The organism is Microbacterium sp. SCPM-O-B-15248 (M128) (genome assembly GCF_058214835.1).
The window spans coordinates 1-211182 of record NZ_JBYQLI010000007.1; the positions used below are offsets into that span (position 1 = coordinate 1).

Below are 211182 nucleotides of genomic sequence, written 5' to 3' on the forward strand. Positions count from 1 at the left end.
GACGAAAATTGACTCCTCACGCGAACCAGGGGTCGCGCGCAACCCGTCGCCGCGCGACGGCACCGCGGGATAGCCTCGGCGCATGCCCAGCTGGCCCGAACATGTCTTCTGGTGGCACGTGTACCCGCTCGGGTTCGTCGGCGCCCCGATCCGCGACGGCGTCGACCCGGATGCCGCGCCCACGCACCGCCTCGATCGCCTCGAGCCGTGGCTCGACCACGTCATCGAGCTGGGCCTGAACGGTCTCCTCCTGGGGCCGGTCTTCGCGTCCGAGACCCACGGGTACGACACCGTCGACCATTTCCGCATCGACCCGCGGCTCGGCGACGACGCCGACATCGACCGGTTGCTGCACGCGGCGCGGGAGCGCGGCATCCGCGTGCTCTTCGACGGGGTGTTCAACCACGTCGGCCGGGGCCACCCCGCGTTCCGCGCGCTGCGCGACGGCGGCGACGACGCGGACCTCTTCCGCGGTCGCTGGGTCGACGGCCGCTTCGAGCCCGACGTGTTCGAGGGGCACGGCGCGCTCGTCGCGCTCGACCACTCCTCCGACGCGACCGTCGACCTCGTCGTCGACGTCATGTGCCACTGGCTCGATCGCGGGATCGACGGCTGGAGACTGGATGCCGCCTACGCGGTGCCGCCGGAGTTCTGGGCGCGCGTGCTCCGGCGCGTGCGCGAGCGGTTCCCCGAGGCGTGGTTCGTCGGCGAGGTCATCCACGGCGACGGGCCGGCGATCGTCGACGCCTCCACGATGGATGCGCTCACGCAGTACGAGCTCTGGCAGGGGATCTGGCACGGCATCGCCGACGGCAATTTCTTCGAGCTGAGCCACGCGATCGAGCGGCACGACGAGCTGCTCGCGACGTTCGTGCCGCAGACCTTCGTCGGCAATCACGACGTCACGCGCATCGCCTCGGCGGTCGGCCCCGAGCTCGTCCCGCACGCCCTCGCCGTGCTGTTCACCGTCGCCGGCACCCCCTCGGTGTACGCCGGCGACGAGTTCGGCTGGACCGCGGTGAAAGAGGAGCGCGAGGGCGGCGACGACGCGGTGCGGCCGGAGTTCCCCCCGACCCCGGGCGAGGTCGCGCACGTCGACGACCGTATCCTCGACGCGCATCGCGCGCTCATCGCTCTGCGCCGGCGGCATCCGTGGCTCTGGCGCGCCCGCACCGACGTCGTCGAGGTGACCAACACGACGCTCGTGCTGCGCACCGCGGTCGATGACGACGCGATCGTCGTGGCCCTGAGCCTCGACGACGCGCCCGTCACGCTCCCCGCCGCCGACGCGGCCTCGGTCGTCACCGGCGACGGCGCGCTGCACGACGGCCGCGTCACCCTCCCGCCGCGCGGCTGGGCGGTCCTCGACGGCTGACCGCACCGCGCGCCGTCCCACCTGTGTGTCGCCGCGTTGCGGATTTTCGCGCCGGACCGGCCAACGAGAGTTACCGTCGAGGTATGACTTCCCTCCCGCAGGAGCGATCCGAGAGCACCCCCGCGATCGGCACGTCCGTGTCCGCCGACGACTTCAAGCGCGCGTTCCGCGGTCACCCCGGGGGGATCGCGGTCATCACCGCCTACGGCGAGCACGGCCCCGTGGCCCTGACCGCGTCCTCGGTCTCGTCGGTCTCGGCCGACCCGCCGCTGCTGATCTTCTCGGTGTCGAGCCTGTCGTCGGCGACCCCGACGATCGTGTCCGCGTCCACGATCGTGGTCCACCTGCTCGACGCCGAAGACATCGGCCTCGCCCGCGCCGGCGCCACGAGCGGCCTCGACCGTTTCGCCGACACCACGACGTGGACGCGCCTCTCGACCGGGGAGCCGGTCTATCACGGGGTCCGCGCGTGGCTGCGATGCGCCGTCGTCAGCCGGATGGATGCCGGCGGCTCGACCGTCATCGCCGCTCAGGCCCTGCAGGTCAACGTCGAGCGCGACCTCGAGCCCGGTGAGCCCGGCGCCGCGCTGGTGTACCACAACCGCACCTGGCACCGCCTCGGCGAGCACTCCCGCCTGGACTGAGTCCGGCCCCTGGCCGCCAGATCACGCGATCTGAACGAGACCACGCGAACCACCGCGCCATAGGGCGTGCGTTCGACCACATCACGTGAGCTGGCGCACCCCGGTCAGTGCGCGGTGTCCGCCTTCCCACGCGCGAAGACGCGACGGATGCCGGTGATCACGGCGATGATGATCAGGCCGAGGATCAGCCCGAACACCGCAGAGATCGCGGAGTCCACGATCCACACGACGACCGGCCCGGCCGCCTCGATCGCGTGCTCGACGACGTGGAGAAGGTCGTACGGCCCGGACCAGAGCGTCTCGGCGAGGTTCTGCACCACGAGGTGCCCGCCGACCCAGAGCATCGCGACGGTGCCGATGACGCTGATGACCCGGAACACGGCGGGCATGGATGCCACGACCCGCACGCCGAAGCGCCGCACCCCGCGCGACGGGCTCTTCATCAGCCGCAGACCGACGTCGTCGATCTTCACCAGGAGCGCGACGGCACCGTAGACGACGATCGTCATCGCCAAGCCGATCACGAGGAGCGCACCGAGCGTCATCCAGATACCGAAACCCGGGTCGAGGCTCGACAGCGCGATGAGCATGATCTCGGTGCTGAGAATGAGGTCCGTCCGCACGGCGCCGAGCACGAGCTTGCGCTCGTCGCGCGGACCGTCGTCCTCTTCGCCGTGATGCACGCCGAACCACTCGAGCACCTTCTCGGCACCCTCGAAGCACAGGAATCCGCCACCGATGATGAGGAGGAACGGCAGCACCCACGGCGCGAACGCCGTCAGCAGCAGCGCGATCGGGATGATGATGACGTACTTGTTGATGATGCTGCCGAGCGCGATCTTCCAGACCACCGGCAGTTCGCGCGCCGGAGTGATCCCCTGGACGTACTGGGGCGTCACCGCGGCGTCGTCGATCACGACACCCGCGGTCTTCGCGCTCGCCTTGAGGGCGGCGCTCAGAATGTCATCGACGACGGCGAGCAGACCGACCGACATGCGTGCTCCTCTGGATGGGTAAGCAGAACGCCATCTTCACACACCCGCACGACGCGACCGGGACTCGGGACTATCGCCGCCCCGGCGCGGGGCAGCAGAATCGGGCCATGGAGCGAATTCTCACCGCCGAGACGATCATCACCATGGATCCCGCACAGCCCCGGGCCTCGGCCATCGCGATTCGCGACGACCGCATCGTGGCGGTGGGGTCGCTCGACGACTGCCGTGCGGCGCTCCCGGGGGCCACCGTCGAGGACACCGGAGCCGCGTGTCTTCTGCCCGGGTTCATCGACTCGCACTCGCATCCGGTCCTCAGCGGCATGGCGACGATGTACCCGGCGTATTGGATCGCCCCGTGGTTCGCGCCGACCTGGGACGACGTGGTCGAGGTCTTCCGGAAGGCGATCGCCGAGACGGAGCCCGGGTCGCCCCTGTCGTTCTTCGGCTTCGACGGTCTGCTGCAGCAGCACGAAGAACCCACCGCCGCGGTGCTCGACGAGATCTTCGGCGACCGCCTCGTGCTCGTCTTCGGCAACTCCGGCCACACCTCGTACGTGACCACGGCGGTGATCCGCGCGCTCGGCTGGGTGGACGCTCCCCCGGCCGACCCGGTGGGCGGATTCTTCGGTCGCACGCCCGACGGCGCCCTCGACGGCCGCGCCACCGAGGTGCCCGCTGCCATGGCCCTCGCCGCTCCCGTCCTGAGCGCCATCGCCGCGAGCGCCACGCCGCTGCAGGGCGCCGTCGAGTACTACATGCTCATGGCGAGCGCGGGGATCACCTCGACGTCGGAGCTCACCTACAAGACGCCCCTTAAGGGCGCGTATGAGACGCTCGCGACCCTGCCGAGCGCCCCCTTGCGCATCACGCTGTACCACATGTCCACCGAGGCCGACTGCGGCGAACCCTTCGTCTCGGACGTCCCGGCCACGATGCTGCACAAGCAGGGCATCAAGCTCTGGGCCGACGGATCGCCGTGGGTCGGGAACGTCGCGATGTCGGAGCCGTACCTCGACACCGCCGCGACGCGGGCCGCCGGCATCCCGGCCGGGGTCACCGGCGAGAAGCCGATGAACTACTCCCGCTCCCAGCTCGACGCGCTCCTCGACGCGCACGCGTCGGAGGGGTGGCAGATGGCGTTCCATGTCAACGGCGACATCGGTCTGGACATCGTCCTGGACGCCTTCAGCCGGGCACTCGATAAGCACAGCCTCACCGGGACCGACCACCGGTGGCGCGTCGAGCACATCGGCGGCGCGCGCCACGACCAGTTCCGCCGCATGGCGGATCTCGGCGTCGTCCCCTCGATGGGACCGTTCCAGTTCTGCTACTGGGGCGATCTGCTGGACGGCCAGATGTTCGAGTCCGCGATCGGCGCCGAATGGCAGCGCTTCCGCGACGCGTTCGACGCCGGGCTGAAGCCGTCGTTCCACAACGACGGCAGCGTCAGCCCGCCCACACCGCTGCTGAACATCCAGACCGCGGTGACACGGCGGACCTCTAGCGGCACCGTGCGCGGGGAGGCGCAGGCGACGACCCTCGACGAGGCGATCGCCGCGCAGACGATCAACGGCGCCTACGCCCTCGGGACCGACTCGGACGTGGGGTCGCTGGTTCCGGGCAAGCTCGCCGACCTCGTCGCGCTCGACGCCGACCCCGCCGCCGTCGATCCGGCCCGCATCGGCGCGATCGGCATCCGGGGAACGTGGCTGGGAGGCGAGCGCATCGACCTCGACGCGTTCGCGACCGCGTCTCGTCAAGTGGATGCCGCGGGCTTCGCCGCCCTGCGGATGCTCGGCGTTCCCGCCTGCTGCCACCACCGGTCAGCCGACGTGTCCTGACTGGCTTCACCCGCCCCGCGCGCCCCGGACGAAGCGGACGCGCGGGGGGATCCTGGGGGGATGCCCGGGCTCGTCCTGCTCCTCGCCTTCGTCGTCATCACCACCTTCGCCGTCAGCGGCACGAGCAAACTGCTCGACCGTGACTCGGCCCCCGCGACGCTCCGCGCCCTGCGCATCGAGCACCTGCCGGCGCGTGCCACGGTCGTCGCGGTCGCGGCGACCGAGGTCCTCACGGCGGTCGGGTTGCTCCTGGGCACCGGACCCGTCGCCGCCGCCGCGGCCGTCGCCGCGCTGGCGCTCTCGCTCGTCTTCCTCGCCGTGGGGCTTCGAGCGCAAGCGCGGCACTCGACCGACGAGTGCGGGTGCTTCGGGCGCGTGGCATCCACCCGGGTCGGACCGTGGATGACCGCGCGGAACACAGCGCTCGTCATCGTGAGCGCGATCGTCGCGGTCGGAGCTTTCACGATGCCCGCCGCTTGGCCCGTCGCCGCGCAGGCGGCCGCGCAGCCGGTCGCGAGCGCGGCGCTCGCCGTGGCCGCTCTCGCACTCGCGGTGATCGGGGCGTCTCTGCGCCCCGCGGGACGGCGCTCGGCTGCGGTCGACGCCGTGCCCGACGCCGCCCTGATCACTCCGGACGGTGGCGTCGTCGTGCCCCGGCAGCGCGCCTTGCGGGGGCGCGCGCAGTTGCTGTTGTTCGTCCGCCGGGGGTGCAGCTCGTGCGAGAACCTCATCGACCGGATGACGTGGGACCGCGACCTACTCGAGACGCTCGTGGACGTGCGGCTGATCGTGCCGGTCGGCGACGGTTCGGCACTCGACGACGCCGACGGACTCCACGTCGACCCGTCCGGGGAGTTCGCCGTCGCCCTCGGCATCCCGGGCAATCGACCGGCGGGGGTGCTGCTGACCACCGCGGGGGATCTCCTGCTCCCGATCGCCGTGGGCGGAGAGGAGACGGCGTCCCTCGTCGACACCGTGCTCGCGGCCGCCGCCGACGCGCGACCCACCGAGGGGACCTCGACGAGCTGAGCACACCGCGCGTGCGCGCCTCGACAATCGTCCCTGTCGCCTCTCCACCGACCTGGCTAGGGTGAAACTCGTCGGGCTCCGGGAGGAAAGAGGCATCCATGTCGTTCATCACTCGAGGCTTCTCGGGTCGCCGCGCCGAGCGCGATCCGCGCCTCCCTCCCGGACAGACCCTCGTCGGAGACTGGCCGATGCTCTCGGCCGGTCCGACGCCTGAGATCGAGGCCGACGCCTGGGAGTTCGTCGTCCGCACCGAGAACGGCGACCACCGGTGGAACACGGCGCAGTTGCAGGCTCTCGGCATGGAGGACATCACCGTCGACATCCACTGCGTCACGCACTGGACCAAGCTCGACATGCCGTGGCGCGGGGTGTCGCTCGACCGCATCTTCGACGAGGTCGAGACCGCGCACGACTTCGTCATGGCGCACTCGTACGGTGGCTACACCACGAACGTCCCGCTGGAAGACCTGCTCGACGGCAAGAGCTGGATCGCGTTCGAGGCCGACGGCGAGCCGCTCACCCCCGAGCACGGCGGTCCCGCGCGCCTGCTCGTCCCGCACTTGTACTTCTGGAAGAGCGCCAAGTGGGTGCGGGGCCTCGTGACCATGCCCGACGACGATCCCGGCTTCTGGGAGCAGAACGGCTACCACCTGCACGGCGACCCGTGGCAGGAGGAACGGTACTGGTGACGCGCCGCCCGACCGCCTGGCACACCGCGACGGTCGCCGACGTGCGCCCCGAGACGCCGACCGCGCGCCGCATCGAGCTCGACATCCCGACGTGGCCGGGCAACGACGCCGGAGCACACCTCGACCTGCGCCTGACCGCGCCCGACGGCTACCAGGCCTCGCGGTCGTACTCGATCGCCTCGGCGGGCGAGGGCACGCGCGTCACGCTCGCCGTGGACGAGGTGCCCGAGGGCGAAGTATCGCCCTTCCTCGTGCACGACCTGCGGTCCGGCGACGAGATCGAGGTGCACGGCCCCCTCGGGGCGTTCTTCGTCTGGACACCGACACCCGACCCCCGCCCGGTACAGCTGATCGCCGGCGGCTCGGGCGTCGTGCCCCTGTTCGCGATGGCGCAGGCGCACGCCGACAGCGGCGACGCGAGCGAATTCCGGCTGTTGTATTCGGTGCGCACGCCGCAGGACGTGTTCTTCGCCGACGAGCTCGCCGCCCTCGCGGCATCCGGAACCCTCCGGTACGACCCCGTCTACACCCGCACCGCTCCTCCGGGGGCAACGGTGCCACCGGGGCGCCTCACCGCGGATCGCCTCCGCGACGCGGTCGTCGGGGCCGAACGCGCGCCCCGCGTGTACGTGTGCGGTCCGACCCCGTTCGTCGAGGCCGTCTCGCGCTGGCTCCTGGATGCCGGGCACCGCCCCGGCGACATCCGCACCGAGCGATTCGGAGGCTCGTGATGGACGTTCTCGACGGCAACGCGCTCGCCGGCCGCCTGGCCGACCTGCTCGGGTGGGATGCCACCGACTCCCTCGTCCGCTGTCGGGCCTGCGGGTCGCTGGGCGCCGTCGCCGCGACCGCCGTCTACGCCACCGCGATGGGCCTGGTCGCCCGCTGTCGCGCGTGCGACGCCGTGCTGCTCACCCTGGTCGACGCCGCGGATGGGCGCTCGTGGGTCGGGATGCCGGGAATCAGCGCCCTCGAGGTGCGGCGGGCGTAGCGTCACCGTCCGTACACCGAACCGGACAGCAGGCATGGTGCTCCGTCCGGCCGCGCCGTCGTCAGCCGCCGAACGCGAAGACCGGCGCCCCGCGCACGCTCGACGGAACCGCCGCGACCCGGCCCGCGAGCGGCTCCGCCCCCGCGGCGATCCCCTGACGCGAGGTCGTGACGTACAGGACCGGGTCATCGCCCCCACCGAACGCGCACGACGTCGGGTTCGTCACCGGGAGCGGCAGCACCTGGTCGAGTCGCCCCTCGGGGTCGTAGCGGTGCACGGCACCGCCGCCCCACATGGCCACCCACAGGCCGCCCTCCTCGTCGAGGGCCATGCCGTCGGGAGACCCCGGAGCGTCGTCCTCCATCCGCACGAACACCCGCGAGGCGCCGAACGTGCCGCGATCGAGGTCGTAGTCGTAGGCCCGGATCTCGCGCGAGAGCGTGTCGGCGTGGAGCGCCGTGGTCCCGGCATCCGTCCACACCAGTCCGTTCGGGATTGACACCCCCTCGAGGACGACGTGGACGCTCAGGTCGGGGTCGAGGCGGTAGAGCCGACCGCCGCCCGGACGCATGTCGTAGGCCATCGAGCCGCAGAAAAAGCGCCCTGCGGCGTCGCACGCGCCCTCGTTCATGCGCACCCCGGGGTCGTCGAACACCGGGATCCGCTGGACGACGGCGAGGTCGTCGTCGAGCAGCGCGAAACCGCGCTCCACCGCAGCGACGAACCCGCCGCCCCGACGACGCCGGATCACGCTCAGCACGTCCGCGACGTGCGTGCGATCGACGGATGCCACCTCTTCGGCGACCGTGATGAGGTCACCGGCGAGCATGTCGACGTGGCGCAGCGTGCCCGTCGTGGCATCCCAGAAGGCGCCCTCGCCGTGGTCGACCGCGGGATCACCGATCCAGCGGACCTCAACCGGACGTGTCAGGTCAGAGCCACCCACCGTCGACCACCCACTTCTGCGCCGTGCACATCGCCGAATCGTCGGCGGCCAGCCACAGCACCATGCGTGCCACGTCGGCCGGGTACACCTTGTCCTCCAGGCTCTGGCTGCGCCGGATGTGCTCCTCCGCCTCGGGAGTCACCCAGTCCCGCACCTGCCGCGACGTCATGACCCAGCCCGGGATGACGCAGTTCACGCGGATGCGATCCGGGCCGAGCTCGCGAGCGAGCGTACGCGTGAGTCCCTCGATGCCGGCTTTGGCCGTGATGTAGCCGACCAGGTCTTGCAGATCGATGTGCGCGCTGATCGACCCCATGTTGATGATCGAGCCGCCGCCCGCCGCCCGCATCAGCGGGGCGACGGCCCGCGCGGCGAAGAAGTGGTGCCGGAGGTTCACCGCCTGCCGGTCGTCCCAGTACGCCGCGTCGAGCTCGTCGATCGTGTGCCGCAGGTCGTGCGCGGCGTTGTTGACGAGGATCTGCACGGGACCCAGTTCGGCGGCGAACCGCGCGATCGCGTCCTCCAGCGCGGGGATGTCGCGCACGTCGCACTGGAGGAATCGGGCGGCCTCGCCGAGCTCGGCGGCGAGCGCCTCCGCCGCGGGAACGTCGATGTCGACGAACCCGACACGGGCGCCCTGCGCGACGAGCTGGCGAACGATCTCCTCGCCGAGACCGGTCGCGCCGCCACTCACGACGGCGACACGTCCCGCCAGGCTCGGGTAGCTCGCGTACGTCATGCCGGAACACCGCCCGGCAGGATCACCGCGCGCCCGACCGCACCCGCAGCGAGCGCGGCGAACGCCTCGTTCACCCCGTCGAGCGGGTAGCGGGTGCCGATGAGCTCGTCGAGGGGAAGGAGCCCCGCACGGTACAGCTCGAAGATCGCGGGGAGATCCAGCGCCGGAACCGAGGAGCCGTACAGCGACCCGACGATCTTCTTCTGCCGCTGCACCAGCTCGTTGATCGGCACGTCGAACGTCTGCCCGACGGCGCCGAGCCCGACCGCGACCGCGGTGCCGAGCGGCCGGAGCATCCGCACCGCGGTGGTGAGGGTCTGCGGGCGGCCGACGGCCTCGATGGCCCACGCCACCCCGCCGGGCGCGATCGCGAGCACGTCATCGACCGGGTCGCCCTCCCCCGCGAGCACGGTGTGCGTCGCCCCGAGACGGCGGGCGAGCTCGAGCTTGTCCGCGTCGACGTCGACGGCGATGAGGGGGTAGGCGCCGGAGAGCTTCGCGCCCATGATGGCCGCGAGCCCCACACCGCCCGCCCCGATCACGACGACCGGGTCGCCCAGGCACCGCCCGATGACGTTGCGTGCGACCCCGACACCGGTGATCACGGCGCACCCCGCGATCGCGGCGATCTCGGCCGGGATGTCGTCGGGCACGGGCACGACGCTGCGCTCGTGGACGACGACCCGCTCGGCGAAGCTCGACGCCCCGAGCAGGTGGTGCACGGGCCCGTCGGTGTCGCTCATGCGCGTGGTGCCGTCGAGCAGGCCACCGGATTGGGCCTGGACCGCACCCATCTCGCACATGATGGGGGCGCCGACCATGCACTGGCGGCACCGCCCGCAGTTGGGCCGCCACAGCAGGGCCACCCGGTCACCGACGCGGATCGCGCCGCTCGTGCGCTCGCCGACCGCCCGCACGCGGCCGGCGCCCTCGTGCCCCGGCACGACGGGGAGCGGGCAGCGCAGCTCTCCCCGGAGGTAGTGGAGGTCGGAGTGGCAGACGCCCGCCGCCTCGATCTCGACGAGGATCTCCTCCGGACCGGGGTCGGCGAGTTCGATCTGCTCGATCCGCGGGGGTTCGCCGGGCTCTCGCAGCACGGCGGCGTGGATCAGGGACGACATCGGGGCTCCTTCATGGTCAGTGGGACTCGCGCATCACGGCCGGCCCGGTCGCCCCGACGAGGAAGTCGAGGTCGGCGCCGGTGTCGGCCTGCTGGACGTGGTCGACGTAGAGCTGCTCCCAGCCACGCCGGGGCGCGGCGTACGCCGCGGTCGCCGATGACGCCGGCTCGCGGGTGCGCAACTCCTCGTCGGAGACCAGCATCCGCAGGCTCCGGCCCGCCACGTCGAGTTCGATCAGGTCACCGGCGCGCACGAGGGCGAGGGGGCCGCCGGCGGCGGCTTCGGGGGCCACGTGCAGCACGACGGTGCCGTACGCGGTGCCGCTCATGCGGCCGTCGCAGATGCGGACCATGTCGCGCACCCCGCGCTCGAGGAGCTTCCGCGGAAGGGGCATGTTCGCCACCTCGGGCATCCCGGGGTATCCCCGTGGCCCGCACCCGCGCAGCACGAGCACGGAGTCCTCGTCGACGACGAGGTCGGGGTCGTCGATGCGGGCCCGCATGTCCTCGACGGAGTCGAACACGACGGCCGGCCCGCGATGCTTCAGCAGCGCCGGAGTGGCCGCGGCGGGCTTGATGATCGCTCCCGACGGCGCGAGGTTTCCGCGCAGCACCACGATTCCGGCATCCGGCAGCAGCGGTTCCTCCGCCGTGCGGATCACGGTGCGGTCCCAGACCTCGTGCGCGTCGAGCTCGTCGACGAGCGGACGACCGGCGACGGTGATCGCCGTGGGATCGAGGCGGTCGCGCACCTCCCGGAGGACCGCGAGGTAGCCGCCGGCGCGGAAGAGGTCTTCCATGAGGTAGGCGCCCGCGGGCTGGAGGTTCACCAGCAGCGGTACGCCCTCGCCGATCGCGTCGAAGTCGTCGAGCGTGAGGTCGACGCCCACGCGACCGGCGATCGCGAGCAGGTGCACGACGGCGTTGGTCGATCCACCGATCGCGGCGAGCGCGACGATCGCGTTGTGGAACGACGCCTTCGTCATGACATCCGCGGGGGTCAGGCCCTCGCGCGCGAGCTCGACGATGCGGCGGCCGGTCGCGTGCGAGTACTCCAGCAGGCGGCTGTCGGGGGCCGGGATGCCGGCGATCCCGGGCAGCGTCATGCCCAGGGCCTCGGCCATGAACGCCATCGTCGAGGCGGTGCCCATCGTGTTGCAGTGCCCGCGGCTGCGGATCATCGACGACTCCGTCGAGCGGAAGACGTCGCTCGCGAGACCTCCCGCGCGCACCTCTTCGCTGAGCTTCCACACGTCGGTTCCGCACCCGAGGGGCTTTCCGTGGAACGTGCCGTTGAGCATCGGCCCGCCGGGCACGACGATGGCCGGGATGCCGACGGACGCGGCGGCCATGAGCAGGGCGGGGATGGTCTTGTCGCACCCGCCGAGCAGCACCACGGCATCCACCGGGTTCGCGCGGAGGAGTTCTTCCGCCGCCATCGCGGCCATGTTGCGCCACAGCATCGCGGTGGTGCGGACGGTCGTCTCGCCGATCGAGACCATCGGCAGGTTGTAGGGGATGCCGCCGGCCTCGTACACACCGTTCTTGACGCTCTGCGCGACCTCGTCGAGGTGCGCATTGCACGGCGTGAGCTCCGACGCGGTGTTGGCGATCGCGATGTTCGGACGCCCGTCGAAGGCGTGATCCGGCACCCCGCGGCGCATCCACGCGCGGTGGAGGTAGGCGTTGCGGTCGTCGCCGCCGTAGAACTCGGCGCTGCGCCTGCCGCCCTCGGGTGCGTGGTCGGTCATGGGGTGGTTCCTCTGTTCGGGGACGGCAGCACGAGCTCGCCGTCGCGACGGTGCGGGATGCCCGCCAAAGCCTCGTCGCGCAGATCGGCGGGGAGAGTCTCGGACGGCGCCTGCTGGTAGGCGACGGGGCGCAGGAACCGACGGATCGAGGTGGCTCCCACCGAGGTGGACGTGTTCGTCGTCGCCGGCCAGGGACCCCCGTGGTGCTGACTCCAGGTGACGGCGACGCCCGTGGGCCAGCCGTCGAAGACGACGCGACCCACGCGCTCTTCCAGGGCCGCGACGACCGCATCGATCGCCTCGCCCGGCTGCGCGTGGAGCGTGCCCGTGAGCGACCCACCCACGAGGGCGAGAGCCGCGACGACCTCGGCGATCTCGTCGTACTCCACGAGCACCGTGACGGGGCCGAAGCACTCCTCCAGGAGCGCGTCGGAGCGCTCCACGAACGTGGCGACGTCGGTCGCGACGATCACCGCGTGCACGGGCCCGGACGCCCCGGAGGTCTCGCCCGCGACGACGCGCGCCGCTCCCTCCTCACGCAGACGATCCACACCGGGCGCGAACGCCGCCGCGATGCGATCGGTGAGCAGGGTGAACTCGGGGCGCTCCGCGACGCGCGCGCGCAGGCGCGGGTCGTCCGCGACCCCGCGGGGTACGATCACCAGTCCCGGCTTCGTGCAGAACTGTCCCCCGCCGAGGGTGAAGGACGCGACGAGCCCGTCGATGATCGCGTCGCCACGAGCCGCGACGGCGCCGGGGGTGACGACGACCGGGTTCGTGCTCCCGAGCTCGCCGAAGAACGGGATCGGGTCGGAGCGCCGGGCGATCTCGTCCATCAACCCCTGTGCCCCCGCGAGCGACCCGGTGAAGGCCGCGGCCCGGACGACCGGTGCCCGCACGAGATCCAGGCCCGCCTGGCGACCCTCGACGAGACCGAAAGCTCCCGCCGGCGCACCGGCCGCGGCGAGCGCGTCGGTCACGATCCGCGCGGTCGCCCGCGACAGCTCCGGGTGGCCGGAGTGCCCCTTCACCACGACGGGGCATCCCGCCGCGAGGGCCGCGGCGGTGTCGCCGCCGGCGACCGAGAACGCGAACGGGAAGTTCGACGCCGAGAAGACGGCGACCGTCCCGAGCGGCCTCAAGAAGCGGCGCAACTCCGGACGCGGCGGAACCGCGGCGGGGTCGGCGGCGTCGACGATCGCCTCGAGGTACGAACCCTCCTCGAGCACACCGGCGAACAGGCGCAGCTGCCCGGTGGTGCGGGCCACCTCGCCGCGCAGGCGCTCAGCGCCCAGGTGCGTCTCGCGGTCGGCGATCTCGACGAGCGCGTCCGCATCGGCATCCAGAGCCCCCGCGATGGCGCGCAGCCACCCGGCCCGGACCTCGCGGCTCGCGGCGCGGACGGCCGGGGCCGCGCCGGCGGCGAGGGCGACGACGTCGCTCACCCCGCCGCCGACGCCTGTTTCTGCTGCCTCACCGGGCATCGGGGTCCACCACGATCTCGATCGGCGTGGAGTCCGACACCTCGACGACAGCGGATGCCGCGCCGCTGTCGACGCGGTACCGGCCCGCGAACCCGTCGACGGCGACGATCCCGTCGGCGTCGGCGGTGAGGTCGGTCGACCCCATCCACCACTCGCCGCGGATGAGCGCGTGCAGCGCGTCGTAGGCCGGCTTGCGGCTGCCGTCGGCGCGGAGGATTCCGGCGGGAGCGCCGAGCCAGGAACCGTGGTCGGTGATGCCCCAATAGGTGAGCGACTCGACCGCCGGGTTCGCGAGGACCGTGCGGTAGTGGCGCACGATCTCGTCGGCCTGCCGCGCCTCCCCCTCGGGGGTGCTCGGCCACTCGTCGACGATGTAGTCGTTGAGGTCGACGATCTCGGGAGGCATGATGTCCCCCGAGAGCAGCGTGGTCTCGGTCATCTGCAGCGGCAGCCCGAACGCGGCGAAGCGCTCCAGGATCTGCGCGATCTGCTCCTCGCCGCGGAACCCCTGATGCATGTGGGTCTGCACCCCGAGCGCATCGATCTGGATGCCGGCATCCAGGCAGTCCGCGATGAGGCGCTCGTAGTCCGCCGACAGGTCGAAGTCGTTGAGCACGAGGCGGGCGTCGGGGTTCGCCTCGCGGGCGGACTCGAACGCGAGCTTCACCATCTCGACGCGCCCCTTGGACTGTGCCAAGCGCGTGACGGCGTTCTCTTCGGCGGTGAACACCGGGAGGATCACCGCTTCGTTGATGGCATCCCACAGGTCGATCACCCCGGCGAAGTTCGCCACGGTCGTGCGGACGCGGTCGCGTAGGACGTCCTCGACCTCGGTGTCGCTCAGGTCGAGCAGCCACGACGGCGTGAGCGTGTGCCAGACGAGGGGGTGGCCCTTGATCTGGACGTCGCGCGCGGCGAACCACTCGGCGGTGCGCTTCAGGCGGACCTCGTCGGTCTGCCCCCGCTGGGGCTCGTACCCGCGCCAGTAGAAGGGCAGGGTGACCGCGTTGAAGAGATCGAGGTAGTCGGCGGCCAGGCGTTCGGGGTCCGGCGAGAGCGCTCCCCCGAAGTGCTCGAGTTCGCGCGCACCCTCGAGATCGGGCGCGCCTCCGATCCACTCGAGGAAGTCGAAACCGATGTTGCCGAACCCGAAGGCGTGCGCGGTCTGCTCGACCCGCGCCCGGGCGCCCGCAAGGGGACGCCCGGACGGGTCGACGAGACGCACGCGTCCACCGACGCGGCGCTGCGAGAGATCAGGCATCGGGCGTGGACTCCCCGCGCGCGCCCGGGTACCAGTCGGGAATCGTGTTCTCGGTCACCGCGATGAAGACGTCGTCGGGCCGCACATCCTCCGCCTCCAAGCGGCGCGCGACAGCGCGGAACGCCCGAGCCTTGGTCTCGTCGTCGTACATGCTGACCATGAGGATGCGAACGTAGAGGACGTCCCGACGCTCGCCGCCGAGGTAGTGGGGGTCGGCGATGATGTGATCCGCGGGCAGCGGGTGGATCACCTGGAAACGGTCCTCGATGTCCATGCCCAGGCCTTCGGCGAGACCCTGGTGCACGGCCTCGGCATACGCCAGGCGCGTGGCGACGGGGACGGTCTCGGAAACTTCGATCGTGATGAGGGGCATCAGGCCCACACCTCCTTGGTGACGCGCACGTCGGCGCGGTTACGAGCGGACTCTTCGATGGCGAGCCCGAGCAGATGGTCCTGGCAGGCGTCCGCCAGGGAGTAGGGGCCCTCGGCTTCGCCGCGCGCCCAGCGCCCGGTGAGCTCGAGGAACGACGCGACCGCGATGTCGTCCTCCGACAGGCGCGTGCCGACCCAGGGGTTCCGGTAGACGATGCGCCCCTCGAACGCGGCCGAGACGACCTCGTTGCCCTCGAGGTTCATGTCGACCCCGGTGCGGCGGTACGTGATGGGCGAGGTCAGCACGCCCTCGCTCGACAGACGGGTGACGGAGTCGTCGACGATCTCGCCGAGCGATCCGCGGACCACGAGGCGCCGGGCCAGCAGCGGATTCCACCACTGGTTGTCGACGAAGTCGTACAGCCCCATCCGGCCGTCGCCGAAGTCGATCGTGCCGATCGTCGTCGTGCGCGGCTGCGGCTGCGGGTTCTCGACCCAGCCGTCGAACGTGAGGGGGTCGGCCAGCGGGGCCGTGAACGTGCGCGCCGAGACGACGGCATCCTCCATGCCCGCACCGAGGTAGGCGCGCATGATCGACGTCGCGTGGTACAGGTGCGTCGAGGCGACCTCGACCGCGGTCGGCTGGCCGATGGCGCCCGACCGCACGACCTCGAGCCGCGCCGCGTGACCCGGCATGAGCATGTACTGCTCGGCGACCTGCACTCGACCGGAGGCACCGACCGCCGCCCACAGCTCGCGCAGCCCGTCCGCCGTCGGAGCCGGCGGGGTCTCGGCCAGGACCTTGGCGCCGCGCTCGACGAGCTCGGTCACGACACCGGGCATCGACGGCCACGAGACGGAGGCGATCACGAAGTCCGGCTCGAGCGCGAGGATCTCGTCGATCGTGCGGACGACGGGGATCCCCCACCGCTGAGCCATGCGCTCGGCGGCCTCATCGCTGCGGGCCAGGACGCCGACGGCCTCCAGGCGCTCGGGAGAGGTGGCGGCCATGCGGATGTGGAAATCGGACCGCCAGCCGGTGCCGATGACGGCAAATTTCAGGGGAGTGCTCAAAAGAAGTCCTTCTTCTTGGGGGATGAACGAGAGAACGAAATGGGAACGGGGGAAGGGTCAGACCTGGCTCATGCCGCCGTCGACGACGAGGTCGACACCGGCCACGAAGCTCGATTCGGCGCTGGCGAGGAACGCCACGGCCGCGGCGACCTCGTCCGGACGCCCGATCCGCCGGAGCGGCACCATCTCGGCCACCGCGGCCGCCACGGCCTCGGAGCCTCCGGTGAACTGATCGAAGCCCGCGGTCGCGGTCGGCCCGGGGCTCACCGAGTTGGCCCGGATGCCGCGCTCCCCCAGCTCCGCCGTCAGCGTGCGGGCGAGCGAACGGACCGCCGCCTTGGTCGCGTTGTAGACGGCGTGGCCGGGACCGCCGTTGGTGCCCGCGATCGAGGACACCAGCACGATGCGCGCGTGGTCGTTCAGCAGGGGCGAGAACCGCTGGGCCGTGAAGAACGTCCCTCGGAAGTTGAGGTCGCTGACGTGGTCGAAAGTCGTGGCATCCGTCTCGGCGATCGGGGTCGACGCGACGTCGCGCCCGGCGTTGGCGACCAGGACGTCGACGCCGCCGCTGCGCTCCCGCGCCGCCGCCGCGAGCTCGTCGAGGCCGTCGAGGCTGCTGGCGTCGGCCTGCAGCACCCGGACACGGTCTCCCCACGCCTCGCGCGCCTCGGCGATGCGCGCCGGGGTGAGCCCGGTCGTGAGGACGTCGGCCCCCTCGGCCACGAAGCGTTCGACGATGGCGCGACCGATCCCGGACGTCCCGGCCGTGACCACGGCGAACTGCCCCGCGAGCAGCCCGCGCGTCACTTGAGCGCTCCCGCCGCGAGGCCACGCTCGAAGGAGCGCTGGAGGAGCAGGTAGGCCGCGATCACCGGCACGGCCGTGATGACCGCCGCCGCCAGGACGCCCGTCTGGTCGTTGGTGTACTGGCTCATGAAGAAGGTCGGAAGCAACGTCACCACCTGCTTGTTCGGGTCGTTCAGCATCAGCAGGGGCAGCAGGTACGCGTTCCAGCTGTTGATGAGTGTCAGCACGACGATGGCGCCGGCGATCGGGCGGGTGAGGGGGAGAACGATGTGCCAGAACACCCGCACGATGTTCGCGCCGTCGATGCGGCCCGCCTCCATCAGCTCGGTCGGGATGCCATTGAAGAAGCTGCGCGCGAGGAGCACCGTGAAGGGCACCTGCAGGGCCGCGAGCGGCAGGATCACGGCGATGAGCTCGTTGTACATGTCGAACTTTGATGCGGTGACGAACAGCGGCGTCAGAAGGACCGCCTCGGGCATCGTCAGCGCGACGAGAAGGAGCCAGAACCAGATCTCCTTGCCGGCGATCCGCAGCTTCGCGAAGCCGAACGCGGCGAGCATCGTGCACACGTAGACGAGAACGATCGTCGAGGCGGCGATGATGATGCTGTTCAGGAAGTAGACGTGGACGATGCCGGTGGCGAAGACCTTGGCGTAGTTGCCGAAGCCCTGGCCGGCGAGCGACCCCTGCACCATCGCGATGAGCGGGAACAGATACGGCAGCACGATCAGTGTCGCGAGGAGCTGCAGGCCCCAGCGCGAGGATCGGGAGCGGATGTCGAACATGGATCAGGCTCCTTCGGACTGTCGGTTGATCCGGTTCATCAGCAGACCGCCGCCGACCGCCAGCACGAGCAGGGCGATCGAGATCGCCGCGGCGTAACCGAAGTGCTTCTCCTGGACCATGGTCTGGAAGATGTAGGTGCCGAGGAACTCCGTGGCGTGGTTGGGCCCGGCCTTGGTCACCAGGTACGGCACGTCGAACGTCTTCAGCGCGCCGATCACGCCGAGCACGGCGAGGGCGACGGCGGTGCCGCGGCACATCGGCCAGACGATCGACCAGAGCGTGCGGATGTTGCCGGCCCCGTCGACCCGCGCGGCCTCGAGGATCTCGGGCTCGATCTGGCTCATCGCGGCATAGAAGAGGATGAAGGTCAGACCCGTCCACTGCCAGATCGTGACGAGCATGACGACCGCCATCGCGGTGACGTTGCCGGCCAGCCAGGGCTGGGTGAGCGAGCCGAGGCCGATCGCCGAGAGGATGCCGTTGAACGACCCGTTCGCGTCGAAGATCAGGCGGAAGACGGGGGCCATCGTCGCCGGGGCGAGGACGGTGGGGACGAAGATGATGACTTTGTAGACGGGCGCCAGGTGGATGCGCGAGTGCATGATCGCCGCGAACACGAAGCCGATCAGGGTCTGCGCGGTGAAGGTCACGACGAAGAAGATCGCGGTGTGCCAGATGGCCTGCCAGAAGACCTCGTCGCCGAACATGGCGACGTAGTTGTCGGCTCCGACCGACTCCGACGGGCTCAGAATGAAGCCGTTCCAGTCGAGCGTGGAGACGTATCCGGTGTAGCCGATCGAGAAGTAGATCATCCCGACGACCAGGGCGAGAGCCGGGAGGATCCAGGGAAGACCGCCGGGGTAGGGGGACTTCCGCCCGCTGCGCGGGCCGCGTCTCGCGTCGCGTCGCGACCGACCCGCGGTGACGAGGGTTTCTGTGAGGGTGCTCATGTGCTCTTCCTTGAGTCGGGCAGGGGTCCCCTCCGTGGGCGGGAGACGTCCCGCCCACGGAGGGGTGGCAGCACTGGTTACTTCTGCGAGTCCACGACGGACTGCAGGCCGGCCAGTGCGGCGTCGATGGCGACGTCACCCGTGGCGACGCCGATGAGAGCGTCCCGGAAGGCGCTGTTCAAGTCGGCCGAGACCGTGGCGAACCGCGGCTGCGACGACGAGGCCGCGACGTCGGTGTACTTCTGGAGCGCCTCGAGCTGGACCGCGGGGGTGACCAGGTCGATCTGGTCCCACTGGGGCTGGATGCCGAGCAGCGACGGGATGTCGTTGAGCGTGTTGGCGACCGTCTGCTGACCGGCTTCGGTCGTGGTCAGCCACGTGACGAAGGTCTTGGCCGCGGCCTGCTGGTCGGACTGGGCGCTGATGGCGAGACCGTAGTCGGCGTCACCGAACATGTTGCCGGTGTTGCCGGTGCCGGCCACGTCGGGGAACTGGATCGGGATCATCGTGAAGGGTTCGGGGTTGGACACGCCCGCGGCCTCCATCGCGCCGATCATCGTGTCGCGCACGGTGTACTGCGTGTACCAGGTGCCCATCATGACCATCGCGTACTGGCCCGACATGAAGGCGTTGCTGGCGTCAGGGTACTGCTGGAGCCCGACGGCGCCTTCCTGCATGATCCCGTCGTCGAAGAGCGACTTCCAGATCTCCATGCCCTCGGTGAACGCCGGGTCGGTGTAGGACCGCTGGCCGAGCGAGGCCTCGATGTACGCACCGGGCTCGACGTTCTCCATGATCGCCTCGAAGGTGTCCATGTCGAACGCCCACTGTCCCGCGCCCTGGACGAAGCAGCCCTGGCCCGCGGCCTGGAACGTCGCGCAGACCTTCTTCCACTCGTCCAGCGTCGTCGGGGGCGTCAGCCCCTGAGCGTCGAACATGTCCTTGTTGATCCAGATGCTGCCCGAGTACACCGAACCCGCCGAGAGCCCGACGACCTTGTCGTCGACCACGAGTCCCTCGACTCCGGATGCCGACAGCTTCTCGCGCCAATCCGCGCCGAGCGACTCCTCGACCACGGGACCGAGGTCGATCGCACCGGCCTGGAAGGTCTCGACGCCGCCGTTGGCCGAACCGGGAGCGACGTTGAAGATGTCAGGGCCGTCCGCCGAGGTGATGGCGGGTCCCATGACCGAGTCGTAGTTGTCGATCGGCTTCGAGACGAACTCGACCTTGATGTCGGGGTACTCCTCGTTGAACGCCGCGATCAGCTGATCGGCCACGGGCTTGTCCGGCGTCCACCCCCACCACACCAGATCTCCCTCGGTCGCCGAACCCGAGTCGCTCCCGCCGCCCGAACCGCCGCCCGAACAGGCGACGAGCGACAGCAGGGCGATTCCTGCGACAGCCGTCGCGCCGACACGGCGCCACGGGGATGTCTTCTTTGACATGGACTTCTCTCCTCTTGTGCTGCAGGGCAGGTGCACCAGCGATCGTCGCGTGGTGCACGTTTTGCATCGCAAGTTTTACCGACGCTGGAAGCAACTTGTTGCACAACTTGCGTGATGGTTATAGTAGATCCATTGCCGCATCGCGGTCAAGAGCCCCGGGGGGCCTCGGATGGGAAGAGGGACCACATGTCGCAGCGCACCGCCACGTTGGCGGAGATCGCCCATGTCGCCGGGGTCTCGGTGCCGACCGTCTCGCGCGTCCTCAACGGGCGCCCGGGCATCTCCGCCCCCAAGCGCGAAGAGATCGAGAAGCTGCTCGAGGAGCGCGGTTACGAACGACGCAAAGCCCGTCGCGAAACTTCTCTGCTCGATTTCGTGATCGTGAGCCTCGAGACGCAGTGGGCCACCGAGCTCTTGCGCGGGGCGCAGGCCGAGGCGGCCCGCGCGGGGGCCGATCTCGTCGTCACCGCCACCGACGGCTCACCGGCCGGCTCCCCCGAGTGGCTGCAGCGCGTCGCCGGACGCGGCACCGACGGGATCGTCATCGTCGTCACCGAGATCGACCCGGTCGGGCGCGACGAGCTCGCCCGGCTGAACGTGCCCGTCGTGCTGGTCGACCCCGTGGGCACCGACACCGAGTCGTTCGTCACGGTGTCTGCCGCCGACTGGTCCGGGGCACGGGATGCCACCGACCACTTGCTCGATCTCGGACACACGCGCATCGGGTTCGTGACCGGTCCCCTGAACCTCGAGTGTCATCAGGACCGGCTCGATGGCTACATGTCGGCGCTCGGACGCCGGGGCATCGTCCCCGATCCGTCACTGGTGCGCATCGGTGACTCGCTCACCTCGGGCGGCATCCGGTTCGGTGGGGAACTGCTCGACGCCCCCGACCGTCCGACCGCGATCATCAGCGGCTCCGACGAGCAGGCCTACGGCATCTACCTGGCCGCGCGCGAGCGAGGTCTGAGCGTGCCCGAGGATCTCTCCGTCGTCGGCTTCGACGACGTCGACCTGTGCCGCTGGGTCAACCCGCAGCTCACCACCGTCCATCAGCCACTCGCCGGCATGGCATCCGAAGCCGCGCGCCTGGCCCTGGCCATGTCGCGCGGCGAGACGATCGCCAACCGCCGTGTGCAGCTCTCGGCCGAGCTCGTCGTGCGGGAGTCGACGGCGCCGCCGCGGGCGGTGTAGCACCGGATGCCTCACGGACGTCACCCTCACGCCTCGCGCAGCCTCCGCGCCCACGCGCCCCGGCTGGCTTTCCCCGCGTCGTTGCGCAGAGGTTCCCGAACGACGTGGATCCGCACCGGCCGGTGGGCCGGGTCGAACTCCTCCTCCGCCCAGCGGTCCAGCTCTTCCGCGTCCACCGAGGACTCAGCGACGTCGACGACCGCGGCGACGAGCTCGCCTCCTCGCCCGTCGGGAAGCCCGAACGCGAGAGCGCTGCGGACGGACGGGTGGCTCTCGAGGACCGCCTCCACCTTGGCGGGAGGAATGCGCACTCCCCCGCACACGATGACGTCGTCGACCCTGTCCCGCAGGAAGAGCCTGCCGTCGGCATCGAGTGTGCCCAGGTCGCGCAGGGTGTCCCAGCCCTCGGCGTCTCGGCGACTCGGGGCGTTCAGGTAGCGGTACGCGGGGTCGGCGCCGCGCCGCATCCACACTTCGCCGACCTCGCCCACAACGGCGCGAGTCCCGTCCACGCGCCGGATCTGCACCTCGGTCCCGCCGATCGGCCTGCCGACGCTGCCGGGGTGGCGCAGCCATTCCTCGCCGCCGATCATCGTCAGGCCGTTGGACTCGCTGCCGGCATACACCTCGATGACCCGCTGCGGACCGAGCCATTCGAGGAACCGGGTCTTGAGCACCACGGGGCACGGCGCGCCCATGTGGACGATGGTCTCGAGGCTCGAGACGTCCGCGGTGGCGTGGGCGGGCTCCCGCAGCAGCCGGTGCATCATCGTGGGCACCAGCAGCGCCCACGTCACACCGTGACGCGCGACGGCCTCGAGCCAGGCGCGCTCCTCGAAACGGGGCAGCACGATGAGGCGGTGCCCGGTCATGAGGCCCCGCATCGCGTAGGTGAAGACCGCGGAATGCCACAGCGGCCCCGACACCAGCTGCACCGCCTCACGCGGGAGGAAATCGGCCACCGGGCGGGTCGGATCGAAGAGCGCGGGTCCGGCGGCCAGCACGATCTTGGGCTCGCCCGTGCTTCCCGACGACGGCACGGCCTTCCAGTGCGCAGCCCACACGTCTTCCGTCGGCGGCACCGGCGCCCCCACCCAGGCGGCGGCGACCCGGGCCGACGGCACCGTCGAGACCGAGGCGTCGACCGCACCGTCACCGACGAACGCCGTCGGCCCGGCGGCACGCACGAGCGCAGCGCGCTCTTCGTCCGACCGGTGCGGCGCGATCGGCAACGGGGTGGCGCCCGCCCGCCAGACGGCGACGGCCGCAACGACGAACGAGCGGTCGTTCGGGAGCGAGATCGCCACGAGGTCATCGCGACCCACCCCACTCGCGCGCAGCGTCGCCGACAGACGACTCGCCGCCGCATCCAGCGCCGCGGCCGTCACCTCCCCGTCGGCGTCGACGAGCAGGACGCGCGAGGGATCGTCGGCCGCCGCGTCAGCGAAGATCCGCGAGATCGATCGGCGCACCGCCATCACCCCCGTTTCGCAGGACGGCACCGTAGAAACGCTCGTGGCGCTCCGCCGCGGCATCCCACGAATACGAGCGCGCCAGCGCGACGCCGGCCTCCGCCGGGACGTGATCGCCCTCCAGCGCCGCCGACAACTCCGCGGCGATCGGGTCGGTTCCGTCGGCGAATCGGACGGCGTCGCGGAAGACCTCGCGCAGCACCGGAAGGTCGCGCGCCACGACCGGGGTCCCCGCGGCGAGCGCCTCCATCGCGGCGAGCCCGAACCCCTCCTTGGTCGAGACGAACGCCATCACCCCGGCGGCGGCGACCAGCGGCGGCACCTCCTCGTGCGCGAGGGCGCCGAGCACGACGGGACGGATGCCGAGTTCCTCGGCGCGGTCATCGAACCGCGCGCGGTAGTCCCGGTAGTCGAACAGCGTCTCGCCCCCGCAGAAGACGAGTGACGTATCCGGATGCCGGTCCCGCACCCGTGCGAAGGCTTCGAGCAGGTCGATGCTCCCCTTCCGCGGTTCGATGCCGCCCACGGCCAGCACGTAGCGACCGAGCCGCTCGCGCCACCGGTCGCGGAGCGCCGCTGCGCCGGGCGACGCGGCGGCCGCGAAGCGGGTGGCATCCACGCCGTTCGAGATGACGGTGACGCCGAGTCCGTACTTCTCGCGTACCTCGGCGGCGACGGCTCGCGACACGCAGATGCGGGCGATCGGCTCGACGACGGCGCGCTCGTGGCACTCGATCAGCCGCGGCGTCTCGAAGGCGTCGAGATGGTGGATGGTGCGGATGGCGGGACCCACGGCGTTGGCGGAGATGCAGTCCTGGGCGTGCACGACGGCGCCGGCCGGTGCCGCGAACTCCGCGCGCATCGTGACGATCGAACGCTCGATCCGGTCGCCCACGCTCTCGTCGTCTCGCGGCGCGAAGGGCACGACCCGGACGCGCACGGCGGGGTCGACGGGGCGGAAGAACGCCTGGTCGCCGCCGCGACCGAGCGTCCAGACGGTGACGTCATGACCGCGGCGGGCGAGCGCTTCGGCGAGCGAGAGCGTGTGCACGACGCCGCCGCGCGGCTTCGTCGAGTAGGTGATCAGCTCGATGCGCACGCTCAGCTCCCGCGGTAGGCCGAGGGCCGTCGTTGGCTCAGGTGGTTCAGCGATCGCCGGGCACGCGCGACGTCGGCCGAGACGTCGGCCGTCGCGACGGCCAGCCCACCCTTGGCCCAGGTCTTCGCGATGATCTCGCCGGCGGGATCGACGACCTTCGCCTGACCGAGGAAGCGCAGGCCGCCGAGCACGCCCGTCTGGTTCGCCGACACGACGAAGACCTGGTTCTCGGCCGCCCGCGCGCAGTCGTAGAGGTCGAACAGGTGCGCCTGCCGGTCGTTGCGCATGCGATCGGAGCGGTCGGTCACGCTCGCGGGCCACGCATTGAGGCACGCGAGGATGTCGGCGCCGTCCAGCGCGAGCGACCGTGCACTCTCGGGGAACGTCTTGTCGAAGTCGATGAGCATGCCGACGCGTCCCTTGGGGGTGTCGAACGCCGCGAACCCGTCGCCCGCCCGATAGGCCTCGGACTCGCCGAGCGGGAGGTGCACCTTGCGATGCGTGCCGAGCACCTCGCCGCCGCTCACGCACACGGCGGTGTTGTACCGGTGCTCACCGGCATCGTCGCGCGCACGCTCGGCGATACCGAAGCAGACGACCATGTCACCCGCGGCATCCGCGATCGTCTGCACCTCCGGCCCCTCGAGGTCGATGGCCGGCGGGATGCCGTCGGCACTGTCGGCCGGGTGGTGCAGGTCGAGGAGATACCCGCCGATCGTGGCGTCGGGCAGGACGAGCAGTTCGACACCCGCCGCGCGGGCGTGTTCGAGGATGCCGGGGAGCTTGACGAGGGTGCGGCCCACGTCGCGACCGAAGTGCGCCGCGACCGCACCCATCGTCAGGCTGGACATGCCGTCCAGCGTAGGCCGGTCACCCCGCCAACCGAGCGAGCGACTGCTCGCCGACGTGGGCGGCGACCGTGGCGGCGACGTGCTCCGCGTCGTCGGCCACGGCGAGGAATCGCCCCGAGCCCCACGTGTGCATCCACGGCAGTCCGATGAACGCGAAGCCGGGCTCGGTCGTCGTCCCGCGCACGTGCGCGGGGTGTCCCTCGACGTCGAAGACGTCGACCCCGACCCACGACCAGTCGGCGCGGAAGCCGATGGCCCACACGATGGTCCGGATGTCGTCGAACGCCACGGCATCCTCGCCCCCCGCCGGAAGCCACACGGGCCGGTATCTCTCCTCGACGGGTGCGTCGATCCCTTCCCTCGCGATGTACGCGTCGATGTCGTTCTTGATCGATTCGGCGACCGAGTCGGCGTGGTCGAGATCGGCGGCGAGGTTGTCACCGAAACGGATGCCGTCGCCATCGGCCCCGAGCGCACGCCCGTGCAGCCGCATGCCCGCCGCCGCGAACGCGCGCAGGTCGATGTCGCGACCCCCGTCGCGGCCCGTGACGTAGTGGTTGGTCGATTCGCGCTTGGCCAGACCCACCGTGCTGACGGGCACGTCGTAGACGCCCATGTCGGCCAGCCACGTCATGCAGTCCCGGCCCCGGTAGAACCGCGCCACGCGCGGCGCTCGACCCACCGCCAGATGCACGTCGCGGCCCTCGAGGTGCAGGTCCTCCGCGATCTGGGTGCCCGACTGACCGGTGCCGACCACGAGCACGGGGCCCGGGGGCAGCGCCGCGGCGTTCCGGTACTCGTGCGAGTGCACCTGGTGCACGTGCGCGGGGATGGCCTCCGCCCAAGCCGGCACCACGGGGTCGTGGTAGCCGCCGACCGCCGCGACGACGGTGGTCGCGGTGAGGACGCCGCGGGAGGTCTCCACCGTGAAGCGCCCCGAGGCCTCCCGTCGCACCGCGGTGACCGCGACCCCCTCGGCCACGGGCGCGTCGAACGAGTCGGCGAAGCGCCGCACCCAGGCGTAGACCTCGTCGCGCTTCATGAAGCCGTCGGGTTCGTCCCCGTCGTACGGGAAGCCCGGCAGCGTGCAGTGCCAATTGGGCGTCACCAGGGTGAAGTTGTCCCACCGGCCGTCGCGCCACTCGTGCGCGACGGTGTCCCGCTCGATCACGACGTGCCGGATGCCGCGCTCGACGAGGTGTTTGCTGACCGAGAGGCCGGCCTGGCCGCCGCCGACGATGACGGTGTCGAAGGAATCCCCCGGGCTCAGGGTGACGGGGATCACGAGGCCGCCCCCGAACTCGCCAGCGGCGGCTCCATCCGCAGCACCAGCACCGCCCCGTCGCCCCGGTTCTTCGCCGCCTCGGTGATCGCCGCCTCCTCGGCCATCGCCGACGTGCACGCGAACCCGTAGCGGGCACGCACGCGCTCGCTCGCCTCGCCCAGCGCCCTGGTCGTGCGAGCGAGGAAGTCGTCGACGGCGTAGGTCTCCCCGACGGCGAGGTGGTCGTGCATGACCAGGCTCGGAGAGTAGTGGTCGGTCTCCGACCCGTCGGGCCAGCGCACCGCGAAACGCATCTCAGGCATCGACGAGCACCCCCCGAGCGGTGACGAGATCGGGCGCGTACGCGTCGGGCCGGCGGTCGCGCAGGTGGAACATTCCGCCGCGCATCGCCTGGAACGTCCCCGCGATGTCGATCTCCGCCACGGCGAGGCCCGCCTCGAGCAGCGTCGTTGCGAGCACGTTGCCGCCGGGGTCGACGACCTTGGCGTTCGCGACGTAGCGGAGCGAACCGAAGGTCCCGGCCTGGTTCGACGCGATCCAGAACACCTGGTTGTCGAGGGCCCGTGACATGTCGAAGAGGTTGTGCCGGTACGTCCAGCGATCCTCCTGGAGGTTCTCGGCGGTCGCGGTGCGCGCCGCCGGCCACGCCGAGATGCTCACGATGATCTCGGCCCCGTCCAGCGCCAGGGAGCGCGCCGCCTCCGGGAACGCCTTGTCGTAGCAGATCTGCAGCCCCACGCGCCCGATGGGGGTATCGAAGGCGGCGTAGTGGTCGCCCGCTGAGTACGACATATTCTCGCCGAGCGGCTGGTGCACCTTGCGGTACGACCCGTAGATCGTCGAGCCGTCGAGGCAGGCAGCGGCGTTGTACCGCGTCTCGCCGTCGTCGTCGAGCTCGCAGAATCCGACGACGACGATCATGTCGCCCGCGATCCCCTGCACGCGCCGGAGCTCCGGTCCGTCCAGGCGGATCGCGGGTGGGAGGGAGCGGCTCGTGGTCTTCACGGTGTCGCCGTGGTTGCCGAGCGACGAGAGGTACCCGCCGATCGCCGCCTCGGGGAGGGCGAGCAGCTGCACCCCGGCGTCGCGCGCCTGCGCGACGAGATCGGCGATGAGCGCATAGTTCTGATCGAGATCGCGTGTGAAATTCGCCGCAACGGCGGCAACGGTGACCGGCATGGCGGGCCTCACAGGTTGTAGGTCGAGTTGATGATCGCGCCCTTCCGCGCGTAATGGATGAGGGCGTCCTGCACGTCCAGCGGGTGGCACGGGATGACGCCCTCGATGAGGTCCTCTTCGCGCAGTCCGTGCAGGGCCATGCCGAAGCGGCAGGCGAAGACCGTGCCGCCCTCCTTGATGAACGTCTCGATCGAGCCGTTCATGTTCAGCTCGCCCGGGAAGCCTGAGTCGCCCGTCGTCGGGAACCCGCGCGTGGCCATCGCGGCGAGGGTGCCCGGGCCGTAGAAGTAGATCGCGGACTCGAAGCCCTTGCGCAGCGCGCGCGTGGCCTGCAGAACGGCGACGAAGCTCACCGACGACTCGTGCGGGATGCCGTGCACCAGCGTGAAGTACGCCTCTCCGTTCTCCGCCTGGTAGTCGGGGAACACCTTGGTGGAGCCGTACAGGTTGCTGCCCTTGGGGAGCGAGGGGTGCGGGATCTCGTTCAGCGACTTCTCGATGTTCGCGGCGATCTCGTCGTCGAAGTGTGCGGTGCTCATGGTGTTCTCCTGTCGTTTCGGTGGTTCGGGGTGGTGCCGGAACGGCGGTGGGACGCCCCGGGGTGCGGGCGCTCCGTGGTCAGGCGCGAGCGCCTGAGATCGTGGCGGCGGTGGGCCCGAGCCCGGTCGCCGTAGAGCCGACGGCGTCGGTCTCGACCCCGTCGGGCCAGCGCAGGCGGACGCCTGCCCTGCTGTCGAGCCGACCGATCGCGGCCGTGTGAGCCGGGCCGGCGTGCATGCGGCTCCGGCCGGGCGCGTCGGCGGTCAGCATCCCGAATCCGGGGAAGCACGTCAGCCAGTCGCCCATCGCCGCGCCGTCGGGCACGGGGATGCCGGCGACGTCGATCGTCGCCCCGACACCGGAGGCCTCGGCGAGCATCGCCGCCGTGCCCACGATGCCGGCCATGCTCACGTCCTTCGCCGCTTCGGGACGTGCGTCGTGCACCGAACGGGCCATCGCGCGCAGCTCCGTCCCGGCGCTGGTGGAGGTCGAATCCCACTGGCGGCCCTCGAACCCGCGGCGCCAACGACCGCGGAGATCGGCGGTCAGGGAGAGCTCGTGACCGGGGCGGCCGCCCCCGCCGGGGACGGGATGCGCGGTCCGTCCCAGCGCGGTCACGGTCAGGGCCGGCGCGGCCGAACCCATCTGCGTGTGACCGCCGAGGACGGGCACGTCCCATGCGATCGCCGCGCTGCGGAGTCCGTTCAGCACGCGCCGCGCGAACGAGGCGGTGGGAGCGGCGACGGCGTTGAGCAGACCCGAAGGCAGGGCTCCCATCGCGGTGAGGTCGTTGACGTTGACCAGCACGCCGCACCACCCCGCCCACTCGGGGTCGCGCATGAGCAGGGCGGGCAGGATCGCGTCGCACGCGGCGATGACCTCCGTGCCGGGCACCGGGGCGCCGTCGTCGCCGATGAAGCCGGCGCCGCCGAGCGCTGACGGACCGTCAGCGGCGAACATGCCGATGGTGTCGCCGAGCGGGGTCTTCGTCGCGGCGACGAGGGCGGCGATCCGGTCGATGGGCCACCGCATCCGCGCGTGGTCCACCCCGGCGACGATCTGCGTCCCCCACTCGATCCAGCCCAGCCGGCGGAAGAGGTCGACGTTCGCGCGCTGCACGGTCGCCTCGAATCGCAAGACCCCGATGGCCAGGGCTGTCGCGCACGCCTCGCGCACGAGAGCGGGGCCGATCCCGCCGGCGCGACGCGCGCCGCGCGCGACGGCCAGGCGGCTGCCGGTCCACCAACCGATGTCGCGCCCGGCGACGGCGGGAGAGAGGCGCACCCCGCCGAGCACCGTGCCGTCGGATCCGACCGCGACGAGCACGATCGTCCGGCTGTCGTCGTCGACGGCGTCGCGATCGTCTCCGCGGAACAGCTCCTGCTCGTCGACGAAGACGTCACGGCGGATGCGGCGGTAGGCGGCGGCCTGCGCGGCGTCCGCCCGCACGATCGACCACGTCGTGGGCACCGCGGTGCGTGTGCCGCTGAGCACTGTGACGTCGAGCATCTCAGGCTCCCGCGGTCTTCAGCACGCCGCAGGCACCGCACGCGGCGCACCCGGCTTTCTGATCCTCGCCGCGCATCCCGGCGGCGGTGAGGAGCTCGGCCACCCGCGTGGTCACGTCGTGCAGCACGCGCCGATCCGGCGCGGGGACCTTGTCGACGTCGGTGGCGAGCGTGCCCTTGAGCGGGCGGAACGGAACCACGAACGGGTAGACGCCCATCTCGATCAGCTCGCGCGCCCCGGCGACGAGTTCGTCGGGGTCCTCACCCATCCCGACCAGCAGGTAGGTCGAGACCTGGTTGTACCCGAACACGCGCACGGCCTCACGCCAGGCTGCGCGGTACTCGTCCATCGACACGGTCGATTTGCCCGGCATCCAGCGGCGCCGCACCTCGTCATCCATCGATTCGACATGGATGCCGATCGAGCGGGCACCCGCGTCGTACAGGTCAGTGATCGCCCGTAGGTCGGACGGCGGCTCGCACTGCACCTGGATCTCCAGCTCGGGAACGACGGCCTTGACCGCCGCGACGCAGCGCGCGAGGTGCTTGGCCCCACGGTCCCAGCCGTTCGAGGTGCCGGTGGTCATCACCATCTGGCGCACGCCGTCCAAGCGCACCGCGGCTTCGGCGACCTCGGCGAGCATCGCCGGCGTCTTCACCGCGATGGTCGCGCCGGATTCGAGCGAGGACTGGATCGCGCAGAACCGGCACCGCTCGCTCTCGTCGTAGCGAACGCAGGTCTGAACGACGGTCGTGGCCAGGATGTCCCGGCCGTGCAGCTTGGCGATCTTCTCGTAGGCGGTGCCGTCGGCGGTCTCGAGGTCGTAGAACTTCGGCCTCCGCACCGGCTGGACGTCGAGGCCCAGGTCGGCGCCGCCGAGGGTCAACCGCCCGGAGCGGATGACGTACGGGCTGTCCGGGTTCAGGGGAATGGCGGCGCCCTCCCCACCGATGACGAAATGTCCGTCGTCGCTCGGGCCGGCGCCGCCGGTGCGACGAACCGGGGCGTCGCTGCGGACACCGAGCAGGGCGATGTTCACGCGGGTGGATACCGTGTCAGCGGGGCTCATGCCCTCAGTATCGAGAGCAGCCCGTTTCGGGTTGGTTCCGACCGGATGTCAATCAGTTTTCCGGGCGAGAAGATCATGTTTCGCGCCCGGCGAGAAGAATACGCAAGGACGTTTGAGTACGCTCGTACTAACAAGACGAACGGAATGGGTGAGGAGGGGGCATGATTCTGGCCGCGATCGTGGTGTGCGAGATCGCATTCTGGGTGGCGATTCTCGCGGGGCTCGCGTCACGGTACCTCCTGCACCGCCCTCGCCTCGGCGCAGCGCTCCTCGTTCTCGCCCCCGTGATCGATGTCGTCCTTCTTGCACTGGTCGCCGTCGACCTGCTCGGTGGCGGGACAGCGTCCTGGCAGCACGGCCTGGCCGCGATCTATATCGGCGTCTCCGTCGCGTACGGCAAGCGAATGGTCGCGTGGGCTGACGCGCGCTTCCAGCCCTGCTTTGCCGGTGGCCCCGCACCGGAGCGTCTCGCCGGGGCTCGCTACACCGTCAAGTGTTGGCGGGACGTGCTACTCACCGGTCTCGCGGTCGTCATCGCCGCGGCGATCCTCGGAGCGATCATCCTCGTCGTGAACGCCCCCGAGCGCACCGCGGCACTCTCGGGGTACTTCGGCATACTCGGGATCATCTTCGCCATCGATCTCGTCTGGGCGCTCAGCTACACCGTCTGGCCCCGGAGACCCACCGGCGTGGCACAGAGAGCCCCGTCCGCCTAATCCATGCCGCGGAGAATCGATGCAGAGGCACGTACCGCCGAGATCGCGGCGGCGGCTCTGCGCGTCCTCGGACGCGATGGACTCACCGGCTTGTCGGTGCGTGGCGTGGCAGCCGAGGCGGGCATCGCAGCCGCTTCGCTGCGGAGAGCATTTCCTTCCCAGCACGCCCTTCGGGAGTACAGCCTTGAACTCATCGAAGAACGAGCGACGAGCAGGATCACTTCGCTCGACCTCACCGGTCGCGCGCTGGCGGATGCGCTGCTCGCGCAGCTGCTTCCCCTGGACGATGAGCGCCGCTCGGAGCTGATCGCGCAAGTGCAACTCGGCGTGCTCTCCCTCAGCGATGGCAGTCTTCGCCCGGCCGCCGTCAGACTCAACGCAGCGGTAAGCAGAGCGTGTCGAATCGCGATCGAGATCCTTGCGGCAGTCGGCGAACTCGACGCCGGGCGCGACCCTGAATACGAGGCGCAGAGGTTGCGAGCGTTACTCGACGGAATCGCCATGCAGGGCCTGTGGAGCGGAGATCCGCACGGATCGGGTCAGATGCTCACGACACTCGCGCGCCACCTCGACGAACTCGCTTCCTCCGAATCCTGACACGCGCCCTGGACTCACGTCAGCTGCCCGTCAACCCGTGTCGTCGAGCGCGCGATCCACAAAAAAATCCCCCGATTTACCGGGGGATTCTTGGCGGAGACGGAGGGATTTGAACCCTCGGTCCCCTTACGGGGACTCCACCTTAGCAGGGTGGTGCACTAGGCCTGACTATGCGACGTCTCCAGGTGATCGACGCCGGAGCGCGAGCACACCGGTCCATAGTAACCGCTCGGGGCGTGGCATCCGAATCCGGGATCGGGATGCCACGCCCCGCGCGTCAGCGGACGTTTCCGTTCGAGCAGGTCGCCTGTGCGGCGGTCTGACCGGCGATCTCGGACGGGAGCGTGATCGCGCTCGACGAGGGCTCCGGGGTCGGCGCTGCACTCTCGGTGGGGGCCGGCGTCTCGGGCGCGGTGGGAGCGGGCGTCGCGTTCTCGTCGACGACGACGCCGTCGCCACCGCTGAGGTCGCCCGACAGCTGGATCGGCTGGTTCGCGGCGAGCGCCGACCACAGGGCGTCGGCCGCCTCTCGATCGGGGACGACGCGGTTCGGGTCGGACGGGTCGGTGTACGTGGGGTACTGCACGAACACGATCTCGTTGAACGGTACGTCCTTGACGGCCATCGCGATCTGCACGAGCGTCAGGGGGTTCGTGAGCGACGTCGACGGGTCGACGTTGCGCAGGGCGGTCGAGGCGAGCTTGTACAGCGTCGCCGGGTTCGACAGCACCTCTTCGCTCTTGAGCTTCGTGGCCAGGCGCGACATGTACTGCTGCTGGTTCGAGATGCGCCCGAGGTCGCCGCCGTCGCCGACACCGTGCCGGGTGCGGAGGAACTGGAGCGCGTCCAGACCCTTGATGGTGCGCATGCCGGCGGGCCAGTCGATGCCGGTGTAGGAGTCCTTGATGCCGTTGGCGATGCAGACGTCGACGCCACCGATGGCATCCGTGATGTTGATGACACCGCCGAAGCTGACCTTCGCGGCGAAGGGGATCTCCTGGCCGCTGAGCTCGGAGACCGTCTCGACCACGCACGACAGTCCGCCGTACATGAACGCGCTGTTGATCTGCTGCTTCGACATCGCCGAGGTCTCGTTGCCGTTCGCGTCGGTGCACGACGGGATCGGGACCATCAGGTCGCGCGGGAACGAGACCACCGTGACCCGACGGGGCGCGTCGGAGATGTGGACGAGCATGTTGACGTCGTTGAGGTTGCCCTCGGCGTCGGGTCCGCTGCAGCGGTCGCCGAAGTACTGCGCGAAGTCGGGCTCGCACTCGTCGGTGCCGACCATGAGCAGATTCACACCGCCCTTGAGCTCGCCGAGGTCCGGCGGAACGGCCGGCTGGTTCTTCAGCTCGACGGCGTCGGCGGTGAAGCTCGACGACAGGTCGTACACGGCGTACGCGGTCACGGCAGCACCGGACACCAGCAGCACGGCCACGGCGACGGCGAGTCCGCGGAACAGCTGGCCCAGCGGTCCGACCGATCGCAGGCGTCCGTGACGCGCGACGGTCCTGCGGCCGCGCGGGGTCGTGGTCTTGCTCACTCGGGTCCTTTCGGGAGGACGGATGCCACCGGTGGCCCGTCACGACCGCGACGAAGCGCAGGTCGGAGACAGTTTAGGGAGCACCTCCTGGGAAGTGCGTGAGGAGGAGCGGGTCGTGTTGCCGACACCGGCCGAGCCGGGCGACCGCGTCGGGCCGGCTCGCCCGTCCCTCACGCCGAGACGTGCGCCGGCGTCGCGTCGGAGGAATCGGTGGCCCGGGATCGCCGGTACCCCCACACGACCAGGCCCGCAGCGACGAAGGCCAAGACGAGGCCACCGGTCGTGGTCGCCGCTTCGAACTGGGCGTCCTGCGCGGGCGTCCAGCCGCCGGCCGTGACACTCCCGGTGAACATGACGGCCAGGACGGTGCCGGTGACGGCGACACCGACGCCGGTCGCGACCTCGGTGGCGGTGTCCACGAGGGCGGCGCCGATGGTGGTGCGATTGCTCGGCATCCCCTTCATGACGTTGGTCCCGGCGACGACGCCGTTCAGACGGATGCCGAACGCCACGAGGACGAGCGCCGCCGCGACCCACGGGTACCCCCCGCGCCCGAAAGCGGCGAAGATCCCCAAGCCGACCACGACCGCTCCCGCACTGAGCCAGGCGACGCGATCGAGACCGAGCCGGCGGACGAGGGGCCCGACGAACAGCCCGCCCGCGAGAAGGACGACCACCTGCGGGAGCATCCCGATCGCCGCCCAGAACGGCGACCACCCCCAGTCGGACTGCAGCTGCAGGGTGACCGAGAAACCGAGACCGGCGGTCGCGAGACCGGTGGCGGCCTTGTAGAGGAGCCCGCTGGACACGAGCGGCACCGTCACGAGACGCAGATCGAGAACCGGGTGAGCGACCCTGCGGGCACGCAGCACGAAGAGCACGACCGCACAGACCGCCACCGCGAGGAGCACCCACGGCAGCGGCGCACCGACGCCGTCCTGGAGGAACATCGTCGGCGCGGCGAGCAGCAGGACCACCGCGACGGTCCCGGTCAGGGCGCCGGCGACATCGAGCGGGGCCCGGTGGAGGTCGGCGGGATCGTCGGCGGGGATACCGACGCGGATGCCGATTCCCGCCAGGAGTGCGATCGGGACGTTGACGAGAAGGAGCACCTGCCAGGGAGCCCACGACAGCACGAGACCGCCCACGGCCGGCCCGATAGCCAGTCCGACCAGACCGACGGTGGAGATGAGGGTCGTGGCGCGTACGCGCGCGTCGTCGGATCGGAACAGCCGGAAGGCGAGAGCGAGGGATCCGGGCGTGGTCATCGCGGCGGCGACACCCATCACCGCCCGCACCACGATCAGCTCTTCGGCCGTGGTCACGAAAGCCGTGGCCAGACTGGCGAGCCCGAGCAGCACGAGCCCGATGAGCATGACGCGGCGCCGCCCCGCTCGATCGGCGAGCGCACCGAAGAACAGCATGAGCCCGCCGAACACGACGGCGTAGGCGCCCGTGACCCACTGCAATCCGGTCGTGGAGGCGTGCAGTTCCCGGCCGATGGTGGGGAGCGCGACGTTCAGGATCGAATTGTCGAGCATCTCGAACAGGAACACCGTCGAGAGCCCCGCCAGCGCCACCCCGGCGGGGCGGAGCGACTCCCGCTCGCCAGCGGGCGGGTGAGTCGAAGATCCGGATGCTGCAACGGACGAGTGAGCCATGACACGTCTCCTTGGTGGCGTCGGTAAATGCGTTGCATTCCCTTTTCGAGCCACAGGAATCGGGCCTTGCGGCCGACCCGAGGTGCTCTCGCCGCCAGGGCGTGTGCTGGAATCTCACGGAGGATTCTTCGAGCGTGCGCGGAATTTGTCAAGCGACGGCGCCGGCCAGGGACAGCGCACTCCGGCGTTCGCGTTCCGTTCGACCGGCCGGAACGACGAAAGCGGACCCCGGCGGGATCCGCTTTCGTCGTGGCGGAGGGTGTGGGATTCGAACCCACGGGACATTTCTGCCCACTGGTTTTCAAGACCAGGTCCATCGGCCGCTCGGACAACCCTCCCGATCTCCCGAGTCTACCGAGGCTCGCTGCGCTGCGAACGCCCACGTCCGGGTCGACAGCCCACGATACGGCCGCCCGGAACGCAGGCGCTCGACCCGAGCATCGGCGCTCGACCCGCAATGCTGACGCCCGGCATCCGGGGCCGCACGCCGCCGGGCGGGGCGAGCGTCGTTCACGGGCCTGTGGGCGACCTGTCACCTCGCGACGTTACGATCTGCCCGTGATCTGGAAGACGGCGCCCGAGACGCGGGCGGACCGGCGGGCGAGGGGGCGCGCGGCGAGTGCCGGTCGACGCGACCCCGGATTGACCTCGAAACAGCCGTTCGCGCGTCATGCCGCCGCAGAGACCGCGGTGCAGAAGTGGCGACGTCAGGCCTCCGTCGTCGCGGCGATCGTCGGTGGCCCCCTTTCCGTCGTGGTCGTCGCCCTGGCGGTCACCGCCGGCGCGTTCGCGTGGCAGGCGATCCAGGTGCGCGACGACCTCGAAGGGGCACTGGATCAGGCGAAGGTGCTCGTCCGCGCCGCAGCCGGCGGCGACGTCGACGGGATCCAACGATCGGGTGCGGACATCGTCGCCCGGGCGCAGCGGGCGCACGACACCGTGCAGAACCCGCTGTGGGATCTCGCAGCGCAGATCCCGGCGGCACGGACGAACGTGCTGGCCGTGCGCACCGTCACCGACATCGCCCACACGATCACTTCGCAGTCTCTCCCGCCGATGATGACGATGATGTCCGCGTCGAGCGGTGACACCGGCGGCGGCAGTGGGATCAACCTTCGGCCGTTCCTGCACGCCGGCGCGGTCATCCCCACCGTGCTGGCCTCGTTCGACGAGGCCTCGCGCATCGCGACGAACATGGACCGGACGGGTGTCCTGCCGCAGATCTCGGCGCCCGTCGATCAGCTGGTGGGTCTGATGCAGCAGGCGACCCCCGTCCTCACGACGGTCGAGGCGCACCTCCCCGAACTGCTCCGTGCCGCGGGCGCCGAGCGTCCGATGCTCTACCAGGTGATGATCCAGACGCCCGCCGAGATCCGGGCCACCGGTGGCGGCGTCGCGCAGTGGCTGGTGCTGAGGGTCGACGACGGCAATGTCGACATGCTCAGCCTCGATACCGGCACCGACCTCATGTACGTCGACCTGCCGTCGCGGGGCTTCGACACGGTGAACGGCTCACTCATCCGGCTGCCCGCCGAGACGCGCAAGCTCTACCCGCCGGAGTTGACGAACTGGTCGTCGAACTTCACCATGACGCCGGACTTCCCGACCGCGGTCGAGCTGTTCCAAGCCACACGCACGTGGACGGACAAGCCGAAATTCGACGGCGCGTTCTCGATCGACCCGATCGTCCTGGCCCACCTCCTCGAGGCGACCGGCCCGATCACGCTCGCCTCGGGCGAGACCGTCGACGCCCAGAACGCCGGAGCCAAGCTCATGAGCGAGCCGTACGAGCGATACGGCATCGACAACGCGGCCATGGACCGCTACTTCAGCGAGATCAGCGCGGCGATGTTCTCGAAACTGACCGGCCGCCAGTGGGACATCGCAACGATGTGGGGGCAGATCGTGCGCAGCGCCGAGGAGGGGCGCATCTACGCGTGGTTCGACGACCCCGGCCTCGAGGCCCTGGCCCACCAGTACGGCCTCGACGGCACCCTGCCGGAGGACAACGTCGACGCCACGCAGCTCGGCATCTACTTCAACGACTACTCGATCGGCAAGCTCCAGTTCCACCTCACCTACTCGCAGCACGCGACGTGCAACGCGGATGACCGGACGATCACCGTCTCGATGGACCTGCACAGCAGCATCACGGATGCCATCACGAGCGGATACACCCTGGGTCTGCGCAACATCGAACGCGGGATCGACCTGCGGACGATGATGCTCGACGTGCTGTTCTTCGCCCCGCCGGGTGGGCGGATCCTGTCCACCGATCCCGACGAGGGCGACCGGTGGGACTCGACGTTCCACGACCGCTCCGGGTCCGACCACTCGAGCCCCGCCGTGAGCCGGACGCTGCTCCTTCCGGAGGGCCAGACGCGCACCGTGTCGTACACCGTGAAACTGCCCGACGGAGAACTCGGCCCGCTGGAGCTGCGTCACACCCCCGGCGCGAACGACACCGCCGTCACGATCGACGCGAACTGCGCCCCGCTCTTCCGGAGCCCCGAGGGGTCGGACAACATCCTGTTGTCCAAGATCGGCTGATCGGGCCCCGACGGCGTTTCCCGTTCACGCAACCGGCCACCCATGCGGACGCCCGACGGCTAGCGTCGGAGGATGACGGCGAACGGCGGGGCACTGGCATCCTTCTTCTTCCGGCTCGGAAAGAAGGTGTGGGTACGCGCCGCGCTGTTCACTCTCATCGGCATCGCGGTCGCCCTGATCGCCGGGTTCCTCGGCCCCTTCCTCCCGTTCGACGTCACGATCGACCTCGGCCAGAACGCCGTCGGCTCTCTGCTGCAGATCATCGCCACGGCCATGCTCACCGTCAGCACCTTCTCGGTGACGGCGATGGTCACGGCGTTCTCGGCGGCGACGACGACGGCCACGCCGCGATCCACTCCCCTGCTCATCGCCGACACGACGTCGCAGAACGCGGTGTCGACGTTCATCGGAGCGTTCACCTACTCGCTCGTGGGCATCGTCGCCCTCTCCACCCCGTACTACACGGAGCAGGGGCGGACGATCCTGTTCGTCGGCACGCTCGTGGTGATCGGCATCGTCGTGTTCACGCTGCTGCGGTGGATCTCGCACCTGTCCACATTCGGGCGCATGGCGGACGTCATCGACCGCGTCGAGAAAGCGGCGACCGCCGCACTCGAGATGCACGCCTCGTCGCCCACTCTCGGCGCCCGGGCGCTGACGACCGTGCCCGGGGGAACCCGAACCGTGCACACCGACCAGGTCGGCTACGTGACTCACGTCGACGTCCGCGCACTCCACCGGCTCGCCGAGGACCACGACGTCCGCATCTACGTCGACGCGACGCCCGGCCGGATCGCGGACGCGCGCACCCCGCTCGTCCGCGTCGCCGGGGCGGTCGACGACGACCTCGTGAAGGCGGTGCGCCGCGCCTTCCGCATCGAGAATCACCGCACCTTCGAGCAGGACCCGCGCTTCGGCGTGATCGCGCTCACCGAGATCGGCAGCCGCGCCCTGTCCCCCGCGACGAACGACCCCGGCACCGCCATCGAGGTGATCGCGGCGCTGCAACGCGTACTGACCCGGGCGATCACGATCGAGCCCGACCATGAGGTGACGTACGCGCGCGTCTTCCTGAAGCCCGCCGAACTGCGCGACCTCGTCGCCGATGCGTTCCGCCCGCTCGCCCGCGACGGCGCGCCCCACATCGAGGTGCAGGTGCGCCTGCAGAAGTGCCTCGCCTCGCTCGCGGCATCCGCTCCCCGACACGCGGAGGTCTTCCGGGATGCCGCCCGCGCGGCGTTCGAGCGCAGTCGACGCGATCTCGACTGCAACGACGTCCGTCTGCTGCGCACGTCGATGCGCGAGGCGTGGAACGAGGTCGGCTAGAGCCCGCGCAGCACCGCGGCCACGCCGCCCTCGCCGACCGAGAGACCGACCTCGCCGGCGGCTTCGTGCACCTCGGGCGGCCCCTGCTGCATCGCGATCGCGCGGCCGCCGTGCGAGACGGCCCACTGCATCATCTCGATGTCGTTGCGGCCGTCGCCCATCACGAGCACGTGATCGGGCGGGATGCCGAGCCACTCCCGCACGAGCTCGAGGGCGGTGGACTTGTTCACGCCCTGGGGTGCGATGTCGAGCCACGCCGTCCAGCCGATCGCGTACGACACCTGGCTGAGCCCGATGCGCTCGACCAGCTGGAGGAAGTCCATGTCGGTCTTCTCGGGCGCGACGACCACCACGCGGCAGACGGGCTGGTGCGACAGCTCCTCGAAGGCCACCTGGTTGGCGCCCTGCAGGTTCCAGTCGTCGAGGTAGTCGGTGAAGTTGCGCTGTCCGTCGGGCAGCTCGACGAGGAAGTGCGCGTCCCCGAGGTGCTCGCCCAGCAGCGTCAGCACATCGGTCGGGTCGAACGTCTCGACGTGCGCACGCTCGTACTCGCTGGCATCCGCATCGCCCACCCGGCGCATCACGATCGCGCCGTTCGAGCACACCGCGTACTCGGGATGGATGCCGAGGCGCTCCATGACCGGGAACGTGCTGTCCCAGCTGCGACCGGTGGCCAGCATGACCTCGTGGCCGGCGTCCTGCGCGTGACGCACGGCATCCACGATCCCGGGGCTCAGCGACTCGTCCTCGAGGAGGACGGTGCCGTCGATGTCGAGGGCGATGAGCATGCGTCCCACGGGCGCGGTCCGGGCGATGTCGTCGACGACCTCTGCCGCCTCGACCTGCGGCGACGTCTCGACGTCTCCGATGCGGGGCAGGGCGGCCTCGTCGGTCACGCGATCGGCTCCATGACCTCGAGTCCACCCAGGTAGGGACGGAGCACCTCGGGCACCGTCACCGACCCGTCGGCGCGCTGGTGGGTCTCGAGGAGCGCGACGATCCACCGGGTGGTGGCGAGCGTGCCGTTGAGGGTCGCGACCGGCTGCGTCTTGCCGCCGTCGGCAGGACGGAACCGGGTGTCCAGGCGGCGCGCCTGATAGGTGGTGCAGTTCGACGTGCTCGTGAGCTCGCGGTACGCGTCCTGCGTGGGCACCCACGCCTCGATGTCGAACTTGCGCGCGGCGCTGGAACCGAGGTCGCCGGCGGCGACGTCGATCACGCGGTACGCGAGCCCGAGGTCCTGCAGCATGCCCTCCTGCATCGCGACGAGACGGTCGTGCTCGGCTTCGGCATCCGCGGGGTCGGTGTAGACGAACATCTCGAGCTTGTTGAACTGGTGCACACGGATGATGCCGCGGGTGTCCTTGCCGTACGAGCCGGCTTCGCTGCGGTAGCACGTGGACCACCCGGCGTACCGCTTGGCACCGCGCTCGAGGTCGAGGATCTCGTCCATGTGGTAGCCGGCGAGGGGCACTTCGCTCGTCCCGACGAGGTAGAGGTCTTCCTTGGGCAGGTGGTAGACCTCGTCGGCGTGCTGACCGAGGAACCCGGTGCCGCGCATGACCTCGGGGCGCACGAGCGTCGGCGGGATCATCGGGGTGAACCCGGCCTGCAGCGCCCGGTCGAGCGCCAGGGTCATGAGGGCGAGCTCGAGCCGCGCGCCGATGCCCGTGAGGAAGTAGAACCGGCTGCCCGACACCTTCGTGCCGCGCTCCATGTCGATGGCGCCGAGCTTCTCGCCGATCGCGAGGTGGTCGAGCGGCTCGAAGTCGAACGTCGGCACGTCGCCGTGCGTGCGGAGGGTGACGAAGTCCGCCTCGCCGCCGGCGGGGACGCCCTCGAGGACGATGTTCTCGATCTTCGACAGCGCCAGATCGGCGGCCTCTTCCGCGGCGGTCACGGCGTGCTGCGCGGCCTTGACCTTCTCGCTGAGCTCCTTCGCCTCGGCCACGAGTGCGGGCTTGTCATCCTTCGGGGCCTGCGCGACCTTCTTGCCGTGCGCGTTCTGCGCGGCCCGGAGCTCTTCGAACGTCGTGATCGCGGCGCGGCGATCACGATCGGCGGCGATCGCGGCGTCGACGGAGTCGGGCGACTCCCCGCGCGCGATCTGGGAGCGCTTCACCAGTTCGGGATCTTCACGCAGCAGAGTCAGGTCGATCACGCGTCCATCCTACGGTCGCCGCCTCGGGTGATTCCGCGCCTCATGAGCCGGAAGCGGTGGGATCGAGGGCCTGCGTCACGGTCAGCACATCGGCGAACTGCGCCTCGATCTCGGCGCGCCGCGCGACGGCCGCGGCATCCGCGGCTTCGACGGCCACGGCGCGGGCTTCCAGGTCGGCATGACGCTTATCCAGATCCGCCAACCGAGCGGCGAGCACCTCCGACCACGTGCCGCTGTACGCCGAGCCGTCCGAATTGGACCATTCCACCCGAAAGCGCCCGCGTTCGACGGGGTCCATGGCGTTATACCGATCGGCGTCGCCCTGGTAACTCTGCCGGTTCAGCTCGTACGTCTGCCGGTCGTTCTCGAGAAGGGCGTGTGCGTTCGCGGCATCCGTCGTCGTGCGCGTGAGTTCGTCGACAGCGCCCTCGTAGTCGGCGATCAGCTGCTGGACCTGCGCCGTGACGCGATGCTGGACCTCGACGAGCGCGGCGCGGTCGGTGAAATACCGGGCGTACACCTCTTCGAGCTCGGGGGCGAAGCCGCCGTCCGGCCGCACCTGGGAGCCGAGGTACGCGAACAGCTCGGTATCTCGAAGCTCCTCGTGATCACCGACGGACCAGTCGATCTGCTGACGGACGGGGTCATCGGATGCGACCCGTTCGATGGCCTCGTGCAAAAGGTCCCGGACGCGCCACACCTCCCCCCTGCCGAGCCGGACGAACGCTGCGTGCAGAAGCTCGTGCGCGAGCGTCGTCACCGCGGCATCCGCCACCCGAGCGTCGGTCGGCACGAAGACGAAGATCCCCTTCGGCGTGAAACAGCCGTCGATCACGTGGTCCGCCACGGAGTCCGCTCCCCCGCAGGCGTCGCTCAGATCGTCGCCATGGGCCTCGCGCGCGCCCACTTCGGTCAGCAGCGCACGTCCGCCCTCGGAGAGGAACGCCCGATCGGCCACCGTGGAGATGTCGGCGGGCAGGGTCTTCGGTCCGGTCCACGCCGCGACCTGATCGACGACGACCCGGTCCGCCCCGGTGCCCACCACGACCCCGGCGATCAGGAGGAGCACCGCCCCGCCGACCGCCGTCACGGTCCACCATCGACGGCGCCGCCGGGCTCGCGCGAGAGCCGCGAACGGCCCGTCGTCGACCGGCCGCACCGGCCGCCGCGGCGGCTGTTCGAACAACGTCACGCGCGGAGAGTAGACCCGCCGGAAGAACACCCGAGGGCGGCATCCTGAACACTCCCCGTCCGGCGCATCCCGCAGCCCGCGGGTCAACCCCCGTCCGCGCGGACGGGCCTCGTCGGCGCCGGTCCTATGGTGGATGCCATGGCCGCCCCCGAAGAACCGCGCGACGACGCGGACGCCCCCGAGAACGACGAAACCGTCTCCCCCGAGGCCGAGAAGGACCGGGCGGCCTCGGAGGGCTCGCACGAGGACTTCCACGACGCCAGCCTCAAGGAGGACGACGAGGATGACACCGTCGCCGCCGACAACGACCCCAAGAGCGCGGCCGATCCCGACGACGTCATCCATCAGCCCGGCGACGTCGAGCCCGACACCTCCGACGGGGAAGAGGGAGAGGCCCGGCGTGTCTCGCCCGACGGCGACGACGCCCCCATGGACGCCGAGCCGACATCGAAGAAGCGCGCCGCGCTGGTCTACAACCCTACCAAGGTCGACCCCGAGGTGCTGCGTCCCCGCGTGAGCGAACTCGCCGCCGCCGCGGGGTGGGCGGAACCGCTCTTCTACGAGACCACTGTCGACGACCTCGGTGACGATGCCACCCGTGCCGCCCTCGAAGAAGAGGTGGATGCCGTGCTCGTCGCCGGCGGCGACGGCACCGTCCGGGCGGTCGCCGAGGCCCTCACCTCGACCGGCATCCCTCTCACGATCGTGCCGAGCGGCACCGGCAATCTGCTCGCCCGTAACCTCAACCTTCCGCTCGACGACGCCGACACGATGATCCGCGCGACCTTCGACGGCAAGGTGCACGCCACCGACACCGGCATCGCCCGCATCCGCCGCGCCGACGGCACCGTCGAGGAGCACGGGTTCGTCGTGATGGCCGGAATGGGACTGGATGCCGCGATGATCCAGAACACCCGCCCCGAGCTGAAGAAGTCGGTGGGCTGGGTGGCGTACGTCGACGGTGCGGCGCGTTCGCTCGTCAACGCCAAGCCCTTCCGCGTCATGTACCAGCTCGACGGTCACCGCCTGCACTCCGCGAAGGTGCAGAGCGTGCTGTTCGCGAACTGCGGCGCGCTTCCCGGCGGCGTGGCCTTGATCCCCGAGGCATCCATCGCCGACGGCCTGCTCGACGTCGCCGTCATCCAGCCCACCGGGCCGCTCGGCTGGATCGGCGTGTGGCGCAAGATCTGGTGGGACAACTCGGTGCTGCGCCGTTTCCGCGCCGGCCGCCGTGTGCTCGAGCGCCGCCGCGACTCGTCGGTGCGCTACTTGCGCGGGAGCGGCATCGAGCTGGCCACCGCCCCCGCGCAGCCGATCGAGCTGGACGGCGACGAGTTCGGTGAGGCGACCCGCATCTACACGCGCATCGTCGAGGGCGGCCTCGCCGTGGTCCTCCCCACCGGCCACGACACGTCGAAGCTGTAGGGGTCGCGGGAGGCGTCCAGATCACGTGATCTGGACGAGACCACGCCTCGTGGCGCGCCGTATCGCGCGCCTTCGGCCAGATCACGTGATCTGGCGACATGCCGGAACGGCGCCGCGGCGTGTCAAGCCCGGCGAGGCCGAAACCCGGCCGGATAGCGTCGGAGGATGGCTTCTCCGTCTCTCGTGTGGTTCCGTGACGACCTGCGGCTGACCGATCATCCGGCGTTGCGCGCGGCGATCGACCGGGGGGAACCGGTCATCGGTCTCTACGTCCTCGACGAGGAGTCGACGGGCGTACGGCCCCTCGGCGGGGCCGCGCGGTGGTGGCTGCACCACTCACTGGCATCCCTCGCCGAACGCCTCGGCGAGCGCGGCTCCGTGCTGGCCCTGCGGCGCGGACGCGCGGCGGAGGTCCTCCCCGCACTGGTCGAGGAGACCGGGGCGGGGGCGGTGTTCTGGAACCGCCGCTACGGCGGCGCCGAGCGCGACATCGATGCCGGGATCAAGGAGAAGCTGCGCGGCGACGGGGTGACGGTCGCGTCGTTCGCCGCGAACCTGCTGTTCGAGCCGTGGACCGTGCGGACCGGCGCCGGGACGCCCTACGGCGTGTACACGCCCTACCGTCGCGCGGTCGAGAAGATGCCCGCGCCGCGCGCGCCGCTCCCCGAGGCCCGCGCGATCCCGGGGGCGTCCTCGCCGCCGGAGTCCGAGGACCTCGGCACCTGGGGTCTCCTCCCGACGAAGCCCGACTGGGCCGGCGGCCTGCGCGAGACGTGGGAGCCCGGCGAGCCGGCCGCGAAGGCGCGGCTGCGCGAGTTCCTCGACGACGACCTCGGCGACTACGCGTTCTCACGCGACGCTTTCGCGGGCGGCGCGACCTCGAACCTGTCCCCGCGGCTGCGCTGGGGCGAGATCAGCCCGTACCAGATCTGGCACGACACGATCGAGCACCGTGGGTCGGGGAAGCACGCCGAGTCGGCGACCGGTTTCCTCTCCGAGGTCATCTGGCGCGAGTTCGCCTGGCACGTGCTGTTCCACTCCCCCGATCTGGCGACCAAGAACTGGCGCGAACAGTACGATGCCTTCCCCTGGCCGCGTCTGAACCGCGCGCACCTGGAGACATGGCAGCGCGGCGAGACGGGGATCGCCGTCGTGGATGCCGGGATGAAGCAGCTCTGGCACACCGGGGTCATGCACAACCGCGTGCGCATGGTCACGGCATCCTTCCTCACCAAGAACCTGCTCATCGACTGGCGCCACGGCGAGGAGTGGTTCTGGGACTGCCTGGTCGACGCGGATGCCGCGAGCAATCCGTTCAACTGGCAGTGGGTCGCGGGATCCGGGGCGGACGCCGCCCCCTATTTCCGCGTGTTCAATCCCGACACCCAGCGCGAGAAGTTCGATCCGCACGACGAGTACATCCGACGGTGGGCGCCGGAGCACCTCGACGGCGGAGCGCCCGAGCCGATGGTCGACCTCAAAGAGACGCGGCAGCGCGCACTCGACGCGTACGACCGGGTGCGCAACGCCGGCTGAGTCGCGCGCGCACACGAAAGGGGCGCCGACCGATGTCGACGCCCCTTTTCCGGTGCGGGGATCAGCTGACGCGAGCGTCCGCGGTGGTGTCCTCGTCCTCGTCGTCGCCCGGGATGAACACGTCGACGACCGTGACGTTGATCTCGGCGACCTTCATGCCCACGAGCTCGGTGATCGCCTCGTGCACGGCGGCGCGGACGTTCGAGGCCACGCGCTGGAGCTGCTCGGGGTAGTCGACCTGGATCGCGATGTCGGCGGCGACCTCGGTCTCGCCGACCTCGACGCTCACCCCCTGGGCGTAGTCCTTCGCGCCGACGGCCTGACGGATGTTGCCGAGAACCCGGGCCGCACCGCCGCCGAGAGAGTGCACGCCGGGGACCGAGGCGGCCGCGATACCGGCGACTTTGGCGATGACGGCATCCACGACGACGGTCGAGCCGCCTCCCTGGGTGGCCGAGACGGGGGTGGTGGGGGCGGTGGTCGGGGTGTTCTGAGCCATGGCGCTTCCTTCCGTGTTGTGCGGAACCGGCTGTTCCGCGAAGTCATTGAGGAGACGCTCGGCACCGGGTATTCGTCACGCCCCGGGCCTGGGAGAACCCTGAGCGTCCGCTCACTCGTCGAAGAAGCCGCCGAACGGAGAATCGGCGTCGCCGCTGTCGCGCTCGTCGTCACTGACCGTCTCGACCGAGAACGTGACCGCCGTACGCGATGAGAAGAGCATGCTCATCTCGCGGTTGCCCACGACGACGAACGACTCGAATCGGCCGCCGTGATCCACGGCGTTCTCGATTCTCTTCTTCAGATCCTCGACGTCCTGCCCCTGCGCGAGCGCGAAGACGGCATCGTTGACGACCATTTGCGTCCGGACCATGAAATGTGCGTCGCCCATGCCGGTCACGGTAGGCGGGGGCGGAGAGGGATGCCGAGGGGGTTGCGGTCGTCGGGGGATCGGAATACCCACCGCTCGCCGCAGGTTGACGTCGGGGTGAGCGATGCCTTCCCCTCCTTCTCGGTCCTCGACCTCGTCCCGGTGCGCGCCGGCCAGACCAGCGCCCAGGCCGTGGCAGCTTCCCTCGACCTGGTCGAGCGGGCCGATCGCCTCGGCTACCGCCGCTACTGGTTCGCCGAGCACCACAACATGCCCGCCGTCGCGTCGACGACTCCGCCGGTGCTCATCGCGGCGGCCGCGGCTCGGACCGCCCGCATCCGGGTCGGTTCCGGCGGCGTCATGCTGCCCAACCACTCTCCGCTCATCGTGTCCGAGCAGTTCGCCGCCCTCGAAGCCCTGGCCCCGGGCCGCATCGACCTCGGCATCGGACGCGCCCCGGGCAGCGACCCGGTGATCACTCAGTTGCTGAACCGTTCGGGCACGACGAGCGACGTCTCGCGTTTCCCCGACCACGTCACCGACATCATGGCCCTCACCTCGCCCGAGGGGGCGACGGTGCGTTTCACCTCCGGCACCGAGTATCAGGTGAAGGCGACGCCGCTGGCATCCGGGATGCCGCAGGTGTGGCTGCTGGGATCGAGCGACTACTCGGCGCAGCTCGCCGCGAGCTTCGGCCTGCCGTACGTCTTCGCCAACCATTTCGCCGGCGAAGGCCTCGAGCACGCCCTGCGGCTGTACCGCGACCAGTTCCAGCCGAACGAGTCGGGCGAGGGTCCGCGCACCTTCGTGACGGCCAACGTCGTCGCGGCGCCGACGGCGGCCGAGGCCGAGGACCGCGCCCTGCCGCAGCTGCGCATGATGGCGCGGCTGCGGACGAACCGGCCCCTCGTCCCTCTCGAGACGGTGGAGCAGGCGAAGGCCGAGCCGTTCGACGCGATGGCGGAGTCGATCATGGCCTCGACGCGGCAGAAGTGGTTCGTCGGCACGGGCGACGACGTGCGCGCACAGCTCACGGCGTTCGCCGCGCGCTACGACGTCGACGAGATCATGCTCTCGCCCGTCGCAGGCGCGTACGACAACGAGCCTCTGGACTCCGCCGACGGCCGCGCGCAGACGCTCGAGCTCGTGGCGGCCGCGGCTCCCGTCACCGCCTGAGTCGGGACCGAGCGCCGGTCGGTCGCCGGTGCGGGGGCCGCGCTGTCGCCGAGACTGCATCCGCGTGACATCTGCCTCGCAGCCTGCAGTGGAGATGTCAGGCGGATGCAGTCTCGCGATCTTCGCAGGGCGCGGAGCCGGGATTACGCCTCGGGCTCGCCACTCAACAGGCCGCGCAGCCAATCGCGGGCCTCGACGAACACGTCGTCGGAGTACCGCTGCGGGTACCGCACGATCGCGCGATCGGCGCGCGCGTACGACCCGAGGAAGATCACCTTGGGGCTGAACCGGCGAAGGCCGAGCAGCGCGTCGGCCATGCGCTCGTCGTGCACGTGCCCGTCGGCGTCGATCACGAAGCGGTAGCGCCCGAGCGCGTCGCCGATGGGGCGGGATGCCAGCAGGCTCAGGTTGATGCCCCGGGTGGCGAACTGCTCGAGCAGCTCCAGCAGCGCACCGGGGTGGTCCTCGGGGAGTTCGACGATGAGCGAAGTCTTGTCCGCCCCGGTCGGCGGCGCGGGGGCCACGGTGCGGCTCACGAGCACGAACCGGGTGACGGCGTTGGCGTTGTCGCCGATGCTCTCGGCGAGGACCTCGACGTCGTGATGGGCGACGATCCCGGGCGCTGCGATCGCGGCATCCGCTCCGCTCGTGCCGTCGAGCACACCCAGGGCGCTGGCGACGTTGCTGGCGGCGGGCAGGTGCGCGTGCGCGGGGACGTGATCGCGGAGCCACCCGAGGCACTGGCCGTAAGCCACGGGGTGCGCGGCCACGAGCGAGACGTCGGCGAGAGTCATCCCCGGCCGGCCGACGAGCACGAAGTTGACCGGGACGAGGTACTCGCCCACGATCCGGAGCCCGGGGACGGTGGCCAGCGCGTCCTGCGCGGTGGAGACGCCCCCGTCGACGGAGTTCTCGATCGCGATCATCGCGGCATCCGAACGCCCCTCGACGACGTCGGCGAGCGCCTCGCCGACGTTGCGGACCGGTCGCCAGATCTGGTCGCGCGCTTCGGGAACCTGCGCCAGGGCCGCCTCGGTGAACGTTCCCGCCGGGCCGAGATAGCTGTAGGTACGGCGGACGGACGCGGTCTCGGTGTCGGGCAGCACCGGCTCAGCCTAGTCCCGTCCGCCGCACGGGCCCCGTCGGCCATCGGAGAGAACCACCGGAATAGGGGGCCGATGCAGCGACGCACCGCGAGCGCCGACCGGGACAATGAACGCACCCGCCGACCCGAAGCGGGCAGTGCACGACCCGCGCGCTTCAGCACCGCGCGGGTGAGGAGGCCTGATCAACGATGAGCCGTGCCCGCACGACACCCCGGCGTCGACACCCGCGATCCGTCCCCGTCGACCCCACCCCTGGCGCCCTGCATCCCCGGCCCACGGCGGCCGGTATCGCACGCTCGCGGGTCGCGTTGGTGATCTGCGTCGCGCTGTGGCTGCTGTACATGACCACCGTCGTCGTCACCCTGTCACGCGGCGGGGCACTCGTGGACGTGTGGCATCTGCTCGGGACGGCGCTGTTCCTGATCTCCGTCACGATGCTGACGTTCTCGGCGAGCATGTACCTCCTGGCTCGCGTGGGGGCCCTCCCCCGGCTCGCGGCGCACCGACGCGCCCGGCGGGCCGACATCGACGAGGGATTCGACCACGACGACGTCCGCGTCCTCGCCCTGCTGCCCTCGTACGGCGAGGACCCCGCCTACGTGCGCATGGCGCTGTGGTCGGTGGCGCTGCAGGAGGCTCCGCACCTGCGGGTGGTGCTGCTGCTGGACGATCCTCCCGGCGACGACCCGGCGCTGCGCGACCGCGTGGCCCGCACCCGGGCGATCGCCGACGAGATCCGCCTCGAGCTCGCCGCCCCGCGGGAGTGTGCGCAGGACGCCGTGACGCGCGCCCGGACGCTGCCCGCACCCGAGGCCCGTCGCGTCGTCGCCGAGGCCTACGCGACCGTCGCGCGCTGGGCACGCGAGTGCGCGACCGCCGAGCCCCGGGACGGACACGTCGAGACGTTCTTCGCCGAGCAGGTGCTGGGGTCGCTCGCCGACGATCTGGGCTCGGTCGCGGACGCGCTGGGTGAGGCCGGAGACGTCGACGAAGAGATTCTGTCGTCGACGCGGGTGCAGTCCCTCGCCCGACGCTTGACGCGCATCCTCGGCGCCGAGATCGAGGTGTTCGAGCGCAAGCGTTTCCCGTCGCTGTCGCACGAGCCGACCAAGGCGGCGAACCTCAACGTCTACCTGGCGCTCGTGGGCGGCGTCCACCAGTTGCGCGACCTCGACGGCATCGAGCACGTGGTCGACGTGCCGGTGTGCGACGCGGTGATGACCCTGGACGCCGACTCGATGCTGCTGCCCGAGTACGCCGCCCGCCTCCTGCACGCGCTGCAGCAGCCCGGGCACGAACGCGTCGGCGTGATCCAGACCCCCTACTCGGCCTATCGCGGTCGGCGCAGCGCCATCGAACGCCTCGCCGGCGCGACCACCGACCTCCAGCACCTGGTGCACCAGGGGCTGACGGCGTTCGACGCCACGTTCTGGGTCGGCGCGAACGCGGTGATCCGGTGGTCGCTGCTCGAGGACCTCGGCACCGTCGAGACGGTCGACGGCCGGGAGGTCGTCCGCTTCATCCGAGGACGGACCGTCATCGAGGACACCGAGGCCAGCATCGACGTCATCGGACACGGCTGGCGGCTGGTGAACTACCCCGAGCGGTTGAGCTACAGCGCCACGCCGCCGGACTTCGGCACTCTCGTCGTCCAGCGCCGCCGCTGGGCCAACGGCGGGCTGCTCGTGCTCCCGGCGCTGTGGAGGACCGCCGCGGCTCGCCGGGCGGCCGGCCATCCCCTGCGCACGGCAGAGATGCTGCTGCGCACCAACTACCTCGGCTCGATCGCCTGGGTGACGGCCGGGCTGTTGGTGCTGCTGACGGTCGTGCCGCTCAACGGTGAACTGGTCAGCATCGTCCTGATCCTCATCGCCCTGCCCTACTTCGTCGAGATGGCGCACGATCTGCGGATGCTGGGCTACCGTCGCCGCGACATCCTGGGGGTGTACGGGCTGAACCTGCTGCTGCTCGCGGTGAACCTCGCCGGCACGATCGGCTCGATCGCGCAGGCCTTCACCGGACACCGCGTCGCCTTCGCCCGCACCCCCAAGGAGGGCCCGCGCACGCCGGCGGGGGCGCTGCTGATCCTGGCCCCGCTCGTCGTCGCCGCCGCCTCGATCATCGTCGCCGTCCGCTCGGTCGGCGAGGGATCCTGGATCGCCGCCGCCTTCGCCGCCTTCACCGCCGTGTGCGTGGTCGGGGCGATGGTCCGGCTCGTCGGGGTCCGCAACGCCATCGCCGACCTGTGGAACGGGTGGCTGGAGTGGATCTGGGTGCCCGTCCGCGCGCGTGCCGCGGCGACGCAAGAGGACTCCGTGCCCGCCTGGCGACGCGTCTTGGACGACGGGCTGATCGAACCGGTGACCGGATGAGTCCTCGCAAGCGCCAGCGGTTCTCGGGGCGGCGCGTGTCGTGGGCCCGGGTCGCGGCGAGCCTCCTGGGCGGAGCGGCATTGATCGGAGTCGGGGTGGCCGCCGTCGCTCCTCCGATCACGCTCCCGGTGACCGGCACGCCCCTCGACGAGCGCTGGTTCGCCGGCTACTACGACGTCACCCTCGATCAGGGGGCGGAACTGGCCGAGAGCGCGCTCGCGACCTCGCCCGGGGGTGCGGTCCTGGCCTTCGTGGTCGCCGCTTCGGACACCGAGTGCACGCCGACGTGGGGCAAGGCGTACACGCTCGACGACGCCGCGACCCGCTTCGACCTCGATCGCCGCGTCGAACGTCTGCGCCGCGAAGGGCGCCCCGTGACGGTCTCGTTCGGCGGCGCCGTGAACACCGAACTCGCCCGCGCATGCGCGAGCCCCGCGAGCCTCGCCACCGCCTACGGCACGGTGATCGATCGCTACGGCACCGACACGATCGACCTCGACATCGAAGGCGAGGCCCTCGACGACCGCGCAGCCACCGAGCGACGCGCCGCCGCCGTGGCGCTCCTCCAACGGGAGCGGCCCGCGGACGACCCGCTCGAGGTGTGGGTGACGCTCCCGGTCGCGCCCGACGGGTTGACAGCGGCGGGGCGCGACCTCGTGTCGACGATGCTCGACGCCGGGGTGCAGCTCACCGGGGTCAACGCGATGACCATGAACTACGGCATCCAGGCGCCTCGAGACCTCGTCTCCGTCTCGAAGGGCGCTCTGGATGCCACGGCCGCCCAGCTCCAGGGACTCTGGGACCGCGCCGACGTCGACCTGCCGCCGGGCGGGGTGTGGGCGGTGATGGGCGCCACGCCCATGATCGGCCGCAACGACGTGCCCACCGAGACGTTCACGCTCGACGATGCGCGCGCACTCGTGTCGTTCGCGAGCGAACGCGGACTCGCGCGGATGTCGATGTGGTCGCTCAACCGCGACCGCACGTGCGGGTCCAACTACCCCTTCACCGGGACGGTGTCGACCCGCTGCAGCGGAGTGGAGCAAAGCGGCGAGTCGTTCGCCGACGTGCTGTCCACGGGCTATCTCGGCCGCGTCGAGGCCGCGGGCCCCGCCCCCGACCAGCCCGTGGTCGAGGACGATCCGAAGACCAGCCCGTATCCGGTCTGGAGCTCGACGGCGTTCTACTCCCGCGGGATCAAGGTCGTGTGGCACGGTTCGGTCTACGTGTCGAAGTGGTGGAACGAGGACGGCACCCCGCCGGACGATCCGATGCTGGACACCACCGCCTCCGCATGGAGCTACCTCGGACCGGTTCTGGCATCCGATCGTCCCTTCACGCTGCCGCAGCTGCCGGACGGCACGTACCCCGAGTGGCAGGCGGACGTGCTGTACAACCAGGGCGACCGCGTCCTGCTCGACGGCACCGGCTACGAAGCGCGGTGGTGGTCGCGCGGGCAGAACCCGGAACGCTCGATCCTCGACCGCGACTACTCGCCCTGGACTCCGATCGACGTCGCCCCCGCGGGGGACACCGCCGCGGGGTAGACCGTCAACCGACCGTCCGTCACGACGTGCGCCAGGTCGGCACGCCCGGGCGGGAGCACGCGCACGACGATGCGCCGTCGCGCCGTCGACAAGCGGTCGCGCACGAGATCGGCCAGCGCCGGGAGCCACGCCTCGGACGGCCCCACCGTGCCGCCGTCGTCGAGCAGCACGACGTCGACACCGCGCAAGCGTGCCCGCATCGCGGCATCCGCGATCCCGTGGCCGTGCAGTCGCCCCGCCCGGTAGCCGTCGCGCAAGCGGCCCTCGACCGCCCGGGCTTCGGCGCGGTCGTCGTCGGCGACCCGGCCGGCCGCGACCACACGCTCCAGCAACGGCCGGGCGAACGACTCGACCTCCGCGAGGTGGGCGAGCAGCTCGGCGTGGGATGCGGCGTCCCACGCCGCGCGTCGAGCCGAGGCGATGCGGCGTTCGGCCTGGCTCGCGGCGGACCGGCGCAACTGCTTCAACATCGCGACGAACACGACGCTCAAGCACACCACCGTCGCCACCCGCGTTCCGATCCCGAGCATTTGCGGCAGATCCGCCACGCGTCCGATCGCGTCGATGCCCAGGAACGACAGCAGGATGCCGGCCCCCGTCAGCGCGGCGTCGCCGCGGCCCCGCAGGGCCAGCGAGACCAGCACGAACGCCGCCGCCGTGACGAACCACGCCGACCCGTACGTGATCGGGGCGGGGATGCCGGTGAGGCCGAGAGCGACGAACCCGCACAGCGCCGCGACGACCGCGAAAGCGCGCGTTCGGGTGATCTCGCCGCGTGCCCGGCCGACGAGGGCAGCGACCCCCAGCAGGACCCCGAGCATCGCGAGCGACACCGCACCCGAACCGGCGAGACCGCCCTGCACCGCCGCGACGGCCGCGACGGCCGTCTGCGTCACGAGGAAGAGCGATCCGACCAGGCGTTCGCGCGTGCGCAGCGACAACCCCTCGACGCGGGGGTCCTCCGCGAACGGCTCCGGAACACTCCACCGCAGACGCACGCGCGTCCCCTCGCCCGGGGCGCTGTCGACCTCGGCCTCCATTCCGGGGATCCGCCCGGGCACGCCGAGGATGGTCACGGCGATCCCGAGTCGATCCGTCGCCACGCGCCGCGGGCAGAAGCCGGGGCCGTCGTCCGTGATCTCGATCCGCCCGCCCGTGGACTCGAGGTCGACCCGGACGCGGGAGCGGGCGCCCGGGGCATGGCGTCGGGTGTTCTCCAACGCCTGGGCTGCCGCCGCGACGAGCGCGTCGGCGACCTCCGGCGGGCAGGGCGCCGCGTCCGGCGCGCGCTCGGCGTGCAGCGCGGCGCCGGTCGCGGCGGCGAGTGTTCCCAGACGGTCGACCAGATCGGCGGACCGCGGACGGTCGCCGACGGTCGCCGTGGCGCGCGCGGCCTGCTGCAGCACGGCCGCCTCCGTCTCGGGCTGGGCCTCGGCGACGCCGCGGAGAGCGGCGAGCACCTCGTCGTGGACGAAAGCGGCCGCGCGCGATCGCGCCGACAGACGCGCACGTTCCTCCGCCTCGGCCACGGCAGCCACGGCCGTCTGCTCGGCGGAGCGGTCCACGTGGACGGCGGCACGCAGGGCGGCCGCGGCGACCGCGCACGTGGTGACCGCCGACAGCAGCGCCTGGGTGTCGTTGGCCAGCCCCGTGAGCGAATACCCGCCGAGCAGGAAGCGCGAGAACACCACCACCACCAACCAGAGCGAGAGCAGCGACGCCACCCACCGCCATCCGCCCGCGACCAGAGCCGCGAGCGCCGGGGCCGAGACGGCGGTCAGCAGCCACGGGATCGTCCCCTCCTGGCCGGCTTCGACCGCCGCCAGGCCGGCGGCAGGGTAGGCCAGCACCGTGGCCGCGAAGACCGCCACCGCCGTCCCCGCGACGCGGCGGCCGACTCGGGGACCCAGCAGCGCACTGATCCCCCCTCCCGCCAGCAGGACGGCGAAGGCGACGATCATCACCGCCGACCACCACGAGGGCGCCGCGGCCTCGTTGACGGTCGACACGACCAGGACAGCCGCCGCGGCCGAGGCGAGGATCGACACCGCGACCGCGAGCAGCAGGGCGCGTTGGGTGGCCCGCACGGCGGGGCCGACGCCGGGAGCCTCAGTCACGACGGGGGACGGGGAGGAACCCGTCTTCGATGCCGCGCCGATACAGATCCACCTTGCTCGGGGCCGGTCGCCCGAGACGCTGATAGACGGCCTTGATCCGTCGCAAGTGGTCGTTGACGGTGTTCTCGCTCACCCACAGCGTGGCGGCGACCTCGCGCGCGCCCATCCCCGAGGCGTACAGCGAGAGCACTTCGCGTTCGCGGGCGGTCAGCGGTGCGGCGGTGAGTCCGGGATCCGAGTCCAGCGCCGACGCCCACTCGGTCGTGGGGACGTGGCGCCCCTCGGCGGCGTCGATGATGGCCGTCACGAGGTCGTCGCCGGGCAGCGACTTGCGTGCGATGCCGAGCGCGGCGGTACGCGAGGCCTCCCGCACGAGGTAGGGGTTCTCGGCCGAGGTCAGCACGAGCACGTGCGCCCCCCAGCGCCGCAGCGCCTCGACGTTCTCCTGCGGCGTGCTGTCATCGCGCAGGCTGAGGTCGAGGAGCACCAGGTCGGCGTCGCGTGCTGCACGGGTCATCGCCGGAACGGTCCGCTCGTGGCGCGCGAAGCTCAGCCCCGTCGACGCATCGACGAGGTTGCGCAAGGCCAGTCCCACGAGATCGTGGTCGTCGACGACACCGATACGTCTCACGATCCCTCCCCGTTCAGACTTTATCCATCCCCGGCACCCGCGGGCACCACATGACGACGACCCGGACCGGTGCCGATCGCCCGATGGTCGCCCGGATCCAGCGGGGCAGGCTTCTCGCGCACGAGGCATTCATGGGATCTTCTGCGGCGCGAATGCCTCCGAGCGTGTGCGCGAGGGCCGCGCAGCGGGCAGACTGTGGGCATGAGCAGTCGCGCAGGACAGCCCGCCGAGGCATCCGATCTCATCGACATCGACGAACTGATCGCCGCCTACTACGACCGCAAACCGGATGCCACCGTGCCCGAGCAGCGCGTCGCGTTCGGCACGAGCGGGCACCGGGGCTCGTCGCTGAGTACGAGCTTCAACGAGGACCACATCCTCGCCACGACGCAGGCGATCGTCGACTACCGCGCCACGCAGGGCATCACCGGTCCGCTCTTCCTCGGGCGCGACACGCACGGGCTCTCGCTGCCGGCCGAGCGCAGTGCGATCGAGGTGCTCGTGGCCAACGGCGTCGACGTGCGGGTCGACGCGCGCGACTCGTGGGTGCCGACCCCCGCCCTCAGCCACGCGATCCTCACCTACAACCGCGACCGCGCTGCGGACGACCCCGGTCGCGCCGACGGCATCGTCGTGACGCCCTCGCACAACCCGCCGCGCGACGGCGGCTTCAAGTACAACCCGCCGCACGGCGGCCCCGCCGACACCGACGCGACGGGGTGGATCGCCGACCGCGCGAACCAGCTCATCGCCGCGGGCCTCGAGGGCGTGCACCGCACGCGTCACGCCGACATCGACCTCGACACCCTCGGCCAGTACGACTTCCGCGACGCGTACGTCCGGGATCTGGCATCCATCATCGACGTCGACGCGATCAAGAACGCCGGCGTCCGCATCGGCGCCGACCCGCTCGGCGGCGCCTCGGTGGAGTACTGGGCGCTCATCGCCGAGGTCTACGGCCTCGACCTCACCGTCGTGAACCCCGAAGTCGACCCGACGTGGAAGTTCATGACGCTGGACTGGGACGAGAAGATCCGCATGGATCCGTCGTCGCCCTCGGCGATGGCGTCGCTCGTCGCGGCCCGCGCCGACTACGACATCCTCACGGGCAACGACGCCGACGCCGACCGCCACGGCATCGTCACCCCCGACGCGGGGCTCATGAACCCCAACCATTACCTCGCCGTCGCGATCGACTACCTCTTCTCGCACCGCCCCGGCTGGCCCGCGGATGCCGCGGTGGGCAAGACCCTGGTGTCGTCGATGATCATCGACAAGGTGGCATCCGCCCTCGGCAAGACTCTGCTGGAGGTTCCGGTCGGCTTCAAGTGGTTCGTTCCCGGCCTCCTCGACGGATCCGTCGCCTTCGGCGGCGAGGAGTCGGCGGGGGCATCGTTCCTTCGGAAAGACGGCACTGTCTGGACCACCGACAAGGACGGCATCCTGCTGTGCCTGCTCGCCGCCGAGATCCTCGCGGTCACCGGCAAGACGCCGTCGCAGCGGTACGCCGAGCTCGAGGCGCAGTTCGGCGCCTCGGCCTACCAGCGCGTCGACGCCCCCGCGACGCCCGCGCAGAAGTCGGCGCTGTCGAAGCTCTCGCCCGAGGCCGTGACGGCGACCGAGCTGGCCGGTGAGCCGATCGTCGCGAAGCTCTCGCACGCGCCGGGCAACGGCGCGGCGATCGGCGGCCTCAAGGTGCAGACCGAGTCCGCGTGGTTCGCCGCGCGCCCCTCGGGCACCGAAGACGTCTACAAGCTGTACGCCGAGTCGCTGCGCGGCGAGGAGCACCTCCGCGAGGTGCAGGAAGAGGCCCGCGCGGTGGTCTCTGCCGCGCTGGGCCAGGCCTGACTCAGCCCTGCGCTGCGCCCGGCGCCCTGCGCCCCGCGCCCCGCGATAAACGCCGATCCTGTCGAGACACGCTGCGACGCAGCGTTTCCCGGAAGGATCGGCGTTTATCGGTGGAGGGGGCGGGGGATCAGGCGAGGGTCGCGGCGTCGATGACGAAGCGGTAGCGCACGTCGCTCTTCAGCACGCGCTCGTACGCGTCGTTGATCGCCGAGGCCGGGATGACCTCGACCTCGGGCGCGATGCCCTTCTCGGCGCAGAAGTCGAGCATCTCCTGCGTCTCGCGGATGCCACCGATCGACGACCCCGCGAAGGACCGGCGGTTGGTGAACAGCGTGAAGACCTGGATGGGCAGGGGCTCGGGCGGGGCGCCGACGTTGACCATCGTGCCGTCGAGCGTCAGCGTGCCGAGGTACTGCTTGAGGTCCAGCGGGGCGCTGACGGTGTTGACGATGAGGTCGAACGTGTTCTTCAGCGTCCGGAAGGTCTCGGGGTCGCTCGTGGCGTAGTAGTGGTCGGCGCCCATCTTCAGGCCGTCGTCCTTCTTGCTGAGCGTCTGCGACAGCACCGTGACCTCGGCACCCATGGCGTGCGCGATCTTGACGGCCATGTGCCCGAGACCACCGAGACCGACGATCGCGACCTTCTTGCCGGGGCCGGCGTTCCAGTGATTCAGCGGCGAATACGTCGTGATGCCGGCGCACAGCAGCGGCGCGGCCGCCTCGTAGGGGATCGACTCGGGCACGCGCAGCACGAAGTCCTGGTCGACGACGATCTTCTGCGAGTAACCGCCCTGGGTGACGGTGCCGTCACGGTCGATCGCGCCGTAGGTGCCGATGTTGCCGTTGAGGCAGTACTGCTCCTCGCCGGCGCGGCAGTTCTCACACTCGCGGCACGAGTTGACCATGCAGCCGACGCCGACGCGGTCGCCGACGGCGTGCTTCGTGACGTCGGATCCGACCTCGGCGACCGTCCCGACGATCTCGTGACCGACGGTCAGCGGATAGGGAACCTCGCCCCACTCGCCACGGATGGTGTGGATGTCGGAGTGGCAGATGCCGGCGTAGGCGATGTCGATCAGGACGTCGGCGGGGCCGACCTGGCGCCGCTCGATCGTGGTGGGCTCGAGGGGGGACGTCGCGGACGACGCCGCGTAAGCGTTGACGTGCATGGGGCTCCTCGGAGAGGGGGATGTCGAACCTCTCCATCCTTCCGTGGTTCGCGGCCCGCAGGGCGGAATCGGCGGAAGGGGGGATGCCACGGGCGCGGCGAATCCGCGCCGCCCGGGGCTCCCTCGCGGCACGCGGCGTCGGCGCTCGCGCCCGCGGTGAACTGGCGAGCGGCGGTCGCGGTCACCATACTGTGCGGATGGATGCTGTAAACGCGTGGCTGCTGACCTGGGGCGACAACCTGTGGACGTGGATCGTCCTCCCGATCGTCGTCAGCCTCGGCGTGTACTTCACGATCCGCTCCGGGGTCGTGCAGTTTCGCCTGGTCCCCGAGATGTTCCGGACGTTGAAGGATCGGACGCCGCGCACCGAGACCGGTGAACCGCAGTCCATCTCCTCGTTCCAAGCGTTCACGATCTCCGCAGCCTCGCGGGTGGGCGTCGGCAACATCGCGGGAGTGGGAACCGCCATCGCGATCGGCGGCCCCGGCGCGATCTTCTGGATGTGGCTGATGGCCTTCGTGGGTGGTGCATCCGCCTTCATCGAGTCGTCGCTGGCGCAGCTCTACAAGACGCGGGACAAGGACGGGTTCCTCGGCGGCCCCGCCTACTACATGCAGCGCGGACTCGGCGCGCGATGGATGGGTGTGCTGTTCGCCGTCATCCTCATCATCTGCTTCCCGATCGCCTTCAGCTCCCTGCAGGCGAACACCATCCAAGCCACCATCTCGGGGAGCTTCGGCGACGACTCCGCAGCGTGGCTCCCGGTGGTCATCGGGGCCGCTCTGGCGGTCCTGATGGGACTCGTCATCTTCGGTGGCGTCCGTCGGATCGCCTCCGTCACGCAGACGCTCGTCCCCGTCATGGCGCTGCTGTACTTGCTCCTCGGGCTCGTGATCGTCGCCATCCACATCGAGCGCCTGCCCAGCGTGTTCGCGCTGATCTTCACCTCGGCGTTCGGCCTGAACGAGATCGTCGGCGCAGCCCTCGGCTACATCATCCTCACCGGCGTCAAGCGGGGCATGTTCTCGAACGAGGCGGGGCTCGGCTCGGCACCCAACGCCGGCGCGAGCGCGGCCGTGACGCACCCAGTGAAACAGGGTCTCGTGCAGACCCTCGGCGTGTACTTCGACACGTTCCTGGTGTGCTCGATCACGGCATTCCTGATCCTCGTCTCGGTGCCCGATCTCGCGGGCGCCGAGAGGGGCATCGGGCTGACGCAGGGGGCGGTCGTCGGCGCACTCGGCAGTTGGTCGAACATCCTGCTGATCGTCATCATCTTCCTGCTCGCGTTCAGCTCGATCCTCGGCAACTACTACTACGGCCAGACCAACATCGAGTTCATCACCTCGAGCCCGGCCGTGCTCCTCGGCTACCGTCTCTTCGCGATCGCGGCCGTGTTCGCCGGAGCCCTCGTCTCGGCCGACGTCGTCTGGAACTTCGCCGACGGGGCGATGGGATTCATGGCCATCGTCAACCTGGTCGCCATCGCCCTGCTCTCGGGCGTTGCGTTCAGGCTGCTGAAGGACTACACCCAGCAACGGCGGGAGGGTCTGGACCCGGTCTTCACCCAGGCGCGGCTGCCCGGGGTCCGCGGGATCGAGGTCTGGGAGAACGAGCTGTCGGTCACCGGCCCGATCGACCTTCCCGCGGCCCGACGACGCTGACGCCGCGCGGACCCGCCTCCGCCGCGGACGCGCCCAACCCGCGTCACGAGAACAGGCGATGAGCCGAGAACAGGCCGATCCCGCACGGATCGGCCTGTTCTCGTGGCATCCCCTGTTTTCGGCGCACGCCGCCGCCCCTGTTCCGGGCGCACGCCGCCGCCCCGCGCGTGCGGGACCGCACGTCGCAGGCGCGCCGCCGCGTCAGCGCGCGCTGGCCCGCACGACGAGGGTCGCCGGAACCCTCTGCGCCACCGGCACGCCGCCCTCGATCGCGGCGATGAGCGCCGTGACCGCGTCGCGGCCCAGGGCGTCGAAGTCCTGCCGCACGGTGGTGAGTGGCGGGCGGTACTCGGCGGCATCCACGATGTCGTCGAAACCGACCACGGCGACGTCGTCGGGCACGCGGCGACCGGCGTCGGCGAACGCCCGCAGCGCGCCGAGGGCCATCTGGTCGTTCGCGACGAAGACCGCGGTGGCGCCGGTCAGGGCGGCGACGGCGGAATGACCGGATGCCGAGGTCCAGTCGCCCCGGACCGGCTCGGGCGCCGTGACCCCGGCGTCGGACAGTGCGGCACGCCACCCGCGCTCGCGTTCGGCGGCGGCGAACGACCGTGCGGGCCCGGCGATGTGATGAACCGTGGGGTGGCCGAGGGCGAGCAGATGCTCCGTGGCGAGGCGGGCACCGCCGGCGTGATCGGTCTGCACGATCGAGAATCGCCCGTCGGGCGGCGAATCCACCACGACGAGGTGCAGGTCGGCGGGCGGATCGGTGTCGCGCACGAGCTCGGTCGCCTCGTTCAGCACGACGGCGCCGTCGACGCCCTGGGCGCGCAGGCGCGCGAAGGCGTCGCGGATGCCGCGCTCCCCCACCGTCACGACGGCCAGGGCGTAGTCGCGTGCGGCCGCCGCTTCGGAGATCGCCTGCAGCATCCGCGAGTTACCGACCGAGGCCAGCGTCGACACGACGAGTCCGATCGTGGAGGTCTGCCCGGTGCGGAGGGCGCGCGCGGCGCGGTGCATGCGATAACCGAGGTCGCTCATCGCCGCCTCGACGCGGGCACGGGTCGCGGGATCCACGCGCGGGCTGCCGTTGGCCACGCGCGAGACGGTCTGGGCGGACACCCCCGCCGCTGCGGCCACATCGGCCATGGACACTCGCATGATCGCCTCCCGTGTTGACGATATCACGGGCGGAATGTAGCGTGTTATCGTGAACACGGACAGCCCCACCGCAGTGGCGCTCGGCGCCGGAGTCGTCAAACGCCCCACGCGCTTGGCCGACGGCCGCGAGCTCATCTACTTCGACGATGCCGACACGACGCTCGGCCCCGAACGCTCCGTCGACGCCCGCACGCTCGCCCCGCGGCCCGCCACGGCGACGATGCGGCAGGACATCCTCACGGGCGACTGGATCACCGTGGCATCCAATCGTCAGAATCGCGCGTTCCTTCCGCCGGCGCACCTCGACCCGCTCGCTCCGCAGACGCCGACGAACCCGTCCGAGATCCCCTCGCGCTACGACGTCGCCGTGTTCGAGAACAAGTCGCCGTCGTTCGGACCCGCGCTCGACGTCGCCACCGCCGACGCCCCGGCCGCGAGCGATCCGCCGCGCGACGACGACGACCTCGAGCACCTCGGCCTGGGGCGCACTCGCACCTCCGTCGGGCGGTGCGAGGTGGTCTGCTTCAGCCCCGAGCACGAGGGCTCGTTCGGCACGCTGTCGCGCACGCGCGCCCGCACCGTCATCGAGGCGTGGGCCGACCGCACAGCCGCGCTGTCGGCTCTGCCCGGCATCCGGCAGGTCTTCCCGTTCGAGAACCGCGGGCAGGAGATCGGCGTCACCCTCCCCCACCCGCACGGGCAGATCTACGCCTACCCCTACGTCACCCCGCGCACGCAGCGCCTGCTCGACACCGTCGCCCGCACCTCGCCCGACGTCTTCGCGCGCATCCTCGAGTTCGAGGGCGCCGGCGAGCGCGTCGTCCTGCGCGGCGAGCACTGGACGGCGTTCGTGCCGTTCGCGGCGCGCTGGCCCATCGAGGTGCACGTGCTGCCGCACCGCCACGTCGCCGACCTCGCCGAGACGACGGAGGCCGAGCGCGACGAGCTCGCCCCCTTCTACCTGCGGCTGCTGCGCGGCATCGACGCGCTGTACGACACCCCCACCCCGTACATCGCCGCGTGGCACCAGGCCCCGGTCGACCGCGCACGCGACAGCGTGCGGGTGAACCTGCAGATCACGTCGCCCCGCCGCGCCGCCGACAAGCTGAAGTACCTCGCCGGATCCGAGTCCGCCATGGGCGCGTGGATCGGCGACATCACCCCCGAGGCCCAGGCCGACCGCCTGCGCGCCGCCCTCGAGACCATCCCGGAGGTGACGGCATGACCGCCGTCGACGACGCCCGCGCCCTGCTCGCCACCCTGACGGATGCCGCTCCTGCGGGGGTCTGGTCGGCGCCGGGCCGCGCCAACCTCATCGGCGAGCACACCGACTACAACGAGGGCTTCGTCCTGCCGTTCGCGATCGCGCAGCGCACCGCCGCCGCGGTGGCCCTCCGCTCCGACGACGTGATCCGCGTGCGGTCGACCTTCGCCGACGAGGCCGTCGAGGTGCCGCTGTCCGAGCTCGACGCCCGCATCGCCGCCGGCGGCCTCGACTGGGCGGGCTACCCGCTGGGGGTGGCGTGGGCGCTGCGCGCCGCGGCCCCGGATGCCACGCCCCGGGGCGTCGACATCGCCCTGGCGTCGGAGGTGCCGGTAGGGGCGGGCCTCTCGTCGTCGGCCGCGATCGAGGGCGCCGTGGCCTCCGCCCTCAACGACGTGTGGGGCGCCGGTCTCGACAAGGTCGCCCTCGCGCGCGTCGGCCGCACCGCCGAGAACGACGCCGTCGGGGCCCCCACCGGGATCATGGACCAGATGGCCTCGATGCTCGGCGTCGCCGACTCCGCGACGTTCCTCGACTGCCGCACGCTCGAGACCCGGCCGGTGGCCCTGGGCTTCGCCGAGGCGGGTCTGGAGATCCTCGTCGTGGACACGCTCGTCGAGCACGCCCACTCCTCGGGCGGCTACCGCGAGCGCCGCGCCTCGTGCGAGAAGGGCGCCGCCGCCTTCGGCGTGCCCGCCTTGCGCGACCTCACCGTCGACGATCTGCCGCGCGCCGCCGAGATCCTCGACGACGTCACCTTCCGCCGCGTGCGGCACATCGTGACCGAGAACCAACGCGTGCTCGACACCGTCGCCGCCCTCGACGCCGACGGCCCGCGCGCGATCGGCGACCTGCTGACCGCGTCGCACGTGTCGATGCGCGACGACTTCGAGATCTCGGTGCCCGAGCTCGACCTCGCCGTCGAGACGACGCTGGCCGCGGGCGCCCTCGGCGCGCGCATGACCGGCGGCGGCTTCGGCGGCGCGGCGATCGCCCTGATCCCCGCCGACCTCGTGCCCGCGGCGACCGACGCCGTGCACGCCGCGTTCGCGGCATCCGGATTCCGCGCCCCGAACGTCTTCACCGTGACGCCGTCGCAGGGCGCGCGCCGCGACGCCTGAGGCCGCAGGCCGAGCGCGTGAGGCGCCAAGATCTGTCGCCCTGCGCACTCGCCAGGTGACAATTCTTGGCGACTCACGCGGATGGCACGAGAAGATGGGGCGATGGATGCCAAGGACCCCGCCGTCGCCACCACCCGGGGCCGCGTGCGCGGGTTCGCGCGCGGCGGGACGGCGGTCTTCCTCGGCATCCCGTTCGCCCAGGCTCCCGTCGGAGCGCTGCGGTTCGCCGCTCCGCAGCCGGCCACCCCGTGGGAGGGCGTGCGCGACGCCACGGAGTACGGGGCGACCGCCCAGCGCGGCGACACGGGCATCACGCTGATCCCCGAGCCGAGTGTGCCCGGCGACGCGACGCTGAACGTCAACGTCTTCGCGCCCGCCGGGGCGACACCGGATGCCGCTCTCCCGGTGCTCGTGTGGATCCACGGGGGCGGGTTCACCTCGGGGTCGCCGGCGAGCCGCTGGTACGACGGTGACGCGTTCGCGCGCGACGGTGTCGTGACGGTGGTCGTCTCGTACCGGCTCGGCTTCGACGGGTTCGGGCACATCGACGGCGCCCCGTCGAACCGGGGTCTGCGCGATCAGATCGCCGCTCTGGAGTGGGTGCGCGACGAGATCGCCGCCTTCGGCGGAGACCCCGCGCGGGTGACGATCGTCGGGCAGTCGGCGGGCGGCGGATCGGTGCTGGCGCTGCTGGCCTGCCCCGCGGCATCCGGACTGTTCCGCGGGGCCATGGCCGTCTCGCCCGCGATCGGGGCCGTCACCGCTCCGGCCGCGCGCCGGTTCGCCGAGCGGATCGCAGCCCTCGCCGGGGTGCCGGCCGACCGCGACGGATTCGCGCGCCTCCCCGAAGAGCATCTGCTCGAGCTGCAGCAACGGGCGCAGAAGCCGACGGGACGACCGCGGCTGTCGGGCCTCACCACGCTGCTCGACGACGGGCTGCCGATCGGCCCTGTGGTCGACGGCGACATGCTCCCCCGCGCGCCGCTCGACGCCCTCGCGGACGGCGCCGCCGCGGACGTGCCGCTCGTGATCGGCGCCACGGACGACGAGTTCACGATGCTCACGGCGCGCTGGCGGAAGCCCTTGCGCCTGGTTCCGGTGCCACTGGCTCTCGCGGTCCTGGGCCTCGGGCGCTCCCGCCGTCACGCGTACCTCGCCCGGTCGCGGCGGCGCGGATCGGCGGCCCTCCTGGGCGGCTACGTCTCGGATCGCGTCATCCGTTCGGTCGTGCTCCGCACGGCACGCGCGCGGGGAACCGCCCCGACGTGGGTCTATCGCTTCGCGTGGCCGTCACCCGCGATCGGCTTCGCCTGCCACTGCCTCGACGTGCCGTTCTGGTTCGACCACCTCGACGCCGGCGGGGTGGCCGCGATCGCCGGTGAGGCGCCTCCGACGGACCTCGCCGCCGCCATGCACGCGGCGGCGGTGGCCTTCGTCCGCGACGGCGACCCCGGCTGGCCTGCGTGGGATGCCACGACCCGCCGCGCGCGGGTCTTCGACGCCCCGGCATCCACCCCGCCCGTCGAGCCCGACGCGTACTCGGATGTCGCCCCGCTCGTCTGACCCGCAGGTCGCGTGAGGGGTCAAGAACTGTCGCTTCGGCGCGCCGGAGGCGACAGTTCTTGACCCCTCACGCGCCTTAGGCGCGGAGAGCGGGGACCACCTCACGCTCGAACAGCGAGATGCCCGAGGTGTCGTACGCGGCCTCGGGGAAGTACTGGATGGCGTAGCCGAGGCCGTGGTCGGCGCGCGCCCGCAGGCGCTCGACGATCTGCTCGGGCGTGCCGAACGTGTCGGAGGAGCGGTAGTCGGCCTCGATGGCATCCGCCCGCTCGTCGCCGACGTGGGGACGCAAGCGCGCCACGACCGCAGCCAGACGCTCGTCCGCCTCGGCTTCGCTCTCGGCCACGATCGTGTTGAAGTTCGTCGAGCGGGTGATCTCGCCGAAGTCGCGGCCGAGGGCCTCGCAGTGGCCGCGGAGGACCGCGGACTTGTGGTCGAACTCGTCGAGCGAGCCGCCGAAGTTCGTGTACGACGCGTACTGCGCCGCGATCTTGAGCGTGACCTTCTCGCCACCGCCCGCGATCCAGAGGGGGATGCCGCCGGACTGCAGCGGCTGCGGCTGGACGATCGCACCGTCGACGTCGTAGTACGTGCCGGCGAGCGTCGCCGAGCCGGTGGTCCAGGCCTGGTGCATGATCTCGACGCCCTCGCGCAGGCGCCCGAGCCGCTCGGCGATCGGCGGGAAACCGTAGCCGTACGCGCGCCACTCGTGCTCGTACCAGCCGCCGCCGATGCCCATCTCGGCGCGCCCGCCCGAGATCAGGTCGACGGTCGCCGCGACCTTGGCGAGGTAGGCCGGGTTGCGGTACCCCATGCACGTGCACATCTGCCCGAGACGCACGCGGTCGGTGACGGCGGCGAACGCGGCCATCAGCGTCCACGCCTCGTGCGTGGCCTCGGCGCTCGGCACCGGCGTGGTGTGGAAGTGGTCGTAGACCCAGATCGAGGCCCACGGCCCCTCGTCGGCGCTCTGGGCGAGCGCGCTCATCGCGCGCCATTGGTCGGCGGGGTCGATGCCCACCAGATCGAAGCGCCAACCCTGCGGGACGAAGATGCCGAATTCCATGGGCTTCACCCTAGACGCGCCCGGCGACATCGACGCGGGTCTCGGCCGTTCTCGGCAGCCCACGGCCGCGAGACTGCACCGCGCTGACAATTCCCCGGCGGCCTGCAGGGGGAATGTCAGCCGGTTGCTGTCTCGCGGCCCGAGACCGAACGCCGCGCGGCCACCGCACCGGAACGCTGCCACGGCAGCGCCCGCATCATGCTCAGCACGGCGATGATCGCCAGGCTCAGCGCGGCCGCGGATCCGAGGAACGGCAGCACGAGAGGCGACATCGCCCCGCGCGCGTCGGGCACGAGCCCCGGCCCCTGGGGCTGCGTCGTCAGGGGGGCGTTGGCCGCGAGGAACGACAGAGCGGGTGCGGCCGGGTCGAGCGCCGAGGGGGCGCGTCGCAGCGGGTTGTTCGCCGCCGCGGCCGCCGACACACCCCCACCGGATGCCGCCGGCACGGCGACCGGGGCATCGGCGTCGTAGCTGACGGTGAGCGCAGTCGCCGGCTTCGCGGCATCCCGGACTCCGCCCGTCGTGAGCCAGTACCCCTGCTGACCCGTCAGACGGTGGAAGTCGACGAACGACTGCGGGAACGATCCCCAGTGGGCGGCGTTCGCGTTGGAGCGCGCGATCTGGCCGCCCCCGGCGGTCGCGACCCCGAGGTACTCGGGCGTCACCGAGAACCCGCTCTCGGCGGACACGGCGGCGGAACGGAGGTCGGCGAGCACGACCTCGCGCGGGGCGATCGACGTCCACGCCGTCAGGTCGTCCATCGACGTCCCGTACCCGCCGGCACGCCCCACGAGGCGCCCGTTCCCGGACGCGTCGAGGGTGAGCACGGGATCCGTGACGCTCCAGTACGTCATCCCGCCGTAGAAGGCCACGGTGAACGAGCCCGCCCAGCGGATCTCGACCGCCCCGTCACGACGCGTCCCCGTCCCCCCGTCGATCACGACCTGGTTCCCGGTGGTGCTCGACGTCGACGAGGCCGACACGGCGGCCCCGCGCGGATCCCGGCACTTCGTGTCCCACGATGCGGTCGTCCATCCGCCGTCGGCGGTCGGCTTCTCGATGCGGACGGCGCCGTCCTGCGCACGGTAGAGGCCGTCGCCCTCCCGCCACACCCGGGCACCCCCGGCGTCGCCGGCGAGCCCGGCGCTGAGGAAGTTGCATCCGCCCGCGAACGCCCCTCCCCCGGACTCGGCGTTCAGTCCCCACCGCAGCTGCGCATTGCGGATCATCCCGTCGCCTGCGGCCGGACCGCCGGGTCCGGGGACGGTGACCACGATCTCGTCGGGTCCCGCTGCTGCGGCCGGAGACGCCCCGACGCCCAGGGCGACCGCGACCGCGAGGGCCGCGCGCAGCAGACCCCGGCCCCTCATGACCGGGCCCCCGTCGCAAGCGGCTCCGCGGGGGCTTCCGCGGGACCGCCCGCGGGCTCGCGCGGCGCCTCGCCCGGCGCCGGAGAAGAGCCGGATGCCGCCCGCCGGGCGCGACGTCGCGCGCGTGCCCGCACGAGGGCCGTCACGACGCTCGCGATCACCAGCACCGCCGCGAGCGCGACGCACCCGAGCATCATCACGATCGCCCAGGTCGGCACCGTCGGCGTCGTGGCGACGACCTCGACCGTTCCGCCCGTGACGCTCACCTCCGCCTCGGCCACGCTCCCCGATCCCGCACCGCGCAGCGTGATCAGGTGCGTCCCGTCGCGGATGTCGCGGGGAACGGGCAGCGCGGCGGCGACTTCGCCGCGGGCTCCCGCCGTGAGCGGCCCTACAGCCGTCAGCCCGCCGTCCAGCGACGCCACGACCTGCTCGCCCGGAGTGAAGCCCTGCCCCGTGAACACGATCGACGACCCCGCCGCGACGGTCGCCGACTCGACGCCGACGCGCACGGCACCGGCCGCACCCCCGGCATCCGTCGGAGCGGCGGGAGATCCGGATGCCGCCCCCGCGGCGACCGTCCCGAACGAGACGGGTGTGAAGGTCTCGTTGTTGGCGTTCTTCACCCCGTGCGCGCCGATCGTGATGATGCCGCACGTGGTGCGCCGGCAGTCCACCGAGGTCACGCGTCCCTCGCGATCCTGGCTCTCGAACACGGCCCCCGGGACCACCATGGCCACGGTCCACGACCCGTCTGCGCCGATCGTGCCGTTCGCCGAGCTCTCGGTCTGACTGCCGGGGAAGGCGAGGAAACGCTGGAAGCCGTTGTTCTCTGCCGACTCGGCGTCCGGCACGTACCGGTAGTCCTCGCCGACCAGACCGCCCGCACTGGGGCGCCATGAGCCTCCCGCGGGGTCGTCGACCCAGCCGAACAGCACGTACACCCCGCCGAAACCGTTGGCGACGGATTGGAAGCCGGAGCCCGAGACGGTGACCTCGGTGGCGTAGTCGGGCGACACGGTCGCACTGCCGTCGGGGCCGGCGATCGACACCCCGCCGACCGCCGCAGCGGGGTCGGCGGCGGCGAGCAGGCCGCCGAAGGCGAGGGCGAGGGCGGTCGCGGCGAGGGGGACGCGAGGGGAGCGGGTCATTCGGGGGCTTCTCCGGTGTCGAGGGGCGGCGGTTCTTCGGCGGTGGCGAGCACGATCACGGTGCCGCGCGGGCCGTCGAGGACGTCGATCGGATGGCGGTACACCCGCGTGAGGACATCGGGGTCGAGGACCTCGCGCGGCGGACCCACCGCGGCCAGGCGCCCCGCCTCGAGCAGGGCGATGCGGTCGGCGTACGCCGCCGCGAGCCCCAGGTCGTGCAGCACGACGATCGCCGCTCCGCCCCGCCGCACGCGCTCCCGCGTACGGGCGAGCACGCGGTGCTGATGGCGGATGTCGAGGCTCGCGGTGGGCTCGTCCAGCAGCGCGATGCCGCACTCCTGCGCGTAGGACCGGGCGAATGCCGCCCGCGCCCGTTCCCCACCCGACAGCGAGGTCACCGGGCGTTCAGCGAAGGCCGTCACCTCGCCCGCCGCCAGCGCGTCCGCCACGGCGGCATCGTCGCGGTCGGACTCCGGATGCCGCCGCCACGGCGCGCGCCCCATCCGTACGACGTCGTGCACGACGAACGGGAACGACACCTCGTTGCTCTGGGTCAGCACCGAACGACGGCGGGCCCGTTCGGCCACGGGCCACTCCTCCAGTGCCGCGCCGTGGAGTTCGACGACACCGCTGCGCGCGGCGCGGTCGCCGGCGAGGACGGAGAGGAGAGTCGACTTGCCCGCACCATTGGGGCCCACGAGAACGAGCATCTCGCCGGCCGACAGGTCCAGGTCGATGTCGTCGAGCACGCGCCGCCCCGCGACGTCGACCGACACCCCGCGCACGCGCATCACCGGCGTCATCCCCATCCCCCCGATCGGCGTCGGGTCCGACGCAACAGCCAGAAGAAGAACGGGCCGCCGATGAGCGCGGTGAGCATGCCGATGGGCAGGTCCGAGCCGGGCACCGCGGTGCGCGCGACGAGGTCCGCCGCCAGGAGCAGCGCGGCTCCGCCGAGCGCGCTGGCCGGGGTGAGCAGGCGGTGGCCGGGGCCGAGCAGCATGCGCATCAGGTGGGGCACCACGAGACCGACGAAGCCGATGATTCCGCAGAAGGCGACGGCGGCGCACGTGAGGAGCGCGACCACCACGATCGCCCCGACGCGCAAGAGCTCGACGCGGACACCGAGGTGCTCGGCCTGACGCTCGCCGAGCGCCAGCAGGTCGAGGGAGCTCGAGAGCAGCAGGCACGCCGCGATGCCGACGATCGCGAGCGGCGCGACGATCGCGAGGTCGCTCCAGCGGGTGCCGTTGAGCGACCCGAGCTGCCAGAAGACGATCTGCTCGCGCTCCTGGGTCGACCCGAGGAACGTGAAGAGCGCGATCGCCGCGCCGCCGACGGCGTTGACCGCGATGCCGGTGAGCACGAGCGTGACCACCTCGGTGCGTCCGTCGGCCCGGGCCGAGGCGTATACGACGACCGTGGCGGCGAGGCCGCCGGCGAAAGCGAGGACGGGCAGGGTCACGGGCCCGAGGAAGGTGAGACCGAAGACGATGGATGCCGAGGCCCCCACCGCCGCGCCCGACGAGATGCCGATGACTCCGGGCTCGGCCAGCGGGTTGCGGAACACGCCCTGCATGACGACGCCCGCCGTCGCGAGCGCCGCCCCCACGAGGACCGCCATGAGCAGCCGCGGCACGCGGATGAGCCACAGCGTCGCCTCGCCGTTGACGTGCGCCATCGCGACCCCGGGCGGCACGGCGAGGGCGTCGAGGCCGACCGCGCGCACCGCGTCGTTCCAACCGCGCGCGAACGCGCCGAGCACCTGGTCGGGCGGGATCGAGAGCTGGCCGCTCCCGGCGGAGACGACCGCGAGCACGACCAGCGCCAGCGCAAGGGCGGTGAACACCGCGGGCGCCCGACGCGCGGCGCGGCGCACCGGGGCGGCGGCGTCCGCGCGGGTCGCCTCGGTGACGGCCGCGCTCACCCCGCGGCCTCGGGCGCGTAGACGGCGACGGCGAGCGCGTCGAGCACGTCGGCGGAGGCGGGACCGAAGCTCAGCACCGTCGTGTCCGACATGTCCACGATGCGGCGGTTGCGGCCGGCGTCGGTCTGCGCCACGGCCGGGAGGCGTTCGACGAGCCCGTCGACTCCCCCCACCGATTCGAGGCCCTTCGTCATCATGATCAGCAGGTCGGGGTTGGCATCCACGAGCGCTTCATCGGTGAGGGGGCGCATGCCCCGCCATCCGATCTCGCCCGCGACGTCGATCCCCCCGAGCGCCTCGATGAGGCTGTCGGCGCCGGACTCCTCGCCGAAGAGGTAGTAGACCCCGGACTGCCCCCGCACGTAGAGGAACATCATGCGCAGGCGCCGTTCGGGATCGGCGGGTGCGACGTCGGCGATCTGGGCGATCTTCGCGTCGACGGCCGCGGTGCTGCGCGCGGCGAGCGCGGCCGCGCGGTCGGGCACGCCGAGAGCGGCGCCGACCTGCTCGACGAGAGTGCCGATGGAGGCCAACGACCGGTGCGAGTCGACCACGACGACGGGGATGCCGGCATCCCGCATCTGCAGCACCGTGTCCCATGGACCGAGGCTCGTGTCGGTGAGGATCACGGTGGGCGCGGCGTCGAGGATCGCCTCGGCATTGAGGTCGTGCCCGTTCTCGGTGACCACGGGGAGGCCGGCGGCCTCGGGGAAGGCGCTCGAGGTGTCGCGGGCGACGACGGAGTCACCCAGACCGAGCTCGAACACGATGCGCGAGAGCGAGCCGTAGATGTCGAGGGCGAGGATGCGCGAGGTGTCGACGACCGTGACCGCGGAGCCCTGCGCGTCGGTGACCGTGACCGGTAGTACCTGCGCGCCCTCGGTCACCGGGACGATCGCGGACGCGGCAGCGACGGCGGTCGACGGACCCTGCCACGAGAGCGGATCGGCGAGGGGCGTGACCTCTGCGAGCGGCGGCGTGGCCGGTGCGCCGTCCGCGTGATCGAGCTCGCCCGTCGTGCAGGCCGCCAGGCCCAGCGTGGCCGAGACGATGAGAGCGAGTGCCGCGAGGGCGCGGGGATGACGAGACAAAAGGACCTCCAAGTGAGGTGAGCCTATCCTTAACTTTACCTGGATACCGACTTCGTGCTTAGGTAAGCCTAACCTGTCCTCTCGCCCTCGCCCGGGGGCGACCGACGCCTGCCGTCGGGACCTCTCGAGGACGGAGAAGGGAACGAACGTGGACTCTCCAAACCCGCGTGGACCGTGGCTGGGACGCGCCTCGACGGCACTCCTCGCCACCGCAGCGCTCACTCTGGGAGGCGCGCTCGCGAGCGCTCCGGCATACGCCGCCGACACGACGATCGACGGTGCCGTGTTCCGCTGGGGCGTCAACGCCGAAGCGAACTCCGCCGCCTTCGCACCCGGCACCGTCAACCTGCTCTCGGCGGGGATCATCACCGCCTCCTCGTCGGCCGACCGCGTCACGACGGCCAACTGGAAGCAGAGCGACGGCAACACCAGGATCCTCAAGCTCCAGTCCGACGGCAGCTATGCCGACGCGACGTTCGCGGGACTTCGCACGGATGCCGCGGGCACCACGATCACCTCCGGCAACGGGCTGAACTCGGGGCACATCGCCGAGATCAGCGGCGGCACGGGCACGGTCGACGTCGCGGCGAACACCGCCGTCATCCAGTGGTCCGGCTCGTTCACGTCGGCGTTCTACTCGGGGATGACCCGCTCGTGGATCACGGACCCGAAGCTGACGGTCGCGGCCGACGGCACGGGAACGGTCACCGCCACCCTCGGCGGGTACGGCACCTCGATGGATGACCCCGACAAGTTCGAGAACCTCACCCCCGCGACCGACGTCGTCATCGCGACGCTCACCGGCGTCGACGTGACCCCCACCGGCTTCACCGTCACGCCCGACTACCTCGGCCGCACGATCACGGTGCCCTCGGGTTCGGTCGCCCAGGTCACGACGGGCGCGAACGCCGGCGCCTTCCCTCAGTCGTTCGTCGACTTCCAGGTCAAGACCGGGCAGGGATCGTACTGGTACTCCTCCGGTGGTGCCGCCGATTCCCGCAAGCCGGCCAGTCCCCTCTCGATCGCGTATACGGCAGCGCCGACGTCGACCACGCCGACGGTCACCGTCTCCCGGACCAGCGGCCTCGCGCAGGGCGAGACCGTGACGGTCCGCGGCTCCGGCTTCCTGCCCGCGGGAACCGCCACCAACGGCACCCGCCCGCCGCTGGCGGGGCAGTTCAGCGGCGCGTACGTCGCGTTCGGCAAGTTCGCCGACGTGTGGAAGCCCTCCGCGGGCGCGCCGTCCTCGGCGCGCACGGTCATCGCACAGCGCTGGGCCCTCCCCGCCGCGAGCATGTCCACCGTGGGCGGCGCGAACGCCGGCGCCATCGAGCTGACCTCGGACGGGACGTTCGAGGTCGATCTCGCGCTGACCACCACCGAAGCGCAGAACCTCGCCGCCGGGACGTTCGGCATCTACACCTACGCCGGCAGCGGCGCGGTGCACGCGCCGTTCGAGACCTTCACCCCGATCGCCTTCTCGTCGGCCTCCGATGTCGTCGTCGAGGTCCCCGCGTGGGTCGACAACCCCACCGGCGCCTTCGGGTGGGCCTTCGAGGGCACCGCGCCCGCCGACCTCGGCACCGCCGTGCAGGACGGCGCGAACTTCGTGGCATCCGGTTCGCTCAATCCGGTCGTCGTGACCGACACGCGCGCGGGCGGATCGACCCCCTACAGCTGGAGCATCTCGGGCCAGGTGAGCGAGTTCGCAACGTCGTCGGGAGAGACCTTCTCGGGCGGCTACCTGGGCTGGAAGCCGAAGCTCGTCGCAACGGACGCGGCGACGGTGACCGGCGGCGCCGAGGTGACCTCCACCCGGCTCGGCGGAACCGGCCTCGGGTCCTCGCGCGTGCTGGCATCCTCGACGTCAGCCGTGAGCGCGAAGGTGGGGGCGGACCTCGCGCTCGTCATCCCCGGCACCACCGCCGCCGGCGACTACCGCAGCACGCTCACCATCACGGCGCTGCAGTAACACCCGCACCGGGGCCCCGGCGATCGCCGGGGCCCCCACTCGTCCCTCGATCGAAAGACCTCTCGTGCCCGCATCCCTCCGCCTCCCCTCGCTCGCTCTCATTGGGGCCCTCGCCCTGGCCTCGGCCCTCGCGCTGTCCACCGCCCTCGCGCCGGGGACGGCCCGGGCCGCCGACGGCGGCGGCGTCGCGTGGTCGGTGCAGACGGCGGACAATGCCCACGGCACCGGGCGCGGCAACTTCACGTACGCCGTCGAGCCCGGCGCGGTGATCTCGGACACGATGATCGTGGTCAACACGGGCACCGAACCGCTGTCCCTCGCGGTCTACGCCGCCGACGCGTTCACCGCCTCCACCGGCGAGATCGACGTCCTCGTCGACGGCGCCCCGTCCGCGGACGCCGGTACGTGGGTCGCGGTGAACACCCCCGCGCTGGAGCTGGCGCCCGGCCACACCGCCGACGTCCCCTTCACCGTCACCGTGCCCGCCGATGCCCGCCCGGGCGATCACTCCGCGGGCATCGTCACGTCGCTGACATCGCAGGACCCCGCGAACGCGCTCTCGGTCGATCGTCGCCTGGGCACGCGCCTCACCGTCCGCGTCGCCGGCGACCTCGTCCCCGCGGCGTCCGCGACCGCGGTCTCGGCCCGCTACGACGGCTCGTGGAACCCTTTCGAGTCGGGGCGTCTCACCGTGAGCTATTCGTTCGAGAACACCGGGAACACCCGGCTCACCGGACTCGAGACGATCGACACGTCCGGGACCGGCGGACTGTTCGGCACCCGCACTCCGCCCCTCCGGATCAGCGAGGTCCTCCCCGGTTCGACCATCGACGTCGTGCGGGAGGTGCCGGTGTTCTCGCTCGGGTGGGTCGCCGGATCCGTCACCGTCGCCCCCGAGGGGGTCGGCCTCGGCGCCGGCACCGTCGAGCCGGTCGCGCTCGCCTTCTCGACGCCCGCGGTGCCGTGGAGCCTCTACGCGCTCATCGTCCTCGTGATCGCCGCCGTCGCGGCCGCTCTCGTCGCGGGGCGTCGGCTCCGTCGCCGCGCGCGCCCGCAGACGCCGCCTCAGGCCGTCTGAGCGGCTTTCGCGCGCGCCAGGTCGGTGAAGAGGCCGGTGTTGAACCGGTAGGCCACGAGCACTTCGTCGATCACGCGCTCCTTCTCTTCGTCGTCCCACGGGGCGGCATCCAACTGCTCCCGGTACACGTTCTTGAACGCCTCGGGGTCGGCGATGTCGCCGAAGAGGTAGAACCCGACGCCGTTGGTCTCGAACCCGAAACGCCGCTGCATGAGACGCCCGATGAAGAGCCCGCCGGACAGGTCGCCGAGGTAGCGCGTGTAGTGGTGGGCCACGAAGCCGCCGGGCCAGGTCGCCGCGACCCGGCGGATGCGCGCGACGTACGCCTCGGTCGTCGGGAGCGGTGAGATCCGTTCGCGCCAGTCCGCACCGATCAAGAACTCGAGGTCGGCTTCGATCGCGGGCACGCGCGTGAGCTTGTCGCTGAGGAACACGGATGCCACGGGGTCGACGCGCATGCGCTCGGTCGCCTCTTCGAGCGCGGCGTAGATGAACCAGTGCTGGGCGACGAGCGCGACGTAGTCCTCGCGCGTGCCGGAACCGTTCATGAGGTCGGTCATGAAACCCGCGCCCTCGCTCGAAGAGTGGGCGGCGCGCGACCGCTCGCGCAGGGCGGTGGAGAACGGGATGACAGCACTCATGCGGCCATCATAAGGCAAGGTTAGGCTCGCCTAACCTTCAATCTCCGTGGGGGCGCGGGGTGATCCCGAGCCGACGGCATGCCTCGTCGTACAGCGCGACGATCTCGCGCCGGACCTCACGCCGCTCGGTGATGGGACCCCCCGGCCACGGCACGCGCAGCTCGACGGTGGCTCCGTCGTCCCCGACGACCGACCACTCGCCCGCGTCGCCGTCGAACCCCGTCATCCGCGCCGATGCGACCGCCCGCACGGGGCCGAAGGCGCGCGCAACGAGCACGTTGTCGTCGAGGTGGTCGTCGTTCATGTGGGCGAGGACGGCCTGCTGGATCTCGGGGGCGAACGCATACGTCATTAGGCAAGCCTAACTTCGCCCCGGCGCGTGGCCGGCCCGCCACGGCCCGCCCGCACACCGATCCCGCGAGACTGCATCCGACTGACATTTCCCCTGCAGGCTGCAACGGAGATGTCAGCGCGATGAAGTCTCGCGGCCCCGACAGCGGCGCGGCTCAGCCGCGTCACCGCGGCCGGCGCGGCTCAGCCGCGGTACGCCGCCAGCCGCTTGCGCATCACCGCGACGGCGTCGGCGTTGTCGTCGATGAGCACCGAGTGGCGGCCCAACGGAGCCGCGACCGCGCCGAGCGTGCCGCTCCCGGCGAACATGTCGAGCACCCGGTCGCCGGGGCGGCTCGAGGCCTGCACCATCCGGCGCAGCACGCCTTCGGGCTTCTGCGTCGGGTACCCGGTCTTCTCGCGCCCCGTCGTCGGCACGATCGTGTGCCACCACACGTCGGTGGGGAGCTTGCCCCGCGCCGCTTTCTCGGGGGTCACCAGCCCGGGGGCCATGTAGGGCTCGCGATCGACGGCGTCGGAGTCGAAGAAGTACCGCGACGGGTTCTTCACGTACACGAGGATCGTCTCGTGCTTCGTGGGCCACCGCCGACGCGTCTTCGCGCCGTAGTCGTAGGCCCAGATGAGTTCGTTGAGGAACCGCTCCCGCCCGAACAGCGCGTCGCACATGACCTTGGCGTAGTGCACCTCGCGGTAGTCCAGGTGCAGGTACAGCGTGCCGTCGTCGGCCAGCAGACGCCAGGCCTCCTCGAGCCGAGGCTCGAGGAACGCCCAGTAGTCGTCGAACCGGTCGTCGTACGTACGCAGGTCGCCGCGCAGCCGTGCGTACTCGCGACCGTGGAACCCCCGCTGCACGACCGGCACCGGAGCCGGCTCGTCCTCGTCGGGGAAGACGAGCATGCCCGGGTCGGCGGGCTCTTCGGATGCCACGATCACCGGCTCTTCGGCATCCGGGGCCTCGTCGACCGGCGGCGTCCACCGCGCCGACTCGACCGCTTTGGAGCGGGTGCGCCCCGTGTTGAACGGTGGGTCGAGGTAGACGAGGGTGAAGGAGGCGTCGGGGAGCGTGGCGGTGACGGCGAGGTTGTCGGCGTGGTGGATCTCGACGGAGCCGTGATCCCACACGCCCGCCAGGGTCTGGACGCTCACGGAACGCGCTGCAGCCACGCGTCGGTGGCGAACTTGGCGGCCACGAGAGCCTCGGCCTCGGCATATTCCTCTTCGGTGATATGCCCCGTGGTCGCCCCGTACAGGGTCGTGAACGTGTCGATGAACCGCTGGATGACGGCATCCCGGGTCAGGCCCGTCTGACTGCGCAGCGGATCGACGCGCTTCGCAGCCGAAACGGTGCCCTTGTCGCTGAGCTTCTCACGGCCGATGCGCAGCACCTCGGTGAGCACCTGGCCGTCCATGTCGTAGCTGAGGGTCGCGTGGTGGAGCACCCCGCCGTTGGCGAGGCGCTTCTGCGCGGCGCCGCCGATCTTGCCGTGGGGCCCCGCGATGTCGTTGAGCGGCTGGTACACCGCGTCGATGCCGAGCGAGCGCAGCGCCTGCAGCACCCAGTCGTCGAGGAACGCGTACGAATCGGCGAACGTCATGCCCGCCACGAGCGACGCCGGAACGTACAGCGAATACGTGACGATCGAGTTCGCGGCCATGAGCATCGCCCCACCGCCCGAGATCCGGCGGACGACGTCGAAGCCGTGCTTCGCGGCCCCCTCGGGGTCCACCTCGTTGCGCAGCGACTGGAACGAGCCGATCACGACGGCGTTCTCGTTCCACTCCCACAAGCGCAGCGTGGGCTTGCGCAGGCCCGCGCCGACGCGGGATGTGAGCACCTCGTCGAGCGCGAGGTTCATCCGCGGCGAGACGGGGGCGTCGTGCACGACCTCCCACTCGAAGTCGCCCCAGCCCGGCGCGGTCACGAGCGCGCGTCGGATGGCGGTCGCCACCGACTCGGGCGTGAAGCCGAGCAACTGCGCGCCTTCGGGCAGCGCCGCGCGGATGGCGGCGGCGATCGTCGGGACGTCGGACTCCACCGGCAGGCCGTTGACCGCCGCGTCGATGTCGTCGAGGGCGTCGTCGGGCTCGAGGAAGAAGTCGCCCGCGAGGTGGAACCCGGAGATCCGGCCGTCACGCTCCTCGAGGTCGACGACGACCAGCTTGCCCCCGGGGACCTTGTACTCGCCGTGCATGCCTCCAGCCTACGGCGGCAGGGGGTCGCACCGGGATGCCGCGGCCCCGCCCCGTCACCAGAACAGGCCGTGCACCCGGCACAGGCCGAAACCGCGCGGATCGTCCTGTTCCCGCGGCATCCCCTGTTCTCAGCCCCCGGATGCCACGCCACCCGCGCCCCGCCGAGCCCCCACGACCCGTCACCAAAACAGGCGACGCACCCAGAACAGGCCGAAACCGCGCAGATCGCCCTGTCCCCGCGGCATCCCCTGTTCTCAGCCCCCGGATGCCACGCCACCCGCGCCCCGGAACCCCCAGCCCGCCGCCCCGCGCCCCCGCGACCGGCTCAGCCGCGAGCGGGGAACCGGGCGTCGAGCCAGGCGAGCAGGTCGGCGCGCACGTCGGCCTGCTGCACCTCGGCGAAGATCTCGTGCCGGGCGCCGGGGTAGACGAGGGTGGTCACGTCGGTCAGCCCCGAGCGGGTGCGATACGCGTCGGCCAGGCGATGCACGCTGCGCGGACCGCCGACGGTGTCGTCGCGCCCGACCATCAGCAGCATCGGGATGTCCTGCCCCAGGTCGCGCCGCGGGCGGCCGATCAGCTTCGCGGTCTCGACCGGGCCGAACAGCCGCAGCAGGGGCGTCGAGGTCGTCAGCGGATCGGCGACGAAATCCCGCCCGACCTGCTCGTCGCTGGAGAGCCACTCCATGCCCGAGCCGCGCACGTGCTTCCACGGCGCGTTGAGGTCGCCGGAGTTCAGCGCACCGGGCCAGCGCAGCGCCGATCCGCTGAGGACGACCGCGTCGAAGGCATCCGGATGCCGGTCCACCAGCATCTGCGCGAGGAACGAGCCCCACGAGTGACCGAGGAGCACGAGCGGAAGATCGGGGTGCGTCTCGCGGATCATCTGGCTGAGGGTCCACACGGCGTCGCGCGCGGCCCCGAGCCCGCCGGGACCGAGGCGTCCGAGCTTGCCGTGGTCGCCGCCCCACTGCCGCAGCCCCGTGCGGCCGTGGCCGCGGTGGTCGTCGGCGTACACGGTGTAGCCGTCGGCGACGAGCGCCGCGATGAGGGCACCGTACCGACCGGCGTGCTCACCCACCCCGTGCAGCAGCTGGACGACCGCCCGGGGCTCCTCGGCTTCGTACACGTCGTAGACGATGGAGATGCCGTAGGCGTCGACGAACTCGGGCATGCGCCGAGTCTAGGGGCGAGCCCCGGATGCCGCGGGCTGGATCCGCGCGGCGAAAACAGGGGATGCGCCGAACAGACCGTTAGCAAGACTAATGAGCTATGCTAACTATCGAGCACCATGAACGAACGCGTCGACGAATCCCCCCTCTCCGACTCGCGTGACGACTTCAGCGCCGCCGCCTCCGAACTGAGAATGGCGACGTTCCGTCTCGCCCGTCGCCTGCGCGCACAGCGCGCGATCGACACCATGAGCGACGGACAGTTCGCGGTGCTCGCCGCCCTCACGCTCCACGGCGAGCACACCCTCGGCCAACTCGCCGACCGTGAGCGTGTGACGGCTCCGTCGATGAACCGCACCGTGTCGCTCCTCGAGGAAGCGGGCTACCTCTCGCGCACCCCGGACGACGACGACCGCCGCAAAGTGACGATCGCCCTGACGGATGCCGGACGCCTCGTCGTCGACGAGACCGTGCGGCGTCGCGATGCCTGGCTCGAAGGAGCGCTGGCCTCCCTCGACGACGACGAGCGGCGGACCCTGGCCGCAGCAGCCGAGATCATGCGAAAGGTGGCAGACACATGAGTGCGATGTTCCGCTCGTTCTCGGTCTACAACTATCGCGTCTGGTTCATCGGCGCGCTCGTGTCGAACATCGGCGCATGGATGCAGGCCACGGCCCAGAACTGGGTCGTGCTGACCGAACTCACACCGAACGACGCCGCCGCGATGGGCGTGACGATGGCGCTCCAGTTCGCACCGCCGCTGCTGCTCGTGGGCGTCACGGGATGGGTCGCCGACCGGTTCGACCGGCGCAGGCTGATCATGTGCACGCAGAGCGCGATGCTCCTGCTGGCCGTGACGCTCGGCATCCTGCTCGTGACGGGAGTCATGACGCTGCCGCTGATGTTCGTGTTCGCCCTCGCACTGGGCGTGATCACCGCGTTCGACAACCCCGCCCGCCAGGCGTTCGTCTCCGACCTCGTCGCGAAGGAGAACGCCTCCAACGCCGTGGCCCTCAACGCCGCCTCGTTCAACACCGCGCGCCTGATCGGCCCGGCGGTGGCGGGACTCATGATCGTCGTCGTCGGCACGGGCTGGGTGTTCCTCACCAACGCCGTGACGTTCCTCGCCATGATCGGCGCCCTGCTCCTCATGCGACCCCACGAACTGGTCGTCCACCACCGCCGCGGCGGCCCCGCGCGCTTGGCGGACGGGTTCCGGTACGTCGCGAAGCGCCCCGACCTGGTCGTGATCTTCGCGATGGTGTTCCTCCTGGGCGCCTTCGGCATGAACTTCCCGATCTTCGCCTCGACGATGGCGCTGGAGTTCGGGCGCGGCGCGGACGGCTTCGGCCTGCTGAGTTCGTTCGTCGCGATCGGGTCCCTCGCCGGGGCCCTTCTCGCCGCGCGCCGCGACCGCGCCCGGATGCGCGTGGTGATCCTCGGGTCCGGCGGCTTCGCCGTGGCATCCACGCTCTCGGTCTTCGCCCCCAGCTACGGCACCTACGCCGCCACCCTCGTGCTCACGGGGTTCTGCGTCGTGACGATGCTGACCACGGCGAACGGCTACGTGCAGACCACCACCGACCCGGCACTGCGCGGCCGCGTGCTCGCGTTGTACATGGCGATCCTGCTGGGCGGGACGCCCGTCGGCGCCCCCGTGGTCGGCTGGGTCGCCGACGAGTTCGGACCGCGCACCGCGATCGGCCTCGCCGCGGTCGTCGCGTTCGTGGCGTGCGGCATCGGGGTGGCCTGGACGCTGGCGTCGGGCCGCGTCCACCGGCACGACACGAAGCGGTTCCGGCTCACGCTCGACGAGACGCGTCCGATCACGACGATCGCGCCCGAGCCCGAGGACTTCAGCGACGAGATCGCCGGCACGACGCCGATCCCGTTGCCCTCCACGGAGCGCCCGCCGCGCGGCAGCGCGCATCCGCGTCCGGCCTCCCCCGCACGCCCCTCCGCGTAGGCGACAACCGTCCGCGCGGAAACGGGCGTCACACGTAGAAGCCGTGCGCCTCGAGCACGGCCACAGCGGCATCGCGCCCCGACACCTGCAGTTTCGCGTAGATCGACCGCAGCTGGGACTTGACGGTGTTCGGCGACACGTCGAGCTCGTCGGCGATCTGCGGGAGGCTCCGCGGCCCCCGTAGCGCCAGAGCCAGCCGCTCCTCTCGCGGGCTGAGGCTGGGAAGCGGCGGCAGGTGCTCGCGGGTCGGCACGAGCGCGAGCATGTCGGCGATCCGCCGCGCCGCCTCTGCGGACGCGGGCTGGTTCTGCGCCATCCGTTCCAAGAGGTCCTGGAGATCGGGCTGCGGCAGGGTGAGGTACGGCGTCAGCGAGACGCCGAGGCGCTCGGAGAGGGCGAACCCTTCCGCGAACGCGGCGTCGGCGGCCTCCTGGTTGCCCAGACGCGCGTGCGCAACGGCGCGGCGCACCAGGAGCGGAGTGAGCGTCCGCACGCAGTGGCGCGTGCCCATCCGGATGCACGGATCAGTGGACTCCAGCACCTCGCGCTCGCGCCCGAGCGCGATGAGTGCGGCGGCGCGCTGCATGTCGAAGCACAGGGCGTGACCGGGCGGGGATTCCCGACCCTCGAGCGCGGCGAGGGCGCGACGCGCCTCGCCCCGGGCGAGCAGCAGGTCGGCGTAGACCCCCTGCGCGAACCCCCGCACCATGGTGTGGCCGGAGTACGACTCGGTGCCGCCGGTGAGGGCGGCCACGAGCACCATCCCCTCGGCGTAGTCGCGCCGGATGAGAGCCGCCATCGCCTCGGCCACCCGCGCGGAGTACTGCCAGAAGGGGTCGCCGGAAGAACCGGCCCGGAGCCGTTCGGCGGTCGCGTCGAGGGTGTCGGCGTCCAGCGCGGCGGATGCCACGAGGAGACGCGCGAGCAGAAGGTCGTAGTCGGGGTGCACGGCCTCCCACCCGGATCCGGATGCCAGTTCCTCGCACACCCGCAGACTCTCCTCGGACAGGCGGTACTCGCCGTTGATCGCGGTGGCGAGGCTGCGCACGGCATGAGCGCGGTAGAGCGTGGCGGCGTCGTCGGCGTAGGCGATCGCCGCGGCGGCGTATTCGCCGGCGTGGCGCGGCCGTCCCGCCGCCGCGTAGGCCTCGGCGACGGCCGAGGACAGCGTCGACCTGGTCGCCGGTTCCAGCCGGGCCGGGGCTCGCAGTCGTCCGTCCGCGAAGTGCGTGTCGATCAGGCTCAGGCTGCCGTCGACGTGGTCGAGTCGCGCCCGCGCGATCAGCATCGCTTCGAGCGTGCGGGCGTTGCCGTCGACCCAGATCTTGGGCGCGGGTCCCGCCTCGATGTCGGCCAGGAAACGCAAGTCGGCGACGTCGGGAGCCGGCGCGAGGGGAAGGATCCCGGTCACCACACGCTCCACGACCGCCCGGATATTGCGGAGCGGGGATGCCTCGATCACGGCGCACTCCTCATGTCGGCATGCTAGGTCACGTTGTGCGCAAGACGGCCAGGTGGCGCGAATTGCTCCTCGCCGCGACGCGGTATAGCTAGATAATCTAGCGATATGACCACTCGCATGGACGGGCGCCGCTGGGCGGGGCTCGTCTTCATCAGCATCGCCGTTTCGCTGATCATCGTCGACTCGACGATCGTCAACGTCGCCGTCCCCTCCATCGTCGAGGACCTGGGCATCTCGTCGACCGAGGTCCAGTGGGTGCAAGAGGCCTACACGCTCGTCTTCGCCTCCCTGCTGCTGGTCTTCGGCAGCCTCGCGGACCGCTTCGGTCGCCGCCGCCTCATGCTCATCGGGGTCGTGATCTTCGCGCTCGCCTCGATCGCCGCCGCCCTCGCCCCCACCGGCGGGCTGCTGATCCTCGCGCGACTGGTCCAGGGCATCGGGGGCGCGATGATCCTCCCCACGACGCTCTCGCTCATCAACGCCACGTTCCGCGGGCGCGAGCACGGCATCGCGTTCGCCGTCTGGGGCTCCACGATCGGCGGGATGGCGGCCGTCGGCCCGCTGCTCGGGGGCTGGCTGACCACCGCGTTCTCGTGGCGCTGGGCGTTCGGGATCAACATCCCCCTCGGCATCCTGATCGTCGTGGGCGTGCTGTTCACGGTCGCCGAGTCCCGCAGCGACCGCCGCGAGTCGATCGACGGGGTGGGCGCTCTGCTGTCGGTGCTGACGATGGCCCCGCTCGTGTTCGGTCTGATCGAGGGCCGCACGTACGGGTGGTGGAGGGTCGAGGAGACCCCCGAGGTCGGGGGCTGGCAGTGGCCCTTCTCGCTCTCGCCCGTGCCGATCGCGTTCGCCGTGGCGACGGTCGCCCTCGCGGCGTTCATCGCGTGGGGCCTCCACCGCCGGCGCGCGGGACGCTCCACCCTCCTCGCGCTCGGCCTGTTCCGCATCGCGTCGTTCCGCAACGGCAACATCGCCGCCGCCGTCGTCTCGCTCGGCGAGTTCGGCATCATCCTCGCGCTCCCGCTCTGGCTGCAGTTCGTCGTCGGGTTCGACGCGCTGCAGACGGGGCTCCTGCTGCTCGCGCTCGCGATCGGTTCCTTCGTCGCGAGCGGCATCGCCGGGGCCCTCAGCGGTAGGGTCGCACCCGTCTGGATCGTGCGCGGGGGCCTGCTCGCCGAGATCATCGGCGTCGCCGGTGTCGCCGTCACCATCGGCCCGGATGCCGCGTGGGGACCGCTCATCCCGTTCCTGTTCGTCTACGGGATCGGCGTCGGCTTGGCCACCGCTCAGCTGACCGGGGTGGTGCTCGCCGAGGTACCGCCGTCCGAGAGCGGTGCGGCCTCGGGCACGCAGTCCACCTCGCGGCAGCTCGGCGCGGCCCTGGGCGTGGCGATCCTCGGAACGGTCCTGTTCTCGACGACCTCGAGCGTGCTGACCTCGGCCCTCGACGACCGCGACCTCCCCGCGGAGCAGCGCGATCAGGTGGTCTCGCAGGTGGTCGACAGCGCCGGGGCGGCGATCCTGGGCCTCGAGCAGTCGCCGCAGACGCAGGACATCGCCGCCGATGCCCGGGCGGCGTTCAGCGACGGCACGCGCGCGGCGGCGTTCACCGCGGCGGGGTTCCTCGCCCTCGGCCTGGCCTCCACGCTCACCCTCGGCGCAGCGGCGAGCAGCACCGGGGAGCGCGGCCGCCGCCGGGAACCGGCCGCGGCGGACGGCGACCGGTGAGGGGACCGGCCGCCGTCCGTCTCACCGGTCGCTGACCGGAACGAGGCGCGTGAGCTGAGTGACGTGGCGGGGCTCGAGCTCGTCGAGACTCGAGACTCCGAGCAGCGCCATGGTGCGCTCGATCTCGCTGCGGAGGATCGCGATCGTCCGGTCCACACCCTGGCGTCCGCCGGCCATCAGGCCGTACAGGTAGGCGCGGCCGATGAGGGTGAACTTCGCGCCGAGGGCGATGGATGCCACGATGTCGGCGCCGTTCATGATGCCGGTGTCGACCATGATCGTCGCGTCCTTGCCGACCTCGCGCACGACCTTCGGCAGCAGGCGGAACGGGATGGGCGCACGGTCGAGCTGACGACCGCCGTGGTTGGACAGGATGATGCCGTCGACGCCGAGATCGACCAGGCGGGCCGCGTCGGTGACGTTCTGCACGCCCTTGACGACGAGCTTGCCCGGCCACATGCCGCGGATGACGTCGAGGTCGTCGTAGCTGATGGTGGGGTCCATCGCGGCGTTGAGGAGCTCGCCGACGGTACCGCCGGTCGTGCTGAGCGAGGCGAACTCGAGCTTGGGGGTGGTGAGGAAGTCGAACCACCACCAGGGGCGCGGGATGGCGTTGACGATGGTGCCGACGGTGAGCTGCGGCGGGATCGAGAAGCCGTTGCGCTTGTCGCGCAGGCGCGCGCCCGCGACGGGGGTGTCCACGGTGAACATGAGCGTGTCGAAGCCCGCGGCCGCGGCGCGCTCGACCAGGCCGAACGAGATGTCGCGCTGGCGCATGACGTACAGCTGGAACCAGTTGCGGCCCACCGGGTTGGCGGCCTTGACCCCTTCGATCGAGGTCGTCCCCAGCGTCGAGAGCGTGAACGGGATTCCGGCGGCCGCCGCCGCGGAGGCCCCGGCGGTCTCTCCCTCGGTCTGCATGAGGCGGGTGAACCCGGTCGGGGCGATGCCGAACGGCAGCGCCGAGGGGCCCCCGAGGATCTCGCACGACGTGTCGACGTTCGCGGCCGGGCGCAGGATGTCGGGGTGGAACTCGACGTCTTCGAACGCGCGTCGCGCGCGGTCGAGCGACAGCTCGCCCTCCGCGGCGCCATCGGTGTAGTCGAACGCCGCCTTCGGGGTGCGCCGTTTCGCGATCGTGCGCAGATCGTCGATCGTCAACGCCGCGTCGAGACGGCGCTTGCGCGCGTCGAGCTCGGGCTTCTTGAACTGCATGAGCTCGAGGAGCTCGCCGACCTTGGGCAGCTGACGCTGAACCATGGATTCTCGCTTTCGTGTGGTCTGACCACAGACTACGCCCGATCCAGGGACCGAGCGCGACGATCAGGGACGGGGGTCGTAGCGGAGGGGAGGGAACGCGCGCGCGACGCGCCCGCGCAGATCCTCCAAGGGTGCGTCGGGGCCGAAGCCGCCGAGCGCACGGACTTGCACGAGGACGTTGCCGAGTGCGGTGGCCTCGACCGGCCCCGCGAGCACGGGCAGTCCGGTCCGATCCGCGGTCGCCTGGCACAGGAGCGCATTGAGCGCGCCGCCGCCGACGAGGTGCACGACGTCGACCTCGCGCGCGGCGAGCGCGCCGGCGGTGCGGACGGCACGCGCGAACGCCGCGGCGATGCTCTCGACGATCACGCGGACGAACGCCGGTCGCTCGTCCGGTGTCGGCGGCTCCGCGCCCAGGAGCGCGGCGATCCGGCCGGGCATCTCGCCGGGCGTGGCGAGGGTCGGGTCATCGGCGTCGAAGAGGTGCGCCGGATCCGGTTCCGCCGACGCCGCGCGCAGCAACGCGGGCAGATCGATCGCGGCTGCGTCCTCGGCCTCCCACGCCCGCACGGTCTCGCTCAACAGCCACAGGCCCGTGACGTTGTGCAGGAACCGCACCCGCCCGTCGACGCCGCCTTCGTTGGTGAAGTTCGCCGCGCGGGCGGCATCCGTCACGATCGGCTCCGCGACCTCGAGACCCACCAGGCCCCACGTTCCGCACGAGATGTACGCCGCGTTCGGGGACGACAGGGGCACCGCGACGATCGCCGATGCGGTGTCGTGGGAGCCGACGGCGATCACGGGGAGCGCACCGAGATCGTCCGCCGTCGAACCGATCTCGTCGCCGGGGTCCACGAGCGGGGGGAGCACGGATGCCGGGATCCCGAGCGTCGCGGCGAGCGCGGTGTCCCACTCCCCCGTGTGCACGTCCAGCAGTCCCGTCGTGGAGGCGTTCGTCCGCTCCGCCACACGGCGCCCCGTCAGGCGGGCGGCGAAGAGGTCGGGGATGAGCAGGCTCACCTCGGCGCCGTCGACGAGAGGATCGGCGGCGTACTGGTACAGCGTCGTGAACGGCAGGAACTGCAGGCCGTTGCGGCGGTAGAGCTCCGCGAACGGGACGACGGCGTGGACGGCCTCCACGCCCCGCGCCGTCCGCGCGTCACGGTAGTGGAACGGCTCGGCGAGCAGTTCGTCGCCCCGCAGCAGCGCGTAGTCCACGGCCCACGAGTCGATGCCGACGCTCTCGATGCCCGGCTCCCGCCGGAGAGCCTCGGCGAGTCCCGTCCGCACGTGCGCCCACAGCGCCTCGATGTCCCAATGCCAGCCGTCCTCCCGCTCGACGGGGCCGTTGGGGAACCGGGCGACCTCTTCGAGCTCGAGCGTGTCGTCGCCGACGCGGCCGATCATCACGCGGCCGCTCGTGGCCCCCAGGTCAACCGCGGCGACCGCGCGCGTCGCCGTCATCGAAGGAACGCCGCGGCGACGCCCGAGTCCACGGGCACGTGCAGCCCCGTCGTACGCGAGAGCTCGGGTCCGGTGAGGACGTACACCGCGTCGGCGACGTTCTCGGGCACGACCTCGCGCTTGAGGATCGTGCGGTTGGCGTAGAACTGACCGAGGTCCTCTTCCTTGACGCCGTAGGTGGCCGCGCGGTTGGCGCCCCAGCCTGCGGCGAAGATCCCGGAGCCGCGCACGACGCCGTCGGGGTTGATCCCGTTCACCCGCACGCCGTGCTCGCCGAGCTCGACGGCGAGGAGGCGCACCTGGTGCGCCTGGTCGGCCTTGGTCGCCGAGTAGGCGATGTTGTTGGGCCCGGCGAAGACGCTGTTCTTCGACGAGATGTAGATGACGTCGCCGCCCATCTTCTGCGCGATGAGCGCCTTCGCGGCGGCCTTCGACACCAGGAACGACCCCTTCGCCATGACGTCGTGCTGCAGGTCCCAGTCCTTCTCGGTGGTCTCCAGCAGCGGCTTCGACAGCGACAGACCCGCGTTGTTGACGACGAGATCGACGCCGCCGAACGCGAGCAGCGTCGCGTCGATCGCGGCCTGCACGCCCGCGGCATCCGCCACATTCGCCGCGACGCCGATCGCGACGTCGGTTCCGCCGAGCTCGGCGGCCGCGGCCTGCGCCTTCTCGAGGTCGAGGTCGGCGACGACGACGCACGCGCCCTCCGCGGCCAGACGCGTGGCGATGGCCTTGCCGATCCCGGATGCCGCGCCCGTGACGAACGCGATGCGCCCCTGGTGCGTCTTGGGCTTCGGCATCCGCTGGAGCTTGGCCTCTTCCAGCGCCCAGTACTCGATGCGGAACTTCTCGGCGTCCGAGATCGGGGCGTAGGTCGACAGCGCCTCGGCGCCGCGCATCACGTTGATGGCGTTGACGTAGAACTCGCCTGCGACGCGGGCGGTCTGCTTGTTCGCGCCGTACGAGAACATGCCGACGCCGGGGACGAGGACGATGAGGGGGTCGGCGCCGCGCATCGCCGGGGAGTCGGCATCCGCGTGCGCGTCGTAGTACGCCTGGTAGTCGGCGCGATACGCCGCGTGCAGCTCGGCGAGGCGCGCGATCGCGTCCTCGACCGGGGCGTCGGCCGGCAGGTCGAGGATCAGCGGCTTGACCTTGGTCCGCAGGAAGTGGTCGGGGCAGCTCGTGCCGAGCGCGGCGAGCGCAGGAGCGTTCGCGGATGCCAGGAAGTCGAGCACGACGTCGGAATCGGTGAAGTGGCCGACCATGGGCTTGTCGGTCGAGGCGAGGCCGCGGATGGTGGGGGCGAGCGCCGCCGCCTTGGCGCGACGTTCCGCCTCCGGCAGCGCGGAGAATCCCGAGCGGACCGGGCCGAACGGCTCTGCCGCCCCGTGCGCGTCGATGTACGCCTGCGCGGTGTCGATGATCCAGAGCGAATTGCGCTCGGCCTCGTCCGACGTGTCGCCCCACGCGGTGATGCCGTGGCCGCCGAGGATCGTGCCGATCGCCTGGGGGTTCTGCGCCTTGATCGCCGCGATGTCGAGGCCCAGCTGGAACCCGGGACGGCGCCACGGCACCCACACGACCTTGTCGCCGAAGATCTTCGCGGTCAGCTCCTCGCCGTCGGCGGCCGTCGCGATCGCGATCCCGGCGTCCGGGTGCAGGTGGTCGACGTGCGCGGCATCCACGAGTCCGTGCATGGCGGTGTCGATCGACGGGGCCGCGCCGCCCTTGCCGTGGAGGCAGTAGTCGAAGGCCGCGACCATCTCGTCTTCGCGGTCGATGCCGGGGTACACGTCGACGAGGGCGCGCATGCGGTCCAGGCGCAGCACCGCGAGGCCCTTCTCGGTCAGGGTGCCCAGGTCGCCGCCCGAGCCCTTGACCCACAGCAGCTCGACCGGCTCGCCGGTCACGGGATCGATGTCGGTGCCCTTGGCGGACGTGTTGCCGCCGGCGTAGTTGGTGACCTTGGGGTCGGAGCCGAGGCGGTTGCTGCGCGCGATGAGGGCGGCGGCGGTGTCGGTGGTCATGACGTTCCTCACGGGAGTCGGAGCGAGCGGAAAGGAAGGCACCGGGGCGGCGAGATCGGGCGCCGCCCCGGTGGGTCTGATCAGGCGCCCCAGCCGGCCTGGGTGCCACCGACGCGGTCGGCGGCGATGCGGGCCTGGTAGCCGGAGGCGGCATACGCCGCCATGGGGTCGGCGGGAAGACCCCGGCTCTCGCGCCACGCGGCCAGCGCGGGGCGGACGTCGGTGGAGAAGGCGTCCATCATCACCGCGTTGGCGGCCAGGACGTCGTTCGCCTGCTGGGCGGCGGCGAGCGCGTCGCGGTCGAGGAGCAGGGCGCGCGCGGTCATCTCCTGCACGTTCAGCACCGACCGGATCTGCCCGGGGATCTTGTCCTCGATGTTGTGGCACTGGTCGAGCATGAAGGCCACGTCGGGGTTGTTGAGGCCGCCGCCGCGCACGACCTCGACGAGGATGCGGAACAGCTGGAACGGGTCGGCCGCACCGACGATGAGGTCGTCGTCGGCGTAGAAGCGCGAGTTGAAGTCGAAGGAGCCGAGCTTCCCGAGGCGCAGCAGCTGCATCACGATGAACTCGATGTTGGTGCCCGGGGCGTGGTGACCGGTGTCGAGGCACACCATCGCCTTGTCGCCGAGGGCGGCCACCTGCACGTAGGAGGTCCCCCAGTCCGGAACGTCGGTGTGGTAGAACGCCGGCTCGAAGAACTTGTACTCCAGGACGAGCCGCTGCTCGTCGCCGAGGCGCGCATAGATCTGCTGCAGCGAATCGTGCAGGCGGTCCTGCCGATCGCGCATGTCGTTCTGGCCCGGGTAGTTCGACCCCTCGGCCAGCCAGATCTTCAGATCGCGCGAGCCCGTGGCATCCATGATGTCGATGCACTCGAGGTGGTGATCGATCGCCTTGCGCCGGATCCGCTCGTCGTGGTGCGTGAGGGCGCCGAACTTGTAGTCCTCGTCCTGGAACGTGTTGGAGTTGACCGTCCCGAGGCGCACCCCGAGGTCCTCGGCGTGCCGGCGGAGCGCGGAGTAGTCCTCGACGCGGTCCCACGGGATGTGCAGCGCCACGGCGGGAGCCAGCGCCGTCAGCCGATTCACCTCGGCGGCATCCGCGATCTTCTCGAACGGATCGCGGGGCGTCCCCTCGGTCGGGAAGACGCGGAAACGGGTGCCGGAGTTGCCGAACGCCCACGACGGCAGCTCGATGGCCTGTCCTTCGAGGGTCGTGAGGATCTCGGGGGTGAGAGTGGTCATGGGGTCCTTCTCCACGGCGGTGGGGGGTGGGAGCAGCGCGAAACGCATGAATCGTTTCATGCCCTGAATCGTTTCAGACGATAGTGTGGGCCGACGCCGTTCGTCAAGCGGGAGGGGGGCACCGATGTCAGCGAGCATCAAAGACGTGGCCGCGGCAGCGGGGGTGTCGGTGGGGACCGTCTCGAACGTGCTCAACCGCCCCGACAAGGTGTCCCCCGCCACCGTCGCGCGCGTGCACGCCACGATCGAGACGCTCGGGTTCGTCCGCAACGACGCCGCCCGCCAGCTGCGCGCGGGGCAGAGCCGCTCCGCCGGGCTCATCGTGCTCGACAGCGCCAACCCGTTCTTCGCCGAGGTCGCACGCGGCGCCGAAGAACGCGCCGAAGCCGAAGGACTCGCCGTCCTGCTCGGCAACAGCGGGCAGGACGGCGCGCGTGAGAGCGCCTACCTCGACCTCTTCCGGGAGCAACGGGTCCGGGGCGTCCTGCTCACGCCGAGCGATCTCGCCGCGTCCGCGATCGCGCATCCCGGCATCCCCCTCGTCCTGGTCGACGGCGAGGCTCCCGACGGGAACCTGCCCTCGGTCGCGGTCGACGACGTCGAGGGCGGCTATCTCGCCACCCGGCACCTCCTCGACCGGGGCCGACGCCGGATCGCTTTCGTCGGCGGGCCGCTCGCGGTGCGCCAGGTGATCGATCGACTCGAGGGCGCCCGCCGTGCACTCGCCGAGGTTCCCGACGCGCAGTTCGAGATCGTGGAGAAGCCCACCCTGACGGTGCTGGCGGGCCGGGAGGTCGGCGAGGAGTTCGCCCGCCGCGCTCCCGAGGACCGCCCGGATGCCGCCTTCTGCGCGAACGACCTGCTCGCCGTCGGGGTCCTGCAGGGCAGCGCCATCCTCGGCGCGATCCGGGTGCCCGCCGACCTCGCGATCGTCGGGTACGACGACATCGACTTCGCGCAGTCGACCGTGGTCCCGCTGTCGTCGGTGCGTCAGCCCGCGCGCGAGATCGGCGCGACGGCGATCGAGCTGCTGCTGGAATCGCTCGACAATCCGGCCAAGACGCCCCGCCGGGTGCGCTTCCGTCCCGAGCTCGTGATTCGCGCCTCGACCGGCGGCTGACCGGTCGCGACGCCGCGGGCGCGCGGCCCCTGCGAGGCGTCGACTCCCGCACCCGACGCGCCGAAGCCCTCCGGCCCGCACTTCTCCCCCGGGCCGCACAACTCCTGCAGCCAGGCCCGAAATCCGGCGACACCCGCCCTCCCGGCCGACATTGCCGGAGTTGTGCCGCCCCCGCACTTCTCCCCGAGCCGCACAACTCCTGCAGCCAGGCCCGAAATCCGGCGACACCCGCCCTCCCGGCCGACATTGCCGGAGTTGTGCAGCAGCGTGCGGCCCCTGCGAGGCGTCGACTCCCACACCCGACGCGCCGGAGCCCTCCGGCCCGCGCGCGGCTCATCCGAGCCGCGCAACTCCTGCAGCCAGGCCCGGAATCCGGCGACACCCGCCCTCCCGGCCGACATTGCCGGAGTTGTGCAGCAGCATGCGGCCCCTCGGCGACGCGCACTCCCGCACCCGACGCGCCGAAGCCCTCCGGCCCGCACGTCTCATCAGAGCCGCACAACTCCTGCAGCCAGGCCCGAAATCCGGCGACACCCGCCCTCCCGGCCGGCATCGCCGGAGTTGTGCAGCAGCGTGCGGCCCCTCGGAGACGCACCCTCCCACACCCGACGCGCCGAAGCCCTCCGGCCCGCACGTCTCGTCAGAGCCGCACAACTCCTGCAGCCAGGCCCGAAATCCAGCGACACCCGCCCTCCCGGCCGACATTGCCGGAGTTGTGCCGCTCGCGCCCCGCCGCGAGACCCCCTGCGCCGTGAGACCTACGTCTCGCGGGTGATCGTGACCTTGACCTTGAGGTTGCTCTTGCCGGGACCCGCGTACACCCCGCGCAGCGGCGGAACGTCGTTGTAGTCACGGCCGCGACCGACGAGCACATGACGGTCGCCGATCTCGATGTTGTTCGTGGGGTCGAAGCCCTGCCAGTCGCCCGCGAACCACTCCACCCAGGCGTGCGACTCTCCGGTGACGGCCTCGCCGACCTCGGCGGACGGCTTGGGGTGCAGGTAGCCCGACACGTAGCGGGCGGGGATGCCGACTTCGCGCAGTGCCCCGAGGGTGATGTGCGCGATGTCCTGGCAGACGCCCTTGCGAGCCTCCCAGGCGTCGACCGCGGTGGAGTGCACACCCGTGACGCCCTGCATGTAGTCGATGGCATCCCCCACCGCTTCCGCGATCGCGTGCGCGGCGGGACCGGGACGGTCGTACCGGGCGGCGATCGAGCGCGCGAGCTCGGCGACCTCGGGATGGGGCGTCGTGCGGCGCGTCTGCGTCAGCTGCTCGACGGTCGCAATCGACCGGGAGGCCTCCTCGCGAAGCTCCTCCCACGTGATGTCGGCGTGCTCGATGGGACGCGGACGCACCTCGACCAGGGAGCGCGCCGTGATCGTGAGCGCCGCGTGCGGCGAGAGCACGTCGAACGCCGCGACGCGCGTGCCGAAGTAGTCGACGTACTGGTTGACCGAGGTGGAGGGCTCGATGTCGAGCGACGAGCTCAGCACGAACTGACTATCGGTCGAGACCGGCAGCATGCGGGCTTCGTTGTACGACGCCACGACGTCGCCGGGGTAGGCGAAGCCCGTCTGGTGCTCGATGCGCAGACGCTTCATGAGATCTCCCCGATCCATGCCGGCTCGGCCTGCGTCGGGAAGAAGCGCGAGCGGATCGCCTCGGACGCCTCGCGCGTCACCGTCTGCACGCGCTGCATGTGCTCGGGGAGCTCCGCGAGGATGTCGCTGATCGGGCGGTACTCCAGGTCGTTGCGGATCTGCCCCAGGGCACGCAGCACCGTGTTGGAGTGGCCGACGCGGTCGGCGCGGGGATCGATGGCGCTCATGCAGTCCTCGGCGCGCTGGATGGAATAGATGATCGACCGCGGGAACAAGCGGTCCAGCAGCAGGAACTCGGCCGCGTTGCGGGCACTCGGCATCCCGCGGTACGTGCGCAGGTACGCCTCGTACGCGCCGCACGAACGCAGGATCGTCGTCCAGGACGGGCCCGACACCTCGGTCAACGACCGCGTGGCCAGCAGTCGGGCGGTCATGTCGGTGCGCTCGATGCTGCGCCCGAGCGTGAAGAACTGCCACGCCTCGTCGCGGTTCGTCGAGGAGTCGACCGTGCCGATCGCCAGCGCCGCACGCTCGCGCACCCACTGGAAGAACTCGTGTACCTTGTCGGTCTGCAGACGCCGTGGCATCCGGGAGTTCGTGGTGTTGAGGATCTCCCACAGCTCGGTCGAGACGATCTCGCGCGCGCGGCGGGCGTTCTCGCGCGCCGCGGTGAGCGAGTACGCGATGCTCGCCGGGTTCATGCGGTCCACGGCGAGACGCGCGAGCACGTCGTCGCGGCGCACGCTGTCGACGTTCTCGGGGAACGCCGAGCCCATCACGCTCAGCAGCGACCGGCAGGCGGTGTCCTCGTCGATCCACGGGTCCTCGAGCAGCAGCTGCAGGTGGACGTCGAGGATACGGGCGGTGCCGTCGGAGCGCTCGATGTAGCGCCCGATCCAGAACAGCGACTCGGCGATGCGGCTCAGCACGAAGCCACCTCCCGCGACTGCTGCTGCTGCTCGGCTTGCGGTCCGTGCTGGACGCCGGCGTCGGCCTGCTGCTGCTGTTCGGTCTGGTCGCGGCCCGCCCGGGCATCGTGCGGCGCCGTGGCCGGCGCGGGCTGCCCGTCGTAGATGATCGGGATCGCCTCGGTGACCGCCGCCTGATCGGCGACCAGTCCCGAGACACCGGTGCCCTGGCCGTACTCGACGTGCGAGGGAGCCGATCCTCCGACCACCCACGTGTCCTTCGAGCCGCCGCCCTGGCTGGAGTTGACCACGAGCTGCCCCTCGGGAAGGGCCACGCGCGTCAGACCGCCGGGCAGCACCCAGATGTCGTCGCCGTCGTTGACCGCGAAGGGACGCAGGTCGGCGTGACGCGGGCGCATGCCGTCCTCGACGAGCGTCGGGATGGTCGAGAGCATGACGACCGGCTGCGCGATCCAGCCGCGCGGGTCGGCGAGCAGACGCTTGCGCAGCGTGTCGAGTTCGGCGGGCGAGGCATCCGGGCCCACCACGAGCCCCTTGCCGCCCGATCCGTCGACGGGCTTGACGACGAGCTCGTCGAGGCGGTCGAGCACTTCTTCGAGCGCGCCCGGATCCTCGAGACGCCACGTGTCGACGTTCTTCAGGATCGGCTCCTCGGCGAGGTAGTACCGGATCAGATCGGGCACGTACGTATAGAGCAGCTTGTCGTCGGCGACGCCGTTGCCGACCGCGTTGGCGATCGTGACGTTGCCCAGGCGCGCGGCGAGCATGAGCCCGGGGGCTCCGAGCATCGAGTCGGCGCGGAACTGCAGCGGGTCGAGGAAGTCGTCGTCGACGCGGCGGTAGATGACGTCGACGCGCTGAGGCCCACGGGTGGTTCGCATGAACACCTTGCCGCCGATGCACAGCAGATCGCGGCCCTCGACCAGTTCGACGCCCATGAGCCGCGCGAGCAGCGTGTGCTCGAAGTACGCCGAGTTGTAGACGCCGGGGGTGAGCACCACGATGTTCGGGTCGTCGATGCCGGGCGGGGCCGACGCGCGCAGCGCCGCGAGCAGCTTGTTGGGGTAGTCGCCGACGGGGCGCACCCGCATCGAGACAAACAGCTCCGGCAGCGTCTGGGCCATGACCCGGCGGTTGGAGATGACGTACGAGACGCCGGAGGGCACGCGCACGTTGTCTTCGAGCACCCGCATCTCGCCGTGCTCGTCGCGGATCAGGTCGATGCCCGACACCTGGATGCGCACGCCGTTGGCGCTCCGGATGCCGGCAGCCTGGCGGTAGAAGTACTGCGACGACGAGATCAGACGCGCGGGGAGGATGCCATCGCGCACGCAGTGCTGATTGCCGTAGGCGTCGTCGAGGAACGCCTCCAGCGCCCGCACGCGCTGCTTCACCCCGGCTTCGATGCGCGACCATTCGTCGTACGCGATCACCCGGGGCACGGCATCCAGAGGGAACGGACGCTCCTCGCCGGCGAAGTCGAAGGTCACGCCCTGGGCGAGATACGAGCTGGCGAGCGAGTCGGTGCGCCCGCGCAGCTCTTCCTGCGTCATCTTGGCCAACGCCTGGTACAGCTCCCGATACGCCTCTCGAGAGGGTGCCGCGTCTCCGGGGGTGGCCGGGACACCGAACATCTCGTCGTACGCCGGGATGCCGGATGCGGTCTTGCGCGGCGCCAACGTGGAGCCGTAACCGTCGAACAGGTCACCCATGCCCCGAGCCTACTCACGCCCGTGTTGCGGAGGTGTTTCCCCCGCGCGGGGGCGGCTGGCTAGGCTGGCCCGACATCTGCCGGCTCGACCAGGGGTCCCACCATGCGCGTGCTCGTCACCAGTTCCCGCAACACGTTCGCTCTCGACCTCATCCGCAAGCTCGGCAGCGTCGGCCACACGGTCTTCGCCAGCGACACGTACGAGGGAGCGGTGGGCAGCCACTCGCGCTTCCTCGCCGGCCACCTCGTCACCCCGTCACCGCGGTTCGCGACGGATGCCTTCATCGACACGCTGAACGCCTACGTACGCGAGCACGACATCGACGTCATCATCCCGACGTTCGAGGAGGTCTTCTACCTCGCCGCCCGCGTCGCCGACCTGCCCGCGGGCGTGGAGCTGTACGCGGGGAGCTTCGCCGACCTCGCGCGTCTGCACGACAAGGCGAGCTTCCAGCGACTGGCCCAGGAGGCCGATGTCCCCATCCCCGAGACCGTCGTGGTCACCTCGCCCGCGGAGCTGCGCGAGGCGATCGACCGCTTCCCCCGGTACTTCGCCCGTGCGGCGTTCTCGCGCGGCGGCGTGGGGCTGCTCACCAACACGGGCCCGTTGGCGGGGAAGATCCCCGTCGAGGAGTGCGTGCCCACTCCCGAGCAGCCGTGGCTGGTGCAGCCGTTCGTGGACGGCCCCATGGTGTGCACGTACAGCGTCGTCGTCGACGGCCGCGTGACCGCCCACACCACGTACAAGGCCGCCGAGCAGTGGGCCCACAGCACCGCGATCGCATTCGTCGCCGTCGACAGCACCGACACGCTGCGCTACACGCAGCAGCTCGTCAACGCCCTCGACCCGGGCTTCACGGGGCAGATCTCGTTCGACTTCGTCGATCACGGCACCGAGGCCGCGCCCGACTACAAGATCATCGAGTGCAACCCGCGGCCGACGAACGGCGTCATCCTGCTCGAGGCCGACGACGTCTCGCGCGCGATCGAGGGGGCGGTGGAGGAGACGGTCGTGGCGATCCCCGGCACGGAGAGACAGATCACGCTCGCGGTCCTCGCGGACGCCTTCACCGAGCCGCTGAAGCACCTGCCCACGACACTGCACGATCTGCTGCACGTGCGCGACGTCGGGGCCGGGTGGTGGGACGGTGCGGCGATGCTGTGGAGCCCCGCGACCCTCGTGCACGGCGCGAAGATCTCGCACGGCGACCGCAAGGAGGTGCTCGCCGCCCTCGGCGACGACATCGTCTGGAACGGCGAGCCGATCCAGGGCATGTCCCCCGCCGACGCGGAGTCCCTGAAGTCGGTCCACGCCGGCCGCCTCTAGCGCGTGAGGGGTCAAGAACTGTCGCCTGGCGAGCCGCGCAGCGACAAATACTGACCCCTCACGCAACAGAGTCAGGGGCGGAGGACCACCTTGATGCAGCCGTCCTCCTTCTTCTGGAACATCTCGTAGAGGGCGGGGGCGTCCTCGAGGGGGGCGTGGTGGGTCACCAGATCCATGACGCCCAGCGGGTCGGCCGGGTCCTCGACGAGCGGGAGCAGGTCGTCGATCCACCGCTTGACGTTGCACTGGCCCATGCGCATGCTCAGCTGCTTGTCGAACATCGTCTTCATCGGCAGGACGTCGGCGTCACCGGCATAGACGCCGCTCAGCGAGACCGTCCCGCCGCGGCGGACGACGTCGATCGAGGCGTGCACCGCGGCGAGGCGGTCCAGGCCCGCGGTGTCCATGAGCTTCTGCGCGAGCGCGTCCGGGAGCAGCCCGATGGCGTTCTGGGCGAACGTGGCCCCGGGGTTGCCGTGGGCCTCCATGCCGACCGCGTCGACGACGCCGTCCACGCCCCGGCCCTCCGAGAGGTCGCGCAGTTCGTCGACCACCGTGTCGGTGAGGTCGAAGGTCTGCACTCCGTGGCGCTCGGCCATCGCGCGGCGCTCGGCGACCGGGTCGACCGCGAGGACGCGGTAGCCCAGGTGCACGCCGATGCGCGACGCGAACTGTCCGACGGGTCCGAGTCCCATGACCGCGAGTGTGCCGCCGTCGGGGACGTTCGCGTACTGCACGCCCTGCCAGGCCGTCGGCACGATGTCACTGAGGAACAGATACCGGTCGTCGGGCAGGTCCTCGCCCACGCGGATGTGGTTGTAGTCGGCCAGCGGCACCCGCAGGTACTCGGCCTGCCCGCCGGGCACCTGGCCGTACAGCTTGGTGAAGCCGAACAGCGACGCGCCGCTGTTGTGCTCGCGCACCTGCGTGGTCTCGCACTGCGACTGCAGCCCGCGCAGGCACATGAAGCAGTGTCCGCACGAGATGTTGAAGGGGACGACGACGCGGTCGCCGACCGAGAGCGTCGTCACGGCCGAGCCCACCTCGACGACGACGCCCATGGGCTCGTGTCCGAGCACGTCACCCTTGTCGAGGAAGGGGCCGAAGAGTTCGTACAGGTGCAGGTCGGAGCCGCAGATCGCGGACGAGGTGATCTTCACGATCGCGTCGGTCGGTTCGAGGATCGTGGGGTCGGGAACCTCCTCGACGCTCACGTTGCGCTTGCCCTGCCAGGTCAGTGCCTTCATCGTGCTGCCTCTTTCGTTCCGGGGGACGACCAGTCTGCGCCGAGGTCGTCCGGGCGACGGGGTGGTTGACGAATGGATGCCGAGCCCCCAGGGGCTGCGTCAGACGCCCGGCGCGGCGAGCGACGGTGCGTCGATCCAGACGTGCACCCGCCCCAGGAACGCGGCATAGCCGCCGGGCGTGCGCCCCGTGAAACGACCGGAGGTCTCGACCTCGTGCACGTCGCTCGCCCGCTCGCGCGCGCCGAGGGCCCGGGCCGCGCGCACCAGGGCGACATCTTCGTGCTCCACGAGATCCGGGATGCCACCGGCCTCGGCGTACGTGCTCGCCCGGACGCCGAGGTTGGCGCCGTGCACGTTGCCGGGCGGTCGGCCGCGATGATGCGTCGCGCGCCAGTACGCGGCGTGGCGCGCGCTGAGGTCGGCGAAGTCGGGGCGCACGGTCCCGAGGAGCAGGTCGATGCCGGCGTCCATCTGATCGAGCTGGTGCGTGATCCAGTCGCGCGGCACCACCGTGTCGGCATCCGTCATCGCGATCCAGGTGTCGTCGGGCCGGGCGTCGAGAGTCGCCAGCGCGTGCGCGACACCGATCCGACGGGCGGTGCCGACGCTGCGGGCGGTGATCTCGACCGTCTCGACGGGCCACTGTCGCGCCCGCTCGGCCGTGCGGTCACCGCATGCGTCGAGCACCACGACCACCGCCGCGACGAGGCCCGGCTCGCGCTCCCGCGCGTACGCCACGGCGCGCGTCACCGACGCGAGGCAGAGCCCGATGAGCGCCTCTTCATCGTGCGCGGGGATCACCACGGCGACGGCCCTCACGGCACGAGTCCCGCCTCGGCCGCGACCGAGCGCGCCCCGGGCCGTCCGAACACCTCGAGCACGAAGTCCTCCTCCTCGTGCCGGACGAGGCGGACGAGATCCGGTCGCGCGGCGAGGGCGTCGTGCACACTGTCGCCGCTGCGCGGGTACTCCGCGACCGGATGCCGCCAGTGGCAGGCGACGAGATGACCGTCGCCGCTGAGCGAGCCGACGCTGGCCGCGAGACCGCGGTCGAGGTCGCCGGCACCCCAGTAGTACGCCACCTCCGACAGCACGACGAGGTCGTACTCGCCCGCGGGCCACTCGTCGGGGAGCATCGCGCGGCGCAACTCGACGTTCTCGTGTCCCACCAGCCGGCGGCGCGCCCGTTCGAGAGCCGCCGGGGCGAGGTCGACGGCGAGCACCCGTTCGCACCGCTCGGCGAGGCGGGCGGTCAGGGCGCCCGTGGCGCAGCCGGCCTCGAGCGCCGAGCGGTATCGGCGCCGGGGCAGAGCCGCGAGCAGGACCGCCCGTTTGCGCTCCTCGTACCAGCGCGAGTCGAAGCCCCACGGGTCGTCGTGGCGGGCGTACATGTCGTCGAAGTAGTCCGGGCCGACCGTGCCGGCGGAGGCGCCGTCCGCGGCGGGATCCGGCGCCAGGAACACCTCCGCGGCGCGTGCGAAGTGCGCGCGCATGCGGGGGTGGACCATCGCCTCGTCGCCGGCTGCGGCCGACAGCGGGTGGAGCTGCGTGGCGTGCGCATCGAGGGCGCGGGCCTTGGCCTCCTGCGCGGCGGTGTCGAGCGCGAGTCCCTCGGCGCGGTCCCACGGCACGTCGTCGGGGCCGCCCCAGTGCCAGAGCCAGATGGGGAACGCCCGCGATCGCACGCCGCGCGCAGCGCACACGGCCTCGACGATCTCGCCGACCACGCGATGATCGCGGTGCCCGTCGCCCCGCCACGGCGAGAGCACGAGCACGCGATCCGCGCCCGCGCGGTCGAGGGCGTCGCGGAGCGCCCCGGTGATGGCATCCCGATACTCGTCGGTGCCGCCGTCGGGGAGTCCGAGGAAGACGGGGTCGCCGGAGAGGCCGACGATGCGCGCCGCGTCGACCAGTTCCCGGCGGCGCAAGAGCGCCAGAGTCGCCGGGCTGTGCGTGACCGAGTCGGGGTGAGAGCCCTCGCCGTCGGTCACCACGATCAGGTCGATCGGGATGCCGCGGGCGGAGGCCGTCGCGAGCAGCCCCGCGGCCCCGAGGGTCTCGTCGTCGGGGTGCGCGGCGACGACGATGAGGCGGTCCACCTCGAGGCCGAGTGCGGGCAGCGGGTCCCGCGTGGCGAGGGCCGACGCCCAGACGTCCTCGTCGGTGCCGGGGTCGCGGTGATCGAAGCTCACCATCCGCCCACCCCCGCCGCCACGTCGCCGCCGATCTTCGCGAGATCCCGCTCGGCGTGGTGCTGCCGCACGTAGACCTGCAGGTCGGCCACGCGCCGCGCGTGCGCCTCGTCGGCGACGAGCGGCAGGGGGCCGAGGGCGTGGGCGGCCTCGGTGAGCGCCGTCTCGACCGCATCGGCCACGACGGTCCGCGCACGCGCGGCACGGAGACCCGCGGATGCCGAAGACCCGGTGTCGAACACCGTCGCCGTCTCGACCAGCACGGCGCGCGCGGCCCACAGCGCGGTGTCGACCCGGCCGAGGTGCACCCGGGAGAGCTGGTCGGCGCGATCGTCGCGCGCGGCCCGGGCGAGCGCCGACCGCAGCGGCACCGCCCCGCCCCACCAGCACGCCGCGACCCCCACACCGCCGTGCGCGAATCCGGGCCGACGCAGGTACCAGCCGGGCTCGCCCACCGGAACCGCGACGGCGCCGTCGACATCGATCGGGGCACTGACGACGCGCTCGAGCCCGCGCGCATGCCAGGGGCCGGACCGCGCCGTCACCGCCGGGTCGCGCAGGTCCAGCGCGAACAGCTGCCGGCGCTCGTCGTCGACCCAGGCGGTGACGAGCGCGTGCGTGAGGTGTGCGGCGAGCGAGCACCACGGTTTCGTGCCGTGCAGCCGCCAGGTTCCGGCATCCTGACGCGCCTCCAGGCGCATCCCCGGACCCTCGGCCGCGAACACGCCCCAGGCGCCGTCGCGGTCGATGTCGAGCGCCGGCCCCGCGGCGGCGGCCTCGTCGAGGATGCCGAGGGCGTCGAGGTGCGGTTCCAGCACCCGGGCCGCGGCGACGTCGCGCGTGGCGACCGAGGCGAGCAGCTCCCCCGTCGCCGCGACCGAGCGGGGCCGGGCGACACCGACGGCCCACGCCAGCGTGGCGGCGATGTCGGTGCCGAAGCCGTGCACGGCATCCGCGCTCGTCAGGGCAGCACGGACGTCGTCGAGGTCGGGGGTGTCGTCGGGGAGGAGCAGGGGGAACGGGGGATGAACGGCGTCGCTCATTCCTCGATTCTTCCGGTGCGCGCCGAAACCGCCGAGGCTTGACAGCGACGCCCGCACGCGGCAGGGAACCGTCAGCGTCGCGCGCGCAGCAGCGTGTCGGTGTGCGCGAGGACGCGCAGCAGCTGCGGGAAGCGCGCCGCCGGTCCCTTCCGCGGCAGTCGGTCGAGGGCCTCCTCCTCGCCGGGCAGGCGGTGCTGCTGACCGCGAACGAGCCGGCGGGTGGCGTTCAGGAGCGCCAGGGGGTGGGTTTCGAGGGCGCTGTGGCCGTTTCGTAGGCGCACGAGTGTGGCATCCGGGACCGCGCGCGCGACGCGCTCGGCGATCGCGGGAGGAGTGCGAAGATCGCGGTCGCCCGAGAGCAGCACGACCGGCCAGGTGAACGCGGCCACCGCGGCCGTCAGGTCGTAGGGCTCCCCCGCGAACGCCGGGTACCGCCGGGCGAGCGGCGCGTAGGTGAGCGCCGGATCGAGGGGGAGGCCGTCGGGCGGCGCGCCGTAGTGCAGCTCGCGGAAAGCGATCGTGCCCACGACGCCGAACTCGTACACCCCCGGAATGCGCGCGACCGACCCGTCGCGCGTGGCGTACGCGGCGAGCGCGTGCCACGCGAACCCGGGCCGGTGGCGGACGAGCGGCAGCACGAGCTCGGGACCGGCGAGCTCGTACGCGGCCCGCACGACGTCGAGCACCACGCGGCCGTCGACCCCGTCGGCGACGAGTCCGCGCACACCGCGGGCGATCTCGTCGTCGCCGTCCCAGAACAGGGCCCGCAGATGCGCGCGTTCGAGGTCGAGATCGTGGGCGGACTGCAGGGCCGAATCGAGCAGCATCCCGGCGACGCGTTCCGGATGCCGTGCCCCGAAGCCCGACGTGAGATAACTGCCGTACGACGAACCGACCGCGTAGGCACGGTCGACCCCCTCGGCGTCGAGCACGGCGGCGAGGTCGTCGAGCACGGCGGTGACCCGCATCGCCGCGGGCGGGAGGTCGTGACCGTCGAGGTCGTGACGGGAGCGGCCGACGCCGCGATGCTCGACCATGATCAGGTCGAGGCCGCCGCCGGCCGCCCACCGGCGCAGGCCCCGGTAGGGCAGCATCGAGAGCAGGCCGGGCCCCCCGGGGATGACGAGCACGGGCGTCGCGGTGCGAGGCCCCGACCGCACGTACGTCAGGTCGAACGCCGGCGACCCGTCCGTGGCCGGTCGTCTCACGCTCCGCACGGACTCACCCATGCTCCGCACGCTACCGCGCGTCGGGCGGGTCAGGCGCGGCCGAGGGGTCCGACCACGGCCAACAGGCGCAGCCGGTCGGCGCTCTCGCTGCCGGGCACCGCGGTGTACACGAGGAGCGAGTGGGACGTCTCGGGATCGATGAGGGTCTGACAGTGCAATTCGAGAGCGCCGACCGACGGGTGGACGAACGTCTTGGTCTGTCGCGGACGCAGCCCGACCTCGTGCGCGGCCCACAGCGTGCGGAATTCGGCGCTGCTTTCGAGCAACTGGTCCGCGAGCAGAGCGGCGCGTGAGCCGGGTCCACGGCGGCCCGCCAGCTCTCGCAGACCGGCGGCGAAAAGGCGACTGAGGAACTCGTGTTCCTCAGGGGCGTACAGCGCCCGCGTCGCCGGGTCACTGAACCACCGGTAGCCGAGGCTCCGCTCCGGTCCCGTGCGCACAGACGCATCCCCGGTCAGGGCGGCTCCCAGGGGCGATTGTCGGAGCGTCTCGCCCAGCTCGGTGATGATCTCGGCAGGGGTGTCGTCGAGACGGTCGAGGATGCGCTGAAGTCCGGGGCTGATGTGCTCCGTCATGGAACCCCGTTCCTCGGGCACATGTCCGGCCACGCGGAAGAGGTGGTCGCGCTCAGCGCGGGTGAGGTGGAACCCCTGCGCGATCGCGCCGAGCATCTGCGGCGACGGCTGCGGTCCGCGTTCGCGTTCCAGCCGTGCGTAGTAGTCCGTGGACATGTGCGCGAGCGCAGCCGCCTCCTCCCGGCGGAGTCCGGGCGTGCGGCGGCGCGGGCCCCGCGGGAACCCGACGTCCTCGGGCTGGAGCGCTTCGCGACGGGTGCGGAGGAAGTCCGCGAGAGCCGACCGATCCATCATGCTCCCCTGTCTACCCGTCGCCCGACCCCGGAACCAGGACGCGGTGATCCCCCCTTTCGGGGGACCGCGCAGCAGGGGACTGACGGGTCCTGGCTCGCGACGGCCGATCCGCGCACGCTGGCAGGACACCGACCGAGGAGACACCGTGACCGACATCGACATCCCCCTTCCCTCCCTCGCCGGCCGACGCGCCGTCCTCACCGGCGGGAGCGACGGCATGGGACTCGTCATCGCCGAACACCTCGCTGCCGCTGGAGCGGAGATCGTGCTCCCTGTCCGCAACCGCGCGAAGGGCGATCGCGCCGTCCGGTCGATCCGCGACCGCGTGCCCGGCGCGCGACTCGAGCTGCGCGACCTCGACCTCTCGTCGCTGTCGAGCGTCGCCGCTCTCGGCCGGGACCTGCGGGCCGACGGCCGCCCGGTCCATCTGCTGATCAACAACGCCGGGGTGATGACCCCGCCCGAACGGCAGACGACGGCCGACGGCTACGAACTCCAGTTCGGCACGAACCACCTCGGCCACGTCGCCCTGGTCGGCCAGCTGCTGCCGCTCCTGATTGCCGGCCAGGCGCGTGTCGTGACGCAGGTGAGCATCGCGGCCGCGCGCGGCCGCATCGATTGGGACGACCTCCAGGCCGAGCGGTCGTACGACGGCCAGCGCGTGTACTCCCAGTCCAAGATCGCCCTGGGTCTGTTCGCTCTCGAACTCGACCGCCGCAGCCGGGCGGCGGACTGGGGGGTGACGAGCGTGCTGTCGCACCCCGGCGTGGCCCCGACGAGCCTTCTCGCCGCGCGCCCCGAGATCGGCCGCACGACCGACACCCCGCACGTCCGCGCCATCCGCTGGATGTCGCGGCACGGCATCCTCGTCGGCACGGTGCGTTCGGCCGCCCAGCCGGCATTGCTGGCCGCCACCACGACATCGCCGCGCACCGACGTCCTCTATGGCCCGCGCGGACCGCTGCACGTCGGCGGCCGGGCGGCCACGCACGCCCTGTACCGACCCCTGCGCGACAAGGGCGAATCGGCACGGGTCTGGGAGGAGTCGGAACGGCTCGCGGGGGTCGCGCTGAGTGTGTGAGGGCGCACCGGGCACCGGTCCACCCGGGCGTAGACGCCCCCGGCCGGATCGTGCCGGTTGGCTGTGAGTTCCGGTCCGGGCGGCGCCGGGGTGCCGTGCGCTCCTTAGGCTCCGATCGTGACCCCCACGTCGTCTCGAACCCCCGATCTGCTCGCGGCCGTCGCCGGCGTCTCGGCCACGGCGCTCGGGGCCGGGCTCGGCGAGCTCGCCGCGGCCGTGGTCGCTCCCTTGGCGAGTCCTTTCGCCGTCATCGGCGGCGGAATGATCGACATCGCCCCGGCGTGGGCGAAGGACCTGGCCATCAGCTGGTTCGGGACGGCGGACAAGGCCGCGCTGCTCGTCGGCATCGCGATCCTTCTGCTCGCCGTCGCCGCCGTCGCCGGGGTGCTCGAGCGCCGCCGGCCCCCGTGGGGCCGCGTCGTCCTCGCGGCGCTCGGTGGTGTCGGCGCGATCGTGTCGATGACGCGGGCCGATGCCGGCATCCTGTCGCCCGTGCCGTCGCTCGTCGCCGGGGTGGCGGCGGCCGTGGGAGGCGCGCTGCTCATCGCCCGGCTCCCGCGGCCCCTGCCCACGGATGCTCCGGCTCGCTCCGATACCGAGGGCCCGAGCCGGCGCAGCGTCCTCGTGCTCTCGGGCCTGGCCGTCGTGGGCGGCGCCCTGGCCGCCGTCGGCTCGGCGGCGATGCGCGGTGGCGCACAGGCGACCTCGGCGATCCGCGCCGCGCTCCGGTTGCCCACGCCCGCCGTCACGGCGACGGTCCCCGCGGCGGCGGAGCTCGGCATCCCCGGACTCTCCCCGGTCATCACGCCCGCGGCGGACTTCTACCGCATCGACACCGCGCTCGTCGTGCCCCAGATCGATCCGTCCGAGTGGAGTCTCCGCATCCACGGTCTCGTCGAGGAGGAGGTCGTGCTGCGATGGGACGACCTCGTCGCCCTCCCCCAGCGTGAGACGGTCGCGACCCTCGTGTGCGTGTCGAACGCGGTGGGCGGATCGCTCATCGGCACGGCCCGGTGGTTGGGCGTCCCGATCCGCGATCTGCTCGCGCGGGCGCGGCCGACCCCGGATGCCGACATGGTGCTGTCGCACTCCATCGACGGCTTCACCGCGTCCACGCCGCTGGAGGCGCTGACCGACGAGCGGGAGGCGCTCCTCGCGATCGGCATGAACGGCGAACCCCTGCCCATCGAGCACGGCTTCCCGGTGCGCATGGTCGTGCCCGGACTGTACGGCTACGTGTCCGCCACCAAGTGGGTCACGGAGCTCGAGGTCACCCAGTACGCCCGCGCCGAGGGGTACTGGACCTCGCGGGGCTGGTCGGCGCGCGGCCCGGTGAAGCTCGCGTCCCGCATCGACGTACCGCGCGCGGGAGCCCGCGTCGACGCCGGCCCGGTCACGATCGCCGGTGTCGCCTGGCAGACCCACGTCGGCGTCTCGGGTGTCGAGGTGCAGATCGACGACGGGCCGTGGCAGCCGGCGATGCTCGCGAGCGCGATCTCGTCCGACACGTGGGTGCAGTGGAGTCTCCCCTGGGATGCCACCAGCGGCCCGCACACGATCCGCTGCCGCGCCACGTCCACGACCGGCGATACGCAGACGCCCGCCCACGCCGCTCCCGCCCCCGACGGAGCGACCGGCTGGCACGAGCTGCCCGTCACCGTCGCGTGAGGGGTCATTTTCTGTCGCCTCGAGCGATGCGAAGCGACAGAAACTGACCCCTCACGCGGTTAGGACAGGGCGTGGCGCAGTTGCTCGATCGCCCAGTCGATCTCGGTCGCGCGGATCGTCAGGGGCGGGGCGATGCGGATCGTCTGGCCGTGCGTGTCCTTCACCAGCACGCCGCGCGACAGGAGCTTCTCGGCGATCTCGCGGCCCGTGCCGACGGCCGGGTCGATGTCGACGCCCGCCCACAGCCCGGCGACGCGCACGGCGGTCACGCCGTGTCCGACGAGGCTCTCGAGACCGTGCGCGAGGTGCTCGCCGAGCGCCTTCGCGCGGGTCTGGAACTCACCGGATGCCAGCATCTCGACGACCCGCAGACCCACCGCGCTCGCGAGCGGGTTGCCACCGAACGTCGAGCCGTGCTCGCCGGGGCGGATGACGCCGAGGACGTCCTCGTTCGCGACGACCGCCGACAGGGGCAGGATGCCACCGCCCAGGGCCTTGCCGAGGAGGTACACGTCGGGCACGACACCCTCGCGGTCGCACGCGAACGTCTCGCCCACGCGGCCGAGGCCCGATTGGATCTCGTCGGCGATGAACAGGACGTTGTTCGCCGAGCAGATCTCGCGCACCCGGCGGAGGAACCCCTCGGGCGGAATCACGACGCCGGCCTCGCCCTGGATCGGCTCGATGAGCACCGCGGCGGTGTTCTCGTCGATCGCCGCGGCGATGGCATCCGCGTCGCCGTACGGCACGTGCACGAAGCCCGGCGCGTACGGACCGAAGTCGTCGTGCGCCGTGGGGTCGTCGCTGAAGCCGACGATGGTCGTGGTGCGGCCGTGGAAGTTGCCGTTCGCGACGATGATCGTCGCGGCATCCGGGGCGATGCCCTTCGAGCGGTAGCCCCACGCGCGGGCGACCTTGATGCCGGTCTCGACCGCCTCGGCCCCGGTGTTCATCGGCAGCACCAGGTCTTTGCCGCACAGCTGCGCGAGTGCGGTGGCGAACGGACCCAGCCGGTCGTTGTGGAAGGCGCGGCTCGTGAGGGTCAGGCGCTCCAGCTGCTCGCGGGCGGCCGCCAGGATCGCCGGGTGGCCGTGCCCGAAGTTCAGCGCGGAGTACGCCGACAGCAGGTCGAGGTAGCGCTTGCCCTCGACGTCGGTGACCCAGACGCCCTCGGCGCGCGCGGCGACGACGGGCAGCGGGTGGTAGTTGTGCGCGACGTGCGCGTTCTCGGCGGCGATGAGCTGCGCGCCGAGGTCGTCGACGGCGGTGCTCATCGGGTGCCCCCGCGCAGCTCGAGCGTGCAGCACTTGATGCCGCCGCCGCCGAGCAGCAGCTCGGACAGGTCGACGAGCACGGGGGTGTACCCGCGCTCGCGCAGCTGCGCCTCGAAGCCCTTCGCGCGCGGCGAGATGATGACGTTCTTGCCGTCGCTGGCCGAGTTCAGGCCGAACACCGCGCCATCGGCATCCGACACGCGGATCGCGTCGGGGTAGCGCTCGCGCAGGATCGCCTGGCTGCGCTCGTCGAACGCGTTCGGCAGGTACGCGATGTTGGCCTTCTCGACAGCGCCGGGGCCCTCGACGGGATCGAGCACCGCGATCGCGGTGTCGAGGTGGTAGAACCGCGGGTCCGTGAGGGTCAGCGAGACGACATCGCGCGAGAAGACCTCGCCCACCTCGCGGTGGCTGTCGCCGGTGGAGCGGAAACCGGTGCCAGCGAGGATCGTGTTCCCGACGAGCAGGAAGTCGCCCTCGCCCTCGTTGACCTCGACGGGCTCCGCGACCTGGAAGCCGTTCGCGGCGAACCAGTCGATGAACGCGGGGGCCTCGTCGGCGCGCTCGCGGAAGCGGAACTTCGGGCCGTACGCGATGCCGTCGATCACGAAGCCGCCGTTGGCCGTGTAGACCATGTCGGGCAGTCCCTCGACGGGGTCGATGAGCTCGATCTCGTGGCCGAGTTCGGTGTACGTGTCGTACAGCGCCTGCCACTGGCGCACGGCCAGGTCGGTGTCGGTGGGGCGCGACGGCTCCATCCACGGGTTGATGCTGTAGCTGACGGTGAAGTGCTCGGGCCGGCACATCAGGTAGCGGCGGTGCTGCTGCACGCGCTCGACCGGTGCGGTCTCGGCGGTGGCGGCGGTGGTGTTCGCGGACATCTCGACTCCTCAGGAGAAGGTGCGGCGGACGCTGTCCTCTGGGCCCGGTGGCCCTTCGACCCGGCGGCACCCGAGGCGCCGTGCGGGGAAAGGTCGGTCCGGGCACGCCGCGGCCATTGTCTCACGCGGGCGCGTGGGCGCGCGAGCGACGGGCGCAACCTCGGCGATCCGCGCCGGGTCAGTGGCATCCGGCCGGATCGGGCGGAGGGTGCGTGAAGCGCTGAGATTATGCGCAGCGCGACAGCAGGAACAGACGCCAAGCGTTTATGGCCCGCGGCACCTGTCGGGCGAAATCACTCGTGAACTGCGCGGCGTCTCGGTCCTGGCTCCCGACACGGCAGCTGCGCGAGCCGCCGGACCGACCGATACTGAGCCCTTCGACGCACGAAGGGCTAATTGTGCTACATTTCATCTCGGCCGATCTTCTCTGTCGGAGTGCGAGCTCATCGTGAGCCCGATCTGGGAGGAGTCGAGTCGTAAGCACGGTGTCAGCCAATCCGACCAGGTCTACGCGATCCTGCACGCGACCTATGTCGCGACGCTTCCGGAAACCGGGCAACGCGGAGGGAGGGTAGTGCTCTACATCGGACCCGAGCACGCACAGACCTCCCGTGAACTCGAGATCCTGGTCGAAGACTTCGGCGGAGTCCCCGAAGCCCGGGTCTTCCATGCCATGCGTCTGGGACCGAAGCTGAGACGGTATCGAGAGGAAAACCCCGGATGATCGAGAGCAATGACACTCGGGCGGAGCGGATCTCCGAGTCCGACAGCCCTGTTGCGGCCCCCCTTGACGTCCGCGCTGGCGACGCGGCCTCCGCAGCGGGCCGCGCATTCCTTCTCCGCGAGTTCGGCGACGAGCAGAACATCCGCGAAGCCATGCGCAAGCCCGGACGTCCGCCCCGTTCCGCCGCAGCATCCGGGACCTCTCCCACCGTGCGAGGGCGAGTTCCACAAACCGACTACGAGAAACTCAGCGCAATCAGAGCAACGACCGGGAAAACCGAGAGCGAACTCGTACGCGAGGGGATCGCGATGGTCATCGGGCGGTACTCGACGCACACCGACGTGGCGTAGCGAGGTACCGGGCGTGACCCGACCTCGACCCTTCCCGGGGGGCGGCGACGAACAGAGCGCCCGCCTGCGGTGCCCCTCGCTGTGAACACGCTGAGGCTCATCACCACTTCATCCGATATTCGTTTCGCCTTCCCGATCCGACCGACGTGCCCGAGCGATTCAACACGCTTCCGCCGGGGCTGACTTCGCGTCGCAATGGGCATATGCCTCTCCGACCGATCCCCAGGTCCCGGGGCATTCGATCGTCGAAGTAACGAACTCGCCGGCTGGCATCGTGACGTCGTTCACAGGGCCAGCAACGGACACCTGCCGAATCGCTCGGGCATCCGGTCGCGCGGCGTCATCGACTCGGCCCGTGTCAGTCCCCCGTGGGAGGATGACCTCGATGTCCACCTCGACCGCGACCCTGGAATACTCCGTCGTCCTCGACGAATCCGCCGGTGTCGTCCGCATCCTCGATCGCCGCGTGTTCCCCGCGCGGGTGGAATGGGTGGATGCCACGACCCCCGACGAAGTCGCCTCGGCGATCCGCGACATGGTGACGCAGAGCTCGGGCCCGCTGTACGCGGCGAGCGCCGGGATGGCCCTCGCCGCCCTGCAGGCGCGCGGGCTGCCCCTGGGTGAGGCGCGCACGGCCCTCGGACGCGCGGGCCGCGCCCTCGCGACCGCCCGCCCGACGAACGCGCACCCGCGCGACGCGGTGGCCCGCATCCTCGACGCCGGCCGCGACGCCGACGACACCGTCGCCCTCGTCGCCGCGACGCTCGAGACCGCGACCGCCGTGGACCGCGACTACCGCGAGGCGAGCCTGCGCCTGGGCCGGGCGACGCTGTCGCTGCTGCCCGAGTCGCCGCGCATCCTCACGCACTGCTGGGCCGACGCCTACCTGTTCGGTCTCGTCGCCGCGGCGCGCGAAGCCGGTCGCGAGATCGAGTGGGTCGCGACCGAGACCCGCCCCTACCTGCAGGGCGCCCGACTCACCGCGCACTCGCTGCGCGAACTCGGGCAGAAGGTCACGCTCATCACCGACGGCATGGCCGCCGCCGCGCTCGCCTCGCCGCGGGGCGTCGGCACCGGCCCCATCGACGCCGTCGTCACCGCGGCCGACCGGGTCGCCCTCGACGGGTCGGTCGTGAACAAGGTCGGCACGCTCGCGCACGCGGCCGCGGCGGCGGCGTTCGGCATCCCGTACTTCGCGATGGTCGAGGCGCCCGATCCCGGAGCCCCCACCGGCGCCGACATCGTCATCGAGGACCGCGACTCCCGCGAGGTGCTCGAGGTACTGGGCCGGCGGACCGCCAGTCCGCTCGTGACCGACGCGTGGTATCCCGCGTTCGACGTCACTCCCCCGCGCCTGGTGACCCGCATCGCCACGAGCCGCGGCACCTTCGCTCCGGCGAACGTCGGCGAGCACTTCGTGACGGATCCGGATGCCGAGGCGCCCGCACCCGCGCTCCGCCGACGCCGCTCCCCCGCCGAACCCGCCCCGATCGCCGCGACCGTGCAGCCCGACACCGTCGCCTTCCGTCCCGTGTCCCCTTCTCCCGACGAGGATCCCCAATGACCGCCATCTCCGCCGACGTCGTCGTTCTCGACATCGAGGGCACCACGAGCGCCGCAGGGTTCATCCTCGGCGACCTGTACGACTACGCCCGTCCGCGCCTCGACGAGGTGCTCGGCCGCGACGACGACACCGTGCGCGCCGCGCGCGCCGACGCGATCGCCGAGACCGGTCTGGATGCCGACGCCACCGACGCCGAGATCGCCGAGGCGCTCCGCGGACTCATGGCCTCCGACGTCAAGTCGACGCCGCTGAAGACCCTGCAGGGCATCATCTGGGCCGAGGGCTTCGCCGCGGGCGAGATCCACTCGCAGTTCTTCGAGGACGTGCCCACGCGGCTGCGAGCGTGGAGCGACAACGGCATCCGTGTGGCCGTCTACTCGTCCGGCTCGGTCGCCTCGCAGGTGCCGTGGTTCCGCCACGCCCCGCAGGGCGACCTGACCGTGCTCGTCGAGGACTTCTTCGACACCGTCAGCGCGGGCCCCAAGAAGGAGTCCGGCTCGTACGACCGCATCGCCGCGGCACTCGGCGTGGAGCCCGCGCGTGCGCTGTTCCTCACCGATCACCCCGACGAGGTGACCGCGGCCCTCGCCGCCGGCTGGCAGGTCGTCGCGCTCGACCGCGAAGGGGAGCCGTGGCACGGCGCGAACTTCGCGGCCCCGGCGGTGGCATCCTTCGACGAGATCGGGCTCACCCGGTGACCCTCCCGCACGCCGACCGCGTCCGCGCGGCCGGTGCCGCTCTCGCGGCCGAGGCCTCGCGTTTCTCGGGCTACGGCTGGATGCGCGGCACCTCGGGCAACCTCTCGCTCGTGATCGACCGCGATCCGCTGATGCTCGCGGTCACCGCCTCGGGTCTGGACAAGTCCGAGCTCACCGATCGCGACGTCGTTCTCATCGGCGCCGACGGCGACGCCCTCGACGCCGCCGACCCCCGCCCGCCCTCAGCCGAAGCGGGGCTGCACGCCCACATCGCCGCGCGCACGGGAGCGGGGGCGGTGTTCCACGTGCACGCGTTCGACGCGGTCGTCGCGGGGCATCGGTGGCCGGGCGGGGTCGAGATCCGCGACATGGAGATGCTCAAGGGCATCGGCCACCGCGCCCACGACGAGACCGTGACGATCCCCGTCATCGGGAACGACCAGGACATGGCGGTCGAGGCCGCCCGCTTCGACGAGGTCTACGTCCCGGCGACCGCGGAGGTCCCCGAAGTGCCCGCACTCATCGTCGCGAGCCACGGCATGTACGCGTGGGGCGCCGACGTCGCCGCGGCCCGCCGCCACCTCGAGATCACCGAGTGGCTGCTGCGTTTCGCGGTCGCGACGCGCTGAGGTCCGGCATCCCCGGGTCGCCCCGCACCGCGCGAAGCCCCGGCCGGCGAAGCCGCGCGATAAACGCTTCCTGCACTGAGACACGCTCGCTGAGCGCGTTCATCGATGCAGGGAGCGTTTATCGCTGCGACCGCGGGCAGCGCGGGTACCCCGACGACTACCGCGTCGGAGTCAGCGTGCGGGCCTCGCGCTCCCACGCCTGCGTCGCCATCTGCACGGCGTCCCACGGGGAGCCGAGCGGGGGCGTGTACGACAGGTCGAGGTCGCTCATCTCGGCCACCGTCATGCCGTGGTGGAGCGCCGCGGCGTAGGTGTCGACGCGCTTGGAGATCTCCGCGCCGCGCGTCCCGACGAGCTGGGCGCCCAGCAGACGCCCGTCGCGGGTGTCGCCGGTGATCCGGATGCTGATCGGGGTGGCGCCCGGGTAGTAGCGCTTGTGGTCGTCGGCGATCGCGGTGTGGCTGTGGGGCGCGAAGTCCGCCGCGACGGCCTCGTGGTCGCGCAGGCCGGTGCGCGCGGCGACGACGTCGAACACCTTCACGACCTGCGTGCCGAGGCTGCCCGCGAACCGGGCGTCGCCGCCGATCGCGTTCTCGCCGGCGACGCGGCCCTGCTTGTGCGACGTGGTGCCGAGCGGCAGGTACGTGACGCCGAGGAGACGGTGGTGGGTGACCACGCCGTCGCCTGCGGCCCAGACGTTCGGCACACCCGTGCGCATCTGCTCGTCGACCACGACCGCCCCGCCTGCGCCGGTCGAGGCGCCCGCCGCGGTGAGCAGCTCGGTGTTGGGGCGGACCCCGACCACGACCAGCACGAGGTCGGCGGTGTGGGCGACGGGCTCGCCGTGGTGCGTGCCGGTGACGGTGAGACGACCGCTGTCGCGGGCGACCGAGGCCACGCGGGTGTCGGTGCGGACGTCGACGCCGTGCCGGGTGAGCTCGTCGTGGACGAGGGAGCCGAGCTCGGGGTCGAGGGTCGACAGCACCTCGGGCCCGCGCTGGAGCTGCGTGACGTGGAGCCCCCGGACGGTGAGAGCCTCGGCCATCTCGAGACCGACGTACCCCGCGCCGACGATGATCGCGCTCCGGGGCTCGTGCTCGTCGAGGTAGCGCTCCAGCGCGAAGGTGTCGCCCATCGAGTGCAGCAGGTGCACGCCGTCGTCGGGTCCGAGCTCGTCGAGGCCCGCGATGCCGGCGGTCGCGGGCGACGCCCCGGTCCCGACCATGAGCGCGTCGTAGGGAATCGTCGACTCGGTGCTGTCCGCGGCCCGCACGGCGAGCGTCTGGCCGGCGACGTCGATGCCGGTGGCGAGGGTGTCCAGGCGCAGCGTCATGCCCGTGGCCTCGAGGTCGGCGTGGGTGCGGTGCGCCAGGGACTGCCAGGGCTGCACCTCCCGCGAGAAGAAGTACGGGATGCCGCAGATGGAGAAATTCGGGTACGCGTCGGCGACCACGACCGTGACGTCGACGGAGGGGTCGAGCTCACGGGCGCGCAGCGCGGTGGAGATTCCGGCGTCGCTTCCGCCGATGGCAACGAGGTGCATGAGGACCTTTCAGGATCGGGATTCGAGGTGCACGGGGGTCATGACCTCGCCCGCGGCCCGGGCGGCGGTCGGGAAGAACAGGACGACGAGCGCGAGTCCGAGGGCGGCGCCGGCGAACTGCGCCAGGACGAACGGGGGAACCGCCGCGGGGGCGATACCGGTGAAGGTGTCGGTGAACATCCGCGCGATCGTCACGGCCGGGTTGGCGAAGGAGGTGGAGCTGGTGAACCAGTACGCCGCACCGATGTACGCACCCACCGCGGCCGCGGTGGTCACCCCGGTCGAGGTGCGGGCGAGGGCGAAGATCAGCAGCACGAGTCCGGTGGTGGCCACCACTTCTCCCACCAGGTGGCCGCCGGTGGCGCGCTCGTTCGCCGAGAAGGCGGGGGCGACGTCGAACATCACGCCGGCGAGGAGCGTCCCGGCGGTACCGCCGAGGACCTGCGCGGCGATGTACGGACCGAGGTCGCGCAGCGGCAGGCCGGTGCCCCACCGGCGCCCGAGCACCCAGTCGGCGACCGACACCACGGGGTTCAGGTGCGCCCCCGAGACCGGCCCCAGCATGAGGATGATCACGGCCAGCCCGAGAGCGGTGGCCAGGCTGTTCTCGAGGAGCTGCAGCCCGACATCGTCCGGCGAGAGCCGCTGCGCGGCGATGCCGGATCCGACGACCACCGTGACCAGCAGACCCGTGCCGACGAACTCCGCCGCCACACGGCGAGCAAGGTAGGGCCGGCGGGGAGCGGAGACGGATTCGGTGGGAGTCACGGGTTCATCTTGACCTGGGAGTGATAGATCAGTCAATATTGAGGCAATGAACGTTGAGAGAACTTCGGACGTGGAGGATCGCGCCGCTCGGCACGCCGCCCTCGGCGATCCGTCGCGCCTGCGGATCGTGGATCTGCTCACCCTGGGCGACCTGTCTCCCTCGGAGATCCGCGCCACCCTCGGCCTGCCGTCGAACCTCGTCGCGCACCACCTGAACGTCCTCGAATCGGTGGGAATGGTGGAACGCTCGCGTTCCGAGGCCGACCGTCGGCGCAGCTATGTGCGCTTGACGGAAGCGGCGCTGGCCGATCTGGCCCCCGGGAGAACGGAACGCGCGCAGCGCGTAGTGTTCGTCTGCACCGCCAACTCGGCGCGGTCGCAGCTCGCCGCCGCCCTCTGGGCCACGCGCAGCACCATCCCCGCTGCGTCCGGCGGCACGCACCCCGCCGACCGGATTGCCCCGGGCGCGGTGGCCACCGCCGAGCGCCACGCGCTCGCCCTCTCCGCCGGATCGCCGCGGGCGCTGGACACCGTGCTCACCGACTCCGATTTCGTCATCACCGTGTGCGACACGGCGCACGAAGAGATCGGCGTGACCGGCAACCTGCACTGGTCGATCCCCGACCCGGTGCGCACCGGCACCGACGACGCCTTCGACTCGGCCTACGACGAGCTGGAGCGCCGCATCACCGAACTCGCCCCTCGACTCACCGCCCCCTGACCACCGAAGGAACACCCGTGAGCACCGCCACCACCCCCACCGTCCTCTTCATCTGCCAGCACAACGCCGGCCGCTCGCAGCTGGGCGCCGCCCTCCTCGAGCACCTCGCCGGCGATCGCTTCACCGCCACCTCCGCGGGTCTCGCGCCCGCCGACGAGGTCAACCCCGCCGTCGCGGCCACCGTCGCCGAGCTCGGGATGGACATCTCCGATCGCGTCCCCCGCCACGTCACCACCGACGACCTCGACACCGCCGACGTCGTGGTGCTGATGAAGCCGGGCCTCGCGCTCCCCTCGACCCCGCGTGGCGAGGTCCTGGAGTGGTCCTTCCCCAACCCCGAGTCGTGGGATGCCGACGCGGTGCGACCCCTGCGCGAAGCGGTGTCCGACAAGATCCGGGGCACGCTGCTCGCGCGCTGACGCGATACGACGAGAGGGGCGGGCGGCATCGGCCCGCCCCTCTCGTCGCGTCACACCGCCGCCGGGGCCCGCCCGATCTGCAGGACCGGGGGCGCGCAGCACGCGCCGCCGAGCGAGACGCCGGAGGCATCGAATAGCCCGGCCCCGCCGCACACCCCGGTGTCGGGGAGCGCGAGCTCGACCCGGCGGGCCGCCTCGTGATCGCCCGCGAGCTCGGCGACGACGCTGCGCACCTGCTCGTACCCGGTGAGGGCGAGGAAGGTGGGCGCACGGCCGTACGACTTCGCGCCCACGAGGTAGAAGTCGGGTTCGGGCTGGGCCAGATCGACCGCCCCCGTCGCGGCGACGGAGCCGCACGAGTGCACGTTCGGGTCGACCTCGGCGGCGATGCGCACGGGAGCCTGGAGCGTCGGGGCGAGTTCCAGCCGCAGCTCCGACAGGAACGACAGGTCGGGACGGAAGCCCGTCAGCACCACGACCCGGTCGGCGGTCAGCGTGCGGCCGTCCTCGGCGATCAGGACGGGTCGCCCCTCGTCGCGCGCCACCCGCTCGACGCGGAAGCCCGTGACCAGGTCCACCAGCCCCGCCTCGACCGCCTCCTTCGCCCGGATGCCGAGTGCCCCGCGCGCGGGCAGCTCGTCGGCCTCGCCGCCGCCGAAGGCGGTCCCCGTGGTGGCGCGGCGCAGAGCCCACGTGACGGTGGTCGCCGGGTCGCGGCGCGCCATGCGCGCGAGGGCGAGAACGGCGGTCAGGGCGGAGTGCCCCGAGCCGATCACGACCGTGTGCCGCCCCTCGAATCCCGCGCGGTCGCGGAAGTCGGGGATGCGGTACGCCAGCAGGTCGGCGGCGGCACGCTCACCGAGGGCCGGAAGCCCGTCGGCTCCGGCGGGGTTCGGCGCGGACCAGGTGCCGGAGGCGTCGATCACGGCGCGGGCCGCGAGACGGTACTCCTCACCGTCGACGGGCTGAACGTGAACGGTGAAGGGCTGATCGCGGCGGCCGGCGTCGATGAGGCGATCGCGGCCGAGCCGGGACACCCCGATGACGCGGCTGCCGTAGCGGATGTCGTCGCCCAGCGCCCCGGCCAGCGGCTCCAGGTACTTCTCGATCCACTGCGCCCCCGTCGGGTACCCCGAGGCCGGGGCGCCCCACCCGGTCGGGGCGAGGAGACGCGCACCGGCGGCGTCGATCAGTTCGGGCCATTCGGAGAAGAGCCGCACGTGACCCCACTCGGCCACGGCCGCGGCGGGCCCGGAGCCGGCCTCGAGCACGACGGCCGGTACGTTCCGCTCCCTCAGGTGGGCGGCGGCGGCGAGGCCCTGGGGCCCCGCTCCGATCACGACCACCGGCAACGCGTTCTCCATCGGAATCCTCATCCCTTCTCAGCGAGCATCGACGACCATCGATGGATCGAGGATCATCGATGTATCGACAGATGTCAATACGACGTGCGACAATCACCCCATGCCTACGACGCTCCCGCTCCTGTCCGCGCCGGACCCCGCGGTGTGCTGCACGCCCCTCACCGGCGGCGTCCTCACCCCCGACGAGGCGGAGTACACGGCCCGCATCTTCAAGGCGCTCGGCGATCCCACGCGCGTGCGCCTGCTGTCGCTGATCGCGGCGTCGGGCGAGGGCGAGGCCTGCATCTGCGATCTCACCGAGCCGGTCGGCCTGTCTCAACCGACCGTCTCGCACCACATGAAGCTTCTCGTCGACGCGGGGCTCGCCACGCGCGAGCAGCGCGGCCGATGGGCGTACTACCGCGTCGTCACCGAGGCGCTCGACCAGGCCGCGCGCGCCCTCCGGCCGTGAGCCGCGTCGCCGTGCGGGCACTCACCGCCGACGACTGGCCGGCGGTCGAGGCGATCTTCCGCGAGGGTATCGACGGCGGCAACGCGACGTTCGAGTGCGCAACGCCCGACTGGGCGACGTTCGATTCCGGCCGACTGCAGATCGGCCGCCTCGTCGCCGTCGACACCGACGCGTCGGTGATCGGATGGGTCGCCGCGTCGTCGGTCTCGACCCGCGCCGTCTACCGCGGCGTCGTCGAGCACTCCGTCTACGTCGCGGATCGGGCGCGGGGGCGCGGCGTGGGCGCGACGCTCCTGGACGCGTTTCTCGGCGCGGCCGACGACGCGGGCATCTGGACCGTGCAATCCAGCATCTTCCCCGAGAACACCGCCAGCCTCGCACTCCACGACCGCGCCGGGTTCCGCCGCATCGGGCGGCGCGAGCGCATCGCGCTCATGACCTGCGGACCGTGGGCCGGGCGCTGGCGGGACACGATCCTCGTCGAGCGCCGCCGAACCGACTGAGCGTCAGGCCCGCAGCTCGATCGTCCTCCCGCCAACCGCGCGAGAAATGCTCCCTGCGGCGAGAAAGGCTCGCTGAGAGCGTCTCCCGCTGCAGGGAGCGTGTATGGCGAAGAAGCGGTGGATGCCCCCACCCCGACGCGCCGCCCCACCAATGCGGAACGGCACAGGGATGCCACGGCCCCGGCGCTCCGCGCAGCCCAGCCCCAGCCCGGGGCCCCGGCGTCAGCCGAGCAGCGCCACCGTCCGCGCGGTGAGCGCACGCGGATCGGCGTCGGCGAGACGCGCCGTCCCGAGCGTGCGCGCAGCCCGCAGCACGAACCGTGCCGCGACGGCGCGCTCGGCCTCGGGCAGCGTCTGGATGTCGGCGACCTTCGAGAAGCCGACGATGCGGCGGACGGCCTTCGCGGCGCCGTAGATCGCGGCATCCGACCGGATCTGGGCGAGCGTGTGCTCGAGCACCTCGTCGCCGTACACGCGCGGGTCGACGCGGTCGGGCCAGCGGCGGCGGAACTCCGCCTCGAACGCATCGACCAGCTCGACGGGCAGCGTCAGCAGCGCCTCGGCGTCGGCCGAACGGCCCAGCACGTGCGCGCGCGCCGCGGCGATCACGAGGTTCGCCCACACGGCGCCGAGGTCGAACCCGGTCGGCCCGTACGTGCCGAACTCCGAGTCGAACGCCCGCACCGACTCCCCCTCGGCGCGCACGAACACCGACCCGGTGTGCAGGTCGCCGTGCAGCAGGCTCTGGGTGCTCTCCTGGAACCGCTGCTTGGCCAGGCCGATCTCGCGCACGAACGCGCGGTCGGCGCGCAGCTCCCGCACGTCGTCGTCGTTGGCGGGCAGCCAGCCGTTGTGCTCGTGGTCGACGTACGGCTCGGTGAAGACCAGGTCCTCGGTGATCTCGCTCAGCTCGGGGTTGGTCGCCTCGGCGATCGCGCGCCGACGCTCGGGCCCCGGTGCGCCGAACACGCTCGTGGCGAAGCCCACCGCGCCGACGTACCGGCCCAGCTGCGCGGCGGCGTACGTGTGCAGCCGCCCGGCGTTGAGCTCTCCGCGCCACACGGCGTGATCGCTGAGGTCTTCGATCGACAGCGCCAGGTTCTCGGCGTCGAAGCCGTGGAACGCCGGCACGTGCTCCGGGGCGATGCGCTCGTGCACGCCCAGCACGACGGCCTCGCGCGCCGCGCGCTCGCGCGTGAGCGGCCACGACGGGTCGACGCGCACGTGCGGCAGCGACTGCTTGACGACGACGCCGTTGCCGGCGGCATCCTTCACGATGAAGACGAGATTCAGGTTGCCGTCGCCGACCTCGACGACGGAGACGATGGATGCCGGGTCGACCGGGCCGGACAGGTGCGGGCGGGCTGCCAGGTACGCGGGGACCGTGTCGACGGTCAGCTGATCGGTGAGGAGAGTCATGATGCGGTGGTGCTCCCGGCGACGATGGTGGTCTTGCGGCGGCGGAACGTGAAGCTGAACAGCAGGGCCACCAGCAGCACGAGGCCCTTCCCGAAGTCCTGGATGTAGTACGGCAGGCCCATCATCGAGAACCCGGTCACCATGACGGCCACGAGGACCGCGCCGAGGGCCGTGCCCCACGCGTTCGGCCGCCCGATGCCGAGCACCGAGACGCCCACGAGAGCGACGGCCACGGCATCCAGGAGCAGGCTGTTGCCGGCCGAGACATCGCCCTGCCCGATGCGGGCGGCCAGCACGAGACCGGCGATCGAGGCGAGGATGCCGCAGCCGATGTACGCCGCCGCACGGTAGGCGCGCACGCGCACACCGGCGAGCCGCGCAGCCTCGGGGTTCGAGCCGACGGCCGCGAGCGCGCGCCCCCACCGCGTGCGGTCCAGCACGAACCACAGCACGACGGTGAGGCCGAGGAACAGCAGCACCGGCACCGAGATCGGGCCGATCGAGCCGCGGTCGAACCACAGGAAGTCGGGCGTGAAGCGTCCGGGGGCGGTGGTGCCGTCGGCGAGGGTCATTTGCGACGAGATGGACTTGCCGTCGACGATGATCAGCTTGAGGCCGACGACGGTGAACATCGTCGCGAGGGTCGCCAGCAGGTCGGGGATGCGCGCGAAGACGATGAGCGCCGCGTTGATCGCGCCGATGAGGGCGCCCGACAGCAGCACGACGCCGACGGCGATCCCGCCCACCTGGTTCGCGATCACGAGCGTCCACGCGGCGATCGACACCGCGAACCCGGCGTTGGCGCCGACCGAGAGATCGAGGCCGCCGACGGTCATGGCGAGCGTCACGCCGAGACCGGCGATGCCGATCGGGGCGATGTACTTCAGCATCCCGGACAGGTTCTCGGGGGTGGCGAAGGCCGGCTGCGTCACGGCGAAGAACGCGATCAGCAGCACGGTGACGGCGACGAACCCCCATTTCGCGACGGCATCCACGATTCGAGAACCGGCGCGGGGGCGCGCGGCAACGGAAACGGAGGTCATGCGGTTTCCTTCCGGTGGCCGGGGTCGTCGAGCAGCGCGGCGACGATCCGTGCGCGGTCGAGCACGCCGGCGGGGGTGTCCAGGACGATGCGACCCGACACGAGGACGATGATGCGGTCGGCGACATCGAGGATCTCGTCGACGTCGCTCGAGAGCACGACGACCGCCGCACCCCGGGCCGCGCGCTCGCGGGCGGCGTCACCGATGCGCCGGCGCGCCCCGATGTCGACGCCGCGGAACGGCTCGTCGAGCACGGCCAGACGCGGGTCGGTGCGGAGCCAGCGGCCCACGACGACCTTCTGCTGGTTGCCGCCCGACAGGTCGTCGACGCGGGTCTCGGCCGACGGCGCGACGACCCCGTACGCCTCGATGACGTCGGCGGCGGCCGCGCGCTCGCGGGCCGACGACATCACGCCCCAGTGCGAGATCTGCCGCAGCACCGGAAGTCCCACGGTGTGCGCGATCGACCAGCCGGGCTGGATGCCCTGCCGCTGCCGGTCCTCGGGCACGAGCACGACACCGGCGGCCTGGGCCGCGGCGGGGGAACCCGGGCGGTATTGTCCGCCGTCGATCTGCAGCCGGGCCTCACCGAGCGGGCGGACACCCGCGACGAGCTCGGCGAGCTCGGTCTTGCCTGCGCCGAGCAGACCCAGGATGCCGGTGACCTGGCCCGCGGCCACGGTCAGGTCGAGCGGCTCGCTTCCCGGGAGCAACACGGCACCGTCGACGCGAAGCACCTCCGCGCCCGCCGGGAGCGGCTCGGTGACGTGCTGCTGCAGTTCGGTGGGGACGCCGAGCATCGCCTCGAGCGCCGCGTGCCAGTCGAAGGGGCGCCCGGCGTCGAGTTCGAGCCGGCCGTCGCGGAGCACGACGATCCGGTCGGCGAGCCGTTCGATCTCGCCGAAGCGGTGGCTGACGAACAGGATCGACAGGCCCTCGTCGCGCAGTACCCGCAGCACGTCGAACAGGCGGTCCGCCTCGGCCGCGGTGAGCGCCGACGTGGGCTCGTCGAGGATCAGGAGGCGCGGGGTCGAGCGCAGGGCGCGGGCGAGCACGAGCAGCTGGGCGTCGGAGGTGCCCAGGCGCGCGGCATCCGCCCGCAGGACCTCGTCGGACCACGACAGGCCCAGGCGCGCGAGCGCCGACCGGGCGACACGTTCCGCCTCCGCCCGGCGCACGAGACGGTGCCCCCCGGTCGCGAGGTCGGTGAGCGCGAGGTTGTCGGCGACGCTCAGGCCGGGCACGATGCCGTCGGCGATGCGCTGGTGCACGGTCTCGACACCCGCGCGGCGAGCGCGGGCGGGCGAGGTCAGGCGCAGCGTCGCGCCGCCGACGGCGATGTCGCCGGTGTACCCGGCGTTGGCACCAGAGATCGCGCCGATCAGGGTGGACTTGCCGGCGCCGTTGGTGCCCAGCAACGCCGTGATGCTGCCCGGGTACAGCGCGAGAGCGACGTCGCGGAGCACCTGGTGGGTGCCGAAGCGCACGCCGACGCCGCTCAGGCGGACGACGGGGGCGTCATCCGCCGGAGCGGCGTGCGAGAGCGGTGAGGTCATCCCGAGACGGCGGGCAGCCAGTCGGCGACCACCGTGTCGGTCAGCAGCAGCGACGGCTCGGCCTCGCGCAGCTGGGCGACGTTGGTGATGCCCTTGTCGAGCAGGAAGTCCCGCGTGATCGTGACGGCGGGGAACTGCACCGAGGTCTCGGTGAGCTGGCCGGCCAGCTGCAGGGCGAGCGTCCGGACGACGGCCGCGCCGACGGCCGAGGGGTCGGTGGCGCTCGTGGCGACCCACGGGCTGCCGTCGGCGATCATGACCTCGATGTCGGCGTTCGAGATGTCGATGCCGTAGACCTTGACCTTGTCCTGCAGGTTGTTCTGCTGGACGGCCTGGACGACACCCTTGGTGATCTCGTCGTACGGGGCGAAGATCGCCTGCACGCCCGGGTTCGCCTTGAGGGCCGCGTCGACAAGAGGGATGTTGTCGGTCGCGGTCGACTCGGTGACCTTGCCGGTGAAGAAGAGCTGGTCGAGACCGTTCTTCGCGACGACCTCGTCCCAGACCTTCTTGCGGCGGTCGAGCGGCGCGAAGCCCTCGGCGCTGACGAGGCCGACCTTGGCGCCCTCGCCGTTGTCCTTCACGAGCTGGTCGAGGACGCCCTGCGCCATCGAGGCATCCGACTGCGAGGTCACGACAACCCCGTCGGTGTCCTCGAGCGCCAGGTCGTACACGATGACCGGGATGCCGGCATCCACCGCCTCGCGCACGCGGGGCTCGATCGTGTCGGTCTGACCGTGGTCGACGATGATCGCGTCGGGCTGGGCGGCGATCGCCTGCTCGAGGTCGGAGGCCTGCTTGGCGTTGTCGTTACGGGCGTCGTAGACGGTGAGGTCGATGTTGACCGCGGCGGCCTGCGCCTTGGCTCCGGCGGTCCACGCGGTGAAGAAGTCGCCGGCGCCGGACTGCTGCACGAGGGCGACCTTCAGCGGCTCGGCGTCGAACGGGGCGGGCAGGTTCTCGGCCTTCTGCACCGGGGCGGACGTCGCGGCGGGCGCGGCGGTGTTCTGCTGTGCGCAGCCGGTGAGGGCGAGGGCGGCGATACCGGCGGTGGCGACGAGGGCCGCCCAGCGGTGGGAGCGAACGGACACGGGGTCCCCTTCGGAGGAGGTCGGGTGCAGGAGGACCGTCGCGGGTGCTGTGGAGCGGCGGCCGTCGAGAAGTCAAGCAGGGCCGCCCGCCGAGGCCCGTTCGAGGTTGCGGATTGTTACGGGTCGCGGCGACCGGAACGCCCGCCCGGGCCGCCGCGGGCGAGACAATCGAACCGTCCCGACCGCATTCGTCCGAGAGGAGGAGCCGTGACGCTCCTGACCGTCTGGAAAGAGACCGACCCGAGCACGCCCGTGCAGGAGACCACCGACGAGGGCGAGATCCGCGCGGCTCTCGCCGAGCTCGGCGCACGCTTCTCCCGCTGGGACGTCAAGGACGTGCCCGCCGGCGCCTCTCAGGACGAGGTGCTCGCGCTGTACACCGCCGAGATCGACGAGGTGAAGCAGCGCGAGGGGTACACCCTCGTCGACGTCGTCGCACTCGACCCCGCGCAGGCCGACTACGACGAGCTCAAGACCCCGTTCCGCGAGAAGTTCCTGTCGGAGCACAAGCACGACGACGACGAGGACCGCTACTTCGCGAAGGGCGCGGGCGTGTTCTACCTGCACGCGAACGAGAAGGTGCACGCGGTCTACTGCGAGGCGGGCGACCTCATCTCGGTCCCCGCGAACACCACCCACTGGTTCGACATGGGCACCGCACCGCACTACGTCAGCGTGCGCTTCTTCCACGACGACGACGGCTGGGTCGGTCACTTCACCGGCAGCCCCATCGCCGAGTCGTTCGCGACGTTCGACCAGCTGCACGCGCGCCGGGCGCAGTTGGCCTGACGCTTCTCCTTCGCAGAAACGCCCCTGCCTCGCGTGAGTCCGCGAGGCAGGGGCGTTCTCGTGCGATTCAGCCGACGCGGCGGAGGGCCAGCGCGGCCCAGGCGATCGGGGGGAGCGTCACGCGCAGGATGCCGTCCTCGACCCGGGCGCCCTCGAGCGCGCGCGGCTGCACGCGATCGGGGTTCTCGAGGGTGTTGCTGGCGTACGGGTCGTCGTCGTGCAGAACGTGCGTCTCGACCAGCTCGACGTCACCCAAGCCCGTGACGTCGATCGCGACCTCGACGGGCTCGTGCCGGCCGCGGTGGACCAGGAAGACCGCGGCCTCACCGGTGTCGGCGTCGTGGGTCGCGACGGCATCCACCGCCGGGACCGTCCCGTGCTTCGCCGTGTCGATCGTGCCCGCCTCGATCTGCACGCGCAGGGCCTCACCGCGGGCGAGACGGGACGTGATCGAGAACGGGTAGAACGTCGTCTGCCGCCAGGCCGGCCCGCCGGGCTCCGTCATGATCGGCGCGATCACGTTCACCAGCTGGGCCAGAGACGCGGATGCCACGCGGTCGGCGTGCGCGATGAGCGAGATCATCAGGCTCCCGAAGACGACCGCATCCACCGCCGAATACACGTCCTCGAGCAGTCGCGGGGCGACGGGCCAGTCGTCGATGGCCGTGGGCTTCTCGGACGCGACACGGTCGATGTACCAGACGTTCCATTCGTCGAACGAGATGTCGATCCTCTTGTCGGAGCCCTTCACCGCCCCGACGTGGTCGGCCGTGGCGACGACGGCCTCGATGAAGCGATCGGTGTCGACCGAGGATGCCAGGAACGAATCGATGTCACCGTCGTGCTCCTGGTAATAAGCGTGGCACGAGATCATGTCGACGTCGTCGTAGGTGTGGGTCAGCACCACGCGCTCCCACTCGCCGAACGTCGGCATCTGCGCGCCCGACGATCCGCACACCACGAGCTCGATGGACGGGTCGAGCTGGCGCATGCCCTTCGCCGTCTGCGCGGCGAGCTTTCCGTAGTCCTCGGCGGAGCGGTGGCCGAGCTGCCACGGCCCGTCCATCTCGTTGCCGAGGCACCACACGCGCACGTCGAACGGCGCCGCGCGTCCGTTGTCGATCCGCTGCTGCGACAGGGCGGTCCCGCCGGGGAGGTTGCTGTACTCGAGGAGGTCGATCGCCTCGAGCGTCCCGCGCGTGCCGAGGTTCACCGCGAGCATCAGCTCGCTCCCGGCCTTCTCGAGCCAGTCCGAGAACTCGTGCAGCCCCACCTCATTGGTCTCGGTGGAGTGCCAGGCGAGATCGAGGCGGCGCGGGCGCTCGTCGCGCGGCCCGACGCTGTCCTCCCATCGGAAGCCCGAGACGAAGTTGCCGCCGGGGTAGCGGATCATCGACACGCCCAGCTCGCGCACGAGCTCGAGCACGTCGCGGCGGAACCCCTGCTCGTCGGCTTCGGGGTGGCCGGGCTCGTAGATCCCGTCGTAGACGTGGCGGCCGAGGTGCTCGACGAAGCCGCCGAACAAACGGCGGCGGACGGCCCCGATCGGGAATCGGGCGTCGAGGGTCAAGCGGGCGGTGGTCATCTTTGCTCCTCCGTGTTGCTTCGACGGTATCCGCGCCCGCACGCCCGGTAAAACGTTTTCGAAACCCCGCGCCAGTGCCCGCATCCGCCAGATCACACGACATGGCCGAGATCACGCGCCGTTGCGCTCCATACCGGGTCGCCTCGGCGAGATCACGTGATCTGGATGCCAGTACGACCGGCGGCGGCGTCAGATGACCTCGGCGCTCCAGGGGTCGGGGCGGCCGAAGCGGAACGCCTCGATCGAGACCGCCTGTTCGCGCAGGAACGGCAGCAGCTCGATGCGTCCGGCCGTCGTGACCTCGCCGGCGTACACCGTCAGGGTGGGGTCACCACCGAGCGCTTCGGCGAGCGCGACGCGCAGGCTCTCGGCCGAAGCCGCCGTGCCGACGAGCCGCACGCGCGAGGGACGAGGGGCAGTGGGGGCGACCGCGTCGTCGGCGGGCTCGGCATCCGGGATGCCACCCGCCAGACGTTGCAGCCACTCGCCATCGGACTCCACCGAGACGGGCACGCCGCTCTCGCCGAGGAGGTGTCGCACGGGACCGGGCAGCCCGACGGGCGTGCTCAGGCTGAAGGCCGACCCGGAGCGCACCGCCGCGAGCAATACGCGCAGCACGGCGTGCCACGGGGCGTCGGCGGTGGCGCGCACCGCCGCGTCGACGGGGCGGTACCGCAGGAGGTTCCGCTCCAGACCGAGGCGCGAGGCGTCCTTCACGCGGCCGAACTCGCGGTCCCACGCGACCGCGTCCGACAGCGCGCCCCGGCGCAGCCATTCGAAAGCGGCGTAGTCGAGCGTGGGCTGGGCTGCCTCGATCAGCGACGAGATGCGCGAGTCGAGACCGCGCAGATGCAGCGTCGAGGACGCGGGTCCGCCCGACGACGGCCGCCACGATCCGAGCGCGACGAGACGGTTCGGGCCACCCGACATCGCGCCCGGCCCGACGGCCGCCATGCCCCAGCCCCCGAGCGGCTCGCGCTGCACGACGGCGCCCGTCGTGGAACGGTTCACGCGCAGCACGGCGGCGTCGACGGCGTCGAGCCACAGCTCCAGGTCGGCGTCGTCGCGGGTGTGCAGGCCCGCGACGAAGCCCGAGCCGACGAGGTTCTGCAACTCGATCGCCCGCTCGAGCGTGGGGGCGTGCAGGATGCCGAGCACCGGCGCCGCGACCGAGGCCCGGGTGAGGTGCGATCCGGCGTGGACCCCGGTGCGCACGCCCGGCGTCCAGAAGCGGCCCGCGGTCTCGGGTCCGAGGTCGAGTTCGCGGGGCTCGACGAGCCACCGCTCGCCGTCGGCGAGGACCGTGAGCGCCCGACGCACGTCACCCGAGGGCTCCTCGACGAGCGGCCCGACGTCGGACAGTGGATCGTCGGCCGGCCCCACGCGCAGTGAGCCCACGGCATCCTTCAGCTGCTCGAGGAACCGCGTCGACCGCCCCGCGGCACCGACGAGGATCACGAGCGACGACGCGGTCGCGGCCTGCCCGGCACGTGCGAACGCCCCGTCGACGATGTCGGCGACCGCACGGTCGAGATCGGCCGAGGGGGTCACGATCACCGCGTTCCGACCGGCGGTGAGCGCCTGCAGCGGCAGGTCGGCGCGCCATCCGACGAAGCGTTCGGCGGTCGTGCGCGCCCCGGCGAGCAGCACGCGGTCGACGCCGGGATGAACGACGAGCGCGCGCCCGGATGCCTCTTCGTTCAGGTCGACGTACGCCAGGACGTCGCGAGGAACTCCCGCGGCCCACAGCGCCTCGGCCACGACCGCACCGGCCCGCCGTGCCCGCGGCGACGGGGTGAGCACGACCCCCGACCCCGCTGCGAGGGCGGCGAGCGTCTCGGCCGCGCACAGTCCCACGGAGGAGTTCCACCGCGGCGCGACGACCGTGAGCCGATCGGGCACGAACACCGCTCCGGCGACGCGGTCGAGTTCCTTGACGGTGGCGGCGTAGTACGCCGCGGCATCGACCGCCGCGGACACCTCGGCGTCCGCCTCGGTGAACAGGGCTCCCCCCTCGGAGGCGAGGACTTCGACGAGGGCCGCCCGACTCGCGTCCAGGGAGCGGGATGCCGCGTCGATCACCGCCGCGCGATCAGTCGCGGCGCGGCTGCCCCACTCCGCCGCGGCTTCACGCACCCGCGAGATCACGGCATCCAGACCCACCGCATCGTCCACGCGTCCGGTGGCCGCGGTGGCGTCGCCGGCGGTGGAGCCGGCGACCGCCGCGAGGACGTCATGCGCCCAGGCCCGATCCTCGGGCACGGTGGGGTCGGTCGCGGCGGTGTTGCGGAAGCCCGGTGCGGCGCCGGAGAGCTCCGTCGTCTCACGCACCGAGAACACGGCGGTGTCGACGAAGGCCTGACCGCCGAAGAGCATCTGCTGCACGTCGGGGCCGAGCGCCTGCGTGTCGCCCGGGCTGGCGTCACGGGCGATGCCGAGCACGGCCTGCGTGAGACCGGGCTCGTCGGCGTCGTCCGCGACGGGTTCGCGAAGGAGGGTCGGGGTCGTGGCGCCGCGCTGCGGGGCGCGCGGCGCGAGGGCCGGAGCGTCGGGCATCGCGAGCGCGGCGGCGGCGCGGGTACGACCCTCTGCGTCGTCGGCTGTCGGGGCGAGGCGTGCGGCGAGCGACGCGACGACCGCGTCCAGGTCGTCGGGGTGCACCACGGGGGCCAGCACGATGTGCGGCCCGTCCACGCCCCATCCGGCACCGAGCGGAACGGCGAGGTCGATGCTCCCCTCCGCCGATTCGGCGAGGGCGCGCACGATGCCGGCGCGCACGGGATCAGCGGTGGCGAACTCGATGCGGAGCCCCTCGGACGCCCGGCGGCCGAGCGCTTCGCGGGCGGCGACGACAGTGAGCGCGTCGATCTCGGCGGTCGAGATCCCCGCGGGGGCGGACCATCCGCGGCGAGCGGCACGAAGGGCGTCATCGGTGAGCGGAGCGTCTCCGTCGAGGCGCACGGCGAGCTCGGCTCCCCCGCCGGCGACACGCACGCGCGCCCACGCCGCGAGTTCCCGCAGCGCCCCGAGCGCCTCGGGGACGGCGACGGGGAGCGCGATGCCGGCGAGGGCGGTCCGCAAGCGCGGCTCCTCCAGCACCCGCGTGAGGACGGCGACGGAGAGGTCGAGGTCGTCGCGTCCCTCGACCACGAGGGTGACGCGCGTGCCCGACGCGGCCGCGTCCAGGAACAGCGGCAGGAGGCGTTCGGCGGCGTGCTCGACGTCGGCGTCGAACGCCCACCCCGACAGTCCCGTCACGACCTCGCGCACGGCGACGGACACGCGCTCGACGTCGTCGCGGGCGGCGAGCACGCGGATGCCGTCGAGCCGGTGCCGCGCGGCGGTCTCGCCGAGAACGGCGGGGGCCGTCAACCGGACGTCGGGGATCGCCCCCGCCGTCCGGTGCGACTCGAGGGCGGGGCCGAGGCGGTCGCCGCGCGCGTCCAGCGCGATCTGCGCGACGGAGTCGGCGAGCGCCCGTCGCGCGAGCGGCACGGCCGGCGCGGGCAGGAGGGGGGCGATCGCGCCGCCCAGGTGGAGAGCGCCGCGAACCGTCCACGGCAGCGCGGCGGGCACGTGGCCGGCCAGCCGATGCAGCGCCGCGGCGGGAGCGGTGGCGCCCTCGGGGCGCAGGATGCCGTCGGCGGCGAACGCGAGGAAACGGGCGGACTCGGGCGACGCGAACGCCGACGCCGCGACGGGCGCCGTTCCGGCGAACGCTGCGGCGTGGGCGACGGCACGGTCGACCTCGTCGCCGGAGAGCAGGGAACCGTGCGCGTGCGGGTCGTTCTCGCTCATGCTCCACAGCCTAGGCAGGGCGCGCTCGGTGACCCGGCGGCCCGCCGCGCGGCCGGCGAACTCACGGGCGCGGGATCGCGATCCAACGGATTGGACGCCTAGCGCGCGCCGCGGCGCCGCGGTTCGCTACTGTCGATTCGCCCCGACCCAGGAGACCCGATGGCTCAGACACTCACCGACATGCCGCTCGAGCTGCTGCGCGAGTACCGCCCCGAGCTGCCCGAGCCCGACGGCATGGACGCGTTCTGGGCCGAGACGCTGGCCGAAGCGCAAGCCGCGGCCCGTCCCACCCGCCTCACCCCCGTGACCCGTCCGGTGCGCGCGCTGTCCGTCCACGACCTGGTGTTCACCGGGTTCGCGGGCGACGAGATCCGCGGGTGGGTCGTGCGGCCGCACGGCGACGAGGTACTGCCCGCCGTGATCGAGTACATCGGATACGGCGGCGGCCGCGGCCTCCCCGGCGACAAGATCGCGTGGGCCGCCGCCGGCTACGTGCACGTCATCACGGACACCCGCGGCCAGGGCTCGAGCTGGAGCATCGGCGACACCCCCGACCCGCACGGCTCGGCCGCCGCGTACCCCGGCGTCATGACGCGCGGCATCCACGATCCCCGGGACTACTACTACCGACGCCTGTACACCGACGCGGCGCGCCTGGTCGACGTCGTCCGCGAGCTTCCCGGCGTGGATGCCGCGCGCATCGCCGTCACCGGGGGCAGTCAGGGCGGCGCGCTCGCGATCGCGGCCGCCGCTCTCGCGGGCGACGCCGTCGCGGCGGTCCTCCCCGACGTGCCGTTCCTCTGCGACATCCCGAACGCGATCCTGCGGACCCCGTCGGCGCCCTTCACCGAGGTGACGCGCTGGCTCTCCATCCACCGCGACGACACCACCGCCGCCCTGCACACGCTCTCGCACATCGACGCGGCGATCCTCGCGCGACGCATCCGCGTGCCCGCGTTCTTCTCGGTGGCGCTGATGGACGACATCGTGCTGCCGTCGGGGGTGTTCGCGGCCTTCCACTCGCTGGCATCCGAGGATGCCGCGATCGAGGTGTACCCGTACAACGGCCACGAGGGTGGGGGCACGCGGCACTGGGCGCGCCAGGTCGCGTGGCTCGACGCGCGGTTCGGTGTGAGCTGACGCCCGGGCGCGTGAGTCGCCGAAATTCGTCGCCTTGCCGTGCCCATGGGCGACAAATCGTGGCGACTCACGCACAGAAGGCACCGCGCCGAGGGGTCAGCGCCAGTCGCTGGGCGCGGGGCGCTTCGTCGACGGCAGAGCCGAGGCCGCGGCCCACTCGTGCACCCACGATTCGATGTCGGGCAGCCCTTCGGGGCGCCCGACCGCCGCGAAGAGCTCGTCGTGGGGGACGGTTCCGCCCGAGCGCCGAAGGATGCGCGCGCGGATGATCGCCCGGGCGTAGATCTCGCCCTTCACGACCGCGCGGTGCTCGAGGTACACGGCGCGGTCGTCATGACCGAGCAGACGCGTCTCCAGCTCGAACCGCTGCCACAGCTCGAGCGAGCGGCGGAACGTGATGGTCTCGGCGCTGACCACGGCGTACCAACCGTGGCCCTTCATCGCGCCGGCCAGGCCCGAGCGGGTCAGCAGGTCCCACCGGCCGAGGTCGAACAGCGACAGGTACCGGCCGTTGTTGAGGTGCCGGAGCAGATCGATGTCGGTCGGCAGGACGCGCAGTCGCATCCGCCCGATCGTGTTCGGGTCGACGGGACCTTCCCGGCGCAGACGGCGCTGCGCGCGGAGGAGGACGAGCAGGGTGCGCCACAGAACGTTCACGACCGGCGAGCGTAGTGATGTCCATAGAGAGTGGCGATTCTCTTGTGTCGAGCCGACAAAGCAACGGCGCCCCCAGCCCGCACCGGGCGGGTGCTGCTCGCTACTGTTGTCGCGTGACCGACGCCGACGCCGCGGTATCCGCGCCCGCCCCTGCCGCGCCGCCCCGCCCGAAGCTCGTGCTGGCGGCGCTGATCCTCGGGGCATTGGTGTGCAACATCAACCTCGCGGCGGCCAATATCGCGTTGCCCGACATCGGCGACGCCTTCGGGACGGGGCAGACGGCCCTGAACCTCGTCGCCGTCGGCTGCTCTCTCGGCCTCGCCATGTCGGTGCTGTACCTCGGCGCGGTCGCCGACCGCTACGGACGCAAGCAGCTGCTGCTGATCGGCCTGGCATTCACGGTGATCCTCAGCTTCGTCGCCGCTTTCGCGTCCTCCGTCGAGATGCTCGTCGTCGCGCGCATCCTCACCGGTATCGCGGCGGGCATGGCGTACCCGGTGACGCTCTCACTGATCACGGCGCTGTGGGGTCAGGGAAAGCAGCGCACCGTCGCCATCGCGCTGTGGTCGGCGGTCAGCGCGACCGCGACCGTGATCGGATCGGTCCTCGCCGGCATCCTGCTGCTGTGGATGTGGTGGGGTGTCGCCTTCCTGCTCGCGGTGCCGTTCGCGATGGCGGCGGTCATCCTCGCGTGGCTGTTCGTCCCGTCGCACGTCGCCGAGAACGACGACGAGGTCGATCACCTCGGTGGCGTGATCTCCGTGTTCATGATCGGCTCGATCGTGCTCGGACTGTCGACGGTGTTCGTGCCGACCACGCGCACGTTCGGCGTCATCCTGCTGATCTCCGCTGCCGTTCTGATCGCGCTCTTCGCGTGGCGCCAGCTGACCGCGCGGAGCCCCCTCTACGACCTGAAGGTCGCACGGCGCCGCATGTTCTGGGCTCCCGCGGCCGCCGGACTCATCGTCTTCGGCTCGCTCATGGGCGCGATGTTCGTCGGGCAGCAGTTCCAGCAGAACATCCTCGGATACTCGACCCTGGAGGCATCCCTCTCGATCGTCCCCGCCGGCGTCGGTCTGCTCCTGGTCGCCCCGCAGTCGGCACGGCTCGTCCTCACCCGGGGGTCCCGCTTCACGATGATGCTCGGGTACGGGTTCGTCCTGGTCGGGTTCGTCACGATGCTCTTCTGGAACGAGACCACGCCGTTCTGGTACGTCTCGATCGCCTACCTCGTGATCGGGATCGGTGCGGGCTTCGCGATGACCCCGGCCTCCCGCGCCATCACCGAGTCCACCCCCGTGCGTCGGATCGGCATGGCCTCTGCCACCGCGGACCTGCAGCGCGACCTCGGCGGATCGGTCATGCAGGGCGTACTGGGCGCCATCCTCGCCGCCGGTTTCGCGCACGCGTTCGGGAAGCTCATCTCGGAGTCGTCCGAGGCCTCGAGCATCAGCGACCAGGTCACCGCAGCGCTGCAAGCGTCGTACGCCTCAGCGGTGCATGTGGCCGATCAGTACCCGCAGTACAAGGACCAGATCATCCAGGCCGCGCAGCAATCGCTCATGACCGGAGCGATCGCCGCCTACGCCGTGGGTGCAGTCGCGATCACCCTCGGCGCTGCGGTGGCGTGGTTCTTCCTGCCGGGGAAGTCGAGTGAGCTCGAGCTCATCGCCTCGTACGAGCGAGCGGATGCCGCCCGCGCCTGAGAGAGGGAACGGCGATTCCTTTGCGAGCCGCCGACGCATCGGCGGGATCCGGCTCGCGCGGCGGATACACCCAGGCGACCAGGACGACCGAGACGATCATCAGCAGGAACCACGACGTGAGCTTCGACGCGTCGACGGGATGCCATCCCCCCACTTGCGACGGATAGAGCCACGCCCCCGCGTGCGTGGCGATGTTCTCGGCGAGCCAGATGAACAGCGCCACTCCGGCGAAGGCCAGCAGGAGTGGCATCCGGAACGTCCCCCGGAAGAAGCGGAAGTGCAGGGTCGTCCGCCACCACAGCGCCGCCACCGCGAGGATGAGCACCCAGCGCAGGTCGATGATCCAGTGGTGGGTGAAGAAGTTGGCATAGATCGCGGCGGCGACGATCGCGGTGAGCCACCGTCGGGGATAACGCGAGAACCGCAGGTCGAAGAGGCGATAGACCCGCACCATGTAGCTGCCGACCGCGGCGTACATGAAGCCGCTGTACAGCGGCACGCCGCCCACTCGCAGCACCCCGTCGGCCGCGTACATCCAGGAGCCGACGTCGGTCTTGAACAGCTCCATGAGCGAGCCGACGATGTGGAACAGCACGATCACGCGCAGCTCCCGCAGCGTCTCGAGCCGCCCGAGGAGCATGCCGACCTGGATGAGAACCGCCGCGATCGTCAGGGCATCGTTGCGCGCGAGCGCCGCATCGTCGGGGTACCAGAGCTTCGTGGCGAGCAGCATCGCGAGCAGGGCCGCGCCGAACACGCACGCCCACGCCTGCTTGAGCACGAAGACCGCGAACTCGACGAGCCGCGCGCGGGCTCCCGTGTCCGGTGCCGAGCGCAGCAGACGGTTCGCGACGGCGTCGATACGCGCTTCGACCGAGGTGAGGGCGGGGCGCGCGGTCATGCCCGGGATCGTGGCACGCGAGTCTGGCAGGATGCCGGAGCCCTACCGCATCCCGGGGTCCTCTTCGTCCGATTTCATCGTCGCGGAGCACCCGCGTAGAGTCGCGCCATGACTGCGGAGATCCGAACCGACATCGTCGTCCGTCCGGTGCGCGACGTGGATGCCGAGGCCCTCGGCCGCGTGCACGCGACGTGCTGGCACGAGACGTACGACCACCTCATCAGCACGGCCGCCCTCAAGGCGGTTTCCCCCAAGCGCATGGCCGAGCTGTGGACCCACTGGGCCTCCCAGGGCGACGACTACCGCATGCACGCCGCGCTCGTCGACGGCGAGATCGTCGGCTTCGTCGGATCGGGCCCCGCGCGCGACGACGACGCGCCGCGTCCGCGCGAGCTGTACTTCATCTACCTGCTCGACCAGTTCCACGGCACCGGCATCGGACAGCAGTTGTTCGACGCCGCCGTCGAGGACGGCGAAGGCCTCTACCTGTGGGTCGCCGACGACAACCCCCGCGCCCACCGCTTCTACGTGCGCAACGGCTTCACGCTCGACGGCGCCAGCCAGGTGCAGCCCTTCCTCGGTGAGGAGCTCACCGAGGTGCGTTTCGTCCGCTGACGTGCTGCAGATCTGGGCCCTCGCCGGCATCGGCGAGATCTCTCCGGGCGACGATCTGGTCGCGGTGATCCAGGATGCCGCGGGCGACACCCTCCGCGACGGCGACATCGTCGTGGTCACGAGCAAGATCGTCTCGAAGGCCGAGGGCCGCCTCCTCCGGGCCGACGACCGCGAGGACGCGATCACGCGCGAGACCGTGCGACTCGTGGCATCCCGGACCTCCCCCGCCGGGCATGTGACGCGGATCGTCGAGAACCGCCTCGGGATCGTCTCGGCCGCCGCGGGCGTCGATGCGAGCAACACCCCCGAGGGCACCGTCCTGCTGCTGCCCGAAGACCCGGACGCCTCGGCGCGGGCTCTCGCGGCGGGGCTGCGGGCGTCCACGGGTGCCCGCGTCGGGGTGCTCATCACCGACACCCTGGGTCGCGCGTGGCGCGAGGGGCAGACCGACCACGCGATCGGCGCCGCGGGCGTGCACGTGTTCGAAGACCTGCGCGGGACGACGGATGCCGAGGGCCGACCGCTCGTCGTGACCCTGCCGTGCGTCGCCGACGAACTCGCCGCGGCGACCGACCTCGTCAAGGGCAAGGCCGCGCGCCGGCCCGTCGCCGTCGTGCGCGGGCGCGGCGACCTCGTCGGCGACCTCGATTTGCCGGGCGCGCGCTCGATCGTGCGCCCGGCCGAACGCGACATGTTCGCCCTCGGATCGGACGAGGCGTACGCCGCGGGGTTCGCCGCGGGGTCGACCGCGGGACGGGCCGAGCAGCCGCGCTGAGCGGGCGGAACTGAGCAGATGCGCTGCGTCGGCGGGGTGTGACGCGCTCAGCGAAAGAGAGACCTGCGGCGGGGCAAGACCTGCGGCGGGGCAAGAACCGCGGTGGGGAAAGACCTGCGGCGGGGAAAGACCTCGCCAGGCCGTGAGCCAGGGCGATGTCGGACCCTCTCGTTAGTGTTCGAGCATGGGAATCCGCACACCACCGAGCGACCGGCCGACACCGGTCGACCCGTGGGGTGGAGCGCCCGAACCTGCGGAAGCCGAGCTGCAGGCGGCCGCCGATTCCGCGTGGGCGGTCGAGCTCGGCCTGATCGACGACCTCGACGCGGGGTTCGCGCACGACCTGAGCGACGGCCCCGGCACGGAGTCCGCGCGCACCGACGCGCCGAACGATGCGGTCTCCCTCGCGGCGCTCCTGCTCGACCGACTCGATGACCGTGCCCGCGAGCGGCACCGCGCGACGGCTGCCGAGTACGGCCTGATCCATCGCGTCCTCGCCGAAGCCGTCGCCGACCCCGAGCCGTGGGTCGGACCCGATCCCACGCTCGACGGCATCTGGCACGATCCCCGTGGGCGCACGGCCGCCGCCGTTCGCCGCGACCGACTCGACATGGCCGAGCGCGCGGCGGTCGCCGAGATCGCCGTGCGTCTGCGCGTGGCCGAGCAGACGGTGCGCTCGCGCGCTGCGCACGCCGAAACCCTGCGCGAACGCTGCCCACGCCTCTGGGCCGCGTTCGCCGAGGGAGACGTGTCCGAGCGCCACGCCGTCGAGGCCGCGCAGCTGGCGGCCTCCCTTCCCGACGATGCCGACTCGTGGGAGGCGTTCAACACCGGCGTCCTCGATCGCGCACTCCGGCTCCCCCCGGCCCGGTTCTGCGTCTCGGCCCGCGCCCTGCGCGAACGGGTGCACGCCGAGTCGATCGAGATCCGTCACCGGCGGGCTCGGCATGACCGGGGCGTGTGGATGACGGCCGAGCTCGATGGCATGGCGACGCTCACCGCGCTCCTCCCCGCCGACCGGGCGACAGAAGCGATGACGCGCGTCGACCGCCTCGCCCGCCATCTGAGCACGGCGCCCGACGAAGAGCGCACGCTGACACAGCTCCGCGCCGACGCGTTCGCCGACCTCCTCACCGCGCCCGCGCCGACACCGGACAACGCCGCGAGCGCAGCCGCACCCATGGGAGCCTCCCCCGCGACGACGACCGCCACTTCCGGTCCCAGCGTCGCCCCCAGCCCCGGCGTCATCGTCACGATCCCCGCGCTCACCCTGCTCGGCGCCGACACCACTCCGGCGACGCTCGACGGTTTCGGCCCCATCGACCTCGACACCGCTCGGCGTCTCGCGGGCGAGGCGACGTCATGGATCCGCCTGCTCACCCACCCCGTCACCGGCGCACCCCTCGCCCTCGACCGGACGGCCTATCGCGTGCCCGCCGCGCTCCGCCGTTGGCTCGGCGTCACCTCGCCAACGTGTGTCTTCCCCGGCTGCGGGCGCCCCGCCCGAGAATGCGACCTCGACCACCTGCGAGCCTGGAGCGAGGGCGGCCCCACCGACGACGAGAACCTCGAACCCGAGTGCCGCCACCACCACCGCATTCGCCACGAGACGCGGTGGTCCCCCGCACGAGATCCCGACACCGGTGAGTTGATGTGGACCTCGCCCCTCGGCACCCGCATAGACGCCGACCCGCCGCCCTTCTAGACGCGAGGCAGAACCACCGCGGTTCGAGATGTTCCGCGGTTTCGGCTACTCCGCGTTTCGGGATGCACCGCCGTTCGGGATGCAGCGCCGTTCGGGATGCGCCGCGGTCACAGCACGCACGCCGAAGAGCGGCGCGCGCTCTCCGCGCCCTCCCGCGCAACCCCCGCCCTCCCGCACAGCCCCCGCCCTCCCGCACAGCCCCCGCCCTCCCGCATCCCCGGAGCACTCCCCGCCCCCTCACCGCACGCCCCGCGCCGCAAGCGCCTCGCCGAGCTGGTCCGCGTGGCGCAGCGAGAGCACGACGAACGGAACGATCCCCGCACCCAGCGACGGGCGCACGCCCCGGGCGCGCTGCGCCTCGCGCACCTCGGCGCCCAGGCGGGCGAGCACCGGGATCGTCGTGATCGTCGCCGCGAGCAAGAGCGCCGCGCGCTCGGCATCCATCCCGATCCGGCACAGCGGACCGAGTCCGCGCTCGAGAGCGTCGAGCATGTCGTCCACGCGCGTGGTGAGCGGTAGCAGGGCCGCGATCAGCAGGGCGGCGACGACCCGCGCCGTGTTGGCGAGCGCGGGTTCGGGTCCCACAAAGACCAGCTGCCCGATCGCGGTGATCACCGCGATCCAGCGCAGGCCCCAGACCTGTCGCCCGAGCTCGCGCGCGCCGACGCCCGAGACGACGTACGCCAAGACAACAACGCCCGCGCACACCCCCGCCACCCATCCCGCCGTCGGCAGCGAGGCGAGACCGACCGCCGCAACCGCGAGCAGGAGCATCTTCGGGCCGGCCGGCATCCGGTGCAGAACTCCCCGGCCCGGGCGATACAGGCTCAGCACACGAGCGCCCTCTCGTATTCGTCGACGACAGCGGATGCCGCCCCCGCGGCGCGGACGCCCCCGTCGGTGAACAGCACGGCGGCGTCGCAGCGCCGCGCGAGCGTCAGGTCGTGGGTCACGAGGATCAGCGCGTGCCCGGCGTCGGCGAGCAAGTGGTCGGCGACGCGACGCGCGTTGCGGGCGTCGAGGAAGGCGGTGGGCTCATCGGCCACGACGAGATCCGGGTCGCGCACGAACGCGCCGCACAGCGCCAGAAGCTGCTTCTGCCCGCCCGAGAGGTCGTGCGCGGACCGCTCGGCGAGCTCCGCGAGGCCGAAGCGCTCCAGGGCGCGCGCCACCCGCTCGGCGCGCTCCGCCCGGGGCAGGCGCTCGGCGCGCAGCGAGAAACCCACGTCGTCGGCGACGACCGGCATCACGATCTGCGCGTCGGGGTTGCTCAGCACGAGGGCGACACGACGGCGGTGCTCGGCGGCATCCCGCTCGGGGTCGAGCCCCCGTACCCGCACGTCGCCGGTGTCGCGCCGGACGAGACCGGCGAGCACCCGGGCGAACGTCGACTTGCCCGAACCGTTGTCCCCGACGATCGCGATCGTGCGCGCCTCGAGATCGACGGTCACGGCGCGCAGCACGTCGCGGCCGTCGAGCCGCACGCCGAGGTCGCGGCAGTGCAGGATCACGCGGGTACGGGTTGCTCGACCGGAGCGACCCGCCACTGCCGGCGGAAGCCCCGCGGATACGACCGCACCAGCAGCGTCACCACGATCGTCGCGATCGCCGCCTTGAGCAGGTCGCCCGGGATGAAGACCAGGCTCGTCAGCGCGGTCTCGCCGAGAGGCAGTCGGGTCACGAGGCTCTGGACCGGGATGCCGAGGGCGTAGATCGCCACGACACCCCCGGCGACCATCGCGATCGCGGTGCGCCACCACACCGGGCGACGGTTCCCGGCGTGCACGATGAGCCCGACGACGATCGCGCCGAGGATCCAGCCGAGCGCGTAGCCCGCGGTCGGACCGAGGAACACCCCGAACCCCCCGCGGCCACCGGCCAGCAGGGGCAATCCGATCGCGACCAGGGCGAGCACGACCGTCACCGACAGCGCGCCCAGCCACGGACCGAGCACCGCGCCGGCGAGCATCACGCCGAGGGTCTGAGCCGTGATCGGAACGCCCCCGAAGACGGGGAAGCTGCCGGGGAGCCCGAGCACGGCGATGAGCGCGGCGAAGACGGCCACGCGCGCGAGGTCGGTGGCATCCGGGGTGCGGAGTGGGGCGGGAGAAGTCATGTCGTTCCTTACCTGAACAGCGTTCACCTGAACGGTGTTCACTATACTCAGGAGCGTGACTCCTCCCGGACGCGGCCGCGGCCACTCGGCCGACGACGTCGCACGCACCGCGCTGCGGATCCTCGACGACGACGGACTCGCCGATCTGACGATGCGTCGCCTCGCCGCCCGCCTGGACGTCCAGCCGAGCGCGCTCTACTGGCACTTCCCCAACAAGCAGTCGCTGTTGGCCGAGCTCTCCGACCGCATCGTGGGGCGAGCGGCATCCCTGCTGCGCGGTTCCGGCGTCGCCGCCGAGGCACGCGCGCTGCGCGACGCCCTGCTCGCCTACCGGGACGGCGCCGAGGTCGTGTCGAGTACCCTCGCGCTCGGTCTCGGGACGTCGGCCGCGCACGATCGCCTCGCCACCGCCGTCGCCGCCGAGGGCTTCGGCCCCCGCACATCGGCGCGCGCGGCCACGACACTGCTGCACTTCGTCCTGGGCCACGTCTGGCACGAGCAGCAGCGTCTGCAGTACGACAGCGTCGGCGTCGCCGCCCCGGGCGCGGCGCCCGTCCCCGACGCCGACTTCGCCTTCGGTGTCGACCTCATCCACCGCGGCCTGCACGCGTCCGCGTCGCGCCCGGCGTAGGCCGCGGCATCCTGCGCCATTTCACGTGGTCTGGCCGAGCGCACACGATCCGGCCGAGAGTACACGTTCGGGACGACCGCAGCGTGTGCGTTCGACCGGATCGTGTGCGCTCGGCGGGCAGCGGGTCGCGGCCCGCACATGAGACGGCACGGCAGCGACGGCCGGAGGGGCGGGACAGCGGCCGTTGAAACAGCGACGGAGGCCGCGATCCAGCGCACACGATCCGGCCGGGAGCACACGTTCGGGACGACCGCAGCGTGTGCGTTCGACCGGATCACGTGATCTCGACGCCCGCCGGGCTCGGGCGGGCGCCGCGGCGGCGCGGGCAGACCCGCGTCAGCGCTGCTTGACGTCGCCGAACAGCCGCGCGATCGGGATGAGCACCGACGGGCGTGCGGCGATCCACGCCGCAGCCATCGCCAGCAGGGATGCCGCGAACAACACCAGCCCGGTCGGATCGGCGGCGAATGCGTCGGGGTCGCCCGATCCGCGGGCGGCGTACATGTGGTTGAGGTTGCGCAGCGCGCCAGTGGCGAGGACGAGGAAGACGTGCACCGCGATGAACGTCACGAAGAAGAGCATGACCGGGAAGTGGATGCGACGCGCCCATTCCGCGGGGAAGAGACGGTTCAGGCGCTCGGCGTCCCGCGGCCACAGCACCGACAGCCGCACCCCCGTGATGATCGCGAGCGGCGCCGCGACGAAGGTGATCGCGAAGTACGACAGCTGCTGGAGGCTGTTGTAGTTCACCCACCCGTTCTCGGTCGGCCAGTCGAGCGAGACGTACTGCAGCGCCGCCGACAGCGCGTTCGGGAAGACCTCCCACGAGGTCGGCACGATGCGCATCCACTGGCCGGTGACGAACAGCAGCACGACGAACACGGCGCCGTTGGCCATCCACAGCACGTCGATCGCGTGGTGGAACCACAGCGCGAGGCTGATCCGGCGCTTCTTGTTGCCCCGCGGCGACCAGAAGGCGTTCGGCCGCTTCTCGCGCCGGAACTGCAGCCCCGAGCGGATGACCAGCAACAGGAACAGGCCGTTGAGGAAGTGCTGCCACCCGAGCCACGCGGGAATCCCCACGGGCGCGCCCGCCGGGAGGTCGTAGGCGCCGGGGTACATCTCGAGGAATCCGCGGACCGGCCCGAGCGAGACGAGCACCCGAGCCATCAGCACGAGCAGCCCCGCCAGGACGAGCGCCGCCGCCCCGAGGATCAGCGCCGAGCCCACCCACTGACCGAGCGTGAGATCACCGAAGCGGCGCGGCTCGACGCGGGACGACCCGCTCTGCGGGATGCGGGGTGTGGGGGCCATCTGCTTTTCGGGGCCGAAGCGGAGATCTGGACTCCCGACGATACCGAAACCCGTCGCACCCCCGGGCGCGTGCGACGCCTCTCGACCGCCGATCCCGGCACGCCCGCGGTACCGTGGGGCGGGAGGAGCACGGATGCCGAGACGCCTACCGGTCGACCCGATCGCCGAAGCCAAGCGCCAATGGCTCGCGCACGGCTGGGACGACGCCGCCGACGGCATGACCGTCGTGACCTCGGTCATTCGGGCGCACCAGTTGCTCATGGCATCCATCGAGCGCGCTCTGAGACCGCTGGATCTGACGTTCTCACGCTTCGAGATGCTGCGGCTGCTCGCCTTCACGCGCGAGGGCCGGATGCCGATGGCCAGCGCCATCGCGCGGCTCCAGGTGCACCCGACGAGCGTGACGAACACCGTCGAACGTCTCGCTCGCGACGGGCTCGTGACACGCGAAGCGCACCCCACCGACGGGCGTGCCGCCCTGCTCGTGCTGACGGATGCCGGCCGCCGACGCGTCGACGCGGCCACGGACGCCCTGAACGCGGTGTTCCGCGACCCGGGGCTCGCGCCCGAGGACGCGACCGAGCTGGTGCGGATCATCGCCCGATTCCGCAAGAACGCGGGTGACTTCGCCGACCCTGCGCCGACGCCCGACCCGCTCTGACCGCCGCAGGCCGCTCAGCGGTGCGAGAAGTTCGGCGTCCGCTTCTCGCGGAACGCGGCCATGCCCTCTTTCTGGTCGGCGGTGTCGAAGAGCGAGGCGAACGCCTGGCGCTCGAAGCGCACTCCCTCGGCGAGCGTCGACTCCAGGGCGACGTCGAGCGCCGCTTTCGCCGCGTACAGGGCCGGCAGGGGTTTCTCGGCGATCGTGCGGGCGACGGTCTCGGCCTCGTCGAGCAGGTCGGCGGCCGGGACGATGCGCGAGACCAGGCCCGCGCGCTCGGCCTCGACCGCGTCGATCATGCGGCCGGTGAGCACCATCTCGGCGGCCTTGTAGTACCCCAGGGCGCGGACGAGCCGCTGCGTCCCGCCCATGCCGGGGATGACGCCGAGCTGGATCTCGGGCTGACCGAACTTCGCACCATCGGAGGCGAGGATGATGTCGCACATGAGGGCGAGTTCGCAGCCGCCGCCCAGCGCATAGCCCGACACGGCGGCAATCACGGGCGTCCGCACGGCGGCGAAACGGCTCCACGCCCCGAAGTGGTCGGTCAGGGTCATCTCGAGCCCCGACTTGCCCTCCATCTCTTTGATGTCGGCGCCGGCCGCGAAGGCCTTCTCAGACCCGGTGACGACGATCGCCCCGATGTCGGGTGCGTCATCGAACGCCGTCGCCGCTGCGACCACCTCGGTCATCGACCGCGTGTTCAGCGCGTTGAGCGCCTCGGGCCGGTCGAGGGTGATCCACCCCACCCGCCCGCGCTGCTCGACCCGGATCGTCTCGTACGCGGTACCGCGCTGCTCGCTCATGTCACTCCCAGGGGGGTCAGAGGTGAAGGTTCCCTCGCATCGTCGCATGCTCCCCCGACATCGCCGAGGGTTCCGCGTCACGCCGCGAGGACGCTCCGTCCGATGATGAGCCGCATGATCTCGTTGGTGCCCTCGAGGATCTGGTGCACGCGCAGGTCGCGGACGACCTTCTCGATGCCGTAGTCCTGCAGGTAGCCGTACCCGCCGTGGAGCTGCAACGCCTCGTTGGCGACGCGGAAACCGACGTCGGTCGCGAACCGCTTCGCCATGGCGCACCGGGTCGCGGCATCCGGAGTCTTCGCGTCCAGGGCCGCGGCGGCGTCGCGCACGAGCAGGCGCGCGGCCTCGAGTTCGGTGGCCATGTCGGCGACGGCGAAGACGACGGACTGCTTCTCGGCCAGGGCCTCACCGAACGTGAAGCGCTCGTGCACGTACGCGACCGCGCGTTCCAGGGCCCACCGCGCCCCGCCGAGCGAGCACGCGGCGATGTTCAAGCGACCGCCGTTGAGCGCGGACATCGCGATTCCGAAACCGCGCCCCTCGCCGCCGAGCAGATTCTCGGCCGGGACGCGCACCTCATCGAGCACGACCTGCCGCGTGGGCTGGGCGTTCCAGCCCATCTTCTTCTCGTTCGGCCCGAACGACAGCCCCTCGGCATCCGCGGGCACGAGGAACGCGCTGACCCCGCGCGCGCCCGGTTCGCCGGTCCGCGCCATGACGACATAGACGGATGCCTCGCCGGCACCGGAGATGAACTGCTTCACGCCCGTGAGCACGTAGCCGTCGCCGTGCCGAATGGCCGACGTGGTGATCGCCGCGGCATCCGAGCCCGCTCCCGGCTCCGTGAGGCAATACGCCCCGAGTTGCTCCATCGAGATCAGGCCGGGGAGCCACCGCTCGCGCTGCGCGTCGTCGCCGTACGCGTCGATCATCCACGCGACCATGTTGTGGATCGTCAGGTACGCGGTCACCGTGGGGTCGCCCGCGGCGAGCTCCTCGAAGATCTCGACCGCGAAGCGGCGGGGGAAGCCCGCGCCGCCGGACTCCTCGCGCACGCAGACGCCGCCGAGTCCCAGTTCACCGGCGCGGCGCAGCACGTCGCGCGGGAAGTGCTTCGTGGCATCCCATTCGAGCGCGTGCGGGGACAGCTCGGTCGCGGCGAACTCGCGGACGGCGCCGAGGATGGCGGCGCGGTCGTCGGCGGTCAGGGCGTCGAGCACGGGGGCGGGGGTGGCGTCCATGCGGCTCTCCATTCGGCGACGTCGTCGTCGCGAGGGAGATTTTAGTTGGGCTTCCTTGTAAATCCTAGGATGCCAGAGAATTACCCGGTCGCGACGCCGAACAATGCTCCGACGCCGTACGTCGCGCCGAGCGCGAGCGCCCCGCCGATCACCGTGCGCAGGATCGACCGACCGCGGCGCGCCCCGCCGATCCAGGCGGCGAGGTACCCCGTCAGGGCGAGGGCGAGGAGCACCGCGACGAACGTCAGCGGCACGCGCACCTCGACCGGCGCGAGCAGGATCGTCAGCATCGGCAGGATCGCACCGATCGTGAACGCCACCGCCGACGCGATCGCCGCCGCCCAGGGGCTCACCACGTCGTCGGCGTCGATGTTCAGTTCGACCGACAGGTGCGCCTTGAGGGCATCGGATGCCGTGAGCTCGGTCGCCACGCGCGTCGCGGTGTCGGAGGTCAGACCGCGCGCCTCGTACAGACCGACGAGCTCGGCGAACTCGGCATCCGGGTCCTCCGCGAGCTCGCGGCGCTCCTTCTGGATGAGCGCGTGCTCGCTGTCGCGCTGGCTCGAGACCGATACGTATTCGCCCAGGGCCATCGAGATCGCCCCGCCGACGAGGGCAGCGAGACCGGCGACGAAGACGGGGGCGATCTCGCTCGTAGCCCCCGCGACACCGACGACGACCGCCGCCGTCGAGACGATGCCGTCGTTGGCGCCGAGCACTCCGGCGCGCAACCAGTTCAGGCGTTGCGCGAGTCCCTGCCGGTGGGGTTCATCGGGGTGCGCGCCCGCGAGCGAATCGGTCATGCGGTCAGGCTAGTCCTCCCGGGCGACGCGCCCGCGCACGATGAACCATGGGGTGATCTTCGCGGGGACGCCGCACCGCGCATTCGCAGGCCGTTCACCCGAGCGTCACCGCAAGTCGGCACAGTGGGGGCGATCGACGCCCCCGTGTCGGTTCTGTCATCCCCGCCCGACACCCCCGAGGACACGCATGCCTTCGACCTTCCTGCGCCGTGCCGCCGCGTTCACCGCGACGACCGCGGCGGTGTGCGCGCTCGCTCTTTCGAGCGCGACGGCGGCTTCGGCCGCCATCGTCCCCCAGCCGATCTCGAACAGCGCGTCCGGCGCCGCGATCGGCCTGACCCCGGTCGGCTCCTACGACACCAACGTCTACAAGGAGTCCGCCGCCGAGATCGTGCAGGCCTACCGCGACCGCCTCTTCGTCGTGAACGCGCAGGCCGGCACCGTGACGGTGCTCGACAACAGCGACCCGACCAAGCCGGTGAAGCTGTTCGACATCGCATCGACGGGCGTGGCCAACTCCGTCGCCGTCCGCGACGACGGTCTCGGCGTCGTCGCCTTCGAGGCCGAGGACAAGACCGCCGCCGGCCACCTCATGTTCTTCGACGCCAACAAGGACGACGCCGCGAGCGCGAAGCTCGGCGAGGTCACCGTCGGCGCTCTGCCCGACATGGTCACGTTCTCCAAGGACGGCACCTACGCCGTCGTCGCCAACGAGGGCGAGCCGGCGGAGAACTTCTCCAGCGACCCCGAGGGTTCGGTCAGCGTCGTGACGCTGTCGTCCTCCCTCGTTGCTCCGGCGCAGAGCGCGGTCAAGACCGCCGGCTTCCGCGCCTTCGAGCAGGGCGGCACCAAGACACTCGACCCGAAGGTCCGTGTCTTCGGTCCCGACGTCGCCGCACCCGATCAGGGCACGACGCCGCTGTCTGCCAACCGCGTCTCGCGCAACCTCGAGCCCGAGTACATCACCGTCGACGGCACGATCGCGTACGTCACGCTGCAGGAGGCCAACGCCGTCGCGACGGTCGACCTCGCCAAGGCCGAGGTGACCGGCATCCTGCCCCTGGGCTACAAGGACTGGGGCGCCGCGGGCAACGCGCTCGACACGAGCGACAAGGACGGCGGGATCAACATCCGCTCGGTCGCGGGCCTGAAGGGCCTGTACATGCCGGACGGGATCGCGTCCTACTCGGCGACCGTCGGCGGCAAGGCCACGACCTACCTCGTCACGGCCAACGAAGGCGACGGCCGCGAGTGGGGCGACTTCACCGACGAGGCCCGCATCAAGGACTTCGGCAAGAAGGACCTCGCCGCGATCTGCGAGACCTCCCCGCTCGCCGGCCGCGCGGCTGACTCCGATCTCGGACGCCTCAAGGTCGTCACCGACCTCGGCAAGACGTCCGACGGCTGCTACAGCGAGCTGTACGCCTACGGCGCCCGCTCGTTCTCGATCTGGGACACCAAGGGCACTCTCGTCTTCGACTCGGGCGACCAGTTCGAGCAGAAGCTGAAGGAGGTCGCTCCCGAGCTGTTCAACGTCTCGAACGACAACAACACCGTCGACGACCGCAGCGACGACAAGGGCCCCGAGCCCGAGAACGTCACGATCGGCGTGGTCGACGGCCGCACGTACGCCTTCATCGGGCTCGAGCGCGCGGGCGGCGTGATGGTCTACGACGTCACCGACCCGAAGAACCCGGCGTACGTCACGTACGTCAACAACCGCAACGCCTCCGCCGACGTCAAGACGTCCGCGGCCGGTGACCTCGGCCCCGAGGGCATCGCGTTCGTCTCGGCGCTGCGTTCGCCCACCGGCATCCCGCTGCTGATCACCGGCAACGAGGTCTCGGGTTCGACCACCGTCTTCGAGGTGCGCCCGACGCAGCCGAAGACCCCCGACCTGCAGATCCTGACGATCAACGACTTCCACGGCCGCCTGCTGCAGGAGTCCGGTGGCGTCGCGGGTGCGGGCGTCCTCGCCGGCGCGGTCGAGAAGTACCGCCAGCAGAACCCGAACACGCTGTTCGTCTCGGCCGGTGACAACATCGGCGCGAGCGCGTTCGAGTCGTTCATCGACCAGGACACCCCGACGATCAAGGCCCTGAAGGCCGCGACGCTCGATGTCAGCGTCGTGGGCAACCACGAGTTCGACCGCGGCTTCGCCGACCTGACCACGCGCGTCATCCGCGAGTACGAGGGCGACCCCGACGCCGATCAGTTCAGCGACTTCGCACTCGGCGCCAACGTCTACAAGAAGGGCACGAAGACCCCCGCCCTGAAGCCGTACACGATCAAAGAGGTCGACGGCACGAAGGTGGCCTTCGTCGGCACCGTGACGCGCCAGACCGCCGGCATGGTCGACCCGTCGAAGATCACCGAGATCGAGTTCGGCGACCAGGTCGAGGCGGCGAACCGCGAGGCGAAGAACGCTCGCGACGCCGGTGCCGACGTCGTGATCCTCCTCGCTCACGAGGGCTCGGAGGGCACCGACTGCACCACCATCGCCACCGAGTCCGGCGACTTCGGCGACCTCGTGCGCGGCGCGTCCGCCGACGTGGATGCCATCGTCTCGGCGCACACGCACCAGAAGTACTCGTGCACGATCGGCGGACGCTCCGTCATCCAGACCGGTCAGTACGGCACGAACCTCGGCACTCTCGACGTGGACCTCGACGAGGCCGGCAAGCTCGTCTCGATCACGCCCGGCGTGCGCCCCCTGCTCGACACCACGGTCACGCAGTACATCGCCTACCCGCAGACGGACACCGCGAAGATCGTGACGGATGCCAAGGCGACGGCCGATGTGAAGGGCCAGGTCCAGGTGGGCACGATCACCGCCGACGTCACGCGTGCCAAGAACGGCTCGGGCGGCGAGGACCGCGGCGCCTACTCCGCGCTCGGCAACACCGTCGCGGACGTGTACCTGTGGGCCGCGAGCGAGAACCCCTCGTTCAACGGGCAGGACGCGCAGATCGCGTTCATGAACCCCGGCGGACTGCGCGCCGACCTCCTCTACGGAACCGACAACGGCTCCGTCTCGTACCGCGAGGCGGCGAACGTGCAGCCGTTCGGCAACACGCTCGTGACGCTCTCGCTCACGGGGGCGCAGCTGAAGTCGGTTCTCGAAGAGCAGTGGCAGCCCGATACCGCGTCGCGCCCGGTGCTCGCACTCGGCGTGTCGAAGGGCTTCACCTTCGAGTACGACCCGACGGCGGCGAAGGGTTCGCGCATCGGCTCCATCGCGCTGAACGGTACGCCGATCAACCCGACCGCGTCGTATCGCATCGTGACCAACTCGTTCCTTGCGGCGGGCGGCGACAACTTCTTCACCTTCGCGCAGGGCACGGGCAAGGCCGACTCCGGCCAGATCGACCTGCAGGCTACGGCGGACTTCTTCGCCGCCAAGGGCACGGTCGCGCCGTCGCCCCTGGGTCGCGCCTACCTGAAGGGGACGCAGCCGGTCGACGAGGGCACGACGCCCACGCCGACGCCCACCCCCACGCCGACCCCGACCCCGACCCCGACCCCGACGGCTCAGCCGACGACGTCGCCGGCCGCGGTGGGCGTCTCGGCGAGCGCGACGCGCGTCGAGCAGGGTGGATCCTTCACGGTCACCGTGACCGGCCTGAACGCCGGCGAGCAGCTGACGGCGACGCTGAACAGCACGCCGACGGTCATCACCGGCATCCCGGCCGCCGACGCGAACGGTTCGGTGACCTTCCGTGTGAGCGTCCCCTCGACGCTCGCCCCGGGCGCCCACACCGTCGTCATCACGCGTGCCGACGGCACCGTGCTGAGCCCTCTCGCCATCGAGGTGTTCGCGAAGGGCACGTTGGCTGCCACCGGCGCCCAGGCGCCGTGGGGCATCGCGCTCGCGGGCGGCTTCTTCGTGGTCGCGGGCGGTCTCGCCTTCGCCCTGCGCAAGCGCCGCACGGCCTGACCGGTCCGGAACGGCCCTCACCCTTCCGGGTGGGGGCCGTTCCCTTTCGCGTGAGGGGTCAGTTTCTGTCGCTTCGCCCGCGGCCAAGCGACACATATTGACCCCTCACGCGGGCGAGAACCGCCGGAGCAGCGCGGCCAGGGCCTGACCGCCGCCGATACACATCGTCACCACGGCGTACTCGAGGTCGCGGCGCTGCAGGTCGAGGGCCGCGCGCACCGTGAGGATCGCGCCGGTCGCCCCGACCGGATGCCCGAGCGCGATCGCGCCGCCGTACGGGTTCGTCTTCTCGGGATCGAGCCCGGCGTCGCGGATCACGGCGACCGCTTGCGCCGCGAAGGCCTCGTTCAGCTCGATCACGTCGACATCGGCCGGCGTCAGCCCCGTCTGCTCCCACAGCCGTTGCAGGGCGAGGACCGGGGCGTACCCCATGATCTCGGGATCGACCCCGGCCGTCGTGACGGCCTCGAGCGTCGCCAGCCCCGTGAGCCCGCGCTCGCGCACGTCATCCTCACGCATGAGGACCGTCGCGGCGGCGCCGTCGTTGATGCCCGAGGAGTTGCCCGCCGTCACCGACCCGCCCGCCTCGAACGCCGGCCGGAGCCCAGCCAGCACGTCGAGCGTCGTCCCGGGGCGCGGGTGCTCGTCGACCGACACCTCGACCGGCCGCTTTCCGCCGGTCGTCACGGACACGATCTCGTCCGCGAACGCCGCACGACTGGCATCCTGGCCCGCCCTGCGCTGGCTCTCGACCGCGAAGGCGTCCTGCTCGGAGCGCGACACCCCGTAGCGGGATGCCACGGTCTCGGCGGTCGTGCCCATGTGCCGGCCGCTGAACGGGTCGGTGAGGATCGCGAGCGTGCCGTCGAGGAGCGTCCGGTCCCCCACACGCGCATTGCCCCGGGCGTCGTACTCGAGGAACGGAGTCCGCGACATGCTCTCGTCGCCGCCGGCGACCACGACGTCGACGCCGCCCCAGCGCAGTTCTTGGGCGCCCGACCAGATGGCCTGGAGCCCCGAGCCGCACAGGCGATTGACGGTGAACGCGGGGACCCGGGTCGGCAGCCCCGCGGCGAGCGCGACGCGCCGGGCGTTGTAGGCATCCGGCCCGTTCTGCGCGATGCAGCCCATGACGACCTCGTCGACCGCATCCTTCTGCACCCCCGCCCGCTCGAGGGCGGCGGTGACCGCGACGGCCCCGAGTTCGTACGCATCGACGCTCGACAGCGCCCCGCCGAACGAGCCGATGGGCGTGCGGGCGCCCGAGACGATCACGATACGCGGGACGGTGGATGCCATGCGGACCTCCAGAAGGGGAAGGGGGCGATCACAGCATTGTGCCCGCGTTTCCATCGCGGCGGCCGGAATCGCTGGCGGGGCGGGCACGCCGCTGTCACACTGACCGCATGCTCGTCACAACCATGAACGATGTCCCCGGCCGCCAGATCGTGGAGGTGTACGGCGAGGTCACCGGCCTCACCGTGCGCGCGCGAAACATCGGAGTCCAGTTCGGCGCCGGCTTGAAGTCGATCTTCGGCGGTGAGCTGGAGGGCCTCACGAAGCAGCTGCAGGAGAGCCGCGACGAGGCGAAGCAGCGCCTCATCGAGCAGGCGCAGGAGCTCGGGGCGGATGCCGTGATCGCGATGCGGTTCGACACCAGCGAGGTCGCGCAGAACTTCCAGGAGGTCGTCGCCTACGGCACGGCCGTCAAGCTCGGCTGACGCCGCCGCACGTGCGCCGGGGAGACACAGCGCCCCCGAGAAGCGCCGAGACTGCATGCGCCTGACAAGCCCACCGCAGCGTGCAGCGGAGACGTCAGGCAGATGCAGTCTCGCGGCCGCGGGCCGGGCGCGGCCGGCGGGGCGGCGCGGCCGCGGCCGGGGCGCGGCTCAGCGCCAGGACTCCAGCGTCGTGGGGACGGATGCCAGCGTCGCCACGGCCGCATCGCGGTCGACGCGGGCGAGGGTCAGCGCCGCCACGACCAGCGACGCGCAGACCGCGGACAGCGCGTCCACGGCATCCGAGGTCAGGTCGGGGCGGCGGTCGGCGACGGCCGCGCGGATGGCGACGCGCATCTCGGCGGCGTAGCCCGACACGAGGTCGCGCACCTCGGCGTCGTCGGACGCGAGGGGCGACGAACCGGCGTTGAGCAGCAGGCATCCGAGGCGCGCCCGGGGGCTGTCCGCAGCGATGGCCGCGCGCATCTCGTCGATGTAGGCCTCGAGGGCGCCGGGGTCTCCGCTGCCGAGGGGCCGCAACCGGGTGCGGACGATGTCGTCGAGATACGCCCCGAGCACCGCATCGAAGAGACCGCGCTTGCTGCCGAACGCGTTGTACAGGCTGGAGCGCGTGAGACCGGTGGCCTCTTCGAGCTCCGTGATCCCGGCCTCCGCGTATCCGCGCTGCCAGAAGACATCGCGCGCCGCGTCGATGACAGCACCGCGGTCGAACGCCGGCATCCTGCCCATGGGTTTCCTTCTCTCCGGTCCGGGTCTATATTAGACCGGTCGTTACAAAATAACCACGCAAGGAGAGAAATGCGCGCGATCGTGCACCACCAGTTCGGCGAACCGACCGACGTCCTCGACGTCGAAGAGGTCGAGACCCCGCAGCCCGGCCCCGGCCAGGTGCGGCTGCGCATCGTCCTGTCGACGATCCACAACCACGACCTGTGGACGATCCGCGGCACCTACGGCTACAAGCCCGAACTCCCCGCCCGCGCCGGCACCGAGGCCGTCGGCATCGTCGACGCGCTCGGCGAGGGCGTCGACGGACTGCAGCTCGGTCAACGCGTCGCCACCGGCGGCACCTTCGGCGTGTGGGCCGAGTACGTCGTCACCCCCGCCGCGGGCCTCGTCCCCGTCGCCGCGGGCCTCCCCGACGAGATGGCGGCGCAGCTCGTGTCGATGCCGTTCAGCGCGATCAGCCTGCTGCACTCGCTCGACCTGCAGCCGGGCGACTGGATCGTGCAGAACACCGCCAACGGTGCGGTCGGCCGCATGGTCGCGCAGATCGCCCAGGCCCGTGGCATCCACGTCATCGGCCTGGTCCGGCGACAGAGCGCCGTCGACGAACTCGCCCAGCAGGGCATTCACAACGTCGTGTCGACCGACGCCGACGACTGGCGCGAGAAGGCCCTCGCGATCGCCGACGGCGCACGCATCGTCGCCGGCGTCGACTCCGTCGGGGGCACGGCGAGCAACGATGTGCTGTCCCTGCTGTCCGACAACGGCACGCTGGTGATCTTCGGCTCGATGGGGACGGGAAAGCTCGAACTCTCGGCCGGCGACATCATCTTCCGCCAGGCCACCGTGAAGGGCTTCTGGGGCAACGTCGTCAGCAAGACGATGGATGCCGAGACCCGCGGCGCCCTCTTCGGCGAACTGTCGCGTTACCTCGCCGACGGCACCCTCACCCTGCCCGTCGCTGCGACGTTCGGTCTCGAGGATGCTCGTGAGGCCATGGCCGCGAGCCTCTCGCCGCGCGTCGGCAAGGTGCTCCTGCGCCCCTGAGCCGCTCCTCACGGGTGGCGGCGGCTGTGCGCCCTCACGGGGCGGGGCGCTGCACCCTCACCGCCGCGGGCCGGGGCGCTGCACCCTCACCGCCGCGGGCCGGGGCGCCCCGCCCCGCCGCCGCGTGGGCCGAACTCCTGAGAAACCCGGCCCACTCCGACCACCGGCCGACGAGCCGGGCGGAACTGCGCCGTTTCTCAGGAGTTTGGCTCGCTCGCGGCCTGCGCGGGCCGGCGGACGCGCCGACTCACACCCCGAGCAGGGACTCCAGCGCGTCGAGGACGGGCCGCTGACCTTTCACGAGCGCCTCGCGGGCGGCATCCGGGTCCATCCACTGTGCGCGGTCGACCTCGGGGAACGACCCGACACGGCCCGACCGCGGCGGCCACTCCATCTCGAACTCACCGAAGATGAACTCGGATGCCGTGAACCCGGCGCCGTCCGCGGCGAACACCACGATCTTCTTGCCCGAGGCGTACGGAAACGTGCCGAGCTCGGCCCACTCGACGTCGGGCGGTTCGACGCCGAGCTCTTCGCGGAACTCCCGCTGCGCAGCATCCCGGGGTTGCTCGGACGCGGGGTCGAACTCGCCCTTCGGGATCGACCAGGCGCCGGCGTCCTTGCGGGCCCAGAACGGCCCGCCCATGTGAGCGACGAACACCTCGAGCGCGGGACGCCGTCGATACAGCAGCAGCCCCGCGCTCCACGTGGTCATCAGACGCCCGCCGGGACGCGCACCGCTTCGTCGGCGATCACGTCGGCCCGCTTGCGGAACGTCCGCGCCGTGACCCGGTCGAGGGCGATCTGCGTACGCATCTTCTCGGCCTTCTCGTACAGCGACGGTCCACCGAAGCCCGTGAGCACCTTCACCAGCACCGGGAGCAGCTCGATCATGAAGAACAGGGCGGCGATGAGCCAGTGCGCCCAGCGCAGCGTCGGCTCACGCTCGGACAGCCGCTCGAGCGCCGAGATCTGGCTCAGCAACCCCACCGCACCGGCGTTGCCGTCGGCCACCGACGAGGCGCGCTCGTTGTAGGCCGCGAGCGCCGACTCGTACTGCGCGCGGGCGGCAGGGAGCTGGTCCTGCGCCTGCTGCTTGTTCTGGTCGGCCGAAGCGGCCGCGGCGTCGGCACCGGCCGAATTCGCCGTGGCGAGCGCCGTCTGGGCCTGCTGCAGCTGCGTCGACAGCGCGTCGTACGCCGACTGCGCCTGGGCGAGCTGCGCCTGAGCGGCGTCGGAGCTCGCCCCGTCGCCGGCGACACCCGTGCAGCCGGGGACCTCGCCGGCTCCCTGACCGGTCAACTCGCACTGATACACCGCGCGCGCCTGGTCGATGACGGTCTGCTGCGCGGCCAGCTGCTGCGTGAGCTGGTCGACGGTCTGCTGCGCCGCGGCGGCTTCGGCCGAGGTCGAGGAGGTGCCGGCGACGATGCCCGTCGCGGCCTGGTTCTCGAGCGCCGACACTTGCGCGCTCGCGGCGTCGAGGGCCTGCTTCTCGGGGCCGCTCGTCACGGCATCCTGGTCGGTCAGCGCCTGGGTGACGTTGGTGGAGTTGACCTCGCGGTTGATGTCGTTCTGGAACACCTGCAGCACGAGTGGCTCGGCCACGACGATGCCGATCAGCGCCGCCATGATCACGCGCGGGAACGCCAGGCCGAGCAGCCGGAACACGTTCGTCGTCGACCGCATGGTCGAGGTGAGGAAGCGGTCGAGGTTGAAGATGATCAAGCCCCACACCAGCGCCAGGGGGATGGCGAGCAGGATGCTCACGCGGACACCGGTGAGCAGGGCGAACATCATGGACAGGGCCGAGACCAAGGCCGTGCCCAGCAGAACGAGGAACATCTGCACGAAGCGCGGAACCTCTTCGGGCACCTCGTTCAGGACGTCGTTGTCGGCGCCGCCGAGGACGGCCATGCGGCGCACGAGCGACAGACTCGGGCGGCGCGGGTCGGCCCGGCGCAGACGCGGCGGACGGGGGTCGGATGCCACGGGCGCGGGGAACGGGGCGGCTTCGGGGAGGTCCCGCGCGGCGCCCTCGGGCTCGGGCTCGGGCTCGGCGGCAGCGGGCTCGGGCTCGGGCTCGGGCTCGGCGGCAGCGGGCTCGGGCTCGGGGATCTGCTCCGGCCCGGGGTCGACCCGGGCGGGATCGCGCCCCTCGGTGTCCGCTGCGGCGGAGTCGACCTGCGCGACGGGAAGGGTCTCGTCGTCACCGGCGGGCGGCGCACCCCAGGGCTCGATGGGGTCGTCGGGGGCCACGTCGTCGGCAGCGGACGCGGGGTCATCGCGCTGCTGAGCGAGGATGTCGTCGAGGTACTGGGGCTCGCGTTCCTCGTCCGTCGTGAACTCGATGCGGCCGTCGGAACCGAAACGGCCCGGCCGGTGAGCGGAAAAGGACATTCGCACAGGGTACGACGCCGACCCTGTGCGTGGCTGAGCGGGGCCTGAGGCTGCGCCCAGGGCCCACCGTCCGCGAGATCACCCCGGTTGCTCGAGATCACCCGCGATTGCGTCGAATATCGGGTCACCCCGGGCAGAACAGGTCATCTCGCCATCCACGCCCCGCCCGCAAGCACCGCGCCCACGCCCCGCCCCGCCCGCGGACACGGGAAAGCGGGCCGGGCGCGACCGCCCGACCCGCCTGTGCCTGGATCAGACCAGGCGCTCTTTCGGCGAGACCTCGTACGTGTTCTCGGGGTCGGAGAACACCGCGTCGCCCAGGGCCGCGTCGATCGCGGCGAGGGTGTCGGCATCGAGCTGCACGCCCGAGGCCTTGACGGTGTCAGCGAGCTGCTCGGGACGCGAGGCACCCACGAGCGCGGCGGCGATGTTGGGGTTCTGCAGCACCCACGCGATCGCGAGCTGCGGCATCGTCAGGCCGACCTCGTCGGCGATCGGCTTCAGTCGCTGGACGGCCTCGAGCACGTCGTCGCGCAGGAACCGCTTGATGAAGTTCGCGCCGCTCTTCTCGTCGGTCGCGCGCGAGCCGTCGGGAACGGGCTGGCCGGGCAGGTACTTGCCGCTGAGCACGCCCTGCGCCATCGGCGACCACACGATCTGCGAGATGCCGAGCTCTTCGCTGGCGGGAACGACCTTGCCCTCGATGACGCGCCACAGCATGGAGTACTGCGGCTGGTTCGAGATGAGCTGGATGCCGAGCTGCTTCGCGAGCGCGTGGCCCTCACGCAGCTGCTCGGCGGTCCACTCGGACACGCCGATGTAGAGCGCCTTGCCCTGGCGGACGATGTCGGCGAAAGCCTGGAAGGTCTCTTCGAGCGGGGTCTCGTAGTCGAAACGGTGCGCCTGGTAGAGGTCGACGTAGTCGGTGCCGAGGCGCTTCAGCGACCCGTTGATCGAGTCCATGATGTGCTTGCGGCTGAGGCCGGTGTCGTTGGGGCCCATCGGGCCGGTGGGGAAGTACACCTTGGTGAAGATCTCGAGCGACTCACGGCGCTGCCCCTCGAGAGCCTTGCCGAGCACGACCTCCGCCGCCGTGTTGGCGTAGGTGTCGGCCGTGTCGAACGTCGTGATGCCCGCGTCGAGCGCGGCGTGCACCGTCTTGATCGCGGCGTCGTCGTCGACCTGCGAGCCGTGGGTCACCCAGTTGCCGAGGGTGATCTCCGAGATCTTGAATCCACTGTTGCCGAGATAGCGATAAGCGACCATGGGTCAACGCTAACGGCGGCCGCCGACATCGAGGGCCGGACCGCGACCTTCCCGCCCGAACTCCCGCCCGCCACCGACCTCGCGGCCGGACCTCTCGTGCCGGGGGCGCGGTCGACCGGGGGCGGAGAACGGTCCGCCCCCGGTCCCCCGTTCAGTGCCCGGCGACGTACGGGACGGGCTCGGGCAGCTTCGCCTCCTCGCGCACACGGCGCGCGAGACGCTCGATCGACGACAGAGCGGCCACGACATCGGCCGCACGCACCGCGAAGGGCATCGAGTGGATCGTCTCGCCCGGCACCGTCGCGAGCTCGGCCACTTGCGTGAGCTCCGGTGAGTCGGCCTTCAGCCCGATCTCGGTGAGGGTCGTGGGAAGCCCCACCCGCGTCGTGAACTCGATGAAGTCCCGGATGTCGGCGGTCGGCGCCCCCTCGAGGATCAGCTGGGCGACCGAGCCGATGTTCACCTTCTGTCCGTGCGCGAGTCCGTGCGTCTGGGGAGCCGCGGTCAGGCCGTTGTGAATGGCGTGCGCCGCAGCCAGACCGCCGGACTCGAATCCCAGCCCCGACAGCAGCGTGTTGGCCTCGATGACGCGCTCGACGGAGGGCGTGACCACGTGGTCGCGCACCGCGTCCAGAGCCGGGAGCGCGTTCTCCCACAGCACGTCCCAGCTGAGACGGGCGAGGGCCGTCCCGGTCTCGGTCGGCAAGCCGCCGGCCATGGTCTTGGAGGACGAGCGCGAGGTGGCGCGGGCCTCCAGCCACGTCGCGAGGGCGTCACCGACTCCGGCAGCGAGGAAGGCGGCCGGCGCATTGGCGACCAGCTGGGAGTCGACGAGCACCAGATCGGGATTGCGCGGGAAGAAGCGGTACTCCTCGAACGCGCCGTCCTCGGTGTAGACGACCGCGAGCGCGGAGGTCGGCGCGTCGGTGGATGCCACGGACGGCACCGTCACCCAGCGGATGCCGGCGAGGTACCCCGACGCCTTGACCGCGTCGATGGTGCTGCCTCCGCCGATCGCGACGACGACGTCGGCTCCGGACTCGCCGATGACGCCCACGAGCCGGTCGATCTCGCCCGAGCTGGGGATGCCGTTGAACTTCTCGCGGTGGACGGGCAGGCCGGCCGCCGCGAGCGAGGACTCGACGTCGTGCCCGACGAAGCCCCACACGACGTCGTCGGCGACGAGGAGGGGAGTGGACCCGATCGGGGCGAGGAACTCGCCCAGGCGGGTGATGGCACCGGGGCCCTGGACGTAACGTCCGGGGCTGATCACGGTCCGGATGGGAAGGTCGTGCGACATGGCGTGCTCCTGTGTTCTTTCGGGTGGGTTCACGGGATGAGGATGGCGCGGCCTCGGACGCGGCCGGCGTCGAGGTCGTCGATGGCGCTCTGGAAGTCGTCGAGGGCGTACGTGACCGTGTGCAGCGTCACGAGGCCCCGAGCGGCGAGTTCCATGAGTTCGGTGAGATCGGTGTAGCTGCCGACGAGGTTGCCGATCAGGTTGATCTCGGTCGAGATGATGTCGATCGTGGGCACGTCGATGTTCTCTCCGTAACCGACGACGTAGAAGTCGCCGGCGCGGCGCAACATCCGGATGCCCTCCGCGGTGGAGCCGCCCTCGCCCACGAAGTCGATGACGGCCCGAGCACCGGATCCTCCGGTGAGCTCGAGCACGCGGTCGACGTGGGAGCCGTCCGCGGATGCCACGACCGTGTGATCGGCCCCCAGCGACGTCGCGAGTTCCAGGGCGGCGGGGTTGCGGTCCACGACGATGAGCGTCGACGCGGTGAGCGCCTTGAGCACCTGGATGCCGATGTGCCCGAGCCCTCCCGCACCGATGACGACGCACTGGTCGGCGGGACGGAGCGTCCGCGCCGCCTTCGCGGCGGCGTGATACGCGGTCAGACCCGCGTCGGCGAGAGCGGCGACGTCGGCGGGCTCGAGGCTGTCCGAGATGCGCACGACGCTGCGCGCGCTCGTCTTGAGGTACTCGGCGTACCCGCCGTGCGTGTCGATCCCGGGGAATCGGCTGTTCTCGCAGTGCACGTCGTCGCCCGCACGGCACGCCCGGCACAGGCCGCACGTGATGAGCGGGTGCACGATGACCTTGTCACCGACCCGCACGTTCGTGACGGCCGTGCCGATGGCATCCACCCATCCGGCGTTCTCGTGCCCGATCGTGTACGGCAGCGCCACGCCCGACTTCTCCGACCACTGCCCCTCGAGGATGTGCAGATCGGTGCGGCAGACGCCCGCGCCGCCGATGCGCACGATCACGTCGAACGGGCCGGTGATCTCGGGGACGGGCAGTTCCGTGAGCTGCAGATTCTGGTGGTAGCCGACGACCTGGACGGCTCTCATGGTGGTCATGCGACGCTCTTTCGTGTGGCGCGGACGAGGGAGGAGACCGGGAAGAAGTTCTCGGCGGGGCGGGCGGACTGGTCGCCCTCGGCGCCGGGGTAGCGGGTGGCCAGCAACCCCCGACAGAAGTGGGCATTGCCGTCGATCGAGATCCGGGTCGATCGAGCGCGGCGGAGCGCGAGAGCGGCGGAGCCCGGCGCGCACGGCACGCCGCGATCATCGACCAGGACGACGGCGGCGCCGTCCAGACTCAGCCCGACGGCCGCGCGATGCCGCAGCAGCGCCGCCTTCGCCGCGTCGTCGGGCAGGTCGTCGAGGACGACGGCGGCCACGCCGTGCTCGTCGATGTCATCGCGCGCGCGCAGCAGCGCGGTGAGGGCGCGCTCCATGGCCGCGGTGTGCGCTTTGCGCTGGAAGGTCGCGCGCAACTCGTCGAGGTCGCTCTCGGCCTCGTGCCGGAAGGTGCCCCGGTAGCCGGCATCCGCCGCGAGTCCGCGATTGATGATCTCGGAGTCGTGGTGGTCGTCGATCTCGACCACGACGTGCCCGGCGTACGGAAGCGCGGTGAGCGCGTCCTTGGCATCCGAGGCCATCAGGTAGGCGAAGTTCGGCGCGCAGAAGGACGTGGGAAGACGCAAGTGCACCTCGACGCGATCGTCGTCGATGCGCACCGAGCGCACGAACCCGAGGTCGGTGATCGCCTCGTCGAGTTCGGGATCGACGACGGTGCCGAGGGCGTCCCGCACGTCCGCCTCAGTGAGGAGCGGACGGTCCACGACGGCGCTCATCACACGGCCGCCAGGTCGGCCCGCTCCGGCTGACGCGGGCCGGTCTCGGTCTCGTCGGCGTCGGGCAGCTGCAGTTCGGCGGGGACGGGGATGCCGTACATCTTCGCCGCATTCAGTCCGAGGATCTTCCGCTTCTGGTCCATCGTGAGCGGGGCGTACTCGGTCATGTCCTCGGGGATCTGGAAGTCGACGAACGCCTCGATCAGCCATCGCGGGGTCCACAGGGCGTAGTCGCTGGAGAACTGGATGCGGTCCTCGCCGATCCAGTAGATGAGCTCGCCGATGATCTGCGCGAAGTAACGCGGCCGCGTGTGGATGAACGGCATCGCCACGGCGAGGCCGCCGTGCACGTTGGGTTCCTGGGTGCCGATCCAGCAGAAGTCCTCCAGTCGCGGCAGCCCGACGTGCTCGACGATGAAGTTCAGGTCGGGGAAGTCGGTGGCGACATGATCGATGTCGGCGACGTCGAAGGCATCCCGGTCCAGGGGACGGATCGTGGGCCCCTTGTGCACGTGGATGTTCCGGATGCCGAGTTCTCGGCACGCCTCGAAATAGCGGTACGCCCACGGGTCGTCGAGCTTCCACCCGCGCGACTCGCCGTGCCATTCCGCGGTGTAGAGCTTCACGCCCTGCAGGCCGAAACGCTCCGCGTCGGCGCGCAAGCGGTCGAGCCCCGCCTCGCCGTACCGCGGATCGAAATTGTGGTTGTACGTCAGCTTCCCGGGGTTCGCCTGCGTCAGGGCCCACGCCTCCTCGGTCTGCCCGAACCCGTTCCGGTAGAACTCGCTCAGACGAGCCGGTTGGAAGATGGCGTGATCGACGTACCCGTCGGTGAAGAGGTCCTTCATGAACCTCTCGCCGCCCTGGTAGAGGTACTCCTCGTACGTCCACTTCTCCGCGTCCGGAGAGAGGTTCGCGTGATAGTCGTAGAAGCAGTCGATGAACTGCTTGCCGTGGATGTTGCGCTGATTCTCGGGTCGCGCGTCCCACAACGCCACATGGGCGTCGACGATGAAAAAGCTCTCGCCGTCCTTCTGATACATGACTGCTCCTTTGCTTCATGCTCCGGACCCTCGGTCCTTGCGGCCACGGTAGAACGTTCGGCACACGGCGCCCCCGGGCGGTCGTCTCAATTTGAGACGGCTGCCGATGACTTCCTCCGCGTGCCGTTCTAAACTCGTGGCACCCGGATCACTGCAAAGGCGCAGATGAACATCAACCCCTTGCCCTCACGCGCGCGGGTGCACTCGGCACCGCCCGCAAGCGTGCCACCGCGCCTGCTGGCATCCTGGCGTCGCAGTGAGAACTACGGCGTTCCCCTCGATGGCGTGCAGCCGGTGTTCACCGGCACCGCCGACGACGGGTCGCTGTTCACGGAGTGCGGACGCGACGTGCTCTCCGACCTGCGCACGACCCTCGATGGCGAGCCGGTCAGCCTCATGCTGACCGACGCGGAGGGTGTGGTACTGGAACGCCAGAGCGGCGACAAAGACCTGATCAAAGCCTTGGATCACGTCAACCTCGCGCCCGGTTTCTCGTACTCCGAACGCGAGGCGGGCACCAACGGACTCGGCCTCGCGCTCGCCGATCGGATGCCGTCCCTCGTCCGGGCCGACGATCACTACTCGCTGAGCCTGCAGGGCTACACGTGCGCGGCAGCCCCCATCTTCGACCCCGCCACCGGCCGGTTGGAAGGCGCGATCAACCTCACGACGTGGTCGGATGCGCGGTCGGGTCTGCTGCTGGCGTTGGCGCAGACCGCGGCGACGGCGACCGCGAATCTCATGCTCGCGCGCTCGCAGGGCCAGCGGCCTCGGTCCGCCGCCCGGGGCCAGGTGTTCCGTATCGAGGCCTTGCGGCGGCCTCCGGGCGACGAGAGTGCCCCGACGCTGTCGCCGGCGTGGGAGGACGCGCTCGCACAGGCGCTCGCCGCGATGCGCCCCGGTCGCATCGTCGCCGCGGTCGGAGAACGCGGGAGCGGCCGCGCCACGCTGCTGGCGCAGGCCGAGCGCCACGCCGATCCGCGCGGTCACCTGCTCGCCGTGCGCGCCCCGGTCCCCGACGAAGCGCTCTCCTGGCTCTCACTCTGGACGCCTGAGCTGCGCCACGCCCGCACCGGCTTCGTGATCTGCGACACCGACGACCTGCCCGCGGCGGCAGCCGAACGCCTCGCCGCGTCGCTGTCGACCGCGCGAGACACCGTCGCGGGCACGTACGGCGTGACGGCGGAGAGCTTCGACGCGCTCCCGGCTGCCCTCGTCCCGCTCATCGACGCGATCGTGCAGGTCCCGCCGCTGCGAGAGCGCACCGGCGACATCCTTCCGCTCGCCGACCACCTCGCCCGGCGTTTCCGGGGCCGGCCGGTCCGTCTGACCCCCGGTGCCGCCCGGGCACTGACCGACTACGCCTGGCCGGGCAACGTCGCCGAGCTCGCGACCGTCATCCGGGATGCCGCGTCACGCACCGACGAGATCGACGTCCGCCATCTGCCCTCGACGCTGCTCGCCCGCGCCGAGCACCTGCCACCCATCCGGGCCTTCGAACGCGACGAGATGGTGCGTGTACTCACCCGCCCCGGCATGACCGTCGAGCAGGCCGGCAGGGAGCTGGGGATGAGCCGCGCCACCGTGTACCGCAAGCTCGCGCTCTACGGCATCCGCCTGTCGTAGCGGTCTCGCGTCAGGCGACCGGTGTCGCAGCGGCCGCGGCCTCGTCGTCTTCGGTCGCGACGAGCTGCCCGCACGCCCCGTCGATCTCTTTGCCGCGGGTGTCGCGGAGGGTCGTCGGGATGCCGGCGTCGTTCAGCCGTCGCACGAACTCGTTCTGCACCGGCACGTCGGAGGCCGTCCAGATCGAGCCCGGTGTGGGGTTGAGCGGGATGGGGTTCACGTGCACCCAGCCACGACCGCGGGCGTTGAGCTTTTCGGCCAAGAGGTCGGCGCGCCAGGCGTGGTCGTTCATGTCTTTGATGAGGGCGTACTCGATCGAGACGCGGCGTCCGGTCTTGTCGAAGTAGGCGCGGGCGGCATCCAGGGCCTCGTCGACCTTCCAGCGCGAGTTCACCGGGATGAGCTCGTCGCGCAGGTGATCGTCGGGTGCGTGCAGCGACAGGGCGAAGGTCACCGGGATGTCTTCGTCGGCGAGCTTCTTGATCGCCGGGACGAGCCCCACGGTCGACACCGTGATGCCGCGCGCGCTCATCCCGAGACCGTGCTCTTTGTCGACCATGACGCGCACGGCCTGCATGACGCGGGCGTAATTCGCCAGCGGCTCGCCCATCCCCATGAACACGATGTTCGACACACGGTCGAGCGAGTGGTCGTCGCTCTTCTTGCCCCCGAGGCCGCCTTCGGCGATGAGCCGGTTGGCGCGGACGATCTGCTCGATGATCTCGGCCGCCGACATGTTGCGCGTGAGCCCCGCCTGGCCCGTGGCGCAGAAGGGGCAGTTCATTCCGCACCCGGCCTGGCTCGACACGCACAGGGTGATGCGGCCCGGGTAGCGCATGAGCACCGACTCGACGAGGGCGCCGTCGTGCAGCTTCCAGAGGAACTTGATCGTGTCGCCGCGGTCGGTCTCGAGGCGCCGCACCTCGGTCAGCAGCGGGGGCAGCATCCCGGCGACGAGCTCGTCGCGACCGGATGCCGGCAGGTCGGTCATCGCGGCCGCGTCGGACGTGTAGTGAGTGAAGTAGTGCTTCTCGAGCTGCTTCGCGCGGAAGCCGGGGAGCCCGAGCTCCTTCACCTTCGCGACGCGCTCGTCGGCCGTGAGGTCGGCGAGGTGGACCGGGGGCTTGCCGCGCTTGGGGCTGGCGAACTGCAGCAGCGGGCGGCCGGTCTCGTCCTTCGCCTGCTGCCAGCCTTCGGTCTTCGGGCGCACCTGACGGATGCCGGTGTCGGCCGGGGCCCCCGCGGGACGCACCTGCCGGGGCTTGGTCTCGCGCACGGGGGTCTGATCGGTCATGCCTTCCAGGGTACCGGCGAGCACCTGCACCCCGGCTGGGCGCTCCCCCTCGCGTGAGGGGTCAGTATCTGTCGCCTGGGAGCCCCCTCGGCGACAGATCTTGACCCCTCACGCGGTGAGCCGCCGCCGGTACGGTGGCTGGGGAGCGGCGTGCCTGCCGCCTCGAGACCCGACCGCCATGGCCCGGCGGCCGATCCACGGAGTACACATGACCCGCATCGCCTTCCTCGACGTCGACGGCACGATCCTCGAGCACGGCTCGCTGATCGCCCCGTCCACCGTGACCGCCATCCGCCAGGCGCGCGCGAACGGCCACCTCGTGTGGCTGTGCACCGGCCGCGCCGAGGGCGACATCCACCCCGACGTGAAGGCGATCGGCTTCGACGGCGCCATCAGCAACGGCGGCGCCTACGCCACTCGCGACGGCGAGATGGTGGTCGCGCACCCGATGCCGCGAGCCGATGTGGCCGCGATCGAGGGGTACTTCCAGGCCCACGGCATCCACTACTTCCTCCAGACGCACGACGCGGTCTTCGCCTCGCCGGGCGTCGAGCCCGTGACGCGCGAGTACGTGCGCGCGCGTCTGGCCGAACGTGCCGCGGAGCTGGCTGCGCAGGGCATCGACGCCCCCGCCACGACGTCGATCCCGCGTGCGCGTCCGCTGTCCGAGATCGACCGCGATCGCGTGGCCAAGGCCGTGTTCATCAGCCCCGCTGTCGACACCGTGGCGCACGGCGCGCGGGAGCTGGGCGAGAGGTTCCACGTCATCCCGGGCTCGATCCCCCTACCCGGCGGGTCCAACGGCGAGATCGGGCTCACGGGTGTCACCAAGGGCGCGGCGATCCTCGAGGTGCTCGAGCTCCTCGGCCTGGACGCAGCGGATGCCATCGGCATCGGCGACAGCTGGAACGACGTCGAGATGTTCGAGGTCGTCGGCACGCCCGTCGCGATGGGCAACGCGGAACCGGAGCTGCAGGCCCTGGCCGGTCGCGTGACGACCGCGGTGCTCGACGACGGCGTGCGCAACGCCTTCGCGGAGCTGGGGCTGATCTGAGGTCGGCGCCGCCCCACCGATAAACGCTCTGGCGAGTGAGACACGCCTCCGCGCGGCGTTTCCCACTCGGCAGAGCGTTTATCGACCCGGGGCGTCAGTCCAGGAAGATGTCGGGGTACAGCGCGGCGTCGGGGGTGCCGGGGACCGCGGCGTAGCCGGAGAAGTCTGTGACGCCGGCGGCCTCGAGCACGTCCTCGACGATCAGCGTCTGCCCGGTCAGCTCGCGCGCCGGTGCCGTGAGCACCTCGTACGCGGCGTCGGCGTAGATCTCCGGCGTGCGCGAGACGGCCATGAGCCGGTCGCCGCCGATGACGTTCCGCACCGCCGCCGTCGCGATCGTCGTCCGGGGCCACAGGGTGTTGGCCGCGATCCCGGCATCCGCGAACTCCGCGGCCAGGCCGAGGGTCGCCATCGTCATGCCGAACTTCGCGAGGCTGTAGCCGGTGTGCGCGCCGAGCCACTTCGGCGTGACGTTCAGCGGCGGCGACAGCGACAGGATGTGCGGGTTCGCGGCATCCGTCAGCATCGGGATCGCCGCGCGCGACAGCAGGAACGTCCCGCGGACGTTCACGTCCTGCATGAGGTCGTACTTCTTCGTCGCGAGGTCGAGCGAGCCCGACAGGTCGATGACGCTGGCGTTGTTGACGACGATGTCGATTCCGCCGAACTCCCCCGAGGTCTTCAGCACCGCTTCGGTGATCGACTCTTCGTCGCGCACGTCGCCGACGATCGGCAGCGCCCGTCCGCCCGCGGCCCGGATCGCCTCGGCCGCCGTGTGCACCGTCCCCTCGAGCTTCGGGTGCGGAGTGTCGGTCTTCGCCAGCAGCGCGATGTTCGCCCCGTCGCGCGCGGCGCGCAGCGCGATCGCGAGGCCGATGCCGCGGCTCCCGCCCGACATGAGGATGGTTTTTCCGGCGAGCGTCACGCTGATCCTTTCGCGGAGCGGGCGGCGAAGGCGGCTGCCCGCGCCCGCGCCTCGGGGGTGTCGAAGGCCGCCCCGATCGTGGCGGCCTCGTCGGCAAGGTTCTCGGCGAACGTCCGGCCGGCGCCCACGCGCACGAGACGCGTCGCCTGCCCGAACGCCGCGGTCGCCCCGTCGAGCCAGAACCGGGCGATCGCCTCGACCCGCGCCGCCACGTCACCGGATGCCACGACCTCGGCGACGAGCCCCCAGTCCCGGGCCTCGGCGGCGTCGAGCATGCGGTCCTGGAGAAGCAGCTGCAGCGCCCGACGCTGGCCGATCGCCGCGGGCAGCAACGTCGAGACTCCCAGGTCGGGAGTCAGCCCGATGTTGGCGTACCGGCTGACGAAGCGCGCGTTCTCGCTCGCCACGACGTAGTCGGCGGTGAGCATCAGCCCGAGGCCCCCGCCCGCGACGGCCCCCTGCACCGCAGCCACCATCGGCAGCGGTGCCTCGACGAAGGTCCGGATGCCATCGTGGATCGCTTCCGCGGTCTCGGTGACCTCGGATCCCGAGGCGTCTGTCGTCGCCATCGCCACGACGTCGCCGCCGGCGCAGAACGCGGGGCCCGTGGCATCCAGGATGACGGCTCCCACCGCCGGATCGGCGGTCACCTGCTGTGCGACCTCGCGCCAGCGACGCGCCATGGGGAAGTCCATGGCGTTGAGCGAGGCGGGGCGGTCGAAGGTGACGCGGGCGAGCCCGTCCGCGACGTGGAGCAGGATGCCGTCGGTCATTTCGGGGCCATCCGGATCGCGCCGTCGAGACGGATGGTCTCGCCGTTGAGGTAGCCGTTGTCGACGACCGCGAGCACCAGGCGCGCGTATTCGTCGGGGGCGCCGAGGCGGGAGGGGTACGGCACCTGCTGGCCGAGCGAGTCCTGCGCGGCCTGCGGCAGTCCCTTGAGCATGGGGGTCTCCATGATGCCGGGGGCGATCGTGACCACCCGGATGCCATGGCGGGCGAGCTCGCGCGCGATGGGCAGGGTCATCGCGTGCACGCCGCCCTTGCTGGCGGAGTAGGCGGGCTGCCCGATCTGCCCGTCGAAGGCCGCGACACTGGCGGTGTTGACGATCACGCCGCGGTCGCCTCCCTCGCTCGGCTCGTTCGTGGCCATGAGCGCCGAGGTCTGGGCGATCACGTTGTACGTGCCGACGAGGTTGATCCGCACGAGCCGCTCGAAATCGGCGAGCGGGGTGGGGCGCAGGTCGCGATCGAGCACCTTCGCCGGCGGGGCGATCCCGGCGCAGTTCACGACGACGCGCAGCGGACCGGCCTCGGCGGCGAGGGCCGCGGCGGCAGAGACCTGCTCAGGATCGGTCACGTCGGCCGCAGCGAACGCCCCTCCGATCTCGTCGGCGATGTCGGCACCCGCCGACGAGGGCAGATCGACGATCGTGACGTGCGCGCCGGCGGCGGCAACGCGGCGCGCGGTGGCCAGGCCCAGGCCGGAGGCGCCGCCGGTGACGAGGGCGGATGCACCCGTGATGTCCATGCGTTCTCCTTCGAAGCAGAAACCGAGTGTCACTCTACCCGGGACTCAGGATCGCGGTCGCCACACCCGGACCCGGCCACGGGTGCGCACGGGGTGGGTGCGCACGGCACCGGTGGACGCGCCGTCCGTGAGCAGGGCGAGTTCGTCGGCGCTCCACCCGTGCGCCGTACGCAAGCGCTCCGTCAGGGTCGCGACGGCGTGCGGAACCGCCACTTCGACCCCGCGCGGCACGTTCACGGCGTCGGGGTCGATCGCACGCGCCGCATGACGCAGATCGCTCTCGAGTCCGCGCACGCGGTCGGCCCCGTACGCAGCGGACGCGAGACGCCAGTCGCCCACCACGACGATCGCTCCCGCGGGCCGGTCCGGGCGCGGCGCCGGCACGCGCACGACCGCCCCGCGCAACTGCGCGACCGCGATGCCGATGCCGAGCACGACGAGCGCACCGACGATGGTGGCGGGCACGAACGAGAACGCGGCCGCGTACGGCGGCGAACCCCAGCCGGTCACACCGGCGACCACGAGCCGCAGCACCGAGAAGACGGCGTACCCGGTGGTCGCCACGGCGATCGTGCGCATCGCGCGCCGCGGTCGAGCGGACGACTGCAGTGCGGACCACGCGCACGCGCCGCACGCGATCGCGAGGACCGCCACCTTGACCGCGAGCGAGGCCGGCAGCGGCACGATCGTCGTCACTCCCGCCACGGCGACGGCCACGACGAACGCGCACACGGACGGCCACAGCACGCGGCCCCCGTCGAGGGTGCGGACCGCCACGAACAGCAGCAACGGCACGAGCACCATGCACATGTCACCGACGGCGAGCGAAGGGCGCCCTCCCCCGCTCCCATAGACGAGGTACAGGGCACTCGCCCCGACGGCGGCGACCCCGGATGCCGCCGTGTACCGCAGGAACAGGGTGAACACTCCCGGCGCCCCGACGTGCGGCATCGCGACGAACAGCACACTGGCGACGACCGCGACGCTGAGCCCGAGGAGAGCGAGCGACAGAGCCACCGCACCCACCTCCCCCGTCTCACCGCCCGCTCCCACGCGGAGGCGAGGACTCAGCGTAGCCCGCGACATCGGCGAATCCGGACGTGTTCACCGCATCGTTAGCCCCACTGTCCTCGGCCCCTTCGCTTTACGCTGGATCGATGCGTTTCCACGTCGAACACGTCGATCTCGACGATCCGCGAGCGCTGGCGCTCCGCGGCATCCTGGATCTCGATCTCGACGAGCGCTACCGCGAGGTCGACGCGGACGACCCGCCCGAGGCGGCCGCGCAGCGCAGCGCCGCCCTCGCGATCCACCCCGCCGACGTCGTCGCGACGCTCCTGGCGGTGGATGCCGATGGCTCGGCACTCGGACACGTCGTGCTGCGTCGCCTCAGCGAGGAGTGGGAGCTGAAGCGGCTGATCGTCACCGCGGCCGCCCGCCGACGCGGCGTGGGTCGCGCGTTGACCGAAGCGGTGGTGACGCGAGCCCGCGACGGCGGCGCCCGGCGCGTGATCCTGCAGAGCGGGAGGATGCAACCCGAGTCGCTGGCGCTCTACGCCGCCGCGGGCTTCACCCCGATCCCGGTGTACGAGCCGTACATCGCGACGATGCCGGACTCGCTGTGCTTCGAGCGAGTGCTCTGACCCGCGCGCTCCGTCACCCGCCGACGAACCGGAACGCCCCCGTCGCGACGGCGACGGACAGCGCCACACCGATCAGCACCACGGCCCCGACGAGGGCGACGGCGTCCCGCGGGTGCAGCCGCGAGGGACGCGCCCACGTGCGCTCGGTGTCGGCACCGAAGCCGCGGGCCTCCATCGCCGTCGCGAGCATCGTGCCGCGGCGCACGGCGAAGACGAGCAGCACGAAGGCCATCGAGAAGAACCGTCGCAGGGCTCCGCGGTCGCCGAGACCGCGCGCCCGTCGCGCGAGGGTCATCGTCCGCCAGTCGTCGACGAAGAGTCCCACCGTGCGGGCGCCGGCGAGCACGCCGAGCACGAACCGGCTCGGGAGCTTCGCCACCTGCGCGAGGGCATCTGCGAGCTCGGTGGGGTCGGTGCGGCCGAAGAGGAGGATCGTCGGCAGTCCCAGCGCCACGACGCGCACGAGCACCGCGATCGACAGCGCGATCGAGTCGTCGCTGATGGTGGCGAACAGGAACTGTCCGTAGACCGTGCCGCCCGGCCGCGCGTACAGCAGCATGCTGAAAGCCGCGATCGGCGCGAACACCGCGACGGGGACGAGTCGGCGCAGCACCGTCGCGTACGTCAGCCCCGTGAGCGGGACGCACAGGAGTTCGAGCGCGACGGCGGTCGCGGCACTGACGGCGTCGAGCGTGACGAACAGCGGCACCGAGAGCACGAGGGCGATGACGATCCGCGTGACCGGATTGACGCCGTCGAGCCACGCGATCGCCCGCGCCGGACGCGTGAGAAGCCCGGTCATGCGGCACCCCCGAGGTCGATCCGGTGCTGCCCGAGGTGCCGGACGACGTCGGCGTCGTGCGTGACCGCGACCACGGTGCGACCGCGCGCGATCTCGCGCTGCAGGAGGCCGACCAGTTCGCTCCATCCCCGCCGGTCCTGACCGAACGTCGGCTCGTCGAGCACGATCACCGCGGGCGACGACGCGAGGACCGTCGCCACCGAGAGGCGGCGCTTCTGTCCGCCCGAGAGCGTGAAGGGGTGGGCGTCGGCGAGGGATGCCAGATCGAGCCGCTCGAGCAGCTCGTCGACGATCGCGTCGACCTCGGCCGTCGGCATCCGCAGGGCCCGGGGACCCACTGCGAGTTCGTCCCGCAGAGTCGACGCGAGGAACTGGTGCTCGGGCTCCTGGAACACCGTGCCGATGCGGGTGAGCAGCTCGGTCGACCGCCAGCGCGACGGGCGGCGCACGCCCCTCGCGGCGAGCGCCGCGGAAGCGACCACTTCGCCGGAGAGTTCGGGCAAGAGCCCCGCGAGGGTCAGGGCGAGCGTCGACTTCCCGGCGCCGTTCGGTCCCGTGACCACCGTCCCCGCGCCCTCGGGTGCGGCGAGGTCCAGACCGGAGAGCACGGGCGTGCGCCGCTCGCGGCCGATCGTGAGAGAGGTCGCCGAGAGTGCGGCATCCGTCATCGACGAGACCGGGGGCAGCACCGGAAGATCGACCGGGCGCCCGGGCACCCACACCCCCGCCGCGGCGAGCGCCTCACCGTGCTCGGCGAACACCCACGCGGGCGGACCGTCCGCGAGGAGCCCCCCGCCGGGCGCGAGCACGATCACGCGGGTGACGAGGTCGGCCCACACCGCCGTGCGGTGCTCGATGAGCACGAGGGTCGTCTCGCCGCGGTCCACGATCCTCCCCACCGCGGCGCGCACCTCGCGCACCCCGTCGGGGTCGAGGTTGGCCGTGGGTTCGTCCAGCAGCAGCAGCCCCGGCCGCATCGCGAGCACGCCCGCGAGCGCCAGCCGCTGCTTCTGCCCGCCCGACAGCGCCTTCGTCGGGCGGTCGAGGGGCACGTCCAGACCCACGGATGCCATCGCCTCGGCGACGCGCGCCGGGATGAGGGCGGGCGGCACCCCGAGGTTCTCGCAGCCGAACGCCACGTCGTCGCCGACCTTGGACAGCACGACTCCGCCCTCGGGGTCCTGCACCACGAGGCCGATGCGGCCGCGCTGGGACTCGGGGGCCGCGCCGTCGACCCGGATGGCGCCCGTCGCCTCGCCCTCGTCGCTGCCGCCGAGGAGTCCGGCGAGCCCCGCGAGCAGCGTCGACTTGCCCGCTCCGGACGCCCCGAGCAGCAGCACGCGCTCACCCGGTTCGATCACGAGGTCGACGTCGCGGGTCGCCGGCAGCCGCCGGCCGGCGTACCGCCACCCCCAGCCGTCGACCTCGACGCGCGCCGGATGCGGCATCAGACCTCGCGGCGGCGTTCGCGTCCCGCGGCGAAGCGGCTGAGCGCGCCGCTGGCGGCGAGGGCGCGCACCAGCAGCCATCCGACGAGGCCGGCGAGCAGAGCGCCCGAGACGACGAGCGTGCCGAGGTAGAGCAGGTTGAACTCGACGGTCTTGAGGATGTTCGGCGAGCTGCCGACGAAGAACTCCAGTACCCACGCGCCGATACCGGCGCCCGCACCCGCGAGCATCGCGACCGGGAGCGTGAAGCGCAGATAGAGGAACGCGAGGAAGATCAGTTCGGCGCCGAGTCCCTGCGCGAGCCCCGAGAAGATCGTGCTGATGCCCCAGACGTTGCCGATGAGGGCGGACACGATCGCGGCGACGAGTTCGACCAGCAGCGCCGCACCGGGCTTGCGGATCACGAGCCCGCCGACGACACCGCCCAGCAGCCAGATGCCGACGGCGATGCCGCCGAGGCCGGGCGTCAGGCCGTCCATCGCGGCGAACCAGAGGCCGCCGACGGTGTTCCAGCCCCAGAAGACGAGGCCGATCGCGACACCGAGCACGGCGGCGACGACGATGTCGACGACCCGCCAGCGGAAGCGGTCGGACGTGGCGACGGCGGGGGCCGTCCGGGCAGACGTGGACGTGTGCATTGTTTCTCCTCCCTGCGCCGGCATGATCCGGATCAGGTTCGACGGTCGAAGCGTGGATCGCTTCCTCTCAGCCCGGCTCACCGGACTCCCGTGGTTGTGGTTCCCGAGTATAAGCCGGTGGCCGGGGTAGCGTGGGCGGGTGCACGACCAGACCCCGGCCACACGGCGCGAGCTGCGTGACCGGGACGCGGAGCCGGACACAGCTCCCGGCGCAGACGTCACAAAGCCGGAGAGCGGCCCGGCCGTCGCGGAGCCGGAGCCCGGTCCGAGCGCTCGGGACGCGGAACCCGCAGCGCACGCCACGGAGCCGGAGCCCGGCCCGACGAGCCCCGCCCCGTCCCCCGCCGCACCCGCACCCGCCCCATCCCCCGCCGCACCCGCCCCGGCCGCGGAACGCGTGCTCATCGGCGGGCCGATCGCCCTCACGTGGATCGATCCCGCCGCGACCACGGCGCCCCGCCCCGCACCGGCGTTCGCCCTCACCGGCCCCGCGACGCGCTCCCCCGACCTTCTGGCCGGTCGCCGCCGCCGGGCGCTGCGTCCGGGGACCGTCGTCCCGCCGCTGCTGATCCTGCTCCTGGTCGCGGTCTACGCCGCGGTCACTCTGCTCTGGCCGCTGAACGCCGTGCCCCCGCGCGTGCTGCCCCTCGTCGTGCAGCCGCTCGCCGCGCCCGCCGCCGCCCCGGCCTGGCCCGCCCAGGGCGAAGCCGCCGTCGCGGTGCAGGGCATGCCCGACGTGCTGTCGTCGGCGAACGCCCCCGAGTCGATCGCGAGCATCACGAAGGTCGTCACGGCCTTGCTCGTGCTCGAGCGTCTCCCGCTCGCGCCCGGCGAGCAGGGTCCGACGTACGCGTTCACCCAGGCCGACAGCGCCGACTACTGGCAGTACCGTGCGCGGGGCGAGTCGTCTCTCGACGTCCCCGTCGACGGGACGCTCACCGAGCTGCAGATGCTCCAGGGCATGCTCGTCGCCTCGGCCAACAACTACGCCCAGCGCTTGGCATCCGATCTCTGGCCCTCCAACGACGACTTCGTCGCCGCCGCAGCGAACTACCTGGCCCAGCGGGGCATCACCGGCATCACGATCGTGAACCCCACCGGGATCGAAGCGGGCAACACCGCCACCCCGGCCGCCCTCATCGCCCTCGCCGAGAAGGCGCTGCAGAACCCGGTGATCGCCGAGATCGTGCGCACGCCCGAGCTGTCGCTGCCGGGCGCCGGATCGTTCCGCAACGGCAACCCGTTGCTCGCCGACCCCGGTGTCGTCGGCATCAAGACCGGGACCCTGGATGCCTGGAACCTGCTGTCCGCGAAAGACCTGATCGTGGGCACGACCACCGTCCGCGTCTACGCCGCCGTCCTCGGACAGCCGGGGCCGGACTCACGCGATCAGGCCAGCCGCGACCTCTACGCGCGTCTGGCCGACGAGATCCAGGTGCGCACCTCCGTGCCCGCCGGGACCGCCGTCGGGCGTGTCACGACACTGTGGGGCCAGGACGTCGCGATGGTCACCGCCGAGGACGCGCGCAACGTGCTCTGGAACGGCGCGGCCGCCCAGCCGACCACGTCGTTCGACCTCGGTGACGCGCGCGACGCGGGCGAGACCGTCGGCACGCTCGTGACCACCGGTCCGCTCGACGCCGACACCGTCGACGTGCGCCTCGAGACCGACATCGAGCCGCCGAGTCCCTGGTGGCGGCTGACCCATCCGCTCGACCTCCTGGGGCTCAACGACTGAGGGACGGGCCGGCTCCTCGCCGCGTAACACCCCTCCTCCACAACCCGGCGCGACCGCGTTCTCTCCCCCGATCGCGGACGCGCGGCATTCGATGTCGGAGGTCGTCGCTAGCATGCACACATGTCTTCTCGCCGCCCCTCCGACTCCCCCTCCACGGGCCCGACGGGCGACCCGGTAGGACTGTCCGCGGTGCTCGACGACGTGCTCCGTGCGGGAGCCGTACTCGCCGCCGCCGAAGTGGCCCGCACTCGCGCCCTCGCGGCGGCGGGGCATCTCGCTCTCGACGTGATGGCCGATCGGCGCACCCATGTCCGAGCTTCCGAGATGGCGTTGCGCGAGGTCGCGTCCGAGCTCGCTGCGGCCGAGAATCTCTCCGACCGCGGGATGCAATCGCAGATCGACCGTGCCATGACCCTGGTCGACGATTACCCGCAGACTCTCGCCGCATGGGAAGGCGGGGCGATCACCCGCGCCCACGTCCACGCGATCGTCGACGTCGGCTCGCCTCTCCCCGCCGATGCGCGCGGAGAGTTCGATCTGCTCGCCGTCGCAACCGCCGAGGGCCTCAGCCCCGGCCGGTTGCGATCGCGTCTCGCGGCGCTCGCCGAACGCCTGTATCCGACCACGCTGACCGAACGTCACCAGCGCGGCCGTGACGCGCGGTGTGTCCGCATCGTCCCCGGGCTCGACGGCATGTCCGACCTCGTCGCGACGTTGCCGACGGTGCTCGCGGTCGGAATATTCGACCGACTCAGTCAGCAGGCCCACGCGGTCATCGACGCACGAGACGAGACGTCCGAGTCGAACTCGGATGATCGGACCACCGCGCAGCTTCGCGCCGACATCCTCGCCGACCTCCTGCTCACCTCGGCCCCCGGCGCCGATCCCACCCGTACCGACGACGGGCCCGGCATCCTCGGCAGCATCCGCGCCCGGGTTCACGTGGTCGTCCCCGCCCTGACGATGCTTGCCCCCGGGCGTGAGAATGCCGATCCCGCCGAACTCGTGGGGCACGGCCCCCTCGACGCAGGCACCGCACGCGCTCTCGCCGAATCGACCGCGCTCCCCTGGGATCGGGTCGTCACCCACCCCGTCACCGGCGCGGTACTGCACACCGACACCTATCACCGCGGCACCGCGATCGACCGGTACCTCCGCGCTCGAGACCGCCACTGCCGGTGGCCCGGTTGCACCGTTCCCGCGAACCGTGCCGAGGTGGACCACACCCACGACTACGCGCTGGGCGGCGTGACCGACGTCACGAACCTCGCCCACCTGTGCCAGCGGCACCACACGCAGAAGCAGTTCACCCGATGGAGCGTGACCCAACTGCCCGGTGGGGTCCTCCGCTGGACCAGCCCGACCGGTCGCACCTACACCGACGAGCCGCTCCCGTACTCTCCCGCCGTGCGCTTCGTCCCCGACGATCCACCTCCGCCCGACCCGGATGAACCCGCGGCACCCTTCTGAGGCCTCGCGCCGCGGTCGGGCGATGCACCGTGCTAACGTCGCCCGCAGTGACACGGGGTGCCCTTCGGGGCTGAGAACACACCCGTCGAACCTGATCTAGTTCGTACTAGCGAAGGGATGTCGCGAATGGTCGTTCGCACGTCGTCGTCTCCGTCCAGCCCCGCCGAAGCTCTCGCCGCTCTGCGGTCCGCGCCACCGCTCGTGCAGTGCATCACCAACGCGGTGGTGACGAACTTCACCGCGAACGCGCTGCTCGCCGTCGGCGCCTCGCCCGCGATGTGCGACATCCCCGGTGAGGCCGGGATGTTCGCCGGTGTCGCCGGGGGCGTCCTGGTGAACCTGGGCACCCCGACCGCCGAGCAGCGCGAGGCCGCGCGCGAGGCCGTCGCCGTCGGCACTCCGTGGGTGCTCGACCCCGTCGCCGTCGGTGCGCTGCCGGTGCGCACCGCGCTCGCGCACGAGCTCCTCGAGGCCGGGCCGGCGATCGTCCGCGGCAACGCGTCCGAGATCCTCGCCCTGGCCGGCGCCGGGGCCGGCGGCCGCGGCGTCGACTCGACCGACACCCCCGACGCCGCTCTCGACGCCGCCCGCGCCCTCGCGGTCCGCACGGGCGGCACGGTCGCGGTCTCGGGCGCGGTCGACCTGATCGTGGATGCCGACCGCACGGCGCGCGTGCCCGGCGGCAGCGACCTGCTGACCCGGGTCACCGGCGGCGGGTGTGCCCTCGGCGCCGCGATGGCAGCGCTCCTGCCCGGCGCCGCGCCCTTCGACGCCGCGGTGACCGCGAGCGCGATCTGGGCGGTCGCCTCCGAACGGGCTGCCGCGGTGGCGGCCGGGCCGGGCTCGTTCGCGGTGGCGTTCCTCGACGCCCTCGCGGCGATCGACCCCGCCGACCTCGACGGGCGGGTCGCGGCGTGAGCGCGGTCGACCTCCCCCTCCACCTGGTCACCGATCACCGCATGCCGTTCGCCCGCGTCGCCGAGATCGTCGACGCCGCCGCGGGCTCGCGGGCGAGCGTGATCCAGTTCCGCGACAAGACCGGGAGCGGACGCGATCTGTTCGACCGGGTGCTCGCCCTCACCGACGTCATCGCCGGCCGCGCCGCGTTCGTCGTCGACGACCGGGTGGACGTCGTCCTCGCGGCCCGCGACGCGGGCGCCCGTGTCGACGGGGCGCACCTGGGGCAGAGCGACCTGCCCGTCGTCGCCGCGCGCCGCCTGCTCGGGCCGGACGCGCTGATCGGCTGGACCGCGAACACCCCGGAGCACTTCACCGCGGCCGCCGCCCTCCGCCCGGGAACCGTCGACTACCTCGGCGTCGGGGTCATCCGCGCGACCGCCACGAAGCCCGACCACCCGCAGCCCCTCGGGATCGACGGTTTCGCCGGGCTCGTGGCATCCGCTCCCCTGCCCTGCATCGCGATCGGCGGGATCGAGGTGGGCGATGTCGCCGCTCTCCGGCGGGCCGGTGCCGCGGGCGTCGCGGTGGTCTCGGCCGTGAGCGGTGCCGCGGATCCCGCGGCGGCGACGCGGGCACTGCGCGAGGCGTGGGCATGATCCCCCGTGTGCTGAGCATCGCCGGGACCGACCCCACCGGGGGTGCCGGCATCCAGGCGGATCTCAAGTCGATCGCCGCGCTCGGCGGGTACGGCATGGCCGTGGTCACCGCGCTCGTCGCGCAGAACACCCGAGGGGTGCGCGAGGTGCACGTGCCGCCCGTGGCGTTCCTCGACGCTCAGCTGCGGGCGGTGAGCGACGACGTCGAGATCGACGCGGTCAAGATCGGGATGCTGGGGTCGGCCGAGGTCGTCGCGGTCGTATCCGCGTGGCTCGACGAGGTGCGCCCCGCGATCGTCGTGCTCGACCCGGTCATGGTCGCCACGAGCGGCGACCGTCTGCTCGACCCGGATGCCGAAGACGCGGTGCGCACGCTGTGTCACCGCGCCGACCTCGTGACGCCGAACCTTCCCGAGCTCGCGGTGCTCGTCGGGGAGCCGGTCGCCGGCGACTGGGACACCGCCGTCGCGCAGGCCCGGTCGCTCGCCACCCGCGCCGGCACCGCCGTGCTGCTGAAGGGCGGCCACCTCGCCGGACCCGACAGCCCCGACGCCGTCGTTGACGCCACGGGCGTGCACCTCGTCCCCGGCCGCCGCGTCGCGACCCGCCACACGCACGGCACGGGCTGCTCGCTGTCATCGGCGCTCGCGACCCTCGCGGCCCACGGCCTGGACTGGCCCGCCGCGCTGACCCGCGCGAAGCGATGGCTCACCGGGGCGCTCGAGAACGCCGAGGCCCTCCACGTCGGTCACGGAAACGGCCCGATCGACCACTTCCACGAGCTGCGGCCGCACCTCGACCTGGGCGCGGCCTGGAGCGCCGAGCGGTGGGCGGCCACGGCGGCGGTGCGCGCCGACGTCGATCGGTGCGCGTTCGTGCGGGGACTGGCATCCGGGGACCTCGATCGCGAAGCCTTCGCCTGGTACCTCGGCCAGGACCTGCTGTACCTGCGCGAGTACGCCCGCGTGCTGGCACGCGCCGCGGCGCTGGCCCCGACCGCCGACGAGCAGCGGTTCTGGGCCGCGGCGTCGGTCTCGTGCCTGGCCGAAGAGGCGGCGCTGCACGAGTCGCACGTGGATGCCACCGGCCTCGAGCCCGCACCCGACACCGTCGCGTACACCGACCACCTGCACGCCGTGTCGGCGGGCGGATCGTACGCGGTGCTGGTCGCGGCGGTGCTGCCGTGCTTCGTGCTGTACACCGATATCGGCGCCCGCTGGCGCGGCACGTTCGACCCCGACCACGCCTACGCGGACTGGCTCACGGCCTACGGCGACGAGGTGTTCGCCGCGTCGTCCGCCGAGGCGTCCCGGATCGCGGATGACGCCGCCCGATCGGCATCCCCCGCCGCCCGCGGCGCCATGTCCGCGGCGTACGTCCGGTCGATGCGGCTGGAGCTGGCGTTCTTCGAGGCGCCGCTGCGGGGGTGAGTCGGCGGCGTGCCGAACTCCTGAGTTTTCGCGGCGGGGCCTCCCCGGCTCGCTCGAGGAGACCTCGACCGGCGTAATTCTCAGGAGTTCGGACCGGCGGGTCAGCCGCTCTTGCGGCGGAACTCCCGCTTGGTGACGGCTCCGTGCGTGCCCTGAACGGCCGAGTGACCGTCCAGGTGCGCCTGACCCGACCGCTGCTGCCCGTTCTTCTTCGCCAGGGCTTCCTTGAACTTTCGCTTCATGTCGTCGGATGCCGCGGCATCCGGGGTCTCGTCGGTACTCATGCCCCCACCCTAGGCAGGTCTGGCAAACCGCCGCAGGCCGAACGCCCCGAGCCCGCGCTGATCCTTCGCGGTGCCGGGCAGGCGTGTCCGCGGCTCAGACGTGGCGGACACGCTGCTGCAGCCGCGTGCGGATGTCGAACAGTTCCGTCCCGCCGACTTCGCGCGCCCCCGGGATGCCGCGGCGCAACAGCGTCGTGAGCGCGCTGCGGGCGACCAGGACGACCGGGGTGCCGCGCACCTTGCCGAGGTCGGTGACCGCGTCGAGGATCGCGTCGTCGGGGAGGATCACCATCGCCCCGCTGAATCGGACGCCCGCCGCCCGGGCGATCACGCGGGCACGCGAGACGAGCTGCGTCACGGGCGCCCCGATGACGTTCGGGCCCGTGACCTCGCCGCGCCGCACGCCGACGGGACCACCGAAGTCCTCGCTGAGCATCGCGTACAGACCGCTCGGTCCGAGCACGAGGTGATCGACCTTCTGCTCCGGGTCGAGGCCGTCGCGGTCGGCGAACACGTCGTGCCACACCGTGTACCCCATGCCGAGCTCGGCGACCAGCCGCGCGGTCTCCTCCTCGGCGAGCGCGTCGGCGAGGATGTGCCGGATCTCCGGCGGCGCCGACCGCACGAGCGCCGGGTCGTAGGGATCGGCGATGTCGACGCCGCGTCCGACCCACTCGCGGATCAGCGACAGGTACCGCTCGCGCCGCCATCCTCCGGGCTGCCCGTAGGCGCGAGCACGCGGACGCGTGTCCGGACGGGGAGGAGGGGATGCCGTGCTCCCGCCGCCCCATTCGGCGGCGGCGTGCCCGCGACCGCGGTCGTAGGCCGCGCGGGCCTCGGGCGTGCCGACGAGCTCCCACGCGCGCTGCACCTGGACGAACAGTTCGGCGTCGCCGCCGGTGTCGGGGTGGGTCTCACGCAGCCGCACGCGGTAGGCGCGCCGCAGACCGTCGTCGTCGATCTCGGCCTCGACGCGGAGCACCTGATATGCCGAGAGCGACATGGGACTGTCGAACACGTCCGTCATCCGTTCTGCCGCTCGGGCGCGGCATCCTCCAGGCTAGTCGTCGCCGTCTGGGCACGGCCCGGGATCCGACCGGGGAGTCCCTGACGGCTGCATATCTCCTGCAACTTCCGGCAGTCCGCCCGGCCTCCGCGCCACCGGACGGATGCTGCAGGAGTTGTGCGCCCATGGCCCCCACCCGGCCGCGCTCCGCCGGCTGCACAACTCCGGCAGAATTGCCGGCTGCCCGCGCCGTCGGCGCCTCAGCGACCACTCCGCAGGAGTTGTGCGGACGAGACCGGTCGCCCGCGACCGGACCCGGGCGTCACCGCCGCTCGTTGCGGCGGGCGTACGCGGCCGCGTCGCGGCTGGACAGCGCCAGCAGCACGAGGATGTCGAGGCTCAGCGTCACCAGCGTCGTGCCGACCGTGATCTCTTGCCCGAATTCCCACCAGCCCACGAAAGCCGTGGCGATCGAGATCGTCGACAGCAGCATGCCGATGACCCGGGCGACGTTGCTTCCCCGCAGCAGCAGGATGCCGAACACCGTCTGAATCAGGAAGACCGCGCCCATGATCCCGAGGAACAGCCCGGCGTCCACGTCGAAATCGGACAGCGTGAGCGCCGTCGGCTCGTCGGCGTCGCCCCCGGCGGCCGCCGAGAGGACCTGCAGCCACGGCGGGAGGTCGAAGGCGACGGTGAACGCCCACAGCAGCCCCGACAGTGCGCGGAGCAGCACGAGCACTCCTCCGGCGACCGTCGCGCCGGGTCGACGCATCGCGGGGTCGCGCATGACCGGCGCGGCGAGCGGTTCGAATGCCGCCCTCTTCTCCGGATGCCTCTCCCTCACGGCCTTCCCTCCGCCTCGACGTCGCGCCGCCCGGCATCCGTCCGCTCTCCGCCCGTGCGGGACTCGACGCCCCGGACGTCGAGGATCGGCAGATCGCCATCGGTGGTGATGCTGTCGCCGCCGCCGTTGCGCGAGTGGTAGCCGGTCGAGAAATCCCGGATGACGCCGACCGTCACGCCCGGGAGATTCCGCACGGTGTCGACGATGTGGTCGCGCTCGATGTCGGTGTCCGCGTCGATGCGGTGCGTGACCTGCAGGGTGAACAGCGACAAGCCCACGGCGCGGTCGAAGGTCCCCGCGGCCAGCCAATCGACCCGGCGACCGCCGGGGAGCAGCCAGCCGTCCGGACACCGCCACAATCGCACGTGGTGGCGCTGCGCCGGCGACCCCGCGACCTCCTGCTGGTAGGCGAGATCCTGCATGCGGCCGAAGAGGAACAGCGGGCTCACCGGCGCGGTGGGGTAGCTGCGTCGCGTGAGGGTGGATGCCACGATGCGCCACGACGACGCGAAACCGACGGGGTCGGCCGGGATCCACCCCGCCGCCGCCATCACGGCCTCGACCTGCGTCCGCTCCCCCTGGTAGGCGAGGTTCACCGGGTCGCCGAGCAGGCCGTCGGACGTGCGGGTGCGGCCCATGAAGTAGTCGGGCACGTAGATCGCGGTGAGGATGCGGTGCAACCGAGGGAGCACGAGGTAGGCGAGAAGGCCCCAGAACACCACCGCCATGACGACGCCGCCCCAGCCCAACGTGAAGGTCTGGGTGAAACTGAGGTAGGCGAGCCAGACGGCCGCGAGACCCGCGAAGACGAAGAAGAACCCGTCGAGCAACCGCCCGATCGACCACCGCCTCCGCCCCGCTCTGGTCATCGCACGGTCACCACAGAGCCGGATCGGGGTCGAAAGCGAAGGCCTCGCCCACGCGCCCCGCGGGAAGGTCTGCGTGAGCCGACGGCGACCAGGACGGCGAGCGGTCCTTGTCGACGAGCTGCGCCCGGATGCCCTCGGCGAGGTCGGGTTGCGTCGTGGCGAACCACATCACGAGGCCGTACTCCTGCGCGAGGGCGGCGCGCAGGGACGGCAGGGTCCGCGCCCGGCGGACGGCTTCGAGCGTCACGGCGACCGCCGTCGGCGCCGAGGACTCGAGCAGATCGGCGGTCGCGTGCGCCTCGGGCTCCCAGCGCTGGCGCAGGCGATACAGGATGCCGCCGAGGTCGTCGGCCGAGAAGGCGTCGTCGATCCACGGACGCCAGGTCTCCAGGTTCGACCGCTCGGGGCTCTCGTCGAACAGGAGCACGAGCTCGGTCGGGCTGGACGGATCGGCGCGGTACTGCAGTGCCTCGTGCAGGGCGGACAGGTGCGCGACGGGGACGAGGTGGTCGGCGAACCCGGCGTACAGCGCGTCGGCGGCATCCATCGTCGCGCCGGTCAGGCCGAGGTATTCGCCCAGACGGCCGGGAGCGCGTCCGAGCAGCCAGGAGCCGCCCACGTCGGGGGAGAAGCCGATGCGCGTCTCGGGCATCGCCAGCCGGGACCGCTCGGTCACGATGCGGATGCGGGCGTGGCCCGCGAGCCCGATCCCGCCGCCCATCGTCACTCCGTCGGCGATCGCGACGATCGGCTTGGGGTAGGTGGCGATGCGGTGGTTGAGGGCGTACTCCTCGCGGAAGAACGTGTGCACCTCGTCGACCTGCCCGGCCACGACGAAGTCGTAGAGCGCCCGGACATCGCCTCCGGCGCAGAAGCCGCGATCCCCCGCACCGTCGAGAAGCACGAGGTCGACGTCGGAATCGTTCTCCCAGCGGTCGAGGGCGACCGCGAGCCGGCGGATCATGCCGAGGTCGAGGGCGTTGATCGCGCGCGGACGGTTCAGGGTCACGTGACCCACTCCGCGCCAGGCTCGCGCGATCACCGCGTCGTCGTCGGATCGCTGTGCGTTCACGCTGCCACGTTACACACGCCGCGAGATGTGTTTTCGGCCTCGGATCGGGGAAGATGGGGAGAACGCCCGCCGAACGAGAGGTACTCGATGCCCGAAGGACAGGTGCTGGAATTCTCCGGGCTGACCAAGCGCTTCGGCGCGGTGTCGGCCGTCGACGGTTTGACGGCCCGTGTGGAGCCGGGTCTGGTGACGGGATTCCTGGGCCCGAACGGCGCGGGCAAGACGACGTCGCTGCGCATGCTGCTCGGTCTGGTGCGGCCCACCTCGGGGTCCGCCACGATCGGCGGTCGCCGGTACGCCGAGATCGAGCGACCGCTGCAGAGCGTCGGCTCTGCGCTCGAGGCATCCAGTTTCCACCCGGGCCGCTCGGCGGCGAACCACCTCAAGGCCTACGCCCGCGCGGCGCGTCTGCCGCTCTCGCGCGTGGACGAGGTGCTGGGTCTCGTCGGTCTCGCCGACGTCGCCGGACGCCGCGTCGGCGGATACTCGCTCGGGATGCGCCAGCGCCTGGGCCTGGCCACCGCCTTGCTCGGAGACCCGGGCGTCCTCGTCCTCGACGAGCCCTCGAACGGCCTCGACCCCGAAGGCATCCGCTGGATGCGCTCGCTGCTGCGCCACCTCGCCGAAGAAGGACGCACGGTGCTGGTGTCGTCGCACCTGCTCGCCGAGGTGCAGCAGACCGTCGACGCGCTGCTGATCATCTCGCGCGGCCGCTTGGTCTTCCAGGGAGGCACCGAGGATCTCGCCGACCCCGACGAGTACTCCACGGTGGTCGACTCCCCCGACCGCGAAGCCCTGTCCCGCGTGCTCGACGAGCACGGCATCCCGTTCCAGCTGCTGCGCAACGGCTTCACGATCCGGCACGTCGAACCGATCCAGGTCGGTACCCTCGCCGCGGGCGCCGGGATCGCGCTGTCGCACCTGCAGAGCAAGGGCGCGAGTCTCGAAGACATCTTCCTCGAGCTCGTCAGCGGCGAGCGCGTGCACGCGAGCGCGGCGGGTGGGGAGGCACCCCCGGCCTCGTCGGCGGAAGAACCGGATGCCGCGGCCCCCGCGCCGCAGTCCGCCCCGGTGCCCGCGTCGACCGCGGCTCCCGTGCCCGCGCCGGGCGCGGCTACAGCACCCGCGTCGGCGCCTGTCCCGGCTCCGGCACCCGCGCCGGCCGCCGCCACAGCACCCGCGTCGGCCGCCGCCACAGCACCCGCGCCGACCGACGAACCGGCCGCCCCGTCGACCGATCTGGTCGCCGTCCTCCCGGCGCCACGACCCGCTTCGGCCCCGACCGATGACGACCCCTCCGACCCGCGCCCCTCGTACGCGGTGGCCTCGACGGGCGTGATCGACATCGTGCCCGTCGAAGCCCGCACCGAAGACACGGAGGTGCAGCGATGAGCCTCGTGGCATCCGCTCGCTCCGAGTACACCAAGCAGTTCAGCACCGCCGGCTGGTGGGTGCTCGGCATCGTGCTCGTGGTCTACGTCGGCTTCACGGCGGGCGTCCTGGCCCTCGCGTTCGGGGGCGTGGCATCCGGCAAGCTCCCCGGTGCCACCGGTCCCACCCCCTCCGCCGACGGCCTCGCCGGACTCGTCTACAGCTCGGCGAGCGCCGTGGGGTACGTCTTCCCGCTGCTGGCGGGGACGCTCATGGTGACGACCGAGTTCCGGCACAAGACCCTTACCCCGACGTTCCTCGCGACACCCCGGCGCGGTGTCGTGCTGGTCGGAAAGTTCGCGATCGGCATCGTCGTCGGCGTGCTCTACGGCATCCTCGGATCCATCGCCGCGATCGGTGCGGGCGCCGGAGTCTTCGCCGCGTTCGGACTCGACACGCAGCTCGGCTCGTCCGACACCTGGGTACTCGTGGGGCGGATGCTGCTGGCCTTCGCCCTGTGGGCGGTCGTCGGGATCGGCGTGGGCACCGTCGTGCGCAACCAGGTGGCCGCGATCGTGATCGTGCTGGCCGTGACGCTGTTCATCGAGCCGATCGTCCGCACCGTCGCCGGCGTCGTCGACGGACTCGGCGAGGTCGCGCGGTGGTTCCCGAGCGCCGCGAGCGACGCCCTCGTGGGCCAGACGATCTTCGGCGCCGTCGGCGCGGGCGGTGCCGAGCCGCTCGAATGGTGGCTCGGCGGACTCGTACTGCTCGGCTACGCCGTGGTGCTCGTCGCGATCGGCCTCGCCACGACCTGGCGCCGCGACATCGACTGACGCGTCTCAGCGGCGAGGCGTCTCGGCCGCGGGGCGGGCTGCGGGGCGTCTCGGCCGCGGGGCGGGCTGCAGGGCGTCTCAGTCGCGGGGCGTCTCGGCCGCGGGGCGTCTCGGCCGCGGGGCGGGCTGCGGGGCGTCTCGGCCGGGCCGGGCCGTGGCGGGCTGGGCCGCGATGGGGCTGCGGCGGGGCTGGTTGCGGCGTGTCGGGGCCGCGCGGCGGGGAGCGCCCACGTTCGGGCCGGGCGCCCACATTCTCGGCGACCCGAACATGCGACCTCGACCCGATCGTGGGCGTTCGTCCAGATCACGCGATCTGGACGCCCGAGCGGGGGCGTCCGGTCGCAGAGCGGCTCAGGACACCAGGTCGGCGACGTCCTCGGGCCCGGATGCCACGTCCAGGCGCAGCGCCTTCAGTAGCGCCACGCCGTGCTTGGTAGTGAGCACGAGGCGTTCGAACTCGTCGTGGCCGCTGAGGTCGACGACGACGCTCGACTTACGACGACGGATGACGACGAAGTCGTTGCCGCCGGCCGACTTCCATGTGCCCATCGCGACGGCGACGGGCAGGTTCGTGCCGGGGTTGGGGACGCCGCGGAGCCACGTCCACGCGTCGTCCGTCAGCTGCACGCGGTCGATCGTGGCGCGGGGCACGACGATGTTGCGCTTGCGGAACGACAGGGCACGCTCGGTCGGCGAGAGCACGACCTCGAGCTGCGTCGAATCGAGCAGCAGTGTCACCATGCCATCCATCCTGCCAGCGCCGCGCACCCGCTACCGCTCCCGCGCCTCACGAGAGCGCAACGATCCGCCCGCCGCCGCCCCGGCGCCACTCCCCACCGCCACCCCGGCCGCGAGACTGCATGCGCCTGACGAAACCGTCGCAGCCTGCAGTGGGGTTGTCAGGCAGATGCAGTCTCGCGGCCACCGCACCGACTCGCGGCCGCCGCGCCCGCGGCCACCGCACCGACCCGCGCCACCGCACCAACCCGCGGCCACCGCACCGACCCGGCGCCACGAGCCCCCGCCCCACGGCGCGGCGCCAACCCACGGCAGGCCCCCGCGGCCCGGGTGTCGGAGGGGAGGGATAGCCTGGAGCGATGAGTACGGGCAGCGCTGCGCCGCAGGCCGCACCGGCCCGGGGCGACTCGATCGACGACCTCCTCGAGCGCGTGCGCGGAGGGTACCGCCCCGACGTCGACGAGACCGAGATGCTGCTCCACGCGCCGCTCGGTGTGCTGTCCCGCGCGGCCTCGAAGATGCGCGACGAGGGACTCGCGCGTGCCGGGCGTCCCCACGTCATCACGTACTCGCGCAAGGTGTTCGTGCCCCTCACGACCCTGTGCCGCGACCGCTGCCACTACTGCGTCTTCGTCGACACCCCCGGCCAGCTGAACCTCCTGCGCAAGCCCGCGTACATGAGCCCCGAGCAGGTGCTCACGGTCGTGCGCCAGGGCCAGGCCCTGGGCTGCAAAGAGGCGCTGCTGACGCTCGGCGACCGCCCCGAAGAGCGGTGGCCCGAGGCCCGCGCGTGGCTCGACGAGCACGGCTTCGCCTCGACGATCGACTACGTCGCGCACATCGCACGGCTCATCACGGCCGAGACCGGCATGCTCGTGCACGCCAATCCCGGCGTGATGCGCCCCGACGAACTGGCGACGCTGCGCCCGGTCTCGCCGTCGATGGGCATGATGCTCGAGACCACCTCCCGCCGCCTCTACGAGGAGCCCGGTCAGGTGCACTTCGGCTCCCCCGACAAAGACCCCGACCTGCGGCTGCGGGTCATCGACGACGCGGGGGCCGCCGGCATCCCGTTCACGACCGGCATCCTCGTCGGCATCGGCGAGACCGTCCGCGACCGCGCCGAGTCCCTCGTCGCCCTGCGCGATCTCGACGACCGCCACGGGCACGTGCAAGAGGTCATCGTGCAGAACTTCCGTGCGAAGCCCCGCACGGCGATGCAGGGCGCTCCGGATGCCGACATGCACGAGTACCTCGTCACGGTCGCCGTCGCGCGGCTCGTGTTCGGCCCCGACATGCGGATCCAGGTTCCGCCGAACCTCTCCGACCCGCGCGAGCTGGGGCTGCTTGTCGACGCCGGAATCGACGACTGGGGCGGGGTCTCGCCGCTCACGGCCGATCACGTGAACCCCGAGCGTCCGTGGCCGCACATCGACGACCTCGCCGCGCAGACCGCCGCCCGCGGCTTCGCGCTCCGCGAGCGACTCACCGCGCACCCCGAGTTCGTGCACGACGCCGCGCGCTGGATCGACCCGGCGCTGCACGCCCCCGTACGGGCGTTGGCGGATGCCACGGGCCTCGCGGCCGATGTGATTCCAGCAGCGGTGAGCGGCGGCGCCGGTGCGGCCGGCACCCTGGCGAGAGGCGCCGGCGCAGCGAGCGCCCCCGCCACGGGAGGGGATTCCGCAACGGGAGGACGCCCCGGGGCCATGACATCCTCCGCTCCCCGAATCTCCTCCGCTCCCCCGGCCTCGCCCACCCCCGCCTCCGAAGCAGATCCCGCGACGGGAGGAGATCCGGCCCCGGGAGGAGAGTCCACCCCCGCCGCATCCTCCGCTCCCCGAATCTCCTCCGCTCCCCCGGCCTCGCCCACCCCCGCCTCCGAAGCAGATCCCGCGACGGGAGGAGATCCGGCCCCGGGAGGAGAGTCCGCCCCCGCCGCATCCTCCGCCGCCGGATTCTCCTCCGCTCCCCTCGCGGATGCCGCGACCAGTGCCGGCTCCGCGCGATCCGCAGCCGCCGACCCGGGCGTGCAGCGCCGACCCGGGCGCGCAGCCGCCGACCCGGGCGTGCAGCGCCGACCCGGGCGCGCAGCCGCCGACCCGGGCGTGCGGCGCCTCGCCGAACGCGCCCCCGCCGACCCCCTCGCGCTCGACGACACCGACTGGACGCGGCTCCTGCACGCCACCGGTGCCGAGCTCGACGTTCTGGCCGCCGCCGCCGACGACGCGCGCCGCTACACCGTCGGCGAGCCGGTCACCCTCGTGCGCAACCGCAACCTCACGTCGACGGGCTTCCGCCGTGCGGGCCGAACCGGCGCGGGCGAATTCGACCTCGCGGATGCCGAGGCGATCGCCGCGGATGCCGCCGACCTCGGGGCCACCGAGCTCTGCGTCCAGGGTGCGCTGGCGCCGGGCGAAGACCCCTCGGCGTACCTCGACCTCGTGCGGGCCGTGAAGCGCGGGGCGCCCGGCATCCATGTCCACGCGTACCGCCCGCTCGACGTGCGCGATCTCGCCGACCGCGGCGGGCTCGGGCTCGACGGCGCCCTCGCCGCGATGCGCGAGGCGGGCGTCGACACCGTGCCGGGCACGGGCGTGAAGGTGCTGAGCGAGCGCGTCCGCGGGCTCGTGGCCCCCGGCGATCTCGAGATCGACCGCTGGATCGAGGGCATCACGGCCGCGCATCGCGCCGGTTTCCGATCCACCTCGGTGCTGTTCTACGGACACGTCGAGACCGCCGAGGAGCGCATCGCGCATCTGCGTACGCTGCGCGGCATCCAGGACGAGACGCGCGGCTTCGCGGAGTTCGTGCCGATCCCCCTCCCCGGCGGCGACGTGCCCCTCGTCGCGGGCCGCGCGCCCCTCGACGAGCACCGCGCGATGGTCGCGGTGGCGCGCCTGATGCTGTCGGGGGCGATCCCGCACGTGCAGATCCCGTGGACCCGCGTCGGACGCGAGAACGCCGCGGTGCTGCTGCGCGCCGGGGGTGACGACCTCGGCGGGACGCTCTACGACGGGCGCGTGCTGCCCGACACCGGCATCGAGCAAGGTCTCGAGCTGCCGGTCGCGGCGGCAGAACGGATCGCGCGAAGCCTGATGCGGCCGTTCCGTCTGCGCACCACCGATTACGGGGTGGAGCGCACGCCCATCGACTCGTCGGCGCCGTACGTCGTCACCAGCGGGGGCACGCGGTTCCCCCTCCGCAAGGCCCGCCCGTGAGCGTCATCGACGTCGTCGTGGTGGGCGCAGGGTTCGCCGGGCTCGGCATGACCGATGCTCTGCACCGCGCCGGGCGCGACGAGGTCGTCGTCATCGAACGCGCGGGCGATGTCGGCGGTACCTGGCGCGACAACACCTATCCGGGCGTCGCGTGCGACGTGCCCGCCCACCTCTACAGCTATGCCGCGCACCCGCACGCCGGGTGGTCGCGGACGTTCGCCGAGGGCCACGAGATCCAGCAGTACCTGCGCGACGTCGCCGGGGGCCTCGTCGATCGCATCCGGCTGCGCACCCCCCTCGCGGGCGCGGAATGGGATGCCGACACCGCGCTGTGGCGCATCGACACCGGCGCCGAACAGCTCCAGGCCCGCTCCCTCGTGCTGGCGTGCGGGCGGCTCACCGAGCCGCACGTGCCCGCGATCGACGGCCTCGAGTCCTTCCCCGGACCGCTGTTCCACTCGGCTCGCTGGGATCACGGGGTCGATCTCACCGGGAAGCGGGTGGCCGTCGTGGGCACCGGCGCGAGCGCCGTGCAGCTCGTGCCCGAGCTCGCCCAGCTCGCGGCGCACGTGACGCTCTTCCAGCGCACCCCCGCGTGGATCGTCCCGCGCGGCGGCGGCGAGATCCCGCCGGAGGAGCGCGAACGCCTCACCCAGAGCCCCGGCGCTCTCGCGCGGCTGCGCGCCGAGCTCTACGCCGAGGGTGAGGCCCGCTTCGCCTCGCGCTCCGGCGACGCCGCCGCCTCCGCCGCCGCCCGCGACGCCGCGCTCGCGCATTTGCACGCCCAGGTCGCCGACCCCGCCCTGCGTGCTGCGCTCACTCCCGACTACGCCTTCGGCTGCAAGCGCGTGCTGCTCTCGGACGCGTTCTACCCCGCAGTGGCATCCGACCGGGTCACGCTCGAACCGACCGCCCTCGACCGGGTCGATGGGTCGACGCTCACCGCTGCGAGCGGCCGACAGCACGCAGCCGACGTGCTCGTGCTGGCCACCGGCTTCGCCTCGACGCAGCAGCCCTACGCCGAGCTCGTGCGCGGCGAGGAGGGCACGCTCGCCGAGCACTGGGAATCGGGCATGACCTCGTTCGGCTCCACGGTGGTCGCGGGCTTCCCCAACCTCTTCGTCCTCAACGGCCCGAACGCGAGCCTCGGCCACAACTCGGCCGTGCTCATGATGGAGGAGCAGGCCGCGTACGTCGTGCGGGCGCTCGCCGAGCGCGACCGCCGCGCCGACCGCGTGCTGCGGGTACGCCCCGAGGCCGAGGCGGCCTACACCGACGAGATCGCCGCGGCCGCGGCATCCACCCCCTGGATGACCGGCGGATGCCGCAACTGGTACGTCGATGAGCGGTCGGGGCGGCTGACGCTGCTGTGGCCGGGCACCGTGCAGGCGTTCCACGAGAGACTGACCGGTACCGACGGGTCGGAGTTCGAACCCGCGCACACCCCCGTGCGCGGCTGACGCATCGCCCGCTCGCGCGGGTCACGGAGAAGGAGAGTCATGAGCGTTCCGCTGCGATTCGGATACAAGGCCTCGAGCGAGCAGTTCGGGCCGAACGAGCTGCTCGACTTCGGCGTGCTCGCCGAGGAGATGGGCTTCGACTCGGTCTTCCTCTCCGACCACCTGCAGCCGTGGCGGCACGAGGGCGGACACGCGCCCAACGCCCTCCCCTGGCTCGGAGCGCTCGGCGCTCGCACCGAGCGCGTCATGCTCGGGACGTCGGTGCTCACCCCCACGTTCCGCTACCACCCGGGCGTCATCGCGCAGGTGTTCGCGACGCTCGGCGTGATGTTCCCCGGCCGCGTCGCCCTCGGCGTCGGCACCGGCGAAGCGCTGAACGAAGTCACCCTCGGCCTCGAGTGGCCCGAGCCGCCCGAGCGCTTCCAGCGCCTGAAAGAGGCGATCACCCTCATCGACACGCTGTGGACCGAAGACCGGGTCACTTTCGAGGGCACCTACTACTCGGTGAAGGATGCCACGATCTACGACCGTCCCGAGCAGAAGGTGCCGATCTACATCGGCGCCTCGGGTCCCGCGGCCACGCGCCTCGCCGGACGCATCGCCGAGGGCTACATCACCACGAGCGGCAAGGACCCCGAGCTCTACACCGAGAAGCTGCTCCCGGCCCTCGACGAGGGTCTCGCCAAGGAGGGCCGCACGCGCGACGACATCGACACGCTCATGGAGGTCAAGGTCTCGTACCACCCCGACCACCAGACCGCCCTCGAGAAGACCCGCTTCTGGGCGCCGCTCGCTCTCACCCCCGAAGAGAAGATGAGCGTGCACGACCCCCTCGAGATGCAGCGCCTCGCCGACGAGCTGCCGATCGAGCGGGCGGCATCCCGGTTCATCGTCTCGACCGACATCGACGAGCACGTCGAGCGCATCGCGCACTACGTCGACCTGGGCTTCCGGCACCTCGTGTTCCACGACCCCGGGCACGACCAGGAGGAGTTCCTGCGCACGTACGGCGCCGAGGTGCTGCCGAGGTTGCGGGCCCGGTTCGCCTGAGCGGCTCCGCCTCGCTCGGGTCGGATGCCGGTGGAGGGTCATTCCTCGTGCGCCGCCGCGCCGCGCCCCGGCCCGCAGAAGCGGCGTGAGCGAAGATGGGAGCATGCCGCGTCGTCCCCATTCCGCCGTGCCCCTCGAATCGACCCCGGCGGTCATGGCGCCCGTCGTCGGCGGCGGAGGCCTCGACGCCCGCGCCGCGATGCAGGCCATCATCACGTGGGCGTCCTCCGGCTCGCGCCGGGAGGACCTGCTCCGCCGGAGCGCCTTTCCGCTCCCCGATGACATGCTCGCGTTCCTCGTCATGAACCAGCTGGCCTACCGGGGCGCCGCGCGACCCACCGAGCTCGCCGACGCCGCACACACCGGCCGCTCCAACCTCAGCAAAGTCGTGCGGCGTCTCGAAGCGGCCGATCTCGTCGGACGCATGGCGAACCCCGACGACGGGCGGGAGACGATGATCGCGCTCACCCCCGGCGGACGCGAAGTGGCCGAACGCATCGTCGCGGCCAGTGAGACCGACTTCGCCCACGCCATCGCGGGCTGGGGCGATGACGAGCGGGAGCAGTTCGAAGACCTGCTCGTGCGCCTCGTCCGCGACCTCGATCGACGCGTCGACGGCGAGGTGCAGCGGGTGTCCGGTGCGCCCTGGGAGCCGTCGACGACGCACTGGGATCCGCGACCCCACGGCGACTGACGGGCGCGCTCGACCCTCGGAGACGGTGTCGGATTCGGGATTGATTGTCTTCTGGACAATCATTGGGTAACCTCCCCCTGTCCCGTTCGCGCTTCGAAGGAGAAGTCCCATGCCCGCCCGCCCCCTGCACACACGCCCCTGGTGGGTCGCCACCGTCTCCGGGATGGCGTCCTACATCGATTCCGCCGCGATCACCGGGTTCAGCACGTCGCTGGTGATCCTCCGCGCCGAACTCGGCCTCGAAGAGTGGCAAGTGGGCGCCGCGGCCGCGTCGCTCACCCTGTCGATCGCCGTCGGCGCGCTCGTGGGCGGACGGCTGGGCGACCGCTTCGGCCGTCGCCCCGTCTTCACGGTCACGATGATGCTCATCATCGCCGCCGCCGCCGCGCTGATCCTCGCCCCGTCGTTCACCGTCGTGATCGCGGGCGCGGTGCTGCTGGGGTTCGCGACCGGTGCCGACCTGCCCGTGTCGCTCGCGACGATCGCCGAAGCGGCGACCGACGACAACCGCGGCCGGCTGCTCGGCTTCTCGAACCTGCTGTGGATCATCGGCATCGTCGCCAACACGTTGCTCGCCAGCGTGGTCGGGGACTGGGGTCGCCTCGGCGCTCAGGTCCTCTTCGGACACATCGGCGTCGTCGCTCTTCTGGTGCTCCTGGGGCGCCTCACGATCCCCGAGTCCGCGAGCTGGACCACCGCACGCGAGGAGCGCCGCGCCGGGATCGCCACCGTCCGCGCCGATCGTTCCCGCATCACCGACCTGCTCCGGGCTCCCTACGCGGTCCCGTTCCTGGCCCTCATGGCGTTCTACGCGCTGACCGGACTCGTCGCCAACACGAGCGGCCAGTTCGGCACCTACATCCTCGTCACATACGGCGGCGCCACGGTCGGCCAGGCCGCGCTCATCGCGCTGCCGATGATCCCCATCGCCGTGCTCGGCTACCTGTGGTTCATGAAGATCGCCGACGGACCCCGGCGATTCCTGTACTTCCAGATCGGCGCCGCTCTCATGATCGTGTCGAAGCTCGTCGTCGTGTTCGCGGGATTGAACATCGTCACCTACGCCGTCAGCGCGCTGCTGGCCGCACTCGGCGGAGCCTTCGCCTTCGAGGGCATCATGAAGGTATGGACGCAGGAGGCATTCCCCACCCTGCTCCGCTCGACCGCGCAGGGGGCCATCATCTCCGTCGGACGCTTCAGCGCGGCCGGACTCGCGGCGGTCACACCGCTGCTGCTGCAGTCGGGTGTCGTCGCCTTCTACCTCCTGCTCACCGCCTTCAACGTGGTCGGCCTCGGAATCGCCTGGGCCGTCTTCCGGCGCCGAACCGCACCGGCGATCGACACCGAGGCATCCGCCGATCCGGAGGCCACCGGAACGGCCCCCGTGACGGGAGCGGCCTCATGACACCCTCTCTTCCCGGGCCGCGGGTTCACCTCGCCGTCGAGGCGCCGCGCCCCGGCGACGCCGTCCCCGTCGGTCGCCCCGCGATCAGCTGGCGTGTCGAGGCGACGGATGCCGGGTGGTATCCGCACGGTGCGGAACTCCGGTGGGAATCCGATGGCGACGTGACCGTCGCGCGCATCGGCGGCGACGACCGGATCCGCATCGCCTGGCCTTTCGGTCCCCTCCGCGCCCGCCAGGAGGGCCGACTCCGCATCCGCCTGACGAGCCCCGACGGATCGGTCGGCGACTGGAGCGACCCCGTCACCGTCGTCGCCGGTTTCCTCGACGACGGCGAGTGGGATGCCGAGTGGATCGGGCACCCCGCCCCGGACAGGCACGCGCATCCCGCCCTCTTGCGTCACGCGTTCACGGCATCCGGTGTCGTCCGGGCGACGCTGTACGCGACCGCCGTCGGTTCCTACCAAGCGGACCTGAACGGCGTCGACGTCGACGACCACGTCCTCAAGCCCGGATGGACGCCCTTCGACCAGCGGACGGTCTACGACACCACCGATGTCACCGCGCTCGTGCGCGACGGCGAGAACACCCTGACCTTCCGGCTCGCGGGGACGTGGGCGACCGAGCACTTCGGCTTCCGCCAGAACGCTCGCCCCCGGTACGGCGATCAGCCCCGTCTCGCCGCGCAACTCCTTCTGGAACACGCGGACGGCTCGACGCGGTGGATCCGCACGGGACGCGAATGGCAGGGCGCGAGCGGCCCGATCACCGCCAGCGGACTGTACGAGGGCGAGCATCACGACGCCCGCCTCTCCCCCGTGTCCCGATGGGCGCCGGTGCGGGTCGTGGAGCCGGATCCGATTCCCGGGCCGCGCATCTCCCCGCCCGTGCGCCGGATCGAGGAGCGGCCGGTCGCGGTGGTCCTGCCCTCGGACGAGGGGGCGATCCTGCTCGACTTCGGGCAGAACCTCGTGGGGCGTCTGCGCATCCGGGTGTCGGGCCCGCGGGGCACGACCCTGACACTTCGCCATGCCGAAGTGCTCGAGGACGGGGGTCTCGGCATCCGGCCGCTGCGCCGCGCGGTCTCCACCGACACCTACACGCTGGCGGGGACGGGCGCCGAGGTGTGGGAGCCCGAGTTCACCTTCCACGGGTTCCGCTTCGCCGAGATCCGGGGCTGGCCCGGAGAATTCGATCCGAGCGCTGTGACCGCGGTCGTCGTCCACAGCGACATGACGCGTACCGGGTGGTTCCGCACCTCGCATCCGCTGCTCCAGAAGCTGCACGACAACGTCGTATGGAGCCTGCGCGGCAACTTCCTCTCGATCCCGACCGATTGCCCGCAGCGCGACGAGCGTCTCGGCTGGACCGGCGACATCCAGGTCTTCGCGCCCACCGCCGGGTTCTTGTACGACGTCCGCAGTTTCCTCGACTCGTGGCTCCGCGACCTGCGCCTGGAACAGGATGCCGACGGCACCGTGCCCTTCGTCGTCCCCGACGTGCTGGGTCTGGCGCGGCCCGCGGCCGCGTGGGGCGATGCCGCCGTCATCGTCCCGGACGTGCTCGAACGGCTCTTCGGCGACCGAGACACGCTCGCGCGTCAGTATCCGAGTGCACGCGCGTGGGTCGACCTGTGCCTCCGCCTCGCCGGTCCCCGGCGCGTGTGGGAGGGCGACTTCCAGTTCGGCGACTGGCTCGACCCGACCGCTCCGCCGGATCGCCCCGGCCACGCGATGACCGCGACCGGACTGGTCGCGACGGCGTATCTCGCACGGTCGGCCGGCGTCCTCGCACGCGCGGCGAGCATCGTCGGAGAGGAGCAGGATGCCGCGCGCTACCGAGCGGCCTCCGACGAAGTCCGGGCCGCATTCGTGCGCGAGTACGTCACCGCGGCCGGCCGCATGGTCTCGGACACGCCCACCGCTTATGCGCTCGGTATCGTCTTCGACCTGATCCCGACCGAGACCCGCGCCGCCGCCGGGGTGCGGCTCGCCGACCTCGTCCGCGAGAACGGCTACCGGATCGCGACGGGCTTCGTCGGGACGCCGGTGATCCTCGACGCTCTGACCGCGACCGGGCACGACCACGCGGCGGCACGGCTGCTGCTCGAAACGGGATGCCCCTCGTGGCTGTATCCCGTGACGAAGGGAGCGACGACGATCTGGGAGCGCTGGGACTCCATGCTCCCCGACGGCAGCATCAATCCCGGCGATATGACGAGCTTCAACCACTACGCCCTGGGTGCCGTCGCCGACTGGATGCATCGCGAGCTCGGCGGACTCACCGTGCTCGAGCCGGGCGCGCGACGGGTCCGCATCGCCCCGCGCCCCCTCCCGGGCATCGATGACGCCGAGGTGGTCCTCGACAGCGCCTCCGGCCGGATCGAGGTCGCCTGGCGACGGGACGGGCAGCAGATCCAGGTGCGCGCGACGATCCCGAGCGGGGTCGAGGCCGAGACCGACGGGCCTCGGACCCTGGGTGCCGGCATCCACCACTGGACGCGTGCGGTCGTCGAACCCGAGCCTCTCGGCGCGGTGGATCTGACCTCCTCGCTGGCGCAGGTCATGGACGATCCGGCCGCCCTCGCGATCGTCGAGAGCACCCTCGCCGAGCACCGCCCCGCCGCGGTCGAGGCGATGCGGGCGGCGACGCGGTGGACGCGAGGCCAGACGCTCGCCGAGGTCGTGTTCCAGTACGCCAGCCCCGCGATCCAGCGGGAGATCGGTCGGCGCCTCGCGGTCCTGTCGGCCTCCCGCACCGCGAATCGAATCGAGGCACCGACGTGACGAGCTACGCACACCAGATCGATCGCCTGAACGCCCTGGGGCCACGGCGTTCGGGAAACGCCGCCCACAGGGCGCTGATCGACGACGTGGCGGCGGACCTCGCCGCCCTCGGGTACCGCGTCGAACGCGATACGCACACGTTCGAGCGCTGGGACGCCCCCGAACGCGGCGCATCGCTCACGGTGGACGGGCGCGATGTCGAGGTCTCGTCGCCCTGGCCGTACTCGGGAGAGACGGGAGCGGCGGGAGTCACCGCTCCGCTCGCACGGGTGTCGGGCCACCGGAAAGACTGGGCGTCGGCCGCCGGGTGCATCGCCGTGGTCGAGGTCGCGAACATCCAGGCCCCGGCGGCGCTCGTGCTGGACTCCTGGGGCGGCGACCTCCCGTTCGACGCCGTGGCGAACCCCGTCATCTCCGCCGAGCTCAGCGGCGTCGATCTGACCGCCGCGCGCGCGGCGGGGGTGGTCGGAGTCGTCACGGTCTGGCGCGGCCTGGCCGACGACGAGGCGCGCGGCCAGTACCTGCCCTTCACGCGCCCGTATCAGGGGCTTCCCGCCGTCTGGGTGCCCGAGACCGAGGGCGACGGTCTGGTCGCCGCGGCACGTCGAGGCGCACGGGCGACGCTGGTCCTGGATGCCACGCGGCACCCGGGCGCGAGCATGGACACCGTCTGGGCGATCTCGCCGGGGACAGGACCCCACGCCGACGAGAGCGTGATCGTGGTGACGCACAGCGACGGCGGCAATGCGGTCGAGGAGAACGGATTCATCGGACTTCTCGCGCTCGCGCGCGACGCTGCCGAGGTCCCGCACGACCGCACGATCGTGTTCGTCCTGGTGGCCGGCCACCTGCGGATTCCGGCGGTCACCGCGCACGGGCAGGCGACGACCGCCTGGCTCGACGCACATCCCGAGTTGTGGCGGGCGGATGCCGGAGGCTGCACCGCCGTCGCGGGACTCGTGATCGAACACCTCGGCGCGAAGCGGCGGCGCGACGATGCGCCCGGCACGGACCCCGGCCGCGAGGAGCTCGAACCCGAGCTGCTGTACGCCACCACGCGCGAGCTCGATGAGCTCGCGCGTGCGGTGTGGGAGGGCGCCGGGCCCGCACACCCCGTCAAGCCCGGGGCCGTGGTGCATCTCGGCGAGGGCGAGCCGCTGTTCGAGAACGGCATCCCCGCGATCGCCCTCGTGACGGGGCCGGTGTCGCTGCTCGCCGAGACTCCGTACGCGGGAGTCGATCTCGACGTTCTCGCGCGCCAGGTCGAGAGTTTCCGCACGCTGCAACGATGGCTCGCGGCGGCACCGGACCGCGCAGCATTCGGCACAGTGCGGCGTCCGAATCGTTTCCGAAAGCTGCTCGCGGGGGCGCGGATCGCCTGGTTCCTCTCGCGGCGCCGACGGCGCTGACCAGACGGGCGCGAGCCCACGGGGCGGAGTGCAGCGCCACACACGGGATCGGACCGGTTTCCGCGCGAACCGCTACCCCTGGGAGAAATGTCGGGGGTCCGGCGCACAATGGAGTTGATGAGCACTCCTGAGGTCCGCGACGGGTGGACGATCGTCGTACCGGTGAAGCCCGCCGCCCTGGGCAAGACGCGGCTGACCGCCGTGACAGCCGACCGCGAGGCCCTGGCCAGAGCGATCGCGATCGACACGATCGCCGCCGCCGCGGCGACCCCGCGGGTTTCGCATGTGCTCGTCGTGACGGATGACGCCGAGGTCTCGGCCCTGGTGTCGACCTGGCCCGCGGTCGACGTGATCGCCGAGGGCGACGTGCGCGGCCTCGACGCCGCGATCGCGCTGGGTGCCGCCACCGCCGGTCAGGGCGCGCCCCGCGCGGCGCTGCTGGGCGACCTTCCCGCGCTGACGCCGCACGATCTCGACGCCGCGCTCGAACTCGCCGGCCATCTCGAGCGGGGCCTGGTCCCGGATGCCGAGGGCACCGGCTCCACCCTCGTCACGGCTCGACCCGGCGCGGTATGGGTCTCCGCTTTCGGCGCCGACTCCGCAGCCCGCCACCGGCTCCTCGGGTGCACCGACCTCGCGGTTCCGCGCGGGTCGACGCTGCGCCGCGACGTCGACACCGCCGCGCAGCTCGCCGAAGCCGTGGCGTTGGGCGTCGGACCGCGGACGGCGGCGGTGCTGGCGGCGGCTGCGGCCTGACGCGCGCGCCGCGGATCCGCCGAGTCTCGCGTTCCGAGCAGAACCCGAAGCCTGCGACGTTCGCGCAATCCTGCGACCGCCGAGTTCTCGGCATCCGAGAACTTTTTCGGCGGATCGGACAATACCCGGTGTGAGCACGAACGACGGCGACATCATCGTCCGGTCCCTGACGCACCGAGCGGCGTTCGCCGAACTGTACGACCGGCACGAACGTGTCGTACACCGCTACGCCAGCCGGCGCCTGGGATCCGCGCACGCGGAGGACATCACCTCCGAGACGTTCCTCGTCGCCTTCTCGCGGCGGTCGTCGTTCCTCGGCGGAGTCGACGCGCGGCCCTGGCTCCTCGGCATCGCGACGGTCCTCATGCAGAAGCACACGCGCCTCGAGATCCGGGCATGGAAGGGCATGCAGGCGGCCGACCTCGGGCGCGTCGATCTCGATGACATCGCCGCCGCCGACGAGCGGATGGATGCCGACGGCCTCGCCGCCCACCTCGGAACCGCCCTCGCGGACTTGGCGCGCGGCGACCGCGATGTGCTCCTCCTGCACACCTTTGGCGACCTCGACTACGCCGGGATCGCCGAGGCTCTCGGCATCCCCCTCGGAACCGTCCGCTCCCGACTGAGTCGGGCCCGTCGCAAGGTGCGCGCGGCCCTCACCCCGCATGTCCATCCGGCCCCGCGCCGAGAAAGAGAGAACTCGCATGGATGACCTCGCCCTCCTCAGCCGCGTCCGCGAGGACGTACCGGACCGATCGCCCGACGACGTGATCCGTGGCCGCGCCGCCCTGCTGCGCGCGATCGAGGCACCGCCGGCTCACGCCGCTCGGCCACGACGCTCGTGGATCTGGATCGGCGGGTCGGTCGCGGCGACGTGCGGGCTGGCCGGCGCCCTCGTCGTTGCCGGGCTCCCGGGCACGCCGGGCAGTGCGGATCCGGCGGCGGCCGCAGTACTCGCCTCGGCGGCCAGTGCAGCGCGGAGCGTCACCGATCCCCTCGTGGGTCCGGGCCAGTACCTGGAGGTGCGGACGGACGCCGTCTACGCGGCCTCCGGCCCGACCGAGGCCGACGCCGAGCTGGCCCGGCGCGAACGCGACGGCAACATGACCGAAGCGGACGCGACGTCGTATCTGGAGAGCGAGGTGAGCGCGGTGTGGGTGCCGTCCGATCGCTCCAGCGAGTGGGTCTTCGTGTCGTGCGCGCGCACTCCGGTGCAGACCTTCGGCCCGCGCTCGGAGACCTTCGCCGCCGAGTCATCCGGGTTCGGTGACGACGTCCGCCGCGTCCTGCCCGGCGGGCGCTGGTACGACGGCAACGCGTTCGGGATGCTGAGCGAGGACGATCTGTCCGCCCTCCCCCGCGATCCCGCCCAGCTGCTGCAGGAGATCTATCGGCAGAACGGCGGCGCCGGCCCCTCCCGCGACGGCGAAGCACTCGTGTGGATCGCCGATCGGTTGCGCTCGGGTACTGTTCCGGCGGGGATCCGCTCCCTGTTCTATGACACCGCGGCGTTGATCCCCGGCGTCAGCATCACCGAGGCGCAGGCGACCCTCAACGGACGAACGGGCACCGCGATCGGCCGAGACGAGGGCACCAACGGCTTTCGGCAGGACATCATCATCGATCCCGCGACCGGAGCCTTCATCGGCGAGCGTCAGGTACTGCTGCGGCCCGGCGCTGACATGCCCGCGGGGACGGCGACGGGCTCCACGTCGGTCACGACGACGGTCGTGGATGCCGTGCCCGAGGGGACGTCGCTGTGCGCGGGGTGACCGGTGTCGGCCCCGCCGACCTCGTGCTCCCGCCCACGCACAGCGTGGCGGTGCCCGCTCACGCCCCCAGCGCCGCCTCCGCGATCGCCGCCGACGCGTCTTCGTCGCGCATCCACAGCGGCGCGACCACCGCGCGGATCCCCGAAGCCTCCACCTCCGCAGCCGCAGCCGCGTCCTCCTCGGCGAGCAGCCACGCGTCCAGCACCCCGTCGGCCGAGCGCGCACCATAGTGCCGCGCGACGGCGGCCGCGGAGGTCTCGACCCCGATCGCGGTCAGGCACACGTCGGCCATGCCGCGCACGACCCGGCCGCCGATGATCGGTGAGACACCCACGACCCGCGCGGTCGTGGACCGCAGCGCCTCCCGGATGCCCGGAACCGCCAGGATCGGGCCGATCGAGACGACGGGGTTCGACGGGGCCAGCAGCACCACGTCGGCGTGCGCGATCGCCTCGACGACGCCCGGGGCGGGCACGGCATCCAGAATTCCGGGGTTCTCGAACCGCGTCGGAACCAGAGCCGCCCGGTAGCGCGTCCACCACTCCTGGAAGTGCAGGCGTCGACCGTCCTCGACGTGCACGTGCGTGTCGACCTCGCTGTCGGTCATCGGGAGCAACCGGATGCCGAGCGGCCAGCGCTCCGCCATCCGACCGAGGACCTCGGTCGGGGTGAGGCCCTCCCGCAGCCAACCCGTGCGCGCGAGGTGAGTGCCGAGGTCGAGGTCGCCGAGCGTGAACCAGGGCCAGCCGGCGCCCCACGCCTGCAGTTCCTCGTTCACCCGCTCGGTGTCGCCCGCGCGCCCCCAGCCGCGGACGGTGTCGTTGACCCCGGCGAGCGCATACGTGATCGAGTCGACGTCGGGCTGCAGCCGCACGCCCGACAGCCACAGGTCGTCGCCGGTGTTGACGACGACGGTCGCCTCCGGGGCTCCGAGCCCGGCCAGGGCCGCACGGACGCCGAGGGCGAACTTCGATCCGCCGACACCGCCGGCGAGGACGACGACGCGAGGCTGAGGATGTGGCATCCGTCCAGTCTTCCACCGCGCCGGGCGGCGCGATGCGTGCGGATGCGATCGGCCCGGCGTCCCGGCGCACAACTCCTGCGCCTCCGGCAGCTCCGGACGCCGCACCCCGCACCGGCACACCGGGCACAACTCCTGCACCTCGAGTGCCCGCCCCGCCACCGCCCGCAGAATTCCGCGGGCCACGGCCAGCCTCGCCGCCGTTCTGCAGGAGTTGTGCGTCACCGGCCGCCGCTGCCTCACGTCGCTACGGCGTCACCGGCCGCCGCTGCCGCACGTCGCTCCCACACCTCCGGACGCCGCACCCCGCACCGGCACACCGGGCACAACTCCTGCACCTCGAGTGCCCGCCCCGCCACCGCCCGCGGAATCCCGCGGGCCACCCCCAGCCTCGCCGCCGTTCTGCAGGAGTTGTGCGTCACCGGCCGCCGCTGCCTCACGTCGCTCCGGCAACTCCAGACGCCGCACCCCGCACCGGCACACCGGCCCACTGGGCACAACTCCTGCACCTCGAGCACCCGCCCCGCCACCGCCCGCGGAATCCCGCGGGCCACGCCAGCCCTCGCCTCGCTCGCGCCGGAGTTGTGCACGACGTAAGCGACGGCCAGAGCCCCGACCCCAGCGGCTCCCGCCCGAGCAGCGTCGGGTCCGCCGCCCCGCCCCGGCGACTACTGCGCCAGAAGCGCAGGGTCGGCCGCCGTCGCCGCGGCCCGGGCCGCCACCGGCAGCGCCTCCAGCACACGCTCGAGCGCCTCGTCGTCGTGCGCGGCGGTGAGGAACCACGCCTCGAACACGCTCGGGGGCAGCGAGATGCCGGCATCCAGCATCGCGTGGAAGAACGGGGCGTACCGCCACGACTGCTGCGTCAGCGCCGTGGCGTAGTCGCGCGGAACCTCGGGCAGGAACGCGACACCGAAGAGCGAACCCGCGCGGGGGACGGTGTGCACGACCCCCTCGGCGGTGAGCGCCGCGTCGAGGGCGTCGGCGATGCGCGCGGCCGAGGCGTCGACCGCGGCGTACACCTCGGGCGTCGCCAGCCGCAGGGTCGCGAGGCCCGCCGCGACCGACAGCGGGTTCCCCGACAGCGTACCCGCCTGGTACACCGGGCCGAGGGGCGCAAGGTGGTCCATGACGTCGGCGCGACCGCCGAGGGCGGCCAGCGGCATCCCCCCGCCGACGACCTTGCCGAACGTGAGGATATCGGGCAGGTACGTCTCGCCCTGCGATGCCTGCAGGCCCCAGAACCCGGCGGGGTGCACGCGGAAGCCGGTGAGCACCTCGTCCATGATCAGCAGGGCGCCGTGGCTGTGGGCGATGTCGGCCAGAGCGGCGTTGAAGCCGGGCAGCGGCGGGACGACGCCCATGTTCGCGGATGCCGCCTCGACGATGATCGCGGCGATGTTCTCGCCGTGCACCGCGAACGCCTCGCGCACCGCGTCGAGGTCGTTGTAGGGGAGCACGAGCGTCTGCGCCGCGATGGGGGCGGGAACACCGGCCGAGCCCGGGAGCGCGAGCGTCGCGACGCCCGAGCCGGCGGCGGCGAGCAGCCCGTCGGAGTGCCCGTGGTAATGCCCGGCGAACTTGATCAGCAGGTCGCGGCCGGTCGCGCCGCGCGCGAGACGGATCGCCGTCATCGTCGCCTCGGTGCCCGTCGACACGAGGCGCACCTTCTCGACCGGCGCCAGGTCCCCGACGCGCACGCGGTGGGCGATCAGGTCGGCGAGCTCGACTTCGGCTCCCGTCGGAGCGCCGAACGACAGACCCCGGGATGCCGCCGACTGCACGGCTCCGACGACCTCGGGGTGCGCGTGGCCGAGCAGCGCCGGACCCCACGAGGCGACGAGGTCGACGTACTCGCGACCCGTGGCATCCGTGATCCGGGCACCGGACGCCGACTGCACGAACCGCGGCGTCCCGCCGACCGATCCGTACGCCCGGACCGGCGAGTTCACCCCGCCCGGAATGACGTCCTTGGCGCGCGCGAACCACTGGTCGTTGAGATCTGTCATGGCATCCATTCTCCCGGGCACCCTCGCGTGAGGGGTCAAGAACTGTCGCTTCAGCGCCGCGCAGGCGACAGAAACTGACCCCTCACGCGTCTACAGGTCGGCGCGGAGCCAGTGCGCGGCCTCGAGGGCCCAGTAGGTCAGGATCGCGTCGGCACCGGCGCGACGGATGCCGAGCAGGCTCTCGAGCACCGCACCGCGGCGGTCGATCCAGCCGTGCGCCGCAGCGGCCTCGACCATCGCGTACTCGCCCGACACCTGGTACGCCCACACCGGGACGTCGACGGATGCCTTCACGTCGGCGAGGACGTCGAGGTACGGCAGCGCGGGCTTGACCATCACGACGTCGGCGCCCTCGTCGACGTCGAGCAGCGCTTCGCGCACGCCCTCGCGACCGTTGCCCGGGTCGAGCTGGTACGAGCGGCGGTCACCCTTCAGCTGCGAGTCCACCGCCTCGCGGAACGGGCCGTAGAACGCCCCGGCGTACTTCGCGGAGTACGCCAGCAGCAGGGTGTCGGTGAAGCCCTCGGCATCCAGCGCCTGGCGCACCGCGCCGACCTGACCGTCCATCATGCCGGACAGCCCGAGCATCGCCGACCCCGCGCGAGCTTGAGCGAGTCCCATGGCGGTGTACCGCTCGAGGGTCGCGTCGTTGTCGACCGCGCCGTCGGCGCGCAGCACGCCGCAGTGGCCGTGGTCGGTGAACTCGTCCAGGCACAGGTCGGTCTGCACGACGAGCGCGTCGCCGACCTCGGACACGACGGCCTCGGTCGCGACGTTCAGGATGCCGTTCGGGTCGTCGGCGCCCGAGCCCACCGCGTCGCGCGCCTCGGGGACGCCGAACAGCATCACGCCGCCGATACGCGCGGCCGCGGCCTCGGCGACCGCGCGACGCAGCGAGTCGAGGGAGTGCTGCACGACACCCGGCATCGAGCCGATCGGCACCTGCTGGGTGATGCCCTCGCGCACGAACAGCGGCAGCACGAGCTGCGACGGCACGAGGTGCGTCTCGCGGGCCAGGCGGCGGACGGCGGGGGTGCGGCGCAGACGCCGCGGGCGGTACTCGGGGAAGCTCATTCGGTGTTCTCGGACTCCGGGGTAACGGTGAAGCGGGCGACGGCGTCGATCAACGAATCGACCGTCTGGGTCTCGGCGATGACATCGACGTTCAAGCCCGCGCGCTTGGCATCCTTCGCGGTGCGCGGTCCGATCGCGGCGATGACGGTGGATGCCGGGATCTCGGGGAACTGCTCGACCACCTGTTCGGCGACCGAACCGCTGGTGACGAGGATCGCGTTGATCCGGCCCGAGTGGACGTCGGTCGCGATCTTCTCGGTGACCGGGACGCCGACCGTGCGATACGCCACGACGCTGCGGACGTGATGACCGGCCTCGATCAGCAGACGGGTGAGCACCGGCTTGGCGATCTCGCTGCGGAGCGTCAGGACCTTGCGGGGCTCGGTCTCGAGCGCGATCATCTGCTCGGCCATGCCCTGGGCCGAGTTGTCGCGGTCGGGGACGAGGTCGACGTGGTAGCCCACGGCCTGCATGGCCGCGGCAGTCGTCTCACCGACGGCGGCGACCTTCGTCGATGCGGGGATCTCGGCCCGGTAGGCGTAGAGCACGTCGACCGTGGTCGCGCTGGTGAGCGTGAGCCAGTCGAACTGGCCGGCGGCCAGGTCGGCGAGCGCCTGCTCGAGGGTCGCCTGATCGTTGGTCGGCGCGAAGTTGATCAACGGCGCGATGACCGGGACGGCTCCGCGCTGACGGAGGCTCGCGGCGACGCCGTCACCCCACGGGCCGCCGCGGGGCACGAGAACGCGCCAGCCGGCGAGCGGCTTTTCTGAGGTCGGCGTGTGCCGATGGCCTTCATTCATGTGGTCGACTCTCGTGGTACCAGGTCGGCCGCCCCACGTTCGAGCAACCGACGCGCGGCTTCTTGGCCCGCACGCGACGCACGCGCGATGGGTCCCCCGTCGTCGGCAGCATTCGCACCATTGCCACTGCCCGTTTCCCGAGCATACCCCGGCCCCACGCGCACGGTCCGATCGATACCGATCCGATGCGTACCGTCCAGCGCGTACACGATGGCCCGCAGACGCAGGTCGCCGTCAGCGAGGGCGGCGTGCGTGGCGACGGGGGCGTGGCATCCGGCATCGAGGACCGAAAGGATGGTGCGCTCGGCCGTGATGGCCACGCGGGTGGCCTCGTCATCGAGTGCGGCGAGGGCAGCGAGGATCTCGGGGTCGATGTCGGTGCGCGTCTCGATCGCGAGCGATCCCTGACCCGGCGCCGTCGGCCACTCGGCCAGCCCCAGGTACTCGGCCTCGAGGCCGCCCAGGTCGCCGCCGAGCCGCGAGATACCGGCGGCGGCGAGGATGACGGCATCCAGCTCTCCGTCGCGCACGCGGGCGAGGCGCGAGTCGACGTTGCCGCGGATGTCGTGGACGTCGAGCCCGGGGTTGTGACGCAGAGCCTGGGCGATACGGCGAGGCGACCCCGTTCCCACGCGGGCCCCGGCCGGAAGCGCCGACAGCGGCGTGCCGTCGCGGGTCACCACGACGTCGCGAGCGTCCTCACGCGGCGGGGTCGCGGCGATCACCAGGCCGTCGGGCTGCGCCGTGGGCAGGTCCTTGAGCGAGTGCACGAGGAAGTCGCACCGGTCGGCGGCGAGCGCCTCGCGCAGGCCGTTCGCGAACACCCCGCGACCGCCGAGCTGCGACAGCGAGGCACGGTTGACGTCGCCCTCCGACACGATGGGGACGAGCTCGACCGCGCGGCCGGATGCCTCGGCCACCGCGTCGGCGACCATCTGCGACTGCGCCATGGCCAGCGCGCTGCGGCGCGTGCCCAGGCGCAGGGGCGCACTCACTGGAGGATCTCGGGGATCTCGTCGAGCGTGACGCGGCGCCCCGTGTAGAACGGCACCTCTTCGCGCACGTGACGGCGCGCCTCGGTGTAGCGCAGGTCGCGCATCATGTCGACGAGGTCGGTGAGGTTGTCGGACTCCATCGGCAGAAGCCACTCGTAGTCGCCGAGAGCGAAGGATGCCACCGTGTTGGCGATCACCTCTCGGTACGCCGACCCCTTCTTGCCGTGCTCCATGAGCATCTCGCGACGCTCGGCCTCGGGCAGCAGGTACCACTCGTAGCTGCGCACGAAGGGGTACAGGCAGAGCCAGTCCTTCGCGTCGATGCCGCGGAGGAACCCCGGCACGTGCGAACGGTTGAACTCGGCGTCGCGGTGCACGCCCATCGCGTTCCAAGTGGGCAGCAGGTTCTTCAGCAGTTCGGTGCGGCGCAGGCGCCGCAGGTCGCGCTGCAGGGCCTGGGGGTCTTCGCCGTGCAGCCAGATCATGAGGTCGGCGTCCGCACGCAGACCGCTGACGTCGTAGAACCCGCGCACGGTGACCCCGTCGGCCTCGATGAGAGCGGTGAGGTCGGCGAGCTCGGTGGCGTCGACCGCGGTGACCGGGTTCTCGGGGTCACGGCGGAGGACCGCCCACAGGGTGTACACGGAGGAGGATTCATCGTGGGCCATGGGTCAAGTCTCGTCCTGCGGGCGCGGGCATCCAAACCCGTTGACTCGCCGGTGAAGCACCGGCGCCCGCGGAGGACACCACGCCGTTGGTACTGTGCGACGACGGCATCGGGGGATGCCGTCCGGAAGGGTTGCCCGATGTGGCTGTACCAACTCCCCATGTCGGTGGGGCTGCCGCTGTTCATCGCGATCGTCGTGGGCGGATCCTGCGGCATCCTGCTCGTGCTGCGACGCTGGGTGCGTCGCGTCGGCGGCCAGGGCGAGGAGTGGGACCGCGTCCTCAGCTACGCCGTCGGCGCCTACGGCGTCTTCTACGGAGTGACCCTCGCCCTCATCGCCGCGGCCGCGTACGGCAACTTCACCGAGGTCGACGGCATCGTGCTGGACGAGTCGTCGTCCCTGGCATCCCTGTATCGGACGGCCGCGATCCTTCCGGAGCCGCAGTCGACCGAGCTGCAGCAGCAGATCATCGCGTACACGCGCAACGTCATCGACGTGGACTGGCCGATGCAGGCGCGATGGGAGATCCCGCTCGAGACGGATGCCAACATCACAGCGATGCAGCAGGCCATCGCCCAGGTGAAACCGACGACGTCGGCGGAGGCCCTGTACGTCGAGCAGTCGCTGAACCAGTTCCAGCTGCTGGTGGAGAATCGGCGCGAGCGTATCGCGCTGACTCACTTGGCGCTGCCGAACGTCCTGTGGATCGTGCTGAGCGTGGGGGCCTTCCTGAACGCGGTGCTCATCGGGCTCATCGAGGTCCGCAACCTCCGCGTCCACCTGCTGATGGCGGGCATGCTCGCGCTCTTCGTCGCGCTGCTGCTGTACGCGATCGCCGGTTTCGACCACGCGTACGCGGGGCCGATCGCCGTGACGCCCGAGTACTTCCAGGACCTCCTCGACGGCCTGTTCGTCAACGAGCCCTGACGCGGGCGCGCGGCCGGCGCGGCGGGCGCTCGGCGGGCGGGCGCTCGGCGGGCAACCGCGCGGCGGGCGCGCGAACGCCCACGTTCGGGACGAACCCGCGGAACGTGGGCGTTCGGGAAAGCGGATGCCGGGACGGCGGCGTCAGCGCGCGTACGCGCGGACGAGGGCCCAGACCGTCAGGCCCACCGCGGCCGCGACTCCGGCGACGACGGCGGCCGCAGCGGCGGGGTTGCGTCGAGCCGCCTCGCGCACCTCGGCGACGCGGATGTCGACGGCCTCGCTCACACGGCGCGGGACGTTGGCCTTGACCTCGATGGCCGCGAGGGCGGCCTTCAGCTCGGCGCGCGCCTCTTGGACGGGGTCGGTGATCCCCAACGGCACCGCGGTGCGCGGCACGGGAACGGGACGCTCAATACTCATCGCCAGCCTCCTTCACGATGCGGACGTCTTCGGCGATGGCCTGACCGGGGTTCTCGCGCGTCGAGAGCTTCTTGAAGCGCAGGTATCCCAACAGCGCCAGGATCGCGGTGATCACGATCATCACACCGAAGACGACGAGCGCCGACAGCCACACGGGCCACCAGGACGACAGTCCGGCGATGACGAAGGCGAAGAAGACCGGCACGGCCCAGAAGACGACGATGAGCGCGCCGACGAACCATCCCGCGCCGATACCGGCGTCCTTGGCCGTCCTCTGCGCCCAGGCCTTGGCGCCGTTGATCTCGGCGACGACGAGGTTGCGCACGAGCTCGGGGATGTCACCGAGCAGGGTGAACAGACTGTCGTCGGCGCGATCGCGGAAACCGCGGGGAGTGGTCATGCGTCAGCTCTCCGACGACGCGGAGCTGCTCTTGTTCGCCCGCGCACGCGTGGTCGCGCTCTTCTCGGCGCTCTGGGCGTCGTCGACGGAGTCCTCGACCGCGTCGGCGACCTCGCCCGCCGACGCCTTCGCGGCACGGCCGGCGCGCTCGGCGCGCTCGGAGACGGTACCGGACTGCGATGCGGCACCGGTGACGGACTTCGCGCCCTTCCACACCACACCGGGGACGGACTTGAGCGCGGAGACGCCGAACGCCTTCACCTTCTCGACCTGCCCCTGGACGACGGGCTGTTCCCAGACCTTCTCGGCCTGCGCCTTGATCTGCTCGTACCGTTCGCGGCCGGCACGTGCTCCGAGCACGTAGCCCGCCACGAGTCCGACGACGAGTGCTGCTTTGCCCCTCATGGGGTCTCCTCACGCTCGATCAGTGCTGGTCGACTCTCACGATAGCCATGTATTCCGATTCCGGCATCCGGCCTTGACATCCCCGCGCCGCGGGCCGACCATCGGCGCGCGGCGCCTCAGCCGCGCCGCCACAGGGTGGCGCTGCGCACCCGGTCGGCTTCGGCGCGCGCGTCCGGAATCACCTGCGCCAGACCCGTTCCCGACAGCCAGGCACCCGTGGCCCCGAGCCCCGGGACGGCGCGCACCGCGCCGCGCGCGGCAGCGGTCTGCGCCGCGCGCCCGATCGCGGCACCGGGCTGCGACTGCACGTAGCGCACGCGGTGGGACGCCCGCAGCGAAGCGGGCTCGAGGGCGACGCCCAGCAGCGCCGAAGCCTCGGACAGTGCGAGAGCGCCGGCCGCGTCGTCGTCGAGCGCCGCCGTCGCGGGCTCCTCGCCCTGAGCCCCGAAAGACACGCGGACGACGTGGATGCCCGGCTCGCTGGCATCCCGGACCCAGTCCCACTTCGCGGTCGAGTGCGTGAGGGCCTTCGCGACGTGACTGCCCGGGACCGTGAGCACACCGGTTCCGCGCGGCGCGGAGTCGAGAGCCGGAGCGTGCACGACGAGAGTGACGACGTCGACCACGGGCGCGAGGGGCTCGGTGCGGTCCAGGCTCGGCACGACCGGCGCGAGGAGCGCACGCGCCGTGACTTCCGGGAGCGCGACGATGACCGCGTCGGCCGGCAGGGGCTCGTCGCTCGCCACCTGCACGTGCCACGCGTCGTCGGCCCGGGAGATGCCCTCGACCGGGACGCCGGTCCGCAGGTCGACCCCGAGCTCGGTCAGGCGCGCGACGAGGGCGTCGACGAGTCGCGACATGCCCCCGACGATGCCTTCGACGGCGCCGCCGGGCGCCGGTGTGCGCGGGGGGGTTCCGGCCACGACCGGGACGTCGGAGGCCGGAGCGTCCGCGGGTGACGCGGTCGCGCGCGCGGCGCGCAGATCGGCCACCGCGCCGCCCAGCGAGCCGGTGCGGGTAAGGGCGGCATTGAGACCGGGAACCGCGAGATCGACGTCGATGTCGTCGGGGCGGGCGGAGTAGACGCCGCTCGTGACGGGCGCGACGAGCCGATCGAGCACGCGCGCGCCCATGCGCGAACGGACGAGGGCACCGAGGCTGCGCTGGTGACCGATCGTCAGCGGCGGCCGCAGGCGATCGACGTACGCGCGCCAGGCGCCCGCCCACCCGATCACGCGCCGCACGTCCGGTGCCCAGGGATTGTCCGGGATGCCGAGGATCCCGCCCTTCGGCAACGGCGCCGCCCCGATTCCGGGCACGCCCGCGACCCATGCTCCAGCGGGGTTCGGGGCGACCACCTGATCCGAGAGCCCGAGTTCGGACAGCAGGCCGCGGACGATCCCGCCGCGGGTGGCGAAGCTCTCTGCCCCGACGTCGAGCGTGAGGCCGCCCACCTCGGCCGAGCGCACGACTCCCCCGAACACGTCGGAGGCTTCCAGCACCGTGACCTGGATGCCGACCTTGGCGCACTCCAGCGCCGCGACGAGACCGGAGATCCCCCCACCGGCGACGACGACGCGGCTCTCGTGCGCGTGTTCGGCGAGGCGCTCGAGCGGGTCGCTCACACCGACTCCCCGTGCGCGTGGGCGACGATGCGGCTGAGCACGGTCGGGTCGGTGTCGGGCGGCACGCCGTGACCGAGGTTCAGGACGTGGGCGCGCGCCGCGCGGCCCCGCGCCAGGATGTCGTCGATGTGGGCGGCGAGCACGGGCCACGGCGCCCCCAGCAGCGCGGGGTCGATGTTGCCCTGCAGCGTCGTGTCAGGGCCGACGATGGCGGCGGCCTCGTCGAGCGGCATCCGCCAATCGACGCCGACCGCGTCGGCGATGCCCCCCAGACGCATGTCGGCGAGGAACGGCCCGGTACCGACGCCGAAGTGGATGCGGGGCACCTCGATGCCCTCGAGCGCGGTGCGGGAGTGCGGAGCGACGAATTCGAGGAACGCCGATCGCGACAGCGAGCCGGCCCACGAGTCGAAGAGCTGGACCGCCTGGGCGCCGCCGGCGATCTGCGCGTCGAGGAACGCCTTCGACACCTGCGCCAGCCACCCGGCGAGCCGATGCCACGACTCCGGGTCGGCGTACATCATGCCCCGGGCCCGGAGGTGTTCCTTCGACGGACCGCCCTCGACGAGGTACGCCGCGAGAGTGAACGGGGCACCGGCGAAGCCGATGAGCGGCACCGCGTCGTCGAGCTCGTCGGTCACGAGACCCACCGCCTCGCGGATCGGCTCGGCCGCTGCCGCCACGTCGGCGAGATCGATCGAGGTCACGCGCGCGACGTCGGCGGCGGTGCGCACCGGCTCGGCGAATACCGGGCCACGCCCCGGCTCGATCTCGACGTCGACACCGGCGAGACGCAGCGGCACGACGATGTCGCTGAAGAAGATGGCGGCATCCACCCCGTGTCGGCGGATGGGCTGCAGCGTGATATCGGCCGCGAGCTCGGGTGTCAGGCACGCGTCGAGCATGCGGGTGCCGACCCGCAGGTCGCGGTACTCCGGGAGCGAGCGCCCCGCCTGTCGCATGAACCACACCGGCTGCCGCTCGGGACGGTCGCCACGGAGGGCACGGAGGAGGGGCGCGTCGGGGGTGGCCATGGCATCCATCCTTCCACTCGGCTCCGCTGAGCGACGAGGATGCCTCGATGTCGAGAGGCGACCAGGAATACCTCGCGGGGGCCGGGCGTAGAATATGGATGTGCTGCTCTGCGTGAGCGCGAGTCACAAGACCGCGTCCTTCGATCTCCTCGAGCGGCTCAGCGTACCCACCACCCCCGTCGCCCCCCTGATCGCCGCGCACGACGAGTGCGTGCAGGGAGCGGTCGTCGTGGCCACCTGCAACCGCTTCGAGGCCTACGTCGACATGGACGAGCCCGTCACGGCCGCCGTCGCGGTGGGAGTGGAGGCCACGCTGAGCGCCATCGAGGCGGCCACCGGCGTTCCCGCGAGCGAGCTCGAGGGTTCGTACACCGTGCTCGGCGGCGGAGATGTGGCCGAGCACCTCTTCTCGGTGGCATCCGGTCTCGAGTCGGTCGTCGTGGGCGAGGGCGAGATCGCCGGTCAGGTGCGGCGCGCCCTCACCGAGTCGCGCAACCTCGGCACCACGTCCGGAGAGCTGGAGCGGCTGTTCCAGCGCGCGTCCGAAGCTCAGCGCGGCGTGAAGAACTCCACCGCGATCGGCCGCGCCGGCCGTTCGCTCGTGCGCCTCGGCCTCGAGCTCGCCGACAGCCGCATCGCCGACTGGTCGACGCAGCGCGTGCTGCTGGTCGGCACCGGCGCCTATGCGGCCGCCACCGTCGCCGCACTTCGCGATCAGGGCGCCGAGGACATCTCGGTCCACTCCCCCTCGGGCCGCGCCGCGAAGTTCGCCGCCAAGCACGGGCTGCGCGCCGTCTCGGCCGAGACCTTCCCCACCGCCGTCGCTCACGCCGACCTCGTGATCACGTGCACGACGAGCGAGCACCACGTCGTCAGTGCCGCCACGTTCGCCGCGGGACGCACCGCCGCCGAATCCGCCGCCGCTCCCGCCGGCTGCCCCGTCGACCACTCGGGCCGCCGCCTCGTGATCGACCTCGGCCTCCCCCGCAACGTCGACCCCGACGTGGCCGCGGTGCCCGGCGTCGACCTGCTCGACCTCGAGACCATCCGCCTCCACGCCCCACTCGAAGAGCTGCAGGCGACGGATGCCGCGCGCGACCTCGTCCGCGACGCCGCCCGCCGCTTCGCCTCGGTCGGCGAGCGCAAGAACATCACCCCCGCGGTCGTCGCCCTGCGCGCTCACGTGTTCGGCGTACTCGACGCCGAGGTCGCCCGGGTGCGCGCCCGCGGCGACGAGGGCGGACAGACCGAGCAGGCCCTGCGGCACCTCGTCGGCGTGCTGCTGCACACCCCGACCACCCGCGCGCACGAGCTCGCCGAGTCCGGCCGCGGCGACGACTACGTCTCGGCGCTGTCCGCGCTGTTCGGCATCGAGGTCTCCGAGCCCGAGGCTCCCCGCATCGCCGACGCGGTCTGAGCCCGGCGCCGCGCCGGCGCGCCGGCGAACGGAGGACTTCCGGGCAGCGGAGGACCGACACCGCGGCATCGATCCTCCCCCCGCCGAATCTCCTCCCCCC

185 protein-coding genes, 2 tRNA genes and 2 riboswitches are annotated in these 211182 nt (G+C 71.7%); of the genes, 72 read left to right on the forward strand and 115 right to left on the reverse strand.

Annotated features, from left to right (window positions below):
• Positions 1 to 82: 82 nt before the first annotated feature.
• A complete protein-coding gene (locus AC3E6M_RS12400; protein WP_490530079.1) occupies positions 83 to 1375 on the forward strand; it encodes an alpha-amylase family glycosyl hydrolase in 1293 nt (430 codons plus the stop codon).
• Between the two features lie 83 nt (positions 1376 to 1458).
• Complete coding sequence (locus AC3E6M_RS12405; RefSeq protein WP_138173451.1) at positions 1459 to 2019, forward strand: flavin reductase family protein; 561 nt, start codon at positions 1459 to 1461, stop codon at positions 2017 to 2019.
• A gap of 104 nt (positions 2020 to 2123) precedes the next feature.
• Here the strand turns inward: AC3E6M_RS12405 and AC3E6M_RS12410 are convergent, their stop codons facing one another.
• Positions 2124 to 3014 (reverse strand): DUF808 domain-containing protein, encoded by an 891-nt coding sequence (locus AC3E6M_RS12410; RefSeq protein WP_138173453.1) that lies wholly within the window; start codon positions 3012 to 3014, stop codon positions 2124 to 2126.
• Between the two features lie 107 nt (positions 3015 to 3121).
• Between AC3E6M_RS12410 and AC3E6M_RS12415 the strand changes: the two genes are divergently transcribed.
• From AC3E6M_RS12415 to AC3E6M_RS12435, 5 genes are all read left to right on the forward strand, one after another.
• Entirely contained in the window at positions 3122 to 4855 is a 1734-nt protein-coding gene (locus AC3E6M_RS12415; protein WP_171024215.1) for an amidohydrolase, read from the forward strand.
• Positions 4856 to 4915: 60 nt separating this feature from the next.
• On the forward strand, positions 4916 to 5884 hold the full coding sequence (locus tag AC3E6M_RS12420; protein WP_138173457.1) for a MauE/DoxX family redox-associated membrane protein: 969 nt from the start codon (positions 4916 to 4918) through the stop codon (positions 5882 to 5884).
• Positions 5885 to 5982: 98 nt separating this feature from the next.
• On the forward strand, positions 5983 to 6573 hold the full coding sequence (locus AC3E6M_RS12425) for a molybdopterin-dependent oxidoreductase (RefSeq protein ID WP_138173459.1): 591 nt from the start codon (positions 5983 to 5985) through the stop codon (positions 6571 to 6573).
• Entirely contained in the window at positions 6570 to 7304 is a 735-nt protein-coding gene (locus AC3E6M_RS12430) for an FAD-binding oxidoreductase (protein WP_252370905.1), read from the forward strand. The genes AC3E6M_RS12425 and AC3E6M_RS12430 overlap by 4 nt, the downstream gene beginning before the upstream one ends.
• Positions 7304 to 7564: a DUF6510 family protein gene (locus AC3E6M_RS12435; RefSeq protein WP_138173461.1), complete on the forward strand. Its 261-nt coding sequence runs from the start codon at positions 7304 to 7306 to the stop codon at positions 7562 to 7564. The genes AC3E6M_RS12430 and AC3E6M_RS12435 overlap by 1 nt, the downstream gene beginning before the upstream one ends.
• 61 nt (positions 7565 to 7625) lie before the next feature.
• Here the strand turns inward: AC3E6M_RS12435 and AC3E6M_RS12440 are convergent, their stop codons facing one another.
• The 12 genes from AC3E6M_RS12440 to AC3E6M_RS12495 form a co-directional block, all read right to left on the reverse strand.
• Entirely contained in the window at positions 7626 to 8510 is an 885-nt protein-coding gene (locus AC3E6M_RS12440; RefSeq protein ID WP_212743480.1) for an SMP-30/gluconolactonase/LRE family protein, read from the reverse strand.
• Positions 8497 to 9249, reverse strand: a complete 753-nt coding sequence (locus AC3E6M_RS12445) for an SDR family NAD(P)-dependent oxidoreductase (RefSeq protein ID WP_138173463.1) — start codon at positions 9247 to 9249, stop codon at positions 8497 to 8499. Before AC3E6M_RS12445 ends, AC3E6M_RS12440 begins: the two co-directional genes overlap by 14 nt.
• Complete coding sequence (locus tag AC3E6M_RS12450) at positions 9246 to 10370, reverse strand: zinc-binding dehydrogenase (RefSeq protein WP_138173465.1); 1125 nt, start codon at positions 10368 to 10370, stop codon at positions 9246 to 9248. Before AC3E6M_RS12450 ends, AC3E6M_RS12445 begins: the two co-directional genes overlap by 4 nt.
• Before the next feature lie 16 nt (positions 10371 to 10386).
• On the reverse strand, positions 10387 to 12120 hold the full coding sequence (locus AC3E6M_RS12455) for an IlvD/Edd family dehydratase (protein ID WP_138173467.1): 1734 nt from the start codon (positions 12118 to 12120) through the stop codon (positions 10387 to 10389).
• Positions 12117 to 13604: an aldehyde dehydrogenase family protein gene (locus tag AC3E6M_RS12460; protein ID WP_490530081.1), complete on the reverse strand. Its 1488-nt coding sequence runs from the start codon at positions 13602 to 13604 to the stop codon at positions 12117 to 12119. The genes AC3E6M_RS12455 and AC3E6M_RS12460 overlap by 4 nt, the downstream gene beginning before the upstream one ends.
• Complete coding sequence (locus AC3E6M_RS12465; protein ID WP_138173471.1) at positions 13594 to 14865, reverse strand: endo-1,4-beta-xylanase; 1272 nt, start codon at positions 14863 to 14865, stop codon at positions 13594 to 13596. Before AC3E6M_RS12465 ends, AC3E6M_RS12460 begins: the two co-directional genes overlap by 11 nt.
• Positions 14858 to 15238, reverse strand: a complete 381-nt coding sequence (locus AC3E6M_RS12470; protein ID WP_490530082.1) for a tautomerase family protein — start codon at positions 15236 to 15238, stop codon at positions 14858 to 14860. The genes AC3E6M_RS12465 and AC3E6M_RS12470 overlap by 8 nt, the downstream gene beginning before the upstream one ends.
• Positions 15238 to 16311: a Gfo/Idh/MocA family protein gene (locus AC3E6M_RS12475; protein ID WP_138173475.1), complete on the reverse strand. Its 1074-nt coding sequence runs from the start codon at positions 16309 to 16311 to the stop codon at positions 15238 to 15240. The genes AC3E6M_RS12470 and AC3E6M_RS12475 overlap by 1 nt, the downstream gene beginning before the upstream one ends.
• A 57-nt stretch (positions 16312 to 16368) precedes the next feature.
• Positions 16369 to 17118 carry an SDR family oxidoreductase gene (locus tag AC3E6M_RS12480; RefSeq protein WP_138173477.1) on the reverse strand — a complete coding sequence of 250 codons (750 nt, stop codon included), beginning with the start codon at positions 17116 to 17118 and terminating at the stop codon, positions 16369 to 16371.
• On the reverse strand, positions 17115 to 17903 hold the full coding sequence (locus AC3E6M_RS12485) for a carbohydrate ABC transporter permease (RefSeq protein ID WP_138173479.1): 789 nt from the start codon (positions 17901 to 17903) through the stop codon (positions 17115 to 17117). Before AC3E6M_RS12485 ends, AC3E6M_RS12480 begins: the two co-directional genes overlap by 4 nt.
• Before the next feature lie 3 nt (positions 17904 to 17906).
• Positions 17907 to 18854, reverse strand: coding sequence for a carbohydrate ABC transporter permease (locus tag AC3E6M_RS12490; protein ID WP_490530083.1), 948 nt, complete (start codon positions 18852 to 18854; stop codon positions 17907 to 17909).
• A 77-nt stretch (positions 18855 to 18931) separates the two neighbouring features.
• Entirely contained in the window at positions 18932 to 20302 is a 1371-nt protein-coding gene (locus AC3E6M_RS12495) for an ABC transporter substrate-binding protein (RefSeq protein WP_490530084.1), read from the reverse strand.
• Positions 20303 to 20488: 186 nt separating this feature from the next.
• Here AC3E6M_RS12495 and AC3E6M_RS12500 point away from each other — a divergent pair, with 186 nt between their 5' ends.
• Positions 20489 to 21496 (forward strand): LacI family DNA-binding transcriptional regulator, encoded by a 1008-nt coding sequence (locus tag AC3E6M_RS12500; RefSeq protein WP_171024216.1) that lies wholly within the window; start codon positions 20489 to 20491, stop codon positions 21494 to 21496.
• Between the two features lie 26 nt (positions 21497 to 21522).
• Here the strand turns inward: AC3E6M_RS12500 and AC3E6M_RS12505 are convergent, their stop codons facing one another.
• The 9 genes from AC3E6M_RS12505 to AC3E6M_RS12545 form a co-directional block, all read right to left on the reverse strand.
• Complete coding sequence (locus AC3E6M_RS12505) at positions 21523 to 22968, reverse strand: AMP-binding protein (protein ID WP_490530085.1); 1446 nt, start codon at positions 22966 to 22968, stop codon at positions 21523 to 21525.
• Entirely contained in the window at positions 22937 to 24067 is a 1131-nt protein-coding gene (locus AC3E6M_RS12510; RefSeq protein ID WP_138173489.1) for an MSMEG_0565 family glycosyltransferase, read from the reverse strand. The genes AC3E6M_RS12505 and AC3E6M_RS12510 overlap by 32 nt, the downstream gene beginning before the upstream one ends.
• Positions 24068 to 24069: 2 nt before the next feature.
• Positions 24070 to 24918, reverse strand: coding sequence for a carbon-nitrogen hydrolase family protein (locus AC3E6M_RS12515; RefSeq protein ID WP_138173491.1), 849 nt, complete (start codon positions 24916 to 24918; stop codon positions 24070 to 24072).
• 19 nt (positions 24919 to 24937) lie between these two features.
• Positions 24938 to 26203: an MSMEG_0569 family flavin-dependent oxidoreductase gene (locus tag AC3E6M_RS12520; RefSeq protein WP_138173493.1), complete on the reverse strand. Its 1266-nt coding sequence runs from the start codon at positions 26201 to 26203 to the stop codon at positions 24938 to 24940.
• Complete coding sequence (locus AC3E6M_RS12525; RefSeq protein WP_138173495.1) at positions 26200 to 26505, reverse strand: MSMEG_0570 family nitrogen starvation response protein; 306 nt, start codon at positions 26503 to 26505, stop codon at positions 26200 to 26202. Before AC3E6M_RS12525 ends, AC3E6M_RS12520 begins: the two co-directional genes overlap by 4 nt.
• Positions 26498 to 27382 (reverse strand): carbon-nitrogen hydrolase family protein, encoded by an 885-nt coding sequence (locus tag AC3E6M_RS12530; protein ID WP_138173497.1) that lies wholly within the window; start codon positions 27380 to 27382, stop codon positions 26498 to 26500. The genes AC3E6M_RS12525 and AC3E6M_RS12530 overlap by 8 nt, the downstream gene beginning before the upstream one ends.
• 8 nt (positions 27383 to 27390) lie before the next feature.
• Entirely contained in the window at positions 27391 to 27921 is a 531-nt protein-coding gene (locus tag AC3E6M_RS12535; protein ID WP_138173499.1) for an MSMEG_0572/Sll0783 family nitrogen starvation response protein, read from the reverse strand.
• Between the two features lie 79 nt (positions 27922 to 28000).
• On the reverse strand, positions 28001 to 29431 hold the full coding sequence (locus tag AC3E6M_RS12540) for an MSMEG_0567/sll0787 family protein (RefSeq protein WP_138173501.1): 1431 nt from the start codon (positions 29429 to 29431) through the stop codon (positions 28001 to 28003).
• Position 29432: 1 nt separating this feature from the next.
• The gene (locus AC3E6M_RS12545) at positions 29433 to 30500 is read right to left on the reverse strand and encodes an MSMEG_0568 family radical SAM protein (RefSeq protein WP_138173503.1); all 1068 of its coding nucleotides are present in this window, start codon (positions 30498 to 30500) and stop codon (positions 29433 to 29435) included.
• A 161-nt stretch (positions 30501 to 30661) separates the two neighbouring features.
• Between AC3E6M_RS12545 and AC3E6M_RS12550 the strand changes: the two genes are divergently transcribed.
• Both AC3E6M_RS12550 and AC3E6M_RS12555 read left to right on the forward strand, forming a co-directional pair.
• The gene (locus AC3E6M_RS12550; protein ID WP_490530086.1) at positions 30662 to 31216 is read left to right on the forward strand and encodes a hypothetical protein; all 555 of its coding nucleotides are present in this window, start codon (positions 30662 to 30664) and stop codon (positions 31214 to 31216) included.
• A 3-nt stretch (positions 31217 to 31219) separates the two neighbouring features.
• Complete coding sequence (locus AC3E6M_RS12555; RefSeq protein WP_138173507.1) at positions 31220 to 31813, forward strand: TetR family transcriptional regulator C-terminal domain-containing protein; 594 nt, start codon at positions 31220 to 31222, stop codon at positions 31811 to 31813.
• Positions 31814 to 31904: 91 nt separating this feature from the next.
• Here the strand turns inward: AC3E6M_RS12555 and AC3E6M_RS12560 are convergent.
• The 4 genes from AC3E6M_RS12560 to AC3E6M_RS12575 form a co-directional block, all read right to left on the reverse strand.
• Positions 31905 to 31996 (reverse strand) — tRNA-Ser (locus AC3E6M_RS12560).
• Positions 31997 to 32090: 94 nt separating this feature from the next.
• Positions 32091 to 33359 carry an LCP family glycopolymer transferase gene (locus AC3E6M_RS12565; protein WP_138173509.1) on the reverse strand — a complete coding sequence of 423 codons (1269 nt, stop codon included), beginning with the start codon at positions 33357 to 33359 and terminating at the stop codon, positions 32091 to 32093.
• Positions 33360 to 33529: 170 nt separating this feature from the next.
• Positions 33530 to 35020: an MFS transporter gene (locus AC3E6M_RS12570; protein ID WP_490530087.1), complete on the reverse strand. Its 1491-nt coding sequence runs from the start codon at positions 35018 to 35020 to the stop codon at positions 33530 to 33532.
• A 250-nt stretch (positions 35021 to 35270) separates the two neighbouring features.
• Positions 35271 to 35358 (reverse strand) — tRNA-Ser (locus AC3E6M_RS12575).
• A 220-nt stretch (positions 35359 to 35578) separates the two neighbouring features.
• On the opposite strand from AC3E6M_RS12575, the gene AC3E6M_RS12580 reads away from it, so the two are divergent.
• Together AC3E6M_RS12580 and AC3E6M_RS12585 are read left to right on the forward strand one after the other, a co-directional pair.
• Positions 35579 to 37570 (forward strand): DUF4012 domain-containing protein, encoded by a 1992-nt coding sequence (locus AC3E6M_RS12580; protein WP_490530088.1) that lies wholly within the window; start codon positions 35579 to 35581, stop codon positions 37568 to 37570.
• A 72-nt stretch (positions 37571 to 37642) separates the two neighbouring features.
• Positions 37643 to 38896: a DUF2254 domain-containing protein gene (locus tag AC3E6M_RS12585; RefSeq protein WP_490530089.1), complete on the forward strand. Its 1254-nt coding sequence runs from the start codon at positions 37643 to 37645 to the stop codon at positions 38894 to 38896.
• Here AC3E6M_RS12585 and AC3E6M_RS12590 read toward each other — a convergent pair.
• From AC3E6M_RS12590 to AC3E6M_RS12600, 3 genes are read right to left on the reverse strand one after another with little or no spacing between them, the layout of a single operon-like run.
• The gene (locus AC3E6M_RS12590; RefSeq protein WP_252370950.1) at positions 38893 to 39792 is read right to left on the reverse strand and encodes an HAD family hydrolase; all 900 of its coding nucleotides are present in this window, start codon (positions 39790 to 39792) and stop codon (positions 38893 to 38895) included. The two genes, AC3E6M_RS12585 and AC3E6M_RS12590, sit on opposite strands and share 4 nt — an antisense overlap.
• Positions 39789 to 41057: a serine--tRNA ligase gene (serS, locus tag AC3E6M_RS12595; RefSeq protein ID WP_138174815.1), complete on the reverse strand. Its 1269-nt coding sequence runs from the start codon at positions 41055 to 41057 to the stop codon at positions 39789 to 39791. The genes AC3E6M_RS12590 and serS overlap by 4 nt, the downstream gene beginning before the upstream one ends.
• A gap of 40 nt (positions 41058 to 41097) precedes the next feature.
• The gene (locus tag AC3E6M_RS12600) at positions 41098 to 42249 is read right to left on the reverse strand and encodes a hypothetical protein (protein ID WP_490530090.1); all 1152 of its coding nucleotides are present in this window, start codon (positions 42247 to 42249) and stop codon (positions 41098 to 41100) included.
• A gap of 138 nt (positions 42250 to 42387) precedes the next feature.
• Here AC3E6M_RS12600 and AC3E6M_RS12605 point away from each other — a divergent pair, with 138 nt between their 5' ends.
• Both AC3E6M_RS12605 and AC3E6M_RS12610 read left to right on the forward strand, forming a co-directional pair.
• A complete protein-coding gene (locus AC3E6M_RS12605; protein ID WP_490530091.1) occupies positions 42388 to 43674 on the forward strand; it encodes a diacylglycerol/lipid kinase family protein in 1287 nt (428 codons plus the stop codon).
• 165 nt (positions 43675 to 43839) lie between these two features.
• Entirely contained in the window at positions 43840 to 45210 is a 1371-nt protein-coding gene (locus AC3E6M_RS12610) for a cryptochrome/photolyase family protein (RefSeq protein WP_490530092.1), read from the forward strand.
• 61 nt (positions 45211 to 45271) lie between these two features.
• Here the strand turns inward: AC3E6M_RS12610 and AC3E6M_RS12615 are convergent, their stop codons facing one another.
• Together AC3E6M_RS12615 and AC3E6M_RS12620 are read right to left on the reverse strand one after the other, a co-directional pair.
• A complete protein-coding gene (locus AC3E6M_RS12615; RefSeq protein ID WP_394529644.1) occupies positions 45272 to 45709 on the reverse strand; it encodes an Asp23/Gls24 family envelope stress response protein in 438 nt (145 codons plus the stop codon).
• A gap of 111 nt (positions 45710 to 45820) precedes the next feature.
• Positions 45821 to 46099, reverse strand: coding sequence for a hypothetical protein (locus AC3E6M_RS12620; RefSeq protein WP_394529645.1), 279 nt, complete (start codon positions 46097 to 46099; stop codon positions 45821 to 45823).
• A 96-nt stretch (positions 46100 to 46195) separates the two neighbouring features.
• Between AC3E6M_RS12620 and AC3E6M_RS12625 the strand changes: the two genes are divergently transcribed.
• A complete protein-coding gene (locus tag AC3E6M_RS12625) occupies positions 46196 to 47254 on the forward strand; it encodes an LLM class flavin-dependent oxidoreductase (protein WP_490530093.1) in 1059 nt (352 codons plus the stop codon).
• Positions 47255 to 47397: 143 nt separating this feature from the next.
• On the opposite strand, the gene pheA is transcribed toward AC3E6M_RS12625, so the two are convergent.
• Positions 47398 to 48360, reverse strand: coding sequence for a prephenate dehydratase (gene pheA / locus AC3E6M_RS12630; protein WP_490530094.1), 963 nt, complete (start codon positions 48358 to 48360; stop codon positions 47398 to 47400).
• Positions 48361 to 48548: 188 nt separating this feature from the next.
• Between pheA and AC3E6M_RS12635 the strand changes: the two genes are divergently transcribed.
• Together AC3E6M_RS12635 and AC3E6M_RS12640 are read left to right on the forward strand one after the other, a co-directional pair.
• Positions 48549 to 50732, forward strand: coding sequence for a glycosyltransferase family 2 protein (locus tag AC3E6M_RS12635; RefSeq protein ID WP_490530095.1), 2184 nt, complete (start codon positions 48549 to 48551; stop codon positions 50730 to 50732).
• Positions 50729 to 52279 (forward strand): chitinase, encoded by a 1551-nt coding sequence (locus AC3E6M_RS12640; protein ID WP_490530096.1) that lies wholly within the window; start codon positions 50729 to 50731, stop codon positions 52277 to 52279. Before AC3E6M_RS12635 ends, AC3E6M_RS12640 begins: the two co-directional genes overlap by 4 nt.
• Here the strand turns inward: AC3E6M_RS12640 and AC3E6M_RS12645 are convergent.
• Both AC3E6M_RS12645 and AC3E6M_RS12650 read right to left on the reverse strand, forming a co-directional pair.
• Entirely contained in the window at positions 52222 to 54396 is a 2175-nt protein-coding gene (locus tag AC3E6M_RS12645; RefSeq protein ID WP_490530097.1) for a hypothetical protein, read from the reverse strand. The two genes, AC3E6M_RS12640 and AC3E6M_RS12645, sit on opposite strands and share 58 nt — an antisense overlap.
• Positions 54389 to 55027, reverse strand: a complete 639-nt coding sequence (locus tag AC3E6M_RS12650; RefSeq protein WP_490530098.1) for a LuxR C-terminal-related transcriptional regulator — start codon at positions 55025 to 55027, stop codon at positions 54389 to 54391. Before AC3E6M_RS12650 ends, AC3E6M_RS12645 begins: the two co-directional genes overlap by 8 nt.
• Before the next feature lie 201 nt (positions 55028 to 55228).
• Between AC3E6M_RS12650 and pgm the strand changes: the two genes are divergently transcribed.
• Positions 55229 to 56875 carry a phosphoglucomutase (alpha-D-glucose-1,6-bisphosphate-dependent) gene (gene pgm, locus AC3E6M_RS12655; RefSeq protein ID WP_138176740.1) on the forward strand — a complete coding sequence of 549 codons (1647 nt, stop codon included), beginning with the start codon at positions 55229 to 55231 and terminating at the stop codon, positions 56873 to 56875.
• A 127-nt stretch (positions 56876 to 57002) separates the two neighbouring features.
• On the opposite strand, the gene AC3E6M_RS12660 is transcribed toward pgm, so the two are convergent.
• The gene (locus AC3E6M_RS12660) at positions 57003 to 58043 is read right to left on the reverse strand and encodes an NAD(P)-dependent alcohol dehydrogenase (RefSeq protein ID WP_490530099.1); all 1041 of its coding nucleotides are present in this window, start codon (positions 58041 to 58043) and stop codon (positions 57003 to 57005) included.
• A gap of 197 nt (positions 58044 to 58240) precedes the next feature.
• Here AC3E6M_RS12660 and AC3E6M_RS12665 point away from each other — a divergent pair, with 197 nt between their 5' ends.
• Entirely contained in the window at positions 58241 to 59707 is a 1467-nt protein-coding gene (locus tag AC3E6M_RS12665; RefSeq protein WP_490530100.1) for an alanine/glycine:cation symporter family protein, read from the forward strand.
• 201 nt (positions 59708 to 59908) lie between these two features.
• Here AC3E6M_RS12665 and AC3E6M_RS12670 read toward each other — a convergent pair whose 3' ends face one another.
• Positions 59909 to 60868: a LacI family DNA-binding transcriptional regulator gene (locus AC3E6M_RS12670; RefSeq protein WP_490530101.1), complete on the reverse strand. Its 960-nt coding sequence runs from the start codon at positions 60866 to 60868 to the stop codon at positions 59909 to 59911.
• Positions 60869 to 60917: 49 nt separating this feature from the next.
• On the opposite strand from AC3E6M_RS12670, the gene galT reads away from it, so the two are divergent.
• The 3 genes from galT (at position 60918) to AC3E6M_RS12685 (ending at position 64816) form a co-directional block, all read left to right on the forward strand.
• Positions 60918 to 62093, forward strand: a complete 1176-nt coding sequence (gene galT / locus AC3E6M_RS12675; RefSeq protein WP_490530102.1) for a galactose-1-phosphate uridylyltransferase — start codon at positions 60918 to 60920, stop codon at positions 62091 to 62093.
• On the forward strand, positions 62090 to 63253 hold the full coding sequence (gene galK, locus AC3E6M_RS12680) for a galactokinase (protein ID WP_490530103.1): 1164 nt from the start codon (positions 62090 to 62092) through the stop codon (positions 63251 to 63253). The genes galT and galK overlap by 4 nt, the downstream gene beginning before the upstream one ends.
• A gap of 102 nt (positions 63254 to 63355) precedes the next feature.
• Positions 63356 to 64816, forward strand: a complete 1461-nt coding sequence (locus AC3E6M_RS12685) for a carboxylesterase/lipase family protein (RefSeq protein WP_490530104.1) — start codon at positions 63356 to 63358, stop codon at positions 64814 to 64816.
• A 76-nt stretch (positions 64817 to 64892) separates the two neighbouring features.
• Here the strand turns inward: AC3E6M_RS12685 and AC3E6M_RS12690 are convergent, their stop codons facing one another.
• The 6 genes from AC3E6M_RS12690 to AC3E6M_RS12715 form a co-directional block, all read right to left on the reverse strand.
• The gene (locus tag AC3E6M_RS12690) at positions 64893 to 65882 is read right to left on the reverse strand and encodes an LLM class F420-dependent oxidoreductase (protein ID WP_490530105.1); all 990 of its coding nucleotides are present in this window, start codon (positions 65880 to 65882) and stop codon (positions 64893 to 64895) included.
• A gap of 116 nt (positions 65883 to 65998) precedes the next feature.
• Positions 65999 to 67252, reverse strand: a complete 1254-nt coding sequence (locus AC3E6M_RS12695; protein ID WP_490530106.1) for a hypothetical protein — start codon at positions 67250 to 67252, stop codon at positions 65999 to 66001.
• Entirely contained in the window at positions 67249 to 68403 is a 1155-nt protein-coding gene (locus AC3E6M_RS12700) for a hypothetical protein (protein WP_490530107.1), read from the reverse strand. Before AC3E6M_RS12700 ends, AC3E6M_RS12695 begins: the two co-directional genes overlap by 4 nt.
• Positions 68400 to 69206 (reverse strand): heme ABC transporter ATP-binding protein, encoded by an 807-nt coding sequence (locus AC3E6M_RS12705; protein WP_490530108.1) that lies wholly within the window; start codon positions 69204 to 69206, stop codon positions 68400 to 68402. Before AC3E6M_RS12705 ends, AC3E6M_RS12700 begins: the two co-directional genes overlap by 4 nt.
• A complete protein-coding gene (locus AC3E6M_RS12710; RefSeq protein ID WP_490530109.1) occupies positions 69203 to 70330 on the reverse strand; it encodes a FecCD family ABC transporter permease in 1128 nt (375 codons plus the stop codon). The genes AC3E6M_RS12705 and AC3E6M_RS12710 overlap by 4 nt, the downstream gene beginning before the upstream one ends.
• On the reverse strand, positions 70327 to 71433 hold the full coding sequence (locus AC3E6M_RS12715) for a heme/hemin ABC transporter substrate-binding protein (protein ID WP_490530110.1): 1107 nt from the start codon (positions 71431 to 71433) through the stop codon (positions 70327 to 70329). The genes AC3E6M_RS12710 and AC3E6M_RS12715 overlap by 4 nt, the downstream gene beginning before the upstream one ends.
• Before the next feature lie 136 nt (positions 71434 to 71569).
• On the opposite strand from AC3E6M_RS12715, the gene AC3E6M_RS12720 reads away from it, so the two are divergent.
• Positions 71570 to 73393 (forward strand): hypothetical protein, encoded by a 1824-nt coding sequence (locus tag AC3E6M_RS12720; RefSeq protein WP_490530111.1) that lies wholly within the window; start codon positions 71570 to 71572, stop codon positions 73391 to 73393.
• Between the two features lie 64 nt (positions 73394 to 73457).
• A complete protein-coding gene (locus AC3E6M_RS12725) occupies positions 73458 to 74471 on the forward strand; it encodes a WxL protein peptidoglycan domain-containing protein (protein ID WP_490530112.1) in 1014 nt (337 codons plus the stop codon).
• Here AC3E6M_RS12725 and AC3E6M_RS12730 read toward each other — a convergent pair.
• The 5 genes from AC3E6M_RS12730 to AC3E6M_RS12750 form a co-directional block, all read right to left on the reverse strand.
• The gene (locus tag AC3E6M_RS12730; RefSeq protein WP_490530113.1) at positions 74459 to 75112 is read right to left on the reverse strand and encodes a biliverdin-producing heme oxygenase; all 654 of its coding nucleotides are present in this window, start codon (positions 75110 to 75112) and stop codon (positions 74459 to 74461) included. The two genes, AC3E6M_RS12725 and AC3E6M_RS12730, sit on opposite strands and share 13 nt — an antisense overlap.
• A gap of 37 nt (positions 75113 to 75149) precedes the next feature.
• Positions 75150 to 75464 carry a DUF2470 domain-containing protein gene (locus tag AC3E6M_RS12735; RefSeq protein WP_138177687.1) on the reverse strand — a complete coding sequence of 105 codons (315 nt, stop codon included), beginning with the start codon at positions 75462 to 75464 and terminating at the stop codon, positions 75150 to 75152.
• A gap of 182 nt (positions 75465 to 75646) precedes the next feature.
• Entirely contained in the window at positions 75647 to 76609 is a 963-nt protein-coding gene (locus AC3E6M_RS12740) for a DNA methyltransferase (RefSeq protein WP_490530114.1), read from the reverse strand.
• Entirely contained in the window at positions 76606 to 77655 is a 1050-nt protein-coding gene (lplAB, locus tag AC3E6M_RS12745) for a lipoate-protein ligase LplAB (RefSeq protein ID WP_490530115.1), read from the reverse strand. The genes AC3E6M_RS12740 and lplAB overlap by 4 nt, the downstream gene beginning before the upstream one ends.
• Before the next feature lie 326 nt (positions 77656 to 77981).
• Positions 77982 to 78830: an alpha/beta fold hydrolase gene (locus tag AC3E6M_RS12750; protein WP_490530116.1), complete on the reverse strand. Its 849-nt coding sequence runs from the start codon at positions 78828 to 78830 to the stop codon at positions 77982 to 77984.
• Positions 78831 to 78947: 117 nt separating this feature from the next.
• Here AC3E6M_RS12750 and AC3E6M_RS12755 point away from each other — a divergent pair, with 117 nt between their 5' ends.
• Positions 78948 to 79409: a MarR family winged helix-turn-helix transcriptional regulator gene (locus AC3E6M_RS12755; protein ID WP_138176195.1), complete on the forward strand. Its 462-nt coding sequence runs from the start codon at positions 78948 to 78950 to the stop codon at positions 79407 to 79409.
• Between the two features lie 5 nt (positions 79410 to 79414).
• The gene (locus tag AC3E6M_RS12760) at positions 79415 to 80794 is read left to right on the forward strand and encodes an MFS transporter (protein WP_394529670.1); all 1380 of its coding nucleotides are present in this window, start codon (positions 79415 to 79417) and stop codon (positions 80792 to 80794) included.
• 28 nt (positions 80795 to 80822) lie between these two features.
• On the opposite strand, the gene AC3E6M_RS12765 is transcribed toward AC3E6M_RS12760, so the two are convergent.
• On the reverse strand, positions 80823 to 82256 hold the full coding sequence (locus AC3E6M_RS12765; protein ID WP_138176199.1) for a helix-turn-helix transcriptional regulator: 1434 nt from the start codon (positions 82254 to 82256) through the stop codon (positions 80823 to 80825).
• Between the two features lie 105 nt (positions 82257 to 82361).
• Between AC3E6M_RS12765 and AC3E6M_RS12770 the strand changes: the two genes are divergently transcribed.
• Positions 82362 to 83987 (forward strand): DHA2 family efflux MFS transporter permease subunit, encoded by a 1626-nt coding sequence (locus tag AC3E6M_RS12770; protein ID WP_490530117.1) that lies wholly within the window; start codon positions 82362 to 82364, stop codon positions 83985 to 83987.
• A 21-nt stretch (positions 83988 to 84008) separates the two neighbouring features.
• On the opposite strand, the gene AC3E6M_RS12775 is transcribed toward AC3E6M_RS12770, so the two are convergent.
• From AC3E6M_RS12775 to rhaI, 4 genes are all read right to left on the reverse strand, one after another.
• Positions 84009 to 85247 (reverse strand): alpha-hydroxy acid oxidase, encoded by a 1239-nt coding sequence (locus AC3E6M_RS12775; protein WP_138176203.1) that lies wholly within the window; start codon positions 85245 to 85247, stop codon positions 84009 to 84011.
• 63 nt (positions 85248 to 85310) lie between these two features.
• Positions 85311 to 86711 (reverse strand): rhamnulokinase, encoded by a 1401-nt coding sequence (locus AC3E6M_RS12780; RefSeq protein ID WP_490530118.1) that lies wholly within the window; start codon positions 86709 to 86711, stop codon positions 85311 to 85313.
• Positions 86708 to 88744 carry a bifunctional aldolase/short-chain dehydrogenase gene (locus AC3E6M_RS12785; protein ID WP_490530119.1) on the reverse strand — a complete coding sequence of 679 codons (2037 nt, stop codon included), beginning with the start codon at positions 88742 to 88744 and terminating at the stop codon, positions 86708 to 86710. The genes AC3E6M_RS12780 and AC3E6M_RS12785 overlap by 4 nt, the downstream gene beginning before the upstream one ends.
• Before the next feature lie 80 nt (positions 88745 to 88824).
• Positions 88825 to 89991 (reverse strand): L-rhamnose isomerase, encoded by a 1167-nt coding sequence (gene rhaI, locus AC3E6M_RS12790; protein WP_138176209.1) that lies wholly within the window; start codon positions 89989 to 89991, stop codon positions 88825 to 88827.
• 124 nt (positions 89992 to 90115) lie between these two features.
• On the opposite strand from rhaI, the gene AC3E6M_RS12795 reads away from it, so the two are divergent.
• Positions 90116 to 91111, forward strand: coding sequence for a LacI family DNA-binding transcriptional regulator (locus AC3E6M_RS12795; RefSeq protein ID WP_490530120.1), 996 nt, complete (start codon positions 90116 to 90118; stop codon positions 91109 to 91111).
• 758 nt (positions 91112 to 91869) lie between these two features.
• On the opposite strand, the gene AC3E6M_RS12800 is transcribed toward AC3E6M_RS12795, so the two are convergent.
• Genes AC3E6M_RS12800 through AC3E6M_RS12810 form a run of 3 tightly spaced genes read right to left on the reverse strand, consistent with a single transcriptional unit; the run spans position 91870 to position 95356 of the window.
• Entirely contained in the window at positions 91870 to 92715 is an 846-nt protein-coding gene (locus AC3E6M_RS12800; RefSeq protein ID WP_490530121.1) for a transglutaminase family protein, read from the reverse strand.
• On the reverse strand, positions 92712 to 93644 hold the full coding sequence (locus tag AC3E6M_RS12805) for an alpha-E domain-containing protein (protein WP_230005717.1): 933 nt from the start codon (positions 93642 to 93644) through the stop codon (positions 92712 to 92714). Before AC3E6M_RS12805 ends, AC3E6M_RS12800 begins: the two co-directional genes overlap by 4 nt.
• On the reverse strand, positions 93638 to 95356 hold the full coding sequence (locus AC3E6M_RS12810) for a circularly permuted type 2 ATP-grasp protein (protein WP_138176217.1): 1719 nt from the start codon (positions 95354 to 95356) through the stop codon (positions 93638 to 93640). The genes AC3E6M_RS12805 and AC3E6M_RS12810 overlap by 7 nt, the downstream gene beginning before the upstream one ends.
• A 102-nt stretch (positions 95357 to 95458) precedes the next feature.
• Between AC3E6M_RS12810 and AC3E6M_RS12815 the strand changes: the two genes are divergently transcribed.
• Complete coding sequence (locus AC3E6M_RS12815; RefSeq protein ID WP_490530122.1) at positions 95459 to 96682, forward strand: ATP-grasp domain-containing protein; 1224 nt, start codon at positions 95459 to 95461, stop codon at positions 96680 to 96682.
• A gap of 71 nt (positions 96683 to 96753) precedes the next feature.
• Here AC3E6M_RS12815 and AC3E6M_RS12820 read toward each other — a convergent pair whose 3' ends face one another.
• The 6 genes from AC3E6M_RS12820 to AC3E6M_RS12845 form a co-directional block, all read right to left on the reverse strand.
• A complete protein-coding gene (locus AC3E6M_RS12820) occupies positions 96754 to 97929 on the reverse strand; it encodes a zinc-dependent alcohol dehydrogenase (RefSeq protein ID WP_490530123.1) in 1176 nt (391 codons plus the stop codon).
• 99 nt (positions 97930 to 98028) lie between these two features.
• Positions 98029 to 98748, reverse strand: a complete 720-nt coding sequence (locus AC3E6M_RS12825) for a glycosyltransferase family 2 protein (RefSeq protein ID WP_490530124.1) — start codon at positions 98746 to 98748, stop codon at positions 98029 to 98031.
• Positions 98745 to 100124, reverse strand: coding sequence for a PIG-L family deacetylase (locus tag AC3E6M_RS12830; protein ID WP_490530125.1), 1380 nt, complete (start codon positions 100122 to 100124; stop codon positions 98745 to 98747). Before AC3E6M_RS12830 ends, AC3E6M_RS12825 begins: the two co-directional genes overlap by 4 nt.
• The gene (locus AC3E6M_RS12835) at positions 100118 to 101164 is read right to left on the reverse strand and encodes an acyl-CoA dehydrogenase (protein ID WP_490530126.1); all 1047 of its coding nucleotides are present in this window, start codon (positions 101162 to 101164) and stop codon (positions 100118 to 100120) included. Before AC3E6M_RS12835 ends, AC3E6M_RS12830 begins: the two co-directional genes overlap by 7 nt.
• Before the next feature lie 71 nt (positions 101165 to 101235).
• Positions 101236 to 102393, reverse strand: coding sequence for an alpha/beta fold hydrolase (locus tag AC3E6M_RS12840; protein ID WP_490530128.1), 1158 nt, complete (start codon positions 102391 to 102393; stop codon positions 101236 to 101238).
• A gap of 29 nt (positions 102394 to 102422) precedes the next feature.
• Positions 102423 to 103262, reverse strand: a complete 840-nt coding sequence (locus tag AC3E6M_RS12845) for a helix-turn-helix transcriptional regulator (RefSeq protein WP_490530129.1) — start codon at positions 103260 to 103262, stop codon at positions 102423 to 102425.
• A gap of 145 nt (positions 103263 to 103407) precedes the next feature.
• Here AC3E6M_RS12845 and AC3E6M_RS12850 point away from each other — a divergent pair, with 145 nt between their 5' ends.
• Both AC3E6M_RS12850 and AC3E6M_RS12855 read left to right on the forward strand, forming a co-directional pair.
• A complete protein-coding gene (locus tag AC3E6M_RS12850) occupies positions 103408 to 104343 on the forward strand; it encodes an SDR family oxidoreductase (protein ID WP_490530131.1) in 936 nt (311 codons plus the stop codon).
• Positions 104344 to 104460: 117 nt separating this feature from the next.
• Positions 104461 to 106011, forward strand: coding sequence for a molybdopterin-dependent oxidoreductase (locus AC3E6M_RS12855; RefSeq protein ID WP_490530132.1), 1551 nt, complete (start codon positions 104461 to 104463; stop codon positions 106009 to 106011).
• 59 nt (positions 106012 to 106070) lie between these two features.
• Here AC3E6M_RS12855 and rocD read toward each other — a convergent pair whose 3' ends face one another.
• Positions 106071 to 107285, reverse strand: a complete 1215-nt coding sequence (rocD, locus tag AC3E6M_RS12860; protein WP_490530133.1) for an ornithine--oxo-acid transaminase — start codon at positions 107283 to 107285, stop codon at positions 106071 to 106073.
• Positions 107282 to 108166: a dimethylargininase gene (gene ddaH / locus AC3E6M_RS12865; protein ID WP_490530134.1), complete on the reverse strand. Its 885-nt coding sequence runs from the start codon at positions 108164 to 108166 to the stop codon at positions 107282 to 107284. Before ddaH ends, rocD begins: the two co-directional genes overlap by 4 nt.
• Positions 108167 to 108614: 448 nt before the next feature.
• Between ddaH and AC3E6M_RS12870 the strand changes: the two genes are divergently transcribed.
• The 4 genes from AC3E6M_RS12870 to mtnB all read left to right on the forward strand — a co-directional run bounded on the left by AC3E6M_RS12870 (position 108615) and on the right by mtnB (position 112131).
• A complete protein-coding gene (locus AC3E6M_RS12870; RefSeq protein ID WP_483820095.1) occupies positions 108615 to 108890 on the forward strand; it encodes a hypothetical protein in 276 nt (91 codons plus the stop codon).
• Positions 108891 to 109625: 735 nt separating this feature from the next.
• Positions 109626 to 110804, forward strand: coding sequence for a translation initiation factor eIF-2B alpha/beta/delta subunit family protein (locus tag AC3E6M_RS12875; RefSeq protein ID WP_490530135.1), 1179 nt, complete (start codon positions 109626 to 109628; stop codon positions 110802 to 110804).
• Entirely contained in the window at positions 110801 to 111502 is a 702-nt protein-coding gene (gene mtnC, locus AC3E6M_RS12880; RefSeq protein ID WP_490530136.1) for an acireductone synthase, read from the forward strand. Before AC3E6M_RS12875 ends, mtnC begins: the two co-directional genes overlap by 4 nt.
• Positions 111499 to 112131, forward strand: coding sequence for a methylthioribulose 1-phosphate dehydratase (gene mtnB / locus AC3E6M_RS12885; protein WP_490530137.1), 633 nt, complete (start codon positions 111499 to 111501; stop codon positions 112129 to 112131). The genes mtnC and mtnB overlap by 4 nt, the downstream gene beginning before the upstream one ends.
• A 157-nt stretch (positions 112132 to 112288) precedes the next feature.
• Here mtnB and AC3E6M_RS12890 read toward each other — a convergent pair whose 3' ends face one another.
• Positions 112289 to 113674 carry an FAD-dependent oxidoreductase gene (locus AC3E6M_RS12890; RefSeq protein WP_490530138.1) on the reverse strand — a complete coding sequence of 462 codons (1386 nt, stop codon included), beginning with the start codon at positions 113672 to 113674 and terminating at the stop codon, positions 112289 to 112291.
• 9 nt (positions 113675 to 113683) lie between these two features.
• Complete coding sequence (locus AC3E6M_RS12895) at positions 113684 to 114442, reverse strand: aquaporin (RefSeq protein ID WP_490530139.1); 759 nt, start codon at positions 114440 to 114442, stop codon at positions 113684 to 113686.
• A 46-nt stretch (positions 114443 to 114488) separates the two neighbouring features.
• On the opposite strand from AC3E6M_RS12895, the gene AC3E6M_RS12900 reads away from it, so the two are divergent.
• The gene (locus AC3E6M_RS12900) at positions 114489 to 115163 is read left to right on the forward strand and encodes an arsenate reductase/protein-tyrosine-phosphatase family protein (protein WP_138177828.1); all 675 of its coding nucleotides are present in this window, start codon (positions 114489 to 114491) and stop codon (positions 115161 to 115163) included.
• Positions 115164 to 115180: 17 nt separating this feature from the next.
• Positions 115181 to 115582: an arsenate-mycothiol transferase ArsC gene (locus AC3E6M_RS12905; protein ID WP_394529657.1), complete on the forward strand. Its 402-nt coding sequence runs from the start codon at positions 115181 to 115183 to the stop codon at positions 115580 to 115582.
• A 50-nt stretch (positions 115583 to 115632) separates the two neighbouring features.
• Here AC3E6M_RS12905 and AC3E6M_RS12910 read toward each other — a convergent pair whose 3' ends face one another.
• Positions 115633 to 116946, reverse strand: coding sequence for an FAD-dependent oxidoreductase (locus AC3E6M_RS12910; RefSeq protein WP_490530203.1), 1314 nt, complete (start codon positions 116944 to 116946; stop codon positions 115633 to 115635).
• Between the two features lie 100 nt (positions 116947 to 117046).
• Here AC3E6M_RS12910 and AC3E6M_RS12915 point away from each other — a divergent pair, with 100 nt between their 5' ends.
• Together AC3E6M_RS12915 and AC3E6M_RS12920 are read left to right on the forward strand one after the other, a co-directional pair.
• On the forward strand, positions 117047 to 117397 hold the full coding sequence (locus tag AC3E6M_RS12915; RefSeq protein ID WP_490530140.1) for an ArsR/SmtB family transcription factor: 351 nt from the start codon (positions 117047 to 117049) through the stop codon (positions 117395 to 117397).
• Complete coding sequence (locus AC3E6M_RS12920) at positions 117394 to 117900, forward strand: GNAT family N-acetyltransferase (RefSeq protein WP_490530141.1); 507 nt, start codon at positions 117394 to 117396, stop codon at positions 117898 to 117900. The genes AC3E6M_RS12915 and AC3E6M_RS12920 overlap by 4 nt, the downstream gene beginning before the upstream one ends.
• Before the next feature lie 222 nt (positions 117901 to 118122).
• On the opposite strand, the gene mtnK is transcribed toward AC3E6M_RS12920, so the two are convergent.
• Genes mtnK through AC3E6M_RS12940 form a run of 4 tightly spaced genes read right to left on the reverse strand, consistent with a single transcriptional unit; the run spans position 118123 to position 123009 of the window.
• Positions 118123 to 119319 (reverse strand): S-methyl-5-thioribose kinase, encoded by a 1197-nt coding sequence (gene mtnK, locus AC3E6M_RS12925; protein ID WP_490530142.1) that lies wholly within the window; start codon positions 119317 to 119319, stop codon positions 118123 to 118125.
• The gene (locus AC3E6M_RS12930) at positions 119316 to 120362 is read right to left on the reverse strand and encodes an ABC transporter permease (protein ID WP_490530143.1); all 1047 of its coding nucleotides are present in this window, start codon (positions 120360 to 120362) and stop codon (positions 119316 to 119318) included. The genes mtnK and AC3E6M_RS12930 overlap by 4 nt, the downstream gene beginning before the upstream one ends.
• Positions 120359 to 121918, reverse strand: coding sequence for a sugar ABC transporter ATP-binding protein (locus AC3E6M_RS12935; RefSeq protein ID WP_490530144.1), 1560 nt, complete (start codon positions 121916 to 121918; stop codon positions 120359 to 120361). The genes AC3E6M_RS12930 and AC3E6M_RS12935 overlap by 4 nt, the downstream gene beginning before the upstream one ends.
• The gene (locus tag AC3E6M_RS12940) at positions 121915 to 123009 is read right to left on the reverse strand and encodes a substrate-binding domain-containing protein (RefSeq protein WP_490530145.1); all 1095 of its coding nucleotides are present in this window, start codon (positions 123007 to 123009) and stop codon (positions 121915 to 121917) included. The genes AC3E6M_RS12935 and AC3E6M_RS12940 overlap by 4 nt, the downstream gene beginning before the upstream one ends.
• A gap of 207 nt (positions 123010 to 123216) precedes the next feature.
• On the opposite strand from AC3E6M_RS12940, the gene AC3E6M_RS12945 reads away from it, so the two are divergent.
• Entirely contained in the window at positions 123217 to 123798 is a 582-nt protein-coding gene (locus AC3E6M_RS12945; protein ID WP_138176706.1) for a 1,2-dihydroxy-3-keto-5-methylthiopentene dioxygenase, read from the forward strand.
• A 67-nt stretch (positions 123799 to 123865) separates the two neighbouring features.
• Here the strand turns inward: AC3E6M_RS12945 and arfA are convergent, their stop codons facing one another.
• A complete protein-coding gene (gene arfA / locus AC3E6M_RS12950; protein ID WP_490530146.1) occupies positions 123866 to 125383 on the reverse strand; it encodes an arabinosylfuranosidase ArfA in 1518 nt (505 codons plus the stop codon).
• Positions 125384 to 125572: 189 nt separating this feature from the next.
• Entirely contained in the window at positions 125573 to 129181 is a 3609-nt protein-coding gene (locus AC3E6M_RS12955; protein ID WP_490530147.1) for a proline dehydrogenase family protein, read from the reverse strand.
• A gap of 159 nt (positions 129182 to 129340) precedes the next feature.
• Here AC3E6M_RS12955 and AC3E6M_RS12960 point away from each other — a divergent pair, with 159 nt between their 5' ends.
• Positions 129341 to 130321 carry an acetylxylan esterase gene (locus AC3E6M_RS12960; RefSeq protein WP_490530148.1) on the forward strand — a complete coding sequence of 327 codons (981 nt, stop codon included), beginning with the start codon at positions 129341 to 129343 and terminating at the stop codon, positions 130319 to 130321.
• 96 nt (positions 130322 to 130417) lie between these two features.
• Here the strand turns inward: AC3E6M_RS12960 and AC3E6M_RS12965 are convergent, their stop codons facing one another.
• On the reverse strand, positions 130418 to 130978 hold the full coding sequence (locus tag AC3E6M_RS12965) for an acyl-CoA thioesterase (protein ID WP_230007231.1): 561 nt from the start codon (positions 130976 to 130978) through the stop codon (positions 130418 to 130420).
• Positions 130979 to 131091: 113 nt separating this feature from the next.
• Between AC3E6M_RS12965 and AC3E6M_RS12970 the strand changes: the two genes are divergently transcribed.
• Positions 131092 to 132684, forward strand: coding sequence for an MFS transporter (locus AC3E6M_RS12970; protein WP_252371032.1), 1593 nt, complete (start codon positions 131092 to 131094; stop codon positions 132682 to 132684).
• Here the strand turns inward: AC3E6M_RS12970 and AC3E6M_RS12975 are convergent.
• Entirely contained in the window at positions 132644 to 133585 is a 942-nt protein-coding gene (locus tag AC3E6M_RS12975) for a DUF817 domain-containing protein (RefSeq protein WP_490530149.1), read from the reverse strand. The two genes, AC3E6M_RS12970 and AC3E6M_RS12975, sit on opposite strands and share 41 nt — an antisense overlap.
• A gap of 108 nt (positions 133586 to 133693) precedes the next feature.
• Between AC3E6M_RS12975 and AC3E6M_RS12980 the strand changes: the two genes are divergently transcribed.
• From AC3E6M_RS12980 to AC3E6M_RS12990, 3 genes are all read left to right on the forward strand, one after another.
• On the forward strand, positions 133694 to 134200 hold the full coding sequence (locus AC3E6M_RS12980; RefSeq protein ID WP_138176686.1) for a GNAT family N-acetyltransferase: 507 nt from the start codon (positions 133694 to 133696) through the stop codon (positions 134198 to 134200).
• A gap of 1 nt (position 134201) precedes the next feature.
• Entirely contained in the window at positions 134202 to 134975 is a 774-nt protein-coding gene (gene cofE / locus AC3E6M_RS12985) for a coenzyme F420-0:L-glutamate ligase (RefSeq protein ID WP_138176683.1), read from the forward strand.
• A gap of 184 nt (positions 134976 to 135159) precedes the next feature.
• Entirely contained in the window at positions 135160 to 136680 is a 1521-nt protein-coding gene (locus tag AC3E6M_RS12990) for an HNH endonuclease signature motif containing protein (protein WP_490530150.1), read from the forward strand.
• 237 nt (positions 136681 to 136917) lie between these two features.
• Here the strand turns inward: AC3E6M_RS12990 and AC3E6M_RS12995 are convergent, their stop codons facing one another.
• The 3 genes from AC3E6M_RS12995 to AC3E6M_RS13005 are packed head-to-tail and all read right to left on the reverse strand — an operon-like array spanning position 136918 to position 138796.
• On the reverse strand, positions 136918 to 137514 hold the full coding sequence (locus AC3E6M_RS12995) for a CbiQ family ECF transporter T component (RefSeq protein WP_394529658.1): 597 nt from the start codon (positions 137512 to 137514) through the stop codon (positions 136918 to 136920).
• Positions 137508 to 138191 (reverse strand): energy-coupling factor ABC transporter ATP-binding protein, encoded by a 684-nt coding sequence (locus AC3E6M_RS13000; RefSeq protein ID WP_490530152.1) that lies wholly within the window; start codon positions 138189 to 138191, stop codon positions 137508 to 137510. Before AC3E6M_RS13000 ends, AC3E6M_RS12995 begins: the two co-directional genes overlap by 7 nt.
• On the reverse strand, positions 138188 to 138796 hold the full coding sequence (locus AC3E6M_RS13005; protein ID WP_490530153.1) for a biotin transporter BioY: 609 nt from the start codon (positions 138794 to 138796) through the stop codon (positions 138188 to 138190). Before AC3E6M_RS13005 ends, AC3E6M_RS13000 begins: the two co-directional genes overlap by 4 nt.
• A 55-nt stretch (positions 138797 to 138851) precedes the next feature.
• Here AC3E6M_RS13005 and AC3E6M_RS13010 point away from each other — a divergent pair, with 55 nt between their 5' ends.
• Entirely contained in the window at positions 138852 to 139427 is a 576-nt protein-coding gene (locus AC3E6M_RS13010; protein ID WP_490530154.1) for a TetR family transcriptional regulator, read from the forward strand.
• A 336-nt stretch (positions 139428 to 139763) separates the two neighbouring features.
• Here the strand turns inward: AC3E6M_RS13010 and AC3E6M_RS13015 are convergent, their stop codons facing one another.
• Positions 139764 to 140741: a cytochrome b/b6 domain-containing protein gene (locus AC3E6M_RS13015; RefSeq protein WP_490530155.1), complete on the reverse strand. Its 978-nt coding sequence runs from the start codon at positions 140739 to 140741 to the stop codon at positions 139764 to 139766.
• 133 nt (positions 140742 to 140874) lie between these two features.
• On the opposite strand from AC3E6M_RS13015, the gene AC3E6M_RS13020 reads away from it, so the two are divergent.
• Entirely contained in the window at positions 140875 to 141402 is a 528-nt protein-coding gene (locus tag AC3E6M_RS13020; RefSeq protein ID WP_138177704.1) for a MarR family winged helix-turn-helix transcriptional regulator, read from the forward strand.
• A gap of 14 nt (positions 141403 to 141416) precedes the next feature.
• Here the strand turns inward: AC3E6M_RS13020 and AC3E6M_RS13025 are convergent, their stop codons facing one another.
• From AC3E6M_RS13025 to AC3E6M_RS13035, 3 genes are all read right to left on the reverse strand, one after another.
• Entirely contained in the window at positions 141417 to 142208 is a 792-nt protein-coding gene (locus AC3E6M_RS13025; protein WP_490530156.1) for an enoyl-CoA hydratase-related protein, read from the reverse strand.
• 77 nt (positions 142209 to 142285) lie between these two features.
• Positions 142286 to 143449 (reverse strand): acyl-CoA dehydrogenase family protein, encoded by a 1164-nt coding sequence (locus AC3E6M_RS13030; RefSeq protein ID WP_138177700.1) that lies wholly within the window; start codon positions 143447 to 143449, stop codon positions 142286 to 142288.
• 80 nt (positions 143450 to 143529) lie between these two features.
• Entirely contained in the window at positions 143530 to 144252 is a 723-nt protein-coding gene (locus AC3E6M_RS13035) for a VIT1/CCC1 transporter family protein (RefSeq protein WP_490530157.1), read from the reverse strand.
• A 187-nt stretch (positions 144253 to 144439) separates the two neighbouring features.
• On the opposite strand from AC3E6M_RS13035, the gene AC3E6M_RS13040 reads away from it, so the two are divergent.
• Positions 144440 to 148189 carry a choice-of-anchor I family protein gene (locus AC3E6M_RS13040; RefSeq protein WP_490530158.1) on the forward strand — a complete coding sequence of 1250 codons (3750 nt, stop codon included), beginning with the start codon at positions 144440 to 144442 and terminating at the stop codon, positions 148187 to 148189.
• 105 nt (positions 148190 to 148294) lie between these two features.
• Here the strand turns inward: AC3E6M_RS13040 and AC3E6M_RS13045 are convergent, their stop codons facing one another.
• A complete protein-coding gene (locus tag AC3E6M_RS13045; protein ID WP_490530159.1) occupies positions 148295 to 149488 on the reverse strand; it encodes a thiolase family protein in 1194 nt (397 codons plus the stop codon).
• A gap of 107 nt (positions 149489 to 149595) precedes the next feature.
• Between AC3E6M_RS13045 and AC3E6M_RS13050 the strand changes: the two genes are divergently transcribed.
• Positions 149596 to 149910, forward strand: a complete 315-nt coding sequence (locus tag AC3E6M_RS13050) for a YbjQ family protein (protein ID WP_490530160.1) — start codon at positions 149596 to 149598, stop codon at positions 149908 to 149910.
• A 168-nt stretch (positions 149911 to 150078) separates the two neighbouring features.
• On the opposite strand, the gene AC3E6M_RS13055 is transcribed toward AC3E6M_RS13050, so the two are convergent.
• Entirely contained in the window at positions 150079 to 150657 is a 579-nt protein-coding gene (locus AC3E6M_RS13055) for a TetR/AcrR family transcriptional regulator (protein WP_490530161.1), read from the reverse strand.
• A gap of 69 nt (positions 150658 to 150726) precedes the next feature.
• Between AC3E6M_RS13055 and AC3E6M_RS13060 the strand changes: the two genes are divergently transcribed.
• Complete coding sequence (locus AC3E6M_RS13060) at positions 150727 to 151701, forward strand: zinc-binding dehydrogenase (RefSeq protein WP_490530162.1); 975 nt, start codon at positions 150727 to 150729, stop codon at positions 151699 to 151701.
• Between the two features lie 247 nt (positions 151702 to 151948).
• Here the strand turns inward: AC3E6M_RS13060 and AC3E6M_RS13065 are convergent, their stop codons facing one another.
• The 7 genes from AC3E6M_RS13065 to AC3E6M_RS13095 form a co-directional block, all read right to left on the reverse strand.
• Positions 151949 to 152416 (reverse strand): NUDIX hydrolase, encoded by a 468-nt coding sequence (locus AC3E6M_RS13065; RefSeq protein WP_490530163.1) that lies wholly within the window; start codon positions 152414 to 152416, stop codon positions 151949 to 151951.
• Positions 152416 to 154101 carry a DUF4407 domain-containing protein gene (locus tag AC3E6M_RS13070; RefSeq protein WP_490530164.1) on the reverse strand — a complete coding sequence of 562 codons (1686 nt, stop codon included), beginning with the start codon at positions 154099 to 154101 and terminating at the stop codon, positions 152416 to 152418. Before AC3E6M_RS13070 ends, AC3E6M_RS13065 begins: the two co-directional genes overlap by 1 nt.
• A 252-nt stretch (positions 154102 to 154353) precedes the next feature.
• Entirely contained in the window at positions 154354 to 155367 is a 1014-nt protein-coding gene (locus AC3E6M_RS13075; protein ID WP_490530165.1) for an aldo/keto reductase family protein, read from the reverse strand.
• A 151-nt stretch (positions 155368 to 155518) separates the two neighbouring features.
• Positions 155519 to 156667 (reverse strand): glycerol dehydrogenase, encoded by a 1149-nt coding sequence (locus AC3E6M_RS13080; protein WP_490530166.1) that lies wholly within the window; start codon positions 156665 to 156667, stop codon positions 155519 to 155521.
• Between the two features lie 29 nt (positions 156668 to 156696).
• Positions 156697 to 157737 (reverse strand): NAD(P)-dependent alcohol dehydrogenase, encoded by a 1041-nt coding sequence (locus AC3E6M_RS13085; protein ID WP_490530167.1) that lies wholly within the window; start codon positions 157735 to 157737, stop codon positions 156697 to 156699.
• A complete protein-coding gene (locus tag AC3E6M_RS13090) occupies positions 157734 to 158516 on the reverse strand; it encodes a metal-sulfur cluster assembly factor (protein ID WP_490530168.1) in 783 nt (260 codons plus the stop codon). The genes AC3E6M_RS13085 and AC3E6M_RS13090 overlap by 4 nt, the downstream gene beginning before the upstream one ends.
• The gene (locus tag AC3E6M_RS13095; RefSeq protein ID WP_230007101.1) at positions 158516 to 159559 is read right to left on the reverse strand and encodes an amidohydrolase family protein; all 1044 of its coding nucleotides are present in this window, start codon (positions 159557 to 159559) and stop codon (positions 158516 to 158518) included. Before AC3E6M_RS13095 ends, AC3E6M_RS13090 begins: the two co-directional genes overlap by 1 nt.
• Before the next feature lie 165 nt (positions 159560 to 159724).
• On the opposite strand from AC3E6M_RS13095, the gene AC3E6M_RS13100 reads away from it, so the two are divergent.
• Positions 159725 to 161185, forward strand: coding sequence for an AAA-type ATPase lid domain-containing protein (locus AC3E6M_RS13100; RefSeq protein WP_490530169.1), 1461 nt, complete (start codon positions 159725 to 159727; stop codon positions 161183 to 161185).
• 10 nt (positions 161186 to 161195) lie between these two features.
• Here the strand turns inward: AC3E6M_RS13100 and rlmN are convergent, their stop codons facing one another.
• The gene (gene rlmN / locus AC3E6M_RS13105; RefSeq protein WP_230007103.1) at positions 161196 to 162479 is read right to left on the reverse strand and encodes a dual-specificity RNA methyltransferase RlmN; all 1284 of its coding nucleotides are present in this window, start codon (positions 162477 to 162479) and stop codon (positions 161196 to 161198) included.
• Positions 162480 to 162687: 208 nt separating this feature from the next.
• On the opposite strand from rlmN, the gene AC3E6M_RS13110 reads away from it, so the two are divergent.
• On the forward strand, positions 162688 to 163533 hold the full coding sequence (locus tag AC3E6M_RS13110; protein ID WP_490530170.1) for a Cof-type HAD-IIB family hydrolase: 846 nt from the start codon (positions 162688 to 162690) through the stop codon (positions 163531 to 163533).
• A gap of 94 nt (positions 163534 to 163627) precedes the next feature.
• Here the strand turns inward: AC3E6M_RS13110 and AC3E6M_RS13115 are convergent, their stop codons facing one another.
• From AC3E6M_RS13115 to AC3E6M_RS13130, 4 genes are read right to left on the reverse strand one after another with little or no spacing between them, the layout of a single operon-like run.
• The gene (locus tag AC3E6M_RS13115; RefSeq protein WP_490530171.1) at positions 163628 to 164458 is read right to left on the reverse strand and encodes an SDR family oxidoreductase; all 831 of its coding nucleotides are present in this window, start codon (positions 164456 to 164458) and stop codon (positions 163628 to 163630) included.
• Positions 164455 to 165231: an enoyl-CoA hydratase/isomerase family protein gene (locus AC3E6M_RS13120; protein WP_490530172.1), complete on the reverse strand. Its 777-nt coding sequence runs from the start codon at positions 165229 to 165231 to the stop codon at positions 164455 to 164457. The genes AC3E6M_RS13115 and AC3E6M_RS13120 overlap by 4 nt, the downstream gene beginning before the upstream one ends.
• Positions 165228 to 165989, reverse strand: coding sequence for an SDR family NAD(P)-dependent oxidoreductase (locus tag AC3E6M_RS13125; protein WP_490530173.1), 762 nt, complete (start codon positions 165987 to 165989; stop codon positions 165228 to 165230). Before AC3E6M_RS13125 ends, AC3E6M_RS13120 begins: the two co-directional genes overlap by 4 nt.
• 45 nt (positions 165990 to 166034) lie before the next feature.
• Positions 166035 to 167006: a hypothetical protein gene (locus tag AC3E6M_RS13130; protein WP_490530174.1), complete on the reverse strand. Its 972-nt coding sequence runs from the start codon at positions 167004 to 167006 to the stop codon at positions 166035 to 166037.
• 140 nt (positions 167007 to 167146) lie between these two features.
• Here AC3E6M_RS13130 and AC3E6M_RS13135 point away from each other — a divergent pair, with 140 nt between their 5' ends.
• The gene (locus AC3E6M_RS13135; RefSeq protein ID WP_138177099.1) at positions 167147 to 167632 is read left to right on the forward strand and encodes a GNAT family N-acetyltransferase; all 486 of its coding nucleotides are present in this window, start codon (positions 167147 to 167149) and stop codon (positions 167630 to 167632) included.
• 13 nt (positions 167633 to 167645) lie between these two features.
• Here AC3E6M_RS13135 and AC3E6M_RS13140 read toward each other — a convergent pair whose 3' ends face one another.
• The 3 genes from AC3E6M_RS13140 to AC3E6M_RS13150 all read right to left on the reverse strand — a co-directional run bounded on the left by AC3E6M_RS13140 (position 167646) and on the right by AC3E6M_RS13150 (position 170520).
• Positions 167646 to 168434 (reverse strand): energy-coupling factor transporter transmembrane component T family protein, encoded by a 789-nt coding sequence (locus AC3E6M_RS13140; protein ID WP_138177096.1) that lies wholly within the window; start codon positions 168432 to 168434, stop codon positions 167646 to 167648.
• The gene (locus tag AC3E6M_RS13145; RefSeq protein WP_490530175.1) at positions 168431 to 169882 is read right to left on the reverse strand and encodes an ABC transporter ATP-binding protein; all 1452 of its coding nucleotides are present in this window, start codon (positions 169880 to 169882) and stop codon (positions 168431 to 168433) included. The genes AC3E6M_RS13140 and AC3E6M_RS13145 overlap by 4 nt, the downstream gene beginning before the upstream one ends.
• Entirely contained in the window at positions 169882 to 170520 is a 639-nt protein-coding gene (locus AC3E6M_RS13150) for an ECF transporter S component (protein ID WP_138177091.1), read from the reverse strand. Before AC3E6M_RS13150 ends, AC3E6M_RS13145 begins: the two co-directional genes overlap by 1 nt.
• A riboswitch (TPP riboswitch) is annotated at positions 170513 to 170622 on the reverse strand. It overlaps the preceding gene by 8 nt.
• 37 nt (positions 170623 to 170659) lie before the next feature.
• On the opposite strand from AC3E6M_RS13150, the gene AC3E6M_RS13155 reads away from it, so the two are divergent.
• From AC3E6M_RS13155 to thiD, 5 genes are all read left to right on the forward strand, one after another.
• Entirely contained in the window at positions 170660 to 172258 is a 1599-nt protein-coding gene (locus AC3E6M_RS13155; RefSeq protein ID WP_490530176.1) for a D-alanyl-D-alanine carboxypeptidase family protein, read from the forward strand.
• 120 nt (positions 172259 to 172378) lie between these two features.
• Positions 172379 to 173728: an HNH endonuclease signature motif containing protein gene (locus AC3E6M_RS13160; protein ID WP_490530177.1), complete on the forward strand. Its 1350-nt coding sequence runs from the start codon at positions 172379 to 172381 to the stop codon at positions 173726 to 173728.
• Positions 173729 to 173771: 43 nt separating this feature from the next.
• A riboswitch (TPP riboswitch) is annotated at positions 173772 to 173863 on the forward strand.
• The gene (gene thiM, locus AC3E6M_RS13165; RefSeq protein WP_490530178.1) at positions 173855 to 174646 is read left to right on the forward strand and encodes a hydroxyethylthiazole kinase; all 792 of its coding nucleotides are present in this window, start codon (positions 173855 to 173857) and stop codon (positions 174644 to 174646) included. It overlaps the preceding riboswitch by 9 nt.
• Positions 174643 to 175284 carry a thiamine phosphate synthase gene (gene thiE, locus AC3E6M_RS13170; protein WP_490530179.1) on the forward strand — a complete coding sequence of 214 codons (642 nt, stop codon included), beginning with the start codon at positions 174643 to 174645 and terminating at the stop codon, positions 175282 to 175284. Before thiM ends, thiE begins: the two co-directional genes overlap by 4 nt.
• On the forward strand, positions 175281 to 176714 hold the full coding sequence (gene thiD / locus AC3E6M_RS13175) for a bifunctional hydroxymethylpyrimidine kinase/phosphomethylpyrimidine kinase (RefSeq protein WP_490530180.1): 1434 nt from the start codon (positions 175281 to 175283) through the stop codon (positions 176712 to 176714). Before thiE ends, thiD begins: the two co-directional genes overlap by 4 nt.
• A 101-nt stretch (positions 176715 to 176815) precedes the next feature.
• Here the strand turns inward: thiD and AC3E6M_RS13180 are convergent, their stop codons facing one another.
• From AC3E6M_RS13180 to AC3E6M_RS13200, 5 genes are all read right to left on the reverse strand, one after another.
• The gene (locus AC3E6M_RS13180) at positions 176816 to 176998 is read right to left on the reverse strand and encodes a DUF5302 domain-containing protein (protein ID WP_138177538.1); all 183 of its coding nucleotides are present in this window, start codon (positions 176996 to 176998) and stop codon (positions 176816 to 176818) included.
• Positions 176999 to 177092: 94 nt separating this feature from the next.
• Positions 177093 to 178016 carry a DnaJ domain-containing protein gene (locus AC3E6M_RS13185; protein WP_490530181.1) on the reverse strand — a complete coding sequence of 308 codons (924 nt, stop codon included), beginning with the start codon at positions 178014 to 178016 and terminating at the stop codon, positions 177093 to 177095.
• 310 nt (positions 178017 to 178326) lie between these two features.
• Positions 178327 to 178851, reverse strand: a complete 525-nt coding sequence (locus AC3E6M_RS13190) for a hypothetical protein (RefSeq protein ID WP_138177542.1) — start codon at positions 178849 to 178851, stop codon at positions 178327 to 178329.
• Entirely contained in the window at positions 178848 to 179720 is an 873-nt protein-coding gene (locus AC3E6M_RS13195; RefSeq protein WP_490530182.1) for an LssY C-terminal domain-containing protein, read from the reverse strand. The genes AC3E6M_RS13190 and AC3E6M_RS13195 overlap by 4 nt, the downstream gene beginning before the upstream one ends.
• Positions 179721 to 179727: 7 nt before the next feature.
• Positions 179728 to 180792, reverse strand: coding sequence for an enoyl-CoA hydratase/isomerase family protein (locus AC3E6M_RS13200; protein ID WP_490530183.1), 1065 nt, complete (start codon positions 180790 to 180792; stop codon positions 179728 to 179730).
• 87 nt (positions 180793 to 180879) lie between these two features.
• Here AC3E6M_RS13200 and AC3E6M_RS13205 point away from each other — a divergent pair, with 87 nt between their 5' ends.
• Positions 180880 to 182184 (forward strand): ABC transporter ATP-binding protein, encoded by a 1305-nt coding sequence (locus AC3E6M_RS13205; protein ID WP_490530184.1) that lies wholly within the window; start codon positions 180880 to 180882, stop codon positions 182182 to 182184.
• Complete coding sequence (locus tag AC3E6M_RS13210; RefSeq protein WP_138177550.1) at positions 182181 to 182999, forward strand: ABC transporter permease; 819 nt, start codon at positions 182181 to 182183, stop codon at positions 182997 to 182999. The genes AC3E6M_RS13205 and AC3E6M_RS13210 overlap by 4 nt, the downstream gene beginning before the upstream one ends.
• A gap of 351 nt (positions 183000 to 183350) precedes the next feature.
• On the opposite strand, the gene AC3E6M_RS13215 is transcribed toward AC3E6M_RS13210, so the two are convergent.
• Positions 183351 to 183740, reverse strand: a complete 390-nt coding sequence (locus AC3E6M_RS13215; protein ID WP_490530185.1) for a hypothetical protein — start codon at positions 183738 to 183740, stop codon at positions 183351 to 183353.
• Between the two features lie 356 nt (positions 183741 to 184096).
• Between AC3E6M_RS13215 and cofG the strand changes: the two genes are divergently transcribed.
• From cofG to AC3E6M_RS13265, 10 genes are all read left to right on the forward strand, one after another.
• The gene (gene cofG / locus AC3E6M_RS13220; protein ID WP_490530186.1) at positions 184097 to 186958 is read left to right on the forward strand and encodes a 7,8-didemethyl-8-hydroxy-5-deazariboflavin synthase CofG; all 2862 of its coding nucleotides are present in this window, start codon (positions 184097 to 184099) and stop codon (positions 186956 to 186958) included.
• On the forward strand, positions 186955 to 188418 hold the full coding sequence (locus AC3E6M_RS13225) for a flavin-containing monooxygenase (protein ID WP_490530187.1): 1464 nt from the start codon (positions 186955 to 186957) through the stop codon (positions 188416 to 188418). The genes cofG and AC3E6M_RS13225 overlap by 4 nt, the downstream gene beginning before the upstream one ends.
• 39 nt (positions 188419 to 188457) lie before the next feature.
• The gene (fgd, locus tag AC3E6M_RS13230; protein WP_138177372.1) at positions 188458 to 189468 is read left to right on the forward strand and encodes a glucose-6-phosphate dehydrogenase (coenzyme-F420); all 1011 of its coding nucleotides are present in this window, start codon (positions 188458 to 188460) and stop codon (positions 189466 to 189468) included.
• Positions 189469 to 189571: 103 nt separating this feature from the next.
• The gene (locus AC3E6M_RS13235) at positions 189572 to 190162 is read left to right on the forward strand and encodes a MarR family winged helix-turn-helix transcriptional regulator (RefSeq protein WP_138177370.1); all 591 of its coding nucleotides are present in this window, start codon (positions 189572 to 189574) and stop codon (positions 190160 to 190162) included.
• A gap of 109 nt (positions 190163 to 190271) precedes the next feature.
• A complete protein-coding gene (locus AC3E6M_RS13240) occupies positions 190272 to 191567 on the forward strand; it encodes an MFS transporter (protein WP_490530188.1) in 1296 nt (431 codons plus the stop codon).
• Complete coding sequence (locus tag AC3E6M_RS13245) at positions 191564 to 194350, forward strand: alpha-L-rhamnosidase (protein WP_490530189.1); 2787 nt, start codon at positions 191564 to 191566, stop codon at positions 194348 to 194350. Before AC3E6M_RS13240 ends, AC3E6M_RS13245 begins: the two co-directional genes overlap by 4 nt.
• Positions 194347 to 195759 (forward strand): hypothetical protein, encoded by a 1413-nt coding sequence (locus AC3E6M_RS13250; protein WP_490530190.1) that lies wholly within the window; start codon positions 194347 to 194349, stop codon positions 195757 to 195759. Before AC3E6M_RS13245 ends, AC3E6M_RS13250 begins: the two co-directional genes overlap by 4 nt.
• Positions 195760 to 195876: 117 nt before the next feature.
• Positions 195877 to 196515: a 2-phospho-L-lactate guanylyltransferase gene (gene cofC, locus AC3E6M_RS13255; RefSeq protein WP_490530191.1), complete on the forward strand. Its 639-nt coding sequence runs from the start codon at positions 195877 to 195879 to the stop codon at positions 196513 to 196515.
• A gap of 130 nt (positions 196516 to 196645) precedes the next feature.
• Complete coding sequence (locus AC3E6M_RS13260) at positions 196646 to 197227, forward strand: RNA polymerase sigma factor (protein WP_252371049.1); 582 nt, start codon at positions 196646 to 196648, stop codon at positions 197225 to 197227.
• Complete coding sequence (locus AC3E6M_RS13265; protein WP_490530192.1) at positions 197220 to 198287, forward strand: CU044_5270 family protein; 1068 nt, start codon at positions 197220 to 197222, stop codon at positions 198285 to 198287. Before AC3E6M_RS13260 ends, AC3E6M_RS13265 begins: the two co-directional genes overlap by 8 nt.
• A 58-nt stretch (positions 198288 to 198345) precedes the next feature.
• Here the strand turns inward: AC3E6M_RS13265 and cofD are convergent, their stop codons facing one another.
• The 6 genes from cofD to hemQ all read right to left on the reverse strand — a co-directional run bounded on the left by cofD (position 198346) and on the right by hemQ (position 204854).
• A complete protein-coding gene (cofD, locus tag AC3E6M_RS13270) occupies positions 198346 to 199311 on the reverse strand; it encodes a 2-phospho-L-lactate transferase (protein ID WP_490530193.1) in 966 nt (321 codons plus the stop codon).
• Positions 199312 to 199976: 665 nt separating this feature from the next.
• Positions 199977 to 201317 (reverse strand): glutamate-1-semialdehyde 2,1-aminomutase, encoded by a 1341-nt coding sequence (gene hemL / locus AC3E6M_RS13275; RefSeq protein ID WP_138177769.1) that lies wholly within the window; start codon positions 201315 to 201317, stop codon positions 199977 to 199979.
• A gap of 90 nt (positions 201318 to 201407) precedes the next feature.
• Positions 201408 to 202391, reverse strand: coding sequence for a porphobilinogen synthase (hemB, locus tag AC3E6M_RS13280; RefSeq protein WP_490530194.1), 984 nt, complete (start codon positions 202389 to 202391; stop codon positions 201408 to 201410).
• The gene (locus tag AC3E6M_RS13285; RefSeq protein ID WP_490530195.1) at positions 202388 to 203191 is read right to left on the reverse strand and encodes a uroporphyrinogen-III synthase; all 804 of its coding nucleotides are present in this window, start codon (positions 203189 to 203191) and stop codon (positions 202388 to 202390) included. Before AC3E6M_RS13285 ends, hemB begins: the two co-directional genes overlap by 4 nt.
• A complete protein-coding gene (gene hemC, locus AC3E6M_RS13290; protein WP_490530196.1) occupies positions 203188 to 204186 on the reverse strand; it encodes a hydroxymethylbilane synthase in 999 nt (332 codons plus the stop codon). The genes AC3E6M_RS13285 and hemC overlap by 4 nt, the downstream gene beginning before the upstream one ends.
• Positions 204183 to 204854 carry a hydrogen peroxide-dependent heme synthase gene (gene hemQ / locus AC3E6M_RS13295; RefSeq protein WP_138177761.1) on the reverse strand — a complete coding sequence of 224 codons (672 nt, stop codon included), beginning with the start codon at positions 204852 to 204854 and terminating at the stop codon, positions 204183 to 204185. The genes hemC and hemQ overlap by 4 nt, the downstream gene beginning before the upstream one ends.
• A 138-nt stretch (positions 204855 to 204992) precedes the next feature.
• Here hemQ and AC3E6M_RS13300 point away from each other — a divergent pair, with 138 nt between their 5' ends.
• Complete coding sequence (locus tag AC3E6M_RS13300; protein WP_490530197.1) at positions 204993 to 205781, forward strand: bestrophin-like domain; 789 nt, start codon at positions 204993 to 204995, stop codon at positions 205779 to 205781.
• 141 nt (positions 205782 to 205922) lie between these two features.
• Here AC3E6M_RS13300 and AC3E6M_RS13305 read toward each other — a convergent pair whose 3' ends face one another.
• The 5 genes from AC3E6M_RS13305 to hemE form a co-directional block, all read right to left on the reverse strand.
• On the reverse strand, positions 205923 to 206201 hold the full coding sequence (locus AC3E6M_RS13305; protein WP_490530198.1) for a hypothetical protein: 279 nt from the start codon (positions 206199 to 206201) through the stop codon (positions 205923 to 205925).
• A complete protein-coding gene (locus tag AC3E6M_RS13310) occupies positions 206191 to 206601 on the reverse strand; it encodes a phage holin family protein (RefSeq protein WP_138177755.1) in 411 nt (136 codons plus the stop codon). Before AC3E6M_RS13310 ends, AC3E6M_RS13305 begins: the two co-directional genes overlap by 11 nt.
• Before the next feature lie 3 nt (positions 206602 to 206604).
• Positions 206605 to 207006 (reverse strand): hypothetical protein, encoded by a 402-nt coding sequence (locus AC3E6M_RS13315; protein ID WP_138177753.1) that lies wholly within the window; start codon positions 207004 to 207006, stop codon positions 206605 to 206607.
• 116 nt (positions 207007 to 207122) lie between these two features.
• Positions 207123 to 208631 carry a protoporphyrinogen/coproporphyrinogen oxidase gene (locus AC3E6M_RS13320; RefSeq protein ID WP_490530199.1) on the reverse strand — a complete coding sequence of 503 codons (1509 nt, stop codon included), beginning with the start codon at positions 208629 to 208631 and terminating at the stop codon, positions 207123 to 207125.
• Positions 208628 to 209665 (reverse strand): uroporphyrinogen decarboxylase, encoded by a 1038-nt coding sequence (hemE, locus tag AC3E6M_RS13325; protein ID WP_490530201.1) that lies wholly within the window; start codon positions 209663 to 209665, stop codon positions 208628 to 208630. Before hemE ends, AC3E6M_RS13320 begins: the two co-directional genes overlap by 4 nt.
• Positions 209666 to 209765: 100 nt before the next feature.
• Between hemE and AC3E6M_RS13330 the strand changes: the two genes are divergently transcribed.
• Positions 209766 to 211082, forward strand: a complete 1317-nt coding sequence (locus AC3E6M_RS13330; RefSeq protein ID WP_490530202.1) for a glutamyl-tRNA reductase — start codon at positions 209766 to 209768, stop codon at positions 211080 to 211082.
• Positions 211083 to 211182: the final 100 nt, after the last annotated feature.

Bases quoted from the DNA above. Each gene is read 5' to 3' on its own strand.
- AC3E6M_RS13075 (WP_490530165.1), bottom strand. From the start codon at position 155,367: ATGGTCGCTTATCGCTATCTCGGCAACAGTGGATTCAAGATCTCGGAG.
- AC3E6M_RS12455 (WP_138173467.1), bottom strand. From the start codon at position 12,120: ATGACCGACCACGCACCCGAGGGCGGCAGGCGCAGCGCCGAGTTCTAC.
- AC3E6M_RS12500 (WP_171024216.1), top strand. From the start codon at position 20,489: ATGTCGCAGCGCACCGCCACGTTGGCGGAGATCGCCCATGTCGCCGGG.
- AC3E6M_RS13310 (WP_138177755.1), bottom strand. From the start codon at position 206,601: ATGACCACTCCCCGCGGTTTCCGCGATCGCGCCGACGACAGTCTGTTC.
- arfA (WP_490530146.1), bottom strand. From the start codon at position 125,383: ATGACCACCGCCCGCTTGACCCTCGACGCCCGATTCCCGATCGGGGCC.
- AC3E6M_RS13315 (WP_138177753.1), bottom strand. From the start codon at position 207,006: ATGAGGGGCAAAGCAGCACTCGTCGTCGGACTCGTGGCGGGCTACGTG.
- AC3E6M_RS13210 (WP_138177550.1), top strand. From the start codon at position 182,181: ATGAGCCTCGTGGCATCCGCTCGCTCCGAGTACACCAAGCAGTTCAGC.
- AC3E6M_RS12890 (WP_490530138.1), bottom strand. From the start codon at position 113,674: ATGCACCTCGTTGCCATCGGCGGAAGCGACGCCGGAATCTCCACCGCG.
- AC3E6M_RS12815 (WP_490530122.1), top strand. From the start codon at position 95,459: ATGCGCGTGCTCGTCACCAGTTCCCGCAACACGTTCGCTCTCGACCTC.
- lplAB (WP_490530115.1), bottom strand. From the start codon at position 77,655: ATGCACGGCGAGTACAAGGTCCCCGGGGGCAAGCTGGTCGTCGTCGAC.
- AC3E6M_RS12415 (WP_171024215.1), top strand. From the start codon at position 3,122: ATGGAGCGAATTCTCACCGCCGAGACGATCATCACCATGGATCCCGCA.
- AC3E6M_RS12915 (WP_490530140.1), top strand. From the start codon at position 117,047: ATGCCTACGACGCTCCCGCTCCTGTCCGCGCCGGACCCCGCGGTGTGC.
- AC3E6M_RS13145 (WP_490530175.1), bottom strand. From the start codon at position 169,882: ATGCCGCATCCGGCGCGCGTCGAGGTCGACGGCTGGGGGTGGCGGTAC.
- AC3E6M_RS12955 (WP_490530147.1), bottom strand. From the start codon at position 129,181: ATGAGCGAGAACGACCCGCACGCGCACGGTTCCCTGCTCTCCGGCGAC.
- hemE (WP_490530201.1), bottom strand. From the start codon at position 209,665: ATGGCCACCCCCGACGCGCCCCTCCTCCGTGCCCTCCGTGGCGACCGT.
- AC3E6M_RS13045 (WP_490530159.1), bottom strand. From the start codon at position 149,488: ATGGCATCCACCGTCCCGCGTATCGTGATCGTCTCGGGCGCCCGCACG.
- AC3E6M_RS12755 (WP_138176195.1), top strand. From the start codon at position 78,948: ATGAACGAACGCGTCGACGAATCCCCCCTCTCCGACTCGCGTGACGAC.
- AC3E6M_RS12705 (WP_490530108.1), bottom strand. From the start codon at position 69,206: ATGACGCCGGTGATGCGCGTGCGCGGGGTGTCGGTCGACGTCGCGGGG.
- AC3E6M_RS12410 (WP_138173453.1), bottom strand. From the start codon at position 3,014: ATGTCGGTCGGTCTGCTCGCCGTCGTCGATGACATTCTGAGCGCCGCC.
- AC3E6M_RS12400 (WP_490530079.1), top strand. From the start codon at position 83: ATGCCCAGCTGGCCCGAACATGTCTTCTGGTGGCACGTGTACCCGCTC.
- AC3E6M_RS12695 (WP_490530106.1), bottom strand. From the start codon at position 67,252: ATGAGGGGCCGGGGTCTGCTGCGCGCGGCCCTCGCGGTCGCGGTCGCC.
- AC3E6M_RS13070 (WP_490530164.1), bottom strand. From the start codon at position 154,101: ATGTCCTTTTCCGCTCACCGGCCGGGCCGTTTCGGTTCCGACGGCCGC.
- AC3E6M_RS12830 (WP_490530125.1), bottom strand. From the start codon at position 100,124: ATGGTGAGCTTCGATCACCGCGACCCCGGCACCGACGAGGACGTCTGG.
- AC3E6M_RS12770 (WP_490530117.1), top strand. From the start codon at position 82,362: ATGACCACTCGCATGGACGGGCGCCGCTGGGCGGGGCTCGTCTTCATC.
- AC3E6M_RS13040 (WP_490530158.1), top strand. From the start codon at position 144,440: ATGCCTTCGACCTTCCTGCGCCGTGCCGCCGCGTTCACCGCGACGACC.
- AC3E6M_RS12615 (WP_394529644.1), bottom strand. From the start codon at position 45,709: ATGGCTCAGAACACCCCGACCACCGCCCCCACCACCCCCGTCTCGGCC.
- AC3E6M_RS12750 (WP_490530116.1), bottom strand. From the start codon at position 78,830: ATGCCCGAGTTCGTCGACGCCTACGGCATCTCCATCGTCTACGACGTG.
- hemL (WP_138177769.1), bottom strand. From the start codon at position 201,317: ATGACAGATCTCAACGACCAGTGGTTCGCGCGCGCCAAGGACGTCATT.
- AC3E6M_RS13135 (WP_138177099.1), top strand. From the start codon at position 167,147: ATGCGTTTCCACGTCGAACACGTCGATCTCGACGATCCGCGAGCGCTG.
- thiD (WP_490530180.1), top strand. From the start codon at position 175,281: ATGATCCCCCGTGTGCTGAGCATCGCCGGGACCGACCCCACCGGGGGT.
- pgm (WP_138176740.1), top strand. From the start codon at position 55,229: ATGAGCAGTCGCGCAGGACAGCCCGCCGAGGCATCCGATCTCATCGAC.
- AC3E6M_RS13030 (WP_138177700.1), bottom strand. From the start codon at position 143,449: ATGGACGCCACCCCCGCCCCCGTGCTCGACGCCCTGACCGCCGACGAC.
- AC3E6M_RS13180 (WP_138177538.1), bottom strand. From the start codon at position 176,998: ATGAGTACCGACGAGACCCCGGATGCCGCGGCATCCGACGACATGAAG.
- AC3E6M_RS13205 (WP_490530184.1), top strand. From the start codon at position 180,880: ATGCCCGAAGGACAGGTGCTGGAATTCTCCGGGCTGACCAAGCGCTTC.
- AC3E6M_RS12910 (WP_490530203.1), bottom strand. From the start codon at position 116,946: ATGGAGAACGCGTTGCCGGTGGTCGTGATCGGAGCGGGGCCCCAGGGC.
- AC3E6M_RS12540 (WP_138173501.1), bottom strand. From the start codon at position 29,431: ATGCTCGACGTCACAGTGCTCAGCGGCACACGCACCGCGGTGCCCACG.
- hemB (WP_490530194.1), bottom strand. From the start codon at position 202,391: ATGAGCTTCCCCGAGTACCGCCCGCGGCGTCTGCGCCGCACCCCCGCC.
- AC3E6M_RS12640 (WP_490530096.1), top strand. From the start codon at position 50,729: ATGAGTCCTCGCAAGCGCCAGCGGTTCTCGGGGCGGCGCGTGTCGTGG.
- cofC (WP_490530191.1), top strand. From the start codon at position 195,877: ATGAGCACTCCTGAGGTCCGCGACGGGTGGACGATCGTCGTACCGGTG.
- AC3E6M_RS13215 (WP_490530185.1), bottom strand. From the start codon at position 183,740: ATGGTGACACTGCTGCTCGATTCGACGCAGCTCGAGGTCGTGCTCTCG.
- AC3E6M_RS12800 (WP_490530121.1), bottom strand. From the start codon at position 92,715: ATGAAGCGTCTGCGCATCGAGCACCAGACGGGCTTCGCCTACCCCGGC.
- AC3E6M_RS13120 (WP_490530172.1), bottom strand. From the start codon at position 165,231: ATGACCGACGGCATCCTGCTCCACGTCGCGGACGGGCTCGCCCGCGTC.
- AC3E6M_RS12460 (WP_490530081.1), bottom strand. From the start codon at position 13,604: ATGCCCGGTGAGGCAGCAGAAACAGGCGTCGGCGGCGGGGTGAGCGAC.
- AC3E6M_RS12935 (WP_490530144.1), bottom strand. From the start codon at position 121,918: ATGACCTCACCGCTCTCGCACGCCGCTCCGGCGGATGACGCCCCCGTC.
- AC3E6M_RS13245 (WP_490530189.1), top strand. From the start codon at position 191,564: ATGACACCCTCTCTTCCCGGGCCGCGGGTTCACCTCGCCGTCGAGGCG.
- AC3E6M_RS12840 (WP_490530128.1), bottom strand. From the start codon at position 102,393: ATGGGTGAGTCCGTGCGGAGCGTGAGACGACCGGCCACGGACGGGTCG.
- AC3E6M_RS12690 (WP_490530105.1), bottom strand. From the start codon at position 65,882: ATGGAATTCGGCATCTTCGTCCCGCAGGGTTGGCGCTTCGATCTGGTG.
- mtnK (WP_490530142.1), bottom strand. From the start codon at position 119,319: ATGACTCTCCTCACCGATCAGCTGACCGTCGACACGGTCCCCGCGTAC.
- AC3E6M_RS12775 (WP_138176203.1), bottom strand. From the start codon at position 85,247: ATGGTTCAGCGTCAGCTGCCCAAGGTCGGCGAGCTCCTCGAGCTCATG.
- AC3E6M_RS12900 (WP_138177828.1), top strand. From the start codon at position 114,489: ATGAACGTTGAGAGAACTTCGGACGTGGAGGATCGCGCCGCTCGGCAC.
- thiM (WP_490530178.1), top strand. From the start codon at position 173,855: ATGGTCGTTCGCACGTCGTCGTCTCCGTCCAGCCCCGCCGAAGCTCTC.
- AC3E6M_RS12515 (WP_138173491.1), bottom strand. From the start codon at position 24,918: ATGTCCAGCCTGACGATGGGTGCGGTCGCGGCGCACTTCGGTCGCGAC.
- AC3E6M_RS12405 (WP_138173451.1), top strand. From the start codon at position 1,459: ATGACTTCCCTCCCGCAGGAGCGATCCGAGAGCACCCCCGCGATCGGC.
- rocD (WP_490530133.1), bottom strand. From the start codon at position 107,285: ATGAGCACCGCCGTCGACGACCTCGGCGCGCAGCTCATCGCCGCCGAG.
- AC3E6M_RS12420 (WP_138173457.1), top strand. From the start codon at position 4,916: ATGCCCGGGCTCGTCCTGCTCCTCGCCTTCGTCGTCATCACCACCTTC.
- AC3E6M_RS12445 (WP_138173463.1), bottom strand. From the start codon at position 9,249: ATGACGTACGCGAGCTACCCGAGCCTGGCGGGACGTGTCGCCGTCGTG.
- AC3E6M_RS12470 (WP_490530082.1), bottom strand. From the start codon at position 15,238: ATGCCCCTCATCACGATCGAAGTTTCCGAGACCGTCCCCGTCGCCACG.
- rlmN (WP_230007103.1), bottom strand. From the start codon at position 162,479: ATGACCGATCAGACCCCCGTGCGCGAGACCAAGCCCCGGCAGGTGCGT.
- AC3E6M_RS12810 (WP_138176217.1), bottom strand. From the start codon at position 95,356: ATGGGTGACCTGTTCGACGGTTACGGCTCCACGTTGGCGCCGCGCAAG.
- AC3E6M_RS13020 (WP_138177704.1), top strand. From the start codon at position 140,875: ATGCCGAGACGCCTACCGGTCGACCCGATCGCCGAAGCCAAGCGCCAA.
- AC3E6M_RS13160 (WP_490530177.1), top strand. From the start codon at position 172,379: ATGTCTTCTCGCCGCCCCTCCGACTCCCCCTCCACGGGCCCGACGGGC.
- AC3E6M_RS12785 (WP_490530119.1), bottom strand. From the start codon at position 88,744: ATGACCACCGACACCGCCGCCGCCCTCATCGCGCGCAGCAACCGCCTC.
- AC3E6M_RS12845 (WP_490530129.1), bottom strand. From the start codon at position 103,262: ATGATGGATCGGTCGGCTCTCGCGGACTTCCTCCGCACCCGTCGCGAA.
- AC3E6M_RS12545 (WP_138173503.1), bottom strand. From the start codon at position 30,500: ATGAGCCCCGCTGACACGGTATCCACCCGCGTGAACATCGCCCTGCTC.
- AC3E6M_RS12780 (WP_490530118.1), bottom strand. From the start codon at position 86,711: ATGACGGCGACGCGCGCGGTCGCCGCGGTTGACCTGGGGGCCACGAGC.
- AC3E6M_RS12760 (WP_394529670.1), top strand. From the start codon at position 79,415: ATGTTCCGCTCGTTCTCGGTCTACAACTATCGCGTCTGGTTCATCGGC.
- AC3E6M_RS13240 (WP_490530188.1), top strand. From the start codon at position 190,272: ATGCCCGCCCGCCCCCTGCACACACGCCCCTGGTGGGTCGCCACCGTC.
- AC3E6M_RS13085 (WP_490530167.1), bottom strand. From the start codon at position 157,737: ATGACCACCATGAGAGCCGTCCAGGTCGTCGGCTACCACCAGAATCTG.
- hemQ (WP_138177761.1), bottom strand. From the start codon at position 204,854: ATGGCCCACGATGAATCCTCCTCCGTGTACACCCTGTGGGCGGTCCTC.
- AC3E6M_RS13050 (WP_490530160.1), top strand. From the start codon at position 149,596: ATGCTCGTCACAACCATGAACGATGTCCCCGGCCGCCAGATCGTGGAG.
- AC3E6M_RS13150 (WP_138177091.1), bottom strand. From the start codon at position 170,520: ATGCACACGTCCACGTCTGCCCGGACGGCCCCCGCCGTCGCCACGTCC.
- AC3E6M_RS13125 (WP_490530173.1), bottom strand. From the start codon at position 165,989: ATGGACATCACGGGTGCATCCGCCCTCGTCACCGGCGGCGCCTCCGGC.
- AC3E6M_RS13285 (WP_490530195.1), bottom strand. From the start codon at position 203,191: ATGAATGAAGGCCATCGGCACACGCCGACCTCAGAAAAGCCGCTCGCC.
- AC3E6M_RS12490 (WP_490530083.1), bottom strand. From the start codon at position 18,854: ATGAGCACCCTCACAGAAACCCTCGTCACCGCGGGTCGGTCGCGACGC.
- AC3E6M_RS12835 (WP_490530126.1), bottom strand. From the start codon at position 101,164: ATGAGCGACGCCGTTCATCCCCCGTTCCCCCTGCTCCTCCCCGACGAC.
- AC3E6M_RS12735 (WP_138177687.1), bottom strand. From the start codon at position 75,464: ATGACGTATGCGTTCGCCCCCGAGATCCAGCAGGCCGTCCTCGCCCAC.
- cofD (WP_490530193.1), bottom strand. From the start codon at position 199,311: ATGCCACATCCTCAGCCTCGCGTCGTCGTCCTCGCCGGCGGTGTCGGC.
- AC3E6M_RS13035 (WP_490530157.1), bottom strand. From the start codon at position 144,252: ATGACCGATTCGCTCGCGGGCGCGCACCCCGATGAACCCCACCGGCAG.
- AC3E6M_RS13265 (WP_490530192.1), top strand. From the start codon at position 197,220: ATGGATGACCTCGCCCTCCTCAGCCGCGTCCGCGAGGACGTACCGGAC.
- AC3E6M_RS12700 (WP_490530107.1), bottom strand. From the start codon at position 68,403: ATGACCCGCTCCCCTCGCGTCCCCCTCGCCGCGACCGCCCTCGCCCTC.
- AC3E6M_RS13060 (WP_490530162.1), top strand. From the start codon at position 150,727: ATGCGCGCGATCGTGCACCACCAGTTCGGCGAACCGACCGACGTCCTC.
- AC3E6M_RS13080 (WP_490530166.1), bottom strand. From the start codon at position 156,667: ATGTCGCACGACCTTCCCATCCGGACCGTGATCAGCCCCGGACGTTAC.
- AC3E6M_RS12605 (WP_490530091.1), top strand. From the start codon at position 42,388: ATGGCCGCCCCCGAAGAACCGCGCGACGACGCGGACGCCCCCGAGAAC.
- AC3E6M_RS12795 (WP_490530120.1), top strand. From the start codon at position 90,116: ATGTCAGCGAGCATCAAAGACGTGGCCGCGGCAGCGGGGGTGTCGGTG.
- AC3E6M_RS12960 (WP_490530148.1), top strand. From the start codon at position 129,341: ATGGCTCAGACACTCACCGACATGCCGCTCGAGCTGCTGCGCGAGTAC.
- AC3E6M_RS12525 (WP_138173495.1), bottom strand. From the start codon at position 26,505: ATGCCTGAGATGCGTTTCGCGGTGCGCTGGCCCGACGGGTCGGAGACC.
- AC3E6M_RS12930 (WP_490530143.1), bottom strand. From the start codon at position 120,362: ATGACCTCCGTTTCCGTTGCCGCGCGCCCCCGCGCCGGTTCTCGAATC.
- AC3E6M_RS12530 (WP_138173497.1), bottom strand. From the start codon at position 27,382: ATGCCGGTCACCGTTGCCGCCGTTGCGGCGAATTTCACACGCGATCTC.
- rhaI (WP_138176209.1), bottom strand. From the start codon at position 89,991: ATGACCACTCTCACCCCCGAGATCCTCACGACCCTCGAAGGACAGGCC.
- AC3E6M_RS12975 (WP_490530149.1), bottom strand. From the start codon at position 133,585: ATGACCGCGCGCCCCGCCCTCACCTCGGTCGAAGCGCGTATCGACGCC.
- AC3E6M_RS13005 (WP_490530153.1), bottom strand. From the start codon at position 138,796: ATGACTTCTCCCGCCCCACTCCGCACCCCGGATGCCACCGACCTCGCG.
- mtnC (WP_490530136.1), top strand. From the start codon at position 110,801: ATGACCGCCATCTCCGCCGACGTCGTCGTTCTCGACATCGAGGGCACC.
- AC3E6M_RS13025 (WP_490530156.1), bottom strand. From the start codon at position 142,208: ATGAGCGAGCAGCGCGGTACCGCGTACGAGACGATCCGGGTCGAGCAG.
- AC3E6M_RS12635 (WP_490530095.1), top strand. From the start codon at position 48,549: ATGAGCCGTGCCCGCACGACACCCCGGCGTCGACACCCGCGATCCGTC.
- fgd (WP_138177372.1), top strand. From the start codon at position 188,458: ATGAGCGTTCCGCTGCGATTCGGATACAAGGCCTCGAGCGAGCAGTTC.
- AC3E6M_RS12535 (WP_138173499.1), bottom strand. From the start codon at position 27,921: ATGAGCACCGCACACTTCGACGACGAGATCGCCGCGAACATCGAGAAG.
- AC3E6M_RS12435 (WP_138173461.1), top strand. From the start codon at position 7,304: ATGGACGTTCTCGACGGCAACGCGCTCGCCGGCCGCCTGGCCGACCTG.
- AC3E6M_RS12450 (WP_138173465.1), bottom strand. From the start codon at position 10,370: ATGTCGTCCCTGATCCACGCCGCCGTGCTGCGAGAGCCCGGCGAACCC.
- AC3E6M_RS13055 (WP_490530161.1), bottom strand. From the start codon at position 150,657: ATGGGCAGGATGCCGGCGTTCGACCGCGGTGCTGTCATCGACGCGGCG.
- AC3E6M_RS12585 (WP_490530089.1), top strand. From the start codon at position 37,643: ATGACGGCGAACGGCGGGGCACTGGCATCCTTCTTCTTCCGGCTCGGA.
- AC3E6M_RS12685 (WP_490530104.1), top strand. From the start codon at position 63,356: ATGGATGCCAAGGACCCCGCCGTCGCCACCACCCGGGGCCGCGTGCGC.
- AC3E6M_RS12495 (WP_490530084.1), bottom strand. From the start codon at position 20,302: ATGTCAAAGAAGACATCCCCGTGGCGCCGTGTCGGCGCGACGGCTGTC.
- AC3E6M_RS12610 (WP_490530092.1), top strand. From the start codon at position 43,840: ATGGCTTCTCCGTCTCTCGTGTGGTTCCGTGACGACCTGCGGCTGACC.
- AC3E6M_RS12980 (WP_138176686.1), top strand. From the start codon at position 133,694: ATGACTGCGGAGATCCGAACCGACATCGTCGTCCGTCCGGTGCGCGAC.
- AC3E6M_RS12425 (WP_138173459.1), top strand. From the start codon at position 5,983: ATGTCGTTCATCACTCGAGGCTTCTCGGGTCGCCGCGCCGAGCGCGAT.
- AC3E6M_RS12670 (WP_490530101.1), bottom strand. From the start codon at position 60,868: ATGCGAGTGTCCATGGCCGATGTGGCCGCAGCGGCGGGGGTGTCCGCC.
- AC3E6M_RS12465 (WP_138173471.1), bottom strand. From the start codon at position 14,865: ATGCCTGATCTCTCGCAGCGCCGCGTCGGTGGACGCGTGCGTCTCGTC.
- AC3E6M_RS12875 (WP_490530135.1), top strand. From the start codon at position 109,626: ATGTCCACCTCGACCGCGACCCTGGAATACTCCGTCGTCCTCGACGAA.
- AC3E6M_RS13065 (WP_490530163.1), bottom strand. From the start codon at position 152,416: ATGACCACGTGGAGCGCGGGGCTGCTGCTGTATCGACGGCGTCCCGCG.
- galK (WP_490530103.1), top strand. From the start codon at position 62,090: ATGACCGCCGTCGACGACGCCCGCGCCCTGCTCGCCACCCTGACGGAT.
- AC3E6M_RS12550 (WP_490530086.1), top strand. From the start codon at position 30,662: ATGATTCTGGCCGCGATCGTGGTGTGCGAGATCGCATTCTGGGTGGCG.
- cofG (WP_490530186.1), top strand. From the start codon at position 184,097: ATGAGTACGGGCAGCGCTGCGCCGCAGGCCGCACCGGCCCGGGGCGAC.
- AC3E6M_RS13300 (WP_490530197.1), top strand. From the start codon at position 204,993: ATGTGGCTGTACCAACTCCCCATGTCGGTGGGGCTGCCGCTGTTCATC.
- AC3E6M_RS12570 (WP_490530087.1), bottom strand. From the start codon at position 35,020: ATGGCTCACTCGTCCGTTGCAGCATCCGGATCTTCGACTCACCCGCCC.
- AC3E6M_RS13195 (WP_490530182.1), bottom strand. From the start codon at position 179,720: ATGACCAGAGCGGGGCGGAGGCGGTGGTCGATCGGGCGGTTGCTCGAC.
- AC3E6M_RS12555 (WP_138173507.1), top strand. From the start codon at position 31,220: ATGCCGCGGAGAATCGATGCAGAGGCACGTACCGCCGAGATCGCGGCG.
- AC3E6M_RS13140 (WP_138177096.1), bottom strand. From the start codon at position 168,434: ATGACCGGGCTTCTCACGCGTCCGGCGCGGGCGATCGCGTGGCTCGAC.
- AC3E6M_RS13095 (WP_230007101.1), bottom strand. From the start codon at position 159,559: ATGTATCAGAAGGACGGCGAGAGCTTTTTCATCGTCGACGCCCATGTG.
- ddaH (WP_490530134.1), bottom strand. From the start codon at position 108,166: ATGTCCGCGAACACCACCGCCGCCACCGCCGAGACCGCACCGGTCGAG.
- AC3E6M_RS12665 (WP_490530100.1), top strand. From the start codon at position 58,241: ATGGATGCTGTAAACGCGTGGCTGCTGACCTGGGGCGACAACCTGTGG.
- AC3E6M_RS13235 (WP_138177370.1), top strand. From the start codon at position 189,572: ATGCCGCGTCGTCCCCATTCCGCCGTGCCCCTCGAATCGACCCCGGCG.
- AC3E6M_RS13100 (WP_490530169.1), top strand. From the start codon at position 159,725: ATGAACATCAACCCCTTGCCCTCACGCGCGCGGGTGCACTCGGCACCG.
- AC3E6M_RS12730 (WP_490530113.1), bottom strand. From the start codon at position 75,112: ATGAGTGCTGTCATCCCGTTCTCCACCGCCCTGCGCGAGCGGTCGCGC.
- AC3E6M_RS13110 (WP_490530170.1), top strand. From the start codon at position 162,688: ATGACCCGCATCGCCTTCCTCGACGTCGACGGCACGATCCTCGAGCAC.
- AC3E6M_RS13090 (WP_490530168.1), bottom strand. From the start codon at position 158,516: ATGAGCGCCGTCGTGGACCGTCCGCTCCTCACTGAGGCGGACGTGCGG.
- AC3E6M_RS12485 (WP_138173479.1), bottom strand. From the start codon at position 17,903: ATGTTCGACATCCGCTCCCGATCCTCGCGCTGGGGCCTGCAGCTCCTC.
- AC3E6M_RS13015 (WP_490530155.1), bottom strand. From the start codon at position 140,741: ATGGCCCCCACACCCCGCATCCCGCAGAGCGGGTCGTCCCGCGTCGAG.
- AC3E6M_RS12990 (WP_490530150.1), top strand. From the start codon at position 135,160: ATGGGAATCCGCACACCACCGAGCGACCGGCCGACACCGGTCGACCCG.
- AC3E6M_RS12620 (WP_394529645.1), bottom strand. From the start codon at position 46,099: ATGGGCGACGCACATTTCATGGTCCGGACGCAAATGGTCGTCAACGAT.
- AC3E6M_RS13305 (WP_490530198.1), bottom strand. From the start codon at position 206,201: ATGAGTATTGAGCGTCCCGTTCCCGTGCCGCGCACCGCGGTGCCGTTG.
- AC3E6M_RS12820 (WP_490530123.1), bottom strand. From the start codon at position 97,929: ATGAAGGCACTGACCTGGCAGGGCAAGCGCAACGTGAGCGTCGAGGAG.
- AC3E6M_RS12660 (WP_490530099.1), bottom strand. From the start codon at position 58,043: ATGCACGTCAACGCTTACGCGGCGTCGTCCGCGACGTCCCCCCTCGAG.